Source organism: Pseudarthrobacter sp. NBSH8, assembly GCF_014217545.1.
Classification (GTDB): domain Bacteria; phylum Actinomycetota; class Actinomycetes; order Actinomycetales; family Micrococcaceae; genus Arthrobacter.
On the sequence record NZ_CP043178.1, the window covers coordinates 1,430,389 to 1,661,074 of the forward strand.

At 65.2% G+C, this 230,686-nt stretch carries 193 protein-coding genes, 1 tRNA gene, 3 rRNA genes and 1 pseudogene (2 of these 198 running past the window's edge); 139 read left to right on the forward strand and 59 right to left on the reverse strand.

Features of this window, described 5'->3' with window-relative positions; all coding sequences use genetic code 11:
• The 7 genes from FYJ92_RS06570 to FYJ92_RS06600 form a co-directional block, all read left to right on the forward strand.
• A protein-coding gene (locus FYJ92_RS06570; protein ID WP_185263125.1) for a carbon-nitrogen hydrolase family protein crosses the window boundary here: on the forward strand, positions 1-295 show its end. It extends 452 nt beyond the left edge of the window; only the last 295 of its 747 coding nucleotides appear in the window; the start codon falls outside the window, past its left edge; the stop codon is at positions 293-295.
• A 126-nt stretch (positions 296-421) separates the two neighbouring features.
• Positions 422-1,330 carry a 4-hydroxy-tetrahydrodipicolinate synthase gene (gene dapA, locus FYJ92_RS06575; RefSeq protein ID WP_185263126.1) on the forward strand — a complete coding sequence of 303 codons (909 nt, stop codon included), beginning with the start codon at positions 422-424 and terminating at the stop codon, positions 1,328-1,330.
• A 41-nt stretch (positions 1,331-1,371) separates the two neighbouring features.
• Positions 1,372-3,063, forward strand: coding sequence for a ribonuclease J (locus FYJ92_RS06580; RefSeq protein ID WP_185263127.1), 1,692 nt, complete (start codon positions 1,372-1,374; stop codon positions 3,061-3,063).
• A 130-nt stretch (positions 3,064-3,193) separates the two neighbouring features.
• Positions 3,194-6,115, forward strand: coding sequence for a DNA translocase FtsK (locus FYJ92_RS06585; protein ID WP_185263128.1), 2,922 nt, complete (start codon positions 3,194-3,196; stop codon positions 6,113-6,115).
• A gap of 9 nt (positions 6,116-6,124) precedes the next feature.
• The gene (gene pgsA, locus FYJ92_RS06590; RefSeq protein ID WP_185263129.1) at positions 6,125-6,760 is read left to right on the forward strand and encodes a CDP-diacylglycerol--glycerol-3-phosphate 3-phosphatidyltransferase; all 636 of its coding nucleotides are present in this window, start codon (positions 6,125-6,127) and stop codon (positions 6,758-6,760) included.
• A gap of 9 nt (positions 6,761-6,769) precedes the next feature.
• The gene (locus FYJ92_RS06595; RefSeq protein ID WP_185263130.1) at positions 6,770-7,249 is read left to right on the forward strand and encodes a CinA family protein; all 480 of its coding nucleotides are present in this window, start codon (positions 6,770-6,772) and stop codon (positions 7,247-7,249) included.
• Positions 7,250-7,401: 152 nt separating this feature from the next.
• Entirely contained in the window at positions 7,402-7,854 is a 453-nt protein-coding gene (locus FYJ92_RS06600) for a helix-turn-helix domain-containing protein (protein WP_056342905.1), read from the forward strand.
• Positions 7,855-7,927: 73 nt separating this feature from the next.
• On the opposite strand, the gene FYJ92_RS06605 is transcribed toward FYJ92_RS06600, so the two are convergent.
• Positions 7,928-8,500 carry a MarR family winged helix-turn-helix transcriptional regulator gene (locus tag FYJ92_RS06605; RefSeq protein WP_185263131.1) on the reverse strand — a complete coding sequence of 191 codons (573 nt, stop codon included), beginning with the start codon at positions 8,498-8,500 and terminating at the stop codon, positions 7,928-7,930.
• Positions 8,501-8,541: 41 nt separating this feature from the next.
• Between FYJ92_RS06605 and FYJ92_RS06610 the strand changes: the two genes are divergently transcribed.
• The 6 genes from FYJ92_RS06610 (at position 8,542) to dapF (ending at position 14,224) form a co-directional block, all read left to right on the forward strand.
• Entirely contained in the window at positions 8,542-8,766 is a 225-nt protein-coding gene (locus FYJ92_RS06610) for a DUF3046 domain-containing protein (RefSeq protein ID WP_185263132.1), read from the forward strand.
• Between the two features lie 233 nt (positions 8,767-8,999).
• Positions 9,000-10,058, forward strand: a complete 1,059-nt coding sequence (gene recA, locus FYJ92_RS06615) for a recombinase RecA (RefSeq protein WP_185263133.1) — start codon at positions 9,000-9,002, stop codon at positions 10,056-10,058.
• 184 nt (positions 10,059-10,242) lie between these two features.
• On the forward strand, positions 10,243-10,746 hold the full coding sequence (locus tag FYJ92_RS06620) for a regulatory protein RecX (RefSeq protein WP_255482387.1): 504 nt from the start codon (positions 10,243-10,245) through the stop codon (positions 10,744-10,746).
• A gap of 76 nt (positions 10,747-10,822) precedes the next feature.
• Positions 10,823-12,370, forward strand: a complete 1,548-nt coding sequence (gene miaB, locus FYJ92_RS06625) for a tRNA (N6-isopentenyl adenosine(37)-C2)-methylthiotransferase MiaB (protein ID WP_185263134.1) — start codon at positions 10,823-10,825, stop codon at positions 12,368-12,370.
• Positions 12,371-12,373: 3 nt separating this feature from the next.
• The gene (miaA, locus tag FYJ92_RS06630) at positions 12,374-13,270 is read left to right on the forward strand and encodes a tRNA (adenosine(37)-N6)-dimethylallyltransferase MiaA (protein ID WP_185263135.1); all 897 of its coding nucleotides are present in this window, start codon (positions 12,374-12,376) and stop codon (positions 13,268-13,270) included.
• 9 nt (positions 13,271-13,279) lie between these two features.
• Positions 13,280-14,224 (forward strand): diaminopimelate epimerase, encoded by a 945-nt coding sequence (gene dapF / locus FYJ92_RS06635; RefSeq protein WP_185263136.1) that lies wholly within the window; start codon positions 13,280-13,282, stop codon positions 14,222-14,224.
• Here the strand turns inward: dapF and FYJ92_RS06640 are convergent.
• Complete coding sequence (locus tag FYJ92_RS06640; protein ID WP_185263137.1) at positions 14,205-14,819, reverse strand: class I SAM-dependent methyltransferase; 615 nt, start codon at positions 14,817-14,819, stop codon at positions 14,205-14,207. The genes dapF and FYJ92_RS06640 overlap by 20 nt on opposite strands.
• A 442-nt stretch (positions 14,820-15,261) precedes the next feature.
• On the opposite strand from FYJ92_RS06640, the gene hflX reads away from it, so the two are divergent.
• Positions 15,262-16,827 carry a GTPase HflX gene (hflX, locus tag FYJ92_RS06645; protein ID WP_185263138.1) on the forward strand — a complete coding sequence of 522 codons (1,566 nt, stop codon included), beginning with the start codon at positions 15,262-15,264 and terminating at the stop codon, positions 16,825-16,827.
• Positions 16,820-18,877 (forward strand): ATP-dependent DNA helicase, encoded by a 2,058-nt coding sequence (locus tag FYJ92_RS06650; protein ID WP_185263139.1) that lies wholly within the window; start codon positions 16,820-16,822, stop codon positions 18,875-18,877. The genes hflX and FYJ92_RS06650 overlap by 8 nt, the downstream gene beginning before the upstream one ends.
• A 94-nt stretch (positions 18,878-18,971) precedes the next feature.
• On the opposite strand, the gene lexA is transcribed toward FYJ92_RS06650, so the two are convergent.
• Entirely contained in the window at positions 18,972-19,715 is a 744-nt protein-coding gene (gene lexA, locus FYJ92_RS06655; protein ID WP_185263140.1) for a transcriptional repressor LexA, read from the reverse strand.
• 349 nt (positions 19,716-20,064) lie between these two features.
• Between lexA and FYJ92_RS06660 the strand changes: the two genes are divergently transcribed.
• The 8 genes from FYJ92_RS06660 (at position 20,065) to FYJ92_RS06695 (ending at position 26,365) form a co-directional block, all read left to right on the forward strand.
• Positions 20,065-20,505 (forward strand): LysM peptidoglycan-binding domain-containing protein, encoded by a 441-nt coding sequence (locus FYJ92_RS06660; protein ID WP_185263141.1) that lies wholly within the window; start codon positions 20,065-20,067, stop codon positions 20,503-20,505.
• Positions 20,506-20,583: 78 nt separating this feature from the next.
• Positions 20,584-21,702: a histidinol-phosphate transaminase gene (locus FYJ92_RS06665; protein ID WP_185263142.1), complete on the forward strand. Its 1,119-nt coding sequence runs from the start codon at positions 20,584-20,586 to the stop codon at positions 21,700-21,702.
• Between the two features lie 79 nt (positions 21,703-21,781).
• Positions 21,782-22,408, forward strand: a complete 627-nt coding sequence (gene hisB / locus FYJ92_RS06670) for an imidazoleglycerol-phosphate dehydratase HisB (RefSeq protein WP_111906554.1) — start codon at positions 21,782-21,784, stop codon at positions 22,406-22,408.
• The gene (gene hisH, locus FYJ92_RS06675) at positions 22,405-23,136 is read left to right on the forward strand and encodes an imidazole glycerol phosphate synthase subunit HisH (RefSeq protein ID WP_185263143.1); all 732 of its coding nucleotides are present in this window, start codon (positions 22,405-22,407) and stop codon (positions 23,134-23,136) included. The genes hisB and hisH overlap by 4 nt, the downstream gene beginning before the upstream one ends.
• Positions 23,137-23,295 carry a hypothetical protein gene (locus FYJ92_RS06680; RefSeq protein ID WP_185263144.1) on the forward strand — a complete coding sequence of 53 codons (159 nt, stop codon included), beginning with the start codon at positions 23,137-23,139 and terminating at the stop codon, positions 23,293-23,295.
• 57 nt (positions 23,296-23,352) lie between these two features.
• On the forward strand, positions 23,353-24,099 hold the full coding sequence (priA, locus tag FYJ92_RS06685; RefSeq protein WP_185263145.1) for a bifunctional 1-(5-phosphoribosyl)-5-((5-phosphoribosylamino)methylideneamino)imidazole-4-carboxamide isomerase/phosphoribosylanthranilate isomerase PriA: 747 nt from the start codon (positions 23,353-23,355) through the stop codon (positions 24,097-24,099).
• Positions 24,100-24,108: 9 nt separating this feature from the next.
• Positions 24,109-25,005: an SseB family protein gene (locus tag FYJ92_RS06690; protein WP_185263146.1), complete on the forward strand. Its 897-nt coding sequence runs from the start codon at positions 24,109-24,111 to the stop codon at positions 25,003-25,005.
• A 55-nt stretch (positions 25,006-25,060) separates the two neighbouring features.
• Entirely contained in the window at positions 25,061-26,365 is a 1,305-nt protein-coding gene (locus FYJ92_RS06695) for an MFS transporter (RefSeq protein WP_185263147.1), read from the forward strand.
• 77 nt (positions 26,366-26,442) lie between these two features.
• Here the strand turns inward: FYJ92_RS06695 and FYJ92_RS06700 are convergent, their stop codons facing one another.
• Positions 26,443-26,829, reverse strand: a complete 387-nt coding sequence (locus tag FYJ92_RS06700; RefSeq protein ID WP_056342948.1) for a DUF1844 domain-containing protein — start codon at positions 26,827-26,829, stop codon at positions 26,443-26,445.
• A 387-nt stretch (positions 26,830-27,216) separates the two neighbouring features.
• Here FYJ92_RS06700 and infC point away from each other — a divergent pair, with 387 nt between their 5' ends.
• From infC to FYJ92_RS06720, 4 genes are all read left to right on the forward strand, one after another.
• Positions 27,217-28,254 (forward strand): translation initiation factor IF-3, encoded by a 1,038-nt coding sequence (gene infC, locus FYJ92_RS06705; RefSeq protein WP_255482336.1) that lies wholly within the window; start codon positions 27,217-27,219, stop codon positions 28,252-28,254.
• A gap of 116 nt (positions 28,255-28,370) precedes the next feature.
• Entirely contained in the window at positions 28,371-28,565 is a 195-nt protein-coding gene (rpmI, locus tag FYJ92_RS06710) for a 50S ribosomal protein L35 (RefSeq protein WP_009358635.1), read from the forward strand.
• Between the two features lie 119 nt (positions 28,566-28,684).
• Entirely contained in the window at positions 28,685-29,140 is a 456-nt protein-coding gene (gene rplT, locus FYJ92_RS06715) for a 50S ribosomal protein L20 (RefSeq protein WP_056342954.1), read from the forward strand.
• 49 nt (positions 29,141-29,189) lie between these two features.
• Positions 29,190-30,083, forward strand: coding sequence for an RNA methyltransferase (locus tag FYJ92_RS06720; protein WP_185263148.1), 894 nt, complete (start codon positions 29,190-29,192; stop codon positions 30,081-30,083).
• Between the two features lie 134 nt (positions 30,084-30,217).
• Here the strand turns inward: FYJ92_RS06720 and FYJ92_RS06725 are convergent, their stop codons facing one another.
• The gene (locus FYJ92_RS06725; protein ID WP_056342958.1) at positions 30,218-30,493 is read right to left on the reverse strand and encodes a GlsB/YeaQ/YmgE family stress response membrane protein; all 276 of its coding nucleotides are present in this window, start codon (positions 30,491-30,493) and stop codon (positions 30,218-30,220) included.
• A 202-nt stretch (positions 30,494-30,695) separates the two neighbouring features.
• Here FYJ92_RS06725 and FYJ92_RS06730 point away from each other — a divergent pair, with 202 nt between their 5' ends.
• Entirely contained in the window at positions 30,696-31,700 is a 1,005-nt protein-coding gene (locus tag FYJ92_RS06730) for a cation diffusion facilitator family transporter (protein WP_185263149.1), read from the forward strand.
• A gap of 60 nt (positions 31,701-31,760) precedes the next feature.
• Here FYJ92_RS06730 and FYJ92_RS06735 read toward each other — a convergent pair whose 3' ends face one another.
• Positions 31,761-32,969, reverse strand: coding sequence for an MFS transporter (locus tag FYJ92_RS06735; protein WP_185263150.1), 1,209 nt, complete (start codon positions 32,967-32,969; stop codon positions 31,761-31,763).
• 67 nt (positions 32,970-33,036) lie between these two features.
• Here FYJ92_RS06735 and FYJ92_RS06740 point away from each other — a divergent pair, with 67 nt between their 5' ends.
• On the forward strand, positions 33,037-33,489 hold the full coding sequence (locus FYJ92_RS06740; RefSeq protein WP_185263151.1) for a (deoxy)nucleoside triphosphate pyrophosphohydrolase: 453 nt from the start codon (positions 33,037-33,039) through the stop codon (positions 33,487-33,489).
• Between the two features lie 133 nt (positions 33,490-33,622).
• Here the strand turns inward: FYJ92_RS06740 and FYJ92_RS06745 are convergent, their stop codons facing one another.
• From FYJ92_RS06745 to FYJ92_RS06755, 3 genes are all read right to left on the reverse strand, one after another.
• Positions 33,623-34,750, reverse strand: coding sequence for an Rv2578c family radical SAM protein (locus tag FYJ92_RS06745; protein WP_185263152.1), 1,128 nt, complete (start codon positions 34,748-34,750; stop codon positions 33,623-33,625).
• A 103-nt stretch (positions 34,751-34,853) separates the two neighbouring features.
• Entirely contained in the window at positions 34,854-35,510 is a 657-nt protein-coding gene (locus FYJ92_RS06750; RefSeq protein ID WP_185263153.1) for an SIMPL domain-containing protein, read from the reverse strand.
• A gap of 2 nt (positions 35,511-35,512) precedes the next feature.
• Entirely contained in the window at positions 35,513-35,962 is a 450-nt protein-coding gene (locus FYJ92_RS06755; RefSeq protein WP_185263708.1) for a hypothetical protein, read from the reverse strand.
• 282 nt (positions 35,963-36,244) lie between these two features.
• On the opposite strand from FYJ92_RS06755, the gene pheS reads away from it, so the two are divergent.
• From pheS to FYJ92_RS06770, 3 genes are all read left to right on the forward strand, one after another.
• Positions 36,245-37,306, forward strand: a complete 1,062-nt coding sequence (pheS, locus tag FYJ92_RS06760) for a phenylalanine--tRNA ligase subunit alpha (RefSeq protein WP_185263154.1) — start codon at positions 36,245-36,247, stop codon at positions 37,304-37,306.
• Positions 37,307-37,308: 2 nt separating this feature from the next.
• A complete protein-coding gene (gene pheT, locus FYJ92_RS06765; RefSeq protein WP_185263155.1) occupies positions 37,309-39,852 on the forward strand; it encodes a phenylalanine--tRNA ligase subunit beta in 2,544 nt (847 codons plus the stop codon).
• A gap of 141 nt (positions 39,853-39,993) precedes the next feature.
• Complete coding sequence (locus FYJ92_RS06770; protein WP_255482337.1) at positions 39,994-40,587, forward strand: 4'-phosphopantetheinyl transferase superfamily protein; 594 nt, start codon at positions 39,994-39,996, stop codon at positions 40,585-40,587.
• A gap of 43 nt (positions 40,588-40,630) precedes the next feature.
• Here FYJ92_RS06770 and FYJ92_RS06775 read toward each other — a convergent pair whose 3' ends face one another.
• The 4 genes from FYJ92_RS06775 to FYJ92_RS06790 all read right to left on the reverse strand — a co-directional run bounded on the left by FYJ92_RS06775 (position 40,631) and on the right by FYJ92_RS06790 (position 48,358).
• Complete coding sequence (locus tag FYJ92_RS06775; RefSeq protein ID WP_185263157.1) at positions 40,631-42,013, reverse strand: M1 family metallopeptidase; 1,383 nt, start codon at positions 42,011-42,013, stop codon at positions 40,631-40,633.
• A gap of 50 nt (positions 42,014-42,063) precedes the next feature.
• Positions 42,064-45,954 (reverse strand): Pls/PosA family non-ribosomal peptide synthetase, encoded by a 3,891-nt coding sequence (locus FYJ92_RS06780; protein ID WP_185263709.1) that lies wholly within the window; start codon positions 45,952-45,954, stop codon positions 42,064-42,066.
• Positions 45,955-46,139: 185 nt separating this feature from the next.
• Positions 46,140-47,102, reverse strand: coding sequence for a quinone oxidoreductase (locus FYJ92_RS06785; RefSeq protein ID WP_185263158.1), 963 nt, complete (start codon positions 47,100-47,102; stop codon positions 46,140-46,142).
• Positions 47,103-47,266: 164 nt separating this feature from the next.
• Entirely contained in the window at positions 47,267-48,358 is a 1,092-nt protein-coding gene (locus tag FYJ92_RS06790) for an acyl-CoA desaturase (protein WP_185263159.1), read from the reverse strand.
• A 175-nt stretch (positions 48,359-48,533) separates the two neighbouring features.
• On the opposite strand from FYJ92_RS06790, the gene argC reads away from it, so the two are divergent.
• The 10 genes from argC to FYJ92_RS06840 all read left to right on the forward strand — a co-directional run bounded on the left by argC (position 48,534) and on the right by FYJ92_RS06840 (position 58,776).
• Complete coding sequence (argC, locus tag FYJ92_RS06795; protein WP_185263160.1) at positions 48,534-49,565, forward strand: N-acetyl-gamma-glutamyl-phosphate reductase; 1,032 nt, start codon at positions 48,534-48,536, stop codon at positions 49,563-49,565.
• Positions 49,562-50,728 (forward strand): bifunctional glutamate N-acetyltransferase/amino-acid acetyltransferase ArgJ, encoded by a 1,167-nt coding sequence (gene argJ, locus FYJ92_RS06800; protein ID WP_185263161.1) that lies wholly within the window; start codon positions 49,562-49,564, stop codon positions 50,726-50,728. Before argC ends, argJ begins: the two co-directional genes overlap by 4 nt.
• A gap of 44 nt (positions 50,729-50,772) precedes the next feature.
• Positions 50,773-51,750 carry an acetylglutamate kinase gene (gene argB / locus FYJ92_RS06805; RefSeq protein ID WP_185263162.1) on the forward strand — a complete coding sequence of 326 codons (978 nt, stop codon included), beginning with the start codon at positions 50,773-50,775 and terminating at the stop codon, positions 51,748-51,750.
• A complete protein-coding gene (locus FYJ92_RS06810) occupies positions 51,747-53,042 on the forward strand; it encodes an acetylornithine transaminase (protein ID WP_185263163.1) in 1,296 nt (431 codons plus the stop codon). The genes argB and FYJ92_RS06810 overlap by 4 nt, the downstream gene beginning before the upstream one ends.
• Complete coding sequence (gene argF, locus FYJ92_RS06815; protein WP_185263164.1) at positions 53,039-54,073, forward strand: ornithine carbamoyltransferase; 1,035 nt, start codon at positions 53,039-53,041, stop codon at positions 54,071-54,073. The genes FYJ92_RS06810 and argF overlap by 4 nt, the downstream gene beginning before the upstream one ends.
• Positions 54,073-54,609 (forward strand): arginine repressor, encoded by a 537-nt coding sequence (locus tag FYJ92_RS06820; protein WP_185263165.1) that lies wholly within the window; start codon positions 54,073-54,075, stop codon positions 54,607-54,609. Before argF ends, FYJ92_RS06820 begins: the two co-directional genes overlap by 1 nt.
• Positions 54,610-54,716: 107 nt before the next feature.
• A complete protein-coding gene (locus FYJ92_RS06825) occupies positions 54,717-55,922 on the forward strand; it encodes an argininosuccinate synthase (protein WP_185263166.1) in 1,206 nt (401 codons plus the stop codon).
• Between the two features lie 4 nt (positions 55,923-55,926).
• On the forward strand, positions 55,927-57,375 hold the full coding sequence (gene argH, locus FYJ92_RS06830) for an argininosuccinate lyase (RefSeq protein WP_185263167.1): 1,449 nt from the start codon (positions 55,927-55,929) through the stop codon (positions 57,373-57,375).
• 116 nt (positions 57,376-57,491) lie between these two features.
• Positions 57,492-58,028, forward strand: coding sequence for a pyridoxal 5'-phosphate synthase (locus FYJ92_RS06835; RefSeq protein WP_185263168.1), 537 nt, complete (start codon positions 57,492-57,494; stop codon positions 58,026-58,028).
• Positions 58,029-58,038: 10 nt separating this feature from the next.
• The gene (locus tag FYJ92_RS06840) at positions 58,039-58,776 is read left to right on the forward strand and encodes a maleylpyruvate isomerase family mycothiol-dependent enzyme (RefSeq protein ID WP_185263169.1); all 738 of its coding nucleotides are present in this window, start codon (positions 58,039-58,041) and stop codon (positions 58,774-58,776) included.
• Positions 58,777-58,780: 4 nt separating this feature from the next.
• Here the strand turns inward: FYJ92_RS06840 and FYJ92_RS06845 are convergent, their stop codons facing one another.
• Both FYJ92_RS06845 and FYJ92_RS06850 read right to left on the reverse strand, forming a co-directional pair.
• Positions 58,781-59,302 (reverse strand): methylated-DNA--[protein]-cysteine S-methyltransferase, encoded by a 522-nt coding sequence (locus FYJ92_RS06845; RefSeq protein ID WP_185263170.1) that lies wholly within the window; start codon positions 59,300-59,302, stop codon positions 58,781-58,783.
• Positions 59,299-60,825: a DNA-3-methyladenine glycosylase 2 family protein gene (locus tag FYJ92_RS06850; RefSeq protein ID WP_185263171.1), complete on the reverse strand. Its 1,527-nt coding sequence runs from the start codon at positions 60,823-60,825 to the stop codon at positions 59,299-59,301. The genes FYJ92_RS06845 and FYJ92_RS06850 overlap by 4 nt, the downstream gene beginning before the upstream one ends.
• Before the next feature lie 78 nt (positions 60,826-60,903).
• Between FYJ92_RS06850 and FYJ92_RS06855 the strand changes: the two genes are divergently transcribed.
• The 16 genes from FYJ92_RS06855 (at position 60,904) to FYJ92_RS06930 (ending at position 82,416) form a co-directional block, all read left to right on the forward strand.
• On the forward strand, positions 60,904-61,554 hold the full coding sequence (locus FYJ92_RS06855; RefSeq protein WP_185263172.1) for a DNA-3-methyladenine glycosylase: 651 nt from the start codon (positions 60,904-60,906) through the stop codon (positions 61,552-61,554).
• A gap of 132 nt (positions 61,555-61,686) precedes the next feature.
• Positions 61,687-63,915 carry an AAA family ATPase gene (locus FYJ92_RS06860; protein ID WP_185263173.1) on the forward strand — a complete coding sequence of 743 codons (2,229 nt, stop codon included), beginning with the start codon at positions 61,687-61,689 and terminating at the stop codon, positions 63,913-63,915.
• 79 nt (positions 63,916-63,994) lie between these two features.
• The gene (gene tyrS, locus FYJ92_RS06865; protein WP_185263174.1) at positions 63,995-65,308 is read left to right on the forward strand and encodes a tyrosine--tRNA ligase; all 1,314 of its coding nucleotides are present in this window, start codon (positions 63,995-63,997) and stop codon (positions 65,306-65,308) included.
• A gap of 500 nt (positions 65,309-65,808) precedes the next feature.
• Positions 65,809-67,332: ribosomal RNA gene (locus FYJ92_RS06870) — 16S ribosomal RNA — on the forward strand.
• 546 nt (positions 67,333-67,878) lie between these two features.
• Positions 67,879-71,027 (forward strand): 23S ribosomal RNA (locus FYJ92_RS06875).
• 212 nt (positions 71,028-71,239) lie between these two features.
• Positions 71,240-71,356 (forward strand): 5S ribosomal RNA (gene rrf, locus FYJ92_RS06880).
• Together the 16S, 23S and 5S rRNA genes form the textbook arrangement of a ribosomal RNA operon.
• 326 nt (positions 71,357-71,682) lie before the next feature.
• Entirely contained in the window at positions 71,683-73,563 is a 1,881-nt protein-coding gene (locus FYJ92_RS06885; RefSeq protein ID WP_255482338.1) for a hypothetical protein, read from the forward strand.
• 5 nt (positions 73,564-73,568) lie between these two features.
• Positions 73,569-74,558, forward strand: coding sequence for an HAD-IIA family hydrolase (locus tag FYJ92_RS06890; RefSeq protein ID WP_185263175.1), 990 nt, complete (start codon positions 73,569-73,571; stop codon positions 74,556-74,558).
• Positions 74,559-74,567: 9 nt separating this feature from the next.
• Positions 74,568-74,798: a hypothetical protein gene (locus FYJ92_RS06895; RefSeq protein WP_185263176.1), complete on the forward strand. Its 231-nt coding sequence runs from the start codon at positions 74,568-74,570 to the stop codon at positions 74,796-74,798.
• Between the two features lie 2 nt (positions 74,799-74,800).
• The gene (locus FYJ92_RS06900; RefSeq protein WP_185263177.1) at positions 74,801-75,613 is read left to right on the forward strand and encodes a TlyA family RNA methyltransferase; all 813 of its coding nucleotides are present in this window, start codon (positions 74,801-74,803) and stop codon (positions 75,611-75,613) included.
• Between the two features lie 13 nt (positions 75,614-75,626).
• Positions 75,627-76,652, forward strand: coding sequence for an NAD kinase (locus FYJ92_RS06905; protein WP_185263178.1), 1,026 nt, complete (start codon positions 75,627-75,629; stop codon positions 76,650-76,652).
• Between the two features lie 3 nt (positions 76,653-76,655).
• The gene (gene recN, locus FYJ92_RS06910; protein WP_185263179.1) at positions 76,656-78,395 is read left to right on the forward strand and encodes a DNA repair protein RecN; all 1,740 of its coding nucleotides are present in this window, start codon (positions 76,656-76,658) and stop codon (positions 78,393-78,395) included.
• 88 nt (positions 78,396-78,483) lie between these two features.
• Positions 78,484-80,229 carry a CTP synthase gene (locus FYJ92_RS06915; RefSeq protein ID WP_185263180.1) on the forward strand — a complete coding sequence of 582 codons (1,746 nt, stop codon included), beginning with the start codon at positions 78,484-78,486 and terminating at the stop codon, positions 80,227-80,229.
• A 25-nt stretch (positions 80,230-80,254) separates the two neighbouring features.
• Positions 80,255-80,917: an NUDIX hydrolase gene (locus FYJ92_RS06920; protein WP_185263181.1), complete on the forward strand. Its 663-nt coding sequence runs from the start codon at positions 80,255-80,257 to the stop codon at positions 80,915-80,917.
• On the forward strand, positions 80,917-81,900 hold the full coding sequence (gene xerD, locus FYJ92_RS06925; RefSeq protein ID WP_185263182.1) for a site-specific tyrosine recombinase XerD: 984 nt from the start codon (positions 80,917-80,919) through the stop codon (positions 81,898-81,900). The genes FYJ92_RS06920 and xerD overlap by 1 nt, the downstream gene beginning before the upstream one ends.
• Before the next feature lie 30 nt (positions 81,901-81,930).
• Positions 81,931-82,416, forward strand: a complete 486-nt coding sequence (locus FYJ92_RS06930; RefSeq protein WP_185263183.1) for an 8-oxo-dGTP diphosphatase — start codon at positions 81,931-81,933, stop codon at positions 82,414-82,416.
• A 198-nt stretch (positions 82,417-82,614) separates the two neighbouring features.
• Here the strand turns inward: FYJ92_RS06930 and FYJ92_RS06935 are convergent, their stop codons facing one another.
• The 4 genes from FYJ92_RS06935 to FYJ92_RS06950 all read right to left on the reverse strand — a co-directional run bounded on the left by FYJ92_RS06935 (position 82,615) and on the right by FYJ92_RS06950 (position 86,941).
• On the reverse strand, positions 82,615-83,754 hold the full coding sequence (locus FYJ92_RS06935; RefSeq protein ID WP_185263184.1) for a bifunctional 2-methylcitrate synthase/citrate synthase: 1,140 nt from the start codon (positions 83,752-83,754) through the stop codon (positions 82,615-82,617).
• 74 nt (positions 83,755-83,828) lie between these two features.
• A complete protein-coding gene (gene prpB, locus FYJ92_RS06940; protein ID WP_185263185.1) occupies positions 83,829-84,734 on the reverse strand; it encodes a methylisocitrate lyase in 906 nt (301 codons plus the stop codon).
• 33 nt (positions 84,735-84,767) lie between these two features.
• Complete coding sequence (locus FYJ92_RS06945; protein ID WP_185263186.1) at positions 84,768-86,288, reverse strand: MmgE/PrpD family protein; 1,521 nt, start codon at positions 86,286-86,288, stop codon at positions 84,768-84,770.
• Between the two features lie 11 nt (positions 86,289-86,299).
• Entirely contained in the window at positions 86,300-86,941 is a 642-nt protein-coding gene (locus FYJ92_RS06950) for a GntR family transcriptional regulator (RefSeq protein ID WP_185263710.1), read from the reverse strand.
• Between the two features lie 170 nt (positions 86,942-87,111).
• Between FYJ92_RS06950 and FYJ92_RS06955 the strand changes: the two genes are divergently transcribed.
• Positions 87,112-89,013: an AMP-binding protein gene (locus FYJ92_RS06955; RefSeq protein ID WP_185263187.1), complete on the forward strand. Its 1,902-nt coding sequence runs from the start codon at positions 87,112-87,114 to the stop codon at positions 89,011-89,013.
• 125 nt (positions 89,014-89,138) lie between these two features.
• Here the strand turns inward: FYJ92_RS06955 and FYJ92_RS06960 are convergent, their stop codons facing one another.
• Positions 89,139-89,852 (reverse strand): response regulator, encoded by a 714-nt coding sequence (locus tag FYJ92_RS06960; RefSeq protein WP_185263188.1) that lies wholly within the window; start codon positions 89,850-89,852, stop codon positions 89,139-89,141.
• Positions 89,849-91,490, reverse strand: a pseudogene (locus tag FYJ92_RS06965) (ATP-binding protein). Before FYJ92_RS06965 ends, FYJ92_RS06960 begins: the two are co-directional and overlap by 4 nt.
• A gap of 146 nt (positions 91,491-91,636) precedes the next feature.
• On the opposite strand from FYJ92_RS06965, the gene FYJ92_RS06970 reads away from it, so the two are divergent.
• The 10 genes from FYJ92_RS06970 to FYJ92_RS07015 all read left to right on the forward strand — a co-directional run bounded on the left by FYJ92_RS06970 (position 91,637) and on the right by FYJ92_RS07015 (position 101,261).
• Positions 91,637-92,980, forward strand: coding sequence for a cation:dicarboxylate symporter family transporter (locus tag FYJ92_RS06970; RefSeq protein WP_185263189.1), 1,344 nt, complete (start codon positions 91,637-91,639; stop codon positions 92,978-92,980).
• A 242-nt stretch (positions 92,981-93,222) separates the two neighbouring features.
• A complete protein-coding gene (locus tag FYJ92_RS06975; RefSeq protein ID WP_185263190.1) occupies positions 93,223-94,122 on the forward strand; it encodes a ParA family protein in 900 nt (299 codons plus the stop codon).
• 7 nt (positions 94,123-94,129) lie between these two features.
• The gene (locus tag FYJ92_RS06980; RefSeq protein ID WP_185263191.1) at positions 94,130-94,942 is read left to right on the forward strand and encodes a ScpA family protein; all 813 of its coding nucleotides are present in this window, start codon (positions 94,130-94,132) and stop codon (positions 94,940-94,942) included.
• Between the two features lie 77 nt (positions 94,943-95,019).
• Positions 95,020-95,589, forward strand: coding sequence for an SMC-Scp complex subunit ScpB (locus FYJ92_RS06985; RefSeq protein WP_255482388.1), 570 nt, complete (start codon positions 95,020-95,022; stop codon positions 95,587-95,589).
• 110 nt (positions 95,590-95,699) lie between these two features.
• Positions 95,700-96,938 carry a pseudouridine synthase gene (locus tag FYJ92_RS06990; RefSeq protein ID WP_185263193.1) on the forward strand — a complete coding sequence of 413 codons (1,239 nt, stop codon included), beginning with the start codon at positions 95,700-95,702 and terminating at the stop codon, positions 96,936-96,938.
• Positions 96,939-96,941: 3 nt separating this feature from the next.
• A complete protein-coding gene (locus FYJ92_RS06995) occupies positions 96,942-98,051 on the forward strand; it encodes a prephenate dehydrogenase (RefSeq protein WP_185263194.1) in 1,110 nt (369 codons plus the stop codon).
• Positions 98,051-98,764: a (d)CMP kinase gene (gene cmk, locus FYJ92_RS07000; protein WP_185263195.1), complete on the forward strand. Its 714-nt coding sequence runs from the start codon at positions 98,051-98,053 to the stop codon at positions 98,762-98,764. The genes FYJ92_RS06995 and cmk overlap by 1 nt, the downstream gene beginning before the upstream one ends.
• Before the next feature lie 31 nt (positions 98,765-98,795).
• The gene (locus tag FYJ92_RS07005; protein WP_185263711.1) at positions 98,796-99,476 is read left to right on the forward strand and encodes a 1-acyl-sn-glycerol-3-phosphate acyltransferase; all 681 of its coding nucleotides are present in this window, start codon (positions 98,796-98,798) and stop codon (positions 99,474-99,476) included.
• Between the two features lie 10 nt (positions 99,477-99,486).
• Positions 99,487-101,037: a ribosome biogenesis GTPase Der gene (gene der / locus FYJ92_RS07010; protein ID WP_185263196.1), complete on the forward strand. Its 1,551-nt coding sequence runs from the start codon at positions 99,487-99,489 to the stop codon at positions 101,035-101,037.
• A gap of 147 nt (positions 101,038-101,184) precedes the next feature.
• Positions 101,185-101,261, forward strand: a tRNA-Pro gene (locus FYJ92_RS07015).
• 78 nt (positions 101,262-101,339) lie between these two features.
• Here the strand turns inward: FYJ92_RS07015 and FYJ92_RS07020 are convergent.
• Both FYJ92_RS07020 and FYJ92_RS07025 read right to left on the reverse strand, forming a co-directional pair.
• Positions 101,340-102,209, reverse strand: coding sequence for an Fpg/Nei family DNA glycosylase (locus FYJ92_RS07020; protein ID WP_185263197.1), 870 nt, complete (start codon positions 102,207-102,209; stop codon positions 101,340-101,342).
• 4 nt (positions 102,210-102,213) lie between these two features.
• Entirely contained in the window at positions 102,214-102,831 is a 618-nt protein-coding gene (locus FYJ92_RS07025; protein WP_185263198.1) for a hypothetical protein, read from the reverse strand.
• Between the two features lie 118 nt (positions 102,832-102,949).
• Here FYJ92_RS07025 and gcvH point away from each other — a divergent pair, with 118 nt between their 5' ends.
• The 5 genes from gcvH to FYJ92_RS07050 all read left to right on the forward strand — a co-directional run bounded on the left by gcvH (position 102,950) and on the right by FYJ92_RS07050 (position 106,036).
• Positions 102,950-103,336 carry a glycine cleavage system protein GcvH gene (gene gcvH / locus FYJ92_RS07030; RefSeq protein ID WP_185263199.1) on the forward strand — a complete coding sequence of 129 codons (387 nt, stop codon included), beginning with the start codon at positions 102,950-102,952 and terminating at the stop codon, positions 103,334-103,336.
• A 145-nt stretch (positions 103,337-103,481) separates the two neighbouring features.
• Entirely contained in the window at positions 103,482-103,958 is a 477-nt protein-coding gene (locus FYJ92_RS07035; RefSeq protein WP_185263200.1) for an FHA domain-containing protein, read from the forward strand.
• Positions 103,959-103,981: 23 nt separating this feature from the next.
• Positions 103,982-104,698 carry a MerR family transcriptional regulator gene (locus FYJ92_RS07040; RefSeq protein WP_185263201.1) on the forward strand — a complete coding sequence of 239 codons (717 nt, stop codon included), beginning with the start codon at positions 103,982-103,984 and terminating at the stop codon, positions 104,696-104,698.
• Positions 104,698-105,201 carry a bifunctional nuclease family protein gene (locus tag FYJ92_RS07045; protein WP_185263202.1) on the forward strand — a complete coding sequence of 168 codons (504 nt, stop codon included), beginning with the start codon at positions 104,698-104,700 and terminating at the stop codon, positions 105,199-105,201. The genes FYJ92_RS07040 and FYJ92_RS07045 overlap by 1 nt, the downstream gene beginning before the upstream one ends.
• Before the next feature lie 238 nt (positions 105,202-105,439).
• Positions 105,440-106,036 (forward strand): MerR family transcriptional regulator, encoded by a 597-nt coding sequence (locus FYJ92_RS07050; RefSeq protein ID WP_185263203.1) that lies wholly within the window; start codon positions 105,440-105,442, stop codon positions 106,034-106,036.
• Between the two features lie 106 nt (positions 106,037-106,142).
• On the opposite strand, the gene FYJ92_RS07055 is transcribed toward FYJ92_RS07050, so the two are convergent.
• Entirely contained in the window at positions 106,143-106,964 is an 822-nt protein-coding gene (locus FYJ92_RS07055; RefSeq protein WP_185263204.1) for a ParA family protein, read from the reverse strand.
• A 301-nt stretch (positions 106,965-107,265) separates the two neighbouring features.
• Between FYJ92_RS07055 and FYJ92_RS07060 the strand changes: the two genes are divergently transcribed.
• Positions 107,266-110,667 carry a pyruvate carboxylase gene (locus FYJ92_RS07060; protein ID WP_185263205.1) on the forward strand — a complete coding sequence of 1,134 codons (3,402 nt, stop codon included), beginning with the start codon at positions 107,266-107,268 and terminating at the stop codon, positions 110,665-110,667.
• 81 nt (positions 110,668-110,748) lie between these two features.
• Here FYJ92_RS07060 and FYJ92_RS07065 read toward each other — a convergent pair whose 3' ends face one another.
• On the reverse strand, positions 110,749-112,557 hold the full coding sequence (locus tag FYJ92_RS07065) for a long-chain fatty acid--CoA ligase (RefSeq protein WP_185263206.1): 1,809 nt from the start codon (positions 112,555-112,557) through the stop codon (positions 110,749-110,751).
• 179 nt (positions 112,558-112,736) lie between these two features.
• On the opposite strand from FYJ92_RS07065, the gene FYJ92_RS07070 reads away from it, so the two are divergent.
• Complete coding sequence (locus FYJ92_RS07070; RefSeq protein ID WP_185263207.1) at positions 112,737-113,828, forward strand: ROK family glucokinase; 1,092 nt, start codon at positions 112,737-112,739, stop codon at positions 113,826-113,828.
• A gap of 10 nt (positions 113,829-113,838) precedes the next feature.
• On the opposite strand, the gene FYJ92_RS07075 is transcribed toward FYJ92_RS07070, so the two are convergent.
• Genes FYJ92_RS07075 through FYJ92_RS07085 form a run of 3 tightly spaced genes read right to left on the reverse strand, consistent with a single transcriptional unit; the run spans position 113,839 to position 116,082 of the window.
• Positions 113,839-114,477 (reverse strand): hypothetical protein, encoded by a 639-nt coding sequence (locus tag FYJ92_RS07075; protein WP_185263208.1) that lies wholly within the window; start codon positions 114,475-114,477, stop codon positions 113,839-113,841.
• Positions 114,470-115,264, reverse strand: a complete 795-nt coding sequence (locus tag FYJ92_RS07080; protein WP_185263209.1) for a carboxylesterase — start codon at positions 115,262-115,264, stop codon at positions 114,470-114,472. The genes FYJ92_RS07075 and FYJ92_RS07080 overlap by 8 nt, the downstream gene beginning before the upstream one ends.
• Positions 115,261-116,082 (reverse strand): carboxylesterase, encoded by an 822-nt coding sequence (locus FYJ92_RS07085; RefSeq protein WP_185263210.1) that lies wholly within the window; start codon positions 116,080-116,082, stop codon positions 115,261-115,263. Before FYJ92_RS07085 ends, FYJ92_RS07080 begins: the two co-directional genes overlap by 4 nt.
• A 112-nt stretch (positions 116,083-116,194) precedes the next feature.
• On the opposite strand from FYJ92_RS07085, the gene FYJ92_RS07090 reads away from it, so the two are divergent.
• Both FYJ92_RS07090 and FYJ92_RS07095 read left to right on the forward strand, forming a co-directional pair.
• Positions 116,195-116,974: a 1-acyl-sn-glycerol-3-phosphate acyltransferase gene (locus FYJ92_RS07090; RefSeq protein ID WP_255482339.1), complete on the forward strand. Its 780-nt coding sequence runs from the start codon at positions 116,195-116,197 to the stop codon at positions 116,972-116,974.
• Positions 116,975-117,045: 71 nt separating this feature from the next.
• On the forward strand, positions 117,046-118,437 hold the full coding sequence (locus tag FYJ92_RS07095) for a class II 3-deoxy-7-phosphoheptulonate synthase (protein WP_185263211.1): 1,392 nt from the start codon (positions 117,046-117,048) through the stop codon (positions 118,435-118,437).
• Positions 118,438-118,489: 52 nt separating this feature from the next.
• On the opposite strand, the gene pknB is transcribed toward FYJ92_RS07095, so the two are convergent.
• Together pknB and FYJ92_RS07105 are read right to left on the reverse strand one after the other, a co-directional pair.
• A complete protein-coding gene (gene pknB / locus FYJ92_RS07100; RefSeq protein WP_185263212.1) occupies positions 118,490-120,562 on the reverse strand; it encodes a Stk1 family PASTA domain-containing Ser/Thr kinase in 2,073 nt (690 codons plus the stop codon).
• Positions 120,563-120,676: 114 nt separating this feature from the next.
• Positions 120,677-122,056: a lytic transglycosylase domain-containing protein gene (locus tag FYJ92_RS07105; protein ID WP_185263213.1), complete on the reverse strand. Its 1,380-nt coding sequence runs from the start codon at positions 122,054-122,056 to the stop codon at positions 120,677-120,679.
• A 240-nt stretch (positions 122,057-122,296) separates the two neighbouring features.
• Between FYJ92_RS07105 and FYJ92_RS07110 the strand changes: the two genes are divergently transcribed.
• Positions 122,297-122,650 (forward strand): Rv2175c family DNA-binding protein, encoded by a 354-nt coding sequence (locus FYJ92_RS07110; protein ID WP_185263214.1) that lies wholly within the window; start codon positions 122,297-122,299, stop codon positions 122,648-122,650.
• A gap of 60 nt (positions 122,651-122,710) precedes the next feature.
• Here FYJ92_RS07110 and FYJ92_RS07115 read toward each other — a convergent pair whose 3' ends face one another.
• Entirely contained in the window at positions 122,711-123,805 is a 1,095-nt protein-coding gene (locus FYJ92_RS07115; protein WP_185263215.1) for a polyprenyl synthetase family protein, read from the reverse strand.
• Positions 123,802-124,329 (reverse strand): hypothetical protein, encoded by a 528-nt coding sequence (locus tag FYJ92_RS07120; RefSeq protein WP_185263216.1) that lies wholly within the window; start codon positions 124,327-124,329, stop codon positions 123,802-123,804. Before FYJ92_RS07120 ends, FYJ92_RS07115 begins: the two co-directional genes overlap by 4 nt.
• Before the next feature lie 140 nt (positions 124,330-124,469).
• Here FYJ92_RS07120 and dinB point away from each other — a divergent pair, with 140 nt between their 5' ends.
• The 23 genes from dinB to dnaE all read left to right on the forward strand — a co-directional run bounded on the left by dinB (position 124,470) and on the right by dnaE (position 151,468).
• Positions 124,470-125,627, forward strand: coding sequence for a DNA polymerase IV (dinB, locus tag FYJ92_RS07125; protein WP_185263712.1), 1,158 nt, complete (start codon positions 124,470-124,472; stop codon positions 125,625-125,627).
• 264 nt (positions 125,628-125,891) lie between these two features.
• Positions 125,892-126,266: a DUF3040 domain-containing protein gene (locus tag FYJ92_RS07130; protein WP_185263713.1), complete on the forward strand. Its 375-nt coding sequence runs from the start codon at positions 125,892-125,894 to the stop codon at positions 126,264-126,266.
• 465 nt (positions 126,267-126,731) lie between these two features.
• Positions 126,732-127,160: a division/cell wall cluster transcriptional repressor MraZ gene (gene mraZ / locus FYJ92_RS07135; RefSeq protein ID WP_058929387.1), complete on the forward strand. Its 429-nt coding sequence runs from the start codon at positions 126,732-126,734 to the stop codon at positions 127,158-127,160.
• A gap of 170 nt (positions 127,161-127,330) precedes the next feature.
• The gene (rsmH, locus tag FYJ92_RS07140) at positions 127,331-128,323 is read left to right on the forward strand and encodes a 16S rRNA (cytosine(1402)-N(4))-methyltransferase RsmH (RefSeq protein ID WP_185263217.1); all 993 of its coding nucleotides are present in this window, start codon (positions 127,331-127,333) and stop codon (positions 128,321-128,323) included.
• The gene (locus FYJ92_RS07145; RefSeq protein WP_185263218.1) at positions 128,320-128,973 is read left to right on the forward strand and encodes a hypothetical protein; all 654 of its coding nucleotides are present in this window, start codon (positions 128,320-128,322) and stop codon (positions 128,971-128,973) included. Before rsmH ends, FYJ92_RS07145 begins: the two co-directional genes overlap by 4 nt.
• 46 nt (positions 128,974-129,019) lie before the next feature.
• Complete coding sequence (locus tag FYJ92_RS07150) at positions 129,020-130,840, forward strand: peptidoglycan D,D-transpeptidase FtsI family protein (protein WP_370526195.1); 1,821 nt, start codon at positions 129,020-129,022, stop codon at positions 130,838-130,840.
• Between the two features lie 92 nt (positions 130,841-130,932).
• Positions 130,933-132,573 (forward strand): UDP-N-acetylmuramoyl-L-alanyl-D-glutamate--2,6-diaminopimelate ligase, encoded by a 1,641-nt coding sequence (locus FYJ92_RS07155; RefSeq protein ID WP_185263219.1) that lies wholly within the window; start codon positions 130,933-130,935, stop codon positions 132,571-132,573.
• 6 nt (positions 132,574-132,579) lie between these two features.
• Positions 132,580-134,046, forward strand: coding sequence for a UDP-N-acetylmuramoyl-tripeptide--D-alanyl-D-alanine ligase (gene murF, locus FYJ92_RS07160; RefSeq protein WP_185263220.1), 1,467 nt, complete (start codon positions 132,580-132,582; stop codon positions 134,044-134,046).
• Positions 134,043-135,152 carry a phospho-N-acetylmuramoyl-pentapeptide-transferase gene (gene mraY, locus FYJ92_RS07165; RefSeq protein ID WP_185263221.1) on the forward strand — a complete coding sequence of 370 codons (1,110 nt, stop codon included), beginning with the start codon at positions 134,043-134,045 and terminating at the stop codon, positions 135,150-135,152. The genes murF and mraY overlap by 4 nt, the downstream gene beginning before the upstream one ends.
• Entirely contained in the window at positions 135,134-136,711 is a 1,578-nt protein-coding gene (murD, locus tag FYJ92_RS07170; RefSeq protein WP_185263222.1) for a UDP-N-acetylmuramoyl-L-alanine--D-glutamate ligase, read from the forward strand. The genes mraY and murD overlap by 19 nt, the downstream gene beginning before the upstream one ends.
• A 2-nt stretch (positions 136,712-136,713) precedes the next feature.
• Positions 136,714-138,105, forward strand: a complete 1,392-nt coding sequence (gene ftsW / locus FYJ92_RS07175; RefSeq protein WP_185263223.1) for a putative lipid II flippase FtsW — start codon at positions 136,714-136,716, stop codon at positions 138,103-138,105.
• A 6-nt stretch (positions 138,106-138,111) separates the two neighbouring features.
• Positions 138,112-139,212, forward strand: a complete 1,101-nt coding sequence (gene murG / locus FYJ92_RS07180) for an undecaprenyldiphospho-muramoylpentapeptide beta-N-acetylglucosaminyltransferase (protein ID WP_185263224.1) — start codon at positions 138,112-138,114, stop codon at positions 139,210-139,212.
• Positions 139,209-140,585: a UDP-N-acetylmuramate--L-alanine ligase gene (gene murC, locus FYJ92_RS07185; RefSeq protein ID WP_185263225.1), complete on the forward strand. Its 1,377-nt coding sequence runs from the start codon at positions 139,209-139,211 to the stop codon at positions 140,583-140,585. Before murG ends, murC begins: the two co-directional genes overlap by 4 nt.
• Complete coding sequence (locus tag FYJ92_RS07190) at positions 140,578-141,507, forward strand: cell division protein FtsQ/DivIB (RefSeq protein ID WP_185263226.1); 930 nt, start codon at positions 140,578-140,580, stop codon at positions 141,505-141,507. The genes murC and FYJ92_RS07190 overlap by 8 nt, the downstream gene beginning before the upstream one ends.
• A gap of 186 nt (positions 141,508-141,693) precedes the next feature.
• Positions 141,694-142,926, forward strand: coding sequence for a cell division protein FtsZ (gene ftsZ / locus FYJ92_RS07195; protein WP_111906923.1), 1,233 nt, complete (start codon positions 141,694-141,696; stop codon positions 142,924-142,926).
• An 8-nt stretch (positions 142,927-142,934) separates the two neighbouring features.
• A complete protein-coding gene (locus FYJ92_RS07200; RefSeq protein ID WP_185263227.1) occupies positions 142,935-143,624 on the forward strand; it encodes a polyphenol oxidase family protein in 690 nt (229 codons plus the stop codon).
• Positions 143,617-144,357 carry a YggS family pyridoxal phosphate-dependent enzyme gene (locus tag FYJ92_RS07205; RefSeq protein ID WP_185263228.1) on the forward strand — a complete coding sequence of 247 codons (741 nt, stop codon included), beginning with the start codon at positions 143,617-143,619 and terminating at the stop codon, positions 144,355-144,357. Before FYJ92_RS07200 ends, FYJ92_RS07205 begins: the two co-directional genes overlap by 8 nt.
• An 88-nt stretch (positions 144,358-144,445) precedes the next feature.
• Positions 144,446-144,976 (forward strand): cell division protein SepF, encoded by a 531-nt coding sequence (locus FYJ92_RS07210; RefSeq protein ID WP_056342219.1) that lies wholly within the window; start codon positions 144,446-144,448, stop codon positions 144,974-144,976.
• A gap of 120 nt (positions 144,977-145,096) precedes the next feature.
• Positions 145,097-145,384, forward strand: a complete 288-nt coding sequence (locus FYJ92_RS07215) for a YggT family protein (RefSeq protein ID WP_185263229.1) — start codon at positions 145,097-145,099, stop codon at positions 145,382-145,384.
• Positions 145,385-145,561: 177 nt separating this feature from the next.
• On the forward strand, positions 145,562-146,257 hold the full coding sequence (locus FYJ92_RS07220) for a DivIVA domain-containing protein (protein ID WP_185263230.1): 696 nt from the start codon (positions 145,562-145,564) through the stop codon (positions 146,255-146,257).
• Between the two features lie 93 nt (positions 146,258-146,350).
• Positions 146,351-146,941, forward strand: coding sequence for a signal peptidase II (gene lspA / locus FYJ92_RS07225; protein ID WP_185263231.1), 591 nt, complete (start codon positions 146,351-146,353; stop codon positions 146,939-146,941).
• Positions 146,934-147,860, forward strand: coding sequence for an RluA family pseudouridine synthase (locus FYJ92_RS07230; protein ID WP_185263232.1), 927 nt, complete (start codon positions 146,934-146,936; stop codon positions 147,858-147,860). The genes lspA and FYJ92_RS07230 overlap by 8 nt, the downstream gene beginning before the upstream one ends.
• A 50-nt stretch (positions 147,861-147,910) precedes the next feature.
• Positions 147,911-151,468: a DNA polymerase III subunit alpha gene (dnaE, locus tag FYJ92_RS07235; RefSeq protein ID WP_185263233.1), complete on the forward strand. Its 3,558-nt coding sequence runs from the start codon at positions 147,911-147,913 to the stop codon at positions 151,466-151,468.
• A gap of 10 nt (positions 151,469-151,478) precedes the next feature.
• Here the strand turns inward: dnaE and FYJ92_RS07240 are convergent, their stop codons facing one another.
• On the reverse strand, positions 151,479-151,976 hold the full coding sequence (locus FYJ92_RS07240) for a flavin reductase family protein (protein ID WP_185263234.1): 498 nt from the start codon (positions 151,974-151,976) through the stop codon (positions 151,479-151,481).
• A 158-nt stretch (positions 151,977-152,134) separates the two neighbouring features.
• Here FYJ92_RS07240 and FYJ92_RS07245 point away from each other — a divergent pair, with 158 nt between their 5' ends.
• The 3 genes from FYJ92_RS07245 to nrdR all read left to right on the forward strand — a co-directional run bounded on the left by FYJ92_RS07245 (position 152,135) and on the right by nrdR (position 154,711).
• Entirely contained in the window at positions 152,135-152,641 is a 507-nt protein-coding gene (locus tag FYJ92_RS07245) for a hypothetical protein (RefSeq protein ID WP_185263235.1), read from the forward strand.
• A 35-nt stretch (positions 152,642-152,676) separates the two neighbouring features.
• A complete protein-coding gene (gene hisD / locus FYJ92_RS07250; RefSeq protein WP_185263236.1) occupies positions 152,677-154,053 on the forward strand; it encodes a histidinol dehydrogenase in 1,377 nt (458 codons plus the stop codon).
• 151 nt (positions 154,054-154,204) lie between these two features.
• Positions 154,205-154,711 (forward strand): transcriptional regulator NrdR, encoded by a 507-nt coding sequence (gene nrdR, locus FYJ92_RS07255; RefSeq protein ID WP_185263237.1) that lies wholly within the window; start codon positions 154,205-154,207, stop codon positions 154,709-154,711.
• A gap of 78 nt (positions 154,712-154,789) precedes the next feature.
• Here nrdR and ppgK read toward each other — a convergent pair whose 3' ends face one another.
• Together ppgK and map are read right to left on the reverse strand one after the other, a co-directional pair.
• A complete protein-coding gene (gene ppgK, locus FYJ92_RS07260; protein WP_185263238.1) occupies positions 154,790-155,593 on the reverse strand; it encodes a polyphosphate--glucose phosphotransferase in 804 nt (267 codons plus the stop codon).
• Positions 155,594-155,649: 56 nt separating this feature from the next.
• Positions 155,650-156,528: a type I methionyl aminopeptidase gene (map, locus tag FYJ92_RS07265; protein ID WP_185263239.1), complete on the reverse strand. Its 879-nt coding sequence runs from the start codon at positions 156,526-156,528 to the stop codon at positions 155,650-155,652.
• A gap of 120 nt (positions 156,529-156,648) precedes the next feature.
• On the opposite strand from map, the gene FYJ92_RS07270 reads away from it, so the two are divergent.
• Positions 156,649-156,813, forward strand: a complete 165-nt coding sequence (locus FYJ92_RS07270; RefSeq protein ID WP_185263240.1) for an SPOR domain-containing protein — start codon at positions 156,649-156,651, stop codon at positions 156,811-156,813.
• A 64-nt stretch (positions 156,814-156,877) separates the two neighbouring features.
• Here the strand turns inward: FYJ92_RS07270 and panB are convergent, their stop codons facing one another.
• On the reverse strand, positions 156,878-157,783 hold the full coding sequence (panB, locus tag FYJ92_RS07275) for a 3-methyl-2-oxobutanoate hydroxymethyltransferase (RefSeq protein ID WP_185263241.1): 906 nt from the start codon (positions 157,781-157,783) through the stop codon (positions 156,878-156,880).
• Between the two features lie 264 nt (positions 157,784-158,047).
• Here panB and glnA (FYJ92_RS07280) point away from each other — a divergent pair, with 264 nt between their 5' ends.
• From glnA (FYJ92_RS07280) to FYJ92_RS07295, 4 genes are all read left to right on the forward strand, one after another.
• The gene (gene glnA, locus FYJ92_RS07280; protein ID WP_185263242.1) at positions 158,048-159,388 is read left to right on the forward strand and encodes a type I glutamate--ammonia ligase; all 1,341 of its coding nucleotides are present in this window, start codon (positions 158,048-158,050) and stop codon (positions 159,386-159,388) included.
• A gap of 6 nt (positions 159,389-159,394) precedes the next feature.
• Positions 159,395-162,406, forward strand: coding sequence for a bifunctional [glutamine synthetase] adenylyltransferase/[glutamine synthetase]-adenylyl-L-tyrosine phosphorylase (locus FYJ92_RS07285; RefSeq protein ID WP_185263243.1), 3,012 nt, complete (start codon positions 159,395-159,397; stop codon positions 162,404-162,406).
• A 66-nt stretch (positions 162,407-162,472) separates the two neighbouring features.
• Positions 162,473-162,916 carry a VOC family protein gene (locus FYJ92_RS07290; RefSeq protein WP_185263244.1) on the forward strand — a complete coding sequence of 148 codons (444 nt, stop codon included), beginning with the start codon at positions 162,473-162,475 and terminating at the stop codon, positions 162,914-162,916.
• Entirely contained in the window at positions 162,847-163,443 is a 597-nt protein-coding gene (locus tag FYJ92_RS07295; protein ID WP_185263245.1) for a GNAT family N-acetyltransferase, read from the forward strand. Before FYJ92_RS07290 ends, FYJ92_RS07295 begins: the two co-directional genes overlap by 70 nt.
• 260 nt (positions 163,444-163,703) lie before the next feature.
• Here FYJ92_RS07295 and glnA (FYJ92_RS07300) read toward each other — a convergent pair whose 3' ends face one another.
• Positions 163,704-165,128, reverse strand: a complete 1,425-nt coding sequence (gene glnA / locus FYJ92_RS07300) for a type I glutamate--ammonia ligase (RefSeq protein WP_185263246.1) — start codon at positions 165,126-165,128, stop codon at positions 163,704-163,706.
• 284 nt (positions 165,129-165,412) lie between these two features.
• On the opposite strand from glnA (FYJ92_RS07300), the gene FYJ92_RS07305 reads away from it, so the two are divergent.
• Complete coding sequence (locus tag FYJ92_RS07305) at positions 165,413-165,850, forward strand: RDD family protein (protein ID WP_185263247.1); 438 nt, start codon at positions 165,413-165,415, stop codon at positions 165,848-165,850.
• Positions 165,851-165,920: 70 nt separating this feature from the next.
• Here the strand turns inward: FYJ92_RS07305 and FYJ92_RS07310 are convergent, their stop codons facing one another.
• From FYJ92_RS07310 to lipB, 4 genes are all read right to left on the reverse strand, one after another.
• Positions 165,921-166,277, reverse strand: a complete 357-nt coding sequence (locus tag FYJ92_RS07310; RefSeq protein ID WP_185263248.1) for a DUF3817 domain-containing protein — start codon at positions 166,275-166,277, stop codon at positions 165,921-165,923.
• Positions 166,278-166,378: 101 nt separating this feature from the next.
• Positions 166,379-167,131 (reverse strand): DUF4191 domain-containing protein, encoded by a 753-nt coding sequence (locus FYJ92_RS07315; RefSeq protein ID WP_185263249.1) that lies wholly within the window; start codon positions 167,129-167,131, stop codon positions 166,379-166,381.
• A gap of 86 nt (positions 167,132-167,217) precedes the next feature.
• Positions 167,218-168,225, reverse strand: a complete 1,008-nt coding sequence (gene lipA, locus FYJ92_RS07320; RefSeq protein ID WP_185263250.1) for a lipoyl synthase — start codon at positions 168,223-168,225, stop codon at positions 167,218-167,220.
• On the reverse strand, positions 168,222-168,890 hold the full coding sequence (gene lipB, locus FYJ92_RS07325) for a lipoyl(octanoyl) transferase LipB (protein WP_185263251.1): 669 nt from the start codon (positions 168,888-168,890) through the stop codon (positions 168,222-168,224). Before lipB ends, lipA begins: the two co-directional genes overlap by 4 nt.
• Before the next feature lie 137 nt (positions 168,891-169,027).
• On the opposite strand from lipB, the gene FYJ92_RS07330 reads away from it, so the two are divergent.
• A complete protein-coding gene (locus tag FYJ92_RS07330) occupies positions 169,028-170,908 on the forward strand; it encodes a protein kinase (RefSeq protein ID WP_185263252.1) in 1,881 nt (626 codons plus the stop codon).
• Between the two features lie 40 nt (positions 170,909-170,948).
• Here the strand turns inward: FYJ92_RS07330 and FYJ92_RS07335 are convergent, their stop codons facing one another.
• Positions 170,949-171,842 (reverse strand): TIGR01777 family oxidoreductase, encoded by an 894-nt coding sequence (locus tag FYJ92_RS07335; RefSeq protein WP_185263253.1) that lies wholly within the window; start codon positions 171,840-171,842, stop codon positions 170,949-170,951.
• A 74-nt stretch (positions 171,843-171,916) separates the two neighbouring features.
• Here FYJ92_RS07335 and FYJ92_RS07340 point away from each other — a divergent pair, with 74 nt between their 5' ends.
• Positions 171,917-175,426 carry a S41 family peptidase gene (locus FYJ92_RS07340; protein ID WP_185263254.1) on the forward strand — a complete coding sequence of 1,170 codons (3,510 nt, stop codon included), beginning with the start codon at positions 171,917-171,919 and terminating at the stop codon, positions 175,424-175,426.
• 122 nt (positions 175,427-175,548) lie between these two features.
• Here the strand turns inward: FYJ92_RS07340 and FYJ92_RS07345 are convergent, their stop codons facing one another.
• The 6 genes from FYJ92_RS07345 to FYJ92_RS07370 form a co-directional block, all read right to left on the reverse strand.
• A complete protein-coding gene (locus FYJ92_RS07345; protein ID WP_185263255.1) occupies positions 175,549-175,977 on the reverse strand; it encodes an OsmC family protein in 429 nt (142 codons plus the stop codon).
• Between the two features lie 233 nt (positions 175,978-176,210).
• Entirely contained in the window at positions 176,211-176,567 is a 357-nt protein-coding gene (locus FYJ92_RS07350) for a hypothetical protein (RefSeq protein ID WP_185263256.1), read from the reverse strand.
• 148 nt (positions 176,568-176,715) lie between these two features.
• A complete protein-coding gene (gene sucB, locus FYJ92_RS07355; RefSeq protein ID WP_185263257.1) occupies positions 176,716-178,452 on the reverse strand; it encodes a 2-oxoglutarate dehydrogenase, E2 component, dihydrolipoamide succinyltransferase in 1,737 nt (578 codons plus the stop codon).
• A gap of 126 nt (positions 178,453-178,578) precedes the next feature.
• On the reverse strand, positions 178,579-179,964 hold the full coding sequence (lpdA, locus tag FYJ92_RS07360; protein ID WP_185263258.1) for a dihydrolipoyl dehydrogenase: 1,386 nt from the start codon (positions 179,962-179,964) through the stop codon (positions 178,579-178,581).
• A gap of 249 nt (positions 179,965-180,213) precedes the next feature.
• Positions 180,214-181,740 carry a leucyl aminopeptidase gene (locus tag FYJ92_RS07365; RefSeq protein WP_185263259.1) on the reverse strand — a complete coding sequence of 509 codons (1,527 nt, stop codon included), beginning with the start codon at positions 181,738-181,740 and terminating at the stop codon, positions 180,214-180,216.
• A 48-nt stretch (positions 181,741-181,788) separates the two neighbouring features.
• On the reverse strand, positions 181,789-181,974 hold the full coding sequence (locus tag FYJ92_RS07370; RefSeq protein WP_185263260.1) for a hypothetical protein: 186 nt from the start codon (positions 181,972-181,974) through the stop codon (positions 181,789-181,791).
• 24 nt (positions 181,975-181,998) lie between these two features.
• Here FYJ92_RS07370 and FYJ92_RS07375 point away from each other — a divergent pair, with 24 nt between their 5' ends.
• The 4 genes from FYJ92_RS07375 to FYJ92_RS07390 all read left to right on the forward strand — a co-directional run bounded on the left by FYJ92_RS07375 (position 181,999) and on the right by FYJ92_RS07390 (position 187,248).
• Entirely contained in the window at positions 181,999-182,937 is a 939-nt protein-coding gene (locus FYJ92_RS07375; RefSeq protein WP_185263261.1) for a proteasome assembly chaperone family protein, read from the forward strand.
• A 69-nt stretch (positions 182,938-183,006) separates the two neighbouring features.
• The gene (locus FYJ92_RS07380; RefSeq protein WP_185263262.1) at positions 183,007-184,356 is read left to right on the forward strand and encodes a nitrate/nitrite transporter; all 1,350 of its coding nucleotides are present in this window, start codon (positions 183,007-183,009) and stop codon (positions 184,354-184,356) included.
• Between the two features lie 84 nt (positions 184,357-184,440).
• Entirely contained in the window at positions 184,441-185,676 is a 1,236-nt protein-coding gene (locus tag FYJ92_RS07385) for a DUF4192 domain-containing protein (protein WP_185263263.1), read from the forward strand.
• A 270-nt stretch (positions 185,677-185,946) separates the two neighbouring features.
• On the forward strand, positions 185,947-187,248 hold the full coding sequence (locus FYJ92_RS07390; RefSeq protein WP_185263264.1) for an RNA polymerase sigma factor: 1,302 nt from the start codon (positions 185,947-185,949) through the stop codon (positions 187,246-187,248).
• Positions 187,249-187,446: 198 nt separating this feature from the next.
• Here the strand turns inward: FYJ92_RS07390 and FYJ92_RS07395 are convergent, their stop codons facing one another.
• On the reverse strand, positions 187,447-187,668 hold the full coding sequence (locus FYJ92_RS07395) for a hypothetical protein (protein ID WP_185263265.1): 222 nt from the start codon (positions 187,666-187,668) through the stop codon (positions 187,447-187,449).
• A gap of 256 nt (positions 187,669-187,924) precedes the next feature.
• On the opposite strand from FYJ92_RS07395, the gene FYJ92_RS07400 reads away from it, so the two are divergent.
• Positions 187,925-190,033, forward strand: coding sequence for a type IIA DNA topoisomerase subunit B (locus tag FYJ92_RS07400; RefSeq protein ID WP_185263266.1), 2,109 nt, complete (start codon positions 187,925-187,927; stop codon positions 190,031-190,033).
• Between the two features lie 95 nt (positions 190,034-190,128).
• Here FYJ92_RS07400 and FYJ92_RS07405 read toward each other — a convergent pair whose 3' ends face one another.
• The gene (locus FYJ92_RS07405; RefSeq protein ID WP_185263267.1) at positions 190,129-191,142 is read right to left on the reverse strand and encodes a M56 family metallopeptidase; all 1,014 of its coding nucleotides are present in this window, start codon (positions 191,140-191,142) and stop codon (positions 190,129-190,131) included.
• Positions 191,143-191,148: 6 nt separating this feature from the next.
• Positions 191,149-191,535: a BlaI/MecI/CopY family transcriptional regulator gene (locus FYJ92_RS07410; protein WP_185263268.1), complete on the reverse strand. Its 387-nt coding sequence runs from the start codon at positions 191,533-191,535 to the stop codon at positions 191,149-191,151.
• Positions 191,536-191,798: 263 nt separating this feature from the next.
• Here FYJ92_RS07410 and FYJ92_RS07415 point away from each other — a divergent pair, with 263 nt between their 5' ends.
• Genes FYJ92_RS07415 through cydD form a run of 3 tightly spaced genes read left to right on the forward strand, consistent with a single transcriptional unit; the run spans position 191,799 to position 197,961 of the window.
• Positions 191,799-193,391: a cytochrome ubiquinol oxidase subunit I gene (locus tag FYJ92_RS07415; protein WP_185263269.1), complete on the forward strand. Its 1,593-nt coding sequence runs from the start codon at positions 191,799-191,801 to the stop codon at positions 193,389-193,391.
• A 22-nt stretch (positions 193,392-193,413) separates the two neighbouring features.
• Entirely contained in the window at positions 193,414-194,463 is a 1,050-nt protein-coding gene (gene cydB / locus FYJ92_RS07420) for a cytochrome d ubiquinol oxidase subunit II (protein WP_185263270.1), read from the forward strand.
• Between the two features lie 6 nt (positions 194,464-194,469).
• Positions 194,470-197,961, forward strand: a complete 3,492-nt coding sequence (cydD, locus tag FYJ92_RS07425) for a thiol reductant ABC exporter subunit CydD (protein ID WP_185263271.1) — start codon at positions 194,470-194,472, stop codon at positions 197,959-197,961.
• A 6-nt stretch (positions 197,962-197,967) separates the two neighbouring features.
• Here cydD and FYJ92_RS07430 read toward each other — a convergent pair whose 3' ends face one another.
• Positions 197,968-198,486, reverse strand: coding sequence for a DinB family protein (locus tag FYJ92_RS07430; protein WP_185263272.1), 519 nt, complete (start codon positions 198,484-198,486; stop codon positions 197,968-197,970).
• 9 nt (positions 198,487-198,495) lie between these two features.
• Positions 198,496-201,006, reverse strand: a complete 2,511-nt coding sequence (locus tag FYJ92_RS07435) for a DNA topoisomerase (ATP-hydrolyzing) subunit A (protein WP_185263715.1) — start codon at positions 201,004-201,006, stop codon at positions 198,496-198,498.
• A gap of 112 nt (positions 201,007-201,118) precedes the next feature.
• Here FYJ92_RS07435 and FYJ92_RS07440 point away from each other — a divergent pair, with 112 nt between their 5' ends.
• The 3 genes from FYJ92_RS07440 to FYJ92_RS07450 all read left to right on the forward strand — a co-directional run bounded on the left by FYJ92_RS07440 (position 201,119) and on the right by FYJ92_RS07450 (position 205,836).
• Positions 201,119-203,803, forward strand: a complete 2,685-nt coding sequence (locus FYJ92_RS07440; protein ID WP_185263273.1) for a bifunctional GNAT family N-acetyltransferase/acetate--CoA ligase family protein — start codon at positions 201,119-201,121, stop codon at positions 203,801-203,803.
• 42 nt (positions 203,804-203,845) lie between these two features.
• Positions 203,846-204,592, forward strand: a complete 747-nt coding sequence (locus tag FYJ92_RS07445) for a DUF5998 family protein (RefSeq protein ID WP_185263274.1) — start codon at positions 203,846-203,848, stop codon at positions 204,590-204,592.
• A 77-nt stretch (positions 204,593-204,669) separates the two neighbouring features.
• Positions 204,670-205,836 carry an alkaline phosphatase family protein gene (locus FYJ92_RS07450; protein WP_255482342.1) on the forward strand — a complete coding sequence of 389 codons (1,167 nt, stop codon included), beginning with the start codon at positions 204,670-204,672 and terminating at the stop codon, positions 205,834-205,836.
• Positions 205,837-205,840: 4 nt separating this feature from the next.
• Here the strand turns inward: FYJ92_RS07450 and sepH are convergent, their stop codons facing one another.
• The gene (gene sepH / locus FYJ92_RS07455) at positions 205,841-207,223 is read right to left on the reverse strand and encodes a septation protein SepH (RefSeq protein WP_185263276.1); all 1,383 of its coding nucleotides are present in this window, start codon (positions 207,221-207,223) and stop codon (positions 205,841-205,843) included.
• Between the two features lie 238 nt (positions 207,224-207,461).
• Complete coding sequence (locus tag FYJ92_RS07460) at positions 207,462-207,950, reverse strand: DUF3093 domain-containing protein (protein WP_185263277.1); 489 nt, start codon at positions 207,948-207,950, stop codon at positions 207,462-207,464.
• A gap of 113 nt (positions 207,951-208,063) precedes the next feature.
• Between FYJ92_RS07460 and dut the strand changes: the two genes are divergently transcribed.
• The 4 genes from dut (at position 208,064) to FYJ92_RS07480 (ending at position 210,553) form a co-directional block, all read left to right on the forward strand.
• Positions 208,064-208,606, forward strand: a complete 543-nt coding sequence (gene dut / locus FYJ92_RS07465; protein ID WP_185263278.1) for a dUTP diphosphatase — start codon at positions 208,064-208,066, stop codon at positions 208,604-208,606.
• A 105-nt stretch (positions 208,607-208,711) separates the two neighbouring features.
• Complete coding sequence (locus FYJ92_RS07470; RefSeq protein ID WP_185263279.1) at positions 208,712-209,449, forward strand: DUF3710 domain-containing protein; 738 nt, start codon at positions 208,712-208,714, stop codon at positions 209,447-209,449.
• Positions 209,450-209,489: 40 nt separating this feature from the next.
• A complete protein-coding gene (locus FYJ92_RS07475; protein ID WP_185263280.1) occupies positions 209,490-209,804 on the forward strand; it encodes an OB-fold nucleic acid binding domain-containing protein in 315 nt (104 codons plus the stop codon).
• Positions 209,801-210,553 carry a DUF3159 domain-containing protein gene (locus FYJ92_RS07480; RefSeq protein WP_185263281.1) on the forward strand — a complete coding sequence of 251 codons (753 nt, stop codon included), beginning with the start codon at positions 209,801-209,803 and terminating at the stop codon, positions 210,551-210,553. The genes FYJ92_RS07475 and FYJ92_RS07480 overlap by 4 nt, the downstream gene beginning before the upstream one ends.
• On the opposite strand, the gene FYJ92_RS07485 is transcribed toward FYJ92_RS07480, so the two are convergent.
• Together FYJ92_RS07485 and FYJ92_RS07490 are read right to left on the reverse strand one after the other, a co-directional pair.
• Positions 210,520-211,269 (reverse strand): TrkA family potassium uptake protein, encoded by a 750-nt coding sequence (locus FYJ92_RS07485; RefSeq protein ID WP_185263282.1) that lies wholly within the window; start codon positions 211,267-211,269, stop codon positions 210,520-210,522. The two genes, FYJ92_RS07480 and FYJ92_RS07485, sit on opposite strands and share 34 nt — an antisense overlap.
• Entirely contained in the window at positions 211,269-211,940 is a 672-nt protein-coding gene (locus FYJ92_RS07490; RefSeq protein ID WP_185263283.1) for a TrkA family potassium uptake protein, read from the reverse strand. Before FYJ92_RS07490 ends, FYJ92_RS07485 begins: the two co-directional genes overlap by 1 nt.
• A gap of 118 nt (positions 211,941-212,058) precedes the next feature.
• On the opposite strand from FYJ92_RS07490, the gene FYJ92_RS07495 reads away from it, so the two are divergent.
• The 8 genes from FYJ92_RS07495 (at position 212,059) to FYJ92_RS07530 (ending at position 223,710) form a co-directional block, all read left to right on the forward strand.
• Complete coding sequence (locus FYJ92_RS07495) at positions 212,059-214,035, forward strand: APC family permease (RefSeq protein WP_185263284.1); 1,977 nt, start codon at positions 212,059-212,061, stop codon at positions 214,033-214,035.
• Positions 214,032-215,447, forward strand: a complete 1,416-nt coding sequence (locus FYJ92_RS07500; RefSeq protein WP_185263285.1) for a class I SAM-dependent RNA methyltransferase — start codon at positions 214,032-214,034, stop codon at positions 215,445-215,447. The genes FYJ92_RS07495 and FYJ92_RS07500 overlap by 4 nt, the downstream gene beginning before the upstream one ends.
• A gap of 152 nt (positions 215,448-215,599) precedes the next feature.
• Complete coding sequence (gene acnA, locus FYJ92_RS07505; protein ID WP_185263286.1) at positions 215,600-218,410, forward strand: aconitate hydratase AcnA; 2,811 nt, start codon at positions 215,600-215,602, stop codon at positions 218,408-218,410.
• Between the two features lie 128 nt (positions 218,411-218,538).
• The gene (dxs, locus tag FYJ92_RS07510) at positions 218,539-220,512 is read left to right on the forward strand and encodes a 1-deoxy-D-xylulose-5-phosphate synthase (RefSeq protein ID WP_185263287.1); all 1,974 of its coding nucleotides are present in this window, start codon (positions 218,539-218,541) and stop codon (positions 220,510-220,512) included.
• Positions 220,509-221,126, forward strand: a complete 618-nt coding sequence (locus FYJ92_RS07515; protein WP_185263288.1) for a DUF402 domain-containing protein — start codon at positions 220,509-220,511, stop codon at positions 221,124-221,126. The genes dxs and FYJ92_RS07515 overlap by 4 nt, the downstream gene beginning before the upstream one ends.
• Positions 221,123-221,683, forward strand: coding sequence for a hypothetical protein (locus FYJ92_RS07520; RefSeq protein ID WP_185263289.1), 561 nt, complete (start codon positions 221,123-221,125; stop codon positions 221,681-221,683). The genes FYJ92_RS07515 and FYJ92_RS07520 overlap by 4 nt, the downstream gene beginning before the upstream one ends.
• Before the next feature lie 11 nt (positions 221,684-221,694).
• Positions 221,695-222,672: an aldo/keto reductase gene (locus tag FYJ92_RS07525; RefSeq protein ID WP_185263290.1), complete on the forward strand. Its 978-nt coding sequence runs from the start codon at positions 221,695-221,697 to the stop codon at positions 222,670-222,672.
• A 12-nt stretch (positions 222,673-222,684) separates the two neighbouring features.
• Positions 222,685-223,710: a nucleoside hydrolase gene (locus tag FYJ92_RS07530; RefSeq protein ID WP_185263291.1), complete on the forward strand. Its 1,026-nt coding sequence runs from the start codon at positions 222,685-222,687 to the stop codon at positions 223,708-223,710.
• Between the two features lie 9 nt (positions 223,711-223,719).
• Here FYJ92_RS07530 and FYJ92_RS07535 read toward each other — a convergent pair whose 3' ends face one another.
• Positions 223,720-225,144 (reverse strand): mycothione reductase, encoded by a 1,425-nt coding sequence (locus tag FYJ92_RS07535; protein ID WP_185263292.1) that lies wholly within the window; start codon positions 225,142-225,144, stop codon positions 223,720-223,722.
• A gap of 458 nt (positions 225,145-225,602) precedes the next feature.
• Between FYJ92_RS07535 and FYJ92_RS07540 the strand changes: the two genes are divergently transcribed.
• From FYJ92_RS07540 to FYJ92_RS07550, 3 genes are read left to right on the forward strand one after another with little or no spacing between them, the layout of a single operon-like run.
• Positions 225,603-226,451 (forward strand): ECF transporter S component, encoded by an 849-nt coding sequence (locus FYJ92_RS07540; RefSeq protein WP_185263293.1) that lies wholly within the window; start codon positions 225,603-225,605, stop codon positions 226,449-226,451.
• A gap of 10 nt (positions 226,452-226,461) precedes the next feature.
• Positions 226,462-227,205 (forward strand): energy-coupling factor transporter transmembrane component T, encoded by a 744-nt coding sequence (locus tag FYJ92_RS07545; protein WP_185263294.1) that lies wholly within the window; start codon positions 226,462-226,464, stop codon positions 227,203-227,205.
• Between the two features lie 2 nt (positions 227,206-227,207).
• Positions 227,208-228,734: an ABC transporter ATP-binding protein gene (locus FYJ92_RS07550; protein ID WP_185263295.1), complete on the forward strand. Its 1,527-nt coding sequence runs from the start codon at positions 227,208-227,210 to the stop codon at positions 228,732-228,734.
• 94 nt (positions 228,735-228,828) lie between these two features.
• Here the strand turns inward: FYJ92_RS07550 and FYJ92_RS07555 are convergent, their stop codons facing one another.
• Positions 228,829-230,686: the 3' portion of a 3-hydroxyacyl-CoA dehydrogenase NAD-binding domain-containing protein gene (locus tag FYJ92_RS07555; RefSeq protein ID WP_185263296.1), read on the reverse strand. The gene runs 320 nt beyond the window's last position; 1,858 of the gene's 2,178 nt are visible here — the last part of the coding sequence; the start codon falls outside the window, past its right edge; it ends in the stop codon at positions 228,829-228,831.

A 230,686-nucleotide genomic window follows, 5' to 3' on the forward strand; every position in this document is an offset into this window, starting at 1 on the left:
GGTTCCTGCCCACTCCACCGGGGCAGCCCAGGCCGGCGCGGATATCTATGCCGTATCGGCCCTGTACACGCTGGCCGAAGATCGACGGCTTGGCCTGCACCTGGGAGCCAGGGCCATGGACAACCGGATGTTCGCCATCCTGGCGAACCTTGGCGGATCCACTGCGTTGGGCCCTTCCTGCGGCCTCAGCGGGTTCTGGGGACCGGACGGCTTCGAACTAAAAAAGGCCGCCGGAACCGGCACGGAAGTGGTCACCACCGTCCTGCAACGGAGTGCCTTGCGGAAATTCCGCTGACGCTGCGGGTGTCGGACTTCCAGTGGGTGCGGACCTCAGTTCCAGGGGCATGGCAGCCCGCTATTTGACGTGTATCACGTCGCTCCCATTGTCCTAACCAGCTGCCGACAGGGTAACGTTTTTTCCATGCCTCACAAATCCGCCACCGCTCCTGCCCTTGGTACGCTCCTGACCGCCATGGTCACGCCATTCACCAAGGATGGCGCCGTGGACTACAAGCAGGCAGCCGAACTGGCCACCAAACTTGTGGACGATGGCTGCGACGGCCTGGTCGTCACCGGTACCACCGGCGAAACGTCCACCCTCTCGGATGAAGAAAACCTTGGCATGTTCCGCGCTGTCAAGGAGGCCGTGGGAGACCGCGCAGCCATCATCGCCGGCACCGGGACGAACGACACCGCACATTCGGTGCACCTCTCCCAGCAGGCGGCAGCGCTCGGCGTCGATGGCCTCCTGCTCGTCACGCCGTACTACAACAAGCCCAGCCAGGCCGGGGTCCGGGCACACTTCGAGGCTGTCGCCTCCGCAGCCGATGTGCCCGTCATGCTCTATGACATTCCGGGCCGTTCCTCCATCGCGATCGAGCCCGAAACCATGATCCGCCTGGCGCAGCACCCGAATATCGTCGCAGTCAAGGATGCCAAAGCCGATTTCGTTGCAGCCAGTCGCGTGATGGCAGAGACGGACCTGTACTTCTACTCGGGCGACGACGGACTGACCCTTCCGTGGATGTCCCTGGGCGCCGTCGGACTCGTGGGTGTTACAACCCACATCGCTACGCGCCGCTTCCGCGAACTGATCGACGCCATCAATGCGAACGACTTCGAAACCGCGCGTAAAATCAACTTCGAGCTGCTGCCCGTTGTAAGGGCAACGATGACCCGTATCCAGGGAGCCGTTGCAGCCAAACAAATTCTTAAATGGCAGGGAGTCCTGCCCAACTCGATTGTCCGTTTGCCCCTCGTGGAGCCGGACGAAGCCGAGATCGTATCCATCCGCGAGGATTTGGCGGAAGCGGGGCTGGTCTTTCCCTGAGGGCTAAGACCAGCACCCTTCCGCCTGGAAAGTAGTGCACTATGACCCAAACCGCCCTTACCGGCCTTGTCACGCCTCCACGTCTGCCGCAAGGCACCCTTCGGATCGTTCCGCTGGGCGGACTGGGGGAGATCGGCCGGAACATGGCCGTGTTCGAAATCGACGGCAAACTGCTCATCGTGGACTGTGGTGTCCTCTTCCCGGAGGAGACCCAGCCCGGCGTTGACCTGATCCTGCCCGATTTCTCCTACATCGAGAACCGTCTCGACGACATCGTGGCCGTTGTCCTGACCCACGGCCACGAGGACCACATCGGCGCTGTTCCGTACCTCCTGCGGCTGCGCGCTGACATCCCCCTGGTTGGCTCACAGCTGACGCTGGCCCTCATCGAGGCCAAGCTGCAGGAACACCGGATCCGTCCGTACACGATGACCGTTGAAGAGGGCCAGGTCGAAAAGTTTGGCCCCTTCGAGTGCGAGTTTGTCGCGGTCAACCACTCCATCCCCGACGCACTGGCCGTGTTCATCCGCACGGCCGCCGGCACTGTCCTGCACACGGGCGACTTCAAGATGGACCAACTGCCCCTGGACGGCAGGATCACCGACCTCCGGCACTTCGCCAAGCTCGGTGAAGAGGGCGTTGACCTCTTTATGTCAGACTCCACCAACGCCGACGTCCCGGGCTTCACCACCGCCGAAAAGGAAATCGGCCCCACGCTGGAACGGCTTTTCGGCCAGGCCACCAAGCGCATCATCGTGGCGTCCTTCTCCTCGCACGTCCACCGCGTCCAGCAGGTACTCGACGCCGCCGCCAAGCACAACCGCAAGGTGGCCTTCGTAGGCCGCTCCATGGTCCGCAACATGGCCATCGCCGCCAAGCTCGGCTACCTCGACGTTCCCGAGGGCCTCCTCGTGGACATCAAGAACATCGACAACCTGCCGGACAACCGCGTGGTCCTGATGTCCACGGGTTCCCAGGGCGAACCGATGGCCGCGCTTTCCCGCATGGCCAACGGCGACCACCGCGTAGTGGTGGGCGACGGCGACACCGTGATCCTGGCCTCCAGCCTCATCCCAGGCAACGAGAACGCCGTGTTCCGCATCATCAACGGCCTGCTCAAGCTCGGCGCGGACGTCATCCACAAGGGCAACGCCAAGGTGCACGTCTCCGGACACGCGGCCGCCGGCGAGCTGCTCTACTGCTACAACATCCTTGAGCCGCTCAACGCCATGCCCGTGCACGGCGAAACCCGCCACCTGATCGCCAACGGCAAGATCGCCATCGAGTCCGGCGTCCCCACCGCCAGCGTTATCCTTGCCGACAACGGCACCGTGATCGACCTCAAGGACCACCGCGCAGACGTAGTAGGCCAGGTTGAAGTGGGCTTTGTCTACGTGGACGGCTCCAGCGTCGGCGAAGTCACCGAAGCGGACCTCAAGGACCGCCAGACGCTCGGCGATGAAGGCTTCATCTCAATCATCACCGTCATCAACCGCACTACCGGCAAGGTGGTCTCCGGACCCGAGATCCATGCCCGCGGCGTGGCCGAGGACGATTCGGTCTTCGACGAGATTATCCCCAAGATCAACGCCGCCCTGGAAGAAGCCGTGCTCAACCGCACGGACCACACCACGCACCAGCTCCAGCAGGTTATCCGCCGCGTTGTCGGCACCTGGGTCAACCGCAAGCTGCGCCGCAAGCCCATGATCATCCCGGTGGTCCTCGAGGCGTAACAGCCCCGAAGGCAAGCGGAATGGCAAAGGCCCGGTTCTTATGGAACCGGGCCTTTCCCATCTGCAACATGAGGCCGGGAACAGCCGGAAATCCGCGGAAAACCACGCCAGTTCCGGTACCGTGGCACGTATGGCCACTCGTACTACTCCCGCGCCCCGAGGCACCGCTGGCGGCAAATCCAGCGCCAAATCCGGCAGCTCGGCGGGCCGCGGTGCAGGCGCCACAGGGTCCAGCCGCACCGGCGGCCGGGCCGGTTCATCGGCGGGCACCGCACGCACCCGCCAGCTTCCCGCCGTTGACCAGCGGCAGCCCTGGCTGCTGCGCATTGTGGCCGGCGCCTGGCTGGGCGTCGGCCATCTGGTTGGCGGCGGAGTCCGCAGGATCGGCTCCGATGTCAGCGACCTGCCGGCGGACGAACGCCGCGACGGCGCTGCCCTGTTCAACCTTGCCCTGGGCGTCTTCATCGCCACCTTCGCCTGGTGGGGAATGACCGGCTGGTTCCCGGACGCCGTCTACAGCGTGGTCAATGGCACTTTCGGCTGGATGTCGCTGCTTTTGCCGCTGATGCTTTTTGTGTGCGCCTTCCGGCTCTTCCGGCAGCCCGACGACGGCCGGGGAAACAACCGGGTGGGCATCGGTTTTCTCATCATGACCTTTGCGGGCTGCGGCCTTGCCCACGTCGTGGGTGGCCAGCCCACCGTAGCCGAAGGCTTCGACGGACTCCGCCAGGCAGGCGGCATGCTCGGCTTCCTGGCCGCCTCACCTCTCGCAGCCATCCATGCCGCGGTGCCCATTGCGGTCTACGGGCTGCTGGCCTTCGTCTCATTGCTCATCATTACCGCAACCCCCTTCAGCGCCATTCCACGCCGGCTCCGGGGGGCCTATGAGCACCTCATGGGCATCGACCTGCAGGAACCCGGCGACGACGGGGACAGCCACGACCGCAGCTACCTCGAGGAAACCCCGGCAACCCAGGCGCCACGGAAGAAGAAGCGACGCTTCTTCGGCAAGGACCACGAGTCCGACGCGGGGCTGGAAGGCTACGTGGGCGATGAAGCCTTCGAGCACGCCGTTATCGACGACGATGAGGCCGACGCGAAGCCAGACAGTGGATCGCGCCCCGCTCCCGGTGTGCGCCGCCCCACGAAGGCGGAGATCGCCGTCGAGAAAATCAAAGCCGCCCAGGGCATCGGCACCGCAGGGAGCGCCCCGGCAGAGGACAACGCCACCGAGGCCATCCCGCTGGTCACCCCCGGGATGGTCGCCGCCGGTTCACTCAATGCTGCAGCCGCCGCCGTCGCGCAGGTGCCGGCCAAGCCCGTCACACCCATGCCCCTGCCGGCTCCCATTCCGCAGCGGACCGAGCAGCTCTCACTGGCGGGCGACGTCACCTACACCCTGCCGCCGTCGGACGTTCTGACCCCGGGCTCCATCCCCAAGGAGCGCACCGAAGCCAACGACGCCATTGTGGCTTCGCTAACCGAGACCCTCAACCAGTTCAACGTGGAAGCGCAGGTCACCGGCTTCAGCCGCGGGCCCACCGTCACCCGGTATGAGATCGAGCTGTCCCCGGGCACCAAGGTGGAGCGGGTCACCGCCCTGTCCAAGAACATCTCCTACGCCGTGGCTTCCAGTGACGTCCGGATCCTCAGCCCCATCCCGGGCAAGTCCGCCATCGGTATCGAGATTCCCAACACGGACCGCGAGACCGTTTCCCTCGGTGACGTCCTCCGGAGCCAGAACGCGCGCCGGACCGACCACCCGATGGTGATGGGGGTCGGCAAGGACGTCGAAGGCGGTTATGTCGTGGCGAACCTCGCCAAGATGCCCCACCTGCTCGTCGCAGGTGCCACAGGCGCCGGTAAGTCCTCGTTCGTGAACTCCATGATCACCTCGATCCTTATGCGGGCAACCCCGGATGAGGTCCGCATGGTCATGGTGGACCCCAAGCGTGTGGAGCTGACCGCCTACGAAGGCGTCCCGCACCTGATCACTCCCATCATTACCAACCCGAAGAAGGCTGCCGAGGCCCTGCAGTGGGTAGTCCGCGAGATGGACGCCCGCTACGACGACCTCGCCAACTACGGGTTCAAGCACATCGATGACTTCAACAAGGCCGTCCGCGCCGGCAAGGTCCAGCCGCCCGTGGACTCCAAGCGCGTCATCCGGCCCTACCCGTACCTGCTGGTGATTGTTGACGAGCTCGCCGACCTGATGATGGTGGCCCCGCGCGACGTCGAAGACTCCATCGTCCGCATCACCCAGCTGGCCCGCGCCGCCGGCATCCACCTGGTCCTGGCCACCCAGCGGCCCTCCGTGGACGTCGTCACCGGCCTCATCAAGGCCAACGTGCCGTCCCGCATGGCCTTCGCCACGTCCTCCGTCACGGACTCCCGCGTGGTTCTGGACCAGCCCGGTGCCGAAAAACTCATCGGCCAGGGTGATGCTCTGTTCCTGCCGATGGGTGCCTCCAAAGCCATGCGTGTCCAGGGCGCCTGGGTCACGGAGTCTGAAATCCACAAGGTCGTGGAACACGTCAAGGGCCAGCTCAAAGTCGACTACCGCCACGATGTCGCCCCCGAGGCACCAAGGAAGCAGATCGACGACGACATCGGGGACGACCTCGAAGTGCTGCTGCAGGCCACCGAACTTGTGGTCACCACACAGTTCGGTTCGACGTCGATGCTCCAGCGCAAGCTCCGGGTGGGCTTCGCCAAGGCCGGACGGCTGATGGACCTCCTCGAGTCCAGGGGAGTGGTTGGCCCCTCCGAGGGGTCCAAGGCACGTGACGTCCTGGTCAAGCCGGACGACCTCGCGTCGGTGCTCGCAGCCATGAAGGGCCAGGACGCGCCCGCAGTTGCTGACTCGCAGACGGCGGCGCTCAGCGACAACGCCAACTCGAACATCGCCCAGGGCGGTTATGCGGAAGACCTCGTGCAGGCGGACCTGGACCAGCGCAGCCAGAAGATTGAGTACTTCGACGGCGCCGACAGCACCTCGGGCGACGACGAGGACGGTTCCGAAGACGCGTGGTCACTCACCGGACGGTAGCCTAGGAGTGTGACTAGCACAGAAGCAACTGCCGCCGGCTCCAGCAGCCCAGGAATCTGGAATCTTCCCAACATCCTGACCATGCTGCGCATCGCCCTGGTGCCGTTCTTCGTGTGGTTCCTCGTCGCCGATGCTCCCGGGCTGAACAGCGAGTCGGGGCCCTGGCGCTGGGCCGCGGTGGTGGTGTTCGCCGTCGCGATCTACACTGACAAGCTCGACGGCGACATCGCCAGGAGCCGCGGCCTCGTCACGAATTTCGGCAAAATTGCAGACCCCATCGCCGACAAGCTCCTCATCGGCTCAGCCTTGGTGATGCTTTCTGTCCTGAACGAACTGCCGTGGTGGGTCACCATCGTCATCCTCGTTCGAGAGTGGGGCATCACCGCCCTTCGCTTCTTTGTCATCCGGTACGGTGTCATCCCGGCCTCGCGCGGAGGCAAGCTCAAGACCGTCGTTCAGACGGCCGCGATCTTCCTGTACCTCCTGCCACTCGGCGCGCTGGCACCGTGGCTTGTATGGGTGGCTTTCGCCGTCATGATGGCGGCTGTCCTGATCACGGTCTGGACCGGCGTCGAGTACGTCATTGAAGCCCTGCGAATCCGGTCACAGGGCAAACGGGCCGGAACAACCACAGCTGGAAATTAGGGAGCCGACGTGACCAACCTTCACCACCTGGCGGAACAGGCAGTCAAAAAAGCCCTGGAAATGGGCCGCACCGTAGCGGCCGCGGAGTCGCTCACGGCTGGAATGGTCAGCGCCGTGCTCGCCGACACAGCCGGAGCTTCAGGCATGCTCCAGGGCGGCGTGGTGGCTTACCAGAACTCTGTCAAAGTGGACGTCCTCGGCGTTCCGGCAGAGCTTCTGGCCGCTGCCGGATCCGTTGACGGCGCCGTCGCAGCGGCCATGGCGGCCGGGGCAAGGACTGCACTGCGGGCTGACATCGGCATCGCCACCACGGGGGTAGCCGGCCCGGAGGAACATGACGGCAAAGCGGTGGGAACGGTGTATATCGGGATCGCCACAGCAGCCGGTGCCTCCTACCTCGAGTACGGCTTCACGGGTAACCGGGCCGAGATCCGCGGACAGGCTTGTGGTGCCGCGCTGGAAAGCCTGATAGCGGCCCTATCTTCCTGAAGCTACCGGGCGTAAAGTTGCCGGGAACAAATCCCGGTGTCCATTAGTTATTACATTGTGTCGCTTCCGGATAGCGGAGGCGCCTAGGATGAATAAACCACCACGGTTCGCTCCACGGCGGACCGCACTTATGAGGGAGCAAGGCGATACAGATGGTAAAGCAGCCCGTATCCATAAACGGCGTTGTCCGCTGGAAGGATGTGGGCCTCGCCGATCAGGCCAAGAGCGAACAGAAGGAGCGCAAGATGGTTGTACTTCGTCACGAAATCGGTGATGTCCTTCGCGATGTACGCCAGCGCCAGGGACGCACGCTCCGCGAAGTTTCGCACAGTGCCCGTGTTTCCTTGGGCTACCTCAGCGAAGTAGAACGCGGCCAGAAGGAAGCTTCATCAGAGCTCCTCTCGTCAATCTGCTCAGCCCTGGACGTGCCGCTGTCCAGCATGCTCAGGGAAGTCAGCGACCGTGTTGCCGTCGCCGAGGGCGTAGCCGTTCCGGACACCGTTCCCCAGGAATTCTCGCAGCGCTACGGCCGCGACCTTGATCGCGATCTCAACGCTGAACTCAACAACGAACTGTCCAAGGGCCTGCTTTCCGGCGCACGGTAAGCCGTCGCAGGAGCCAGACAGGAACTTCAACAAAGCCTCCGGCCACTGGCCCGGAGGCTTTGTTGTGTGCTGGCTATTTTGCCGTGTCGCCGGCGGACGGGTCCTTTGCGAAGCCGTCAATTTCAAACATGGAGTTAAGCTTTGCCATGTATTCGGCGAGGGTCTGCAGTTCCCCGACCGGCCACTCAGCCAGCCGTTCACGGAAGTCCTGGCGGCGCGCGTCCTGGACCTGGTGCATTTTTTCCTCGCCCTTTTCGGTCAGGCGGATCGACTGCGCCCTTCCGTCGAGGGGGTCAGCTTCCTTGAACACCAACCCGATGCTTTCCAGGAAGGCGATCTGGCGGCTGACGGAAGGCTTGCCCACGCCGATGTTCAGGGCCAGGTCTGTCAACCGGATGGGTCCCTCTCGCCGGATGACCGAAAGCAGACCGTAGGCCGCCGGTTCCATGTCCGGGTGCACCTGCCGCGAGAGCTGATGGGACACCGACCGGGCACGCCGCCAGAAGAGACTGATTTGGTGTTCCACGGTGTTCAGGGCTTCATCAACGGTGTCTTTGTCGGCGGCACCTGTCTCCGCAGGGGACGTCGCGGGAACGCCGGTCTCAGGAAGGCCTGTCGCAGGAGGGCCGTCGGCAGGGTTGCTCATGGCAACAATTCTAGGGTCCGGGACCGTGAGAGACTCTATTGGTGCGGATCAGTGACTATTGGCGGCTTATGGACGACGAATTCGGGGCCGGCTACTCCCGGGTCTTGAGCAGCACCCTGGTTCTGGCCGGCGCCGGCGGGCGCACAGCGGACCAGGCCCTCGCCGCCGGTGTGAGCCCCCGACAGGTGTGGTTGGCCGTCTGCGACGTCCAGGATGTACCGCCGGAGCGGCGTCTGGGACGCGACGTCAAACCACTGCGCGACTGACGCCGCCACCAGTGCGTCCGCGTTCCCACGCTGATGTGCGCTCCCTTCTGCGCTGACACGCCGCCCGATCTGTTCGAATATCTGTTCGGGTAAAGCTATGCTTTTCGTAGTGGGTTATCCACATAGGCGATGTCATCCGACCAGAATGTCAGTGGGTGCCATTAGCGTCAGAGATGACCAAGAAATGGCCGCTGAGGCCACTCCAAAGCGAGAAAGCATTAGAGGTGTGAACCATGGCGGCAGCCCCGGATCGGCAAAAGGCGCTCGACGCAGCGCTGGCACAGATCGACAAGCAGTTCGGCAAGGGCTCGGTTATGCGGCTGGGCGATGAAGTCCGCGCCCCCATCGAAGTCATTCCCACCGGATCCATCGCGCTGGACGTGGCTTTGGGAATTGGCGGCCTGCCCCGCGGCCGAGTAGTGGAGATCTACGGTCCGGAATCTTCGGGTAAGACCACCGTGGCCCTGCACGCCGTTGCCAACGCGCAGCGCCTGGGCGGCATTGCCGCCTTCATCGACGCCGAGCACGCCCTGGACCCCGAATACGCCGCCCGGCTGGGCGTGGATACGGACGCTCTCCTGGTCTCGCAGCCGGATACAGGCGAGCAGGCCTTGGAAATCATGGATATGCTGATCGGCTCCGGCTCGCTGGACGTCATCGTCATCGACTCCGTTGCTGCCCTGGTGCCGCGTGCGGAAATCGAGGGCGACATGGGCGACAGCCACGTGGGTCTGCAGGCCCGCCTCATGAGCCAGGCGCTGCGTAAGATTACCGGCCGCCTGAGCCAGACCAAAACCACCGCCATCTTCATCAACCAGCTCCGTGAAAAGATTGGCGTGTTCTTCGGCTCCCCGGAGACCACCACCGGCGGTAAGGCCCTGAAGTTCTACGCGTCCATTCGCATCGACGTCCGCCGGATCCAGACGCTCAAGGAAGGTGCCGACTCCGTCGGTAACCGCACCAAGGCCAAGATCGTCAAGAACAAGATGGCCCCGCCCTTCAAGATCGCCGAATTCGACATCATCTATGGCCAGGGCATCTCCCGCGAGGGCGGCATCATCGACATGGGCGTGGAGCACGGCATTATCAAGAAGTCGGGTTCGTGGTTCACGTACGACGGCGACCAGCTGGGCCAGGGCATGGAGAACTCCCGCAGGTTCCTGCGAGACAACCCGGAGCTGGCGACCGAACTGGAACGCTTGATCAAGGAGAAGCTTGGTGTCGGGGTAGTCAAGCCCGCCGAAGACGAAGCCAAAGACACACCGAAGCTGAAGGCTGTTGACGGCTTCTAGGAACGCCCCTGACCTGACGGCCGGTCAGAGCGCCGGATGGCGTGCGGCCGGGCAGGACGCCGGATCGGGGCGACGGCAGCGGAGACGGGGCGGCGAACGCCCCGGCTTCGGGCCGGATGGGCCAGTTCCGGATGCTGCCGTCGCAGCCGATGCAAACGCAGACGCCGAACCGGATCCCGCATCCGTGGCGCGGGCCATCGTGCTCCGGCAGCTGACCAGTTCGGCCAAGAGCCGGCTGCAGCTGGCGCGGAAACTGGCCGAGCGGAACATCCCGGAGGATGTGGCGGAAGCCGTGCTGGACCGCTTCCAGGAGGTCCGCCTCATTGACGACGCTGAGTTCGCCGACATGTGGGTGCGCAGCCGTTCGCAGTCCCGGAAGCTCGCCAAAGGGGCCCTCCGGCGCGAGCTGGCGGACAAGGGGATTGACGCGGATACCGCCGCCGTCGCGCTGGAACAGCTTTCCGACGCCGATGAGGAAGTGGCTGCCCGGCTCCTGGTGGAACGCAAGCTCCGGGCAGGCACGGATTTGTCGGACCGCGCCGAGCGGGACAAGATCACCCGGCGGTTGGCGTCCATGCTGGGCCGCAAGGGCTATCAGCGGTCGCAGGCGTTCCGGATCGTCGGAGAAGTGCTCGACGCACAGGCGGAGACCCAAACGGGCGCACCGGACGGCCCGCTGGACTCATAGGCCGCCGAAGCGGTTCCTCAGCCGATCCGGCAGCCAGGGCGATCCAGCAACCTGAGCGACCCGCTACCCTTAACAGGTGAGTTTGACCATTCCTTCCCCCGCATCCGGTACCGCCCCGTCAGCCGACCCTGCCCTTCAGCAGCCCCGTACCTATCAGGTACGAACCTTCGGCTGCCAGATGAATGTGCACGATTCGGAGCGGATGGCAGGCATGCTCGAGGCCGCGGGCTACGTGCCGGCCAGTGGCGAGCAAGCCGACGTCGTGGTGTTCAACACCTGCGCGGTACGGGAAAACGCGGACAACAAGCTCTACGGCAACCTGGGCATGCTGGCGCCCGTCAAGGCCGCCAACCCGGGGATGCAGATCGCCGTCGGCGGCTGCCTGGCGCAGAAGGACCGGGAGACCATCCTCAAGAAGGCTCCCTGGGTGGACGCTGTCTTCGGCACTCACAACGTCGGGGCGCTCCCGGTACTGTTGGACCGGGCCCGGCACAATAACGAAGCCCAGCTGGAGATCCTCGAATCCCTGGATGTTTTCCCCTCCACCCTGCCCACCAAGCGTGATTCGGTCTATTCCGGCTGGGTGTCCATCTCGGTCGGCTGCAACAACACCTGCACGTTCTGCATCGTCCCGGCCCTGCGCGGGAAGGAAAAGGACCGCCGCCCGGGGGACATCCTTGCGGAAATCCAGGCCCTGGTAGATGACGGCGCCATCGAAGTCACCCTGCTGGGCCAAAACGTGAACTCCTACGGCGTGGAGTTCGGTGACCGGCAGGCGTTCTCCAAACTCCTGCGCGCGTGCGGGGAAATTGAAGGCCTGGAACGGGTCCGCTTCACAAGTCCCCACCCAGCAGCCTTCACCGAGGACGTCATTGACGCCATGGCCGAAACCCCCAATGTCATGCCGCAGCTGCACATGCCGCTGCAGTCCGGATCCGACAAAGTCCTGAAGGACATGAAACGGTCCTACCGGTCCACCAAATTCCTCGGCATCCTGGACAAAGTCCGCGAGAAGATCCCGCACGCCGCCATCTCTACTGACATCATTGTCGGCTTCCCCGGCGAAACCGAGGAAGACTTCCAGGCCACCCTCGACGTTGTGGAGCAGTCGCGCTTCGCCACCGCTTTCACGTTCCAGTACTCGAAGCGTCCGGGTACCCCGGCCGCGGACCTGCCGGACCAGCTTCCCAAGGCCGTGGTCCAGGAGCGATTTGAACGCCTGACCGCACTGCAGGACAGGATTGCCGCCGAAGAGAACGCCACGCAGCTTGGCCGCCGGGTAGAGGTGATGGTCACTGCCCATTCAGGGCGCAAGTCCGAGGAAACCCACAGGCTGTCCGGCCGGTCCCAGGACCAGCGGCTGGTGCACTTCTCCGTTCCCGAGGGGGCAGAGACGCCGCGTCCCGGGGACCTGGTCACCGTGACCATCACCGAAGCTGCAGCCTTCCACCTCGTGGCCGACCCCTCTGTGCAGGACTACAGCCTGCGGCGCTCCCGCGCGGGGGACGCCTGGGACAGGTCCCAGGCCGACTCGTGCGGGGCTCCCGCGCCGGCTGCCGCAGGCGGCGCCGGCCGGAGCGGGGTCTCGCTGGGTATGCCCACGCTGCCGGTCCGGAGCCGCTGACCGGTGGCCCAGCCTCCGGTCATTGCCGTTGTTGGTCCCACGGGGTCAGGAAAGTCCGATCTATCCGTGAACCTTGCCCTGGAACTGGATGGCGAGGTCATCAACGCAGATGCCATGCAGTTCTATCGCGGGATGGACATAGGCACCGCCAAGATCACGCCGGCAGAACGCAAGGGCGTTCCCCATCACCTTCTGGACATCCTGGACGTCACGGAGGAGGCCAGCGTTTCAGTCTTCCAGCAGCAGGCCCGGAGCATCGTCAGCGGTATCCACGCACGCGGCAAGCGCGCCATTCTGGCGGGCGGTTCGGGTCTCTACGTTCGGGCTGCCCTCGACATCCTCGAATTCCCCGGCACAGATCCTGTCCTCCGGGGGCAGCTTGAGGCTGAGCTCGAGGAAGTCGGCCGGGATGTCCTCCTGGCGCGGCTCGGGGACGTGGACCCGGTGTCAGCGGCCCGTGTCTCCGATTCGCGCCGGATAATCAGGGCGCTCGAAGTCCACGAGCTCACCGGCCGGCCGTTCAGCTCCTTTATGCCCCAGCGGGAGTATTTCCAGCCTGCTGTCCAGATCGGGCTGGCGGTGGACCGAGACGTCCTCCGTGAACGGCTGGCCCAGCGCGTCCACACCATGGTGGACCAGGGGCTGCTGGCGGAAGTGCGCCGCCTGGATGCGGCCGGTCTGCGCGGCGGCAAGACTGCGCCGCGGGCCCTGGGCTATGCCCAGTTCCTGAAAGTGCTCGACGGCGGCTCAACAGTTGCCGAGGCAGCCGAGGACACCATCGTGGCCACCCGGCAGTTCGCCAGGCGTCAGCTCACGTGGTTCCGTGCCGATCCCCGCATCGGCTGGCTGGACTGGCGGGCGCCGGACCTTGCGGCCCAGGCCGTGGCTCTCAGCCGGTAATCTAGGACCATGGACGCAACCCCCGAAGAGACCACAGAGCCCGCCTTCCGCCCCCTGGGCGGACTCCGCTTCTCCAAGGGACACGGAACAGGCAACGACTTTGTGCTGATCGCTGACCCCGACGGCGTTCATACCATCGACGCGGGCCAGGTGGCGGCCCTCTGCGACCGTCACCGCGGAATCGGCGGCGACGGCCTGATCCGGGCCGTCCCGTCCCGGTACCTCTCCGAAGGCCGCGAACTCCTGCTCAGCAGCCCCGAGGCGGAGTGGTTCATGGACTACCGCAACGGCGACGGGTCCCTGTCGGAAATGTGCGGCAACGGGGTCCGTGTTTTTGTACACTTTCTGCGTGCCGAGGGACTGGTAGACCTGCCCGACGGCGGCGTACTCACCATCGGGACACGCGGCGGCGTCAAGACCGTGGTCCGGACAGGCGACAGCTATGCGGTGGACATGGGGCCGTGGGAATTCATTTTCCCCGGCGACGCGACCGCCAAAGCCATGGATTCGCTGGTCACCGCGGACGGCCTGGAAGTGCCCCGCCCGGCCCTGTCCGTCAGCATGGGCAACCCGCATACCGTGGTGGCGCTTGCTGAACTGTCCGAACTGGAATCCACCAGGCTTTACACGGCTCCGCAGGTCGATCCGGTGCCCGCCAATGGAACCAACGTCGAATTCGTCGTGCCTGCTGAACCCCTGGTCCACAACGGGACCGGCACGGTCACCATGCGCGTCCATGAGCGGGGCGTTGGAGAAACCCAGTCCTGCGGCACAGGTGCGTGCGCGGCCGCAGTGGCCATCCGGCACTGGGCAGGGGCGGAAGCACCGGACTCCTGGCAGGTCAACGTGCCGGGCGGCGTCGTGGGAGTCAAATTCTTCGCCGGGGCCGGCGGGCGCGAGCACGTCGAGCTCAGCGGGCCCGCCGTCATTGTGGCTACTGGAACGCTTTCCTGACCCGAAGGATCCGGAAGGACTTGGACGTGGACTCCCGGCTGACGGTGAACGATGAATCCAGTTCCGTCGAGAGCCAGCGCTGAAGCGAATCCGAGCCCAGGTTCTTTTGGACCACCAGCCACGCGGAGCCGCCCGGCGCCAGCCGGGGCAGCCACATCTTCAGGAGGCTGTGGAGTTCATCCTTGCCGATCCGGATGGGTGGGTTGGACCAGATCGTGTCGAAGCGCAGCTCCGGGTCCACGGCGTCAGGAGTGCTGGCCAGCACGTTGCCCAGGCTCAGCAGGGCCGCATTCTCGGTGGTCAGCGTGATGCAGCGTTCATTGACATCCACCGCGTACACCTTGGCATGCGGCGCGCGCAATGCGAGCGTCAGGGCAATGGGCCCCCAGCCGCAGCCGATGTCAAGGAGGTTGCCTGTGGGGTCCGGGGCCGGGACCTCGGCCAGGAGCACCGCCGTCCCCTTGTCAATACCGTCGGGACTGAAGATGCCGCCGGACGTCTGCAATGTGCGCGTCTCGCCGGCCAGTTCCACTGTGAGCGGTTTGCGGGCGAACGGCCCGGCGGGCGATGCGCTGAAATAGTGTGCGGACTCCATAACTGGCCAGATTAGTTGGCCGGGGTGGACAATGCGAAACCGCGGCCACCTCTTCTGCTAATCTTGAACCCATGTTCTTGATCTTCGAGTAGCCGGCACGGCCGGTGTCCCTCCCGGACGCCGCCTGTCCCGAAGCCGTGCCCCGCAGCGATGCAGGTATTAACCTTCCGCAAGTGCGCCACATGACAGGCCTTCGTAGCTGTTATGCCGCCGGGCAATACTCGAGTGATCTGCCGCTGCCGGTCCCTTGCAGTTTGCCCGCGCTTTCCACCACTCCCCGCATCTCCCGGATGCGCAGACTCCCTGCACGCCACGGTCCGGACCGGCGCGCGCAGCAGACCAGGAGGCCCGCATGACTGCAAGCCGTCAGCCCAGCGCGAATACTTCCCCACAGACCAACGATCCGCACTATTCTGAAAATGCCGAATCTTCAAAGGAGACCATGACCAGCCAGCCCAACACCGGTTCCGATCCAGCAGCCCAGGACATGAGTCCCGAGGAGATCCAAGCTGTCATCGACCGGATTCTCGCCAAGGACGTACCGGCCAGGAACCTCACCGCCGCAGACGGTGACAAAGCCGTGTTCGGCAGGGCTCAGGCGATTTCCCGCTTGGACGACGAACACACCAGCTACGACGGCGACCAGCAGGACCGGGAAGAACGCCGGGCACTACGGCGCGTGGCCGGTCTGTCCACCGAACTCGAAGATGTCACCGAAGTCGAATACCGGCAGCTGCGGCTCGAACGTGTGGTCCTGGCCGGGCTATGGTCCGAAGGCACCTTGGCGGACGCGGAAAATTCCCTGCGTGAACTTGCCGCCCTTGCTGAAACAGCAGGCTCGGAAGTCCTGGACGGTATGGTGCAGCGCCGTGCCAAACCGGACCCGGGCACGTTCCTCGGTTCCGGAAAGGCCCTTGAGCTCAAGGAAATCGTGATGGCCACCGGGGCTGACACGGTTGTGGTGGATGCCGAGTTGGCACCGTCCCAGCGCCGAAGCCTGGAGGACATCGTTAAGGTCAAGGTCATTGACCGCACGGCCCTGATCCTTGACATCTTCGCCCAGCACGCGAAGAGCCGTGAAGGCAAGGCCCAGGTGGAGTTGGCGCAGCTCGAATACCTCCTGCCACGCCTGCGCGGCTGGGGTGAGTCGATGTCCCGCCAGGCCGGTGGCCAGGTGGGCGGCGCCGGCGCCGGCATGGGTTCGCGCGGACCCGGTGAGACGAAAATCGAACTGGACCGTCGCCGGATCCGGACGCGCATGGCGAAACTGCGGCGCGAGATTGCGGCGATGAAGCCGGCACGGGAAACCAAGCGGGCCAACCGCCGTCGTAATTCAGTGCCTTCCGTTGCGATTGCCGGATACACGAACGCCGGGAAGTCATCGCTGCTGAACAGGCTGACCGACGCCGGTGTGCTGGTGGAGAACGCACTGTTCGCCACCCTGGATCCCACCGTGCGAAAGGCCGAAACCTCCGATGGCCTCGGCTACACCCTGGCGGACACCGTGGGTTTTGTGCGTTTACTGCCCACACAGTTGGTGGAGGCCTTCCGCTCCACGTTGGAGGAAGTGGCTGACGCGGATCTGATCCTGCACGTGGTGGACGTGTCCCATCCGGACCCGGAGGGCCAGATTGCCGCAGTCCGCAAGGTCTTCAGCGAAGTGGATGCCCGCAAGGTGCCGGAGATCATAGTCCTGAACAAGGCCGACGCCGCTGATCCGTTTGTAGTGGAGCGCCTTAAGCAGCGCGAGCCGCGCCACGTGGTGGTCTCGGCCCGCACCGGCCAGGGGATCGCCGAATTGCTGCAGGCCATCAGTGACGGGATTCCCCGGCCCGGCGTGAAGCTGGAACTCCTTATTCCCTACGACCGCGGTGACCTGATCAGCAAACTGCACGAGACCGACGCCGAGATCCTGAGCCTGGATCACGGCGAGCACGGTACCCGCGCTTTGGTGATGGTGCGTGAAGGCCTTGCGGCTGAACTGGAATCCTTCATCAACCATGACTGAGGTTGTGGCAGGGGAAGTCAAAGGTACGGCCGGCGAGCAGTTCGTGATCGAACTGCTCGACCGCGCCGTAACCGGCATGGGCGGTCAAAGCCGCAGCGGCCAGCACGAGATGGCAAGGCAGGTGGCCAGAGCCATCGAAAGCGGCGACCACCTCCTGGTGCAGGCCGGAACGGGGACCGGAAAGTCACTGGCCTACCTGATTCCGCTCATTGCTCACTCGCTCGTGAGCAACAAGCCCACGCTCGTGTCCACAGCCACACTTGCGCTGCAGACCCAGATTGTGGGGCGCGACCTTCCCCGGCTGCTGAAGACCATCACACCCGCCCTCGATCGCCCCGTCAAGGTGGCCCTTGTCAAGGGCCGCTCCAACTATGTGTGCCAGCATAAGCTCGTAGGCGGGTTCCCTTCTGAGGAACCCGCCGAGGGCCAGCTGTTCTCCCTCGGCGAGGACACCAGCGTCCCGCATTTCGCCGCCGCCTTGGGCGGGCCGTCGTCCCAGCTGGGGAAGGAAGTGGTGCGCCTGCGGGAGTGGGCGGAAAAGACCACCACGGGCGACCGTGATGAGCTGCTTCCCGGGGTAACGGACCGGGCCTGGCGGCAGGTGTCTGTGACGTCCATGGAATGCCTGGGCGCCCAAAAATGCCCCATGGCGGCCGAATGCTTCAGTGAACTGGCACGCCACGACGCCGCCGAGGCTGACGTGGTGGTCACCAACCATGCCATGCTCGCGGTCAGCGCCTTTGAAGGCCTCGCAGTGCTCCCCGAGTACGACGTTGTGGTGGTGGACGAGGCCCACGAATTGCAGGACCGTGTCACCGGTGCCGTGTCGGGGCAACTCTCCGTGGCAATGGTCCACGCTGCCGCGTCGGGCGCGCGCAAACACACGGCCATCACGGTGGATGCCCTCAACGCAGCTGCCGCCAACCTGGAACTCGCCCTGGCCGGGGTGCCCAACGGGCTGCTGCCCAACGGCCTCAACGACGAACAGCTGGACTGCGTGGACCAGTTGCGTGAGGCGTGCCGGGCTGCACTCTCTGATTCCAAGGGTGACGGCAGCCAAACGGCCGACGGCGGGCGGCAGCTCGCGCGCTCACGCCTGATGCTGATCCTCGAACTGTGTGAACGGCTCATTGTGGCCCGTGAGAACCGTGAAGTGGTGTGGTTTTCCCGCGCAAGTTCCTTCGACCCGCAACAGGGCTATGCCCAGCCCGACGAGTCTGCGCCAGCCCTGGTCAACATCGCGCCGCTCAGCGTTGCCGGAAAGCTCCGCGAAGGGCTGTTCGCCGGCCACACCGTGGTGCTGACCTCGGCCACGCTTGCCATCGGCTCAGCCTTTGAACCGGCCGCCGGCGGCCTGGGGCTGGTGGGGGAGGGCGCGCCGAGCTGGACCGGGATCGACGTCGGATCGCCGTTTGATTATCCCAAGCAGGGGATCCTCTACGTCGCAGGGCACCTGCCCAAGCCGGGCCGCGGGGCGTCGCCGGAGGCACTCGATGAACTTGAAGCGCTGATCCGGGCGTCCGGCGGCGGAGCCCTGTGTCTCTTTTCATCGCGCCGGGCCGCCGAGGAGGCCGCGGAGGCGATGCGTCCCAGGCTCGGCCTCAGCATTCTCTGCCAGGGCGACTCCACCATGACTGCCCTCGTGAAGCAGTTCGCGGACGAGCCCGATACCTGTCTCTTCGGAACCATGTCCCTCTGGCAGGGTGTGGATGTTCCGGGCGGATCATGCCGGCTCGTGGTGATCGACCGCATTCCGTTCCCGCGGCCGGACGATCCGCTGATGACAGCACGGTCCCGCGCCGTTGCGCAGGCCGGCGGAAACGGCTTTATGGCGGTATCGGCGACCCACGCGGCCATCCGCCTGGCCCAGGGCGCGGGCCGCCTGATCCGTTCCACCGGAGACAAAGGCGTGGTGGCCGTGCTTGATTCCCGGCTTGCCACCGAGCGCTACGCCGGATTCCTCCGCGCCGCGCTGCCGCCGTTCTGGCCCACCACGGACCGCAAGATAGCGTTTGCTGCCTTGGAAAGGCTGGCCGGGAAGGGCGCCTGACTGAACGTGGACACTGTGTGGTCCTGCAAAGGCAGGCCCCGCCCCTTGCTTGCCCTCGTCCTGGCCGAGGGGGCGTGGAGGCCCGCTGCGGGACCTAGAGCGAGCGCAGGACCGAGACGACCTTGCCCATGATTGTGGCGTGATCGCCCAGGATGGGTTCGTATTGCGTGTTCTGCGGCAACAGCCACGTGTGTCCATCGCGTTGGCGGAACGTCTTCACGGTGGCTTCATCGTCCAGCAGGGCCGCGACGATATCGCCGTTGGCGGCGTCGGCCTGGCGGCGGACCACTACCCAGTCGCCGTCGCAGATGGCAGCGTCCACCATGGAGTCGCCGGCCACGCGCAGCATAAAAAGTTCACCCTGGCCCACGAGCTGCCGCGGCAGGGGCATCACGTCTTCCACCACCTGGTCGGCAAGGATGGGCCCGCCCGCCGCGATCCGGCCCACCAGCGGCACCATGGCGGTGTCCATGGCGGAGGGAAGTTCGGTGACCGTTCCGCCGAGGCCGTGCAGGACTGAGGGCTTGGTAGTCCCCTTGGACTTAGTGGACCCGCCATCCAGCGTCAACGGCATGAGGACCTCCATGGCACGCGGACGTTTGGGGTCCCGGCGCAGGTATCCCAGCTTTTCCAGCTGCGACAGCTGGTGGGTCACGCTGGACAAACTCGCCAGGCCCACGGTGTCGCCGATTTCACGCATCGACGGCGGATAGCCGTTGTCATTCACCGAGCGCTGGATGGTCTCAAGGATCTTCTTCTGGCGGGCGGTGAGCCCCTTGGGGGTCCGTTGGGGCTGGCGGCGCGGTGTCGCCTTGCCCCCGGCGGCTGGTGCTGCCATGTTCGCCAATGCCTTTCGGTTGCCCGGATCCGCTCCGGCCGCTGGTGCCTGGAACGCCCCGGGGCTGGTGTCGGAGTTGATTGTCAGACCCTGCTGATCAACTACAGAGGTGGTTGTTCTTTGATCCAAACGTAGGCCAGCCACAGGGCTTTTTCAAACATTTGTTCTAGCGAGTCTCGACAATATTCGTTGATAAGTGCTAAAAATGAAGAAGCAAAGTTCGAACATGTGTTCTACTCGTTGCTTGCGGATTCGAATACTCGAATTTATGGACGGCCCAGGCCGGCACCGGCAAGTGGACGCGGAGGACGCGCCGGGCAGCACAGTATGGTCCAGGAGGGCTCATTTCATGTCAGCTATATCTGCTTCGCAGGACTCGCGTCCGCAGCTCGTTTCCGTGCAGGACCTCACCGCGCGGCAGTGGTCCGGGCCCCTGCCGGCTTCGGGTGCGGCGCCCAGGCAGCGCAGGGAATCTTTGCCGCCGCTGCGCCTGACCCGCAGGGGACGGATTGTCCTCATTGGCATCCCGCTGGTGATCCTGGCCGCAATCCTGCTTTCGCTGGCAGGTTTCCTCAACGCACCGGCGAAGGCTGCCGACTCTGCCGCCGACCTGTCCTTGACGCCAACTGTGTCGGTTACGGTCCAGGCCGGGCAGTCCCTCTGGGCCATCGCCAGTACCGTTGCGCCCGAGCGTGATCCCCGTGATGTCATCGCGGATATTGCTCAATTGAACAATCTTTCCGCCGGCGGCGTTGTCCCCGGACAGCAGCTCTTCGTCCCCACGAAGTAGGGAGGTTCCAGGCTCTGGAACGTGCCGCCGCAGGCCGTCACATTTTCCGGCCGTCTGCTTCGGACCTAAACTGTTCAGGTGAATGACCAGCTAGAGCGTCTGAACAGACTTCCCCTCCGGACCAACCTCCGCGGGCTAACCCCGTATGGTGCCCCGCAGTTGGATGTACCTATCCTGCTGAACGTCAACGAAAACACCCATGGGGTCCCGGCGGACGTCCGGGCCGCGATCAGTGTGGCCGTGACGGAGGCCGCGGCAGGACTCAACCGCTACCCGGACCGTGAGTTCACCGAACTCCGGGAAGCGCTGGCCGAATACCTCGGCCACGGTCTTGATGCCACCAATATTTGGGCAGCCAACGGATCCAATGAGGTCCTCCAGCAGATTCTCCAGGCGTTCGGCGGACCCGGGCGCACGGCCCTGGGATTCCCGCCCACGTATTCCATGTACCCGCTCCTGGCCAGCGGCACCGACACCGGGTACATTATTGGGCAGCGCGCCGATGACTACGGGCTCAGTGCAGAATCGGCTGCCTTGCAGGTCAAGGAGCTTCAGCCCAACATAGTTTTCCTGTGCTCACCGAACAACCCAACCGGCACCGGCCTGGGCCTGGATGTTGTGGAGGCCGTGTACGCGGCCGGCGAGGCCAGCCAGACCATTGTGATCGTTGACGAGGCCTACCACGAGTTCGCCCACGACGGAACGTACAGCGCCCTGACCCTGCTGCCCGGCAGGGAACGCCTCATTGTGTCCCGCACCATGAGCAAGGCGTTCGCCCTCGCGGGTGCACGCCTGGGCTACATGGCCGCCGCCCCCGAGGTCACGGACGCACTCCGCCTGGTTCGGCTGCCGTACCACCTCTCGGCCATCACCCAGGCAACAGCCCTTGCCGCCCTCCAGCACCGCACTGCCCTGATGGCCGATGTCGAGGACATCAAGGAACAGCGCGACCGCATCGTTTCGGAGCTGACCCGCATGGGCCTCAAACCTGCCGCCTCGGATTCGAACTATGTGTTCTTCGGCGGCCTCGACAACCCGCGTGATGTCTGGCAGCAGTTGCTGGACGACGGCGTGCTGATACGCGACGTCGGCATCCCCGGCCACCTGCGTGTCACGGCAGGCACTGAGACCGAGACCACATCGTTCCTGACGTCGCTGGAACGCATCCTGGCCAGCCAGGCCACGCTGCCAGCCTAAACTTGAAGTACCGCCGCCCCCGCGCGCCGGCACATTTCCTTCGCTACGCATTTCTGACTTCGCTTAAGGACATATGACCATGAGTTCCACCGGATCGAACGCTGCCGAGCCCCGGACCGCCCGCATGGAGCGTGCCACCAGTGAATCGTCAGTGCTCGTGGAGATCAACCTGGACGGCACAGGCGTATCGGACATCGATACGACTGTCCCGTTCTACGACCACATGCTGACGGCGCTGTGCAAGCACTCGCTCATTGACATGACGGTCAAGGCCACCGGTGACACCCACATCGATGTCCACCACACAGTGGAGGACGTTGCCATCACGTTCGGCGAAGTCCTGCGCACCGCCTTGGGCAACAAGGCCGGGATCCGCAGGTTCGGTGAGGCCACCGTGCCCCTTGACGAAGCACTGGCGCAAGCTGTGGTTGACGTCTCCGGCCGGCCCTACCTGGTGCACGGCGGCGAGCCTGCCGGGCAGGAATACCACCTGATTGGCGGCCACTTCACGGGATCACTGACCCGCCACGTTTTTGAGGCCATCACCCTTCATGCCGGCATCTGCCTCCACATGAACGTCATCGCGGGCCGCGATCCGCACCACATCGTGGAAGCGCAATTCAAGGCCTTCGCCCGCGCCCTGCGTGCTGCGGTCGAACCCGACCCCCGCGTTGAGGGGATTCCGTCCACAAAGGGTGCCTTGTGAGCGGCCAAATACTCCGGGATGGCGCCGTCATCGATCCGGCCGCCGGCCTGAAGCCCGTATCGCCCGAAGGCAAGCCCTCGGTCACCGTCCTGGACTATGGTTCCGGAAACGTCCGCTCCGCCGTGCGCGCCCTGGAGCGGGCCGGGGCCGAGGTTATCCTCAGCTCCAAGCCCGAGGACGTGCTTAATGCCGACGGCCTGGTAGTACCCGGGGTCGGTGCGTTTGAGACTGTTATGCGTGAGCTCCAGGTCGTGGACGGCATCCGCCTGATCGGCAGGCGCGTGGCCGGGGGCAGGCCGGTCCTGGCAATCTGCGTGGGCCTGCAGGTCCTATTCGAGGCCGGGGTAGAGCACGGGACAGAAGCCGAAGGCATGGGGGAGTGGCCCGGCAAGGTGGAGTTGCTTCCCGCAGAGGTGGTGCCACACATGGGCTGGAACACAGTGGACGTTCCGGAGGGATCCAAACTCTTCGCCGGCGTCGCGGACCAGCGCTTCTACTTCGTTCACTCCTATGGTGTCCAGGAGTGGAACTTCGACGTGATCCAGCCTCGGATGACCGCACCTCTGGTGACCTGGTCAGAGCACGGCGCGCGCTTTATCGCCGCTGTGGAAAACGGACCGCTCTGCGCTACCCAGTTCCACCCCGAAAAATCCGGCGACGCCGGTGCTCGGCTGCTACGCAACTGGGTGGACGGCCTTCGCAAGCCAGCTGCCACGGACGCCGCCTAGATGTGGTCGATTGTCCTGATGGGACTGGCCGGCGTCCTGGTGGGCGGCGCCCTGTCCTTCAGGCAGCAGCACAAACCAATGTGGACCCAGGTGGGCTTCTACGTCCTGGCCGGCATGGCGCTGCTGGCTGCCTACCTGCTGACGCTTCCTGGAACCTAGCCCCACACATGACCAGTTCCGTTTCCATGAGCAACCCATCACCCAAGAGGATTTGAGATGACAACCGCAACCGATCTGCCGGTTCTTGAACTGCTGCCCGCCGTCGACGTCGTAAACGGACAGGCCGTGCGGCTGGTCCAGGGAGAGGCGGGCAGCGAGACGAGCTACGGCACGCCGCTGGAGGCAGCCCTCAACTGGCAAGACCAGGGCGCCGAATGGGTGCACCTGGTGGACCTCGACGCCGCGTTCGGACGTGGCTCGAACGCCGGGCTGCTCCGTGAAGTGGTGGGCCGGCTGGACATCAAGGTGGAGCTCTCCGGCGGACTCCGGGACGACGAATCCCTCGAGGCGGCGCTTGCACTCGGTGTGGCCCGCGTCAACCTCGGCACGGCTGCGCTGGAAAACCCCGAGTGGACCCGCAGCGCCATCGACCGCTTCGGCGACAGGATCGCCGTCGGCCTCGACGTCCGCGGGACCACGCTGGCCGGCCGCGGCTGGACGAAGGAAGGCGGCGATCTCTGGGAGGTCCTGGGCCGGCTCGAAGAAGCCGGGTGCTCCCGGTATGTTGTCACTGACGTCACAAAAGACGGCACGCTGCAGGGTCCCAACGTTGAACTCCTGCGCCTGATGGTGGAGAAGACCGGCAAGCCGGTCGTCGCGTCCGGCGGCATCTCCAGCCTGGACGATCTGAAGGTGCTGCGCTCCCTGGTGCCGCTGGGCGTCGAAGGCGCGATCGTGGGCAAGGCGTTGTACGCCGGCGCCTTCACGCTCCCCGAAGCCCTCGACGTCGCCGGACGCCGCTAAGCAGTTTCCGTGGACAGCACGCACAACGCCGATCCGGCTGCGGAATCCCCGGCGCCGCGCCATCTGCCCGGACACATTGCCGCGGCGCTGGCGGGCGCGGGTGGCCGTACTGACTCGGCAGGCCAGCCGTGGGAAGGGCGGAGCCTCGCCGGCGATGACGGCCGGATCCACAACTTCGAGGACGACGACGGCACGGCCGACGCGGGCTACCTCGCCGCCGTCGAAGCCATGGTTGAAGGCGCCGGCGACGAAGCGGCCGTGGTGGCTTCGCTGGCCACCGCCCGCGTGTTTATCCCGATCATCGCGCAGCTTGGCGAAGAAGCGGAAGGCGTCGATGGCCTGACCGCGGACAAGCAGGCGGACATGGCCCTGGTCACCCTCAAGGCCGCGGACGGCCGGACGGCCATGCCGGCCTTCACCTCGGCGGCCGCCTTGGCCGCCTGGCACCCCGAAGCCCGGCCGGTGGCAGTATACGCCGCCCGGGCTGCCCTCTCGGCCGTGGCCGAGGGAGCGGAGCTGCTGGTGCTCGATCCGGGCTCGGAGGTCACATTTGTGGTCCGGCGGCCCGCCGTCTGGGCTCTGGCCCAGCAACAGGACTGGATCCCTTCCTACACTGATACAGCGCTGGAAGCCGAGATGGCTGAGGCAGCGGCCGCATTCCCGGCAGTGCGCCGGCTTGCCCTCCTCCCGGGTTCCGGTGTCACCGCCCGCACCGGCACGGGTGCCACACTTCCGGGGGGCGGTGCCGGACCGGAACTACAGGTACTGCTCCACCTTGAGGATGGCCTGGACGCCGCGGCGGTTCAGGACCTGGTGTCCGGCCTGCAACAGGCATGGTCCCGGAATGTATTGTTTGGAGAGCGCGTTGACTCGATCGAAATAAAGTTGCGGCGCGCGGCACATTAGCTGACGGTTGGCGCGGAGATCCCGGGCTGCCGTGGGCAGATCCAAAGGATTTTCCGTGAACTTCGCTCTATACCGGGAGCTGCTGGCCGTCCGGCCCATCCGGCGGCTGTTGCTTGTCGGCATGATCGCCCGCATTCCCCATTCGGCGGCAGGCATGCTGCTGACCCTGCACATCGTCCTCACCCTGGACCAGGGCTATGCAGCTGCCGGTGCCGCGGCGGCTGTCATGACCATCGGCATCGCAGTTGGCGCACCATGGCGCGGCCGGCGCGTGGACACTGTTGGCCTCCGCCGGGCTTTGATTCCGTCGGTGGTGTCCGAGGCGGTCATCTGGTCCGTGGTGCCGCACGTGTCCTACCAGTGGCTGCTTCCGCTGGTGTTCGTCGGTGGGCTGCTGACGTTGCCAATCTTCAGTGTTGTGCGCCAGTCCCTGGGCGTCCTCGCGGACGGGTACCAGCGGCGGACCGCTTATGCGCTGGACTCGATTGCCACGGAGGTGGTGTTCATGATCGGGCCGGCCGCCGGAGCCGTGGTGGCGACCAGCGGCTTCACTGTTCTGGGACTCACGGTGGTGGGTGTTTCCACGTCACTGGCCGGCTTGTTCCTCGTCTGGTTCAACCCGCCCACGCGAAGTGCCACGCAAACTCTGGAAAGCGAAGCGGACCAGCGCCATGCCGCGGAAGTGGCTGTGCTTTCCGCCGCACCGGCCCACCTCCAGGAAGCGGCGGCGGACCTCGTCCCGGCCGGGGCAGAACGCCTCGGAAGTGGGCCGGCGGGGCTGCGCGGTAAGGTGGCCCACAACTTCGCCTGGCTCACGGCCACTGTCGCGGCCGTCTTCGCCGTTGCTGCTGGAACCGGCATGGTGCTCAGCGGCACCGACGTTGGAATTGTTGCTGCCTTGGAAACCGGCGGCCACCAAGCCGAAATCGGCATTGTATTCCTCTTTTGGTGCGCCGCCTCTGTGGTCGGCGGGCTGGTGTATGGGGCCATGCACCGTCGCGTTTCGCCGATCCTCCTGCTGCTTGGCATGGCGGCCCTGACCATCCCGATGGGCTTCGCCCAAGACACCTGGACGCTGGCTTTCATCGCGATCCTTCCGGGCCTATTGTGCGCCCCCGTCCTGGCGGCCGCCTCCGAACAGGTGGCAGATCTGGTGGCGGAGAACCGCCGCGGCGAGGCAATGGGCTGGTACGGCTCTGCGCTGACTGCCGGCGTTGCGCTCGGGGCACCACTTGCCGGGATTTTCATAGACGGGATGGGGCCGTCCGGCGGGTTTGTCTCCGTAGGAGTGGCCGGCGTCCTGCTCTGCTTTGTGGGCCTGCTGCTCAAGGCAGTGCGGCGGCGCCGGGTGGCTGCCTGAACGATGACGGCGGCGGAGATCCGTGTGGACCGTCCGCCGCCGTCGTCGTTGTACTTTTTGAAGTTTGCTGTTTGGGTCTAGTTGACGGCGCCGGTGTACTTCTCGCCCGGGCCCTTGCCCGGGGCGTCGGGGATGATGGACTCCTCGCGGAACGCGAGCTGCAGGGACCGCAGGCCATCGCGCAACGGGCCGGCGTGCTGGGATCCGATTTCGGGGGCTGCTGAGGTCACCAGCCCGGCAAGGGCGGTGATGAGCTTGCGGGCCTCGTCCAGATCCTTGAGTTCCTCCGCATTGTCCTCCGCGGCGAGGCCCAGCTTGACGGCGGCTGCGCTCATCAAGTGCACTGCGGCGGTGGTGATGACCTCGATGGCCGGCACCTCCGAGATATCGCGGATTTGCTGGGTTACGTCAGCCTTGGCGGCGGGGGCCTCGAAAACGTGTGAATTGCTGTCTGGGGTGCTCATACTGGTAAGCTTGTCACAGACCGACTGGATGCCGTTATTTCGCTGTGGAAAGTCCCACCAACGCTTAGCTGCGTTTGGCGGGATTTGTTCTGTAGAATGACATGCAGTTTGCAAGCGGAGTTCTCTCCCACCCGCGTCAGCCGTTTTCCGGCCGGAAGTAATTCCTGAGGAAGCAAGGTTGCCGGGTACCGGTCGGACAGTTCTTTCAGGTGCCAAGCCTGGGGAAGTGCGCACTGCCTCTACTGAGGACCGTGCATCCGACCATCGAGGCCTTCGATTGCTCCGGCAATTGGGGGCCTTCTCTATTTGCCGGTGGAATACCACATCAATCACAGGAGCTTTAACATTAGCGAGCCAAGAATCAATGAGCGTATCCGCGTCCCCGAGGTGCGGTTGGTCGGTCCTGCAGGTGAACAGGTAGGAATCGTCCGTATTGACGATGCCCTGCGTTTGGCTGCCGAATCCGATCTTGATCTCGTTGAAGTTGCACCGCAGGCCAAGCCTCCGGTGTGCAAGCTGATGGACTTCGGCAAGTACAAGTACGAGGCCGCCGTCAAGGCACGTGAAGCACGGAAGAACCAGACCAACACTGTTCTGAAGGAAATCCGCTTCCGCCTCAAGATTGACACCCACGACTACGAGACCAAGCGCGGCCATGCACTGCGCTTCCTCGGTGCCGGTGACAAAGTCAAGGCCATGATCCAGTTCCGCGGCCGTGAGCAGCAGCGTCCGGAAATGGGCATCCGCCTGCTCCAGCGCTTCGCTGACGACGTCGCTGAAGTGGGCGTTGTTGAGTCCAGCCCCCGTATCGATGGCCGCAACATGGTCATGGTTGTGGGCCCGCTGAAGAACAAGGCCGAAGCCAAGGCTGAGGCACGTCGCGCATCGCAGCGTGCAGAGGCCAAGGCGCAGAACGAAGCGAAGGCTACGGGCGGTGGCCGCGTCGACGTCTCCGGCGACGACCAGGCACCGCTGACACAGTCGCTGGCTGACCTTCTTCCGGAAGGTTTCGCCATCACCACGGTGCCGGAACCTGAAGCCCCGGCCGAAGCTGAAACGCCTGTTGCGCCTGTTGAAGCAGCTCCGGAATCAGAAGCCCCGGTTAAGGAAGCTCCGGCAGAGGAAGTTCCCGTGAAGGAAGCTGCCCCGAAGGCAGCGCCCGTCAAGGAAGCAGCCGTCCAGGAGGCGCCCAAGCAGGCAGCCCCGAAGGCTGCTGCTCCCAAGCGTGAAGCTCCCAAGGCAGCTCCGGCTCCGGTCAAGGCTCCTGCCGCCGTCAAGCCCGCCGAAGCAGCTGCTCCGGCTCCGGCAGCTCCGAGGCCACCGGTGCCGATGCCTAAGCCGATCGCACGGCCGGCAGCGCCGAAGCCTGCTGCAAGGCCTGCCCCCAAGGCAGCTCCGAAGCCGGCTGCCAAGAAGACTACCTAGTTCACAGCTGCGGGAGGTTATCCTCCCGCAGTACGCAACCAGCATGCCGCCTGCAGGGGTGGCTGCTCGAAAGAACTGCAGACAATGTCTGTGGACACGTAAGGAGATCGGTTCCCATGCCGAAGATGAAGACCCACAGTGGTGCTAAGAAGCGCTTCAAGCTGACCGGCAGCGGCAAGCTGCGCCGCCAGCAGGCCAACCGCCGCCACTACCTTGAGCACAAGTCCTCCAGGCTGACTCGTCGCCTCGCCGGCGACAAGATTGTCTTCAAGGGTGACGCAAAGGTCATCCGGAAGATGCTCGGCATCTAAGTTCCAAGTTCTCTGACTGATGCCACCTGGCAGCAGTCAACTACCAATAAGGCTTCTCAGGCCAGCCGGTTGTTCCGGCAGTAGATGCTTGGGATCAGAATTTTCGAAGGAGTACGCACGTGGCACGTGTGAAGAGGGCGGTCAACGCCCACAAGAAGCGCCGGGTTATCCTTGAACGCGCGAAGGGCTACCGTGGACAGCGTTCACGCCTGTACCGCAAGGCCAAAGAGCAGCTGCTGCACTCGTTTGTGTACAGCTATGGCGACCGCAAAAAGAAGAAGGGCGACTTCCGCCGCCTGTGGATCCAGCGCATCAATGCTGCATCCCGCGCCAACGGCCTGACTTACAACCGTCTGATCCAGGGCCTGAAGGCCGCTGAGGTCGAGGTTGACCGCCGCATGCTTGCCGAGCTGGCCGTTTCGGATGCTAACGCATTCGCCGCGCTGGTGAAGATCGCCAAGGATTCCCTGCCTGCCGACACGTCCGCTCCGGCCGTCGAAGCCGCAGCCCCTAAGGCTGCCAAGGCACCGAAGGCCAAGGCTGCAAAGCCGGCCGCTGACGTGGCTGCCAAGTAGCACCCACGCCAGTTCGAGGACTGGTGGCTGAAGCCACTAAGGTTCTTACATGAACGAAACCGGGCGCCCGCAAGACTTTCCACTCTCCAATCCCCGAGCTGATCGGGTGAGGAAGGTGGCACAACTTGCCGGGCGCCCGGCGCGTTTAAAGCGCAGCGAGTTCCTGGCGGAGGGTCCGCAGGCTGTCCGCGAGGCCCTGACGCTGCACCAGAAACGAGTTGCCGCGGGGGAGCCCGGCGTCGTCTATGAGGTCTACGCGAGCGAGGCATGCCTTGACCGGCACCCGGACCTGGAGACACTAGCGGAGGGCATCGACGCATATCTCACTACGGATGAAGTCCTGGCCGCAATGGCGGACACCGTTACCCCGCAGGGCATTCTCGCAGTTTGTAGATTCCTGGACGTGAGCCTTGAGCAGGTCCTGGACGCCGGACCGCGGCTGCTTGCAGTGCTGTGTCAGGTCCGGGACCCTGGCAACGCGGGCACCGTTCTCCGGGCAGCTGACGCGGCCGGGGCGGACGCCGTCATCCTGACCGCCTCCAGCGTTGACATCTACAACCCCAAGGCGGTCCGTTCCACCGCCGGTTCCCTGTTCCACCTTCCCGTGGTCCTGGGCGCCGATATTGCGGAAGTGGCAGCAGCCTGCCGGGCTCGGGGGATCGGCATACTGGCTGCCGACGGCAACGGTGACGTCAACCTGGATACGCTCCAGGACGAAAACGCCGCCCGCCGGATCGCAGGCCCCGGCGTCGAATCGCTGTTCGCCCTGGAGAATCCCACAGCGTGGCTGTTCGGAAACGAGGCTCAGGGGCTCGCCGAGGATGAACTGGCGCTGGCCGATCACCGCGTGGCCGTGCCCGTTTACGGCGGAGCGGAAAGCCTGAACCTTGGCACGGCGGCAACGGTGTGCCTCTATGCGAGTGCCAGGTCCCAGAAGGCATGACCCACGTTCGGGCGTGGCTCAGGGAAAGCCAGGCTCGCCGGGACATATGAGCTAACTGGACACATGACTTAACAAGGCAGGGCCCCGGAAGTTCTCCGGGGCCCTTGCTGTATGAATCAGATGGGGTAGGGGTATCAGGGCGCCCGTGTGCTCTTGCTGCGTCCTGTGATGGCGCCGTAGACACCGGCGACTACCAGGCCGCCTACGATAGCCAGGATCCAAGTACCCAGATCAAAGAAGGCAAGGTCACCCTTGCCGAACAGGAGGCTGCCAATCCAGCCGCCTACAATCGCGCCGACCACGCCGAGCACGAGGCTCGTTACCCAGCCGCCGCCAACTTTGCCCGGCATAACGGCCTTGACGATGGCCCCTACGATGAGGCCGAGAATAATCCAAGCAAGAAAACCCATGTCTCCTCCTTCATATTCGTCGGGATTAAACGTCCCGATTAGTGTTCAAGCTAACATACGGCTCGTCTAATGTCAGCAGGCTTAGTGCATGTCAGAGGTGCGTCTTCTGGACCCGAAAAGGTACGGTGTTCGGGGGCGGAGCCGACTACGGCGCTGCGAAAATCCCTGTTTGGTTCTGAACCTGTGAAGAGGAGAAGCCTCTGTGGCTGCAAACGGCGGTACCAAGGCGATCGTCGCGGCCCTTGCCGCAAACCTGACCATCGCCGTCCTGAAATTCGTAGCCTTTTTCCTGACGGCATCCTCGTCGATGCTCGCCGAAGCGATCCACTCCATGGCCGACTCCGGCAACCAACTATTGCTGCTGATCGGCGGCAAACGCGCCAGAAAGGCAGCCAGCCCGGAGCATCCGTTCGGGTACGGCCGTGAACGCTACATTTACGCCTTCATCGTCTCGATCGTACTCTTCAGCGTGGGCGGGCTCTTTGCACTTTTCGAGGCGTGGGAGAAGCTGCAGCACCCAAACGCCATCGAGGGGGACTTCTGGTGGGTTCCGTTGGCGGTGCTGATCGGCGCCATCGTTGCCGAAGCGTTCTCGTTCCGGACGGCCATCATCGAGTCCAACCACATCCGCGGCAAGCAGGGCTGGGTGAGTTTTGTGCGCACAGCCAAGCAGCCGGAACTACCGGTCATCCTGCTGGAAGACCTCGGGGCGCTTCTGGGCTTGTTGTTCGCGCTCGTCGGTGTGAGCATGACAATCGTCACCGGCAACGGGATCTGGGATGCCGCGGGCACCGGCATCATCGGCCTGCTGCTCGTGGCCATCGCGGTTGTCCTGGCTATCGAAACCAAGTCCTTGCTGCTGGGCGAGTCTGCCACCCGGGATGATGTGGCCCGCATCAGCGAGGCCATCGAGGCAGGGGGACACAACCGCATCATCCACCTCAAGACCCTTCACCTCGGACCGGAGGAGTTGCTGGTGGCCGCCAAGATCTCCGTAGGTGCCGCGGAAACCGGCCGGGACATCGCCGCTGCGATTGATGGTGCCGAGTCCCGAATCCGCACGGCCGTTCCGATTGCCCGGGTGATCTACCTCGAACCGGATCTGCACCGCGAAGCCGGCCGCACGGACGAGATCTCCGGTGCAGGGCACGTTTCAGGCGCGGGCCACGTTTCAGCCGAAGCTGGGGCTCAGGACCCGCCGGCCTGACGTTACTGCTCCAGCGCACAGCATGTTGCGGTGAAGCCGCTGCCCGCCCGTTCCCCCAGATCAGGCGGCCAGCGGCTTCTTGCGTTCCAGGAGCCCGCTGGCCACAGCGATGCCAAAGCCAAGGACGGCCAACACGGCCCCCACGAGCGCGGGCGCCACGAAGCCCCAGCCCCAGGCGATCACTACGCCGCCCAGGAAAGCGCCCAAGGCATTGGCAACGTTGAGCGCTGCGTGGTTGAGCGAGGAAGCGAGGGAAGGGGCGTCCGGCGAGGCATCCAACAAGCGGGTCTGCAGGGCAGGGATCAGCATGGAGCCGGACGCCCCCACCACAAAGACCATCACAAGGGCTGACCAGGGCCAGTGCACAGCGACTGCGTAAACCACCAGGGCGACGGCGATGCCGGGCAGGACCCAGTACAGCGTGCCCATCACCGACTTGTCGGCAAGCCTGCCGCCGACGACAGTTCCCGCCACCATGCCCAGTCCGTACAGTGCGACCACAATGGGCAGCAGCGACGCCGGAATCCCGGCCACCAGGGTCATGGTGTGGGCAATGTAGGTGTAGGTCGCGAAGAAGCCGCCAAATCCCACGATGCCGATCAGGATGGCCAGCCACACCTGAAGCCGTTTGAGCGCACCCAGTTCGCGGCGGATGCTCGCGTCAGGATGGGGTGCCTGGTACGGAACATAGCGCCACAGCAGTACCAGCGTCAGCAAGCCAATTCCTCCTACCAGGAGGAACAGCAACCGCCAGCCGAAGGTCTGGCCCACCCAGGTGGCCGCCGGTACGCCGATAACGTTTGAAACGGACAAGCCTGCCATCACCATGGAGATGGCCCAACCGCGGCGGGTGGGCGAAACCAGGGAGGCGGCGATCACGGCGGCGACACCGAAGAATGCGCCGTGCGGCAGTCCGGCCGCAAACCGGGACACCAACATGCTGCCGTAATCGGGAGCAAGATAGGACGTCAGGTTGGCGAGGGTGAAGAACAGCATAAGGCCGAGCGCGAGGTGTTTGCGCGGCAGTTTGGCTCCGACTGCGGCCAGCAGGGGCGCGCCTACCACCACTCCGAGGGCATAAGCGGAGATGAGGTGCCCCGCCTCCGGGGTGCTGATACTGAGTCCTTGTTCCACTTCTTTGAGCAGGCCCATCATGGTGAATTCCGTGACGCCTATCCCGACGCCTCCCATGGCCAGCGCAAAGATCGCTGCGCCGACGTGCGGAGTCTTCGCCTTGGACGCGGTGGAGGTTCGGACGACGCTGCTCATGTGCCTGCTTTTCAAAGGGGATGTTGGGGGAAGGCCCGTAAACCATTCTCCCTCATAGACTGGGGCGGTGAGTGGACTGATACAGGTAGTTGGTGGAGCAATAGTGGACTCGTTGATGGAGCCCACGCGCATGCTGGTGGCCAGACGGACTGCTCCCGAGCAGCTCGCCGGGTTCTGGGAGTTCCCCGGCGGCAAGGTCGACGCCGGTGAGGAATGCGAGGCCGCGTTGCACCGGGAACTCAGGGAGGAGCTGGGCGTAGAGGTCCGCTTGGGGCCGGAACTCCCCGCCGGGACAGCGGCTGGCTGGCGGCTGAATGAGCGGGCCAGCATGCGGGTGTGGTTGGCGGAGATTACCAACGGTGATCCCCAGCCGCTCGAAGACCACGACCAGCTGAAATGGATCAGCACCACGAAGCGTGATGAAGCTCTCAGTCTTCCGTGGATCCCGGCCGATTTCCCGATTATCCGGGCACTTCTTGAGTCTTTGGGCACACCAGTGGGTTCAACCGCTACGCGCTGAAGTTTAGGACGTCCAGACGCCCCAAATTGAGCACCCAGGGTCCAGAAGCACTACAAAATCCTGACCACCCAGGACATGAAGGACTTCCTGCAGGAGAAGTACAAGGGCATTCCGGCCGGCTAGGAAGCTGCCCCTAGAACAGGGTGGGCTGCTGACGCGGCCCGGCGGCGGCCGGCTGGGATTCCCCAGCCGGCCGTTCCTGTGTGTCGACGGGGATGGACGGGATACTCCCGGCTGGATACTGGGCTTCCTCGCCGCGGGGATCGTCGTCGAGGTCACGGTGGCTGAAACCGTGGCCGCTGGTGAATCCGTGCCGCTGCTTGAAGTAGCGGACTTTCGCGGCCAGCCACGTGCGGTATTCCTTGGAGGCATAGGAGCCTGTGCCGTAGAGCCTCCGGTAGCGGCCTGCCAGTTCCGGGTGGTTCCCGGCAATCCACTGCATAAACCATTCCCGGGTACCCGGCTTCAGGTAAAGGGCGCCGGCGGTGACGCCCGTCGCCCCTGCGGCGGCCAGGGAACCGAACAGGGCATCAAGCGCTTCGTCACTGTCTGAGAGCCACGGCAGGATGGGCATCGCCATAACACCGCAGGGGAGCCCGGCATCGCGCAAGCGGGAGACCAGCTTCAGCCGCGCCCGCGGCCCTGGCGTGCCTGGTTCCACGGCTTCGGAGAGTGCCTCATCCGTCATGGCCAGGGAAATGCCCACACCTACCGGCACCTGGGCGGCAGCCCGCTTCAGCAGCGGAATGTCCCGGGCCAGCAACGTCCCCTTCGTGAGGATGGACAACGGCGTGCCTGAGTCAGCCAGCGCCGTGATGATTCCCGGCATCAGCTGGTAGCGGCCCTCGGCCCGCTGGTAGGGATCCGTGTTGGTGCCAAGGGCCACCTGATGGTGGCCCCAGGACGGTTTGGCCAGCTCCTTCCGGAGGACCTCGGCGGCATTTACCTTCACCACCACCTGGCTGTCAAAATCCAGCCCGGCGTCAAAGTCCAGGTACGTGTGGCTCTTGCGAGCAAAACAATAAACACAGGCATGGCTGCAGCCGCGGTACGGGTTGACGGTCCACTCAAACGGCATCCGCGACCCGGCCACCACCTTGTTGAGCACCGATTTGGCGGTGATCTCATGAAAGGTGATGCCGGCGAACTCGGGGGTGGTGACCGAACGGACCAACCCGGCAAGGGGGAGCAGGGCAGGTGACGGGCCGCTTCCGAGGACATCGGCGGGCCGGGGCATCAGTGCTTGCGCATCCCATCTCATGCCCTCTATTCGAAGATATGTTCGAAGTTAAGTCAAGGACCGGACGCTTGGGAAGTCCGCGCGCCGGGCTCGGCGCCGAGCCCGGCACCGGCCGTGGGAGGCGTCAGGCCTGCAGTTCCCACACCACGGTGACGCTGGCGCTAATGCTCGCGCGGCCCGCTTCCACGCTGATGGCTTCGCTGGCGGCGGCGCGTTGGATCCGGGCCACCGGAACCGGTCCGGGTGCATCGGGGTGCTCGGCAATTGAGGTCACCGCGCCAAGCCGCGCGGACGCCAGGGATGCAAACTGTTCGGCTCTGGCAGCGGCATCCTGCCAGGCAGCTTCCCGGGCAAGGGAGGCGACGGCCGACTCATCCGCGAAGCCCAGCCCCAGTCCGTTCAGGCGCACGTCATCGCCGCCGGCATCCACGACGGCGGCAATAACGCCGGACGCCGCAGTCACTTGGCGCAGGCGTACGGTAAGCCCGCTGGAGGCCACATAGCCGGTCACCTGCTGTCCGCCGCCGTCGCGCCAGACGAACTCCGGCCGGACGTTCAGCCCGGACGTCCGGATGTCCGCATCACCCACGCCGTGCCGGCGGAGCGCACCGGATACAGCCGCGGATACTGTTCCCGCGTCCGCATATGCGGTGCCCACGCTGTCCCGCCGGCATTCGACGCCCACGGAAATTGTCAGCAGGTCAGGTCGCGCCTCGGCCGTCCCCGTTCCGGTCACGGTGATGGTCCCGGAATTGGCCCTCGTGTTGGGTTCAACCGTCATTGTCAGACCTCGATTCCGCCGGCCCCAAGGGGCGCCGGCCTTGTTGTTGTCCTGCTGTCAACGTAGCCGCCGGCCGCCAGGCCGGCCTGCCGTTCGAAGAAATTCTCCGACGCCGGATCGCCCGTCCGAAGCACCGACCAGCCTGCAGCCAGGAAATACAGCGGAAGGAAGGGCAGTCCCAGGCAGCAGGCGTACTGGCTGCAGTGCACTTCCTCATGCCCCAGGAGTGCCGGATTGGAAGTCAGGTCTTCAGCGCGGATCCTGCAGATAACCACGTTGCCAAGGGTGAAGGCCCCCGCATACGGAATGCGCCACCGGTAACCGGACGCGATGAGCAGCCCTCTTGGGCCTTGGCTGACGGCGGTTCCCGCCGCTGCGGCAACGGCCAGGCCCAGCAGGGTGGTGCCGTTGGCCATGTTGGCAAGCTGCCGTACCCGCTGCCCTGCCGTCACCTGCCCTGCCGCGAGGGGCGCAGCCCTCGACTGCCCTGCCGTCACCAGATGCGCGGCTGCGCGGCCCTGCCCTTGTGTCATGAGGCCATGGTAGCCGGAGCCTTCACTTAGACTGGAGGATAGTGGCCGCCGGTTTTGACCGGTGTGCCCTGACCTGGTCATCGAGTGCATTCATCAAGCATGGATTCACGGAATGACCTGCCAGTGACGGATGCGCCGCCGGGAAACCGCGTGCGGCTGCACCCCTAACCGGCAGCCCCTACTCGTAGCTAAGAACAGTAGATGACTGAAACTTTGCCGGGCGCCGCCATCCCGAACCCTACGGATGAAGCCGCCATTACTGCCGCTGTAGACCAGGCCATCGCCGCCATTGCCGGCGCTGGCTCCCTTGACGAACTTAAGGCGGTGAGGCTGGCGCACACCGGCGAGAAATCGCCGCTCAGCCTGGCCAACCGGGAGATCGGCGGACTGCCGAAGGACCAGAAGGCCGTAGCCGGCAAGCTCATGGGTTCCTCCCGGGGCCGGGTCAATAAGGCGCTCGCGGACCGCACCGCCGAGCTGGAAGCACAAAACGATGCCCGGATCCTGCTGGAAGAGACAGTGGACGTCACTGCCGCGCCCCGGCGTCGTCGGGCAGGAGCCCGGCACCCGCTCTCCACGCTTCAGGACCGCGTGGCGGATATCTTCGTTGGCATGGGCTGGGAAATCGCCGAAGGCCCCGAAGTGGAATCCGAGTGGTTCAACTTCGATGCCCTGAACTTCAAGCCGGACCACCCGGCCCGCGAAATGCAGGACACCTTCTTCGTGGAGCCGCCCGAGGCCCACCTGGTGATGCGTACGCACACCTCCCCGGTGCAGGTCCGTTCCATGCTGGAACGCGAAGTGCCGATCTACGTGCTGTGCCCCGGCAAGGTGTTCCGAACCGATGAGCTGGACGCCACCCACACTCCGGTGTTCCATCAGTTCGAGGGCCTGGCCATCGACAAGAACCTGAGCATGGCCGACCTCCTGGGCACGCTGGAGCACTTCACCCGGCAGATGTTCGGTGACGAGGCCTCCGTCCGGCTGCGCCCGAATTACTTCCCCTTCACGGAGCCCTCCGCGGAACTGGACATCTGGCACCCGGGCGCCAAGGGCGGCCCCCGCTGGATCGAATGGGGCGGCTGCGGCATGGTCAACCCCAATGTCCTCCGGGCCGCGGGCATCGACCCGGACATATACTCCGGTTTCGCATTTGGCATGGGCATCGAGCGCGCGCTCATGTTCCGCAATGAAGTCGGCGACATGCGCGACATGATCGAAGGCGACGTACGTTTCAGCGAGCACTTCGGGATGGAGATCTAACAGTGCGTATCCCACTTTCCTGGCTGCGTGAATTCGCAGCAGTACCGGCCGGAGCAACGGCCGAAGACGTGATGGCCGAACTGGTCAAGGTCGGCTTTGAAGAAGAGGCCGTCCACCGCCCCACGGACACCCTGCAGGGTCCGGTTGTGGTGGGCCAGGTCCTGAGCATCGTCAAGGAACCCCAGACCAACGGCAAAACCATCAACTGGTGCCAGGTCCGGGTTGTCCCCGAAGGCCAGGAACAGACCCTCACCGGCGACGGAATCGACCAGTCCGGCGTGCAGGGGATCATCTGCGGCGCCCACAACTTCGTTGAGGGCGACAAAGTAGTGGTCACCCTGCCCGGAGCGGTCCTGCCCGGCGACTTCCACATTTCCGCCCGGAAGACGTACGGCCACCTCTCCGCAGGCATGATCGCCTCCGTTCGTGAGCTCGGCATCGGCGAAGACCACGACGGCATCCTGGTGCTGTCCCGCATCGGGCTTGATCCCGAAATCGGTACCGACGCCATGGAACTGCTGGGCCTCTATGACCAGGCAGCCGAGATCAACGTGACCCCGGACCGAGGCTACGCGTTCTCCATCCGTGGTGTGGCCCGCGAGTACGCCCACGCCACCGGAACCTCCTTCACGGACCCTGCGTCAGAGGTCCTGGCCCCGGCGGAGCTTTCCGGCGGCTACGGCGTCAAGCTCAACGACGACGCGCCCATCTACGGCAAGCCCGGCTGCGACCGTTTTGTGGCCCGCACCGTCCGCGGCGTCGACGCCACCAGGCCGACGCCCGCGTGGATGACCTCGCGGCTGCGGCTCGCCGGGATCCGCTCCATCTCCCTGCCGGTGGACATCTCCAACTACGTGATGCTCGAACTTGGCCAGCCCACGCACTGCTATGACCTGGACAAACTGTCCGGCGACATTGTGGTCCGGCGCGCCGTTGCAGGGGAGAAAATCACCACCCTGGACGCCAAGGAGCGCGCGCTCGACGTCGAAGACCTCCTCATCACCGACGGTTCCGGCGCGATCGGCATTGCCGGCGTGATGGGCGGTGCAGCCACGGAGGTGAGCGATGCGACGTCGAACGTCCTGGTGGAGGCGGCCCACTTCGACGAGGTGTCCATTGGCCGATCCCGCCGCCGGCACAAGCTGCCGTCCGAGGCGTCCAAGCGCTTCGAGCGCGGCGTCGACTGGCACGTGGCGGACATCGCTGCCCAGCGTGTTGTTGACCTCCTGGTGGAACTCGCCGATGGGATTGCCGACCAGGCGGGGACCGACGTCGGGACCGCGCCGGACGCCCTAACCATCGCGCTGCCGGCAGCCTTCGCCGCCCAACGGATCGGCATCGATTTCACCGAGGAACAGATCACCACCGCTCTGGTGGACCTCGGTGCCGTGGTGGAAAAATCCGACGGCGGCTGGACCGTGACCGCCCCGAGCTGGCGCAGCGACCTGGAAACCAAGGAAGACCTCTCCGAGGAAATCGCGCGGCTGGTGGGCTACGAGAACATCCCCGCCACCCTTCCCGTGGCCCCTCCGGGACGTGGCCTGACCCGCGTGCAGCAGCAGCGCCGTCGGCTCATCCAAGCACTGGCTGACGCCGGGCTGACCGAAGTTCTGGCCTACCCGTTCGTCTCCAAGGCCGCCAACGACACGTTCGGCGTCGCCGAGCACGGTGCTGCCCGGAGCGCGGTCAAGCTGGCGAATCCCATCAGCGAGGAACACGGCTTCCTGCGTACATCCATCCTCCCCGGGCTCATCGAGGTGGCCAAGCGGAACCACTCCCGCGGCTTCCGCGACCTGGCGATCTTCGAGTCCGGCCTGGTGTTCCTGCCGAGCGGGACTATAGGTACACCGTCCATCCCGCCGCTGGGCGTCAAGCCGTCCGACGAGGTGCTGGATGCACTGTACGACGGCGTTCCGGGCCAGCCGCTGCACGTCGCCGCTGTCCTCACTGGCCACGATTCACCCGCTGCGGCGAGCCACACACCGCGCTTGTGGGACTGGTCCGACGCGCTGGATATTGCCCGGTTTGCCGGGGACGTCCTGGGCGTGGAGATCGTGGTCAGCCAGGGCGCGCACCAGGCGTTCCACCCGGGCCGGGCCGCGCAGCTCTCACTGCGGACCGGTGAGATGGTGGGTTACGCAGGCGAGCTCCACCCGAAGCTCCTGGCCGCGCACGACATGCCCGCCCGTTCGGTGGCGCTGGAATTCAACGCGGATGCGTTGTTCGAGGCAGCCGCGGATGTGATTGTGGCCCGCCACATCTCAACGTTCCCGGTAGCCACCCAGGACGTTGCGCTCGTTGTGCCGCAGGATATTCCGGCGGACCAGGTCCTCGAGGCGCTTCGCGAAGGCGCCGGCGAACTGCTGGAGGACGTGGCGCTGTTCGATGTCTACGCCGGCAAGGGCATTGAAGAAGGCAAGAAATCGCTCGCCTTCGGCCTGCGTTTCCGGGCAACGGACCGGACACTGACGGCCGATGAAGCCTCGGCTGCGCGCGAAAGCGCTGTGGCCCTGGCTGCAGAGCGCTTCGGCGCCGCCCAGCGCTAAGCGCGGATCCGGATGGCGGGGCCGGTGAGGGCGGGGCCGGCCCAAGAGATGGCGGAGCCCGGCTCTATAGTGCCGGTCCTGCGTTCCTGCCCTCCCGGATTACCGGGAGGGCGGCCCCCGACTGCGGGAGGCCAGCCGGCAGTGCTGGGGCCTGCCGAGCTGGCCCGCGCCGCCGCCCTGGCGCCCGGCCCACGGGCCGTTTTTGTGGCGGGCCGGCGTTGCCTGCGAACGTTCGCGGCAGAACTGTTGGACGTCCCGGCGTCGGACCTCACCACGCACTTCAGCTGCCCCCGGTGCGGCGCCGGCCCCGGGCTGTCGCACGGCAGGCCCGGGTATTCACTCAAGGGCGAGCCGGTGCCCCTGGCGCTGAGCCTGTCCCGGAGTTCCGGCTGGATCCTGTTGGGCGCCGTGATGGATCCGGCGGTCGGAGTCACCATGGGCGTGGATCTGGAGGACCCGTCCGGCATGGCCTTTGACGGGTTCGACGGCGTGGCCCTCACCGCCGCTGAGCGCGCGGCCCTCGCCGGGCTGGCCCGGCCTCAGCTGCTGCAGGAGCGGGCACGGCTCTGGGCGCGCAAGGAAGCCTGGCTCAAGATGACGGGAGACGGACTCGTTACCGCCCCGGACACCCTTGATGTTTTGTCCCGCCCGGAAATCAGGGACCTGGCCGCCGGAGAAGCGGGCCTCCCGCTCAACTTCCGCGCCGCCGTCGCGGTTTCGCGAACCGGCGGGTAGGGCGCCGGCCGGTAGGAGAGCTGCTGCCTGTCAGCGCACCGGACTATAAGCGCACAGGCAGGGGCGGAAGGGCTGTCTCGAGCAGCCACGGGTGCAGGAGAGCCTCAGTGTCCAGGCCGGTGGCACGGTCCGCGGCGAGGATAAAGGCCGCCGTGGACACTGAACCGTGACGGTGGGTATCCGTCCAGTCATGCAAGAGGGCAAAAAATGCCAGGTCGCCGCACCGGATCCGCAGGGCATGCAGGGCAAGGGCTCCGCGCTTGTAAACGCGGTCATCAAACATCAGCTCCGGCCCGGGGTCGCCCACGATGATGTCCTGGCTGCCAGCGGCCAGCTTCCGCCAGGCTGCGGCGGCCCGGTCCGCAATGGGCAGGACGCCCGCTTCCTCGGACCAGATCCACTCCGCGTAGCAGGCGAAGCCCTCGTGGAGCCAAATGTCCGCCCAGGATGAGGCAGTGAGAGAGTTCCCGAACCACTGGTGCGCGAGCTCGTGGGCGATGAGCCGCTGGGACTCCCACTCCTGCGTCAGGTGGTTCCGGCCCAGGATGGACAGCGTCTGCGCCTCAAGCGGTATTTCCAGCTCGTCTTCGGTCACCACCACGGAATATTCCGGAAACGGGTAGGGCCCGAAGCAGTTGGCAAAGGTGCGCATCATTTCCGGCTGCCTCGCCAGGCCGTCGCGGGCCGCGTCGACCAACAGCGCCGGGACGGCTGCGAACTGAGGAACCTGGCCATCCACGGGGAAGGGAGTCAGCGTGAGGAACTCATACCGGCCGATCTGGACCGTGGCAAGGTAGGTGGCCATGGGCTCCGCCTGCTCGTAGACCCAGGTCTCGCGGCTGGCCCTGCTGGTATGGGAAATCAGCGTCCCGTTGCACACAGCCCGGTAGTTGGCGTCGGTGGTCACGCTGATTTTGTAGCTGGCCTTGTCGCCGGGGTGATCGTTGCAGGGGAACCAGGAGGCGGCGCCGTTCGGCTGGCCAGCCACCAGAACGCCGTCGGTGAGTTCCTCCCAGCCCACCTCGCCCCAGAACCCGCGCCGGGGGGCAGGGTTGCCTTCATAGCGGATGTCCAGGGTAAATTCCTCGCCCGCCGGCAGTGCGGCTTCGGGCACAATGACCAACTGTCCCGCGCGCTGGCTGAACTTCTTAACCCGCCGCCCGCTGAGCTGGATCTTCGTGGCCCGGAGCCCGGTCAGGTCCAGCACCACGGCCGCCGTTGCATACCGGGTGACGGCGTTGAGGACAGCGCGCCCGCTCAGGCGGTTGCTGCTGAGCTTGTAGTCAAGGTCAAGTTCGTAGCGGCTGACTTTGTACGCGTTCGTGCCATGGCCCGGCATGTAGGGATCAGGTGCTGAAGCATCCTGCTCCGACGTGCGGGCGGGGCCGGTACTCGCGGCCGTCGGGCTCGGTACGGGGGAACTCATAAGACGGTCTTTCCGATCAGCGTAGGCGGCGGGACAGCTGGTACTGCGGGCTACCGTGGTTTGGGAGCGGACCCTGCGGGACCCCTCCAGGGGCTCACCGGGTTACCCATCCAATAGGTCGCGGCTGGAACCGATTCGCCCCGCATCACCAGTGACGCCGGTCCAACGGTTCCGCCGGCTCCGATGCTGGCCTGCGGCAGGATGACACCATGCGGCCCCATGGTTGCACCGTCTTCGAGGGTAACAGTGTCCAGGCTCATGACGCGGTCGTGGAACAGGTGCGTCTGGACCACGCAGCCCCGGTTGACGGTGGAGTTCCGCCCAAGGGATACGAGGTCAGCTTCAGGGAGCCAGTAGCTTTCGCACCACGTGCCGCGGCCGATCCGTGCGCCAAGCGCCCGGAGCCACCAGACCAGGGCCGGCGTCCCGGTGGCTGCACGCGCGAACCAGGGGGCGCTGACCATTTCGATAAACGTGTCCACCACCTCGTTGCGCCAGATGAAGGAGCTCCAGAGCGGGTGCTCGCCGGCACGGATCCGTCCCACGAGGACCCATTTGGCGACGACGGCGCTGCCCGCGGCCATCGCGCCCGCCAGCAGCATCACGATCCCGCCGAAGGCTGCGGCAATCCCGTAGTTGTATGCGGCGGCCAGCCAGTCAAAGGCCAGCATCACGCCTGCGGCGATCGCCACAGTGGCCACCACGGGAATGAAACGGCCCAGTTCCCAGAGGCAGCGGGCAAACCTGAGCCGCAGCGGCGGCTGGAAGGTACGTGTGTCATCAGAGGCGATGGCGGTACGCCGGAGCCGCACGGGTGGGCTGCCCAGCCATGACGTCCCTGCTTTGGCCTTGGCCGGGGTGGCCGACAGGACGGCCACGAGTGAGTTCTTGGGGACGTTCCGGCCGGCAGCGGTCATGCCGGAGTTGCCCAGGAAGGAGCGCTTGCCGATCTTCGCGGGCGCGATCCGCAGCCACCCGCCGTCGAGCTCGTAGGACGCCACCATGGTGTCGTCGGCCAGGAAGGCGCCCTCGCCCACGGTGGTCATTTTGGGGATTAGCAGGACGGTGGAGGCTTCGACGTTCTTGCCGATCTTGGCACCGAGGAGGCGCAGCCAGACCGGAGTGAAGAGACTGGCATAGATGGGGAATAACAGGTCACGGGCCAGATCCAGTACGCGTTCCGTGGCCCAGACCTGCCAGCCGATCCGGCTGCGGACGCGATAGTATCCCTCGGCCAGGCCGATGCCGAGCAGCCGGGTGGTGACCAAAATGAGCAGCAGGTTGACGACGAACCACACAAGGGCCGCGGGTGCGAGGGCGAGCAGGATCTGCGGCATGGCGGCGGAGAGCGAAGCGCTGCCCCGGATGAAGCCAAAGACCACCAGCGCTGCGGCGGCGGCGGAGACGTAGGGGATCAGGGCCAGCACGGCCGAAGCCGCGGCGAATCCGGCGAACCAGAGCCGGCCAATCAGCCGATGTTCTGCGGGAGTGTCCGGCAGCGAGTGCTTGGCCTTGCCCCGGCGTTCGGCCGGGGACCCGGCAACGTGGTGGCCGGCCGTGACCTTGCCGAGGACCGCCGAGCCTGGTTCCACCTGGGCTCCGGCGCCGATGGAAGCGCCGGGCATCAGCGTGCTGCGCGCCCCTACGCTGGCTCCTGCCCCGATGTGGACGGCTCCGATGTGGACGATGTCCCCGTCGATCCACCAACCGGAAAGGTCCACTTCAGGCTCAATGTTGGAGCCACTGCCGAGGGAAAGCAGTCCTGTAACCGGGGGAAGCGAGTGCAGCTGGACGTTGCTGCCGATCCTGGCGCCCAGCGCCCGGGCGTAGTAGGGCACCCATGGTGCGCTGGCGAGGCTGATAGCACCGGCGAGGTCCTGGATTTGTTCTGCCAGCCACAGGCGCAGGTGCACGCGCCCTGAGCGCGGGTACGCTCCCGGCTCCACTTTCCGGAGCAGGATCCGGGCCGCGGTCACGGAAATCAGCATCCGGCCGGCCGGAGAGACGAAGACCAGCCAGGACGCGGCCACCCACCACCAGGAAACTGTGGGTGCGGCGCTGAACCCTGCCAAGAAGGCCAGTACGTTGTTGGCCGCCATGACGTAGGTCAGCCAGCGCATCCCCACCAGGATGTGCAAGGGAATGCCCATCAGCGTCTGGAAGACCTGGGACTTGAACGCGGTGGGGCGCACAGTCCTGGACGGCGCCGGCCCGGCGGTCACGCCGTCGGGAAGCGTCTGGCGGGCCGCATCAATCAGGGCCCCGATCCTGGGTGTGGCATAGATGTCGGCGACCGTGATTGTCGGGTACCGGCCCCTGAGGGCGGAGACCAGCTGGGCAGCGGACAGGGAGCCGCCGCCGTAGGCGAAGAAGTCGGCGTCGAGGCTTGATACGGGGCTGCCAAGGACGGCCGTCCACTGTTCGGCGATCCAGGCGGCATCTTCCGGCAGGTTCAACGGGGCCGCGTCAGCCTCCGCCGCGCCGCTCCCGGTCAACGGCCAGGGCAGGGCATGACGGTCCACTTTGCCGCTGGTTTTCGTCGGCATGGACTCGACGACGGTCAGCAGCGGAATGAGGGGGGCGGGGAGGCTCGCCGCCAGGAGTTCACGGGCTGCCACCAGATCCAGGTCCGCATCAGCGGCGGCCAGGTATCCCACCAGGATCTGGTTGCCGGCCGCGGTTGTCTGGACGGCTGCCGCCGCTCCGGCGACGTGGGGGAGGGCCTGCAGGGCGGCGTCAATTTCGCCCAGTTCGATCCGTCGTCCACCGAGCTTGACCTGTTCGTCCGCACGGCCCATAAAGATCAGGCCGGCGGCTTCGTAGCGGACCAGATCGCCGGAACGGTAAGCGCGGTCCCAGCCGAAGGACGGCATGGGTGCGTACTTCTCCCGGTCCTTGTCCGGGTCAAGGTAACGGGCAAGCCCGACGCCGCCGATGATCAGCTCGCCGATGTCCCCTTCGCTGACGGGCAGTCCGTCGGCGTCCACCACGGCCAGGTCCCAGCCGTCCAGCGGCAGCCCGATCCGGACCGGGCCGGGACCACCTAGGGGAGCAGCGCAGGCCACGACCGTGGTCTCCGTGGGGCCGTAGGTATTCCATACCTCCCGGCCCGGGATGGCAAGCCGTTCGACGAGCTCGGGCGGGCAGGCTTCGCCGCCAAAAATCAGGAGCCGGACACTCTCCAGGGACTCGGCGGGCCAGAGTGCCGCAAGGGTAGGAACAGTGGATACTGCGGTGATGCCGTGGCTGATGAGCCAGGGGCCAAGGTCCGTTCCCGTCCTGACCAGGGCTCGCGGCGCGGGCACCAGGCAGGCGCCATGACGCCAGGCAAGCCACATTTCCTCGCACGAGGCATCAAAGGCGACGGAGAGCCCTGCCAACACCCGGTCCTGCGGTCCCAGTGGTTCCTCTTGCAGGAAGATCCGGGCTTCGGCGTCAATAAAGGCGGCGGCGGAGCGGTGCCGGACGGCGACGCCCTTGGGCGTGCCGGTGGACCCGGAGGTAAAGATCACCCAGGCGTCATCGCCGGGCTCGGCAGCACGGCTTTCGGCTTCACGGCGCTCGGCAGAAGGGTGCTCAGCGCCACGGCCGTCTTCGTTTGGCCGGGAGGCCAGGACAATGACCGCGGCCCCACCGGTGAGGACTGTGGCCACGCGTGCCTCGCCGAAGACGAGCCGTGCACGTTCCTCGGGGTCGTCGGCGTCCACGGGCACGTAGGCGGCGCCGATGTGCAGGATCGCGAGAATTGAGATGTAGAGCTCATTGGTCCCAGACGGAATCCGCACGCCGATCCTGTCGCCGGCGCCCAGTCCGGCGGCCCGGAGCTCCCGCCCTTTGGCCCGGACCGCGGCCATCAGGTCGGCGTAGCTCAGGGACCGCCGGCCGTCGTCGAGCGCCGATGCCTCCGGGAAGCGGGTGGCCGATTCCGCCAGGATGGCCATGAGCGTCCGCTCGGGCGGGGCCAGGGGCAAACCGGCCAGCTGGGGGCGGTAGAGATCTTCCGGCCGGGATGCCACGACGTTTGACTGATGCTCACTCACGGACGGATTCTGCCTGAGGAAAGTGAACGGAAGGTGTCCTTGATTGGTTGAAGGTTCATATTCCGTTCATCCGTAGGCGGGCGCCATCAGGGAACCAAGAGGACCTTGCCCGTGGTGCGCCGGCCCTCGAGATCCTCGTGGGCACGTCGCGCCTCGGCCAGGGGGTACGTGGCACCGATCCGGACCTTCAGGCTTCCGTCGGCTACCGCCCCAAAGACCTCGCTGGAACGCCACCGCCGTTCCTGCGGGTTGGCCAGGAAATGCGCCAGTGTCGGCCGCGTGAGGGAAAGCGAGCCGCCCGCGTTGAGCCGCTGCGGATCCACCGGCGGCACAGCGCCGGAGGCGGCCCCGAACAGGACGAGGAAGCCGCGGGTGCACAGACTGGCAAGCGAGCCGTCGAACGTGTCTTTCCCGACGCCGTCGTACACCACCTGGACGCCGGCGCCGTCGGTGAGATCGCGGACAGCTTCAGGGAATCCGTCATAGCGGAGCACAACGTCCGCGCCGGCTCCCTTGGCCAGCGCTTCCTTCTCGTCGGTGGACACTGTGGTGATAACCCGGGCTCCGCGTGCCTTCAGGAGCTGGGTAATCAGCAGGCCCACACCGCCGGCACCGGCGTGGACCAGGACCGTTTGGCCAGGTTCCACCTTGAAGGATGAGTTGATCAGGTAATGGGCGGTCATGCCCTGAAGGGGTAACGCCGCCGCCGTCAAGAGGTCCACGCCATCCGGTACCGGGAGGGCTTTCGCGGCGTCCAGCACGGTGTAGCCTGCGTAGCATTGCTGGCCCTCGGCCGTTGCAACCCGGCTCCCCACGGTGAAGCCCTCAACGCCCTCGCCGATTGCCTCCACGACGCCCGCTGCTTCGGCGCCCGGTATGAATGGATGGGCAACCTTGTACATGCCGCCGCGCTGGTACGTCTCAATGAAATTGACGCCCGTGGCCGCGACTTTGATGAGCAACTGGCCGGGGCCCGGCGTCGGACGGTCCACCTCAGCGAGCTCGAGGACTTCCGGGCCTCCGGGCTGGCGGACAACGATGGCATGCATAAAGGGTCTCCTCTCCGGGCAGGGATTTCCCGCAGCCGGTGTCTCTGACCATCCTAGGGATACCGCTACCGACGACGAAGCGACGGCCGGTAGCCGGCCGTCGCTTCGGGTCATAAGGGGGGGAAGAGCCAAGCGGGGGAGCAGCGTGACTCGGGGTGTGCATGCTAGAACCGCCGGGTCACCGTTGCCATGGGGCACTCGAAGTGGCGTCCTGCGGCAAGGCCCACGTCGTTGAGGTAACGGACGATGATGCCGTAGGACTGCAGCAGCGTGGTCTCCGTGTAGGGCACCTGGTGCTTCTTGCAGTACTCGCGGACGATCTTGGCAGCCTTGTCCAGCTGGGGGCGCGCCATGTCCGGGAAGAGGTGGTGCTCAGCCTGGCGGTTCAGGCCGCCGAGCAGGATGTCCATAAACCGGCCGCCGGAGATATTCCGTGAGGTCAGGACCTGGCGGCTGAAGAAGTCCACGCGGCTGTCCGCGGGCAGGACCGGCATGCCCTTGTGGTTCGGTGCGAAGGAAGCACCCATGTAGAAACCGAAGACGGCAAGCTGCACGCCGATGAAGGCGAACGCCATTCCCAGCGGAAGGAATGTAAAGGCGAGCGCGGGGAGGAGACTGAGCCGGACCAGCAAAATGGGAAGCTCTACCCAGCGGTGCGTCACCTTGGCCCGGCGGAAGACGAACTTCACGGAATCGATCTGCAGGCCCAGGCCAACAAGGAACAACAACGGGAAGAAGAACCAACCCTGCTTGCGGGTCAGGAAGGAAAACCGGCCCTGCCGCGTGGCGGCACCTTCGGTGTGGAAGGCGATGGCCCCGGTGGCAATGTCCGGATCCTTGGAAATGACGTTGGGGTGGTTGTGGTGGGCGCCGTGCTTCTGCTCCCACCAGGAGTAGCTCATGCCTGCCACCGAGGTGGCCAGGATCCGGGCGGTCCAGTCGTTGGCCCGGCGCGACGCGAAGATCTGGCGGTGCCCGGCCTCGTGGGCCAGGAAACTCAGCTGAGTGCATAGAACTCCGACAGCCGCGGCAATGAGGAGCTGGAACCAGCTGGCGCCGATCAGGGCGAAGCCGAACCAAGTGGCGGCCATCAGGAGCACCAAGCTGGCGAAGAGCGTGATGTAGAAACCGACGCGACGTTCCAGCAGGCCTTCAGCCTTGACGCTCTTCAACAGTTCCGAATAGCTCAGGACAACGGCGTTGGGCTGCCGGACACGCGATTTGGGGCGCTCTGACGTGGGGAAGGTGGTGGTCATGGAGCGGGGCCTCGTAACTGTTTCGGGCAACGCTGCAGCCGACATTCGGACTGCACGGTCAGGATCACCCTCATCCCAGCTTACGCCTGCCTGTCCAGCGGTACTTGGAATCGGGGGGATCATCGAATGCATAAATATCGGGCACACTGAATACTTTTGCTGTAAGATTCAGGGCATGACTATTTCTGTTGCCGTCTCCGGAGCCAGCGGGTACGCCGGGGGAGAAGTCCTGCGCCTCCTGGCGGGGCATCCGGACGTGACCATCGGTGCCATCACCGCGCACAGCAATGCAGGCTCCCGCCTCGGCGAACTTCAACCGCATCTGCATGGACTGGCCAGCCGCATCCTGGAAGACACCACGGTGGAGAATCTTTCCGGGCACGATGTGGTGTTCCTGGCGCTCCCGCATGGCGCTTCCGCCGAGATCGCGGCACAGCTTCCGGAGGGCACCGTAGTGATCGACGCCGGCGCAGACCACCGCCTCGAAGATCCGGCCGCGTGGGAAAAGTTCTACGGCTCGGCCCACGCCGGGACGTGGCCCTACGGCCTGCCGGAGCTCCCTGGCCAGCGCGAAGCCCTCAAGGGCGCCACCCGGATCGCCGTCCCGGGCTGCTACCCGACCTCGGCCCTCCTGGCCCTGACGCCCGGGTTCGCCGCCAAGCTGCTCCAGCCCGACGACGTCGTGATCGTTTCCGCCTCCGGCACCTCGGGTGCGGGCAAGGCCGCGAAGGTGAACCTTATCGGCTCTGAGGTGATGGGCTCCATGAGCCCCTACGGAGTGGGCGGCGGCCATCGCCACACCCCCGAGATTGAGCAGGGGCTCTCTAACGCTGCCGGTGAGAGTGTCACGGTGTCCTTCACTCCGACGCTCGCGCCGATGAGCCGCGGCATCCTCACCACCGCCACGGCGAAGGTCAAGCCCGGCACCACCGCGGCGGACCTCCGGCAGACGTGGGCGGATGCCTACGACGACGAACCGTTTGTCCACCTCCTGCCTGAAGGGCAATGGCCCGCCACCAAATCGGTCCAGGGCTCCAACCACGCCGCCATGCAGCTGGCATTGGACGAACACACCGGCCGCGTGATTGTGACGTGCGTCATTGATAACCTCACCAAGGGGACTGCCGGCGGCGCCGTGCAGTCCATGAATATTGCGCTTGGCCTGGCGGAAACCGCCGGCCTCAACCTGCAGGGAGTTGCACCGTGACCGTTACCGCCCCCCTGGGATTCCGCGCCGCTGGCGTCACCGCCGGCCTGAAGACCTCCGGCAAGCCGGACTTCGCCCTGGTCGTCAACGATGGCCCGTCCAAGACGGCCGCCGCCGTTTTTACCAGCAACCGTGTGGCCGCGGCTCCCGTCCATTGGTCCCGCCAGGTGGTCTCGGACGGCCGTGTGGACGCAGTGGTCCTCAACTCCGGCGGTGCCAACGCCTGTACCGGTCCCCAGGGGTTCCAGAACACCCACAGCACGGCCGAAAAAGTGGCCGCTGTCCTGGGCATCTCGGCAACGGACGTTTTTGTCTGTTCCACCGGCCTGATCGGCGAACAGCTGCCCATGGACAAGATCCTCCCGGGCGTCGAAGCTGCCTCGGCCGCGCTGAGCACGGACGGCGGGCCGGCTGCGGCTACCGCCATCATGACCACGGACTCGGTGCCCAAGTCCGCGCTGTTCATCGGCACGGACGCCGACGGCCAGGAGTTCACCATCGGCGGCATCGCCAAGGGCGCCGGCATGCTGGCACCAGGCCTGGCCACCATGCTGGTGGTCCTCACCACTGACGCCGACGTCGAAGCGGAAATGCTCGACGTCGTCCTCCGCGATGCCACGCGCGTCACCTTCGACCGGGCTGATTCGGACGGCTGCATGTCCACCAACGACACCGTGGTACTGCTGTCTTCCGGCGCGTCCGGCGCCGTCCCGTCCGCCGAAGCCTTTGGTGCCGGGCTGACCCAGGTGTGCGCCGAACTGGCTCGCAAGCTGATCGGGGACGCCGAAGGCGCCAGCCATGACATCGCCATCCGCACGTTCAACGCGGCCAGCGAGCGGGACGCCGAAACCGTCAGCCGCTCCGTGGCCCGGTCCAACCTGTTCAAAGCAGCCATCTTTGGCAAGGACCCAAACTGGGGCCGCGTGCTGTCCGCCGTGGGCACCACGGATGCCGTGTTCGAACCGGATCAGCTCAATGTCGCCATCAACGGCATCCAGATCTGCCGCAACGGAAGCATCGGCGACGACCGCAACCTGGTGGACCTGGAACCCCGCGAAGTTCTGGTGGAAATTGACCTGCAGTCCGGTGACGCCGAAGCTACCATCTGGACTAACGACCTCACCCACGACTACGTCCACGAGAACAGCGCCTACTCCAGCTGATCCTCACGCCTGATCCGACCAGCAACCCTGGAGATACTGCACGCATGAACACCCAGACCCGTGAAACGACGTCCATGAGTGATGCCCAGAGCAAGGCCGGCACGCTGATCGAGGCGCTGCCCTGGATCCAGCGGTTCGCCGGCTCCACCATGGTGATCAAATACGGCGGCAACGCCATGGTTAATGACGAACTGCGCCGTGCTTTCGCCGAAGACGTGGTGTTCCTGCACCATGTGGGCATCCACCCCGTCGTGGTCCACGGAGGCGGTCCGCAGATCAATTCCATGCTGGCGCGGCTGGGTATCGAGTCCGAGTTCAAAGGCGGCCTCCGTGTCACCACCCCCGAAGCCATGGACGTGGTCCGGATGGTCCTCACCGGCCAGGTAGGCCGCGAACTGGTGGGCCTGATCAACTCCCACGGCCCCTACGCCGTGGGAATGTCCGGCGAAGACGGTGGCCTGCTCCGCGCCGTCCGGACCGGCACTGTCATTGACGGGGAGGAAGTTGACCTGGGCCTGGTAGGCGAAGTCGTCGGCGTCAACCCGGAGGGCATCCTGGACATCCTGGCCGCCGGCCGCATCCCGGTCATCTCCACGGTGGCGCCGGAAATCGAGTCCGACGGCGTCGAGACGGCAGCCGGAGAGGTCCAGACCACAGGCCAGGTCCTGAACGTCAACGCCGACACCGCCGCGGCGGCCCTGGCCGAAGCGTTGGGGGCCTCCAAACTGGTGATCCTCACCGACATCGAAGGACTGTACGCCAACTGGCCGGACCGGTCCTCCCTCATCTCCTCCCTCACGGCCTCGGAGCTGCGCCAGCTCCTGCCGTCACTTGAATCAGGCATGATCCCGAAGATGGAGGCATGCCTCAAGGCGATTGACGGCGGAGTGGAACGCGCGCACATCGTGGACGGCCGCCTGCCGCACTCGATGCTCCTGGAAACATTCACGACGGCGGGCATCGGCACGCAGGTTGTGCCCGACGAAGACGCAGACAGCGAAGAACAGGGAGCCACCCCATGAACGCGGTAAAAACAGGAAGCCACGCGGCCAGCACACTCGAGAAGACTCCGGTAGGAGACCTGGTTGAAGGCCAAGGCCACAGCAGCGGGGCTGAGTGGCTCACGCGCTACTCCGCGTCCCTGATGGGCGTTTTTGGTACCCCGCAGCGGGTCCTGGTCCGCGGTGCCGGCTGCCTGGTCTGGGACGCCGACGGCAAGGAATACCTGGACCTGCTCGGCGGTATTGCCGTTAATGCCCTGGGCCACGCCCACCCGTTTGTGACGTCCGTGATTTCGAGCCAGCTGGCCACCCTTGGCCATGTCTCCAACTTCTTCACCAGCCCTACGCAGATCGCACTGGCCGAAAAGCTGCTGGCACTGACGCACGCCCCTGCGGGCTCCAAGGTGTTCTTTACAAACTCCGGCACCGAAGCCAACGAAGCCGCCTTTAAGCTGGCACGGCGCAACGGAGCCAGCCCGGACGGCACCACGGGCAAGCGGACCAAGATCATCGCCCTGGAAGGAGCCTTCCACGGGCGCACCATGGGTGCCCTGGCCCTGACCGCCAAGGAAGCCTACCGCGCACCGTTCGAGCCGTTGCCCGGCGGTGTGGTCCACCTCCCGTTCGGCGACGTCGCAGCCCTGGAAGCAGCCATCGACGAGACCGTGGCCGCGGTCTTCCTGGAGCCCATCCAGGGCGAAGCCGGAGTGCGGCCACTGCCTCCTGGGTTCCTGTTGGCAGCCCGCGAAGCGACCACAAAGGCCGGCGCCCTGCTGATCCTGGACGAGGTCCAGACCGGAATCGGCCGGACCGGCAAATGGCTCGCGACGGAGGACGCCGGGATCGTTCCGGACGCCATCACCCTGGCAAAGGGCCTCGGCGGCGGTTTCCCCATCGGCGCGCTCCTGACGTTCGGTGAGCAGACGTCGTCGCTGCTGACTGCTGGCCAGCACGGCACCACGTTCGGCGGCAACCCGGTGGCCACGGCGGCCGCGCTGGCCACGCTGCACGCGATCGAAAGCCAGCGGGTCCTGGAAAATGTTGCTGCCGTGGGGGACTACCTCCGCGCCGGAATTGCCGCCGTCGACGGCGTCACCGAAGTCCGCGGCGAAGGCCTGCTCATCGGCTTCGACCTGGACGCCGACATGGCCCCCGCTGTGGTCACCGCGGGCCTCGACGCCGGCTTCATCATCAACAGCCCCGGCCCGCACACCATCCGGCTTGCCCCGCCCCTGGTCCTCACCAGGGACCAGGCCGGCACCTTCCTCGCCGCCCTCCCGGCAATCCTCCAGACAGCTAAGGACGCGCAGTGACCCCCGTAGTTTCTTCCGCCGGCACAGCCAGCACCACCCGCCACTTCCTGAAGGACACGGACCTCAGCCCCGCCGAGCAGGCGGAGGTGCTGGACCTGGCCGTCCGGATGAAGGCCGCGCCGTACAGCGTGCAGCCCTTCGCCGCGGAGGGCAACGGCCGCAAAACCGTGGCCGTCATCTTCGACAAGACCTCAACCCGTACCAGGGTTTCCTTTGCCACGGGCATCGCTGACATGGGCGGCAACGCCCTGATCATCAACCCGGGCGAGGCCCAGATCGGCCATAAAGAGTCGGTCGAGGACACCGCCAAGGTCCTGGAGCGAATGGTCTCCACCATTGTGTGGCGCACCGGCGCGCACTCGGGCCTGGTGGCCATGGCGGAGAACTCCAAGGTGCCCGTCATTAACGCCTTGTGCGACGACTACCACCCGTGCCAGCTCCTCGCGGACCTGCTCGCGGTCAAGGAACACAAGGGCGAACTGGCGGGCCTCACCATGAGCTACCTTGGCGACGCCGCCAACAACATGGCCAACTCCTACCTGCTGGCCGGAGTCACCGCCGGGATGCACGTCCGCATCGCCGGGCCGGAAGGCTACCTCCCGGCAGCCGAGATCGTTGCCGCGGCCGAGGAGCGCGCCGCCCAGACCGGTGGTTCTGTCCTGATCACCACCGACGCGGCCGTGGCACTCAAGGGCGCTGACGTTGTGGCCACGGATACCTGGGTCTCCATGGGCCAGGAAACCGAGAAGGAAGCCCGGATGCAGCTGTTCCGGGAGTACTCCGTCGATGAGGCGGCCATGGAACATGCGGCGGACGACGCCGTCGTGCTTCACTGCCTGCCCGCCTACCGCGGCTATGAGATTTCTGCCGGCGTCATCGACGGCCCGCAATCCATTGTGTGGGACGAAGCCGAGAACCGGCTGCACGCACAGAAGGCCCTGATGGCCTGGCTGATGCACCGCTCGGGCCTGGCAGTGGTTGAAGGACTGCCGCCCTTAGAGGTCGGGCTGGCGCCGGAGGTTGGCAACTAGTGTCCGTCCCGCCGGCAGCGCCGGGCTCCAGCCCTGCCACCAAAACGGCCCGCCAGGCGCGCATCACCTCGATCCTGACGGGTGAATCGGTGCGCTCCCAGGCGGAGCTGGCCGCTTTGCTGGCGGACGACGGCGTCCAGGTCACCCAGGCCACGCTGTCCCGGGACCTCGTGGAACTCGGCGCGGTCCGGGTCCGCGGTAAGGAAGGCGTGCTGGTCTACGCCGTCCCCGGCGAGGGCGGCGAACGTACGGCCAAAACCGGCGTCAGCCAGGAGATCCTGGATGCCCGGCTTGCCCGGCTGTGCAGCGAGCTCCTGGTCACGGCGGAAGCCTCGGCCAACATCGCCGTGCTCCGGACCCCGCCCGGTGCGGCCAACTTCCTGGCACTGGCCATCGACCACTCGGTGATGCCCTCCATTTTGGGGACCATTGCCGGTGACGACACCGTGCTGCTGGTTTCCCGGGATCCGCAGGGCGGGCAGGACCTCGCGGTCCGGTTTCTGCAGCTCGCCGAGGAAGCCGGCGGCAGCCAGTAATCCCACGCCGCCCGAACGCCTTCCCGGTGTGACAGGCTTTCCCCAGAACGTTTTTCCCTGAAGAATTTCCCCCGACAATATCTACAACCCCAATTAGGAGCATTCTCGTGACTGAGCGCATTGTTCTGGCCTACTCCGGTGGCCTCGATACTTCCGTAGCCATCGGCTGGATCGGTGAAGCCACCGGTGCCGAGGTCATCGCCGTGGCGGTCGACGTCGGACAGGGCGGCGAGTCGCTGGAGACCATCCGCCAGCGTGCACTGGGCTGCGGCGCCGTCGAGGCTTACGTGGCCGACGCGTCCGACGAGTTCGCCAACGAATACTGCATGCCCACCCTGAAGGCCAACGCCCTCTACCAGGGCCACTACCCGCTGGTTTCGGCCATCTCCCGGCCGGTCATCGTCAAGCACCTGGTCAAGGCCGCCCGCGAATTCGGCGCCACCACGGTGGCCCATGGCTGCACCGGCAAGGGCAACGACCAGGTCCGCTTCGAGGTGGGCATCCAGACGCTCGGCCCGGACCTGAAGTGCATCGCCCCTGTCCGCGACCTCGCCCTGACCCGCGACAAGGCCATCGCCTTCGCCGAGGAAAAGGGACTGCCGATCGAGACCACCAAGAAGAACCCGTACTCGATCGACCAGAACGTCTGGGGTCGCGCCGTCGAAACCGGCTACCTCGAGGACATCTGGAACGCGCCCACCAAGGACATCTACGACTACACCGCCACGCCTGAGTTCCCGCCGGCCCCGGATGAGGTCACCATTTCCTTCGAAGGCGGCGTGCCGGTAGCGATCGACGGCGTCCGGGTCACCCCGCTGCAGGCCATCAAGGAACTGAACCGCCGTGCCGGAGCGCAGGGTGTGGGCCGGATCGACGTCGTCGAGGACCGCCTCGTGGGCATCAAGTCCCGCGAAATCTACGAAGCCCCGGGTGCGATGGCGCTGATCACCGCGCACAAGCACCTCGAGGACATCACCGTCGAGCGCGAGCAGGCCCGCTTCAAGGCCACTGTTGGCCAGCGCTGGGCCGAACTGGTCTATGACGGCCAGTGGTTCTCGCCGCTCAAGCGCTCCCTGGACGCTTTCATCGAAGACACCCAGCAGTACGTCACCGGTGACATCCGCATGGTGCTGCACGGCGGACAGGCGATCGTCAACGGCCGCCGTTCCGGGACCTCGCTCTACGACTTCGACCTCGCCACCTACGACACCGGCGACACGTTCGACCAGTCCATGGCACGCGGCTTCATCGAGCTGTGGGGCATGTCCGCCAAGGTTGCCTCCGGCCGCGATATCCGCGTCGCAGGAAAGTAAGCCGTTGGCTGAGCAGACCCCGGTTTCGACAGGCTCAACCACCGGCTCCACGAACACCGGCGCCTTGTGGGGCGGCCGGTTCGCTGGCGGCCCCGCGGATGCCCTCGCGGCGCTGAGCAAGTCCACGCACTTTGACTGGCGCCTGGCCCGCTACGACATCGCCGGTTCGAAGGCGCACGCCCGCGTGCTGCACAAGGCCGGGCTGCTGGACGGCGCCGAGCTCGAAGGCATGCTGGACGCCCTGAGCCGGCTGGATGACGATGTCGCCTCGGGTGCGTATCTGCCGGCGGAATCCGATGAGGACGTGCACGGGTCACTGGAACGCGGCCTGATCGAGCGCGCCGGCACGCAACTGGGCGGCAAGCTCCGCGCCGGCCGGTCCCGCAACGACCAGGTGGCCACGCTGGGCCGCATGTTCCTGCGTGACCACGCCCGGATCATCGCGCGCGGCGTGCTGGCAACCATCGAGGCGCTGGTGGGGCAGGCGAAGGCGCACCAGGGTGTGGCCATGCCAGGCCGCACCCACCTGCAGCATGCCCAGCCCATCCTGCTCAGCCACCACCTGCTTGCCCATGCCTGGGCGCTGCTGCGCGATGTGCAGCGGCTCCAGGACTGGGACAAGCGCGCGGGGGTTTCGCCTTACGGCTCCGGTGCCCTCGCAGGCTCGTCGCTGGGCCTCGACCCGGAGGCCGTCGCGGCGGACCTGGGCTTCTTCTCCGCCACCCACAACTCGATTGACGGCACCGCCTCCCGCGATGTCTTCGCCGAGTTCGCGTGGGTGACGGCCATGATCGGCGTGGACCTGTCCCGCGTCTCGGAGGAAGTCATCCTGTGGGCCACTAAGGAGTTCTCCTTTGTGACCCTGCACGATTCCTACTCCACCGGTTCCTCGATCATGCCGCAGAAGAAAAACCCGGACGTCGCTGAGTTGGCCCGCGGCAAGGCAGGACGCCTGATCGGCAACTTGACCGGGCTGCTGGCCACGCTCAAAGGCCTGCCGCTCGCGTACAACCGCGACCTGCAGGAGGACAAGGAACCGGTCTTCGACGCCGCCGATACCCTGGAGCTGCTGCTCCCGGCTGTCTCGGGCATGATCGCGACGCTGAAGTTCAACACGGAACGGATGGAGTCGCTGGCACCGCAGGGCTTCGCTTTGGCCACGGACATTGCTGAGTGGCTGGTCCGCCAGGGCGTTCCGTTCCGCGAGGCACACGAGCTCTCCGGGGCGGCCGTGAGGCAGGCCGAAAGCCGCGACGTGGAGCTGTGGGACCTGACGGATGAGGAGTACCTTGCCATCTCGGGGCACCTGACTCCGGAGGTCCGCACGGTCCTGTCCACCGAGGGGTCGCTCAAGAGCCGCAACTCCCAGGGCGGTACCGCACCGGCCGCCGTCGAACGCCAGCTGCTTGCCCTCGAAGGCGAGCTTGCCGGCGTCCGCGGGTACGCGGGGTAGCCACAAAACGCTCTATCACTTGTTGCAGCTTTTGGTCCGATGCTCTCTCACTTTCCTCAAGAAAGTGAGAGAGCGTTGTGCGTTGCCCGCCGAGGACTCACCGCTACCATTGCGCCATGAGTGAATCCTTCCGCCAATTGCTGCGTGCCCTGCCGGACTTCCCCGAAAACCTGCCGGACTTCGACCCCGCCAAAGCCCCCACGGATCCGGTGGCGCTGTTCAAGCTGTGGCTGGATGAGGCCCTCGTTGCCGGCGTGCTGCAGCCGCATGCCTGCAGCCTGGCCACGGCGGACGGAAACGGCCGGCCCTCTGCGAGGATGCTGATCCTGAAGAACCTCGACGACGACGGCTGGCACTTCGCCACGTCCCGCACGTCCCGGAAGGGCAGGGAGCTGTCCGCCAACCCGAGCGCGGCGCTGAACTTCTACTGGCCGCAGCTGGGCCGGCAGGTCCGGGTCGCCGGCCCGGTGGTTGAGCTGTCAGCCGAAGCATCGGCGGACGACTGGCGTGCGCGCCCGGCAGCCGATGGCAGCGACAATCCGGACTGGCAGCTCTACGCGGTCAGGCCGACGGAACTGGAGTTCTGGCAGGCCCGCCACGACCGCCGGCACATTCGGCACCGCTGCGGACCGGACGGTACCCCGCTCAGCTAGGATGGGCGCCATGACAGCTCCCGCACCTGCTGACCTGCTCGCCGAACTGCACAAGGCCGCCGACGCCATGGCCTCCACCGCTGCGAAGTTCACCGATGAAGACGTCAAGGCACCATCAGGACTGCCCGGCTGGACCCGCGGGCACGTCCTGGCGCATCTCGCGGGAATCTCCAACGCCATGGCACGGCAGCTGGAACATGCTGCCCGCGGTGCCACTGTTGAGCTGTACGACGGAGGTCAGGACGGACGCACCAAGGCCATCGAGATGGCGGCAGGCCACCCCGCAGATGCGCACCGGGCGGACCTGCAGGCCGCTCTGGACCGGGCACTGGAGGCCTTTGACTCGCTGGAATCCGACTCCGGCTGGCAGGCACCCATTACCTACCGTGGCGGAGTGGTCTTCGACGGCGGCCTCGCGCTCTGGCGGGAACTGGTGATCCACACGGCCGATCTGGATGCTGGGCTTGGCCCCGAGACGTGGAGCCGGAAATTCTGTGAGCACCTCTTCGACTTCCTGGCTGCCCGCGTGCCGGCAGGGGAGAAACTGGTGCTGCAGCCACTAGGGCTGCCTCCCGTGACCCTGGGCGGCGGCCGGTCCACCGTCATCAGCGGCATGATCACGGACATTGCCGCCTGGCTGGCCGGACGCGAACCATCGCTCGGCAGCCTGCGCGCCTCAGCCGCCGCGGACGGTGTGGATCTCCCGGAACTGCTGCCGTGGCCAGCCGGGACACCCACAGTGCGGTAGCCCCCTAACCGGCCTCCCGGGCCAGCAGGCTTTCCGTGGCCTCGCGGGCGAGCAGGCTCTCTTTGATGGCCAGGCCCCAGCGGAAACCGCCCAGGGAACCGTCGGTGCGGATGACCCGGTGGCACGGCACAAACAAGGCCGCTGCGTTGAAGGCACAGGCGCTGGCCGCGGCCCGGACCGCTTTCGGATTTCCGGAAAGTTCGGCGTACTCGGTGTACGTCACCGGCGACCCGGGGCGGACGGTCCTCAGCACATCCCAGGCGTGGGACCGGAACGGACCCGACTTCTGCCGGACCGGAACGGCCATGGCCGGTGCGGGGTCGCCGGCATAGAACGCTTCCACGGCCCCGGAGATGCTGCCCAGATCCGTCACCGCCTCAACGTCGCCCGGACGCAGCTCGGGGTGGATCTGGCCCGTCAGCTCGCCCGGCCCGGCGGTCCAGCCCGACGCGAGGACCACGCCGTCCTGGGCCAGGATGGTGAACGGACCGTCCGGCGTGGACATCACTAACAGCTGGGCTTTCATAGCATCGCTTTCTCTGGAACGGCTTGGGTTCGTCTGGGGGATTTGGGCGCCGCGGCGGCACGCCACAGGTGCATGGTGGCATAGGACCGCCACGGGCTGACCTCGCGGAAGTCCGGGCCGGGCGCAAGGCCGGGCGAGTCAGTACCGCGGACGTCGTGGCGGTTGTGTGCTGGGGCGAGCGCCTTGATGCCATTTCGGACGGCGGCGTCGTTGGCGAGGAACACGTCCGGCGCGCCGAGTACCCGCATTGCCACATAGCCGACGGTCCACGGCCCCACCCCGGGAAGGGGAAGCAGCTTGGCGCCGAGTCCGGGCAGATCGTCCCCGTAGCCAAAATACAGGTCGCCGCCAGCGAGGGCCGAAGCGGCTGAACGGATGGCGTCAATCCGGCGTTGCGGCCCGCGCAGCAGCGAGTAGCCGGCCTCGGCTATTTCGGCCGAGGTGGGAAACAGCCGTTCGAGTCCCTCGCCGGGAACCAGGCTGGGACTGCCTGCGGCGGCCAGCTGGGTCAGTGCGGTCCGGGCCGCGGCCACCGTGATTTGCTGCCCGATCATCGCCCGGATGAGCAGCTCCTGTGGATCCACAGCTCCGGGCATCCTGATGCCCGGAGCGCCGGCTACAGATGCGGCCAGGCGCGGCTCCTGCGACAGGGCACTGTCGATGGCTACCGGGTCGGCGTCAAGATCGAAGAGCCGGCGTACCCTGCTCAGCAGGACGGGCAGGTCCCGGAGGTCCACCGCGCCGATGGTGAGGGTCAGCGGCCGCCCGGGCGCGCCGCCGTCGTACGTCACGCTGAAACGGGCACCACCATGCGGAAGCTGCAAAGTACGGGCGTACGACGTCGGCGTCCCCGCCTCGATCCCGGGGATCGCCCGGACAGCCAGGAAGGAAAAGATACCGGGATCGAACGGTTCTCGGTACGGCAGGCTCAACGTCAGGGACGTCGCGGCGGCGGCGGAGTGGCGGTGCCTGGCGGTCGCGCGAAGGGCAGTGGGAGTCATGGCGAAGACCTCCACCATGGTGTCGTTGAACTGGCGGACGCTGCTGAAGCCGGACGCGAACGCGATGTCCGCCAGCTTCATCGCCGTGGACACCAGCAGGGTGCGGGCGGTCTGGGCACGGCTGGCCCGGGCCAGGGAGAGCGGGCCGGCGCCGAGCTCGTGGCTGAGGATACGGTTCAACTGCCGGGAGGAATATCCCAGCCGGGCGGCGAGGCCCTCCACCCCGTCCCGGTTGATCACGCCGTCGTTGATCAGGCGCATCGCGCGGCCCGCCAGGTCCTGCCGGGTGTTCCACGCAGGAGTGCCGGGCACCGCCTCGGGGAGGCAGCGCTTGCACGCCCGGTAGCCAGCGTCGTGCGCTGCGGCAGATGTTTCGTAGAAGGTGACGTTGACAGATTTCGGGGTCCGGGCGGGGCAGGACGGACGGCAGTAGATGCCGGTGGTCCGGACAGCGGTGTAGAACTGCCCGTCGAACCGGGTGTCCCGCGCGTCAATTGCGCGGTAGCGCTGCCAGAAGTCCATGACCTCCATCCTGCCAGCCGGCGACGGGGACTGCTAGCGGAAATCGGACACGGCCGTGACGTTCGGTAGAGTCGGACCATGACCGTCAGCAGCAGCCCCGTGGCTCCGGAGCAGCTCCGTGAACTGCTGTCGGGCGATGCCCGGAGGATCGCTCCGCTTCTGCTGGGATCCGTACTGACACACCACAGCCGCGAGGGAACCGTGGCCGTGCGGATCACCGAGGTGGAGGCGTACATGGGTCCCGGCGACTCGTCGCACCCTGATCCGGGCTCCCACACATTCCGCGGCCCCACGGCTCGCAACGCGCCCATGTTCGGCCCGGTCGGCCACCTCTACGTCTATTTCACGTATGGCATGCACTACTGCGCCAACATCGTCTGCGGTCCGGCGGGAGCCGCATCAGCGGTCCTGCTGCGGGCGGGCGAGGTGGTGGAGGGGCAACACCTCGCACTTGTGCGGCGTCCGACGTCGAAATCGGCCCTTGACCTGGCGAGCGGCCCGGCCCGGCTGGCCACCACGCTGGCCCTGACCACGGCCGATAGCGGCCGGGATGCCCTTGCCGAACCCTTCGAGCTGCGGCTGCCCTCGGCGCCGGCTACGGTGTTCAGTTCCGGGCCGAGGGTGGGCGTCTCCGGCGACGGCGGCTCCGAAGAGTATCCGTGGCGCTTCTGGCTGCCAGGCGATCCCACCGTGTCCCGTTACAAGGCGGCGAAGGTGCGCCGGGCATAATCCGTCCCGCATGTTTTGGTCGTCCGCCGGAAAATGAACATCGGAGGACTTCCGGGGCAGGGGAGCGGCGGGCGCGTTAACCGAAATGGTTGTAGAATGGACGGTCTGTCTTTTGCGATAGGGGAACGTTTAATGCTCGACGCCGATTTGGCCCACGAACGGAACTATGTTGCCGGCCTGTACGCGCGGCTGGAAGAGCTCCGCGCGGAAAAGCGACTGCAGTTGGCACAGGTCCGCCGGGCCGGTGCCGTGGGCACCATGCAGAATGTCTCCGAACGCGACGCCTTCGCCGCGCTCTATGAGGACCGCCTCGCCCAGCTCGACGCCGTCGATGACCGCTTGGTCTTTGGCCGCCTTGACCTGGATTCCGGTGAGGCCCAGTACATTGGGCGCATCGGACTGACCACCGATGACCTCCAGCGGCTCATGGTGGACTGGCGCGCGCCCGAGGCCGGCCACTTTTATCAGGCAACGGCGTTCGACCGGCAGGGCGTCCGCCGCCGGCGGCACCTGATTCTGCAAGGCCGGGAAGTCAAGGCCATCGAGGATGACGTCCTTGATGCGGACTTGCTCGCGGACGACGCATCGCTGCAGGGTGAAGGCGCATTGCTGGCGGCTCTGGATTCCAAGCGCACCGGCCGGATGTCCGACATCGTTGGCACCATCCAGTCGGAGCAGGACCGCATTATCCGGTCCTCCATGTCCGGCGCCCTCGTGGTGCAGGGTGGTCCCGGTACCGGCAAGACAGCTGTGGCGCTGCACCGGGCCGCGTACCTGCTCTACACGCACCGGGAACGGCTGAAGACTGCCGGTGTGCTCCTGGTGGGCCCGTCGTCGTCGTTTATGAAGTACATCGAGCGTGTTCTGCCCTCACTCGGTGAGACCGGCGTGGTCATGGCCAGCGTGGGCCGCCTGATGCCGGGAATCAAGGCGGTTGCTGAACCCGAGGCCGAGGTCGCGGCCATCAAGGGGCGGCTGGACATGGTGAAGGTTGTGGCCAATGCGGTGGCGAACCGGCAGCGGATCCCTGCCGAAGACCGCGTCCTGGACGTCGACGGCCGCAAGCTGGTGCTGACGCGGCGGCAGGTAAGCCGTGCGCGCGAACGTGCCCGGTCCACCGGCAAACCGCACAACGAGGCACGCCTGACGTTCATCAAGATTCTGCTCCGCGAACTGACCGAGCAAATGACCGATCTCGTGGAAGCCGGGAGCATCGGCAACAACGCCGACCGCTCGTATCTGGCCGAAGATGTCCGCACGGCCCGCGACGTCCGGATCGTCCTGAACCTCTGCTGGATGCCGCTGACTCCGGAGAAGCTGATCACCGAGCTTCTGAGCAGGCCAGCAGTACTGGCGGCCTGCACACCGCACCTGTCCTTTAAGGAGCAGTCACTGCTGCTGCGCCCCGCGGATGCTCCCTGGACCGAGGCTGATGTCCCGCTGCTGGATGAAGCGGCCGAGCTCCTTGGCGACCTGGACCCGGCAGCCGGCCGTGGACTTGCACAGCAGGAGCACGACCGGGCCCGTGACCTTGCCAACGCCAAGCAGACGCTGGTGAACATGGGGGACATGGGTGTGGACGTCCTCATCACCGCCGAGGAACTCGCCGACCAGAACCAGGAGCGCGAGAACCGCCAAACTGCCGCCGAGCGTGCCACCAGCGACCGCACGTGGGCCTTCGGCCACATCGTGGTGGATGAGGCGCAGGAGCTTTCCCCGATGCAATGGCGCCTGCTGGTCCGGCGCTGCCCGCTGAAGTCCTTCACCATCGTGGGCGATATTGCGCAGACCAGTTCTGTTGCCGGTGCCAACTCGTGGCAGGGGGCCCTGGCACCGATGTTCGGTGACCGCTGGCAGCTGGAGGAGCTGACGGTCAACTACCGGACGCCGTCCCAGATCGCCGAGGCGGCCGCCCGTATGGCCAACGCTGCCGGACTGGTGGTTTCCGCGCCGAAGGCCGTCCGCGAGGGGCGGTGGGCCCCGGTCATCGACAAGGTTGACCACGGACAGGTGGTGAGCCGTTTGGTGGAGGTGCTCCCCGAGGAACTGACAGCGCTCGACGGCGGACTCCTGGCCGTGATTGCCGACGGCGACCATCTGCCCGCAGCAACGTCAGCCCTTCGCGCCGTGTATGGCCGGCGGATCGGCAACGGGGCAGGCAGCTACGAGCAGGACATCGTGGTCATCAGCCCGCGCGAGGCCAAGGGCCTGGAGTTCGACGGCGTTGTGGTCCTCGAGCCCTCCGTCATGCTCAACCACGAGCACGGCCGCGTGGGCGATCTGTATGTCGCTATGACCCGGCCCACGCAGCGGCTCCGGCTGATCGCCGCGGAAGGTATTCCGGCCGGCATAGAAGGCTGAGCCGGTGCGCTATGCCCCTTGACGCCCGGCGCCGTTCATTTCGGCGCCGGGCTTCGTCGATCCTGCTAACTTAGAAGTCGTGTCAGAACTCAACGATTTCGAATCCCAGCAGAACGACCCCACCTTCGCCAATGTCTGGCAGGAGCTGAAGTGGCGCGGCCTGGTCCACGTCTCCACCGATGAAGAGGAACTGGAGAAGCTCCTCGCCGGTGATCCGATCACCTATTACTGCGGATTCGACCCCACTGCGCCGAGCCTGCACCTGGGCAACCTGGTCCAGCTCCTCGTGATGCGCCGGCTGCAGCTTGCCGGGCACAAGCCGCTGGGCCTGGTGGGCGGATCCACGGGACTGATCGGCGATCCGCGGCCCACGGCCGAGCGAACGCTGAACACCAAGGACACGGTCAATGAATGGGTGGGCTATCTCCAGGCCCAGGTCCGCCGCTTCCTCAGCTTCGATGGCCCCAGTGCGGCGCGCATGGTCAACAACCTTGACTGGACAGCGCCGTTGAGCGCCATCGACTTCCTGCGCGAGATCGGCAAGCACTACCGGGTCGGCACCATGCTGCGCAAGGATGCTGTCGCGTCCCGCCTCAGCTCGGACGAGGGCATTAGCTACACGGAATTCAGCTACCAGATCCTGCAGGGCATGGACTACCTCCAGCTGTTCCGCGACTACAGCTGCATGCTGCAGACCGGCGGCTCGGACCAGTGGGGCAACCTCACCAGCGGCACTGAACTCATCCGCAAGGTTGAGGGTAAGAGTGTGCACGCCCTGGGCACGCCGCTGATCACCAACTCGGACGGCACGAAGTTCGGCAAGAGCGAAGGCAACGCCATCTGGCTCGACGCCGGCATGTGCAGCCCGTACGCCTTCTACCAGTTCTGGCTGAACACCGCCGACTCTGACGTGGTGGACCGGCTCAAGGTCTTCACCTTCCTGAGCCGCGCAGAGATCGAAACGTTGGCAGCGGCCGTGGCAGAACGTCCCTTTGCACGGGAAGGCCAGCGGAAGCTGGCGTTCGAAGTAACCTCCCTGGTCCATAGTGTGGAGGCAACGGAGAAAGTCATCGCGGCGTCCGCTGCCCTCTTTGGCAACGGTGACCTTGCCGCCCTGGATCGGCCAACGCTGGAAGCAGCCACATCGGAGCTTCCGTCCGCACGCATCCAGGTGGATGGCCTCGGGATCATTGACCTGCTGGTGGCATCTGGCCTGTCGGAGAGCAAATCCGCGGCCCGGCGGACTGTCGGTGAAGGCGGCGCTTACGTAAACAACGAGAAGGTGTCCGACCCGGAAGCTGTCATCTCCGAGTCGGAGCTGCTGCATGGCCAGTACTTGCTCCTGCGCCGCGGCAAGAAGAATCTCGCGACTGTCGAAGTCCTGGTTCCTTAGCCTTCCAAAACCCTAATTCGCGCTTCTCCGCAGCCGATTTGCAAGGCGGCGGGGGAGCGTGTATTGTTTTCTGAGTCGCCGCCGCTGAGTGGCGATAAACCCCCTTCACAAAAGAAGCGATTCATCGTGTGCAAAGCACGATAATGATGAAAAGCTTCAATTTTTGATGGGCGGATTCGTTCCACAGAGTGAATATCGGGAAAATAACCTGGATTTGCAAAGTGAATAAGAGTGAAATAAGCTATAAACATCGCAGCGAAGAAAGCGAAACAAAAGAATTCATTGAATATGAATTGTTTCGAGAATTATTCGAATGTGTCTGTTGTTTGAGAACTCAATAGTGTGCCAAGTTTGTTGATACCAATTTATTGTATTGAATTGGTTGAATTGACTGGATTATGCCACCCCGTGGTGTGGTCTGGTTTTTACAGCTGGTTTCAAATTTTGTGCAACCATTTTATCCTGTTATTTCCGGGGTTGGTGGTTGTGTCTGTTTTACTTCAACGGAGAGTTTGATCCTGGCTCAGGATGAACGCTGGCGGCGTGCTTAACACATGCAAGTCGAACGATGAACCTCACTTGTGGGGGGATTAGTGGCGAACGGGTGAGTAACACGTGAGTAACCTGCCCTTAACTCTGGGATAAGCCTGGGAAACTGGGTCTAATACCGGATATGACTCCTCATCGCATGGTGGGGGGTGGAAAGCTTTATTGTGGTTTTGGATGGACTCGCGGCCTATCAGCTTGTTGGTGAGGTAATGGCTCACCAAGGCGACGACGGGTAGCCGGCCTGAGAGGGTGACCGGCCACACTGGGACTGAGACACGGCCCAGACTCCTACGGGAGGCAGCAGTGGGGAATATTGCACAATGGGCGAAAGCCTGATGCAGCGACGCCGCGTGAGGGATGACGGCCTTCGGGTTGTAAACCTCTTTCAGTAGGGAAGAAGCGAAAGTGACGGTACCTGCAGAAGAAGCGCCGGCTAACTACGTGCCAGCAGCCGCGGTAATACGTAGGGCGCAAGCGTTATCCGGAATTATTGGGCGTAAAGAGCTCGTAGGCGGTTTGTCGCGTCTGCCGTGAAAGTCCGGGGCTCAACTCCGGATCTGCGGTGGGTACGGGCAGACTAGAGTGATGTAGGGGAGACTGGAATTCCTGGTGTAGCGGTGAAATGCGCAGATATCAGGAGGAACACCGATGGCGAAGGCAGGTCTCTGGGCATTAACTGACGCTGAGGAGCGAAAGCATGGGGAGCGAACAGGATTAGATACCCTGGTAGTCCATGCCGTAAACGTTGGGCACTAGGTGTGGGGGACATTCCACGTTTTCCGCGCCGTAGCTAACGCATTAAGTGCCCCGCCTGGGGAGTACGGCCGCAAGGCTAAAACTCAAAGGAATTGACGGGGGCCCGCACAAGCGGCGGAGCATGCGGATTAATTCGATGCAACGCGAAGAACCTTACCAAGGCTTGACATGAACCGGTAATACCTGGAAACAGGTGCCCCGCTTGCGGTCGGTTTACAGGTGGTGCATGGTTGTCGTCAGCTCGTGTCGTGAGATGTTGGGTTAAGTCCCGCAACGAGCGCAACCCTCGTTCTATGTTGCCAGCGCGTTATGGCGGGGACTCATAGGAGACTGCCGGGGTCAACTCGGAGGAAGGTGGGGACGACGTCAAATCATCATGCCCCTTATGTCTTGGGCTTCACGCATGCTACAATGGCCGGTACAAAGGGTTGCGATACTGTGAGGTGGAGCTAATCCCAAAAAGCCGGTCTCAGTTCGGATTGGGGTCTGCAACTCGACCCCATGAAGTCGGAGTCGCTAGTAATCGCAGATCAGCAACGCTGCGGTGAATACGTTCCCGGGCCTTGTACACACCGCCCGTCAAGTCACGAAAGTTGGTAACACCCGAAGCCGGTGGCCTAACCCCTTGTGGGAGGGAGCTGTCGAAGGTGGGACTGGCGATTGGGACTAAGTCGTAACAAGGTAGCCGTACCGGAAGGTGCGGCTGGATCACCTCCTTTCTAAGGAGCACCTACAGTCACCTTGCCCCGTGTATGCGGGTGTGGAGGGGTTGTCAGGAGTATATGCCCGTTGCGCAGACGCTAGTTCTGCGGCGGGTGCTCAAGGGTGGAATATCAATGAATAGCGGCCGCTTGTTTTGTGCCTCGTCTAGTACGGTGGTGGGTTGTCCTTCGGGATTCTCTTCTGCTTGGAACGGTGTGGGTGTGGATGTGGGTGGTTTAGTGTTTGGCACACTGTTGGGTCCTGAGGCAACAGGGCCGGTGGGATGTGCTGCGGCTTACGGGTTGTGGTGTGTTTTGTCGGGTTTGTTTGTTTCTGGTTTCCTGGCTGCATCGATCACGTACTTTTTGTGTGTGGGGTGTGTGGTTTGGGGTTGTTGTTTGAGAACTACATAGTGGACGCGAGCATCTTTTATAAGAAGCAATTTCCAAGAATATATGAACCTGGATCTGTCCGGGCGTTCGTTGCTGTGGCCTTTGGGTTGTGGTGGTGGTGTCCGGGTGGTTTTCGTGGTTCTCTCGAAAATTAGCGTTTTGATCTTTTGTGGTCAAGTTTTTAAGAGCACACGGTGGATGCCTTGGCATTAGGAGCCGAAGAAGGACGTAGGAATCTGCGATAAGCCTGGGGGAGTCGATAACCGGACTTTGATCCCAGGGTCTCCGAATGGGGAAACCCCGCCAGGGGCGCGAGCCACCTGGTGACCCGCATCTGAACACATAGGGTGTGTGGAGGGAACGCGGGGAAGTGAAACATCTCAGTACCCGCAGGAAGAGAAAACAATAGTGATTCCGTTAGTAGTGGCGAGCGAACGCGGATCAGGCTAAACCGTTCCATGTGTGATAGCCGGCGGGCGTTGCATGGGCGGGGTTGTGGGACTTTCCGTATCAGTTCTGCCGGACTGGTGAGGTGTGATGTGCAGGCATAGGTGAACGGTCTTGAAAGGCCGGCCAGAGAGGGTGTGAGCCCCGTAACCGAAATGTTTTGTGCCGCCTGGAGAGTATCCCAAGTAGCACGGGGCCCGAGAAATCCCGTGTGAATCTGTCAGGACCACCTGATAAGCCTAAATACTCCCTAATGACCGATAGCGGACCAGTACCGTGAGGGAAAGGTGAAAAGTACCCCGGGAGGGGAGTGAAACAGTACCTGAAACCGTGTGCTTACAATCCGTCGGAGCATCTGCAGCTTGTCTGTATGGGTGTGACGGCGTGCCTTTTGAAGAATGAGCCTGCGAGTTAGTGTTACGTCGCGAGGTTAACCCGTGTGGGGAAGCCGTAGCGAAAGCGAGTCTGAATAGGGCGTTGCAGTGGCGTGATCTAGACCCGAAGCGAAGTGATCTACCCATGGCCAGGTTGAAGCGACGGTAAGACGTCGTGGAGGACCGAACCCACTTCAGTTGAAAATGGAGGGGATGAGCTGTGGGTAGGGGTGAAAGGCCAATCAAACTTCGTGATAGCTGGTTCTCCCCGAAATGCATTTAGGTGCAGCGTTGCGTGTTTCTTGCTGGAGGTAGAGCTACTGGATGGCTAATGGGCCCTACAAGGTTACTGACGTCAGCCAAACTCCGAATGCCGGTAAGTGAGAGCGCAGCAGTGAGACTGTGGGGGATAAGCTTCATAGTCGAGAGGGAAACAGCCCAGACCACCAACTAAGGCCCCTAAGCGTGTGCTAAGTGGGAAAGGATGTGGAGTTGCGAAGACAACCAGGAGGTTGGCTTAGAAGCAGCCATCCTTAAAAGAGTGCGTAATAGCTCACTGGTCAAGTGATTCCGCGCCGACAATGTAGCGGGGCTCAAGTACACCGCCGAAGTTGTGGATTTCAGATATTAGCTAAGCCGCCCCTTTGCGGGGTTGGTTCAGGCGTCTGGAGTGGTAGGGGAGCGTCGTGTGGGCAGTGAAGTCGCGGTGTAAACCAGCGGTGGAGCCTACACGAGTGAGAATGCAGGCATGAGTAGCGAAAGACGGGTGAGAAACCCGTCCGCCGAATGATCAAGGGTTCCAGGGTCAAGCTAATCTGCCCTGGGTAAGTCGGGACCTAAGGCGAGGCCGACAGGCGTAGTCGATGGACAACGGGTTGATATTCCCGTACCGGCGAAAAACCGTCCATGTTGAACAGGGGATACTAACCGCCCGATACCTGCCCGCCCACCCTTCGGGGTGATGTGGGTTTTGGTGGAGCGCGGGACCTGATCCTGGGAGGCAAGCGTATTAACAGGTGTGACGCAGGAAGGTAGCCAAGCCGGGCGATGGTTGTCCCGGTCTAAGGATGTAGGGCGAACGGTAGGCAAATCCGCCGTTCATGATGCCTGAGATCTGATGGGACCCCCTCACGGGGGGATTTGGTGATCCTATGCTGCCGAGAAAAGCATCGACGCGAGGTTTTAGCCGCCCGTACCCCAAACCGACACAGGTGATCAGGTAGAGAATACTAAGGCGATCGAGAGAATTATGGTTAAGGAACTCGGCAAAATGCCCCCGTAACTTCGGGAGAAGGGGGGCCCCAACCTTGAACACCACTTGCTGGTGGGAGGGGATCGGGGCCGCAGAGACCAGGGGGAAGCGACTGTTTACTAAAAACACAGGTCCGTGCGAAGTCGCAAGACGATGTATACGGACTGACTCCTGCCCGGTGCTGGAAGGTTAAGAGGACCGGTTAGCCTTACGGCGAAGCTGAGAATTCAAGCCCCAGTAAACGGCGGTGGTAACTATAACCATCCTAAGGTAGCGAAATTCCTTGTCGGGTAAGTTCCGACCTGCACGAATGGAGTAACGACTTCCCCGCTGTCTCAACCATAAACTCGGCGAAATTGCAGTACGAGTAAAGATGCTCGTTACGCGCAGCAGGACGGAAAGACCCCGAGACCTTTACTATAGTTTGGTATTGGTGTTCGGAGTGGCTTGTGTAGGATAGGTGGGAGACGTTGAAGCCCGGACGCCAGTTCGGGTGGAGTCATCGTTGAAATACCACTCTGGTCACTTTGGACATCTAACTTCGGCCCGTAATCCGGGTCAGGGACAGTGCCTGATGGGTAGTTTAACTGGGGCGGTTGCCTCCTAAAAAGTAACGGAGGCGCCCAAAGGTTCCCTCAGCCTGGTTGGCAATCAGGTGTCGAGTGTAAGTGCACAAGGGAGCTTGACTGTGAGAGAGACATCTCGAGCAGGGACGAAAGTCGGGACTAGTGATCCGGCGGTACATTGTGGAATGGCCGTCGCTCAACGGATAAAAGGTACCTCGGGGATAACAGGCTGATCTTGCCCAAGAGTCCATATCGACGGCATGGTTTGGCACCTCGATGTCGGCTCGTCGCATCCTGGGGCTGGAGTAGGTCCCAAGGGTTGGGCTGTTCGCCCATTAAAGCGGTACGCGAGCTGGGTTTAGAACGTCGTGAGACAGTTCGGTCCCTATCCGCTGCGCGCGCAGGAAATTTGAGAAGGGCTGTCCTTAGTACGAGAGGACCGGGACGGACGAACCTCTGGTGTGTCAGTTGTACTGCCAAGTGCACCGCTGATTAGCTACGTTCGGATGGGATAACCGCTGAAAGCATCTAAGCGGGAAGCTCGCTTCGAGATGAGATTTCCATACACCTTGTGTGTGAGAGGCCCCCAGCCAGACCACTGGGTTGATAGGCCGGATGTGGAAGCGAGGACTAACGACTCGTGAAGCTGACCGGTACTAATAGGCCGATAACTTACACCACACACCACCCCTGCAAACGGTTCAAAAGCGTTTGCAACCCGGGGTGGTAAAAAGATAACAAGACTGCTTGCGTCCACTATGTGGTTCCCAAACAACAAACCCGTCACACGGGCCGTTGCACAGGAACACAACACAACAACATAACAACACCACAATGTTGTAACCAGATTTCCCACCCGTACAGGCACGCCTGAACGGGCCGGGTAGAAGGGTTACGGCGGTCATAGCGTGGGGGAAACGCCCGGTCCCATTCCGAACCCGGAAGCTAAGACCCACAGCGCCGATGGTACTGCACCCGGGAGGGTGTGGGAGAGTAGGTCACCGCCGGAACATCATTACAGGTCGAGAGCCCCCCAACCACCAGGTTGGGGGGCTCTCCCACGTTAACCACCCAACCCACAAAACACACCCAACCAGAACCACAAACCCGTCCCGGGAACCCCGCAGAAACTGTGCGGGCGGCCGCTGGGAGTGTGAACATTCCCACGACGGTGGCCTGTAGACGGATCCATGTCATCTGTCGGTGGGCTCTCGCCTAGAATTGACTGAGATGTACGGACTTCGAAGCGCTTGATTTCGGGTTGCGTAGGATAACGAAACACGGAACGAGCGGCTGCGATTGCGCCAGTGGTCGGCTCATAACAGGAGGAATCCCCATGGCTGAGCACAACGGCGGCAACCGCGGCGGTAACGACCGCGGTCCTTTCCGCGGCAACAACAATTCCGGCGGCGATCCGCGTGGATTCCGTTCCCGGGAAGACCGTAACTCCGAGGCTCCGAAGCGTGCGCCTGGTTCCGGTGAGCGTAAGCCCTTTAGTGGTGGCGGGGAGCGTAAGCCGTACGGCGACCGCGACAACAAGTCCTTTGGCGATCGTCCCCGTCGTGAGGGTGACGGTGAGCGTCGTACCTTCGGCGGTGGTGAGCGTAAGCCGTTCAGTGGTGGCGGGGAGCGTAAGCCGTACGGCGACCGCGACAACAAGTCCTTTGGCGATCGTCCCCGTCGTGAGGGTGACGGTGAGCGTCGTACCTTCGGCGGTGGTGAGCGTAAGCCGTTCAGTGGTGGCGGGGAGCGTAAGCCGTACGGCGACCGCGACAACAAGTCCTTCGGTGATCGTCCCCGTCGTGAGGGTGACGGTGAGCGTCGTACCTTCGGTGGCGGGGAGCGTAAGCCGTACGGCGACCGCGACAACAAGTCCTTCGGTGATCGTCCCCGTCGTGAGGGTGACGGTGAGCGTCGTACCTTCGGCGGTGGTGAGCGTAAGCCGTTCAGTGGTGGCGGGGACCGTAAGCCGTACGGCGACCGCGACAACAAGTCCTTCGGTGATCGTCCCCGTCGTGAGGGTGACGGTGAGCGTCGTACCTTCGGTGGCGGGGAGCGTAAGCCGTACGGCGACCGTCAGGACCGTGCCCCACGCAGCTTCGACCGTGGAGACTCCGGCCCCCGCCAGTTTGGCGGGGAACGTGCCGACGACCGCCCGGTCCGTGTACCCAACGCGCGTGATCTTCGCAGCGCCAACCGCCCGGACCGCGAGCGTTCGCCGGAAATCGATGAGGATGTCACGGGCAAGGAGCTCGACCGCGCTACGCAGCACCAGATCAAGACCCTTGAGGACAAGAGCGCCGAGTGGGTGGCCCGCCACCTGGTAATGGCCGGACGCCTGATCGACGAAGAGCCCGAGCTGGCCTTCCAGCACGCCCTCGCCGCGAGCCGGCGTGGTGGCCGCCTGGCTGCCGTCCGTGAAGCCGTCGGACTTACCGCTTACGCGGCAGGACACTACGGCGAAGCACTGCGCGAGTTCCGGACCTACCGCCGCATCAGCGGTTCGAACGTCCACCTGCCCGTGATGGCAGACTGCGAACGCGGACTGGGCCGGCCTGACCGCGCCCTCGACGTGGTGCGGTCCGAGGAAGCCAACGATCTGGACGCGCCCGGCAAAGTCGAGCTGGCCATCGTTGCGGCCGGGGCACGGTCTGACCTCGTCCAGTTGGACGCTGCCGTGGCGGAACTTGAAATTGCCCAGTTGGACATAAACCGTGCGTTCTCCTACAGCCCAAGGCTCTTCCGGGCCTACGCAAACGCCCTGGCCGCCGTCGGCCGCGAAGATGAGGCGGCAAAATGGCAGAGGCAGGCCGTCGTGGCTGAAAATGCCTTGGGTATTGGTGCCGATGAGGAACCGGACATCGTGGACCTGGGCTGGGACGAGGAAGAGGAAGCCCGCGAGGAAGCTCAGCGCCGGCACCTGCTGGAGCGCGCTGCCGCAGGTCCCGAGGCCAGTGACTCCACGCTTGCTGCCCGTTCCGAGGTAGCCGCGGACAAGACTGTCGTTGAGACCGCCGGCGTGGATGAAGCCATCGACGACGTGGAATCGGATTTTTTCGAGTCCGATGACGCCGAGTCTGACGAGGATTCCGTCGAAGCAGACGAGCTGGAAGCCGGTGACGCCGAGCAGGATGAAGAAGAGCGCGACGCCGAGCCCACCGACATAGACAACAGCACCAACGGCAGCGATGCCCACTCTGAAGGACGGGATAACTAGCCGCTATGACTGAAGTTCCACTGATTTCCCTGTTCGACGCCCTTTTGGCGGACCTGGACGGCGTGGTCTACGCCGGACAGCACGCCATCCCCGGCGCCGTGGACTCGCTACGGCAACTGGAGGGTTTGGGCATTGGCCTCGGCTATGTCACCAACAATGCTTCCCGCACTCCGGCGCAGGTAGCGGCGCATCTTCGTGAACTGGGTGCGCCGGCCGACGACGAACAGGTGGTCAGTTCCTCGCAAGCCGCGGCAGAGCTCCTGGCATCGCTCGTCGCCCCCGGCGCGCGGGTGCTGATCACCGGCAGCCCCGCTCTGGCACAGGAAATCGAGCTCGTGGGACTGACTCCTGTCTACAGCCAGGATGAGAATCCGGTCGCCGTGGTCCAGGGATTCAATCCCGGGATCGGCTGGAAGGATCTGGCCGAGGCATCGTTCGTCGTGTCGGCCGGAGCCCTGTGGATCGCTACCAACACCGATATGTCCATCCCGCAGGCTCGCGGCATGGCCCCGGGAAACGGCACGCTGGTGGCAGCAGTAGCCGCCGCTACCGGACAGACTCCGAGGGTTGCCGGCAAGCCGGAGGCTCCGCTGTTCCACGCCGCCGCCAAACGGCTCGCGGCTGACCGCCCCCTGGTGGTGGGCGACCGCCTGGACACGGACATCCTCGGCGGCAACAACGCCGGGTTTGCCACGGTGGCGGTGCTGACCGGCGTCGACACCACGGCCAGCATCCTGGCCGCACGTACGGCCGAGCGTCCGGACTACATCATCAATTCCCTTAGCGACCTTCACCGTCCCTACCCGGCCGTGGACCACACTGACGGCACACACCGCTGCGGGGCGTCCGCCGCGCGGGTCAGCGGTGACACCATCCAGATCAGCGGCAGCGAGGGTGACCTGGATTCGTGGCGGGCTGCCTGCGCCGCGTGGTGGACTGCGGTCCCTGACGCGGCCCGGGCCACCGAGCCCAAACTCGAGTGGCGCAATCATTAGACTGGTCCGATGACTGAGCTGAACGAAGTGCACCATCCGGAAGCAGCCCAGCCAACCCCGGAATGGCCGGACACGGCTGCGCCGGCAACCACCGATCCGTCCATTGCGGCCCTTGTGGCCGCGCTGGACGGCGTCCAGGTGCTGCCTGTATCCGAGCACGAAGCCGTTTACAGCGACCTCCACGATGCCCTGCTGCATGCGTTGAACGAAGAGGCCCCAAACGGCGAAGGAGAAGCTTGAGCATGGCACGACTTGACCAGGCGCTAGTCGCCCGCGGCCTGGCCAGGTCCCGGACCCACGCAGCATCGTTGATTGCCGAGCGCAAGGTGAGCTCGGCCGGCCAGATCCTCTCCAAGGCATCCCTGCAGGTCGACGACGGCAAGGACCTTTCGGTCGAGCACACGGAAGCGGACAGCTACGTCAGCCGGGCCGGGCACAAGCTGGCAGGCGCTTTGGACGTATTCCCGGAGGTCACCGTTGCGGGCAAACGGTGCCTCGACGCCGGGGCCTCCACCGGCGGTTTCACCGAGGTGCTCCTGCGGCGCGGCGCGGCACACGTGGTGGCGGTCGACGTCGGCCATGACCAGCTGGTCCCCCAGCTCCGCGCCGATGACCGGGTAGCCGTGCACGAGGGCCTCAACGTGCGGTACATGGCGCCTGCGGACATCGGCGGACAAGCCGAACTCACGGTGGCCGACCTCTCTTTCATCTCCCTGACCCTGGTGGTCCTGCCTCTGGCGCTGTGCACGCAGCCGGGCGGTGACCTGGTGCTGATGGTGAAGCCCCAGTTCGAGATCGGCAAGGACCGGCTGGGCCGCACCGGCGTGGTCACCTCCGAGCGCGAACGCCGGATGGCGGTGGAAAAAGTTGCCAATGCAGCGCTCGACGCCGGACTGGACTTATGCGGCTTAGCGGCCAGTCCGCTGCCGGGCCAGGACGGAAACGTCGAATACTTCCTGTGGATAAAGCGCAGGATGACCCAAGAACTGCCTAAGATCGAAGAGCGCCTCGCAGCCATTGACGGATTGCTTGGCGGAATCTGGCCGAACCACTAGAAAGCGGAACCCGATGAGCAGGCGAGTACTTGTCCTTGCCCACACTGGCCGCGAGGAATCACTGAAGGCCGCCTGGGAAGCCTGCGCCCAACTGCATGACTCCGGCATTGTTCCCGTCATGCAGGAGTCTGAGCTGCGTGACATGGAAAGATTCTTCGGGCAGCTCACCCAGCCGGTGGAGATCCTGCACGACCGCGTACAGTTGCCGGACGTTGAGCTTGTCATGGTCCTGGGCGGTGACGGCACCATCCTGCGCGCCGCAGAGCTGGTGCGCGAGGTGGACGTTCCCTTGCTGGGCGTCAACCTTGGCCACGTCGGCTTCCTGGCCGAGAGCGAGCGGGCGGACCTGGCCCAAACGGTGGAATGGATTGCCCGCCGCGACTACACGGTGGAAGAACGCATGACCATCGACGTCCAGGTCTGGATCCGCGGCCAGAAAATCTGGCACACCTGGGCCCTGAATGAGGCCGCGATTGAAAAAGGCAACCGCGAACGCATGATCGAAGTGGTGACCGAAGTGGACGAGCGTCCGCTGACTTCCTTCGGCTGCGACGGTGTGGTGGTGGCCACCCCCACAGGATCCACCGCGTACGCGTTCTCTGCTGGCGGGCCCGTCGTCTGGCCGGAGGTGGAGGCCCTGGTGATTGTTCCCATCAGCGCCCACGCGCTCTTCGCCAAACCGCTGGTGGTATCGCCTCGGTCCCGCCTGGCCGTGGAAGTCCTCACCCGCACCGGTGCCCAGGGCGTGCTCTGGTGTGATGGCCGGCGTTCCGTGGATTTGCCGCCCGGCGCCCGCATTGAAGTGACCAAGTCCGCCACGCCGGTGCGGCTGGCCAGGACGCACCAGACGCCCTTTTCAGCGCGGCTGGTCCGCAAATTTGAACTTCCCATCCATGGCTGGCGCGGGCCCGTGCCGCAGTCGGAGACCATCCACACCGGACCCATCCCGATCGTCCGGACGCCGCGGCCCAGGCCGCCGCTCCAGCTTGCCTCCGGCGGCCAGCCGGAGGACGAAACCGATCCCGCGACCGCAAAGTGAACCATGCTTGAAGAACTGAGAATCCGCGATCTGGGCGTCATCACCGACGCCACGCTGCCGCTGGGCCCCGGGCTGAGCGTCGTTACCGGCGAAACCGGTGCCGGCAAAACGATGGTGGTCACCGCCGTCGGCCTCCTGCTCGGGGCGAGATCCGATGCCGGGGCGGTCCGGAGCGGCGCGAAGAGCGCCACTGCGGAGGCTGTCCTCAAGCTCGACGCCGGGCATCCGGCGATTGCCCGGGCCGTGGAAGCGGGTGCCGACGTGGAGGAGTTCGACGGCGGCGCCGAGCTCATCCTTGCGCGTCGCCTCGGTGCCGACGGGCGCAGCCGGGCCTTCCTGGGCGGGCGGGCAGCCCCTGTGGGCGTCCTCGCAGAGATCGGAGAAACCCTCGTGGTGGTCCACGGCCAGTCGGACCAGATCAGGCTGAAAGGCGCGGCGGCCCAGCGCGGCGCGCTGGACAAATTTGCCGGCGATGCGCTGGCGGGCCCACTGACCTCCTACCAGTCGCTGTACAGCCATTGGAAGGCCAGCCAGGCGGAGCTGGAAACCCTGCGCAGCGCCGCCCGCGACAGGCTCCGCGAAGCCGAATCGCTGGAAGTGGCCCTAGCCGAAATCAGCACCGTGGATCCGCAGCCGGGGGAGGACGAGTCACTCAAAGCTGAGGCCGTGAAACTGGCCAACGTCGAAGAGCTCAGGATTGCCGCGAACACGGCTCACCAGGCGCTCATCGCGGAGGACTACGGTGACTCAGGTGATGCCACCACCCTCGTGGACGTGGCGAAAAGAACCCTGGAGCACGTGGCCGAGCACGACGCCGAGCTGGGGTCCGCCGCAACGCGGTTGGCCGAAGTGGGCTTTCTCCTCAACGACATCGCTACGGAGCTGGCCAGCTACCAGGCCGGCCTGGACTCGGAGGGCCCCGAACGCCTGGCCGAGATCGAGGACCGGCGGTCCGTACTGGCCACTTTGGTCCGCAAGTATGCCCCCAGCATCGACGAAGTCCTGGTGTGGGCGGAAAATGCCCGGGTCCGTTTCGACGAGCTGCAGGACGACTCCACCAGGATTGAAGCCCTGGATGCCGACGTGGTCCGGACCGAAGCGGAACTGCAGAAGCAGGCAGCCGCCGTCAGCAAAATCCGGGCCAATGCCGCCAAGGACCTGTCCGGCAGGGTCAGCGCGGAGCTGAAGGCACTCGCCATGGCCGACGCCACGCTGGTCATCACCCGTGAGGCGGCCGCTCAGTTGACACCGCATGGAGCGGATGAGATTACGTTCCTGCTCCAGCCGCACGCCGGAGCCCCGGCCCGTCCGCTGGGCAAGGGCGCCTCCGGCGGCGAACTGTCCCGCGTGATGCTGGCCATCGAAGTGGTGCTGGCCGCAGTGGATCCGGTGCCCACATTTGTGTTCGATGAGGTGGACGCCGGCGTCGGCGGGCGCGCCGCCGTCGAAATTGGACGCCGGCTGGCCATGCTGGCACAGCACGTACAGGTCCTGGTGGTCACGCACCTGCCGCAGGTGGCAGCCTTTGCGGACCAGCACATCACCGTCACCAAGACATCCGTCAGAGGGTCCGACGGCGGCACCGCCACCGGGTTCACGTCCAGTGATGTTCGCCTCCTTGACGGCCCGGAGCGGGTGCGGGAGCTCGCCCGGATGCTGGCTGGCCAGGAGGATTCAGAATCGGCCCAGGCCCACGCCCAGGAGCTGCTGGACGACGCAAAACTGCTGCCGCAGCGGGCCTGACGGCGGATGCCCCTTGCTCGGAGGGCGCCTCGCCCTGCACACTGGATCATTTGGGGAGACAGTTCCTGATCGGGGAAAGGCTCAATTGATGATAGGCTCGAATTCCGTGGTGCAGCGATCAAATTCCCGTGTAAATTCCCGGTTCCCGGGCTCGTCCAAGACGACCAAACACATCTTCGTAACCGGTGGTGTGGCGTCCTCGCTCGGTAAGGGACTGACGGCTTCGAGCCTCGGTCACCTCCTGCGGGCACGCGGCCTGTCTGTAACTATGCAGAAGCTTGATCCCTATCTGAACGTGGATCCTGGCACGATGAACCCCTTTCAGCACGGCGAGGTCTTCGTCACTGACGATGGCGCCGAAACGGACCTGGACATCGGGCACTACGAGCGGTTCCTCGACGAAAACCTCGAGGGCTCAGCCAACGTGACCACCGGCCAGGTCTACTCCACGGTGATCGCCAAGGAACGCCGCGGCGAATACCTCGGCGATACCGTCCAGGTCATCCCGCACATTACCGATGAGATCAAGCGGCGGATGCGGCTTCCGTCCGAAGGCAAAAACGCGCCGGATGTCATCATCACCGAAATCGGCGGCACCGTGGGCGACATCGAGTCGCAGCCCTTCCTCGAGTCGGCCCGCCAGGTCCGCCAGGACATCGGCCGCGGCAACGTCTTCTTCGTCCACGTCTCCCTGGTGCCCTACATCGGACCCTCACAGGAACTGAAGACCAAACCGACGCAGCACTCCGTGGCGGCCCTGCGCTCCATCGGCATCCAGCCCGAGGCAATCGTGATCCGCTCGGACCGCGAAGTCCCCGAACCCATGCGCGCCAAGATCGGCCGCATGTGCGACGTCGATATCGAGGCCGTCATCGGATGCCCGGATGCCCCCAGCATCTACGACATCCCCAAGACCCTGCACACGCAGGGACTTGACTCTTACATCGTCCGTGCCCTGGACCTGCCGTTCAAGGACGTTGACTGGACCAGCTGGGACAGGCTGCTCGAAGCAGTCCACAACCCCAAGCACCACGTCGAAATCGCGCTGGTGGGCAAGTACATCGACCTGCCGGACGCCTACCTGTCCGTGACCGAGGCCCTGCGTGCCGGCGGCTTCGCCAACGACACCAAGGTCAAGATCCGCTGGGTACCGTCGGATGAGTGCGAAACCCATGAAGGCGCCGTGGCGTCCCTGGACGGCGTGGACGCCATCTGCGTTCCCGGTGGCTTCGGCATCCGCGGCCTCGAAGGCAAGCTGGGCGCCCTGAAGTACGCCCGCGAAACCAAGCTGCCGGTCCTGGGCCTGTGCCTGGGCCTGCAGTGCATGGTGATCGAATACGCACGCAACGTGGTGGGCCTGGAAGGCGCTTCCTCGAGCGAGTTCGAACCGGATTCTAAATACCCAGTGATTGCCACCATGGAAGAGCAGTTGGACATCGTGGACGGCAAGGGCGATCTTGGCGGTACCATGCGCCTGGGTCTGTACGAAGCCAAGCTCGACGACGGCTCGGTCATCGCAGAGACCTACGGCAAGACCACGGTCAGCGAACGGCACCGGCACCGCTACGAGGTCAACAACAAGTACCGCGACCAGATCGCCGCCGAGGGCTTGGTGTTCTCCGGAACGTCGCCGGACGGCAAGCTCGTGGAATTCGTTGAGCTGCCCCGCGAGGTCCACCCGTTCTACGTGGCAACACAGGCGCACCCCGAACTGAGCTCACGGCCCACGCGGCCGCACCCGCTCTTCGCCGGGCTCGTCAAGGCCGCCCTGGACCACCAGAACGCACAGGACGCGCCGGCAGCCAAGCCGTTGCGTACGGTTGCCGCGAAATAGAACCTAATAAGTAGAGGACGGCGCGATGCCCGGCACACCTGAAACCCCCCAAGCTGCACGGCAGGTTTCGGATGCACCGAGCCCGCGCCGTCTTTTGTCTACGGAGAAGGTCTATAAAGGCCGGATCTGGGATGTGGTCAGCGACAGCTTCCAGCTGAGCGAGACGGGGGAGTCCCTGACCCGCGACTACATCGACCATCCTGGCGCCGTGGCCGTCCTGCCCATGAACGACGCCGGTGAGGTTCTGCTGATCAGGCAGTACCGGCACCCCGTGGGCATGGACCTTTGGGAAATTCCTGCCGGCCTTCTGGACGTGGAAGGCGAGGATTTTGTGGCGGGGGCTGCCCGCGAACTCGCCGAGGAGGCGGACCTCGCGGCCGGCGAATGGAATGTCCTGGTGGACTTCTTCAATTCGCCAGGCTCCTCCAGCGAGGCCATCCGCATCTATCTCGCCCGCGGCCTCACCGAGGTGCCTCACCACGAACGCCATGAGCGGACCGATGAGGAAGCCGAGATTGAGTTCCACTGGATCGCTTTGGACGACGCCGTGGCCTCGGTGCTGGAAGGCAGGCTGCACAACCCGTCCGCCGTCGTCGGAATCCTGGCAGTCGCCGCGGCGAAGGCTGACGGCTTTGGCGGGCTGCGTCCCGCGGATGCACCCTGGCCTGCGCACCCCAGCCAGCGTTGATGACGGCGACTACTGAGGCAGAAGCCCCGACCCCGCCGTTCCGGCCACAGACTGCCATCGACCTCGCCATCACCGAGTATCTTCAACATATAGGCGTGGAACGCGGCCTGGCCGCCAACACGCTCTCCGCCTACCGCCGTGACCTGGCGCGGTACTCCCGCTACGTGACCTCGGAGGGTTGCCACAGCCCCGGCCAGATCACCCGCCACCACGTGACGGGGTTCGTTATGGCACTCAACGACGGATCCGACGGCGGCACAGCCCTGGGCGTTAGGTCTGCCGCCAGAACCGTGGTCGCGGTCCGGGGGCTCCACAAGTTCTGGGCCCTGGAGGGGATCACCACGACGGACCCCGCCAGCGATGTCCACCCGCCGATGCCGGGCAAGCGGCTGCCCAAGGCCATCAGCGTGGACGAAGTCACGCGGATCCTTGAAGCCGTAGGAGAGGACACCGCGACAGGGCTCAGGGACCGCGCCCTGCTCGAATTTCTCTATTCCACGGGGGCGCGGATCAGCGAGGCCGTGGGCCTGGACGTAGATGATATTGCCGTGCAGGACGCCGAAGCCGGTCCCGCCGTAGTCCGCCTGTTCGGCAAGGGATCCAAGGAACGGCTGGTGCCGCTGGGATCCTATGGGGCGCGGGCTGTGGACGCCTACCTGGTCCGCGGACGTCCGCTGCTTGCGGCGAAGGGCAAGGGGACTCCCGCCCTGTTCCTGAACGCCCGCGGCGGAAGGATCAGCCGGCAAAGCGCTTGGACCATCCTGAAGGCGGCCGCGGATAAAGCCAACATCACGAAGGATGTTTCCCCGCACACACTGCGGCACTCCTTCGCGACGCACCTGCTCGAAGGCGGAGCGGATGTCCGCGTTGTGCAGGAGCTGCTGGGGCACGCCTCGGTCACCACAACGCAGGTCTACACCCTGGTCACCGCTGAGACGCTCAGGGAAATTTACGCAGCAGCCCACCCCCGGGCGCTGGGCTGACGCCTGGGGCCAGGCTATAAGGTTGGGGGCATGACGTTTACCCCTGTCACGCTGTGCTTCCTCACCCGTGATTCCGCCGGTGTGCCACAGGTTCTGCTTGGCCTGAAGAAGACCGGCTTCGGCCGCGGCAAGGTGGTTGGGCTCGGCGGGCATGTTGAGCCGGGGGAGACGGATGAAGAGGCTGCCTGCCGCGAAGTCCATGAGGAAGCCGGCATTGCAGTCCGGCAGGAGGATCTGCGCGACGCCGGTGTGGTGGCCTTCGATTTCCCGTCCCGCCCGGAATGGAACATGAGCACCCGGCTTTTTGTCGCCGCGCGTTGGACCGGGCAGCCGGCCGAAAGTGCCGAGATACGGCCGGAATGGTTCGACGTCGGCGCCTTGCCGGTTGACAGGATGTGGCAGGACGCAGCGCACTGGCTGCCGCTGGTCCTTGGCGGCTCCAGGCTGCGCCTCACCATAGTCCTGAACCCGGACAACGAAACCGTCCGCGAAGTGCTGGACTACTCGAGCCGCTGAGTTTTTGTCCACTTATCGCCGGTCTAAGGGCTGACTGGATGGATTATCTGGACAAAAACTCCGAGAACGGCCGACGGCGGGCCGGTCACTTTCAAAGGTGACCCGGCCCGCCGTCGTGCGTCCGTTGGGAGCCGGTTGGGCCCACGCCGGCGAGGGACCCGAGCCGAGCTTGCGAGGTTTGGGAGCCGGTGGGGAGGATTAGGGTACGTGCCGTTCTTCCGGTCCGTTGTATTCGCTGAGCGGGCGGATCAGGGAGTTGCTGGCCGCCTGTTCCATGATGTGGGCGGTCCAGCCGGTGATGCGGCTGGCCACGAACAGGGGTGTGAACGTGGGGGTGTCGAAACCCATGAGGTGGTAGGTGGGGCCGGCCGGGTAGTCGAGGTTCGGTTTGATGGCCTTGGCCTCGTCCATGGCCTGCTCGAGGCCGTTGTAGAGTCCCAGCAGTTCGGGGCGGCCGTAGTGCGCGATCATCTTGTCCAGCGCGGCCTTCATCGTGGGGACGCGGGAGTCACCGTGCTTGTAGACGCGGTGGCCGAAGCCCATGACTTTTTTCTTCTGGGCCAGGGCGTCCTCCATCCAGGCCTTGGCCCGGGTGGCGGCTTCGTCCAGTGATTCCTCGGGCCGGATGCCGATCTCGTCGAAGGTGTGCATCACGGCTTCGTTGGCGCCGCCATGCAGCGGGCCCTTGAGGGCGCCGATCGCACCGGTCACTGCCGAGTGCAGGTCGGACAGGCTGGAGGTGATGACCCGGGCGGTGAAGGTGGAGGCGTTGAAGGAGTGCTCGGCGTACAGGATCATCGAGACGTTGAAGGCGTCCACAACTTCCGGAACCTGGTCTTCGCCGAAAGCCATCCACAGGAAGTTTTCCGAGTAGCCCAGGTCATCGCGGGGCTCCACGACTTCCTGGCCGCGCCGGCGTCGCTGGTCGTAGGCAACAACGGCGGGCATGGCGGCGAAGAGATCCACGGCCTTGGCCATGTTGGCCTCGGGTGAGGAGTCTTCGGCCAGAGGGTGCCGGGCGCCCATGACCGAGGCCGCGGTCCGGCAGACATCCATCGGGTGGGCGCTGGTGGGAATTGTGTCGACGATCTGCTTTACCACGGGATCAAGGGCACGGCCGGCGCGCTCGCGGGCAGAGAACGCGGAGAGCTCATCGGGGGTGGGCAGTTCGCCGTTCCACAAAAGGAATGCCACTTCCTCGAAGCTGCATTTGGCGGCGAGCTCCTGGACGGGATAGCCGCGGTACAGCAGCGAATTGGTGTCCGGGTTGACCTTCGAAACCGCGGTGTAGTCCACCACGACGCCGGCCAGGCCCTTCTTGATATCAACAGCTTCCATGCTGTCCTCCTTCGTTCATTGGGCAAGCCCGGGTGTGCCGGAATGCTTGCAGTCTCCTTGGTGGCTCCCGGGTCCTAGCGGACGCCGGGAACGTGGAAGTTGAAAACGCCGGTATCGAAGTGGTTGTAGGCCTCGTAGTCCACAAGGTCATATAGCCGCGCACGGGTGAGCATGTTCTCCACCTGGGCTTCCTGCGACCCTGTTGCCTTGATCGATTCCAGAGTACGCTCTGCTGCGCCCATGGCAATGCGTAGCAGCGTGACAGGGTAAATGACCATGTTGACGCCGACTCCCTGCAGCTCGTCCACGGTGAACAGGTCGCTCTTGCCGAACTCGGTCATGTTGGCCAGGATGGGCACGTCCACGGCGTCGCGGATGGCCTGGAACTCGGACAGGTCCTTCATCGCTTCCGGGAAGATGGCGTCCGCTCCGGCATCAACCAGGGCCCGTGCCCTGTCCGTGGCGGCTTCGATCCCCTCCACGGCCCGGATGTCGGTCCGGGCCATGATGAGGAAGTTCGGATCCCGGCGGGCATCAGCGGCGGCGCGGATGCGCTTGGTTGCCGTTTCCAGGTCCACCACGTTTTTGCCGTCCAGGTGCCCGCAGCGTTTGGGGTTGAACTGGTCTTCGATGTGGCAGCCGGCCAGGCCGGCGTTCTCCAGTTCCTGGATGCTGCGGGCTATGTTCATGGGCTCGCCGAAGCCGGTGTCCGCGTCCACCAGCGTGGGTAGGTCGGTCATGCGGGCGATCTGCCCGGCACGGGTGGCCACCTCGGTGAGGGTGGTCAGTCCGATGTCCGGCAGGCCAAGGTCATTGGCCAGGACCGCGCCGGAGACGTAGACACCGGCAAAGCCCTTTTCCTCGATCAGCCGGGCCGAGAGGGGGTTGAACGCGCCCGGGAACTGCTGGATGGTGCCGGACGCGAGCATGTCGCGCAGCGCGATCCTCTTCTGTTCCGGGGTTGTCTTGGAATACAGCATCTGGTTCTCCTGTGCGGGGTGGGTAGGCAGAGCTTAGAAGAGGCCGGCGGGTGAGTTGCTGAGGTCGATGACGCCCGGAGCGGCCGTGATGTTCAGCTGGTCCAGTTCGCCCGGGCCCAGGTCCGGGAGGCTTTCGGCGGCGGCGAGGAAACGCTCGATTTCCTCTTCGGTAACCAGGCCGGCCGCCAGGGTGCGGAACTTGTTGATGTACTGCTGGCGGGCGAACGGGCGGGCGCCGAGCGGGTGGGCGTCGGCTACGGCGATCTCATCGGTGATGACCGTGCCATCGTTCAGGGTGATCTCCACGGATCCGCCGAAGGCCTTCTCGGCGATGTCCAGGGAGTGGTAGCGGCGGGTCCATTCAGGGTCTTCCACGGTACTGACCTTGTTCCACAGCTCCACGGTGTCGGCGCGGCCGGCACGCTCGGAGCTGTAGGAGTCCGCATGGTGCCAGGAGCCGTCCTGAAGTGCCACGGTGAAGATGTACGGGATGGAGTGGTCAAGGGTTTCGCGGCTTGCCGTGGGGCTGTACTTCTGGGGATCGTTGGCACCGGAACCGATCACGTAGTGCGTGTGGTGGCTGGTCTTGATCAGGACTGAGGCCACGTTGGCCGGGTCGGTGGCCTCCGGGTGCTCGGTGTGCAGCTTGCGGGCCAGGTCGATCCAGGCCTGGGCCTGGTATTCCGCGGAGTGTTCTTTGGTATACGTGTCCATGATGGCGCGCTTGGCTTCGCCGGCCTCGGGCAGCGGGACCTCGTAGGAGGCGTCCGGGCCATCCAGCATCCAGGCGATCACGCCGTCCTCGCCTTCGTAGATCGGCACGGGGGAAGTCTGGCCACGCATGGAGCGGTCCACCGCTTCGACGGCCATCTTGCCTGCAAACGCCGGGGCGTGGGCCTTCCAAGTGGAGATTTCGCCCTTGCGGGACTGGCGGGTGGCAGTGGTGGTGTGCAGGGCCTGGCCCACCGACTGGAAGATCGTCTCGACGTCCAGGCCCAGGAGGGTGCCGATACCGGCCGCGGCAGACGGGCCGAGGTGCGCAACGTGATCGATCTTGTGCTTGTGCAGGCAGATCGCCTTCACGAGGTTGACCTGGATTTCATAGCCTGTGGCGATGCCCCGGATCAGGTCCTTGCCACCTGCGCCGACGTGCTGCGCAACGGCGAGAATGGGAGGGATGTTGTCGCCCGGGTGGGAATATTCCGCGGCCAGGAAGGTGTCGTGGTAGTCCAGCTCGCGGACGGCCACGCCGTTCGCCCAGGCTGCCCACTCGGGGGAGACCCTGTCCGTGATGCCGAAAACGCCGGAGCCCTTGCCGTTGGTGGTCGGTGCGTGGGTCAGTGCCTGGGCCCGGGCAGCGACAATCGGTGCTCGGTTCAGTGAAGCGATGGCCACGGAAGCATTGTCGATGATACGGTTGATGACCATCTCGGTGACCTCGGGCGTGACCTCGACGGCGTCGGCGGCGACGACCGCGATCTTGTGTGCCAGCTGGTCTTCACGGGCGAGGTTTTCTTCGCTCTTGTAGACGCGGACGTGGTTAAGCTTAACCATGGGGCTCCTTCTTAGTGCTGTGGGTGGGTAGCTTTGACGTGGGAAAGGCTGCGGTGCAGGTGCAGGGTGGTGGCTGCTTCGGCGAGCCTGGCGTTGCCTGCGGCGATGGCCTCGGCAATGGCCGCGTGCTCGACGGCGGCCGCGTACAGTCGCGGTGCGTCATCGGCAGCGAGGCGGCGGACCCGGACCAGATGGACCCGCAGGCTGCGCATCGCCTGTGCGAGGTAGGAGTTTGAGATGGCAGCGTCGATCGCCTCATCCAGCCGGCCCACCAGTGCGTAGTACTCATGGCGGGCAGGATCGGTGTCGCTGATCAGCTCCTGCGCCCGCAGGAGATCGGTGTGGAGATTCGCAAAGACAGCGCGCTCGCCGCGTTCGGCAGCGAGGGCAGCAGCCTTGCCCTCCAGGGTTTCGCGGAGCTCGAACATCTCATCGATGTCCTCCAGCGAGATATCGGTGACGACGACGCCGCGGCCGCCTGCCGCCGTCGTCAGCCCTTCTGCGCTGAGCCGGCTCAGCGCCTCCCGGACCGGAGTGCGTGAGACGCCCAGGCGCTCCGACTGCTCCACTTCGGCGAGGACCGTTCCGGGCGTCAGGCGCCATTCGATAATGTCTTCGCGAAGTGTTGCATAGGCTTTGTCGCTGGCCCGCAGGGTGCCTCCCGTCAATCTGCTCATGGGCCCTAGTGTATACACGAATTGCCGAATAGCCCAGCAAAAGCCGGTTCAGCAGCGGCATGGCCGCATGTATGTATACATGGGTCTTGTCTGGGGCGGGCTGCCCGCATAGCATGGTGGCAACACAGCGACGTGAACGGGAGCCCATGACGGTCAGCGGAAATTACCGGGAAGCATATTCGCGCAGCATCGAACACAAGGAAGCCTTCTGGCTCGAGGCAGCAGGCGGCGTGACCTGGACCAGGACTCCGGAAGCCGCGCTTGATGGATCGGCCGCCCCGCTGTTCCGCTGGTTTCCCGATGGCATCCTCAACACGAGCTACAACGCCCTGGACCGCCACGTTGAGGCCGGCCGCGGGGACCAGGCTGCCCTCATCTACGACTCCGCGATGCTGGGGATCAAGCGCACGTACAGTTACGCCGAACTGACGGACCTAGTGGCGCGGTTCGCGGGTGTGCTGCGCTCGCAGGGAGTCCTCAAGGGGGACAGGGTGGTCATCTACATGCCCATGATTCCCGAGGCCGCCATTGCAATGCTGGCGACGGCGCGGCTCGGGGCCGTGCATTCGGTGGTCTTCGGCGGGTTCGCGCCCAAGGAACTCGCCGCCCGCATCAAGGACGCCGGTCCGGCCGCGATTGTGACGGCATCGGGAGGAATTGAGCCTTCGCGCAGGGTGGAGTATCTTCCGGCGGTCGCCGAAGCGCTCGAACTCGCCGGTGCCGGGCAGACGCCCGTCATCGTCAAGGACCGGGAAGGCTTTGTGCACCCGGCCTCCGGGTATCCGGACTGGTTGGACTGGGAGGTGTGCATGGCGGATGCCGCCCCGGCGGCAGCAGTGGACGTCGCAGCAGCCGATCCCCTCTACATCCTCTACACCTCGGGCACCACCGGCACACCGAAGGGCGTCGTGCGCGACAACGGTGGTCATGCTGTCGCGCTCAGCTGGACCATGGCAAACATCTACGACGTCGGTCCGGGTGACGTGATGTGGACCGCCTCCGACGTCGGCTGGGTGGTGGGGCATTCCTACATTGTTTATGGCCCGCTTCTGGCCGGTGCCACCACGGTCCTCTACGAGGGCAAGCCCGTGGGGACCCCTGATGCGGGAGCGTTCTGGCGCGTCGTGCAGGACCACAAGGTCAACGTCCTCTTTACCGCGCCCACCGCCCTGCGCGCGATCCGCAAAGCCGACCCCCAGGCGGCAGAGCTGGGCCGGTACGACATCTCCACCCTGCGCACACTGTTTGCCGCCGGCGAGCGGCTGGACACGGACACCTACCGCTGGGCAGGTGAGGTCCTGGGCGTTCCTGTGGTGGACCACTGGTGGCAGACCGAAACCGGCTGGGCCATCTGCGCCAACCCGCGCGGGCTGGAGGACCTTCCCTTCAAGCCCGGGTCACCGACGGTGCCCATGCCCGGCTTCGAGCTGAAGATTGTGGACGGCTCCGGGGCTGCCGTGCAGCCGGGGGAGGAAGGCAACATTGTCCTGCAGCTTCCCTTGCCTCCCGGTACCCTGACCACCCTCTGGCAGAACGACGACCGTTATGTGTCCTCGTACCTTGCGGCCTTTGAAGGCAGCTACGCCACAGGCGACAGCGGCTACCGGGACGCCGACGGCTACGTCTTTGTGATGGGCCGGACCGACGACATCATCAACGTGGCCGGACACCGGCTGTCCACGGGTGCGATTGAGCAGGTCATCGCCAGCCACCCCGCCGTCGCCGAATGTGCCGTGATCGGTGTGGCGGATCCCCTCAAGGGTCAGCGCCCCAGCGGCTTCGTGGTACTCAAGGCAGGTGTGACCGCCAACGCGACCGAGGTGGTCCGCGAGCTGATCGCCCTTGTCAGGAAGGACATCGGGCCGGTGGCTGACTTCAAGCACGCCACGGTGGTCGAAGCACTCCCCAAGACCAGGTCAGGGAAGATCCTGCGCAAGACCATGCGCCAGATCGCCGACGGCGACGAGTACATTGTGCCCTCAACGATTGAGGATCCCGAGGTGATCGGGCAGTTGCTGGGCGTGCTCCGGCCGGACGGCGCCGTCTAGTACCCGCGGTAATAACTGATGGGTCCCAACGCAAACGCCGCGTCAGTGGCCCTGGTGCTGGGGGCTCAGAAGGAAGCCATCTCCTCTGCTTAGCCTCGGGCTCCACGGAAAACACGCCTGTAGTATCAGGGCCGCTTCCAGGCGTACTCGTTTTCCGGCCGGCCGGGCGTTCCGTAGCGGGGCGCCCGGGAGGCGATGCCGGCGTCGGCGAGGTATTCGAGGTAACGGCGGGCCGTCACGCGGGACATTCCAAGCGCCGCCATGACCTCTGTGGCCGAAACGGATCCCGCATGGTGTTTCAGGTAGTCCCGGACTGTGCCCAACGTGGAGACGGAAAGGCCCTTCGGGAGGGGCATTTCCGACGGCGCCCGGAGGCTTGCGAAGGCCTGGTCAACCTCGCTCTGGGATGCGCCGGTCCTCCCGGCTCCGGACCCAGGGGTTGCCAGCTGCTGCCGGAACAACCGGTAGCTCGAGAGTTTGTCTTCGAACGTGGCAAAGGTGAAGGGCTTTATCAGGTACTGCACCACACCGATGGCCACCGCGCTCCGGACAATCGCCACTTCCCGGACCGCGGTGATGGCAATAATGTCCGCCAGGATTCCTGCAGCACGCATCCGCCGGGCGATGTCCAGGCCGTGCAGGTCCGGCAGGTTCATGTCGAGCAGGACCAGTTCCACCGGCTCGCCGGCAGCGGCGAGCTCGCCCAGCAGCCTGAGCGCGGACTGGCCGTCCGGGGCCGTTCCGGCCAGCATAAATCCTGTCATCCTGCCCACGTAGGCTGCGTGCGCGGCCGACGCCACCGGCTCGTCTTCCACCACGAGGACGCGGATATCGGTCACTGGAACTGCTCCTCTTTGTCGGTTCCGGCGGCCATGGCCGGCAGGAAGACCTGGAAGCGCGCGCCGTCCGTGCCTGTGATGCTCATGGTACCGTCCAGGCGCTGCACGGCCTGGCGGACGAGGGCCAGGCCAATGCCGCGTCCGAAGGGGCCGGATGCCTTGGTGCTGAAGCCGTGCCGGAAAATATCCTCCACGGCTGCGGGGTCCACGCCCGATCCGGAATCCTCCACGGTGATGTCCAGCCCCTCGGCGTCGGACTCCACAGTCAGTTCCACAGTTCTGGGGGCCGCGCCGTCCGCGGCGGCGTCGATCGCGTTGTCCAGGAGGTTTCCCAGGATGGTGACGAGGTCCTGGACGGCCAGGCCCGCGACGGACGCGGACCCCTCGGTGGAGAGCGTCAGCTTCACCCCGCGCTCATTCGCTTCCGCAGCTTTGCCCATGATCAGGGCGCTCAGGACGGGCTCGTCCACGGAGCTCACCATCTCGTCAGTCAGCTGCTGGCTCAGTTCGAGATCCTTGGTGGCGAATTCCAGGGCCTCCCGGGTCCGCCCCAGCTCCAGCAGGGAAACCATGGTGTGCAGCCGGTTGGCGTGCTCGTGGGTCTGGGCGCGGAGGGCGTCGGACAGCGTCCGCATCGTTTCCAGCTCGCTGCCCAGTGATTCGATCTCTGTCCGGTCGCGAATGGTGGCCACGGTGCCGAACACCGGCGGCCGGCGGAGGCCGGGGGAGTCGGGCCCGACGGCCGGGCCCTGGTTCACCACCACAATCCGCGGGCCTGTCAGGTGAATTTCATCGTGGGCTGCGCGGCCGGATTCAAACAGTTCTTTCAGGCTGGGGGCCAGCGGAAGGTTCGTCAGGAAGGGCGGCCGCGACGGGTCGTCTGCCGAATCGCGGGGCTGCAGTCCCAGCAGCTCGGCTGCCTGGTCGTTGTACATCACCACCCGGCCTTTGGTGTCGATCAGGATCAGTCCCTCACGCACGGAATGCAGGACCGATTCGTAGTAGGCGAACAGCTGCGCCAGCTGCTCCGGACCCCACCCCCTGGTCACCCGGCTCAGGTAGCGGCCCAGCAGCCAGGAAGCCAGGGATCCGCCCACCAGCAGGGCCAGGCCGGGGGCCAGCAGGGCGGGCAGTCGGCCGGAGAGCGCCACGTCCACGGTCCGGACCGTAACGCCGGCAGCGACCAGTGCCTTGACGTTGCCCGCCGCATCCTTATACCGGAACAACCGTGCGTACCGACGGGCCAAGCGTTCCTGCTGTGACCTCGGTGAACACCTCCCCGCGCAGGGAAGCCTCAATCGAGCCGATGTACGGCCTGCCCAGCTCCTCGTTCCGGGGATGCGTCCAGCGCGTCCTGTCCGGCGCCATGATGGTGAGGAAGTCCACCCCTGACCCGGCCATAACGTCCAGGGCGTAGGGCTGGAGCAACGCTGACGGATCCGTCTGGTCCGAGGCCTGGAGGACCAGCGGATTAGCGGCGACGGCGGCAGCAACACCCGTCATCCGCCGACCTGCTTCCTCATAGCTCCGGTCCCTGGCGTCGACGAATGCAACGGTGCCCGCAATCGCAATGAAGGCCAGCACAATGAGCAGATTCGCCACAAACAGCCGGCGGGCGATACTCCAGCGGTGGATCATCAAGCACCTCCCATGACCAATATGAACGCAACCGTGAGCTAAGTCACGGTATGGCCAATGATGGATATCACACCGGACCGACGCGAAGAGCCCAGAGAATGCGCCGCAGCGTCTACCAGATTATCCATATATCAAGGAGACACATCATGGCTTCTCAACGAGGAGAGTCGCTCGGCACCGTGAAAACGCGGCGCAAGGGCCTGGACAAATCCCATTACCTATACATTGCCGTTATTGCCGCCGTTATCCTGGGCGCCGTCGTCGGCCTGCTGTTCCCCGAGGTTGGCAAATCACTGAAGCCGCTCGGCGACGGCTTTATCAAGCTCATCAAGATGATGATTGCACCGATCATCTTCTGCACCATCGTCCTGGGTATCGGCTCCATCGCCAAAGCCGCGACGGTCGGCAAGGTGGGCGGCCTGGCGCTTGGCTATTTCTTGCTGATGTCCACGTTCGCGCTCGGCATCGGCCTGGTAGTGGGCAACCTGATCCACCCGGGTGAGGGTTTGAAGCTGGCGGCGTACGACCCCAACAAGAAGGCGGAAGTCGACAGCACCGTTGCCTTCCTCCTGGGCATCATTCCGGGCGACATTCCGGTTCTGCCCACGCTCTTCGCCGCCATCCTCGTAGGCTTCGCCCTCCAAAAGATGGGCCCGCAGGGCGCTCCTATCCTCAAGGCCATCGGCCACGGCCAAGTGCTGGTATTCCGCATCCTCATCATGATCATGTGGCTCGCCCCCGTGGGTGCCTTCGGCGCCATCGCCGCCGTGGTCGGTGCGACTGGCTTCCAGGCGATCGTCAGCATGTTCACCCTGATGATGGCCTTCTACATCACCTGCGCCCTGTTCATTGTCGTCATCCTCGGCGGACTCCTGCGGCTGGTTGCCGGTGTCAACATCTTCAAGCTCATGAAGTACCTGGCCCGCGAGTATCTCCTGATCTTCTCGACTTCCTCTTCGGAAGCAGCTCTGCCGCGCCTGATCGCCAAGATGGAACACCTGGGCGTCTCCAAGCCCGTTGTAGGCGTCACCGTCCCCACCGGCTACTCGTTCAACCTGGACGGCACGGCCATCTACCTGACCATGGCCGCCCTGTTCGTAGCCAACGCGATGGGTACCCCACTGGATCTGGGCGCCCAGATTTCCCTGCTGGTCTTTATGATCATCGCCTCCAAGGGCGCCGCCGGCGTCACCGGTGCCGGCCTGGCCACCCTTGCTGCAGGCCTCCAAGCGCACGCGCCGCAGCTGCTGGGCGGCGTCGGCATGATCGTGGGCATCGACAGGTTCATGTCCGAGGCACGTGCGTTGACCAACTTCACCGGCAACGCCGTCGCCACCGTACTGATCGGCACCTGGGTCAAGGAAATCGACAACCAGCAGGTCGGCAAAGTCCTCTCGGGCCAGGCCCCCTTCGACGAGCAGACCATGATCGCAGGACACGGCGAGCCGTTCTCCGATTCCGCCAAGGCGCCGGCGCTGGCCAACGCGTAAGCAGCCATCGGCACCGAATCATGAACACGCAGGAATGCCCGCACAGCCCTGGCTTGCGCGGGCATTTCCTGCGTCCGGAAGCCTAACCTTCGACTTCTAGTAGAAGGTAAAGGCTCAGATTCCCGCTAAAGTCAAGTTCCCTCGAATACCGTGTCGAGGCCTGTAGCCTAGGTTGAAAGCAGGATCAGCGCTGGAGCTCCAGCGGCAGGAAAATCACCGTCATCGAAAGTGTGGATAGATACGTGAGCAGCGAACAGGGTTCGGCAACTCTGGAAGGCACGGAACTCGATCTGGAAGACGCCGTGATGGGCCCCACCGGGCGCCCCCACCGCGAATTTCCGGAACCCGCTCCGCTGTCGTCCCACGGTCCCGCGCGCGTGATCGCAATGGTCAACCAAAAGGGCGGCGTTGGCAAGACCACGTCCACCATCAACCTGGCAGCGGCCCTTGCCGAATACGGCCGCAAGGTACTGCTGGTTGACTTCGATCCGCAGGGTGCGCTTTCCGCGGGCCTCGGCATCAACCCGCACGAACTGGACCTGACGGTGTACAACGTCCTCATGGACCGCAAGGTGGACATCCGCGACGCCATCCACCGGACCGGCGTCGAAAACGTGGACCTGCTGCCGGCCAACATCGACCTCTCCGCCGCAGAAGTGCAGCTGGTCAACGAAGTAGCCCGTGAGCAGGTCCTGGACAGGGCGCTGAAAAAAGTCGAAGACGATTACGACGTTGTTCTGATTGACTGCCAGCCCTCCCTCGGCCTGCTGACGGTCAACGCCCTGACCGCCGCCCACGGCGTGATCATTCCGCTGATCTGCGAGTTTTTCGCCCTCCGGGCAGTAGCCCTGCTGGTAGAAACCATCGACAAGGTCCAGGACCGGCTGAACCCTGGCCTGCAGGTTGATGGTGTCCTTGCCACGATGTATGACGCCCGTACGCTCCACAGTCGCGAAGTCATCACCCGTCTGGTGGAAGCCTTCGGTGACAAAGTCTTCGAGACCGTCATCAAACGCTCCATCAAGTTCGCGGACGCCACCGTCGCGGCCGAGCCGATCACCAGTTACGCCGGCAGCCACATCGGTGCCGATGCCTACCGCCGCCTGGCCAAAGAGCTGATTTCGCGCGGCGGAGCGCCCTAGCCAGGCCGTGGCCGAGTCCAAACCCGGCTTTGAGGTGCGGCTGGCCAACTTCACCGGCCCGTTCGACCTCTTGCTGGGCCTGATCGCCAAGCACCAGCTGGATATCACCGAGGTGGCCATTGGCACCGTCACTGATGAGTTCATCAAGTACATCAGGAAGCTCCAGAAGCTCGGCGAGGAATGGGCACTGGACGAAGCCAGTGAATTCCTGGTCATCGCCGCCACCCTCCTGGACCTCAAGGCGGCGCGGCTCCTGCCCGCCGGCGAAGTGGAGGACGATGAAGACATCGCCCTGCTGGAAGCACGGGACCTCCTTTTTGCGAGGCTTCTCCAATACAAGGCATTCAAACAGGTGGCGGCTCTGATGGCTGGAACCCTTGAACAGGAAGCCGGCCGGTTTCCGCGTCAGGTGGCCTTGGAGGAGCACTTTGCCGCCATGCTCCCGGAACTGGTGTGGAAGCACTCGCCGGAACAGTTCGCCCGCCTGGCCGAGTCCGCTCTGAAGCCCAAGGCGCCGCGGCCCACCGAGGTGGGCGTTGCCCACCTGCATGGGAGTGCCGTCAGCGTGAAGGAACAGGCCGAGATCCTGGGGCTCCGGCTCCAGCTGGGGAAGCCCCTGTCTTTCCGCGCGCTGATCGCCGACGCCGATTCCACATTGGTAGTGGTGGCCAGGTTCCTGGCCCTGCTGGAGATGTTCCGGGACAGGGCAGTGTCCTTTGACCAGGTGACGCCGCTTGGTGATCTCACCGTGCACTGGACAGTGGATGGCCGGGAATGGTCAACAGAAAACCTAAGCGAAGAATACGAGGAACTGCCGTGAGCCGAGAACTTCCGGAGCCGGGCGTCGACGTCCGGGATCTTCCCGGCGGCGCAAAGGCTGCACTCGAGGCGGTCCTGATGGTCCTGGACCAGCCGGCCACCGCCATCGAACTGGCCGCCGGCCTTAACCTGACCGTCGCTGTCGTCGATGAGTTACTGGCGGAACTGCAGCAGGAGTATAGCGGCTATACTGTTAAAGCCCCGGACATGGACGATGCCAGCGATTTTGGTTTCAGTGCCAGCCCCCGGGGTTTCGAATTGCGGAACATCGCCGGTGGCTGGCGGATCTACTCCCGCGCAGACTTCGCCGAGATCGTCGGACGGTTTGTGCTTGAGGGTCAGACGGCCAGGCTCACACAGGCGGCACTGGAAACACTGGCTGTCATCGCGTACCGCCAGCCTGTCTCCAGGGCCAGGGTGTCTGCAATTCGAGGAGTCAATGTCGATTCTGTCGTACGGACATTGACCCAGCGCGGGCTGATCGAAGATTCGGGACATGATCCTGAGTCGGGCGCCATCCTCTACCGGACCACGTCGTATTTCCTGGAACGGATGGGAATCGGCTCCGCAGCGGAACTGCCTCAGCTTTCACCCCATCTTCCGGGGCTTGAGGGCATCTCGGAGTTCTACGACGCCGACAGAATGTAGGCGGGAAATCCCGCGTACGCACACGAATATTCATAAGGGCAGATAATTTCTGCATGGCTGGCTAGGGTTGTTCTTGGACAACCAGCCGGCCAAATAACGAAGGACGGGTCATGACACAGGCGGGACGCCAGGGTTCACCACGTAACAGTTCGGGACGCAACAGTTCAGAACGCAATGCCGGACAGGGCGGCGCCAGCCGTAACCCTGCACAGGGCGGCAGCGGCCGCCCCAGCGCGGCAGGCGGCGGTTTCCGCGGCGGCGCTGGCAAGCGTAACGCCGGATTCGGCGGCGGCGACCGGCCGTTCAAGGCCCCGAGGCCGCGCGAGGAGCCTTTTGTGGATCCCGGCGATGCCCCGGCGTCGCCGCCGGCCAGCCGCGGTGCCTCCGACTGGAAGCCCGCCGCCTCGGCGCGCAAGCCTGCCGCCCGCAAGCCGGGCGCCAACAAAGCTCCCGGCACTCCGGGCGCACTCAAGCCCAAGCCACGCACCGGCCGGCCCGGAGCCGCGGCCTCTCGCGCCTTTGGCAGCGAACGTTTCGGCCAGAACCTTGGCCCCGTGCGCAAGCCTGCCCGCCAGCGCGGACCCCGCGGTTCTGTTCCGCAGTCTGAAATGCACGACGCCGATGGCACCCGCCTCCAGAAGGTCATGGCACAGGCGGGCGTGGCTTCGCGCCGCGTCTGCGAAGAGATGATCTCCGAAGGCCGGGTGGAAGTCGACGGCCAGGTGGTCACTGAGCTTGGTGTCCGTGTGGACCCCAAGACTGCGGTCATCCACGTTGATGGCCTGCGCATCCAGCTGGATGAAAACCTCGTGTACATGGTCTTCAACAAGCCCAAGGGTGTGGTGTCCACCATGGAGGACCCCGATGGCCGCCCCTGCATCAGCGATTTTGTGCGGAAGACCCACCAGGGCGAACGCCTGTTCCATGTGGGCCGGCTGGACGTCGCCACCGAGGGCCTGCTGCTGCTGACGAACGACGGCGAACTGGCCAACCGGCTGACCCACCCGTCCTATGAGGTCCCCAAGACCTACCTGGTCCAGGTCCGCGGCCCGTTCCCGCAGGGAGTCGGCGCCCAGCTCAGGGAAGGTGTGGAGCTTGAGGATGGCTTTGCCTCCGTTGATTCCTTCAAGCTGGTGGACTCCACCCCGGGCCACGTGCTGATCGAAGTAATCCTGCACTCGGGCAAGAACCGGATTGTCCGGCGTTTGTTCGACGCCGTCGGGTTCCCGGTCCTGCGCCTCGTGCGCGTCAAGGTGGGTCCCATCGGTCTGGGCGACCAGCGCCAGGGCAGCATCCGCAACCTTGGCAAGCAGGAAGTCGGCCACCTGCTGGCATCCGTAGGACTCTGACGCATGTCCGCATTTCGCTCCCACGGGCGGGGACACCTCAACGGACCGGTCGTGGTGATTGGCACCGGCCTGCTCGGTGCCAGCATCGGGCTGGGCCTGCGTGGCCGCGGCGTGCCCGTATTCCTGTCTGACCCGTCGCCTACCAACCAGGCGGTTGCCGTGGACATCGGTGCCGGCCAGCCCCTGGACCAGCTCCGGGACGGGACGCCGGAGCTTGTGGTGGTGGCAGCACCGCCGGACGTGACCGCCGACGTCGTGGCCCGTGCGCTTGCCGACTACCCGGACTCCGTGGTGGTTGACATCGCCAGCGTCAAGGCTGCCATCCTGGCGGAGTTGCGCGGCCGCGGCGCGGACCTCACCCGCTATGTGGGCACCCATCCGATGGCCGGGCGTGAAAAGTCCGGGCCCGTAGCGGCCCGCGGTGAGCTCTTCACGTCCATGCCGTGGGTGGTTTGTCCGGGCCCGGAATCATCCGCGGCGGCCGTGCAGACCGCGCGCTCCCTGGCGACCGACCTGGGAGCTGTGGTTTCCCAATTCACTGCCGACGAACACGACGAAGCCGTTGCCCTGGTGTCGCACCTGCCCCAGATCATGTCCTCCCTGCTGGCCAGCAGGCTGCAGGGGACGCCGCTTAACGCGCTGTCCCTCGCCGGCAACGGGCTGCGGGACGTCACGAGGATTGCCGCCAGCGATCCCACGCTGTGGGTCCAGATCCTGGGCGGCAACGCGGCGAAGGTTGTAGAGATCCTTTACGGCGTCCGCGAGGACCTGAACCGGCTCATCGGCACGCTGGAGGAACCGTTGGCGCCAGGTGCCAGGCTTGACCTTGCCCAGCTCATCAGCGAAGGCAACGCCGGGCAGGCCCGTATTCCGGGCAAGCACGGTGGCCCGCCGCAGGCCTACTCATGGCTGACGGTCCTCGTGGATGACCGGCCGGGACAGATCGCGCTGCTGCTCACCGAAATCGGTGAGATCGGCGTCAACGTGGAGGACCTTCGGCTGGACCATTCTTCGGGTCAGAACGTGGGCATGGTGGAACTGTCCGTGCTGCCGAACAAGCATGACCATCTGATCGAAGCACTCAACGACCGCGGATGGCGGGTATTGCAGTAATGACACAAGAACTTCTTGACACCTTTCCGGCCTTACGCGTCGGCAGGCCCCTGGTGGTTGCCATCGACGGACCATCAGGCTCCGGCAAGTCCAGTGTGAGCAAGGAAGTGGCCCGACGGCTGCATCTTGCCTACCTGGACACCGGCGCCATGTACCGGGCCCTGACCTGGTTCTGCGTCACCACCGGAATCGACCTCAGCGATGCCGCCGCCGTGGAGCAGGCTTCCCGGGACCTGGTCCTGGAACTGAGCACCACGCCGCGGGAGGACTACGTGCGCGTGGACGGGACCTACGTCACGGACGCCATCCGCGAACCGGCAATTTCTTCAGCGGTCAGTACGGTGGCCACCACCCTTGGTGCCCGGACCGAACTGATCCGCCGGCAGCGTGAGCTAATTGAAAAGCACCACCGCCGCATCGTGGTGGAGGGCCGGGACATCACCACGGTCGTCGCGCCGGGCGCTGAAGTCCGCATGCTGCTGACGGCCAGTGAGGAAGCCCGGCTTCGCCGCCGCGGCATCCAGCTGGGCGGCACGCAGAATGCGGAGCAGCTCGCCGCCCAGGTCACCCAGCGCGACGCCAAGGATTCCACGGTGGTGAACTTCACCCAGGCTGCGGACGGTGTTGTCACCCTGGATTCGTCCGATCTGGACTTCGCCGAGACCGTGGATGCGGCACTCGTGATCGTCACGAAGGTGCTTAACCGTGACTGACGGCGGCGTGCGCCTTCCCTTGGGTTTGACCATGACCTGGAGCCGGCCCGTCGGCTGGCTCCTTGACCATGTGGTGTACCGGACGTCCGTCACTGGCCGGGACAACGTGCCTACAGGCGGGCCGGTGATTTTTGCCGGCAACCACATCAGTTTCCTGGACGGGCCGGTGATGTTCGGTGCGTCGCCGCGTGCCATGCACATTCTGGTTAAGAAGGAGATGTTCAAGGGAGTGCTGGGACGGGTCCTTCGGGCCTCAGGCCAGCTGCCGGTGGACCGCTCCGGGGACCGGGCAGCGCTGCTGCTGAGCAAAAACATGCTCGACGCCGGCCGTTGCATCGGGATTCTTCCGGAAGGTACTCGGGGGAGCGGCCAGGCAACGGACATCAACAACGGGGTGGCCTGGCTGGCGCTGAACTCCGGCGCCCCAGTGGTTCCCGTGGCGATCCTCGGCACCCGGACCGGCAACGAACACCTCGACACAGTACCCAGGCCGGGGCGGCGGTTCCACGTCAGCTTCGGCGACGCGCTGACCCTCAGCCGAAACCCCGGCGAAACGGGCCGTGCTTCAATGGACAGGGCGGGAATGGAAATCCGCGCTGCGCTTTCGGGGCACGTCCAGGAGACCATCCAACACAGTGGGCAGCCTTTGCCCCACGCGGATTTCCGCACGAACTTCACAGCAGTAGCCGGGACGCCGGCAGATGACCACTAAGGAAAGTGCAATGAGCGATACGACTCAAACCTCCGGCCACTCCGGCGCCGGCGAAGACGAATACACGCCCACCGGCACGGACCAGGTGGCCGAGCGGCTGGCCGCCATGGACGACGACGAAGCGGAGCTGCGTGCCGCGTCGCTCCGCGCCGGCCTGGCCGACTACGAACTCGACGACGAAGACGCCGCCCTTCTGAGCGGGGAATTCGACGACGAGGACTTTGACGGACCGGTCAAGCTCGATCCCGTGCTGGCCATCATCGGCCGTCCCAACGTGGGCAAATCCACTCTCGTGAACCGTATCCTGGGCCGCCGCGAAGCCGTGGTCGAGGATACTCCCGGCGTGACGCGGGACCGGGTGATGTACTCGGCACACTGGAACGGGCGCAACTTCACGGTCGTGGACACCGGCGGCTGGGAGCACGATGCCCGCGGCATCCACGCCCGGGTGGCCGAACAGGCGGAAATGGCCGTGGAACTGGCCGACGCCGTGCTCTTCGTCGTCGACTCCGCGGTGGGCGCCACCGCAACGGACGAGGGCGTTATGAAAATGCTCCGCCGCAGCAAGAAGCCGGTCATCATGGTGGCCAACAAGGTGGACGACTTCGCCCAGGAAGCGGACTCCGCCACCCTGTGGGGCCTCGGCTTCGGCGAGCCTTACCCCGTTTCCGCCCTGCACGGGCGCGGCGTCGCCGACCTTCTGGACCACGTGATGGACACCCTGCCGGAGTTCTCCACGATTGAGGGCCTGGAACGCTCGGGCGGCCCGCGCCGCATCGCACTGATCGGCCGCCCGAACGTGGGCAAGTCATCGCTGCTGAACAAGCTGGCAGGGTCCGAGCGTGTAGTAGTGGACAACACCGCCGGTACCACCCGTGATCCGGTGGATGAGTTCATTGAACTCGGCGACCGCACCTGGCGCTTTGTGGACACGGCGGGCATCCGGCGCCGCCAGCACATGGCGCAGGGCGCCGACTACTACGCCTCCCTCCGGACGCAGGCCGCGCTCGAGAAGGCGGAGGTCGCCGTCGTTCTTCTCGCTGTTGACGAGGTGCTCAGCGAGCAGGACGTCCGCATCCTGCAGCTGGCCATCGAGTCGGGCCGTGCCCTGGTGCTGGCCTTCAACAAGTGGGACCTGCTCGACGACGAACGCCGCACCTATCTGGAGCGTGAAATCGAGCAGGACCTGGCCCACGTGGCCTGGGCGCCGCGGGTCAATATATCCGCGCTGACCGGCTGGCACAAGGACCGCCTGGTTCCCGCCCTTGACCTGGCGCTGGAGAACTGGGACCGGCGCATCCCCACCGGCAAGCTCAATGCCTTCCTCGGCGAGCTTGTGGCAGCGCACCCGCACCCGGTCCGCGGCGGAAAGCAGCCGCGCATCCTGTACGGCACGCAGGCGTCCAGCCGGCCGCCGAAGTTTGTGCTGTTCACCACCGGGTTCCTGGACCCGGGCTACCGCCGTTTCATCACCCGCAGGCTCCGCGAAACGTTCGGTTTCGAGGGCACGCCCATCGAGGTCAACATGCGCGTCCGCGAAAAGCGTGGCAAGAAGCGTTAATTAGGTCACGCCGGGGGCGTGCAGGCGGCAAAGTGTCACTTGCACCCTCCGGAATCGTGTAAGCTTTTCAAGGTGGTTCGGCCGGACTGCTGAGTTGAAATCCTGGCTAACATCAGGAGTAAACGCAGCGGAGAACGGCGGAACTAACGGGCTGTAGCGCAGCTTGGTAGCGCACTTGACTGGGGGTCAAGGGGTCGCAGGTTCAAATCCTGTCAGCCCGACCAAAACAGAAGCGTCCCGGAGAATTTTCTCCGGGACGCTTCTGTTTTGTGCCGTCCTTTTTGCATGTTTCGTCACCCGGCCTATTTCAGGAACTTCGATGTCCTGCGGTCCGCCAGGATCTTTCCCTTGGTCTGGCACGTGGGACAGTACTGCAGGGACGTATCGGCGAAAGACACCTCCCGGACGGTGTCACCGCACACCGGGCAAGCCTCGCCGGTCCGGGCATGGACCCGCATGTGGCCGCGTTTGACGTCCTTGAGCTCGCTGGGTGGTTTCCCCTCGGCTTCAGCCAGGGCGGTTCCGAGCACGCTGTGGATGGCGTTGTACAGCGACTGCACTGTGTCGCGGTCCAAGGACTTGGCGGTAGCAAAAGGGGAGATTCTTGCAGCATGCAGGATCTCGTCGCTGTAGGCGTTTCCGATCCCCGCGATCACGCTCTGGCTCCGCAGGACGCCCTTGATCTGCTGGGACGTGGAGCCAAGAATTTCCACCAGCATGTCGGCGTCGAACGCTGCGCTGAACGGGTCCGGCCCAAGGGCCGCGATGCCCTGCACATCCTGGGGATCGCTCACCACGTACACGGCCAGGCTCTTTTTGGTCCCCGCCTCGGTGAGATCCATGCCATGGTCACCGTCCGGCCCGCTGAACGCCAGCCGGGCAGCGATGTAGCCCTTTCCCATCCGGAGCTGGGTGCCGGTGGGGGAGTCCGTGAAACGTACCCATCCTGCCCGGGCGAGGTGGAAGACAAACGAAGGTCCGTCGGTGTCAAGGCTGACAAACTTTCCGAACCGGCGGACGCCGCTGATGGTGCACTCCTCCAACGCGGTGAAGGGCGGATCCGCTGTCTTCAGCACCGCAAAGGAAACGATCTGGATCTTCCGCACCACCGCTCCGCGCAAGTGCTCGTCCAGGAAACCGGCCAGGCCTGCAACCTCGGGTAGCTCCGGCACGGCTTTACCTGCGGTCAGCCTGGCTGTCGGTGGCGGCAGGTGCCTCAGGAACAGGTGAGCTGGCCGCGGTGTCATTGGCCGCCTTCGCCGCCATGATGCGCTCGGCATCTGCCTTCCTGCGCGCCCTCATCTTCTTGCCGCGCTGCCGCCAGACCCTCCACAGGACCAGGCCAACAACAAAGCTGACAGCGGCGGCGATGGCCGAGATTTGCGTCCACATAGGGAACCAGGTGGCCTCGGTGCCAAGGATCCGCTGTCCGTTGTGGGCGGCCTGCGAGCTGCCGAACATGATTCCGGCGGTCAGCAAATTAGGGGACGCGAGGGCCACGGCGGCGGCGAGGATGGCCAGCTTCCAGGGCCAGTTCAAGGATTTGCGCGTTGCCTGCCAGGCCACCAGGAGGGGGACGAACGTGAAAACGAACCCGTAGAACATCCCCACCAGGATGCCTGCCCCGAGGTTGCCCTGGACCTGGTTGCGGATGACATTCGCCCACCAGACCGGGAGGATCGCCGCAAAGGCAAAGTAGGCGGCAGTGAGGACCACCAGCGCCACCACAACGAGGATGATCCGCGCAGCCCAGTTCGCCTGTTTCGCGGGCGATTCCTGTGAGTGTGTTCTCATGCGTCTCATCATGTCAGAATCCTCCTCGAACGCCCGTGGAGTTGTGCCTATACTTTCAGCGGCGGCTTGTTTTCCAGGCCCCGTTGACATTGGTGATTGACCCGATGAAAGGCCCCTGATGAGCAACATTCCCGAAGACCTGTCCTACACTGCCGAGCACGAGTGGGTATCCGCACCGAGCGCCGACGGCGTGGTCCGGGTGGGCATCACCGACTTCGCGCAGGACGCACTCGGAGATGTTGTCTACGCCCAGCTGCCGGAAGCGGGTACTAAAGTCACCGCTAACGAAGTCGTTGGCGAAGTCGAATCCACCAAGAGCGTCAGCGATATCTATGCTCCGGTGAGCGGCGAAGTGGTCGCACGCAACGAATCCCTCGATACCGATTCGGCCTTGATCAACTCCGATCCGTACGGCGACGGCTGGCTGATCGAGATCCGGCTTGCCGAAGCAGACGCTGTGGAATCCTTGCTCAGTGCATCCGAGTACGAACAGCAGGTAGGCTGAAGCTACCGGGTTCATCCGGTCCGGCCAGCGGGCGTCTTCGCACGTCAGCGGCCGGATCGGTGCCCGGCAACGGATCCGCGAGGCGGGTCCGTCAGGGCAAATGTTGATTGCAGGCCTGAGAGCTGCAGCGAAAGAGGAGGAATCCATGGTTGGCCACGAACAGGTCCCTGCCGAAGGCGAGCACGGCACAGGTGCAGCCAGGGCTTCGGAGACCACCTCGATCCATCTCACCCCCGTCACGGACGAGCCCACGATCGCCCCCAAGCTGTCCATGGACGAGCGTTCATCCGTGGAGGCACTGCCGGCCGGTTCCGCGCTCCTGGTTGCCCACAGCGGCCCGAACGCGGGTGCCCGCTTCCTGCTTGACACGGACACCACCACGGCCGGCCGTCATCCCGACGCGGACATCTTCCTGGATGACGTCACCGTATCGCGGCGCCACGTCGAGTTCCGCCGCACAGCGCGGAGCTTTGAAGTGGTGGATACCGGCAGCCTCAACGGCACGTACGTTAACCACGACCGCGTGGACAGTGTTGAGCTGAAGTCCGGAAACGAAGTCCAGATCGGCAAGTTCCGTCTTACCTTCTACCTGAGCCCTGCCCGCGCAGCAGGCCGCGCCTGATCCCGGGACACTTGCCTGTGGCAATGGCACAACCGGAACGCCGGGGGCCCCAAGTTCTGAACATCGGGGAAGTCCTCGCGCAGCTCAGCGGCGACTTTCCGGGTATGACCGCGTCGAAAATCAGATTCCTGGAGGAAAAAGGCCTGATTAATCCGCGCCGCACTCCGGCCGGATACCGGCAGTACTCGGACGGTGACGTCGAGCGTCTCCGTTTTGTGTTGGCGCTGCAGCGGGACCAGTACCTGCCACTGAAAGTCATCAAGGACTACCTTGATGCGATTGACAGGGGAGAACGGCCGGAGAACCTGCCGCCCGGCGTCGTGGTTTCCCCTCGGATCGTTTCGGATGAACTGGCCGTGGAGCTTCAGAACCGCGGCCGGAAATTCAGCGAGGAACAGCTGCGGACTGAATCCGGTGCCAGCATTCCGTTGCTTCAATCCCTGCTGAGCTTCGGACTGGTCAGCCACAGCAACGGCAAGTTCGACGAGCACGCCCTCCAGGTTGCCCGTGCCTGCGTGCAACTGGAGAGCCACGGCCTTGAACCGCGCCACCTGCGTCCGTTCCAGGCCGCTGCTGAACGTGAATTCGGGCTCGTGGAGCGGGCAGTTGCGCCGCTCGCGTCCCGGCGCGATTCCGCGTCACAGGCGCGGGCTGCGGAAGCCGCCCGCGAAATCAGCGACCTCTGCCTGGTCCTGCACCGGGCTCTGGTCCAGGACCGCATCTCACGTATGGACATCTGATGATCGAAGTGGAGATCGTCGGCGTTCGCATCGAACTGCCGTCCAACCAGCCGCTCGTCCTGCTGCGCGAGATCCACGGCGAACGCCACGTGCCCATCTGGATCGGGACTCCTGAGGCAAGTGCCATCGCCCTGGCCCAGCAAGGGGTAGTGCCTCCGCGCCCGATGACCCACGACCTCCTGGTGGACGTGGTGGAATCCCTGGGCCACTCGGTTGTCAGCGTCAACATTGTGGCCGTTGAGGACAACATTTTTTATGGCCAGCTCCAGTTCGACAACGGCACCACCGTGAGCTCACGCGCATCGGACGCCCTCGCGGTCGCGTTGCGGGCCAAGTGCCGGATCTGGTGTGCCGACTCCGTGATGGATGAAGCCGGCGTCCGCATCACCGAGCATGACGAGGGTGAAGACACTGACCCGGGCCCCACTGTGGACGAGGAGCGCGAACTGCGGCGGTTCCGTGAGTTCCTGGACGATGTTGAGCCGGAAGACTTCGACGGCTGAGGTCACGTTAAGGTTAAAGTTGAGCCTGAAAGTTCCGACACGCCTGCACCAAGAGACCTACATCTTTGACCTAGGGGCGCGGCGGGCCTAACGTCGAAGGTATCAAGCTCCCATTGCTAACAGCAGCCGCGCAAGTCACACTGTAAAAGTAGGACCCCCGCGAAATTACATGCATGGACTTCATGCGTGCACCGGCTGATGCAGTGGTCCCCCGGGAGCTTATCGAAGGAGGATCCAGGTGAGTCCCAAAGGCGAAGCAGGCGGGCTGAAACAGCCCACAACGGCTGGTGTGGCTGTGCCCGCGAGCGGTGCCCAGGGCCTCCTGTTTACCGAAGACCTTCCCGTCCTTGATGAGGACGCCGGATACCGCGGCCCCACCGCCTGCAAGGCGGCCGGGATAACGTACCGCCAGCTGGACTACTGGGCACGGACCGGGCTCGTTGAGCCCGCAGTCCGCGGCGCCGCCGGCTCGGGCTCACAGCGGCTCTACGGTTTCCGGGACATTCTCGTCCTCAAGGTAGTCAAACGGCTCCTGGACACTGGCGTGTCCCTTCAGCAGATCCGCACCGCGGTGGAACACCTGCGCGAACGCGGAGTGGAGGACCTGGCGCAGATCACCCTTATGAGCGATGGTGCGAGCGTCTACGAATGCACGTCCGCTGACGAGGTCATCGATCTTGTCCAGGGCGGCCAAGGTGTTTTCGGCATCGCCGTAGGCAGGGTCTGGCGCGAAGTCGAAGGCAGCCTGGCTTCCCTGCCGAGCGAACACGCCATCGAACAGTCCTTTCCCGACGACGAACTGAGCAAGCGGCGCGCCGCCCGCACGATCGGCTGACACCACAGCCTGACACATAGCAACGAGAAGAGGCCGCCCCGACGGGTGGCCTCTTCTCGTTGTCCGCGGAACCTGTGGCTGCAGCGGGACGCTGCAGCCGGGGGAGTTACCGCTGGGTTCGGTTCCGCAGGCCGCTTCCAGTCGCCAAGAGGTTGGCAAGGAGTGCGTCGAACAGTGCAGCGGACGACTTCGCCGATTCGCCGGGCCAGTGGTGCACCGGGTGGGCCGCGCCCTGGATCTGCTGCCAGTTCGCCTGTTCGGGGATGCGCGGGCTCAACAGGAGGTCACCGAACATCGATTCCATTTCCGCGAGCCGGTAGGTGTGTTCGGAGGAGCCCGTGCGCACGCGGTTGGCCACGATGCCGGCGGGGGACAGGTTCGGCGCAAATTCCTGCTTGAACAGCTGGATGGCGCGCATGGTCCGCTCCGTTCCCGCCACCGAGAAAAGTCCGGGCTCGGCCACCAAGGCCACCTTGTCACTCGCGGACCAGGCCATCCGGGTCAGCCCGTTCAGCGACGGCGGGCAGTCTATGAGGACCAGATCGTAGCGGTCGGCGCCGGCCAGGACTGTGGAAAGCCTGCGGAGGTCGCGGCGGCCAAGGTCGGGACGGTCGTAGATGCCGGTGTAGGCCGAACCCACAGCGACGTCCAGTACGGCCGGTCCGGACCCGTTGGTGTGCGCCCGTGCAGTCCAGGAGCTGCCTGCGACATTGTCCGCCAGTTTGGCGCGGCGGGGGCTCTTGAGCATCCTGCCGATGTCCAGCTGATCGCCGGCCAGGACGCCCAGGGCCGTGGTCGCGTCCGCATGCGGATCGAGGTCCACCACCAGGGTGGGGATTCCTGCGGCAAGCGCCGCAGACGCCAATCCTGTGGTGACGGAAGTCTTGCCGACTCCGCCCTTGAGGCTGCTGATGCTGACTACTTGCACTTGTGAGACCAAAACCTAACGCCGGCTGCCGTGTTGGGGGTAATGTTTGCTCCGGCACTGCCGAAGCCGGCGGCTCGAGCCGCCTTACTCATCATATGTGGCTGCGCCTGTGAATCCCGCCTTATGGGGACGCGGCATGGCACGGGGATGGTATGGGTGGCAGGTTCTGCCAGCCTCCGTTGATGCACGCGGGACATGACGGAGGTTTCTGTGACTGTGGCCACAGTGATTTGTGTTTCTAAGCGCGGGTCTTAGACACTGTGACCACTTACCGATACACCCGCAAAGATGCAGGAGAATTATGTTTTCCAAGATTCTGGTGGCCAACCGCGGCGAAATCGCGATCCGGGCCTTCCGTGCCAGCTACGAGCTCGGCGCCAAGACCGTTGCTGTCTTCCCCAATGAGGACCGAAATTCGATCCACCGCCAGAAGGCCGATGAGGCATATCTGATCGGCGAAGTGGGGCATCCCGTCCGGGCCTACCTCGATGTTGCCGAAGTGGTACGCGTTGCCAAGGAGTCCGGCGCCGACGCGATCTACCCCGGCTACGGCTTCCTGTCGGAAAACCCGGACCTCGCCCGCGCGGCAGAGGAAGCGGGCATCACCTTTGTTGGCCCGCCGGCTGAAGTGCTTGAGCTGGCCGGCAACAAGGTGGCAGCACTGAAGGCTGCCCGTGAGGCCGGTGTGCCGGTCCTGAAATCGAGTGAACCCTCGAAGGACATGGATGAGCTGATCGCCGCGGCCGACGAGATCGGGTTCCCCATCTTCGCGAAGGCCGTCGCCGGTGGCGGCGGACGTGGCATGCGCCGTGTTGATACCCGGGAAGGCCTTCCTGAGGCCCTGCAGGCCGCCATGCGTGAAGCCGATGCCGCCTTCGGTGACCCCACCATGTTCCTCGAGCAGGCAGTGCTACGCCCGCGCCACATCGAGGTCCAGATCCTGGCCGACGCCGAGGGCAACGTCATCCACCTCTTCGAACGGGACTGCTCCATCCAGCGCCGGCACCAGAAGGTCATCGAGATTGCCCCGGCACCCAACCTGGACGAAGGCATCCGCCAGGCGCTTTACCGCGACGCGGTGAAGTTCGCAAAGGCCCTGAACTACGTCAACGCCGGAACTGTGGAGTTCCTTGTGGACACCGTCGGCGAACGCGCAGGCCAGCACGTCTTCATCGAAATGAATCCCCGTATCCAGGTGGAGCACACAGTTACTGAGGAAGTGACGGACGTTGACCTGGTGCAGGCACAGCTTCGGATCGCCTCCGGCGAGACCCTCCCGGACCTTGGCCTTTCCCAGGAGACGGTCCAGCTCAAGGGTGCAGCGCTGCAGTGCCGCATCACCACCGAGGACCCGGCCAACGGGTTCCGGCCCGACGTCGGGAAGATCACCGGCTACCGCTCCGCCGGCGGTGCGGGTGTAAGGCTCGACGGCGGCACCGTCTACTCGGGTGCCGAGATCAGTCCCCACTTTGACTCAATGCTCGTGAAGCTGAGCTGCCGCGGCCGTGACTACCCTGCCGCCGTGGCCCGCGCCCGCCGGGCCCTCGCGGAGTTCCGCATCCGAGGTGTGTCGACCAACATTTCCTTCCTCCAGGCCGTCCTCGATGATGCCGACTTCATTGCCGGCAACGTTGCCACGAACTTCATCGACGAGCGACCCCAGCTGTTGAAGGCCCGGGTCTCCGCCGACCGCGGCACCAAGCTCCTGACCTGGCTGGCCGAAGTCACCGTCAACAAGCCCAACGGCGAGCTGAAGGTGCACTCGGATCCGGCTGCCAAACTCCCCGCCGTTGGCGATCGGCAGGCCGTGCCCGGATCACGCCAGCGCCTGCTGGAGCTTGGCCCTGAAGGATTCGCCAAGGCCCTGCGTGAGCAGACCGCCGTGGCCGTCACCGACACCACCTTCCGCGACGCCCACCAGTCCCTGCTGGCCACCCGCGTGCGTACCCGGGACCTCGTGGCCGCCGGACCCGCGGTCACGGCCCTCCTTCCGGAACTCCTTTCCGTTGAGGCCTGGGGCGGCGCAACCTATGACGTTGCGCTGCGCTTCCTCGGCGAGGACCCCTGGGACCGCCTGGCCGCCCTGCGGAAGGCGCTGCCCAACGTCTGCCTGCAGATGCTGCTGCGCGGCCGGAACACGGTGGGCTACACGCCGTACCCGGAGGAGGTGACGGTGGCTTTCGTCAACGAGGCCGCCGCCACCGGTATCGATATTTTCCGCATCTTCGATGCCCTGAACGACGTGAACCAGATGGCCCCCGCCATCCGCGCTGTCCGGGCCACCGGCACAGCTGTAGCCGAAGTGGCCCTGTGCTACACGGGCGACATGCTGAACCCGGACGAGAAGCTGTACACGCTGGACTACTACCTGGAACTGGCCCAGCGGATTGTGGATGCCGGCGCGCACATCCTTGCCATTAAGGACATGGCCGGGCTGCTCCGCCCGGCAGCGGCCGCCAAACTGGTCGCCGCACTGCGCGAACGCTTCGACCTCCCGGTCCACCTCCACACCCATGACACGGCCGGCGGTCAGCTGGCCACCCTGCTGGCGGCCGTCGACGCCGGCGTGGATGCTGTTGACGTTGCCTCCGCCTCGCTGGCCGGGACCACCAGCCAGCCGTCCGCCTCCGCCCTTGTGGCGGCGCTGGCGCACACCCCGCGGGACACCGGCTTGAGCCTTGACGCCGTCAGCTCCCTTGAGCCGTACTGGGAAGCCGTGCGCCGCGTCTACGCGCCGTTCGAGTCAGGCCTTCCGGGCCCCACCGGCCGTGTCTACCAGCACGAAATCCCGGGCGGCCAGCTCTCCAACCTGCGCCAGCAGGCCATGGCTCTGGGGCTGGGGGAGCGCTTCGAAGCGATCGAGGACATGTACACCGCGGCGGACCGGATCCTGGGCCGCCTGGTGAAGGTCACGCCGTCGTCCAAGGTGGTGGGAGACCTCGCCCTGCACCTCGTGGGCCTCAACGCAGATCCGGCGGACTTCAACGAAAACCCGCAGAACTACGACATCCCCGACTCCGTCATCGGCTTCCTGTCCGGCGAACTTGGGGACCCGCCCGGAGGATGGCCGGAGCCCTTCCGCACGAAGGCGCTCAAGGGCCGCAGCATCAAGGTCCGCGATGCTGACCTCAGCCCCGAGGACAGCGCCGCGCTCCAGGGTGATTCCAAGACCCGCCAGAACACGCTGAACCGCCTGCTCTTCGAGGGCCCCACCAAGGATTACCTCAAGAGCGTGGAGACTTACGGCAACATTTCCGTCCTCGACACCCGCGATTACCTTTACGGCCTTCAGCGCGGCGCCGAGCACGAGATCCAGTTGGAGAAGGGTGTCCGGCTGATCGCCTCGCTGGAAGCCGTTTCCGAGCCCGACGAGAAGGGCATGCGCACGGTGATGTGCACGCTCAACGGCCAGTCCCGCCCTGTTGTGGTCCGTGACCGCTCCGTGGTGAGCAACGTCAAAGCCGCCGAGAAGGCAGACCCGGCCCAGCCCGGCCACGTTGCCGCGCCGTTCGCCGGCGCCGTCACCGTGACCGTGAAGGCCGGCGACACGGTCAATGCCGGCGACACGGTGGCCACCATCGAAGCGATGAAGATGGAAGCCTCCATTACGACGCCGGTGGCGGGCAAAGTCTCGCGGCTCGCCATCTCCGCCGTGGAGCAGGTCCAGGGCGGGGACCTCCTCCTGGTCGTAGAGCAGGGCTAAGGAATCCAGGCTTAAAGGGAGGGGCCCTCCCGGCGGAAGTTTCCACTTCCGCCGGGAGGGCCCCTCATTTTGCAGTGCCGCTTAGACGCGCGGCGCGCCGTACATTTCCTCGATGACCGTCTCGAAGTCCTTCATCACCTGCGCCCGCTTCACCTTCATGGACGGCGTCAGATGGCCGGACGCTTCCGTGAAGTCCGAAGCGACGATCCGGAATGACTTGATGGCCTCCGCCTGCGACACCGAGGCGTTGGCCTGCGTGATGAGGTCCTGCACGGCGGCCTTGACCACAGGGCTCTCGACCGCCTCGTCAAGCGTGGTGGTGGCGGGCAGCCCGTGCCGCTGGAGCCAGCCCGGCAGGGCTTCCTGGTCCAGGGTCACCAGGGCGCCGATGAACGGCCGGTTGTCGCCCACCACCAGGACCTGGGAGACCAGTGCATCCGCCCGGATCTGGTCCTCCAGCAGGGCCGGAACCACGTTCTTGCCGCCCGCCGTGACAATGATTTCCTTCTTGCGGCCGGTGATCCACAGGAAGCCGTTCTCGTCGAGCCTTCCGATGTCGCCGGTGCGGAACCAGTCATCGGCAAACGTATCGGCCATCAGGTCTTCGCGTTGGTAGTAGCCGCGCATCACGCAGACACCCTTGGCCAGGATCTCGCCGTCTTCGGCGATCTTGACGGAGTTGCCCGGCAGCGGCTTGCCGACGGAGCCGATCTTGATCAGGGCGGGGGTGTTGACCGAAATGGGGGCGGTGGTCTCGGTAAGGCCATACCCTTCAAGGATCTGCAGGCCGATGCCCTGGAAGAAGTGCCCCAGCCGTTCCCCAAGCGGGCCGCCGCCGGACACGGCATGGGCCACGTTGCCGCCCATGGCCGCGCGCAGCTTGCCGTAGACGAGTTTGTCGAACACCGTGTGCTTGAGTTTCAGCCCCAGGCCAACGTGCCCGGCCTGGCGGGCTTTGGAGAACGCGATGGCGGTCTCCGTGGCCTTGTGGAAGATGGCACCCTTGCCGCCGTCCTCTGCCTTTGTCAGGGCCGAGTTGTAGACCTTTTCGAAGACGCGCGGCACGGCCAGGATGAACGTGGGCTGATAGCTCTGCAGATCGGCCAGCAGGTTCTTGATGTCCGGGGTGTGCGCCACCGTGGCGCCGGCGGCCACTGCCAGCACCGAAATGAACCGTGCAAAGACGTGGGCCAACGGCAGGAACATGATGGTTTTGGCCTGCTCGTTGACCACGTCGCCAAGCAGCGCCAGGGCGTTGTCGGACAGTTCAACGAAGTTGCCGTGGGTCAGCTCGCAGCCCTTCGGCCGGCCGGTGGTGCCCGAAGTGTAGATGAGGGTGGCCACGTCGCTGAGCTGTGCCGTTGAGCGGCGGGCCTCCAGGTCGGCGTCGCTGACGTCCCGGCCCGCCTCACGGACGGCGTCCAGTCCGCTGCCTTCGAGTTGCCAGACGTGCTGGAGGGCGGTGAGGCCTTCGGACGTGGCAGCCTGCCGGATGATGTCCTCATGGTGGGCGGCCTCGCCGAATGCGGCAACCGCCCCGGAGTCACCGAGGTTCCAGGCAACCTGCGACGGCGATGAGGTCTCGTAGATGGGCACCGAGACGGCGCCGGCGAACCAGATGGCAAAGTCGATGAGCGCCCACTCGTAGCGTGTGCGGGACATGATGCCCACCCGGTCGCCGGCTCCCACGCCACTGGCCATCAGGCCCTTGGCAAGGGCTTGGACATCCGCCAGGAAATCCGTGGCCGAGACGTCCCGCCACGCGCCTGCGGAGTCCAGCCGCGAGAAGAGTGCCGGGTTGCTGGGCTTGGCTGCCTGCCGAAGCACAAGATCGGTGATGTTGGTTTCCGGTGGGACAACAACCAGAGGCGGAACACTGAATTCGCGCACTATAGCTCCTTTGATATCCATAGACCCGCACAGGGTATGCCTAAAGACTAATACGCCCTGTAGCTTGGCCGTGCAGAAACAAACCTACTGGCCAGTAACATAGGAGTCAAAGAGGAGTGCGAAGGCCATGGGCCCGGCCTCCGGTGCTGCCTGCCCCGGGCGCCCTAGAATGAAGCACTATGTATGCAACGCCCCCCGGCGAGCCCGCCGATCCGCTCCGACGTCCAGCCCCTTGGCGGCGGCGGCCGCCGCTGGGATTGAGGGCCCGGCCCAGGCAGGTGGAAACGTTCCGGGAGCACCTGCGGCTCGGGCGCAAGGGGCTGGCGATCGGCATCGATATCGGCGGCACCAAGGTCGCCGCCGGCGTGGTAGACGCCGACGGTAGGATTCTGAGCGAGGCCCGGCGGTCGACCCCAGGCAGCGACCCGCGCGCTGTGGAGCAGGTCATCGTCGAGCTCGTGGACGAATTGGGAGCCGGCCACAGGGTCTGGTCGGTGGGCATCGGTGCGGCCGGTTGGATGGATCTGGATGGCGGAACAGTGCTTTTCAGTCCGCACCTCGCCTGGCGCAACGAGCCGTTGCGGGCAAACCTTGAGCGCCTCCTGCGACGCCCTGTGCTACTGACGAACGACGCCGACGCCGCGGCCTGGGCGGAATGGCGCTTTGGTGCGGGGCAGGGGGAGGACCGGCTGGTGTGCATCACCCTCGGCACCGGTATCGGCGGCGCCATGGTGATGGACGGGCGGGTGGAGCGCGGCCGGTTTGGTGTAGCCGGCGAATTCGGCCACCAGATCATCATGCCCGGCGGGCAGCGTTGCGAGTGCGGGAACCGGGGCTGCTGGGAGCAGTACGCTTCGGGTAACGCCTTGGGCCGGGAAGCGAGGATCCTGGCGCGTGCCAATTCGCCGGTTGCCCAGGAACTGCTGGCCACCGTCGGCGGCGACGCAGAGCAGATCACCGGGACGATTGTCACCGAACTGGCACTCGCCGGTGACGCGGCCTGCCGCGAACTCCTTGATGAAGTGGGCGAATGGCTGGGCCTGGGACTGGCGAACCTGGCAGCATCGTTGGATCCCGGACTGTTTGTGATCGGCGGGGGACTCTGCTCGGCAGGTGACCTGCTGGTGGAGCCCGCCCGTAAAGCCTTCGCCCGGAATCTTACCGGCCGGGGCTTCCGTCCGGCGGCCGGAATCGAGCTGGCAGCGCTCGGGCCAAACGCGGGGCTCATCGGAGCGGCCGATCTGTCCCGGGTCAGCAGCCGCATGCGGTGACGGACGCTTCTTAGACGCGGGCGCCGTCGTCGTTCTCGTCTTTTTCCTGGGGCAGCTTCATGATCAGGTAAACAACGGCGAGGATGAACGCTGCCACCATGCCCACAATCGCAAGCAGTGGCGCGGACCGCCAGAACATAGCGGCCAGGAGCAAGGCAAGGGGCGCACCGATGGCACCGAGCCAGGCCAGCATGGTCAGGGGATCCGTCCCGGCAAGGCTTGGCGGTTCTTCCGGCACGAAGTCCCCGGCGTCGTCCTCCACGGCATAGTCACGCGGGCCGAAGGCCTCGTTGCCACCCTCGCCGTAACCAGCGGTACCTTCGCCGGCCTGCGCACCGTCACCGGCGCCGGACGTTGCCGCCTGCCGTTCGGCTGCGGTCAGTTCGGTAGGGGCTGTGCCCGCCAGGCCCAGCGGATCAAAGTCGCGGAACGTCGCGGACCTGCCAGCCCCGGCCGCGGCGTCCGGGCCTGGTAAATCAGGAGTTTTCGCGTCAGGGTCCGGGGCATTCGGGCCGGGGGAGCTGGCACCCGCCGGGACTGTGCCGGTAGGTGCTCCGGGCTTTTCTTCGAGCCGGGCCACCAGGTCCAGCCACACTGCATCGTCCTGGTTTGCGCTTTGGTCCTGTGAACCGGAGTCGGGCCTATTCATGGGCGGTACCCTCCTGGACCCGGGCTGCTGCCGTGCCGGCAACCACTGCCCGGATGAAGTCGGCAGATCCTCGGAAAATCTCCTCAGCGTCGTTATCAAGCGTTGCCACGTGGTAGCTGTTCTCCAGCGTGGTCAGTGTCAGCGGTGCGTTTGTCAGGCCGCGGCGCAGCGCTGCCACACTGGTGTCCGATACGACGTGGTCCACGGTGGAGCGGAAGACCCGTACGGGCGCGGTGACGCGGGGGAGCAACCGGATGGTGTCCTTGAACATCTTGTTCAGCTCATGGGCCGCAGCCACGGGCGTACGGGGGTAGGCGCCCTCGTCCATCCCGGGTTTGAGGATGTCGTTGGCGATGGCCGGAGTACTCTTCAGGACCAGTTTCAGGATGCCGGCCAAGGGCGCTCGGGGATCATCGATAACGAGGCCGGGGTTCACCACGATCACCCCGGCCACGGGCCGGCTGGCCGCAATTCTCAGGGCCAGCGCGCCGCCCATGCTCAGCCCGGCGACGAAGACGTGGTCGCAGTGGGAGTCAAGCTCCAGGTAGGCGTCGTCCAGTGCGCCGTGCCACTGCGGCCAGCGCGTGCGCGCCAGGTCCTGCCAGCTGGTGCCGTGCCCGGGCAGCAGCGGCATGCGTACGGCGAACCCGGCGTCGGCGAACGACTGCGCCCACGCGCGCAGGCCGTGCGGACTGCCCGTAAATCCGTGGGAGAGGGCCACCCCGATCCGGGCTCCGGCGCCGTTGAAGGTGCTGCTGAAAGGGCTGTGGTCCGGTACGCCGGTCATGAAGTCTCCGAGGTGGTGTGAGGTGTGGCCGCGGTTCGGGCTGACGGGGCAGCGGCGGGTGTATGGGCAAGGAAGAAGGCGCTGGAACGGGCAAATATCTCTGGCGCATCAACATCGAGCGTGGCCACATGTCCGCTGTTGTGCAGGTCCACTACTTCCACCAAGTGTGGGCCCAAACGCTGCCGCAGCGTCAGGAGCGAGGTGGCCGGCACCACGACGTCCGACTGGGACTTGAAGACCTGCACCGGGGTGCTGACCTGGTGCAGCCCCCGCGTGGCTGTGCCGAAAAGCTTCTTGAGCTCATGTACGGCTGCCAAAGGCGTCCGCGAATAGTCGCCGTCATTGGTGACGCCCGCCGTCGGCTGTTCCTCCTGGATGGGCAAGGTAGTGCGCTGGAAATACTTGAGCACTCCGATGACATGCACGCGGCGGTCATAGAAGCTAAGGCCGGGATTCACCAGAGAGACGCCAGCTGCGGGATGCCTGGCGGCCGTCAGCAACGCAATGGCGCCGCCCATCGAGAGGCCGGCCACAAAACACTGCTCCGTCCGGGCGCTCAGCTCCAGGTACGCCGATTCGAAAGTCCCGTACCAGTCGCGCCAATTTGAGCGCGCGAGCTGACGCCAATCTGTCCCGTGGCCGGGAAGAAGCGGTACCGACACCGCGAATCCCTGGGCGGCGAGGTGCTCTGCCCAGGGCAAGACGCTCAGGGGGCTGCCGGTGAAGCCGTGGCAGATGGCAATCCCGGTGGTGGCATTGGGTCCGTGGCCGGGGTAGCTGAAAGCGGCAGGCCGGGGCGCGATGCTGCTTTCTGTCATGGCACCATCGTGTCATTGTTCGGGACAAATCTCACTAGAGTAGGGTTGCATTGAAGTGCCCGCCCGGCCCGACGAAGGAGCTGGCCGGCCGGCTTCCGGAGAGGTTCATCACGTGTTCTATTGGGTCATTAAGCGGATCTTCCTGGGGCCGGTGCTACGGCTTCTTTTCCGCCCCTGGGTCAAAGGCCTGGACAATGTTCCGGCGCAGGGGGCGGCCATTATCGCCTCGAACCATCTGTCTTTCTCCGACTCCATCTTCATGCCGCTGATGGTTCGAAGGCCGGTGGTTTTCCTGGCCAAGTCCGAGTACTTCACCGGCACGGGCCTCAAGGGCAGGCTGACGGCCCTCTTCTTCAGGCTCACCAACCAGTTGCCCATGGACAGGTCCGGCGGCGCGGCATCGGCCGTATCGCTCAATGCCGGCATGGATGTCCTGACCGGCGGTGGACTGCTGGGCATCTACCCTGAAGGCACCCGCAGCCCCGACGCACGCCTGTACCGGGGAAAGGTGGGAGTCGCCAGGCTCGCCCTGGAGGCTGGAGTGCCCGTGATTCCCGTGGCAATGATCGGCACGGACAAGGTTCAGCCCATCGGCAAACGGATGCCGAATATCCGGCGGATCGGCATGATTTTCGGTGCTCCGCTGGATTTCAGCCAATTCTCCGACCAGGCGGAGGACCGGCTGGTCCAGCGCAAGGTCACCGACGAGATCATGTTCGAGCTGATGCGCCTCTCCGGCCAGGAGTACGTGGACGAGTACGCCGCCGTGGTTAAGCTCCGCCTTGCGGGAGCAGCGGCGACCGGGGCTGGCGGTGCCTCCGCGAAACGGGCTGAATCTGACGGCGGTGCCGAGGGCACTGAGACCGAGGGTAAGGACCCGGCAGCCGGCTGACTGTGACGCCGCTCTCGGGACGCGTGACGGTCAGGTGTCCTGAAGCCAGCCGCGCACATTAGTCTTAGATAGTGACTGAGCTATCTGCAAAACCTGCCTTTTCGCTGTCCAGCACCGCCCAGAGCGGAGCAGCCAATTATCCTGGCCTGGATGTTTGGCGTGACCTTCCCGTTTCCCAGCAGCCCAGCTGGCAGGACAAGGACGTTTTCGACGCATCTGTCGGGGAACTTTCCGTGCTGCCGCCGCTGGTTTTCGCCGGCGAAGTGGACGTTCTCCGTGAACGGCTGGCAGCTGCCGCGGAGGGCAAAGCCTTCCTGCTGCAAGGTGGCGACTGTGCTGAGACCTTTGAAGCGGCAACGGCGGACAAGATCAGCGCCCGGGTCAAGACCATCCTGCAGATGGCAGTGGTGCTCACTTACGGCGCGGCGATGCCGGTCATCAAGATGGGCCGGATGGCCGGCCAGTTCGCCAAGCCCCGCTCGTCCAACGACGAGACCCGCGACGGCGTGACCCTGCCGGCGTACCGAGGCGACATCGTCAACGGCTACGAGTTCACTCCCGAGTCCCGTGGCCATGACGCCGCCCGGATGCTCAAGGCCTACCACACGTCCGCCTCCACGCTGAACCTCATCAGGGCCTTCACGCAGGGCGGCTTCGCGGACCTGCGCTCCGTGCACCAGTGGAACAAGGGTTTCACCGAAAACCCGGCGCACGCCCGTTACGAATCCCTCGCCCGAGACATCGACCGTGCCATCAAGTTCATGGCCTCCTGCGGCGCTGATTTCGAAGCACTCAAGCGGGTGGAATTCTTCGCCAGCCACGAGGCCCTGCTGCTGGACTACGAGCGTGCACTGACCCGCATCGATTCGCGTACCGGTTTCCCGTATGACACCTCGGCGCATTTCCTGTGGATCGGGGAGCGTACGCGCGAACTTGACCACGCGCACGTTGACTTCCTCTCACGCGTCCGGAATCCCATTGGCGTGAAGCTGGGCCCGTCGACAACCGGCGACGACGCCCTCCGCCTCATCGACAAGCTGGACCCCGAGCGGGAGCCGGGCAGGCTGACGTTCATCACGCGCATGGGAGCGGGCAATATCCGCGAGAAGCTTCCTGCCATTGTGGAGAAGGTCACGGCCTCCGGCGCTAAGGTTCTCTGGGTCACCGATCCGATGCACGGCAACACGGTTACGTCGCCGAACGGCTACAAGACCCGCAACTTCGACGACGTCATTGATGAAGTACGCGGTTTCTTCGAAGTGCACCAGGCCCTGGGCACGGTTCCCGGTGGCCTCCATGTGGAGATGACCGGTGACGACGTCGCGGAATGCCTGGGCGGTGCCGATCCGGTGGACCAGGAATCGTTCCTCGACAAGTACGAGTCGGTCTGCGATCCGCGACTGAACCACATGCAGTCCCTCGAAATGGCGTTCCTCGTGGCCGGAGCACTGGCCAAGCACTGACCGCCCGATGCGGAGTCAGGCTTCCACGGTGGTGTGGCCGGCAGACCGCCGGCTACACCACGGTGAGGGTAACAACGGAGCCTTCAGGCACCTTCTTCTTCACCGGGTCCTGATCACGAACCGTGCCGAAGAAGCCGCCGAGGATATTGTTTACCCGTACCTCGAAGCCCAGCGCACGCAGCGCTGCTTCGGCTTCTTTGGCTTGTTTGCCGATGAAGCTGGGGACTTCAACGAGTTTGGGTCCGTCGGAAATGGTCAGCGTCACTGCGCCGCCCTTGGTCAGGGTGCCGGTCGCGGGCGACTGTGCGGCAACTGAGCCCTTGGGCACCTTGGGATCGTTGACTTCGTCCTTCGCGACATCGGCCTTGAGGCCGGCAGCTTCGATGGCGTCGACGGCGGCGTTCTTCGCCAGTCCCACCACTGACGGGACCGGGATCGGCTGCGGCCCCTTGGAGACCAGAAGATTGACCGGGGTGCCGTGGCGCGCGGGGGCCGCGGCAGCCGGTTCCTGGGAGAGCACGACGCCGGCGGCAACGGCGCCGTCAAATTGTTCAGTGACGGTGCCGAGCGCCATTTCAGCCTGGTTCAGTGCATTTTTCGCGTCGTCAAGCGTTCCGCCGGTCAGTTTCGGGAGTTCATAGAGTTGCGGGCCCTGGGAAACAAACAAGGACACCGGCTGATACTTCCGAGTCTCCGTTCCGGCAGTCGGGTCGGAGCCCACCACGAGGCCGGAGGGAACGTCGTCGTCAAAGACATCGTTGGTCCGTGACTGGAACCCCGCCTCGCTCAGCAGTTGCTGCGCCTGGGCCACCGACTTGTTGGCGACCACCGGAATGGTGCCCGGGGACCCGGGACCCATGCCGAAGAACCAGCCGGCTCCTGTGGCAAGCAATGCGATGATGACCAGGACCACCACCCAGAGGACGCCGCGGCGCCGCGGGTTGCCCTCCCGCAGGCTCCGGACCGGGGTGGCCGCAGCCCGCGCCCTTGCCTTCTCGTCCTCCCTGTCGAGCCTGCGCCGGGCGCGTTTGCTGATGGGAATCGCTGCCGGGACGGCGTCTTGAGCTTCAAGCCTGTAATGCGCTTCCGGCCGGTACTGTTCGCCTGGCCGGAAGTTGGCGTCGGCCGGATACAGGGCTTGCGGACCCTGCGGTGAGTGCTGTGGCTGGGGCCGGGAGAAGGACGACATTACGGCTGTGGGATTGTTGGTGCGGGCGATGACCTCGGTGTGGTTCTGCTGTCCTGCGGGGGCTGCTGCCGGTGGCATGAGGTCCAGTTCGGCGTCCGTGAGATTGGTCCTGATGTGGCGCAGTTCCTGCAGCAGGGCGTTGCCGTCGACGGGGCGGTTCTCGGGATCGTTTGCGGTGCACCACTGGACGAGTTCATCCACTTCGGCGGCGAGGCCGGGCACCAAGGCCGAGGGCGGACTGACTGTTTCATTCACGTGCTTGTACGCAACCTGGATGGGGACCTCGCCGTCGTACGGCTGCTGGCCGGTCAACATCTCAAAGAGCATGATGCCCACGGAGTAGATATCGCTCCGGGTATCAGCCTGTTTTCCGAGCACAAGCTCGGGCGAGAGGTAACCCACGGTACCGATGAGTGTCCCGGTGCTCGTGGACGTCGTCACCGCACGGGCCAGCCCGAAGTCGCCGATCTTGATCCGGCCGTCGTCCGCGATCAGGACGTTCTCCGGTTTCACATCCCGGTGGATCAGCCCCGCAGCGTGGGCCGCGCCGAGGCCTTGCACTACCGGATCAATCAGGGCGAGGGCCAGCCGGGGAGGCAGTGCACCTCTGGATCTGATGACGTCCCGGAGGGTGTGGCCCTTGATGTGTTCCATTACCAGATAGGCCGTCTGGCCGTCGTTGCCCTGGTCCAGGACTCCCACAACGTGGGCGTGGGACAGCTTCGCGGCGGCCTTCGCCTCGCGGCCCAGCCGGTCCAGGAACGTCTCGTCGGTGGCGAGGTGGGGATGGAGGACCTTCAGGGCAACATCGCGTTCCAGCCGGAGGTCCGTTGCCAGATATACCGTCGACATGCCGCCGCGCGCAAGTTTAGAGCGGACGGCGTAGCGGTTGTCCACCAGCGTTCCAACGAGAAGGTCTGACACTTGTTCCTGCACCCTACGATACTAATCCCGCATGGAAAAGGGTCCGAACCGACGTGCGGTCCGGACCCTTATCGTTATCCCCGGGCTGGCTTCAGCAAGCCCGCGGGGGAGCTGTTATGCGGTGGTTTAGCCGAAGTTCTTTTGGTGCGCCTTGATCGCAGCTACGTAGGCCTTGGTGTCGTCGTACATACCGTATTTGCTGACCGAGTACTGGCCCTGGTAGTACCCCGCTATGGCTGTGTCCTCGTCCTTGCTGGTGGCGATGAGGCGCTTGATGATCGCCACGCCGGCCGTTGCGTTGTCGTAGGGGTCCAGCAGGTTGAGCTTCCGCCCTACGAGGTCTGACGCCCACTGCCCGGAGGAGGGGATGACCTGCATGGTGCCGATCGCGTTGGCCGGTGACACCGCTCGCTGGTCAAAGCCGGACTCCTGTTGCGCGAAGGCCAGAGCCAGGGTGGGGTCTACCCCCAACTGGCGGGCCGTGTCGGCCACAATTGCGCGCATCTCAGCCCGGGACGGTACGGGAGAGGCGTTCAGCAAGGCCTTGTTTTCGTTGGCGGAGCTCACAACGGCCGCGGGGTAGGTGAAGCCCAGGAAGGAGCTCGCTACCAGTGGAGCGGCGGGGGCCGCGGGGGCAGCCGGGGTGGAGGAAGCGGGCTGGATGGAGGCGCCCGGAATGACCAGCTTGTTGCCGGGGTAGATGACAGTACTCATGCTCAGCTGGTTGGCCGCCAGGATGTCCGAGAGCTTGACGCCGTGCCGGGAGGCGATCGCTGACAGGGTGTCCCCGGCCTTGATCGTGTATGAACCGCCGGGAGCTGGTGCGGGAGCTGGTGCGACGGGAGCGGAAGTAGGCTGGACTGCTGCAGCCGGTGCTGCAGCAGCACCCGCGCCCACGTTGATCTTCTGGCCCGGGTAGATGATGGAGCGCATGTTCAGGCCGTTCCAGCTGAAAACATCGGACAAGCTGACGTTGTGCCGGGCCGCGATGGCGCCGAGTGTATCGCCGGCTTTTACCGTGTAGCTGCCTCCGGCATTGGCCGGAGCGGCCGCGGTGGGGGCCGCCGGGGCCGGAGCAGGCGCAGCGGGGGAACCCGAGCCGGACAGCTTGATCTTCTGGCCGGGGTAAATAATGGTGTTCGTCTGGAGGTTGTTGAGCTTGAGGACTTCGTACGTGTCCAGCCCGAACTTGCCGGCAATTCCGCTGATGGTGTCGCCGCGGGCGATGGTGTATTCCGCGGGCGCCGCCGGCTGCATGGGCTGGAAGGCAGCCGGAATAGTAGTGGAGACGGAAGCCGCCGGGATCAGGCCAACTTTCGTTTCGGCCGCTTGGGCTTTCATCGCGGCGGCAAGGGTTGCCGGGATTGCGCGTGCAGGTGCCTCTGCCGCAGCAGGCTGGGCGAGGGCCAACGACGACAAGACAACCGCAGGGAGGGCCGCCGTGGTGACAGCAATCATGGGCAGGCTCTGCCTCGGGGGCTGTTTTGGCGAGCGGGACGTCGTCATGGAAAGATTCCTCTTCTTCAACTGCCGTGGGCGGGAGATGCTATGTGACTATTGATACTAATGTTACTCAAGTTATTAGTGTTACAAATGTGATCTATGTGAATCTCTCATGAAATGTCCCTTAGCACAAGAATTCCGACGCAACTGGGATAAAGAGTTTTGTGGAGTGTTGCATAATTCGCGGCAATGGCAGCCAAGGCCGACTAGGCGGCAGGGGTCCGGCCGTGGCAACCTTGATCCGTGAGTAACGTAGAAAGCCTTGTGGGCGAGTGGCTGCCCCTGCCGGATGTCGCGCAGATGTTGGACGTTTCTATTACGAGAGTCCATGGCCTTATTGATGAACGCGCCTTGGCGGCCCTGCGGGTCGGGGAACGGCGAATACGGTCAGTTCCAGCCGCGTTTATCCTGGACGGCCAGGTTGTTGACAGCCTCAAGGGGACCATTGTGGTCCTGGCGGACGCCGGCTATTCCGACGAGGACCTGATCGTCTGGCTGTTCACCCCCGACGAGTCGCTCCGGGGACGGCCAATTGATGCCTTGCGGGAAGGCCGCAAGACGGAAATCAGGCGCCGGGCTCAGACTCTGGCCTGGTAAACAACACAACGGGCCCGGTCGACGCCGGGCCCGCAGCTGCTGCAAAGACCAGGACCGATGTCAGGACGCGCGGCTGACCGTGGCTTCCGCCAGCTTCCGCAGTGCGGTCTTGGGCAGTTCGTCCAGCGGCAGCTGTTCCAGCGCGTTATACGCCGCGGCGCCGAATTCGTTGATCAGCACTTCCGTCGCCTGAAGCGCCCCCGACTCTTCGATGATCCGCCGGATCTCTGACACGTCAGCGTCGCCGAGGTCAGGGCTGCCCAGCTTCGCGTCGATAAATTCCGATTCTGACGTTGATGCCTGGCCCAGCGCGAGGGCAATGAGCACTGTCCGCTTACCTTCGCGGAGATCGTCGCCTGCCGGCTTGCCCGTAGTGACAGGGTCCCCGAAGACCCCCAGGACGTCGTCGCGCAGTTGGAACGCTTCGCCCAGCGGCAGCGCGAAGGCCGAGTAGCCCCGGAGCAAGTCGTCCGGAGCGCCCGCCAAGGCGCCGCCAAGCGCCAGCGGGTGCTCCGTGGAGTATTTGGCGGACTTGAACCTGATGATGGACCGTGCCCTCGTCACCGCTCCGGCCCGGTCCCGGACAGGACCTGCCACTTCCTCCAGGATGTCAAGATACTGACCCGCCATAACCTCGGCACGCATGAGGTTGAAGATCAGACGCGCCCTGCTGCCTGCAGCCGCCTGTTCGCCGATGTCCGTGAAGGCCTCCTCGCTGAAGGAGAGGCATAGATCCCCGGTGAGGATCGCGGCTGCCTGCCCAAACCGCTCGCTGTCCAGGGCCCAGCCTTGCGCGTGGTGCAGCTGGCTGAAGCGGCGATGCACGCTGGGCCCGCCACGCCGCGTGTCCGAGCGGTCAATGATGTCGTCATGGATCAGGGCAGCTGCCTGGAAAAGTTCCAGGGCCGATCCCGCCGTCACGATTTCCTCGGCCGCCGGATCGCCGCCCGCGCCGCGCCACCCCCAGTAACACATCAGGGCGCGGAGCCTCTTGCCGCCCGTCACCAGGTTGGAAATGGAACCCATGATGGGATCGATATCGGGTGAAATGGCAGTCATGAGCGTTTGCCGGGTGGTGAGGAAGTCTGTCAGCTCACCGGCAACGGCGGCGACGAATGCAGTCTGCTCAATCCTTAACTGCTCCGAAACACTCACTTGGCAAACTCAGCAGCCACGTTTGCGCCGATGGTGAAAGTAGAAAGGCCGGCCGCTTCGACGGCGGCGATGTTGACCGTCTCGGAGTCGTTCCGGACGAAGTCTTTGGAAGCGACAGCGCCCACAGCGTCGCCGGGGACGGCTTTGAATCCCTGCGCTTCCAGGTGCTTTGTGTAGAAATCCACGACGGTGGCGGTCGGGGCGTTGATGCTGGCCACGAGGGCCGCCGTGGCGGGCGTTGATGTCTTATCAAAGCTGCTCGAAATCACCGTGGCCCCGGGCATCAGTGGGAGCAGGGTTTCCGGGAATCCCGCGACAATTGTCCCTACAGTGGCGGACGTTCCCGGCGACGCCGTCGGGCTCGCGGACGCGGTTATGCTGGCGCTGCCAGATGCTGGTGAGGATGTAACTGAGGAGGATGATGCCGCTCCGGGCTCTGCGGGGCTGCAGGCAGCGAGAGCCAGAATGGCGCCCGCGGCCAGTGCCGCTAATCCTGTTGGCTTAAGACTTTTCATGACGGTCACGGGGACTGTCCTCCTGGTGTTGATGCCGGATTCAGCCTCCAGTTTAGTCAGTACCAGCCGATACAATTGCCGGTGTGGGACCTGAGCGGAACAACCAGTACACCGAAGCGGGTCTTCGTGAGCTCCGGCGTAACTGCATCATGCACGTGGACATGGACGCATTCTTCGTCGCAGTGGAGCTTCGCACCCGGCCAGAACTCCGCGGCAAACCGGTGATCGTCGGGTTCCCTGCGGACCGCTCGGTAGTACTCTCGGCGTCGTATGAAGCCCGGGCCTTCGGAGTGAAGTCCGCCATGCCCATGGTGGTCGCAGCCAGGATGTGCCCCAAGGCCGTCATCATTGAACCGCGCCACAAGCTGTACCACGACGTTTCCGCCCGGCTGATGGAAATCTTCGCGTCCATCACCGATCTGGTGGAGCCGCTGAGCGTCGACGAAGCTTTTCTGGACGTCGGTGGCGCCATCCGGCGGTTGGGGCCCCCGCGCGAAATAGGTGAACTGATCCGGCGCCGGGTGGCTGCCGAATTGGGCATTACAGCCTCCGTGGGCATAGCAGCCAGTAAGTTCGTAGCCAAGATTGCTTCCACGCGTTGCAAACCTGACGGGCTGTTGCAGATCGGACCCGACGAGACAGTGCCCTACCTCCACAGCCTGCCCGTCGGGGCGTTGTGGGGCATCGGCGCCAAGACCGCGGACGTCCTTGCCCGGATGGGCATCAGGACGGTGGCGGACGTGGCTGCCACTCCGGTGTCCTCCCTGAAGAAAATGCTCGGTGCCACCGGTGAACACGTCTACCGCCTGTCGTGGGGGATCGATCCGCGGCCCGTAACCCCCGTGAGGCCTGAGAAGAGCATCGGCGCTGAAGAGACCTTCGCCGTGGATACCGGCGACAACGCCCTGATCGCACGGGAGCTGCTGCGGCTTTCCCACAGGACGGCAGGACGGCTGCGGAGTTCGGGGATGGTGGCACGGACGGTGGCGTTGAAACTCCGGTATGCCGATTTTTCCACCATCACCAGGAGCCGCACTGTCCACGCACCTGTAGACAGTGCCCAACTGATTTATGCCGTGGCCATCCAACTCCTGGAATCGTTGGGGAGCCGGCCCATGACCGTGCGGCTTGTTGGCATCCGGGCCGAGCAGCTGGAAGACGCTGCTCACACGTCCCTTCAGCTGAGCTTTGACCGCCGGGATGACAACTGGCGGGCAGCAGAACAGGCACTGGACGAGGTCAGCCGGAAGTTCGGAAACAAATCGATTCTCCCCGCCAGCCTGCTGGATTCCGGAAACGGGTCTTAGCCGGACGCCGCCACGTTGCGTGTTTGGTTCCGGGAGGTGATGGCCGTCTTTCAGAACGGCCCCCGACAAACTATCCTTATATGTACATAGTTCTCAGTTATTGCCGGACTTCTTGGACATGCTGCAGTTCCGAAGCCCCGCATGCCGGTGTTCGCTTTCCGCCATCGTCGGCGGGGCGGGAACCTCCCGGCCATGCCGGTCGTTATCGAAGCAGTAGTACGGGATGGGACCAGCCCGGACGTTGGCCTACTTAAGGAGGTCGTGATGCCGCTTTCGGAGCACGAACAGAAGCTGCTGGAGCAGCTGGAGAAGCAGCTGCACGAAGACGATCCGAAATTCGCCAATTCCATGGGCTCGGATCCCGGCCGAACGTGGTCCACCCGTCACATCGTGATTGGTGTGCTCTGCACCCTTGCGGGCATCGCCCTGCTCCTGGTCGGGGTCACAGTCCAGAACATCTTTGTCGGTGTCCTGGGCTTCGTAGTTATGGGTGGCGGTGTGTACTTCGCCACAATGCGCAACGCTGCCGGCGGCAAGCAGCGCTCCGCACCTGGTGCAGGTAAGTCCGGAAAGCCCAGGAGTTCATTTATGTCCAGCCTGGAAGAGCGCTGGGACGAGCGCCGCCGCGACGAATCCTAAGGCAGCGCCTGTAAGTCCGGTGCCATGGCCTTAGGTTCAGGCCTGCCCTCCATTTCGCTCCCCACGGTCAGGATGACCGCAGCAGAAGACCCGCCACGGCGGGTCTTCTGCGTTTAACCGCAGCAAGTAGCAGCCGGTGCCCTTTTGCGCGCTCAAAACGACCCCTGCTGCGGCCTGGATGGGCGGCCGGACGCCCGCGGATGCGCCGGCTGGGCCCGTTTTGAGCCTGGCGGCGGCAGGGCACCGCCGTCGGGCACTTATGGTTCCAGCCGATACGGCCACGGACCCTCCACTTCCATCCACCTCCAGCTCGCACGCCATTTGGGGGACAGTGGCCTGAAAGGGGGGAATATTGGCCTGATTCGCGTTGACTGTGGTGGAAAGTGGAGTAATGTGGAGGACATAAGAGGGTAGTTGCAACACAGGGGATATTGCAGTTCCTGACGGCAGACGGGCGGTGGGCCAGTGTTTCTGGGCACACACTCGCCACGTCTGGACGAAAAGGGCCGAATTATCCTCCCCGCGAAGTTCCGTGAGGAGCTTGCCAGCGGACTTGTTCTCACCAGGGGACAGGAACGTTGCATTTACGTCTTCAGTGAGCAGGAATTTGCACGTGTCCACGAGCAAATGCGGGAGGCGCCCATTTCCTCCAAGCAGGCCCGGGACTACATCCGCGTCTTTCTCTCTGGAGCCTCTGACGAGGTACCTGACAAGCAGGGGCGCATAACCATTCCGGCCGCGCTCCGGGAGTACGCAGGCCTCGGCCGGGAACTGGCCGTCATCGGTGCAGGAACCCGGGCCGAGATCTGGGATGCCCAGGCCTGGAACGAGTACCTCGCGGAGAAGGAAACCGCCTTCTCCGAAACCGACGACGCCATTCCGGGAATCCTGTGATCCCCTGAACGGCCCGGCGGAATCGCTTCTTGAACGAGATCTCCAGCCGCCCATCAGACAGTCAACCTGGCCTCACTTCCCCGGAGCCAGGCCGGCAGGATGATAGGCGCGGATGGGGATCTGGCTCAAGAAGCTGCACACCAACACTCACGGCAAGAAAGGACGAAGGCATGAACGATGACCCGAAGCCAACGTCCGAACGCCATGTGCCGGTCCTCAAGGACCGGTGCATTAATTTGTTGGCCCCCGGCTTCGAAGCTGCCCGCCGCCGAGGTGAAACCCCCATCGCCATTGATGCGACCCTCGGCATGGGCGGCCACTCCGAAGCCATGCTGGAGCGTTTCCCTGATCTGCACCTGATCGGCATCGACCGTGACGAGGAAGCCCTGGCGCTGGCAGGGGAGCGGCTGGGGCGCTTTGCTTCCCGGACGGATCTGGTCCACGCCGTCTACGACGAAATCGACGACGTCCTCGAAGACCTGGGTGTCGCGCAGGTCCACGGCATCCTCATGGACCTGGGCGTGTCGTCGCTGCAGCTGGACGAGCGCGAGCGTGGCTTCGCCTACTCCTTCGACGCTCCGCTGGACATGCGGATGGACACCAGCCGCGGGCAGACCGCAGCGGATGTGGTCAACAACTACAGCGAAGAGGATCTCGTCAGGATCATCCGGAAGTGGGGCGAGGAGAAGTTCGCTGGCCGGATCGCCAACAGGATTGTCGCGGCAAGGACTGCCAAGCCTTTCGCCACCACGGGGGAACTGGTGGAACAGATCCGCTCCGTGGTTCCGGCCGCAGCCGCCAAATCGGGCGGCCACCCCGCCAAACGGACATTCCAGGCACTGCGCATCGAAGTCAATGAGGAGCTGGACGTGCTGGAGCGCGCCGTTCCGGCAGCCGTGGCAGCAACGGCCCTGGGCGGACGCATCGTGGTCATGTCCTACCACTCCCTCGAAGACAAGATCGTCAAGTCATTTTTCCAGGCCGGCTCCAAGTCCTCCGCGCCGCTCGGATTTCCGGTGGAACTTGAGGAACACAAGGCCTTCCTCAAAACCCTGACCAAGGGCACCGAGGTACCCACCGCCGTCGAGATTGCAGAAAATCCACGCGCGGCCTCCGCCAGGTTGCGGGCCGTGGAACGTATCAGAGCCAGGAGAGAAGCATGAGCACTGCCGCCGTCAAGAACTTTCCGGTCGTCTCCGGCAGCAGCGCCCCGGCGATCAGGTCGCTTCCGTCTGGCGCTGGCCGCAGGGAACGCACACCTCTGTCTGTGGTCCGTTCCGCCCCCAAGAAGCGCCGGGCGCCGTTTGTCGTCATGTGTTTTGCCCTGCTCGCTGTTGCGCTCGTCACCGTGCTGGTCCTGAACATCTCCGTCTCCACCTCCCAGTACCAGCTGGTGGAACTGAGGGGTAAGCAGAGCACGCTGACCAAGCAGAACCAGGACCTGACACAGCAGGTCCAAAACTTCGAGGCTCCCCAGAACCTGGCAGCTAAAGCCTCAGACCTGGGAATGGTCGCTTCGACGGTCAAAGGCCAGATCGATCTCTCCACCCTTGCCGTTACGGGCAAGGCAACTCCGGCTGTGAAGGGTGGCGCGGCTGGAGCTGTCATCCCTGCCCCGGCCGTCGAGGGAATGCTCATTGTGGTTCCCCCGGCAACGTCTGGGGAGCCGCTGGCGAACCGTAAACCGGCTACCGAGGAACCGGCACCTGCCGCGGCGGCCCCGCCGGTTGAAGCACCCGCTCCGCCGGCACCTGCCGTGGAGCTCCACGGCGGTTCGGTGCCGGCACCCGAACAGAAGGTGCCCGGGCTCTAACCGGTAGCCGCTGAAAGACAGCCAGTCGGGCACTAAACAGGCAACAATGGCGAGCAGCAAGGGAATCACGGTGGCGCAGAGGACCGGCAAGGCAAATAGCGGTAAGGCCCCTAACGCCACAAAACGGCTGCGCCTCGGCCTGGGCATTATGCTGACGCTGCTGTTAGTGGTGGGCGGCAAGCTCTTCTTCGTCCAAGGGCTCGACGTCGGCGGGATGGCCGCCGCTGCGCTCGATTACCGGATGCGCGCGACTTCGCTCCCCGCCGAACGCGGCAGCATCCTGGACGCCGCCGGGACAGTCCTGGCGAACAGCGTGATCCGCTACAACATTGTGGTGGACCAGACCACCAACACAAAGACCGATAAGTTCTGGCGCCTGGAGGAAGGCGCCGACAAGCTGGTTGAAGTCAGCCGGGAGCAGGGCATCAGCGAACTCGCGGCTGTCCTGGGCATGGACACTGAAGACCTCAGGAACGCCGTTACGGGCGAATCGAAGTACCACATCGTCGCTAAGGACCTGAAACCAGACGTTGAGCTCAGGGTCTCGGATCTTAGTATTCCCGGCATCGTCACCGAGGGCGTCAGTAAACGCGTGTACCCCAACGGTTCCGTGGCCGGGGGCATTATCGGCTTCCTCCAGGACGGAAGTACCGGCCAGGCGGGGATCGAACAGACCCAGGATGGGCTGCTGCGGGGCAAGGACGGCAAGCGGCTTTTCGAGATCGGCGCGGACGGTCTTCGGATTCCCGTCGGCGTGGATGAGCTGACACCCCCGGAGGACGGCAAGGACGTGAAGCTCACCCTCAATTCCGATCTCCAGTATTTCGCCCAGCAAGCCATCCAGAGCCAGTCGGATAAGCTCGGCGCCGAGTGGGGTGTCATCATCGTGATGGACGCCAAGACCGGCAACCTGATCGCGATGGCCGACACCAACGCGCCGGACCCGAACGATCCCGGCCGGGTGGCCGCCAAGGACCGCGGCGTGCGCTCCGTGACTGCTGCGTACGAGCCCGGATCGGTACAGAAGATGATCACCGCGGCCGCCCTGATTGAGGAAGGAAAATCCAGCCCGCTGGACACCTTCACGCTCGGCCCGTCGTACACGGTGGACGGCCAGACGTTCACGGACTCCTTTACCCATGGCACAGAAGAGCGCACGCTCGCCGGCATCCTGGGTTGGTCCATGAACACCGGCACCGTGGCGGCCGGCTCCCGGCTCACCAAGGACCAAAGGCACGACTGGCTGAAGAAATTCGGCATCGGCGAAGCGCCGGACATCGGGCTGCCTGCCACCGCGTCCGGCATTCTTACCCCGGCAGACCAATGGGACGGACGCCAGGAGTACACAGTGCTTTTCGGCCAGGGCGTGGCGCAGTCGACGCTGCAGACGGTCCGCGCTTTCCAGACGATCGCCAACAATGGTGTGATGCTCCAGCCGCGCCTGATTGATGCGTACGTTTCACCGGACGGAACAGAAGAGGCGGTTGCCCCGCAGCCTTCCCGCCAGGTGGTGTCTGACGGGACGGCGCAACAGGTCCAGGACATCCTGGAAAGCGCGGTGACCGAAGGCCAGATCAAGGACGCCGCGATCGACGGGTACCGGGTGGGGGCAAAGACCGGAACGTCTGAATCTCCATGCGACGACGGGAAGTCAGGGTTCTGCGGCTACACCGCTTCCATCGTGGGGATGGCACCGATGGACGACCCGCGGTTTATTGTTGAGGTGGTACTGCAACGTCCGAAGGGCAGCATCTACGGCATCACGCAGGGGCCGGTGTTCCGTTCGGTCATGAGCCAGACCCTGCGCACCTACAACGTCCAGCCGTCCACGGGTGAACCGGCCAGGTTGCCGCAGTACGCCAAGTAGCATCAAGCCAGGCAGCAGTTCCCCCCCCGACGCCCGCAGCGGAAGCAGTATCCCGCGGGCATGATCCACTAGCACCACCATCGGAGATTCCCTTGTCAGACCAGAACGCATCAGCCAGCAACGCGGGGCCGGCAGGGGAACCAGCCCCCGCGCGGTTCAGGCCTACGGCCGTTGCTGCGGTCCGCCTGGACGCGATCGGAGACGCGATCGGTGTGCAGGTCCCGGGTGCCTCCGCTGCCGTCAGTGTCATGGGAATTTCACTGAACTCGCGAACCGTGGAACCGGGAGACCTCTACGTGGCGCTGCCCGGCGCCTCCCGCCATGGCGCTGACTTCGTTTCGCAGGCGGTCGGCAGGGGAGCGGCGGCGGTCCTGACAGACGACGCCGGCGCCCGCCTTCTCGCGCTGTCAGAGGACACTGCCGTTCCCGTCCTCGTGGTGGACGGACCGCGCAACGTGGTGGGGCCGCTGTCCGCCATGATCTACCAGAGCCAACCAACAGCCGGGCGGACGCCGCGCTTGTACGGTGTGACGGGAACCAACGGCAAGACCACCACCACGTACTTCATTAACGCCCTGCTCCGTGCGCTCGGGCAGCAGACCGGCCTGATCGGAACCATCGAAATCCTGGCCGGCGGAGAGCCGGTTCCCAGCCTCCTGACCACACCCGAGTCACCGGATCTCCACGGCTTGCTCGCCCTCATGCGGGAACGGGGGCTGGACGCCGCGTCCATGGAAGTCTCCTCCCACGCCGTATCCTTCCAGCGGGTGGACGGCGTCCTCTTCGACGTTGCCGGTTTCACGAACCTGACGCAGGACCATCTGGACCTGCACGGCACCATGGAGGACTACTTCGCCACCAAGGCGGAACTGTTCACACCGGGCCGTGCCCGCCGGGCTGTGGTGACGGTCGACGACGAATGGGGCCGCAGGCTTGCCGCCACGGCACCGATCCCGGTCACCACACTCTCGATGGCACCCGGCGCAGCTCCCACCGACTGGACGGTCACCGCCACGGCCGCGCGGGGGCTGGGTACCGACTTCAGCCTCGAGGGACCCGACGGCGTCACCCTGAACGTACACACCGGCCTGCCTGGCGCTTTCAACGTCGCCAACGCCGCGCTGGCCACGGTAATGGTCATCGCCAGCGGAATGGACGCCGCTACCGTGCAGGCCGGCCTGGACCACCACGACCCCTTCACCGTGGCCGTTCCGGGACGCATGCAGCTCGTCTCCGAGGAACCGGCGGCTGTGGTGGATTTCGCCCACAACACGGATGCCCTGGCACGCGCACTGGAAGCAGTCAGGTCACCGCTTCCGGGCTCCCGGGTGATCGTGGTTTTCGGAGCCACAGGACAGCGCGACCAGGGCAAGCGACCCGCCATGGGGGCCGTCGCCGCGAAGATGGCCGATATCGTCATCGTCACGGATGACGACCCCCACGACGAGGACCCTGCGGCCATCAGGGCAGATGTGCTGGCGGGCGCACGGTCAGCCCGCGAACAGGAATCACCAGAGTGTGTCATCGAAGAGGTTTATCCCCGCGCCGCCGCCATCCGACGGGCCGTTGAACTGGCAGGTCCGAGCGACACCATCCTGGTGGCAGGCCGGGGGCATGAGGTCTGGCAGGAAGTCAAGGGCGTCAACCTGGCGCTCGACGACCGGGTGGAACTGCGGAACGCCTTGACAGCCAGGGGATTCACCGTTCTTCGAGACGACCGGATAGAGTCCTAGACCGAGATGATTGCACTTACTGCGGCGGAAATCGCCGATATCACACACGGCCGCCTGGACGCCGATCCGGGGATTGCACCCCTGTCAGTGGTCACTGATTCGCGGGAGGCTGCCCCCGGGTCCTTGTACGTGGCGAAACCCGGCGAGCACGCCGACGGCCACGACTTCGTTGCCGCGGCCGTCAGCCGCGGCGCGGTGCTGGTTCTGGCTGAGCGCCCCGTGACGGGGCCGGATGGCGTTAACTATCCGGCTGTCCTGGTCGATGATGTCGTGCTGGCCATGGGCGCACTGGCATCCGAAGCGGTACGTCGGATCCGGCTGGCCCGGTCTGCTGCAGGTGAGGCCCTGACCGTCATCGGGATCACCGGTTCCGCCGGGAAAACCACTACTAAGGACCTCCTCGCCGGCATCCTCACCGAGCAGGGCGCCACCGTTGCCCCGCAAGGGTCCTACAACGGCGAGGTGGGCGTGCCCCTGACGGTCTTCCGGGCCGACACCCAAACGCGGTATCTGGTGATCGAGATGGGCGCCACGGGCATCGGGCACATCCGCTACCTGGCCAACATGGTGAAGCCTGACATCGGCGTCGTCCTGGGCGTCGGCACTGCCCACGCCGGAGAGTTCGGCGGCGTGGACAACATTGCCCGGGCCAAGGGCGAGCTGGTGGAGGCCCTCACGGCCGGCGGCACTGCCGTCATCAACCTCGACGACGACCGCGTCGCCGCCATGCGCAGCCGCACCGGCGCCAGCGTGCTGGGCTTCTCGGCCGAAGGGCGCCCTGACGCGACCGTTCGGGCCCTGAATCCGGACACTAACGCCCAGGGCAACCCGGAATTCGAGCTCGTCCTGCCCGGCGGTGAAACAGGCGTGCACGTCAGCAGCCGCCTCATCGGCGCCCACCACACAGGCAACCTCCTCGCCGCAGCAGCTGCCGCGCACGCGGCCGGAGTTTCCGGCAAGGACATCGCCGCATCGCTGAGCACACAGTCAGCAGCAAGCCGTTGGCGGATGGAACGCACGGAACGTGCTGACGGAGTGACCGTCATCAACGACGCCTACAATGCGAACCCGGAGTCCATGCGGGCGGCCCTGCGCACCCTGGCCGACCTGGGCCGCGGGCGCCGCACCTGGGCGGTCCTGGGCGCCATGCTGGAACTGGGACCTGATTCAATCCGTGAACACACTGTTGTGGGCACCCAGGTGGTCCGCCTGAACATTTCCCGGCTGGTCGTCGTCGGCCGCGAAGCCCGCGCACTTTACGTTTCCGCCGTCCAGGAGGGTTCCTGGGGCGACGAATGTGTATTTGCCGAAACCGCCGAGGACGCATACGCGCTTCTGAACGCCGAGCTTCAACCCGGTGACCTGGTGCTTTTCAAGTCGTCCAACAGCGTTGGACTGCGGCACCTGGGCGATCGGATAGCATTACCCCCACAATCCACCGAACCCACCGATGAAGGGAGCGAACTGCTGTGATTGCACTCTTGATCGGCGCAGGACTTGCCCTGCTGTTTGCCTTGGTGGGAACGCCGCTGTTTATCCGCTTGCTTGTCCGCAAGAGCTACGGCCAATTCATTCGTGATGACGGACCCACCTCCCACCACACTAAACGCGGTACTCCCACCATGGGCGGCACCGTGGTGGTGGGCGCGGTCCTGCTCAGCTATGGCCTGACCCACCTGATTATGTGGATGATGAACCCGGATTCGGCAGGCCCCTCCGCCTCGGCCCTGATCCTGTTGTTCCTGATGGTCGGCATGGGGCTGGTGGGCTTCCTGGACGATTTCATCAAGATCTCGCGGCAGCGGAGCCTTGGCCTCGATGCGAAGGCCAAGCTCATCCTCCAGGCTGCCGTGGGAATAGTCTTCGCTATCCTGGCGCTGAACTTTCCCGATGCGGACGGCCTGACGCCGGCCTCGACCAAAATTTCCCTGGTCCGTGACATTCCCTGGCTGGATCTGGCTTTCGCCGGCACGGTGGTCGGCGCGATCCTCTTTGTGTTGTGGTCCAACCTGATCGTCACCGCCGCGACCAACGGCGTGAACCTCACTGACGGACTGGACGGGCTAGCGGCCGGTGCGTCGGTCATGGTGTTCGGTGCCTACACGCTGATGGGCATCTGGCAGAACAACCAGGGCTGCGGGTCACCGCGCGAGACCGGCAGCGGCTGCTACTCCGTCCGGGACCCCCTGGACCTGGCGCTCCTGGCCGCTATCCTGAGCGCAGCCTTGGTGGGGTTCCTCTGGTGGAACACGTCCCCGGCGAAGATCTTTATGGGCGACACCGGGTCATTGGCCATCGGCGGCGCGATCGCAGGCTTTGCCATCCTCTCGCGCACGGAACTGTTGCTGGGAATCATCGGCGGCCTGTTCGTCCTGATCACGCTGTCCGTGATCATCCAGGTGGGCTACTTCAAAGCCACCGGCGGGAAACGCGTCTTCAAGATGGCGCCGCTGCAGCACCACTTCGAGCTCAAGGGCTGGGCAGAAGTCACGGTGGTGGTCCGGTTCTGGATCCTGGGCGGGCTCTTCGTGGCCGTGGGCCTGGGTGTCTTCTACGCTGAATGGGTTGTGCTCCTGTGACTGTTTCTCCCCGCCTGCAAAACCTGGTCAGTTGGGATTCGGATTGGGCAGGGCTGCGCGTTGCAGTGACCGGCATCGGAGTGTCCGGGTTCGCCGCTGCAGATACCCTCATCGAACTCGGGGCCCGGGTGGTGGTGGTTGATGCCGCCACCAGCGATACAGCCAAGGCACAGGCCGACACCCTGAAGATCGTCGGTGCCGTGGACGTGCTCCTGGGCGAGGAGGCTGTAAACCGGATCCCTAAAATCGATGGCGGCTTCCCCGAACTCATCGTGACCTCCCCGGGCTGGCGTCCCGACCAGGCGCTCCTGGCAGCCGCTGCACGTGCGCACATTCCGGTCTGGGGCGACGTCGAGCTTGCCTGGCGCCTGCGCGTCCGGGCCGGGCACAAAACCGCTGATTGGCTGGCCATCACCGGCACCAACGGCAAAACCACCACGGTGGGCCTGACCGCGTCGATGCTGCAGGCTGCCGGACTTAAAGCCATCGCGGTGGGCAACGTGGGCACCCCCATCCTGGACGCCCTCCGCGACCCCGTGGAGTACGACGCCTTCGCCGTTGAACTTTCCAGTTTCCAGCTGCACTGGGCTGAATCGCTGTCGCCGGTGGCCAGCGTCTGCCTGAATGTTGCCGAGGACCACGTTGACTGGCATGGATCCTACAGTTCCTACCTCGCGGACAAAGCAAAGGTCTACGCGCGGACCCAGAAGGCGTGCATCTTCAACGCGGAGCAGATCGAGACCGAACGGATGGTTGAAGACGCCGACGTCGTCGACGGCTGCCGTGCCGTCGGGGTCACCACGCTCACCCCGGCCATCAGCATGCTCGGCGTGGTGGAGGGCCTGCTGGTGGACCGTGCGTTTATCGAGGAACGCAAGGACAGCGCAGCCGAGCTGGCCTCGATGAGCGACCTGGGCCAGTTTGCGCCCCGGCACATGGTGGCCAACGCTCTTGCGGCGGCTGCCCTGGTCCGGGCCTACGGTGTGGATGCGAAGGCAGTGCGCCAGGGAATCCAGGACTATGTGCCCGGCAACCATCGCATCCAGCCGGTCGCCAAGCAGGACGGCGTGCTCTGGGTCAACGATTCCAAGGCCACCAACCCACACGCAGCAGCAGCTTCACTGGCCACCTTTGAGAACGTCATCTGGATCGCGGGCGGCCTGTCCAAGGGCGTCAGCTACGACCACCTGGTCCGGGACCACGCGGCCCGGCTCAAGGCCGTGGTGCTCATCGGCACGGATACCGCCGCGCTGGCGGACGCCTTGCAGCGACACGCGCCGGATGTCCAAGTGATTACGACGCCGGCGGGCGACACTGAAAATATGCAGACTGCCGCAACGGGCGGGGCCACCACGGGCAGCTCGCCGGATTCCGGTGCGGCCGTGATGTCCCGGGCCGTTGCGTCAGCGGCGCAGCTGGCTGCATCAGGCGACACCGTGCTGATGGCCCCGGCAGCTGCTTCCATGGATCAGTTCTCTTCCTATGCTCACCGCGGCGACGCCTTTATTGAAGCTGTCCGCGAGCTGGTGGAAGGGCAGGCCCAGACCGGCGAGGAGTAACAATGGTCAGCACGCCCACCCGGTCGCCGGACTCACGGCCGCACTCCGGGAAAACCGCTTCGCCCTTAAAGTCCACCATCACCCTGCCGGACCGGATCCGGGGCATGTACCGGGCCTTCTGGTCGATGCTGGAAGGAACCGGTACTTCCAAGAACGGCTCAACGTATTACCTGATCCTTGGTTCCACGCTGGCCCTGACCGCAATCGGCATCATGATGGTGCTGTCGGCCTCAAGCGTCGAATCCATCGCTGCCGGAAAATCGCCGTACGGCGACGCCCTCAAGCAGGGTATGTTCGCGGCCATCGGCATTTTCACCATGTTTGTCCTCTCGCGGATCAACGTGGCCTGGCTGAAGCGCCTGGCCTGGCCCGGCCTGGGCGTGGCCCTTCTCCTCCTGGTCCTGGTGCAGCTGATCGGTGACGAAGTCAACGGAAACAAGAACTGGATCGACCTCGGCGGCGTCACCTTCCAGCCGTCCGAGGCGTCCAAGCTGACACTGGCGCTGTGGATGGCCACAGTCCTGGCCAGGAAAGGGAAGCTGCTGCGGCGCTGGCTCCACGTGCTGATCCCGGCCGTGCCGCTCGCGGGTGCGGTGATCGGCCTGGTCCTGCTGGGCAATGACCTGGGGACAGCCATGATCATCATGATGATCACCGCCGCCGCCCTCTTCTTCGCCGGAGTACCGCTGTACCTGTTCGGGTTCGCCGCCCTGGCAGCCGCAGCCGGCACAGCTGTCATGGCCATCACCAGCTCAAACCGCATGTGCCGCATCACCTCGTGGTGGACCGGCCAGTCCTGTGCCGACGGCATTGACGCCAACTACCAGGCCACCAACGGGCTCTACGGGCTCGCCTCCGGAGGCTGGTTCGGCGTCGGCCTCGGCCAAAGCCGGCAGAAGTACAGCTGGATCCCGGAAGCCCACAACGACTTCATTTTCGCCATTATCGGCGAGGAACTCGGCCTCGTGGGCACCGTCGTCGTGCTTGTCCTCTTTGCCATCCTCGGGGCCGCCATCTACCGCGTAGTGGTGGCTCAGGCAGACATGTTCCACCGGGTCCTGGCGGGCACCATCATGGTGTGGCTGCTGGGGCAGGCGACGGTCAACATGGCCGTGGTGACAGGGCTGATGCCTGTGATCGGCGTGCCGCTGCCGTTCATTTCCTACGGCGGTTCGGCACTTCTGATGTCGCTCTGCGCCGTGGGGGTGGTGCTGTCGCTCGCCCGCGATCAGATGGCGCCGGCCCTCCGGCCGAAGAAACTGCTCAATTTCGGCGCCCGGAAGGCCGGGGGAGTCCCTGGCCGAACAGTTCCCGGCCGCAAAACAACAGGCACCAACACCGCCGGCCGCAAAAAAACCGCCGGCCCCAAAACAACCGCAAGAAAGCGTACGTAGCTCCAGATGACTTCCCAGAACCTGTCCATTGTCCTGGCGGGCGGCGGAACCGCCGGCCACATCAGCCCCCTGCTGGCCATCGCGGCCGCCCTGCGTGCGGCTGCGCCCGGTGCCAGGCTGCTCGCCGTGGGCACACCTGCCGGCATGGAAACCCGGCTGGTGCCCGCCGCCGGCCTGGAACTGGCCACCATCGACCGCGTGCCGTTTCCGCGGAAACCTTCCGTTGACCTGCTCAGGCTGCCTGCACGGCTGGCCGGGGCGGTCAGGCAGTCGGGACGCATCCTCGATGAAGCCTCGGCCGACGTCCTGGTGGGTGTCGGCGGCTACGTCTGCACACCGCTGTACCTCGCCGCCCGGCGCCGGGGCATCCCCATCGTGATCCACGAAGCCAACACCAGGCCAGGACTGGCCAACCGGGTGGGATCGTTCCTGACACGCCACGTGGCCACCGCGTTCGACACCACGCGCCTGCGCCACGCCCGCCATGTGGGCATGCCCATGCGGACCGAAATCTCCAGCCTGGACCGGGGCGCTGCCCGGGCCGCCGCCCGCGAAGCCCTGGGCCTGGATCCCACCTCGCCCACCCTGATTGTGACCGGCGGTTCCTCCGGGGCCCAAAGCATCAACCGTGGGGTGGCCGCCGCCGTCCAGGACCTTGGCGCGGCAGGAATCCAGACCTTCCACATCACCGGCCGCGGCAAGACGGTTTTGGGTCCCGACGGCGGCCCCCTCGCGGTACCGGGCTATCGGCAGGTGGAATACGTGGACGGCATGGAGCAGGTGTACGCCGCCGCGGATGTGCTGCTTGCGCGGTCCGGCGCAGCCACCGTCTGCGAAGTGGCCGCCGTCGGAGTGCCTGCGGTGTTTGTCCCGCTGCCAATCGGCAACGGGGAACAGGCGCTCAACGCGGCGGGGCTCGTGAACGCCGGCGGCGCACTTCTGGTCCCGGATAAGGACTTCACCGCGAAGTGGGTGGCGAGCCAGCTGATTCCCCTGGTCACCGACCCCGGTCGCCTTGCCACCATGGCCGCCAGCTCGCGCCGCCTTGGCATCAGAAACGCCGATCAGCGCATGGCTGATCTTGTCCTGGAAGCGGTATCCGCATGATCCCCGCAAGCATCCGCAGCCAGGAGTCCCTGGGCCGCGTCCATTTCATCGGCATCGGCGGGGTGGGAATGTCCGCCGTGGCCCGCATTATGGTCGCCCGCGGGGTCGCCGTCAGTGGATCGGACGCGAAGGACCTTCCGGTCATGGCGGAGCTGGCAGCCGCCGGCGCGAGGATCGCCGTGGGATACGCCACAGCCAACCTGGGCGATGCCCAGACCGTGGTGGCCGGCTCGGCGATCCGTGCGGACAACCCCGAACTCGTGGCCGCGCGTGCGGCCGGCCTGCCGGTGCTGCACCGCTCGGAGGCGCTGGCGGCCACCATGGGGGACGACCTCGTGGTGACTGTGGCAGGTACCCACGGAAAGTCCACCACCACCTCCATGATCACCGTCCTGCTCCAGGGTGCCGGGGTGGATCCGTCGTTTGCCATTGGCGCCAACGTGCCTGCGCTCGGCGTCAATGCCGCCCACGGCACCTCACCGGTCTTTGTGGCCGAAGCGGACGAATCCGACGGGTCCTTCCTGAACTACAGGCCCAGGATTGCCGTGGTTACCAATGTCGAGCCCGACCATCTGGACCACTATGGCACCGCCGAGGCCGTCTACGAGTCCTTCGACCGCTTTACGGCGCTGCTCCCGGCCGACGGGGTCCTGATTGCCTGCGCCGATGACGCGGGTGCCGCGGCCCTCGCAGAGCGCACGCTCGCGCGCGGCAATACCCGGGTGGTGTTGTACGGCACCTCGGGCGGGTCGGACCTGGTACTGCACGACGCCGGCCCGGGGGACGTTGCGGTCTCCTCACCCGCCGGACGGTTCGCCCTGGACCTGCAGGTCCCGGGCCGACACAACGCGCTGAACGCCGCCGCCGCCGTAGCCGTCGCGCTGGAGCTGGGGGTCGACGCCGAAGCTGCCGCAGGTGCCCTGGCGCATTTCTCGGGCGCTTCCCGGCGCTTTGAACTGAAAGGGGAGGTGCGCGGCGTGCGCGTCTATGACGACTATGCCCACCATCCCACCGAGGTCCGGGCCGCCCTGACGGCTGCCCGGTCCGTGGCCGGCGGGCACCGCGTCCATGTCCTGTTCCAGCCGCACCTGTTCTCCCGCACCAGGGAGTTTGCCAAGGAGTTCGCGGCAGCGCTGAACCTTGCCGACACCGCCCTGGTCCTGGACATCTACCCCGCGCGCGAAGATCCCATCCCAGGCGTCACCAGCCAGCTCATCGCCGAACATCTGGCCGCCGGCGGACGGCTGGTGGAGTCGGGCAGAGCGGTCGCTGCCCTTACGGACGTGGCCGGTCCCGGCGACATCATCCTGACCGTCGGGGCAGGGGACGTGACGGCCTACGGGCCGCAGATAGTGCAGGCCCTCGGTGGGTAGTCCGCGCCGGCCTACCTACGCTTCACCGGGCAGGCGGCAGCCACCCGCGCCAGCGGAACCGGAGGTCATCTCGGCGTCCAAAAACGCCCCGGAAGCGGATACGCCCTGTTTGCCTGGCCGCAAGAAAGTGAAGGACGCCGGCCGCAAGCGGTCAGCGGACGAGGCGCCAGCGGGCCCTGACAAGGCACCGGCAGGCACTGACAATGTGCTGGTATTCCCGGAGCCGCCCGGAAAGCGCCGCAAACGGAACATCCTGGTGACGCTGGGCATTGTCTTGGCGCTGGTCTGCGCGCTGCTGGCCGCCGCAATCTTCTCGCCGGTCCTTGCCGTAGGCACTGTATCGGTGTCCGGGACGCGGCTCGTCACGACGGAGCAGGTCCAGGCCGCGCTGGAACCGCTGAAGGGCAAGCCCCTGCCCCAGATCAGCGATGAGGAGGTCAGCCGCCTCCTGGCGCCCCTCGTTCAGATTAAATCCGTCTCAACCCAGGCGCGGCCGCCGTCAGGATTGGTGGTCCAGGTGCTGGAGCGGATTCCGGTGGCACTGGTCAAGCAGGGGGAGCAGTACCAGTTGGTGGATGTGGACGGCGTGGTGCTGGCCAGCCCCGCGGACCCGGCCGGGGTTGCCCTGCCCGTGATCGACGGCGGCGCCGGAGCCATCGGCAAGGACCTTTTCCAGGCCACTGCAACGGTCCTCGGTGCACTCCCGCTGGACGTGCTGTCGAGGCTGTCCAACGCATCCGCGCAGTCCGTGGATGCCGTGGAGCTCAAATTGGTGGACGGCCAGACCATCATTTGGGGGAATGCGGGGGAGAAGGAGCTCAAGGCCAAGGTGCTTGAAGCCTTGCTCAAGGTTCCCGCAGACCCGAAGAACCCCGTCCGTGTGTACGATGTGAGCGCGCCACGGCATCCGGTGACGCGGTGAACGCTTTATTTACCCGGTATTCCCGCGACACGCGGCTCCGGTTATTGAATGTCCGAACCATAGGAAATAGCGTTCCAACATGAGTTACTTGACATAACTATAACCTTCAACTCGAAGGTTAAGGTTCGAAGCTTCAAGCCCGACTCCACAGTTTTCGCAATAGGACACGAACAAGGGACACGTAACGTGGCAGCTCCGCAGAATTACTTGGCCGTCATCAAGGTCGTCGGCATCGGCGGCGGTGGCGTGAACGCAGTCAACCGCATGATCGAGGTCGGTCTTCGCGGCGTCGAATTCATTGCTGTCAACACCGATGCGCAGGCATTGTTGATGAGCGATGCAGACGTCAAGCTCGACATCGGGCGTGAGCTGACGCGCGGCCTGGGAGCCGGTGCGAACCCGGAGGTCGGCAAGCAGGCTGCCGAGGACCACGCCGAGGAAATCGAAGAGGTCATCCGCGGCGCGGACATGGTCTTCGTCACCGCCGGCGAAGGCGGCGGCACCGGCACCGGCGGCGCGCCCGTCGTCGCCCGCATCGCCCGCTCGCTTGGCGCGCTGACCATCGGCGTTGTCACCCGCCCGTTCACGTTTGAGGGCCGCCGTCGTGCGGGTTCTGCAGAGGCGGGCATCGACGCCCTCCGCGACGAAGTGGACACCCTGATCGTTATCCCGAACGACAGGCTTCTGTCCATCAGCGACCGCAACGTCTCCGTCCTGGACGCTTTCCGTTCCGCTGACCAGGTCCTGCTGTCCGGTGTCCAGGGCATCACGGACCTCATCACCACCCCCGGCCTGATCAACCTCGACTTCGCGGACGTCAAGTCCGTGATGCAGGGCGCGGGCTCCGCGCTGATGGGCATCGGCTCCGCCCGCGGTGAAGACCGTGCGGTGAAGGCTGCTGAGCTCGCCATTGCGTCGCCGTTGCTGGAAGCCTCCATCGACGGCGCCCATGGTGTCCTGCTCTCCATCCAGGGTGGTTCAGATCTTGGCCTGTTCGAAATCAATGAAGCTGCCCGCCTGGTCCAGGAAGTGGCCCACCCCGAAGCCAACATCATCTTCGGTGCCGTGATCGACGACGCACTCGGCGACGAGGCCCGTGTCACGGTCATCGCAGCCGGTTTCGACGACGTCAAGGCCACCTCTCCCTCCATGGACCAGTCGCAGCCGCAGGTTGCACCGCAGCGGCCTGCCGCGGCGCCCGCGCCGGCTCAGGCGCCCACCTCGGGCGGTAGCCACCAGCACAACGTCCAGCCGGTCCACGCCGGAGTCGGCGCGTCAGGCCTGAGCAACTGGGGCCAGCAGCGCCCGTCGGCGGTCCCCGCCGATTCAGGTTTCGACGTCGATCTGCCCTCCGTAGTGGAGCCGGACCTCTCGGGGAACCGCGCCGATGACCTGGATGTCCCCGACTTCCTGAAGTAGGCCCCGGGTTGTTCTATTGGCGGGCCGAAGTCTCTGCTGGCGTGAGTGTGGCGTTTACAGACACCCAGGCCGGCAATCTCGCCCTGCACGTCGGGGACGACGCCGCTGGCGTTCTCCAGCGCCGCGAGGCGTTGGAGAGCGCGGCCGGCATAACCCGTGGTTCCCTCCGGTTCATGGAACAGATCCACGGCACAGCCGTCGAAATGATGGAGCCGGCCACGCCGGCGCCAACCGCCGACGCCATGGTGTCGCGGGGACTGCCGCTGGCGGTCATGGTGGCCGACTGCATCCCCGCGGTGCTGGTGGGTCAGGGGCCGGGCGGTCCGGTCCTCGCCGCCGTGCACGCAGGCCGGCCGGGGATAGAAAACGGAATTCTCCCGGCGGCAGCGGAGCGGATGCGCTCAGCCGGGGCCACCGGCATCCGCGCCTGGCTGGGCCCGTCAATCTGCGGACGCTGCTATGAAGTGCCCGCGGACCTGCGCGGCCACGTGGCAGCGAAGGTGCCTGCAACGTGGGCCGCCACATCCTGGGGCACACCGGCACTTGATCTCCCGGCGGGGGCGAAAAGCCAGCTTGAAGCAGCCGGGGTTGTCATTGAATATGCGGGCCCGTGCACGCTCGAGTCCGACGATCTTTTCTCCTACCGCAGGTCCCACACCACCGGGCGCTTTGCCGGACTGGTGTGGTCGCATGAATGAGGATGTAGTGGAGGACAACCCGGCGCGGATGGCTGATCTGGCGGAACGCCTCGCCGCCGTGCAGCGTCGCATTGAAGCCGCCGTCCAGGATTCAGGCCGGGCGGGGGAACGGCCCACGCTGATTGTGGTCACCAAGTTCCACCCGGCCGCGGACATCAGGCGCCTCGCCGCGCTGGGCGTCCGCGACGTCGGCGAGAACCGGGATCAGGAAGCCTCTTCGAAGGCGGCCGAACTGGCAGGCCTCGGCCTCAACTGGCACTTCGTCGGGCAGTTGCAGAGCAAAAAAGCGAAATCCGTGGCCAAATATGCCCACGCGCTCCATTCGGTGGATCGGCTGGCCCTGGTGGATGGCCTGGAGCGCGCCATGGCGGTGGAACAGGAGCGGACGGGCCGGGGAGCCCTGGAATGCTTCATCCAAGTCAGCCTCGACGACGACGCCGGCGCCCACCGCGGCGGCGCGGCTGCGGCGGAGGTGCCGCTCCTGGCCGAGCGGTTGGCGGCTGCGGCAGGACTGGAACTGGCGGGTGTTATGGCCGTCGCCCCGTTGGGCACCGGCCCGGCTGCAGCCTTCGAAAAGCTGGCAGCCATCTCGACGCGCTTGGTGGCCGAGCATCCCGGCGCAACGGCCATCTCGGCCGGCATGAGCCAGGACCTGGAAGCGGCCATCCGTTTCGGTGCGACACACCTGCGGATCGGTTCCGATATTCTCGGATCGCGTCCTGACGTGGGGTAGCGTCGAACCCATAGGAAGTGAGTGGCGGGGGATTCAAGGCTGTCAAGTCATTGGGCGGCCCGCCTACGGACACGATTAGGAGTCGACCATGGCCGGCGCTCTGCGCAAGACAATGATCTATCTTGGGCTCGCCGATGGCGATGAACACTACGAGTCCGAGCACACCACAACACGTAAGGACGAGGACGATTCGATGGAAGTTGACCGCGAGGAACGCCGTGCACCGGCACCCGTCCGCGATGTCAGCCGCGAGTCATCTCACGCCCCCGAAGAGGAATACCGCGCACCAGTGACCCCCATCAAGCGTGCGGCCTCGAGCCGCGAAGAACCGTCCGGGCTTCGGCAGATCACCACGATCCACCCGCGGTCCTACAATGACGCCAAGCTCATCGGTGAGAGTTTCCGGGACGGCATCCCCGTCATCATGAACGTGACCGACATGGGCGAAGCGGACGCCAAGCGTCTCGTCGATTTCTCGGCCGGTCTGGTTTTCGGACTCCGGGGCAGCATCGAACGCGTCACCAACAAGGTTTTCCTGCTGTCGCCGTCGTACATTGAAGTCATTGGCGATGACAAAAAGGTCAGCGAGACCCAGGCCAGCTTCTTCAATCAAAGTTAGCCCTGAGCATATTCCAGATGCCAGACAGGTACACCTGTCTGGCATCTGTGCTGAAATAGACAAGAAACATCGGCAAGGCACCGCGGTATCGGGAATGGACATGGAGATATGAGTTAAGTCATGGGAATTATTTTCGGACTTGTCTATATCGCCCTTTTGCTGTTCTTCGTGGCGTTGATCATCCGGCTGGTTTTTGACTGGGTCCAGATGTTTGCCAAGGGATGGCGTCCGCGTGGTATCGCCCTTGTGGTGGCCCACACTGTGTATTCGATCACCGATCCGCCGCTGAAGGGGCTCCGTAGGCTGATCCCGCCGTTGAGGCTCGGAGGGGTGACCTTGGACCTCGGGTTCCTGGTCCTGTTCATCGGCGTCAGCATCGCGATGGCGGTCACCAGGGGTTTCGCGTAATCTTCGACAAGACCTAGCAGAGCGGGCGGAGTTCCTGGAATTGGAACTCCCTCTGAGCCGCGAAGAAATCTCCGGTTTGACACTCAGTGTTGAATTAGAGGAACCAGACAATATTTAGGTACCGTAGTTTTGACGGCCGGAAGGCCTACTGACTAACTAGACCAATGAGGTGACCAGATGGCTTTGACGCCAGAAGACGTTGTCAACAAGCGCTTTCAGCCGACCAAGTTCCGCGAAGGCTACGACCAGGATGAAGTTGACGACTTCCTGGACGAGATCGTTGTGGAACTCAGGCGCCTGAACCAGGAGAACGACGAGCTCCGCAAGAAGCTTGCAGAATCAGGTTCCGGCGTGCCGGCCAGCTCCGCTGCGTCCGCCCCCGTGGTCGAGAAGGTTCCCGCCCCCGTCAAGGCTGACAAAGTTGAGTCCCCGGCGAAGGCTGAAGTCGAGACTAAAACTCCCGACGCTGCCAAGAAGAAGGAAGCCGAGCCGGCCGCACCTGTTGCCGCCGTTCCGGCTGCTGCGCCCGCCGCAGCCGCTGGGAGCACGGTTTCGGCCGAGTCCGCTGCAGGATTGCTCGCCATGGCGCAGCAGATGCACGACCGTCACGTCGCCGACGGTCAGTCTCAGAAGGACAAGATCATCGCCGAGGCCCAGATCGAGGCCAGCAGCCTGGTCAACGATGCCCAGGAGAAGTCCCGGAAGATCCTCGGTGCCCTCGAGCAGCAGCGCTCCGTCCTGGAACGCAAGGTAGAGCAGCTCCGCGGCTTCGAACGCGACTACCGCTCACGCCTGAAGGCCTACATTGAAGGCCAGCTTCGCGACCTTGACGCCCGCGGTTCCGTAGCGGCCCCTGAGGTTGAAGCGAACTAGTCCGCCAAGCACGTATTCTGAGAACCGGTGGCTGAGGATTCCTCGGCTGCCGGTTTTTGGGATTTAACATCGGTTTCACAAAATGAAAGCACCATGACTGACCACCTCGCCGCTGACGCCGCAAACCCTTCTCCCTCATCGGCCCGCCCCCGGCAGGCACTCCTGCTCTCGCTCTTCGCCGGCTTCGCCGTCTTTGCGTACGTCCTGGACCAGCTGACAAAACTGTGGGTGACGTCCTCGATGGTGGAGGGTGAACGTATCCCGGTGTTGCCGCCGCTCCTGCACTGGTACTTCATCCGAAATTCCGGAGCCGCATTTTCGATCGGTGAAAATGTCACATGGTTGTTCTCCATCATCATGGCCGGCGTCGCCATCGCCATCCTGTTCCAGGTGCGCAAGCTGGGTTCGGCTTGGTGGTCGCTGGCACTGGGACTTCTCCTGGGCGGAGCCCTGGGCAACCTGACGGACAGGCTCTTCCGGGAGCCCTCGTTCGGCATGGGGCATGTGGTGGACTTCATCCAACTGCCGAATTTTGCGATCTTCAACATCGCCGATTCCGCCGTGGTTTCAGCAGTAGTCATCATCTGCATCCTGACGTTGCGGGGGACCGCCCTTGATGGCTCACGGCACGTCACGGCGCCACGGAAAGAGGCGGCCCAGCCGAAGGACACGGACGGTGTCTGAGCGTGTGGTGGTCGCCGACGAAGTCGGCGGAACACGGGCGGACGCCGGGCTGGCCAAGCTGATGGGGATTTCCCGGTCGATGGCCGCGACCCTCATCGCCGAGGGCAACGTGGTGAGCCGCGGCAAGAAGCTCGGCAAGTCCGCGCGGTTGGTTACCGGCGATGTCCTGGAAGTGACGGTGCCTGAACGACGGGACCCGCTCGAAGTGGTGGAGGAAGTTGTGGAAGGCCTGAAAATCCTGCTGGACGACGACGAATTTGTTGTTGTGGACAAGCCAGTGGGCGTTGCCGCGCATCCTTCCCCCGGCTGGGTAGGCCCCACCGTGGTTGGCGGTCTCGCCGGAGCCGGCTTCCGGATCTCGACGTCGGGTTCCCCCGAGCGGGTGGGGATCGTGCACCGGCTCGACGTCGGCACGTCCGGGGTAATGGTGGTGGCCAAAACGGAGCGCGCCTATACGGCCCTGAAGCGGGCCTTCAAGGAGCGCACCGTGGACAAGGTCTACCACGCGGTGGTCCAGGGGCTACCGGACCCGCTGGAGGGCACCATCGACGCGCCAATCGGGCGCCACCCCGGACACGACTGGCGCTTTGCCGTGATCGAAGACGGCAGGCCGTCGATCACGCACTATGAGGTGTTGGAGGCGTTTGGCAAGGCCACCCTGGTGGAGGTGCACCTTGAGACCGGGCGCACACACCAGATCCGTGTCCACTTTTCGGCGTTGCGGCACCCATGCGCCGGAGATCTTACCTACGGGGCGGATCCTCGGCTCGCCGCCACCCTGGGCCTGACCCGGCAATGGCTCCATGCCCGGCAGCTCGGCTTCGACCACCCGGCCACGGGGGAACGCGTCACCGTGACCAGCGAATACCCGCAGGATCTGGCCTTTGCCCTCGCAGTCCTGGAGTCGGGGGAAGCCTAGCGGCGGGGTCGCTGGGCCTTGGGCGGCCGGCCAGCGCTTAGAATGGTGCGGTGACTTCCAGCAATGCCTCGTTCGTCCACCTCCATAACCACACCGAATACTCCATGTTGGACGGCGCAGCCCGCCTGGGTGAGCTCTTCAACGAGACTGAACGCCTCGGGATGCCGGCACTGGCCACCACCGACCACGGATACCTGTTCGGGGCTTTCGATTTCTGGAAGCGCGCCACGGACCAGGGGATCAAGCCGATTATCGGTGTGGAAGCCTACGTAACCCCCGGTACTGCGCGCACGGACAAAAGCCGTGTCCGCTGGGGCGAGGAACACCAGCGCAAGGACGACATCTCCGGCGGTGGTTCCTACACGCACATGACGCTGTTGAGCTATAACAACGTCGGCATGCGCAACCTCTTCCGGGCTTCGTCCATCGGCTCGCTGGACGCAGTTTTCGGCAAATGGCCGCGTTTGGACCGTGAGCTCCTCAACACATACTCCGAGGGCCTGATCGCCACCACGGGCTGCCCTTCGGGGGAGGTCCAGACCCGGCTGCGGCTGGGCCAGTACCGCGAGGCCTTGGAAGCCGCCTCGGAATTCCGTGATATTTTCGGTGCGGAGAACTATTTCTGCGAACTGATGGACCACGGCCTGGACATCGAACGACGGGTCACGGGAGACCTGCTGCGGCTGGCCAAGGACCTGAACCTGCCGCTGGTGGCCACCAACGACCTTCACTACACGCACGAACATGACGCCAAGGCACACGAGGCCCTGCTTGCCATCCAGTCAGGTTCCACGCTGCTGGAGCCGTCCTATGACAACGGCGGCTCTCGCTTCGCTTTCTCGGGCAGCGGCTACTACCTCAAATCCCCGCAGGAGATGCGGGAGCTGTTCAGGGACCACCCGGACGCTTGCGACAACACCCTGCTGATCGCCGAGCGCTGCGATGTCTCATTCAACACCGGCGCAAACTACATGCCGAGGTTTCCGTGCCCGCCGGGCGAGGACGAAACATCCTGGCTGGTCAAGGAAGTTGCCACGGGACTGGAATACCGGTACCCGGGCGGTGTCCCGGACAAAGTCCGCACCCAGGCCGACTACGAGCTCGAAGTCATCACCTCCATGGGGTTCCCGGGATACTTCCTGGTGGTGGCCGACTTCATCAACTGGGCGAAGAAGAACGGTATCCGCGTCGGTCCCGGCCGTGGCTCCGGCGCCGGCTCCATGGTGGCGTACGCCATGCGAATCACGGACCTTGATCCGCTCCTTCACGGCCTGATCTTCGAGCGGTTCCTCAACCCTGACCGGGTGTCCATGCCTGACTTCGACGTTGACTTCGATGACCGGCGCCGGTCCGAAGTCATTGACTATGTGACCCGGAAATACGGCGACGAGCGCGTGGCAATGATTGTCACGTACGGCACCATCAAAACCAAGCAGGCGCTGAAGGACTCCTCCCGTGTGCTGGGCTACCCGTTCAGCATGGGGGAGCAGCTGACCAAGGCGCTCCCGCCGGCAGTGATGGCCAAGGACATCCCGCTCGCCGACATCCAGAACAAGGACTCAAAGCGCTACAGCGAGGCGGGTGACTTCCGCCAGCTGATCGCTTCCGATCCAGAGGCCGCGAAGGTCTTCGAGACTGCCCTCGGCATTGAGGGGCTGAAGCGCCAGTGGGGCGTGCACGCCGCTGGCGTCATTATGTCCTCGGATCCCATCATCGACGTCATCCCGGTCATGCGCCGTATCCAGGACGGCCAGGTGATCACGCAGTTCGACTACCCCACGTGTGAGGGCCTGGGGCTGATCAAGATGGACTTCCTCGGCCTGCGGAACCTGACGATCATTTCCGACGCCCTGGAGAACATCAAGTTCAACCGCGGCATGGACCTGGACCTGGACAGCCTGGCCCTGGATGACGTGGCCTCGTATGAACTGCTGGCCCGGGGCGACACCCTGGGTGTGTTCCAGCTTGATGGCGGTCCCATGCGGTCCCTGCTGAAGCTGATGAAGCCTGACAACTTCGAGGACATCTCCGCCGTGCTGGCTCTTTATCGGCCCGGTCCGATGGGCGCGAACGCGCACACCGACTACGCGCTGCGCAAGAACGGGATCCAAGAAGTCATCCCTATCCACCCCGAGCTCAAGGAACCGCTTGCTGAAATCCTTGGCGGGACCTACGGCCTGATCGTATATCAGGAGCAGGTGATGGCCGTAGCCCAGAAACTCGCCGGCTATTCGCTCGGGCAGGCAGACATCCTGCGGCGCGCCATGGGCAAAAAGAAGAAATCCGAGCTGGACAAGCAGTTCGCCGGATTCTCCCAGGGCATGCAGGACAACGGCTACTCCATGGCCGCAGTGAAGACCCTGTGGGACATCCTGCTGCCGTTCTCCGACTACGCCTTCAACAAGGCCCACTCGGCCGCGTATGGCGTGATCTCCTACTGGACCGCGTACCTGAAGGCGCACTTTGCGCCGGAGTACATGGCTGCCCTGCTGACGTCGGTCGGTGACGACAAGGACAAATCGGCAATCTACCTCAACGAATGCCGGCGCATGGGAATCACCGTGCTGCCGCCGGACGTGAACGAATCCGCGCTGAACTTCACTCCGGTAGGCACCGACATCCGATTCGGCATGGGTGCCATCCGCAACGTGGGCGTCAATGCCGTCGAAGCGATGGTGGCCGCGCGCGAGAAGGAAGGTGCCTACACGTCCTTCAAGGACTACCTCATGAAGGTCCCCGCGGTGGTCTGCAACAAGCGGACCATTGAATCCCTGATCAAGGCCGGAGCCTTCGATTCCCTCAACCACCACCGGCGTGCCCTGGCGATGATCCATGAAGAGGCCATCGACTCCGTGATCACCCTCAAGCGAAACGAAGCAATCGGCCAGTTCGATCTCTTCGCCGGTTTCGAGGAGGTCGAATCCGAAGCGTCGCTGAGCATCGAGATCCCCGACCTGCCGGAATGGGAGAAGAAGGACAAGCTCTCCTTTGAGCGCGACATGCTTGGCCTGTATGTGTCAGACCACCCGCTGCAAGGCCTGGAAGGACTCCTCAGCCAGCACGCGGACCAGTCCATCACCTCGATCATCGGCGAAGACGGGCCGCACGACGGCGCCATCATCACCATCTCCGGCATGATCACCTCGCTCAGCCGCAGGATCGCCAAGGCGAGTGGCAACGCCTATGCCCGGGCCGAAATCGAAGACCTCGGCGGTTCGATGGAGGTGATGTTCTTCGGCCAGGTCTACGGCCCCATCGCGTCGGTCCTTGCCGAGGACCTGATCGTCGTGGTCAAGGGCCGCCTGCAGCGGCGGGACGACGGTGCCGTGGCGCTGAACTGCATGGAACTGTCCGTTCCGGACCTCAGTGAAGGAACCAACGGCCCCGTGCTCATTTCGATGCCCACCCACAAGGCAACCCAGGCTGTTGTCACCGAACTGGGCGATGTCCTTCGGAACCATCGGGGGAACTCGGAAGTCAGGCTCCACCTGCAGGGTGACACCCGGACGGAAGTCATGGGGCTGCCCGTCCATCTCAGGGTCAACCCCAGCCCGTCACTGTTCGGTGACCTGAAGGTGCTCCTGGGCCCAACCTGCCTGGATAACTAGGTTCCGGTAGTCAGATCTGGTAGTCCAGGGGGACCGGCTGGCCATAGCCGCCGGCGTGGTACAGGAGCGGCGAGCCGTCGTCGCCCAATTCGCCGTCCACAACCTCGACAACCACCACGGCATTGTTCTCGAAGGAGAGCCGCATCTGGATCTTACCGATCAGCCAGCCGGCGACGTCTTTGAGGATCGGGACCTCGTGCGGGCCAAGTTTCCAGTGGTCCCCGCCGAACCTGTCCTTGGTGCGCGCGAAACGGTCTGCAAGCGCCTGGTTTTCCAGGCCCAGCATGTGGACACCGAGGTGGGTGGCGTTGGCCACGGCCGGCCAGGAACTTGAACTGCGGGCCATATTGAACGTGAACCGCGGCGGCTGTGCGGAAAGTGACGCCACGGACGTGGCGGTGAAGCCGTAGGGCTCGCCCTGGTAGTTCACGGTGATGATGGCGACCCCCGCCGCATGCCGCCGGAACATTTCCTTGAAAGTGCCCTCGAACGGCGTTTTGTCTGTCATCGTAAAATTTGCTCCCTGGAAAGCAGGCTGAAATGGACTCTTCCTTAAGGGTATTAGTCCCCGCCGGACAGGGAGCAATCCCTGGGCCCGGCACGTCATCTGTCAAGACTGCCCACGTCATCTGACCGGACACGCCGAGATTTGTTAAGGTTTGTTTCATGAGAGAACACATCAGCCGCCGGTCCTCCCGGCTGCCGTGGAAATGCTTTGCCGCTGCTGCTGCCGGTGGTGTTCCTGTCGGCCTGTTGTGGTGGCTGCTTGCCCCAGGTGGCTTGAACCTGATCACGCGCGACCCCGCCCTGGCAGCCGGGACCAATCCGGACGTATGGCTGCCCAGGGACCTCACCCTTGCTGGACTTTGTGTGTTCGCAGGGTGCCTGGTTGCCGTGTTCCTGGCCGATAAGGGCGGCCGCGATGCGCAGGCGGCCTTTCTCCTGGGCCTGGCCGGCGGACTGGGCGGGGCCCTGATCGCGTGGCTGACCGGCGTCCTTGCGGGCCAGCTATGGGGCGGACCCGCAGACACGTCGGTCAATGCCAGCGTCGCGTTCTCGCTCCGGTCTCTGCCCGTGCTTATTTTGTGGCCGGCCGCGACCGCCGCGTCCGTGTTTGTCCTAAGCCTGGTGAACCTGCTCAAGAGCGGGCCCGGGATCGCGGCACGCCGGTAGCCGAAGGCAGTGCGCCCGGCGCGTAAAATGGACCGGTGACCATTTCTCCTGAATTTCCAGCCACACCCGCTGCCGCCGCTGTCAGCTTCCGGACAGTCGACCTTCGCGGCAGGGGTCTGACCCTCGCCGGTTTGCGCGCCGCCGTTCCCCGGGCGCGGCAGCACACCGTGGCGGATGCGGAACAAAAGGTACTGGACATCATCAAGGCCGTCCGGACGGACGGCTTCACCGCCCTCAGCGACCTGGCACTCCGTTTCGACGGAGTCCAGCAGATCCACCCGCGGGTCCCGTCAGCATCCCTGGCCCGGGCGCTCGCGGAGCTGGATCCGGCGGTCCGCGGCGCGCTGGAAGAATCGATCAGCCGCGCCCGGCGCTTCGCGGACGGGCAGCGGCCGCGTGATCTCGACGTTGAACTCGGCGACGGCGCGCTGGTGAGCCAGAATTGGGTTCCGGTTTCTCGGGTGGGTTTATACGTGCCTGGTGGCCTCGCCGTCTATCCGTCGTCGGTCATCATGAATGTTGTTCCGGCCCTGGCTGCGGGAGTGCAGTCCATCGCTCTGGCATCGCCGCCGCAGAAAGATTTCGGCGGCCTCCCGCACCCCACCATCCTCGCGGCAGCGGCCCTGCTCGGCATCGACGAGGTCTACGCGATCGGCGGTGCACAGGCAATCGCTGCCTTCGCCTACGGCGTGGAGGCAAATGACGCCGGGCCCGCTTTGGAACCCGTTGATGTAGTTACGGGTCCGGGAAACATTTTTGTGGCGACGGCGAAGCGTCTGGTCAAGGGTGTGGTGGGGATCGATTCCGAGGCGGGAACCACCGAAATCGCCATCCTGGCTGATTCAACGGCGCAACCTGACCTTGTGGCAGCAGACCTGATCAGCCAGGCGGAGCATGACCCCCAGGCGGCTTCCGTGCTCATCACGGACTCGGAGGACCTTGCCGCGGCAGTCCGCATCGAACTGGACCGGCAGGCGGCCGGCACCAAGCACTCCGCGCGCGTATGTGAGGCGCTGTCCGGCCCGCAGTCGGGAGTGGTCCTGGTGGAGGACCTGGAACAAGGCATCGCCGCATGCGACGCCTACGCTGCTGAACACCTTGAAATCATGACCGCGGATGCGCCGGCGGTAGCTGCCCGGATCCGGAACGCCGGGGCGATCTTTGTGGGGGACTACAGTCCTGTCAGCCTGGGCGACTACTGCGCCGGCTCCAACCACGTCCTGCCCACCAGCGGGACGGCGGCATTTTCCTCCGGTCTGAACGTGACCACCTTCCTGCGCGCCATCCAGGTCATCAACTACAGCCGCGCCGCGCTGCAGGAAGTCAGCGGCCACATTGTGAGCCTGTCCGGCGCCGAAGACCTGCCGGCGCACGGTGAAGCTGTCACGGCACGCTTCCGTCATGCCCGCTGATACAGACGGTCTGCGGCGCAGGCTGCAGGCACCACTACATGTGGTAATTACAGGATTGTTATTCCGCAACATGTAGTCGTAAACTGAGAGACGGAGAGGTCTGCCGGGGCCGGAAACATCGGCGCCGGAAGACATCGAGGGAGGGGACACCATGTATTGTCCATTTTGCCGTAATCCGGACTCCCGCGTCGTGGACAGCCGCATGGCCGATGACGGCTCGGCCATCCGCCGCCGCCGGCAGTGCCCGGAATGCGGTCGCAGGTTTACCACCGTGGAAACCACCAGCCTTTCGGTGATCAAGCGCTCCGGAGTGGGTGAACCCTTCAGCCGCAGCAAGGTTATCAACGGCGTGCGTAAGGCATGCCAGGGCAGGCCGGTCAGCGAAGATGACCTGGCGCTCCTGGCCCAGGAGGTGGAGGAGCAGATCCGTGCTTCTGGCGCGGCCGAGATCGACGCCCATGAAGTTGGCCTGATCATCCTTGGTCCGCTGCAGAAGCTTGACCAGGTGGCCTACCTTCGCTTTGCGAGCGTGTACCAGGCGTTCGAATCCCTGGAGGATTTCGAGACCGCCATTGCACTGCTCCGCCATGAATCAGTGGAAGAAGGCACGCAACGCACGGCGGCGGCCGCCAAGAGCTCCGAAAAGAGCCCCCTGTAAACTCCGGTGGTGGCCGCGGAGGGGAAGCCGCCGCCACCACCGGCACCGGCTGCCCCTCGGGCGCCGGTCAGCCACCGGTTATTTTGTGAGCTTGTGCTTCACGGCAATTTCGACGGCCGCGCCGACGATCCCGGCCTCATTCTTGAGTTCGGCCGGCACAATCGGGGTCCGCAGTTTCATGTGCGGCAGGTATTCGTCGGCGCGCTTGGAGATGCCGCCGCCCACGATGAACAGTTCAGGTGAGAAGAGGAATTCCACGTGGGAGAAGTAGCGCTGCAGCAGCACGCTGTATTCCTCCCAGGTCAGTCCGTCCCGTTCACGGGCCACCGCTGAGGCCTTGCTTTCGGCGTCAAAGCCGTCGATCTCCAGGTGCCCCAGTTCCGCGTTGGGGACGAGCCGTCCGTCGAAGATGAAGGCCGAGCCGATTCCGGTGCCCAGGGTGATGACCAGGACGGTTCCGTCCACACCCTTGCCCGCGCCATAACGGGCTTCCGCCAGCCCGGCGGCGTCGGCGTCGTTGATGACCTCCACCGGGCGGCCAAGCCGTGCGGTGAGCAACGCGTCAATGTCGGTGTTGAGCCAGCTCTTGTCAACGTTAGCCGCCGAATGGACCACGCCATGCTGGATGATGCCGGGGAAGGTGACCCCCACGGGCGAGTCGGCGGCCGGAGCCTCCGGGCGGCTTGAAAGCTCGGCAACCACCTGCGCCACAACGTCCGCTACGGCGTCAGGGGTGGCGGGCTGGGGCGTAGGCACGCGGAACCGCTCACCCAGGAGCTTGCCTTTTTTCAGGTCGACGATGCCGCCCTTGATTCCCGTGCCGCCGATGTCAATGCCGATCAGCGGGGCGTTCTTGTGCGACTTCTCGTCCTTCTTGGCCAATGTTGTTCCGTTCGTGGCTGGGCGGGCTGGTCGGCCGGACGGCTGACCGGGAAATTTCAGGGGAGCGTGAGGATTTCGGCGCCGGACTCTGTTACCAGCAGGGTGTGCTCAAACTGGGCGGTCCGCTTGTGGTCCCGGGTGACAACTGTCCAGTCGTCTTCCCACATGTCCCATTCGATGGTGCCGAGTGTCAGCATGGGTTCGATGGTGAACACCATGCCGGTCTCGATCACGGTGTTGTAGGCCGGCGCCGCATCATAGTGCGGGATGATCAGGCCCGTATGGAACGCTTCGCCGACGCCATGGCCGGTGAAGTCCCGCACCACGCCGTAGCCGAACCGCTTGGCGTAGGACTGGATGGCGCGGCCGATCACGTTGATCTCCCGGCCGGGGGCCACTGCTTTGACGGCGCGGTTGAGGGATTCCCGGGTGCGCTCCACCAGCAGGCGCGATTCGTCGTCCACGGCGCCCACCAGGAAGGTGTGGTTCGTGTCGCCGTGTACTCCGTTAATAAATGCCGTGATGTCGATATTAAGGATGTCGCCGTCCTGGACCACGGTGCTGTCCGGGATGCCGTGGCAGATCACTTCATTCAGCGACGAGCACAGGGATTTCGGGAACCCGCGGTAGCCCAGTGTGGACGGGTAGGCCTTGTGGTCCAGCAGGAATTCGTGACCCACCTTGTCCAGCTGGTCGGTGGTTACACCGGGCCTGATGTGGTTGCCCACCTCAACAATGGCCTGTGCGGCGATCCGGCTGGCGATCCGGATTTTCTCTACGGTCTCGGCGGACTTGATTTCGGAGCCGGTGAACTTGGCCGGGCCGGGCTTGCCCACGTATTCCGGGCGCGTGATGGACGCTGGAACGGGGAGCTGCGGGCTTACGGTTCCCCGGGTAAGGGTGCCGGTGGGTGCAGTCGAGGCTAGGGAAGGCATAGATTGATCATATAAGGCACCGCATTAGGCCAAGTAACTGGAAGCCCCAAGCTGTCCGCATCGACGTTTAAGTTACGTGGATCACGGCCGGGCCTCCGCCAGCCGGAACGAGGAGCACCGATGACTGAGTACTGGTACAACGTGAACACCCACGAGGTGGAAGAAGACGCACTCTCGGACTGGAGCCAGCTGATCGGCCCCTACAAAACGCGGGAAGAGGCCGAACACGCCCTCGAAAAGGTCCGGGCCCGGAATGAGTCGTGGGAAAAGGGCGATGACGACTGAACCGCACTCATCTGCCGGCCCGTGACGTGCCAGCGCCCAGAACGGCCCCGCGTCCCGCCGAGGCCTAGAAAGAGTGTTCCGGGCCGGGGAACGCACCTGTTCGGACCTCGTCGCCGTACGCCTTCGCCGCGTCACTGAGCGCCGTGCGCAGGTCGGCGTACTGTTTGACGAACTTCGCCATCCTGCCGCCGCGGAACCCGGCCATGTCCTGCCACACCAGCACCTGCCCGGTGGTGGCATTGCCGGCGCCGATCCCGACCGTCGGCACGCTGACCGCCGCGTCAACGGCGGCTGCCGTGTCCGCCGGAACCATTTCCATCAGGACGGCGAACGCCCCCGCCTCAACCAGCGCCACCGCGTCGTCAATCAGGCGCTGCGCATCCTCCCCGCGGCCCTGGACCCGGTAACCGCCCAGCGCGTGTTCACTCTGGGGGGTGAAGCCGATATGGGCCATGACCGGGACGCCGGCCTGGACCATAGCGTGGACGGTTTCCGCGTAGTATTTTCCGCCCTCGATCTTGACGGCGTGGGCCAGCCCTTCCTTGAGGAACCGGACGCCTGTTTCGACACCCTGCTGCGCCGAAACTTCGTAACTGCCGAACGGCAGGTCTGCCACCACCAGGGCGCGCTTAGCGGACCGCGCCACGGCGCGGCAGAGAGGGAGGAGTTCATCCACCGTGACGGGCAGGCTGGTCTCGTTGCCGAAAACGTTGTTGGATGCCGAATCGCCCACCAGGAGGACCTCGATGCCGGCCTGGTCGAAGATCTCCGCGCTGTACTGCTCATAGGCGGTCAGCATGGCGAAGCGCTTACCGTCCCGCTTGGCCTGCTGCAGGTGGTGAATGCGCACCCTGGGCGCGGGCTTCGCGTTAATTTCCGACGACGGTGCCTGCACCGGTGCAGGTCCGGTTCCGTAGGGTGCGTGTACTTCAGCGGACGCGCTTGACTCAGAGCTATTGGTGGAGTCCATGGCAAGAGCGTAATGCGGCACGGGCAGTCCTAGCCACCGCAGACGGGCCAACGGACCGTGATCCGTGTCATATTCAAGTGCCCGTCGAGGGCATATTTGCCACCGGCGGGCTCGGCCGGCCATGGTTGCCGTGTTAACGCTGTGTTACGCGCGGTGCGGTCGCCCGCATTGGAGCCGATTGCTTAGTAAAGTAATGGTGAACTGCTGCCGGTCGCCGCTTCCGCGGGCCCGGGGCATGAACGATTGACCGGAGAAGAGGCCATCATGGACCGCCAGCAAGAGTTTGTCCTGCGCACAATCGAGGAGCGCGACGTACGGTTCGTACGTTTGTGGTTCACCGACGTCGTGGGTTCACTCAAATCGGTGGCACTTGCCCCGGCCGAGGTTGAAGGGGCCTTTGAGGAGGGACTCGGTTTCGACGGTTCAGCCATCGAAGGACTGGCGCGCGTGTTCGAATCGGACATGCTGGCGCAACCGGATCCGTCCACATTCCAGATCCTGCCGTGGCGTGGCGAGACGGAACAGACGTCGAGGATGTTCTGCGACATCCTGACTCCGGACGGCGAACCGTCGGCCGCGGATCCCCGCAATGTCCTCAAGCGCACGCTGGCCAAGGCCGCGGACATGGGGTTTACGTGCTACACCCACCCGGAGATCGAGTTCTACCTCCTCAAATCCCAGCAGCCCGGGCCCGACGGCGCGCCCATACCCGTTGACGAGGGCGGCTACTTCGACCACGTTCCCGGCGGCGTGGCGCAGGACTTCCGCCGCACGGCCGTGACCATGCTGGAATCCGTGGGTATTTCGGTGGAGTTCAGCCACCATGAAGCCGGTCCCGGCCAGAACGAGATCGACCTGCGCTACGCGGACGCCCTGCAGACCGCGGACAACATCATGACGTTCCGCACGGTGATCAAGGAAGTGGCCCTCCAGCAGGGCACCTACGCCACGTTTATGCCCAAGCCCTTCACCGACCACCCCGGCTCCGGGATGCACACGCACTTCTCGCTGTTCGAGGGCGACACTAACGCTTTTTATGAGGCGGGCGCCGAATTCCAGCTCTCCAAAACCGCCCGCCAATTCATCGCAGGCATCCTGAAGCACGCCCCCGAGTTCACCGCTGTGACCAACCAGTTCGTGAACTCCTACAAGCGGCTCTGGGGTGGCGGCGAAGCACCGAGCTACCTCAGCTGGGGGCACAACAACCGTTCTGCCCTGGTCCGGGTCCCGCTGTACAAGCCCGGCAAGGGCCAGTCGGCCCGGATCGAATACCGCGGCATTGATTCAGCGGCGAACCCCTACCTTGCCTATGCCGTCCTGCTGGGGGCCGGACTGAAGGGGATCGAAGAAGGCTACGAGCTGCCCGCCGCAGCAGAGGACGACGTCTGGTCACTCAGCTCCGCCGAGCGTCGTGCCATGGGCCACGATCCCCTGCCCGCCAGCCTTCACGATGCCATCAGGTCCATGGAGGATTCCGAGCTGATGCCGCAGATCCTTGGTGAGCAGGTCTTCGAGCACTTCCTGCGCAACAAGCGTGCCGAATGGCAGGACTACCGGCTCCAGGTGACGCCCTACGAACTGCAGCGCAACCTCGGCATTCTTTAGGCGGCGGTGAGCCTCGCACGCCGCCTCATCTCAGCCGGCTTCAGTGACCTGGAGAAGGGTGAGCGCTTCCTTGCTGCCCCGGAGCTGGTTGGCCTGGACCCGGACAGGATTTTCGCCGGCCTGCAGCTGGCCGCCAACCCCGACACCGCCCTGCAGTCACTGGTGCGGCTGATTGAAAAGCACCCGGGTCTCCGGGAGCTGGCGGCGGCCGATCCGGAGATCAGCGAGCCGCTCTACAGGGTGCTCGGGGCCTCCGAAGCGCTGGGGGAATTCCTTATCCGGCACCCGGAACACCTCGATGCCTTCGAAGTCACCACCAGTCCCGAGCCACTGCAGGCAGATCCGGAGCAGCTCCGCTCTGTCCTCCTGAAATCTGTCCGCGCGGAACCCGCTTCAGCCCGGCCCGTGGCAGGAATGACCGGAACCGAGGCTTATGCGGCGCTGCGGTCGGCGTACCGCCGCGGGGTGGTGGACCTGGCGGTCAAGGACATGTGCGCCGCTGACCCGCTGGACTTTATGCCCGCCGTCGGGGCTGAGCTCGCTGATCTGGCGGGGGCCGCGATCGAAGCTGCGCTGGCAGTTTCCCGTGCCGAGGCTGCTGAGCAGTTCAGCGCCAGGGAAGTGGCCGCCGTCGGCTTGGCTGTCATCGGGATGGGCAAATGCGGAGCGCGGGAACTGAACTATATTTCCGACGTCGACGTCATTTACGTGATCGACGCCGGCGACCTCGACGACGCCCGTGCCAACACCATCGGCACAGCCTTGGCCGCCGGCATTTCCCGGGCCATCTCGTCGGTGGCACGTGAGCCCGGCCTCTGGGAAGTGGACGCCAACCTGCGGCCGGAGGGCAAGTCCGGCCCCCTGGTCCGAACCCTCGCGTCGCACGAAAGCTACTACGCGCGCTGGGCGGAAAGCTGGGAATTCCAGGCACTCCTGAAGGCCCGGACCATCGCCGGCGACAGGGACCTGGGGGAGCGCTACGAAAAGGCCGTAGCCCCACTGATCTGGAGCTCCGCGGGCCGTGAAGGGTTCGTGGAGTCTGTGCAGGCGATGCGCCGCAGGGTCACCGAACATATCCCGGCGGCGGAGGAACAGCGGCAGATCAAGCTTGGCCGGGGCGGCCTCCGGGACGTCGAGTTCACCGTGCAGCTGCTTCAGCTGGTGCACGGAAAATCCGACGAAACCCTCCGCCGCAGGGATACCACCGCAGCCATTGCGGCCCTGTCCGCCGGGGGCTACATCGGCAGGACCGACGCCGCCGCTTTCGACCACGCCTACCGATACCTGCGGCTCCTGGAGCACCGCATCCAGCTGTTCCAGCTCCGGCGGACGCACCTGATGCCCGTCAGTGAGGCGGCACAGCGAGCCCTTGCAAAGGCAGTCCTTAGCCCTTTCTCCAATGACAGGCCACCACCGGCTTCGCTGCTGGCCACCTGGCAGAAGACCAAACGCTCTGTCCGTGAACTGCACGAGCGTATTTTCTACCGGCCGCTGCTTAACACGGCAGCCAAACTCAGCACCGAAGACGCCAGGCTGACGCCGGAGGCCGCCCAGGGCCGCCTTGCCGCACTGGGCTATCGCGATCCGAGGGGAGCGATGCGGCACATTGAGGCGTTGACCGCCGGTGTCAGCCGGCGCGCGGCATTGCAACGCCAGCTGCTGCCCATCCTGCTGGACTGGCTCGCCGAAGGCGTTGATCCCGACGCCGGGCTGCTCGCGTTCCGGCGCGTCAGTGAGGCCCTTGGCACCACCCACTGGTACCTGGGCATGCTCCGCGATTCCACCGCCGCGGCCGAACGGTTATGCAATGTGCTCTCCAACTCACGGCTGATCGCTGACCTGTTGGAAGTGTCGCCGGAATCGGTGGCATGGCTGGGCACCAACAAGGACCTTGTGCCATTGAACTTCGAAGCCCAATGGCAGGAAATCACGGCCAAAATGTCGCGGCACGCGGACCCGGAAAACGCCATGAGGCTGATCCGGCTGATCAGGCGCCGGGAGATCCTCCGGATCGCGATCGCCGATTCTGCCGGGCTGCTCAAGCAGGACCAGGTGGGCGCGGCGCTGGCGGACACCGACCGGGCAGCGGTGCTGGGCGCCCTGCGTGTGGCCGAAGGAATCGTCACCGCTGAGGGACCGCTGAAGACCGCGATGCTGGTGGTGGCCATGGGCCGGCAGGGCGGCCGCGAGATCGGCTACGGCTCCGATGCCGACGTAATGTACGTGCACCGCGCGCTGCCGGGCTATACCGACGAGGAGGCGCAGGATCAGGCGGCCCGGATTGTGGCCAAGGTCTCCAGCCTGCTCACGCAGCCACTCAAACCGGCCATTATGGCCGAGCGTGTGCTGCAGATGGACGCCGATCTTCGGCCCGAAGGCAAGAACGGCGCCATGGTCCGCTCCCTCGATTCGTTTGCCGAATATTACCGCCGCTGGTCGTTGATCTGGGAAGCGCAGGCGCTGCTGCGGGCCCGGCCCATGGCGGGCGACGACGCCCTGGCCGAAGACTTTCTTTCACTCATCGACCCGATCAGGTACCCGGCATCGATTTCGGAGCAGGATGTCCGGGAGGTGCGCAGGGTCAAGGCGCGGGTGGAATCGGAGCGATTGCCGCGCGGCGCGGACCCCGCACGCCACCTGAAGCTTGGCCGCGGGGGACTGAGCGACGTCGAGTGGCTGGTACAGCTGCTCCAGCTCCAGCACGCTGCCAAGCATCCGGAACTGCGGACAACGTCCACGGTGGAGGCCCTTGACGCCGCGGCTTCGCTGAACCTGCTCACGGCTGCCGACGCGAAGCTGCTGGCCGAGGCGTGGCGGCTCGCCAGCAGGATCCGGTCCGCCAACGTCATTTGGAGCGGCAGGGCTTCGGACCTGCTGCCATCTGCGCGGGGGGACCTGGAGGCGGTGGCCCGCTGGTGTGGCTACGAACCAGGCCACGCGGCCGCCTTGGAAGAGGACTACCTCCGGCTGAGCCGGCGTGCGCGGGGCGTGTTCGAGAAAGCCTTCTACGGACATTAGCGGCTGTTTGGGTCCTCCCCGGAGGGCTGCAGACAGCCGCAGAGGCGCGGTGCTAGGTTGGGGGCCATGGCAACGCAACTTTACGTGAACCTGCCCGTTAAGGACCTGAAGCGGTCCGTCGATTTCTTCACCGCCCTGGGCTTCTCGTTCAACCCGGACTACACCGACGAAAACGCGACCTGCATGATCATCAACGACAACGCCTTTGTCATGCTCCTGGTAGAGGGATTCTTCAAGACCTTCACCTCCAGGGACGTGGCCGACGCCACCAGTCCCACCGAAGCCATCATGGCCTTTTCGGTGGACACTAAGGAAGACGTCGACGCAACCGTACGCAAGGCGTTGGCCGCTGGCGGCGCCCGGTCGCAGGAGGTCCAGGACTACGGCTTTATGTACAACCACAGTTTCCAGGACCTGGACGGGCACCTGTGGGAGGTCCTATGGATGGACGCTGCCGGTCCACCGGCCGACGACGGGGCTCCCGCCGGATCAGACGGACAGCCGACCTGAAAACCCGGGTCGATTCTGTCTGGCTGATCGCCCTGGATGACCTCGACGGTGACGCCCTTGCCATCCAGCTGGGTGAGGTAGCCAACCTTGAACTGGGCCCTGGACAAAGCAGCTTCGTTGGTGACCCGCTCCGCATGGTCCTGGCCGGACTGGAGGAGGATTCGCGGTTCCCTTATGTCGTGGAGGCTGCGGGCTACGCCGTCGGCGTGCTGACCCTCCAGGCCGGTGCCGCGCGCCTGGCCGGCTGGCCGGACGAGGATTCCGCGTGGCTGCTACGCGGTTTACTGATCGACAGGCGCCACCAGGGGCAAGGCCTCGGACCGCTGGCGGCCACGTCCGCAGTGGACGCCGCCGCGAAACTGACCGCCAGATGCGGAACCCACGAGGCCGGCGTCGTGCTTTCCGTCAACGAAACCAACCCGGCCGGGCTGGCCGCATACCGGACCGCCGGCTTTGTGGACCAGGGGCAGTACCTGGGCGGCAGTTCCGGACCGCAACGGACCATGTACCGGAGCTTCACAAAGTAATGTTCGGCGGTTTGCATTGCCTCCGGTTCAACATTGACCGATCATGTGGATTGGCGGTGTTCTTCAAACCTTGTTGGGGGGAAGGCTTGAAAAGTCTTCGTCTCGGGGAGCACATGTCAGGGGGCTGGCTCCTGGTCTCAGCACGTCTGGAGGCAGCCCCCACCTTAAGGGACAAAAAAGTCCGCCCGGGCTGCAGCACTTTTGCTGGCAGCCCGGGCGGACTTTTTGGCGGACTGAACCGGGTTCAGCCGCGAATCTTGCTAGACGCCGTAGTAGAGCTCGAACTCGTACGGGTTCGGGCGCAGGGACAGCGGGCGGATCTCGTACTCGTACTTGTACTCGATCCAGGTGTCGATCAGGTCCTGGGTGAACACGCCACCGGCCTGCAAGAACTCGTTGTCCTCGCGCAGGGCCTCCAGCGCCTCTTCCAGCGAACCCGGAGCCTTCGGGATGTCCTTGGCTTCCTCGGCAGGCAGCTCGTAGAGGTCCTTGTCGATCGGAGCCGGCGGTTCGATGCGGTTCCGGATGCCGTCAATGCCGGCCATCAGCTGGGCAGCGAAGGCCAGGTACGGGTTGGACGAGGGGTCCGGAGCGCGGAACTCGATGCGCTTGGCCTTGGGGTTGGAGCCCGTGATGGGGATACGGATTCCGGCGGAGCGGTTGCCCTGCGAGTAGACCATGTTGACCGGAGCTTCGAAGCCCTTGACCAGGCGGCGGTAGGAGTTCACCGTCGGGTTGGTGAAGGCGAGGACGGCCGAGGAGTGCTTCAGCAGGCCGCCAATGTACCAGCGGGCCATGTCGGACAGGCCGGCGTAGCCCTTTTCGTCGTAAAACAGCGGCTCGCCGTTGGTCCACAGCGACTGGTGGCAGTGCATGCCCGAACCGTTGTCGCCAAAGACCGGCTTCGGCATGAAGGTCACGGACTTGCCCCAGGAATCGGCCGTGTTCTTGATGACGTACTTGAACTTCTGCAGGTCGTCTGCGGCGTGGGTCAGGGTGGTGAACTTGTAGTTGATTTCAGCCTGGCCGGCGGAGCCTACCTCATGGTGGCTGCGCTCGACCTCGAGGCCTGCCTCATCCAGGGCGATGCACATGGCGTCGCGGAGGTCGGCCTGCTTGTCGGTGGGGGAAACGGGGAAGTAGCCGCCCTTGATGGGGGTCTTGTAGCCGAGGTTTCCCCCTTCTTCTTCGCGGCCGGTGTTCCAGTGTGCTTCTTCGGAGTCGATCTTGTAGAAGCTGCCCTCGGGGGAGGACTGGTACTGGACGTTGTCGAAGACGAAGAATTCGGCTTCCGGAGCAAAGAACGCGGTGTCGGCGATGCCTGTGGAGGCGAGGTAGGCCTCAGCCTTCTCGGCCACGCCGCGGGGGTCGCGGTGGTACGGGTCTCCGGTGCGGGGGTTCACGATGGAGAAGTTCAGCGCAAGGGTCTTCTCCATGCGGAAGGTGTCCAGGAATGCGGTGGTAACGTCCGGGATCAGCTGCATGTCGGATTCGGCGATACCCTGGAACCCGCGGATGGAGGAACCGTCGAAGAGCTGGCCGTTGATGAAGAAGTCCGCGTCGACGCTCTTTGCCGGCACGTTGAAGTGCTGCTGCACACCCGGGAGGTCGGTGAAGCGGATATCGACGAATTTAATATCTTCGTCCTTGATGAACTTGAGGACTTCGTCCGCAGTCTTGAACATCTATGCTCCTTACGCATATGTAATATCTGGCTGGCAAGCCAACTGATCCAGCGCAATCCGAAGGGCAGGGAAACCTTGTTTCCCTGCTTGGGAGGTATTGCTTGAAACTGCTATCAGCCTATGGACACGTCATTTCCCGTCAGTGTCCACATTGTTTCGGGCAGGTTACAGAATGCCCTGATCAGGTTACAGAATTGTCCTGAACAGCTAACGCTATCCGGTGTCCACAGTGTGGTCCAACGGTTTCCACTCTGTGGTCGGCGGTGAGTCGGTAAGCTTGGATGGTGGTAGATCGCAATGACATTGGTTCCTGGCTCAGCGGACCGGACACGTCCGGCATCTCAAGGTACCCGGGGGAGCGCTTGGGAATGCCTGAATCCGGTTCCGGCTCCATGGCCAGGGCAGGCAGGCGAATCCTCGCTATCGTCCTTGACTGGGGGATTGCCCTGCTGATCAGCAATTTTGCCTTTGGCGGTGACTCCTGGGCCACGTTGGCGGTATTTGCCGCGGAACAGATGCTGCTCGTGGGCACCCTTGGTTACAGCATCGGCCACCGCGTGGCCGGGATCCATGTGCTGCGCCTGGGCGGCGGACCCGCTGGTCCGATGGCCGCCGTGGTGAGGTCAGTGTTGCTGTGCCTGGTGATTCCTGCCGTAATTTTCGATCCGGACCAGCGGGGACTGCACGACAAGGCGATGAATACGGTCCTCGTCAGACGCTAGCAGGGTCCATGCACCTGGCGAAGGCGGTATGCCGGCACCTCGCGGCGCGCCAATACAGTGCCGTGCCGGGTCAGACCCCCGCCGTTTCCTTCGTCCCGGCAGGAACGCCCGTGCGTGGCGTCAGGTAGCCGCGCTTTCCGGCCCAGCGTTCGAACGCGACCGTGGCGAACGGGAACACCGCCGACAGGCCCGCGAACAGGGCCACCACGAAGGGCCACCGCTGGAGCCGCCACAAGGCGAGGGCAGCGATGCCGTAGCCCACAAACAGCGCACCATGGATAGGGCCGGCGATCTCCACGCCCAGTTCGGTGGTCTTGGCGATCCACTTGAAGTACATGCCCGCCAGGAGTGCAGCCCAGCTGACGCCTTCGGCAACCGCCAGGACGCGGAAGGTCCGGACAACGAGGGTTCTTGCGGGGATCGCCATGTAGCTGCTTCCAATCAATGTACCGGCCTGGGTGGCCGGCGTCGGTCAGACAAAAACTGCCCTGGTTCCGGCGTGGCCGGAACCAGGGCAGTTCAAGTGTCTTAGCGTCCGCGGTTGGGACGAGCTTTGTAAGGGTCGATTCCCTTGGGAATCGGGAGTCGGTTGCCCAGCGAGGAAATGCGTTTGGATACCGCATTCACCTCAAGCTTGGTCAGCTCGTTCTTGAGCTTGCCCATCTTCTTGGCTACCTGGCTGATAGGGACCTGGCCCTCGTCGCGGCCGCTTTCGATCATGTGGACCGTGACGTTTGGGAGGATGCGCGCGAGGCGCTTACGCTCGGCGTCGAGCATCGGCTTGACGCGGATGGTGGGGCCTTCGCTGACGAGGACGACGCCGGGACGGCCGACGGCGCGGAACACGGCGTCCTGCGTGCGTGGGTTTACGGCGACCGGCTGGTCCTCGGTGATCCAGCCGCGCTTCAGCGTGCCCAGTGCAGCGCCCGAAGCTCCCGGCTGGTTCTCGATCTGGGCGAAGGCGGCGCGTTCGGCACGACGCGAGAGGATCAGGGTGGCGCCGAGGAGGCCCAGCGGAATGCCGATGAGAAGGCCAGTGATCCAGTTTTCCAGCCAATAACCCACCAGGAAGCTGACAGCCACAACACCCAGGAACACCAGCAGCATCAGCCACGGGACCATGGGATCATGGCGGCGGGTCATGTTAAAGACTTCGCCGATCTGCTTGAGCCGGCTGGGCTTCTTGACCTTTGCTTCTTTTGGCTTGCGCGAGAAGAGGCCACGTTTCGGGGCGCCAGAGGCCGCCGGAGTGCTGTTACTGGAATCAGGGGTGTTCGCCATAGTTCTTCAATTCTACGTGATTTATGCCTGAGGACCGGACACCGGAGAATGTCCGGTGCCGGCCCCCAGGGATACCAAACTACGCCTTAGGAACGGGCTGCCAGCAGTGAGCTGGCTTCCTGGCGGGTGCTGCCGGAGGACTCGATGTGGGCGAGCTGGGCGGGGATTTCCCAGCCCTTCTTGCGCATCGCGGTGGCCCAGAGCCGGCCGGCCCGGTAGGAGGAACGGACCAGGGGTCCGGACATGACGCCGAGGAAGCCGATCTCCTTGGCCTCGTCCTGGAGGTCCACGAACTCCTGCGGCTTGACCCAGCGGTCCACCGGCAGGTGCCGCTCGGATGGGCGAAGGTACTGGGTGATGGTGATCAGGTCACAGCCGGCCTCGTGCAGGTCCCGCAGCGCCTCGGAGATCTCCTCGCGGGTCTCACCCATGCCCAGGATCAGGTTGGACTTGGTCACCATGCCCAGGTTCCGGCCCTGGGTGATGACATCCAGGGACCGGTCATACCGGAACGCGGGCCGGATCCGCTTGAAGATCCGGGGCACGGTTTCGACGTTGTGCGCGAAGACCTCCGGCTTCGAAGCGCAGATCGCCTCGATGTGCTCGGGCTTGCCGGAAAAGTCAGGGATCAACAGTTCGACGCCGGTGCCCGGGTTCAGCTCGTGGATCTTCCTCACCGTCTCGGCATAGAGCCACACACCCTCATCGGCCAGGTCATCCCGGGCCACCCCGGTGACGGTGGCGTAGCGCAGCTGCATGGCCAGAACCGAGCGGGCCACCTTCGTGGGCTCAAACACGTCAACCGGGGACGGCTTACCCGTATCGATCTGGCAGAAATCACAGCGCCGGGTGCATTCGGAGCCACCGATCAGGAACGTCGCTTCCTTGTCTTCCCAGCACTCAAAAATGTTCGGGCAGCCAGCCTCCTCACACACCGTGTGCAGGCCTTCCTTCTTAACCAGGTTCTTGAGCTGGACATACTCCGGACCCATCTGGACCTTCGCCTTGATCCACTCCGGCTTCCGCTCCACAGGTACTGCAGAGTTACGCTGCTCAACGCGCAGCAGCTTCCGGCCTTCTGGTGCCAGTGTCACAGGTGTGCTCCCTCAGGGATTGAAACGAGTGCTTCTTCGTGCTTGCGAAATTCTTCCACGAACCGGTCCGCGATATCGCCGGGGGCGATGTTCCTGCCGGTTTCGATGGACATTGTGGTGACGCTGGCGTCGGTGATGCCACAGGCGATGATCTGGGCATAAGGCGCCAGATCATTGTTGCAGTTAATGGCAACGCCGTGCATTGTGACCCCGTCCAGGACGCGGATGCCGATCGCTGCAATCTTCCGGTCCGGGCCTTTGCTGTCAGCGGTGATCCACACGCCGGCCCGTCCCTTGATGCGCTCAGCGTGGATGCCATAGTCGGCCATAACGGCGATCATGACCGCTTCAAGCCGCTCAACATAGTCTCGGATGCCTGACCGGTTCTTCAGCCTGAGAATCGGATACACGATCAGCTGGCCGGGGCCGTGCCAGGTCAGCTTGCCGCCGCGGTCCACCGCCACAACAGGCGTACCGTCCAACGGACGCTCGTGCTCTTCTGTGAGCTTCCCGGCCGTATAGACGGCGGCATGTTCAAGGATCAGGACAGTGCTGGGCGCCTCGGCTGCTACGACCTTGCCGTGGATCACGCGCTGAAGATCCCAGCCGCGTGTGTAGTCAACGAAATCCGGGGCGAGACCCACCTGTGAAAACTCAAGAGTCATGCCGTCCAGCTTAGACCCCGATCCGCGAGCAATCCGGCTATAGTGTCGGACCTCTCATGCCACCGGCGGATCCAGTGCAGGCCCGTCGGCTGTGGATAACTTCTGCAGGCATTCCGGGATTCCGCTAGACATGAGTCATGGATGATTTCACTGCCCCGGTGGTTCCAGGTTTCCTTGTGGGCCGCATGTTGGGCCGCGGCGGTAGTTCAACAGTATGGCTGGTAACCGAAGAAAGGTCCGGCCGCGAGTTCGCCCTGAAATGCCTTGGTGAAGGGCACCCCGAGGTGGCTGGTCCCTGCGAAGGCACGGAGCGCGGGGGCGAGGCCGATGCGGCCATCCGCCGTGAAATCCGTATTCTTTCTGTCCTCGACCACCAGCACCTCATCAAGGCACACGACGCCCTCCGTCTTCACTGTCCGGCGGGTTCAGCAGTGACGGGAGGAGGGACCATAGGGCTGCTGCTGGATTACGCGCCCGGCGGTTCCCTCGGAGACCTGGTCGGCAGCAGGGCCAAGCTCACCATCGGAGAGACGGTCACCGTGCTCACCCCGATTGCCCAGGCACTTGGCTACCTGCACGGCCAGGGGTTCACCCACGGTGACGTATCGGCCGGGAACGTGCTGTTTACAGGGCACGGCAAGCCAATGCTCGCCGACGTCGGAATTGCACGGATGGTTGGTGATGTTTCAGCGGTGCCTGATCACGGAACCGCTGGGTTTATGGATCCGGCACCCGTGGACGCCGTAAGGGTCGGGCTGCAGCCGGAACGTGACGTCTACTCGGTGGCGGCACTGGGGTGGTACTGCCTCACGGGCCAGCCGCCACGCCGGACTGCCGATCGCCCGCCCCTCTCGCTCCTGCTCCCTGACGTTCCAGCCGAGCTGGCCGCTGCCCTGGAGGCGGGACTCAATGAGGACAGGCGGCTGCGACCCACAGCTGTTGAGCTGGCGACGGCGGTCTACCGCAGCGCCCCGCCGCTGCCGGTGGACCTCGCGTCCTCGGTCCACGCCACGGTCATTCCGCAACTGCTGACACGGCGCCGCGTCCCGGAACGTCCCGGCGGCGCGCTCCGTCGTAGTCTCCAGGCCTGGCGGCGCCGGATCTCGACGTCGCGCTGGTCCGGGCTGGTGGGGGCGCGGCAGATCCTCCCGTTCCCGGCCGCGGACGAAAGGGAGATGCCAGCGGTTCCCGGGCCAAGGCTCCGCGAACCGGAGGCCAGAGCACCGCTCCAACCGGTAAACAGTGAAAAGCCGGCTCCGCGTGGCAGGCATGCCGTGGAAGCCGGGCCCAGGGATCACGAAACAATCCTCGGGGCGAAACGTCGGACTGTGGTGTCCCGGAAGCCGGTGGACCCCGGCCCGAACCGGCGCGCCGGGCGTGCAGGGACGGCCGGCCGCAACCGGGGCACCGTGTTGCTGGCGTCGGGAGCCTGTGCCACGCTGGCAGGCGCGATCTGGGCCGCTGGCGCCTTTGGGCCGGGCGGACCGTGGGCTGTACCCGTTGCACCAGGGGCGGTGGCTGCCGCTGACAGGACCCGTGGACAGGCGGAGGCGGAAAATGCGGATCCCGGCGAGGCGGACACCCTGATCGCCGAGCCAGGAGTCCCGGCCGCCGCCGCGGCGCAGCTGGACTCGGCGGATCCGCTCGACGCAGTCCAGGGACTGGCTGCCGTCAGGTCCCTGGCCTTCAGTTCCGGGCGGCTGGAGCTGCTGGATCTGGTTAATGCCCCGGGATCGGCTGCCTCTGCCGCGGATGCTGGCCTCAAGGCTGAGCTCCTGGAGTCCGGCCACGTCCTGGCAGGATTCACCAATTCCGTATCGAACCTGCAGGTCGAGCCCGGCAGCACATCCGGCAGGGTTGTTGTTGGCGTCATTTCAGCTACGGCGCCCTATGAGGAAAGGGACGCGTCCGGAACAGCCGTGGCAACTGGTGCGCCGGTCGCGGCACGGAACCTCCGGCTGGTGCTGATCTCCGTTAACGGCCGCTGGCGGATTACGGACGTCCTGCCGGGTTCCTGACTGGTTGCCTCAGCACGTTGGATCCGGCCATTGACTAGGCTCAGTGCTTGCCGGCCACCCAGGCTGCGGCCTCGGCCAGCGACGGGTGCTGCCACTGGAAGCCGGCGGCTTCAAGTACCGCCGGTTCCATGCGCTGGCTGGCCAGGATGAGTTCGTCGGCCAACTTCCACATGACCAGGCGCAGGGCCGGCGAAGGTACCCGGAAAAATGCCGGCCGGTGGAGCGCGGATGCCAACGCGCCGATCAAGGCGTTCACGTCCGCGCTTTCCGGGGCGCACACATTGACCGGTCCGTGCAACCCGGCGCCAGCGAGGAACATGAATGCTGCGGCGACGTCCGGAAGGGTGATCCACGGCCAGTACTGCCTGCCGTGTCCCAGTGGACCGCCCAGTCCGAGGCGAAGCAACGGCATCATCGGACCCAGAGCGCCACCTGCGGGGCTGAGGACGACTCCGGTGCGTGGGGTGACCACGCGGACACCGGCCGGCGCCTGATGCGCGGCGGCCTCCCACTCGACGCACAGGCGGGCCAGAATACCCGAGCCCGGCGACGCGCTCTCCCGCAGCGAGGCGGAACCCGAGTCGCCATAGTAGTTGGATCCCGACTGGCTGATAAGCGTCCGCGGAGGGTCGTCGAGTTTGCCCATGGCGGCGGTCAGGGTTCTGGTGGCAGCCAACCGCGACGTCAACAGCTCGTCGATTCGGCGCCTGGTCCAGGGTCTGTCCCCGATCCCGGCACCCGAGAGGTTGATCACGGCGTCCGCGCCCGCCAAGGCCTGGGGGTCCAGCCGTTGCGCCTCCGGGTCCCAGCTGATTTCGGCCGCGGACGCAGGCTCGCGTCGGACGAGCGTGGTCACATCGTGGCCGGCCTCTCGCAGCGTGGCGGACAAGTGGGTCCCGATCAGCCCTGAGGCCCCGGCGATGACTATGCGCATGATCCATCACACCACGGTCCGCTCGCTCCCGGTACCTCCCCCGGACGGTTCCGGGAGTTGACTATGATCGAACGATGACTTCTTCGAGCTACTTCCGGTTTCCGCATGTCCACGGCGAGCTGGTCACGTTTGTGGCAGAGGACGACGTGTGGATCGCACCGCTCAGCGGCGGCCGTGCATGGCGGGTGTCGTCGCTGCAGCTGCCTGCCCGCAATCCGCGGTTTACGCCTGACGGCAAGCGCCTGGTCTGGACTGTTATCCAGGGAACCGCCCCGGAAGTGGTTTCGGCAGAGGTGGACGGCGGGGGCTACCGGCAGCTGACGTATTTCGGCCACGCCACAACCAGGGTCAAAGGCTTCACCGCAGCTGGCGACGTAGTGGTGACCAGCGCGTTCCGCCAGGCTGAAAGCCGGCATACCTATGCTTACAGCGTCCCGGTCGACGGCGGGTCGGCTGAGGAACTCCCCTTCGGGCCGGTCGAATCCGTGGCCTTCGGCCCGGAAGTGGGGGACGAGCGGCCGGTTGTCCTGGCCAGCGTGCTCTCCCGTGAACCGGCCTGGTGGAAGCGGTACCGCGGCGGCACCGCGGGCAAGCTCTGGATTGACACCGACGGAAACGGGGAGTTCGAGCGCCTGGTTCCCGGCCTCGACGGAAACCTCGCGGATCCGCTGTGGGTGGACGGGCGCATTGCGTTCCTGTCGGACCATGAGGGTTACGGAAACCTGTACTCGGTGCTGCCCGGCGGCGGCGATCTGCGACGCCACACCGACCACGAGGACTTCTACGTCCGGCACGCGTCCACTGACGGTGAGCGGGTCATCTTCGAATCTGCCGGTGAGCTCTGGATCCTGCACGATCTGTCCTCTGCCGCGGTACGGCTCGACATCTCGCTGGGCTCCGCGTCGCAATCGCGCCGCCCGGGTCTGCTGAAAACCTCCAAACACCTAGGCACGGTGGTGCCGGATGACAGCGGCTCCGCCAGCGTGGTGGAGGCGCATGGCACCCTTCACTGGCTCCGCCACAAGGACGGCCCGTCCCGGATCGTCGAGGCCACCCCGGGTGTCCGGGCACGGCTCCCGAGACCGCTCGACGGCGGCCGCCTCGCTTACGTCGCAGATCACGACGGCGTGGAAGCGATCTACATCAGGGAGATTGCCGCGCCGGTCCCCGACACTGAGGTTCCTGCCGTCACGGCAACCCCGGTCGCCGTGACTCCCGCCGCCGATCGGAACCAACAGGAAGCGCCACTGCCCCGGCCGGTTCCGGCGGCGGCATCATCCGCAGCGGTGGCTGCCGACGTCGTGGTCCCTGTGCCGGATGACTCCCCGGCCGACGAATCCCCGGCCGGGGAATCCCGGGCCGATGCGGCCCACAGCCCGGCGGAATCCGACGTCAACGCCGGACCGTCCGGCCTCCCGGCCCGCATTGCCTTCCCCAAGCCGTCACGCGCCAGCGCCCTGGAAGCGAGCCCCGATGGCCGGTGGATTGCCGTGGGAACCTCTTTCGGCGACATTTATGTGGCGGACACAGCCACCGGGGCCCTGTCCCTGGTCACCAGCATCGGCGAGGGGACCATCGCGGAACTCGCGTGGTCGCCAGACTCGCAGTGGCTGACCTGGTCTGAACCCGTCACCTCGTTCGGCTCCCGGAGCCGGCTCCGGCTGGCCAACGCCACGGACCTGGCGGGCGGCATCGTCGAGGTCACGGACGGCCGTTTCTGCGACATGTCCCCAAGTTTCACGCCGGACGGAAAGTTCCTGGCCTTCCTGTCCAACCGGAGCTTTGATCCGGTCTACGACGGGCACTCGTTCGACCTGTCCTTCCCGAGCCCCATCAAGCCGTACCTGGTGGCGCTGGCGGCCACGACGCCGTCGCCGTTTGGCCCTGCTGTTGACCTGGCCCCTGCCGCAAGCGCGGACAGCTCGGACGGCCCGGATGCAGACGCCGCGGCAGGTCCGGCGGTCCGTGTGGATCCGGCCGGGTTGGCGCACCGTGTCATCGGCGTTCCCGTTCCCCAGGGCAACTACACGGCACTGACGTCAACGGAGGGCGCACTGCTGTGGCTGGACTGGGCCCTGGCCGGGGTCACCGGCGACGGCAAAGCCAGCCAGGACGACAAGGATGCCCGCCCCAGCCTGGTCCGGTTCGACCTGGCCCGCCGGAAGTCCGCCACGCTGGTGGAAGCCCTGGACAGCTACCGGCTCTCCGGCGACGGCAAAAAGGTGGTGCTCGTCAACGACAAACAGGTCAGCGTGGTTCCCTCTGCCGCCAAGGCCGATGAGGAATCCGGCCAGCTGGTCAAGGTGGATCTGGGCCGTATCCGCGTGATGATGGATCCCCTCAGCGTCTGGGGCCAGGCGTTCGACGAAGCCTGGCGCCTGCAGCGCGACTTCTTCTGGGCCGAAGACATGGCAGGACAGGATTGGGAATCCATCCACAAACGGTACCGTCCGATCGTTGACCGGCTGGGGTCCCACGACGACCTGGTGGACCTGCTCTGGGAGCTGCACGGGGAACTGGGCACCTCGCACGCCTACGTCCGGCCCGCAGCAGTCACGGAAAACGGCAGCAGTAGCCAGGGACGGCTCGGCGCAGACTTTGCCTTGACAGCGGCCGGCTGGGAGATCACCCGGATTCTTGCCGGGGAGTCCTCGGACCCGCTGGCCACCTCGCCGCTGACCCGGCCCGGTGCTGCCGCGATGGCCGGGGACGCCATCCTGGCCATCGACGGTGTGCCGCTGTCCGCCACTGTGAGCCCCGCGATGCAGCTGGTGGGCGCTGCCGGACGGGCGGTGGAGCTGACACTGCGCAACGGAACGGGGCATGGCGCCGAGGCAGGGGAGCAGCGGCGGATCGCCGTGATCCCGGTCAAGGACGAGGAACGGCTGCGCTATCAGGAGTGGGTGGCCGCCAACCGCGGGATCGTCCGGGAGGCCTCCGGCGGCCGCTACGGGTACCTGCACATCCCGGACATGATGGCCAACGGCTGGGCGCAGCTGCACCGCGACCTCGACACCGAGACTGCCCTGGACGGACTCATCGTGGATGTCCGCCGGAACCGTGGCGGCCACACGTCCCAGCTGGTGGCGGAGCTGATTGGCCGGAAGGTCACCGGCTGGAGCATGCCCCGCGGCGAACGTCCGCGGACCTACCCGCACCACGCGCCGCGTGGTCCGGTGATCATCCTCGCCGATGAATTTGCCGGCTCCGACGGCGACATCATCACCCAGGTCTCCAAGCTGCGGGGGATCGGCCCGGTGATCGGCACGCGCACGTGGGGCGGTGTGGTGGGGATCGACAACAGGTTTTCCCTGGCCGACGGCACCGGCGTGACCCAGCCGCGGTACGCCACCTGGTTCGGTGGCGGTGTGGGCTGGTCCGTGGAAAACTACGGCGTGGACCCCGACATCGAAGTGCTCTACCCGCCGCACGCTTATGCCGCCGGCAGGGACCCCCAGCTGGAATACGGGATCGGTGCGCTTAAGGAAATGATTCAGGAGCTGCCCACGGACAAGCCCCCGGTCCGCGAAGGTTACCGCCGACTGAAGCCTGAGCCGCTTCCTGCCCGCCGGCATGGCGGCTAACACCGTACGGCGACAATAGACTAAAGAAGCCCTGCCCCTCCCGGTAGTCCGGGCGGGGCAGGGCCTTCTCCGTTTCAGGAGCAGCCAGCGTCACTAGCGACCGCGGCTGCCGCGAGGGTGGATCAGGACTGCAGGGTAGCGTCCAAGGTGATCTCGATGCTCGCCAGCGCGCCGGATACCGGGCAGCCGGTCTTGGCCTCGCCGGCGATCCGCTGGAACTCCTCTTCGGAGATGCCGGGGATCTTGGCGGACACCGTCAGGTGGCTCCCCGTGATGCCGGTGCCGGGAACGAACGTCACGTCGGCTTTGGTGTTGACTTCTTCCGGAGCATGTCCGGCCTGGGCGAGCATGTTGCTGAATGCCATCGAGAAGCAGCTCGCGTGCGCTGCGGCGATGAGTTCTTCCGGGCTGGTCTTGCCCCCGGCCGCTTCGGTGCGTGCCTTCCAGGTAACCTCAAATGTGCCCAGGCCGGAGCTGTCCAGCGTGGTCTGACCCGACCCTGTCATCAGGTCGCCGTTCCATACTGTGTGCGCGGTGCGTATTGCTGCCATGTCCACTCCTCAAAGTCGGTTCGAACCGGGACCGGCCGTTGCCCGGCCCCGCCGGTTCCAATCCTAGGGATTGAGCGGCGGCCGTGCACAGGGTGTCCGCTCTCAGTGGATTGTGACTGTGCGCCCGGCCGCCTGGCGACTGACGCAGGGCGGTCACCGCTTGGCCGTTAAACAGCGACGGCGCCGCTCCCGGATGAGGGGAGCGGCGCGGTCGTGCGTGGTTCAGTTCGCGATCAGTTCCAGAGTGTGGCGATGGCCACGTTGAGCAGCGCAAGTCCGCCGACTCCGTGGGACACGCCAGTGGAAACCGGTTCACCCTTCTTGACCTTACGGGAGCCGATCACGGCCAGCACGGCAACAGCGACACCGATTGCGAACTTGATGCCAAGCTTGAAATAGTTGGCATGCATGTTCAGTTCCGGAATCGTTATCATGCCCATCATGGCGACGCCGGTCAGCAGTTGCAGGAAGGCGCCGTCACGCTGGCGTGGGTGGACGGTCGGCTCTTTGATCGTGGCGATCCAGTAGCCCACGATCATTGCTGCGCCGACGATATGCAAGAACACCAGGATGCTGAACACGATAGTCATGGCACCAGCTTAGCCAGTAGATTCTACGTCGCGTAGCAAAGCCACGCGGGGCCCGAATGCACCGCGCCTTAAACCACGACGGCGGTGCTCGCGTTCCAGTGGTTTCCCACCGGTGCGTGCACCGCCGTCGTTTGGTTCTGCTGGGGGATTAGAGTCCCAGGTCGGCCTCGAAGGCGCCTTCTTCAAGGCGGGCCTTCAGGGTCTGGAGGAAGCGTCCTGCGTCCGCGCCGTCCACCAGACGGTGGTCGTATGTGAGTGACAGGTACATCATGGAGCGGATGGCGATCGAGTCGTCACCGTTCTCATCGGCCACCACCACGGGGCGCTTGACGATCGCGCCGGTGCCCAGGATGCCAACCTGCGGCTGGTTGATGATCGGGGTGTCGAACAGGGCGCCGACCGAACCGATGTTGGTGATGCTGAACGTTCCGCCGGACAGTTCGTCCGGGCCGATCTTGCCGTCGCGGGTGCGGCCGGCAACGTCGGCGATCTTGGCGGCCAGCCCGGCCAGGTTCAGGTTGCCGGCATCGGAGACGACCGGAACCAGCAGGCCCTTGTCCGTGTCCACTGCGATCGCCAGGTGCTCGGCGTTGTGGTAGGTGATCTCCTGCTTGTCCTCGTCGTACGCAGCGTTGAGCTTGGGGTGCTGCTTGAGGGCCTCGGCCACGGCCTTGGCGATGAACGGCAGGAAGGTGAGCTTGACGCCGTTCTGGGCCAGGAACGAGTTCTTGGCCTTCAGGCGGAGCTTGGCCACCTTGGTCATGTCCACTTCATGCACCTGCGTGAGCTGCGTGGAGATTTCGAGGGATTCGCGCATGCGGCGGGCGATGACCTGGCGGATGCGTGGTGCCTTCTGCGTGGTGCCGCGCAGGGAGGAGGCTGCCGGGCCGGCCGGAGCGGCGGACGGCTTGGCCGGTGCAGCGGCGGGGGGAGCAGCCTTGGCTTCTGCCGCAGCGAGGACGTCCTGCTTGCGGATGCGTCCACCAACGCCGGTGCCGGACAGTGATGCGACGTCCACGCCGTGCTGGTTGGCCAGCTTCCGGACCAGGGGCGTCACGTAGCCGGATTCGCCGCCGGCAGCAGGCTCGGCTGCGGGTGCCGGGGCCGAAACGGGAGCAGGTGCTGCTGCCGCGGCCGGTGCCGCCGGAGCGGCCTCTGCCTTGGGTGCAACGGGAGCAGGTGCCGCGGCGGGCGCTGGTGCAGCAGGCTCGGCGGCGGGTGCCGGAGCTGCTGCCGGAGCGGAGGCTCCGGGGTCAGCCGCGCCGGAGCCGATGACGGCGAGGACTGCGCCAACTTCGGCGGTTTCGTCTTCGTTGACCCGGATTTCCTGCAGTGTTCCCGCGACGGGGGACGGGATTTCGGTGTCAACCTTGTCCGTGGAAACCTCGAGCAGCGGCTCATCCACTGCAACGGTGTCGCCCACGGCCTTCAGCCAGCGGGTGACGGTTCCTTCAGTGACGCTTTCGCCCAGTGCCGGGAGGGTGACGTCGTGGGTTTCGCCGTCCGATGCGGCGGGTGCTGCCGCTGCGGGAGCTTCTTCAGCGGGTGCTTCGGCGGCCGGAGCCTCTTCGGCGGGGGCTTCTGCAGCCTCTTCGGCGGGTGCTTCTTCGGCCGGCGCTGCTGCTTCGGGGGCTGCGCCGCCGCCGGAGCCGTCGCCGATGCGGACCAAGGGAGCGCCTACTTCGGCGGTCTCGTCTTCGGCAACGAGGATTTCCTCGATGATGCCGGCAATCGGAGAGGGGATTTCGGTGTCTACTTTGTCGGTGGAAACCTCGAGCAGCGGTTCGTCCACCTCTACCCGGTCACCTACCTGCTTGAGCCAGCGGGTGACGGTTCCTTCGGTGACGCTCTCACCGAGGGCGGGCAAGTTAACGGATTCAGACATGTCGTCCCCGTTCTCCTTATTGATCTTTTGTGCGGATGATGGCTGGCTTGTTCGAGCTTAGTGCACCCGGCGGATCACGCCGGGTGCACTAAGCCCTGTTGTCTTGCGGTGGTGCGGGCGAAACTGCTAGCCGTGCAGAGGCTTGCCGGCCAGGGCCAGGTGGGCCTCGCCCAGGGACTCGTTCTGGGTCGGGTGTGCGTGGACCAGCTGGGCCACGTCCTCCGGGTAGGCTTCCCAGTTCACGATCAGCTGGGCCTCGCCGATCTGCTCGCCCATGCGGGCGCCGATCATGTGGACGCCGACCACGGGGCCGTCTTTCTGGCGGACCAGCTTGACAAGGCCGCCGGTGCCCAGGATGGAGCTTTTGCCGTTGCCGGCGAGGTTGTATTCCTGGATCTGGATCTGGTCGTCACCGAACTTGGCCTTGGCGGCCTTTTCCGTGTAGCCCACCGTGGCGATTTCGGGCTCGGAGTAGGTGACCTTGGGGATGTTGACGTCTTCGACGACGACGGGCTTCAGGCCGGCGATTTCCTCGGCGACGAAAATGCCCTGCTGGTAGCCGCGGTGTGCCAACTGGACGCCGGGGACGATGTCGCCAACGGCATAGACGTTGCCGACACCGGTGTGCAGACGCTCGTTGGTGATGACGAAGCCGCGGTCGATGGTCAGACCGGCCTCTTCGTAGCCGAGGTTGGCCGTGACCGGGCCGCGGCCGACGGCCACAAGCATCAGGTCTGCTTCGAAGGTCTTGCCGTCCACGAGGGTGACCTTCACGCCGTCGGCGTTCTGCTCAACGCCTTGGAAGAAGGTGCCGGTGGAGAACTTGATGCCGCGCTTCTTGAAGGCGCGCTCGAAGGCCTTGACGATTGTCGCGTCCTCGTTCGGGACCAGCGAAGGCAGGCCCTCGATGATGGTGACGTCGACGCCGAAGGACTTCCAAACCGAAGCGAACTCGACGCCGATCACGCCGCCGCCCAGGATGATCGCGCTCTTGGGGATGAAATCCATGGTGAGGGCTTCGTCGGAGGTGATGACCTTGCCGCCGATTTCCAGGCCCGGCAGCGACCGGGAGTAGGAGCCGGTCGCGAGGACAATGTTCTTGCCCTTGTACGCGGTGCCGTTCACGACTACGGTGTCGGTGCCCTGGAGCTTGCCTTCGCCTTCGATGACGGTGATGCCTTTTTTGCCCTTGATGAGACCCTGCAGGCCTTTGAACTTGCCGGCGATGATCCCGTCTTTGTAGGCGTTGACAGCCGTGATGTCAATGCTGTCAAGGGTGACGTTGACGCCGTACTTTGCCGAGTCGCGGGCGTGGTCGGCCAGTTCAGCGGAGTGCAGCAAGGCCTTGGTGGGGATACAGCCGTTGTGCAGGCAGGTGCCGCCTAGCTTGCCCTTTTCGATCAGGCCAACGGTGAGGCCAAGCTGAACGGCACGCAGGGCAGTTGCGTAGCCGCCGCTGCCGCCGCCGAGTACCAGGATGTCGAATTCTTGCGCAGTTGCCTGATCGGCCACTAAAACGCTCCCTCGCGTGAACGATGACACGAGAGTACGCATCATCTGGTCTTGGAACTTCCCTGCCGTGATTATGCCAGCAGAACAGTTCCCTTTCATTTGTGACTACCGGAGTTCACCTTAGCGAACCACTAATACATGCTCCACCTTGCCGTGGCGTTTGTGGGGCGCTTGTGGTGAGTGTCACGCGGCTTTGTGTCCAAGGATTCACGGTGGTGTCACAAAGCCGCGTGACAGTTCAAAAGCTGGTCAGGCGGCAGCGGCCAGGATGTCCTCGACGTAAGCCACCAGTGTGCGGACGGTGCAGCCTGTGCCCTGCTTGTGCGTGTAGCCGTAAGGGCTTCCGTTGTTGAAGGACGGGCCGGCGATGTCGATGTGCGCCCAGGGGATCTGCTCCCCGTCCTTGCCCTTGCCCACAAACTCGCGCAGGAAAACAGCTGCGGTCATCATGCCGCCGTGGCGTTCGCCGATGTTGGCGAGGTCGGCCACCTGGGAGTCGATGCTCGGGCGCAGTTCCTCCGGCAGCGGCATGGGCCACACCAGTTCGCCCGCACGATCTGCGGCGGCCTTGATCGGTCCGGTGACGCTGTCAGAGCCCATGACGCCCGCAGTCCTGTTGCCGAGGGCGATGAGTTGCGCGCCCGTGAGGGTGGCGACGTCGATGATGGCGTCAGGGTATTCACGGCTCGCCGCGACGATGCCGTCTGCCATCACCAAGCGGCCCTCGGCGTCGGTGTTCAGCACTTCCACGGTCTTGCCGCCGAACATGGTGAGCACATCAGCAGGCCGTGAAGCTGCACCGGAGGGCATGTTTTCAGCGATGCAGAGCCAGGCGGTCGCCTTCACCGGCAGACCCAGTCCTGCGATCGCCAGCACGGTGTTAAGGACGACGGCGGCGCCTGCCATGTCGCTCTTCATGTCACCCATGCCAAGGGCCGGCTTAATGGAAATGCCGCCGGTGTCGAACGTGATGCCCTTGCCGACGAGGGCGATTTTTGCGGTGGCCTTTGCGGGCGCGTATTCGACCTTCACCAGGCGGGGCTGGCGGGTGGAGCCCTTGCCCACGCCCATGATGCCGCCGAAGCCTTCCCTTTCGAGGCGCTTTTCGTCCCAGACCGTCACCTTGACCGGCAGGCCCTTGGCCAGTTCCCTGGCGGCCTCGGCGAAGGATTCGGGGTACAGGTGGCTGGGCGGCTGGTTGACCAGGGAGCGCGTGGCGTTGACGGCTTTACCGATCAGGCCAGCACGCGTCAGCGCGGCGCGAAGCGCATCGTTGGGGGCAAGGTCCGTGTAGATCAACGCGTTGCGGACCGGTTCCTTCAGCCCGTCGTTGGACGACCGGTACTCGGTGAAGGAATAGGCGCCCAGGGCCGCACCCTCGGCGACCGCCGCGACGTCGGCGACGCCCGCCGTCGGGAGCGCGAGGACAACAGTGGGCAGACCGCCGAGCTGGCGGACGGCGGAACCCGCGGCACGCCGCAGGGCCTCTTCGGTGAGGGGACGGCCAGCGGCCACCTTGCCGACACCGGCGAGAACCAGAACACCGGCACCCGTTTCCGGGAGGCCGGGCAGCCGGACGACCTGGTCAGCGGCGCCGGTGACACCCAGAACCTTGAGGGAATCGGTCAGCGCTTCCGCCGATTTTGCGGTCAGCGGATTCGCCAGCAGGATAGGGCCGTCCGATCCCTGTCCCACGCCGATGACGACGGCGTCACTGGGGGTCCTGTTCAGGTCCTTGGCGAGGGTACTAAGGTTGATTTCAGTATTCTTGACCACGGGGTAAGTCCTCAATTCTCGAAAAGGCTGTTCGCGCTGGTATGGATGTCAGGCGCGGCCATGGAAATCCGGGGGCCGTCCGATCGGGACGACGCCGGGGTGCCGGTAGTCCCGTCCGGCGGGCCATTCACGATCGTAGCCGCTGCGGGCCGCGGCAGCGGAATCCCCTGAGACCTGCGCCACACCGGCTGGCGGAATTCCCGGGTGCCTGGCCGCGTTGTACAAGATATTCACCCGACTCCTTGAAAGGACGACGCCGTGCTTGAACGGATTTCCGGTTCCCTGCTGGACCCCGATGCGCTCTATGCGAGCAACATCGAGCTGTTCCACAGCCCGGCGCTCAGCGGGCTGAACCTGGTGATGGGCTTCACCGGCTTTGCCGATGCCGGCCACGTGGTGAGGCAGATCAATGCGGAGCTCCTGGACACCCTCGACGCCGAGCCGGTGGCAGTGTTCGACGCTGACCAGCTCATCGACTACCGTTCGCGGCGGCCCCACATCTCCTTCGTGGAGGATCATCTGCAGGACTATCAGCAGCCGAAGCTGGCGCTGTACAAGCTGACGGACGGGCTCGGCAGCCCCTTCCTGCTTCTGGCCGGTTTTGAACCCGACCTTCAATGGGAGCGGTTCGCGCGCGCCGTCGTTGGCATTGTGGAAAAGCTCGACGTGAACCTGGTGACCTGGATTCACTCCATTCCCATGCCTGTGCCGCACACGCGCCCTGTGGGCGTGACCGTCCACGGCAACCGTCCGGAACTGATCGAGGGCATTTCCGTCTGGAAGCCCACCGTTGACGTTCCGGCTGCCGTAGGGCACATTCTGGAGCTGCGACTCATGGAGGCTGAGCGCAATGTTGCCGGCTACGTGATCCACGTTCCGCACTACCTTGCCGACGCGGAATACCCGCCGGCCGCAGTAGCCGGACTTGAATTCCTCGGTGCCGCGACGTCCCTGATGTTGCCGGCGGACCGGCTGCGCGAGGCGGGCCGGGAAGTGGGCCGCCAGATCGCTGAACAGGTCGCAGCCTCGGAAGATGTGCAGCAGGTTGTCTCCCGGCTGGAAGAGCGGTACGACGAGAAGGCTGAGGGTACCGTCCGGCGCTCGCTCCTGGCCGATGAAAATGACGAACTTCCGAACGGTGACGAGCTGGGCGCGGCAGTGGAGGCCTACCTGGCCCGCGAGAACCCGCACCCGTAGCCGGCCCCACGGCGTCCGCCTGGCAGACGCCTGCCCGGGGCGGGGCAGCAGCCCGGGCATAATGAGGGGGTGACTGCACCCCGAGCCTGGCTGATCTGGACCATCGGCATCTTCGCCTACCTTGTGGCCGTCTCCCAGCGCACCTCATTCGGTGTGGTGGGGCTGGAAGCCACCGAGCGGTTCCATGCCGGCGCGTCCGCCATCTCCTTCTTCACGGTGCTGCAGCTGCTGGTCTACGCAGGACTGCAGATCCCCGTCGGCCTCCTGGTGGACAGGTTCGGCTCGCGCATCATGATCGCCGGTGGAGCCGTCCTCATGGGACTTGGGCAGCTCCAGCTGGCCTTCGCCGACACCATCCCCGGCGGTGTGGCGGGGCGGGTTCTTGTGGGCGCCGGCGACGCCATGACCTTTATTTCCGTGATCCGGCTCATTCCCCTGTGGTTCGCGCCTGCCCGGGTTCCCCTGGTCACGCAGCTGACGGGCATGTCGGGCCAGTTGGGGCAGCTGTTCAGTGTGCTGCCGTTCGCCTTTGTCCTGCATTCCTTTGGCTGGACCCCCGGCTTCCTGATGCTCGCCGGCATGGCGGGCCTGGCGGTGGTGCTGGTGCTGGTCCTGTTGAAGGACCACCCGCCCGGTGTGCCCGCCCCCCAAGCGCAGCAAGGGTTGAAGGCCACGGGCGCCTCGCTCGCGCGGGCCTGGCGACAGCCGGGTACCCGGCTGGGGATGTGGAGCCACTTCACCATCCAGTTCAGCGGCACGGTGTTCGCCATGACCTGGGGATATCCGTTCCTGATCTCGGGACAGGGCCTGGATGCCGCAACCGTGGCCGGCCTGATGACCCTGTACGTTGCGGCGGCGATGGCCGTGGGCCCTTTCATCGGGCAGTTCGTTTCCCGCCACCCACTTCGCCGATCAACCATGGTGCTGCTCATCGCCGGGGCCACGGCCGTTGCCTGGGCCGCGGTGCTGGTGACGCCTGGCCGCTCCCCGCTGTGGTTGCTGGCGTGCCTGGTGGTGGTCCTGGCCATCGGGGGGCCAGGATCGATGATCGGGTTTGATTTCGCGCGGACGTTCAATCCGGCGCACAGGATCGGAACCGCAACGGGCATCGTGAATGTGGGCGGTTTCATCGCGGCCCTCGTGGCGATCTTCCTGGTCGGCCTCGTGCTGGACGTCCTGCTGGCCAGCGGCTATTCCGACGGCGTCCTGTACGGGCTCGAGCCGTTCCGGATCGCACTTAGCGTTCAGTTCCTTTTGCTGGGCTTCGGCGCCGCCATGACGCTCGTCTGCCGGCGCAAAGTACGGCGACAGATGGCCGCGCAGGGTGTTGTGGTGCCGCCGCTCCTCCGGGCCATGGCGCAGCAGCGGCGGGCGAACCTGGCCCGGCGGCGCCAGCCGTCCGAGTCCAAGGACCGCTGAGACTCTTCCTCCACACCTGGTCGCTTGTCCACATGGCCCAGGTTTTTTCGGGCGCGCGCCACCGGCTGAGCCAAGACTTGAACTATGAAACCTTCAGAACACCTGACCGTCCGAGGCCCTGAAGACATCCTCGGCTTCATCCCGCATTCCCTGGGCTACTGGCCGGCAGGCAGCCTGGTTGCGATGACCCTGCACGGTAACCGGCTGGGAGCAACCCTGAGGCTGGATCTTCCAGGGCCGGAAACCCTCTCGGACCCGAGAGACTACGCCGACTCGGTGCTCGGCTATCTCCAGGCTGACGGGGATGCCGACGGTGCCCTGCTGGCCTGCTTCACCAACGACGGCTGGATGGAACCTCCGGGAACCTACCGCGGGCTACTGGACGCACTGCAGTCGGTCTTAGGGGCCGCGGGGATGCCGGTACGGGACGCCTGGTATGTCGGTGACGCCTTCTGGCGTGATGCCTATTGCACCGAGCCGTCCTGCTGCCCCTCGCCGGGCCGGTCCGTCCAAGCGATCCGGGACAGCATGCTGAACGCCGAGATGGTTTTCCGCGGCAGCAGCGTCGGGCCCGCACCGGAGGACGGTGCCCATCCTCCGCCCACGCTTTCCGGCGAGGACCGGACAGCCATCCTTGCCTACGAGGAAACGTGGGCGGAGCAACTGGACCGGCGCCGGGGGAGCAGGGACCAGTTTGGCCAGCTGATGGTCCAGTGGGAGGCACTGCTGGCCAACGTGCCTGGTCAGGTGCTGCCGGTCAACGAGGTTGCCTACCTTCGCGCGTCGCTCCGTGTCCCGGCCTGGCGTGACGCCGTCCTGGTGATGGCCGCGGCCGGTCAGGCGGCTGCCCTGGCGGGTGCCGCGAAATTCGGTATCTTCGACGCCGGCTGCATCCTGGCTCCGGTGGGGCCTGCGCTCCTGGGCTTCGCCCCTTCCGGACCAGCGTCCGGAGCCGGAGGGGCAGGATGGGAGCCAGCCGGACCAGGTATCCCAGGCATTCCGGGGTATGGCGAAGTCCTGTTGGGGCTGGAGCCTGTGGTTCCTGCCTGGCACACCCTTAACAGCCTTGACGCAGTGCTGGAACAGCTGACGGCGTGCGGCGGTCAGGCCGGTGCGGCCGCGCTGACCGGACGAGGGTGGATCGCATGGTGCAGGGGACGGGGGTCGTACGCTGCCGCGTACCTCGGCCGTGCCCTTGAGGAGGAACCAGGCTACCGGCTCGCTGAACTCATGCTTGAGCTGGTGCGGCGCGGCAACCTCTGCGGCTGGGCTGCACGGAAGGAAGCCGCCTGGCGGAAATTCGAACCGGATGCAGCCTGAGCCGTTGTAGCCTCACCAGTGGGACCTGGATGCGCCAGCCTTGAGGTCGGGTTTGGGAAAACCATGAGACAATGGTTGCCGAGACCCGGTTGGGTCCGTGAATCAAGTGCATGTGATGAAGCCCAGCAGGGAACATTATGGCCGCCCCGGCAGTTCTACTTGTAGACTCTGCCGGCCGTGGTTGCACCTGATATTCATCACGGACTTGACAGGGTCATAGTGGTGTTGCCCGTATGGTGATTCCACAGACCGCCGCTAGAAAGGTTTTCTGTGACCCCGTCTTCCGCGAAGAAGGAACCCGCCGCCCAGGACGATTTGTCCCCTGAGGCGAAGCAGGCTGCAACGAACGCCAAGCGAGCAGCGACGCGGGCAGCCAACAAAGCCATCAAGGATGCCTCCGGTGACACCGGTTTGGACGGCAAGCCTGAGCCCAAGAAGCGCGGGCCCAAGCCCGGCGCCAAAGCCGCTGCCGAAGCAGCCGGAAAATCCGCGCGCGGCGACGATGATGAGGACGTTGAGGAGGACCTCGACGACATCAACATCGCCGATGACAGCGAGATCAACGCAGCCAAGGCCGCCTCAGCAGCAACGGGCAAGGGCTTTGTCTACTCGGATGCCGATGACGACGATGCCCCTGTCCAGCAGGTGATGTCGGCCGGTGCCACGGCTGACCCCGTCAAGGATTACCTCAAGCAGATCGGTAAGGTTGCGCTGCTCAACGCCGAGCAGGAAGTCGACCTCGCGCTCCGGATCGAAGCCGGACTCTTCGCCGAAGAGAAGATCAACGCAGACGACGGCTCGATGGAACCCAAGTTCAAGCGTGAACTTGAATTCGTCATCCACGACGGCAAGCGCGCCAAGAACCACCTGCTCGAAGCCAACCTCCGCCTGGTGGTTTCACTGGCTAAGCGCTACACCGGCCGAGGCATGCTGTTTCTGGACCTCATCCAGGAAGGCAACCTGGGTCTGATCCGCGCTGTCGAGAAGTTCGACTACACGAAGGGCTTCAAGTTCTCCACGTACGCCACGTGGTGGATCCGCCAGGCCATCACCCGCGCTATGGCAGACCAGGCCCGCACCATCCGCATCCCGGTGCACATGGTCGAAGTCATCAACAAACTGGCCCGCGTGCAGCGCCAGATGCTCCAGGACCTGGGCCGCGAACCCACGCCCGAAGAACTGGCCCTCGAACTGGACATGACTCCTGAAAAGGTCGTCGAGGTCCAGAAGTACGGCCGCGAACCGATCTCCCTGCACACCCCGCTGGGTGAAGACGGTGACTCCGAGTTCGGCGACCTCATCGAGGACTCCGAGGCCGTGGTTCCCGCTGATGCCGTGAGCTTTACGCTCTTGCAGGAACAGCTGCATTCCGTTCTGGACACCCTGTCCGAGCGCGAAGCCGGCGTGGTGGCTATGCGTTTCGGCCTGACGGACGGCCAGCCGAAGACTTTAGACGAAATCGGCAAGGTCTACGGCGTTACGCGTGAGCGTATCCGCCAGATCGAATCCAAGACCATGTCCAAGCTCCGCCACCCGTCACGGTCGCAGGTGCTGCGGGACTACCTGGACTAGATCGGGACTCAGGCAGCGCGGGTCACCTTCCGCCCATCATCTTCGGATTGAGGGGTGAGAAGGGGACCCGCGTTTTCCTCTCTGGGATTCAACGCGTGGTCTCCACAACAAAGAATGCGTGGTCTCCATAACAAAGAAGAGGACCCCTCCGGCTGGAGGAGTCCTCTTCTTTGGTGTGTCAGGTTGGGGTGCGTCCGGTCAGTCGATGGCTACGGGAGCCTTCTCGTGAAGCCTGCCCGTCTCGTCGTGCCAGTCGGAGCTCAGCGGCCTCAGCGTAGCCTCGATTGCACGGGCATGGTGGCCGCAGAACAGCAGCTCACCGCCGGAGGACTCGAGTACAACGCGGACATATGCCTGAGCTCCGCAGCGATCGCACCGGTCCAGTGCGTTGAGTGTGCGGTCTGCCACTGCTGTTGTCATGTCGGCCTCCTTAGTAGATCTGTATGTCTATATAACCAGTATTCGTACCAATCCCATCGCAAGGACGGGTCAAGTTCGCTGTCCGCGTAGCCACAAGAATTGATCAAGGCGCAGGATTCCGTCACGGAAGGATAACGAGTGGCCCGGCCCACAGCCTTGGCCACGTGTGGCAGCCACCCGTCTGCTGCCGCGCCGACTAGGCTCGATGGAGCGCCCGCAGCGCCAGCTGTTCCGTCACTGAAGGAGTTCACAACCCGTGGCACCAAGTTCCGATTACACCGCCCGGCACCTTTCTGTCCTGGAGGGCCTCGAAGCCGTCCGCAAGCGCCCCGGCATGTATATCGGTTCCACCGATTCGCGTGGGCTGATGCACTGCCTGTGGGAGATCATCGACAACTCGGTGGACGAAGCGCTTGCCGGTTTTGGCCACGACATCAAGATCATCCTGCACGCGGACAACTCGGTGGAAATTCACGACGACGGCCGTGGCATCCCCGTGGACGTGGAACCGAAGACGGGACTCACCGGCGTCGAGGTGGTCTTCACCAAACTCCATGCGGGCGGCAAGTTCGGCGGCGGGTCCTATACGGCCTCCGGCGGCCTGCACGGCGTGGGCGCCTCCGTGGTGAACGCCCTGTCTGCCCGCCTGGACGTTGAAGTAGACCGCGGCAGCAAAACCTACAAAATGTCGTTCCGGCGCGGCGAGCCGGGGCGCTTCAAGGACCAGGGATCCAGGCTGGACCCGTCGGCAGTGTTCGCCCCGTTTGTGGACGGCTCCGTGCTGGACGTGGTGGGCAAGGCGAAGCGTGGTGTGACCGGGACCCGGATCCGCTACTGGGCAGACCGCCAGATTTTCACGCCGGACGCCAAGTTCTCCTATGACGAACTGGCCGCGCGGGCCCGGCAGACCTCCTTCCTGGTGCCGGGGCTCAAGCTCACCGTCCGCGATGAGCGGAGGCTGGCAGGGACCCCCGGTGAAGCGGCGGGCCACGAAGAGGTGTTCCACCACGACGGCGGCCTGTCCGAGTTCGTCGAGTTCCTCGCCGCCGATCCCGCCGTCACCGACGTCTGGCGGCTGCACGGTTCGGGTAAGTTCAAGGAAACCGTCCCGGTACTTGACGAGCGCGGGCACAGCCAGCTTGCCGAGGTTGAACGTGACTGTGAAGTGGACGTGGCGCTCCGCTGGGGCATCGGCTATGACAGCACCGTCCGCAGCTTCGTCAACATCATCGCGACGCCCAAGGGCGGAACCCACCAGTCAGGTTTCGAGCAGGCGCTGGTCAAGACGTTCCGGAAAGCAGTGGAGGCCAACGCCCGCAAGCTGAAGGCAGGAAACGACAAAATTGAGAAGGACGACATCTTCGCCGGGCTGACGGCTGTGCTGACGGTCCGGTTGGCCGAGCCGCAGTTTGAGGGCCAGACCAAAGAGATCCTGGGCACCTCCGCGGTCCGCGCCATCGTCGCGAAGGTGGTGGAGCAGGAGATCACCGCGAAGCTGAACTCAGCCAACCGGAACGACAAGGCCCACTCAGCGCTGCTCCTGGAAAAAATCGTCAGCGAGATGAAGTCCCGGATTTCCGCGCGGGTGCACAAGGAGACCCAGCGGCGCAAGAACGCCCTGGAAACCTCGTCCATGCCCACCAAGCTCGCCGACTGCCGGACGGACGACGTCGACCGTTCCGAACTGTTCATCGTGGAAGGCGACTCGGCGCTGGGAACTGCCAAGCTGGCGCGGTCCTCTGACTTTCAGGCGCTGCTGCCCATCCGCGGCAAGATCCTGAACGTGCAGAAGGCGTCCGTGGGAGACATGCTGTCCAACGCGGAATGCGCTGCGCTGATCCAGGTGGTGGGCGCCGGTTCGGGCCGCAGCTTCGACATCAACGCGGCCCGGTACGGCAAGGTCATCCTGATGACCGACGCCGACGTGGACGGCGCCCACATCCGGACGCTGCTGTTGACGCTCTTCTTCCGGTACATGCGCCCCATGATCGACGCCGGACGGGTCTATGCTGCCGTGCCGCCGCTGCACCGGGTGGAGGTCATCAACGCCGGGCAGAAGGCCAACGACATGATCTACACCTACTCGGAGACGGAACTGCACGTGCTCCTGGCCCGGCTGGCCGAGGAAGGCAAACGCTACAAGGAGCCGATCCAGCGGTACAAGGGCCTGGGCGAGATGGACGCCGGGCAGCTGGCCGAAACCACCATGGATCCGCGGCACCGGACACTGCGCAAAGTGGGCATCGAGAATGCCAAGCACGCGGAGGACACGTTCGACCTGCTGATGGGATCCGATGTCGCCCCCCGTAAAGACTTCATCATCGCCGGCGCCTCCAGCCTGGACCGGGAGCGGATCGATGCTTGACAACCGGTGACGGCCCGGCCCAGGACGGCACAGCCCACAGCGGCAATTCAGTCCGTGACGGGATTCAGCCGATGCGGGGCTTCCGTCGCCGCGCTTCAACCGAGCAGGCCAGGCACGATCAGCAGGGCGGTGGGCAGGGCCAGGAGCAGGGCGCAGCCGGCAAGCACTAGCCCGCGGGCGGCGGCAGGCAGTTGCGGCTGAGGGGATAGCAGCCGGCTGACCCGGGACATCGTGGTCCGCGCAGAACCTGAGACGGCGCCGGCGGGTGCCTCAAGCCCATCCAGGGCAAGGCCGGGGTGCGCGGACGGCACGGCGGCGGACGCCATGCCCGTTGCCATACCAGCGGCCATACCTCCGGTGGGGCCGCTGGCCACTATGGCGATCGCCTTGATGAGCGTGGCGTTGCTTTCTGTCTTGAGCGCTACGTCGTCAGCCAGCATTTCGATCAGCGAGTTCACCGCCTCCTGCGCGAGGCGGGTGGTGGGCAGCCATGGGAGCGCTTGGCGCCATGCGGCAAACGCCCAGAGCAGGAGATGGTGGCGCTGGTTGAGGTGGGCATTCTCGTGGCTCAGGACCGCCCTTAATTCAGCCGGCTCCAGGGCCGCCATCAGGCCATCCGAGAGCACCGTGACGGAGCGGGCCCCGCCCGGCAGGCAATAGGCAACAGGTGAATCGTGGCTGATGACCACTGTTCGGTCTGCGTCGACGGACGGGGCGGCCAACAAGGCCAGGAGCTCCCGGTGCCGACGCCGCTGCCGTTCAATCCTGTAGTACGTCAGCAAGAGGGTGAAGACCAGGTGGGCGGTGAGCAGCGCCGCGGCGGACAGGGCGAAGAGATGCCAGAAGCCCAGTGCCGTGGTGGGCGCGTTGAAGAGGACCATGGCCGCCAGCCCGCGCAGCCCGGAAATGAGGCTGTCTCCGATCGGTTCGAGCCCATAGACCAGCATGGCGCCGATCATGGACAGTCCACCCGCGAGTGCTATTGCCTGCCACAGCAGCATGGCCGTGAACGGTGACCGTGCAGGCCACGAGGCACGGGAAAGCAGGATAGGCACTGGCCACGCCAGGACTATCGCGAGGACCGCCAGCAGGTACGAGGTCCAGAACATGGTCCCCTAGATGTTGCCAAGCAGTTTGCGCAGGGTTTCCGCTTCACTGTCCGTCACGGAGCCGATGAAACGTGCCAGCACGGCTTCGCGGTCGGGCGCTGAGCCCAGGACTTCATGCATCAGTTCCGCCGTGTGGTCTTCCCTGCTCGAAACGGCCTGGTAGCGGTGCGGCCGCGTACCGCGTTCCCGCTCCACCAGGCCCTTCTTTTCGAGCCGCGAGAGGACGGTCAGGACTGTTGTGACGGCAAGCTCCTTGCCCTCATGCCCTGCGGCATCCCCGTTTGCTTCAGTGGTTGTTGCCAGTCTGTCGCGCAGGGTATTCGCGGTGGCTGCTTCGTGGCCCGCCCAGAGCAGATCCATCACTGCCCGTTCCAGTTCGCCAAGACTTGCCATTGCCATACATCCTTCGATTTTCCCCGCACCGGGCCGTTGGCGGCCGCGGTGACTGCACCAGCGCTACATATACAAGAACAAATTTACCTGTTTTTCGGCTGAGTTTCTACGTACGGTAGAACAGTCGGCGCGCCGCGGCCTTGTGGGCGCCACTTCCGCATGGAACTGTTGGTTTACAGTGCTCGCCGCATTGTTCTACACTCTGTAGAAGTCAAAGTTCTACGAACCGTAGAAAAGTCGCACCGCCAACCCGAGGGACTGCTGTGGAAGCTCTGGAAATCGCCCGCTGGCAATTCGGCATCACCACCGTGTACCACTTCATGATGGTGCCCCTCACCATCGGACTCGGCCTGGTGGTCGCCGTGATGCAGACGCTCTGGCACCGCACCGGCAAGGAGGAATACCTCCGGATGACCAAATTCTGGGGCAAGCTCTTCCTGATCAACTTCATCATGGGCGTGGCCACCGGCATTGTGCAGGAGTTCCAGTTCGGCATGGCCTGGAGCGAGTACAGCCGCTTCGTTGGAGACGTCTTCGGGGCGCCGCTGGCGCTGGAGTCGCTGCTGGCCTTCTTCGTTGAGTCCACGTTCCTGGGCCTGTGGATCTTCGGCTGGAAGCAGCTGAAGCCGGCAATCCACCTGGCCTGCCTCTGGGTGGCCGTGGTGGGATCGGTGTTCTCCGCGTACTTCATCATCGTAGCCAACAGCTGGATGCAGCATCCCGTGGGCGCGAAGATTATCGACGGCCGGCCGGTCATGACGGACGCCTGGGCAGTCTTCACCAACAACACCGCACTCGTGGCCTTCCCGCACACCCTGATGGGCGCACTGGCCGTTGCTGGCGGCTTCCTCCTCGGCATTGCCTGGTACCACCTCTGGCGCAGGCGCACCGACGGCATCGACACCGTCGGCGCCGACGGGAAGGTGATTCCCGGCGAAGCAGCCATCCCCGGCCGTGACCGGACCGATTACAAAGTCTGGATCCGCTCCCTGCGGATCGGCGCCGTCGTCGCCATGATCTCGTTCGCGGGCACCGCACTGACCGGAGACCTCCAGGGAAAGCTGATGTTTGAGCAGCAACCCATGAAGATGGCCGCGGCCGAGGCCGCCTGCCACGACGGTACGGGCTTCTCCGTGCTGAGCATCGGGAACCTGGGCTCCATGAACTGCGATGACATCAAGGCCGTGATCGAAGTACCCGGCATACTGTCCTTCCTCGCCAAGGGCGACTTCACCACCGAGGTCAAGGGTGTCAACAGCCTCTTGGACCAGTACAAGGCCGACTACGGAACCCACCTGCCCAACAACCCGATCTACGGCGAGAGGGCAGGCCAGGAGATCCAGTACGTCCCGGTCATGGAAGTCACGTACTGGGGCTTCCGGATGATGATCGGCTTCGGCGGTATAGCGGCGCTTGCCGCGCTCCTGGCGCTCTGGGTGACAAGAACGGGCACGGTCCCGGCATCGCGCTGGCTGATGCGCCTCGCGGTGTTCGGCATCCTGGCCCCGTTCGGCGCCAACGCGGCCGGGTGGATCTTCACCGAGATGGGCCGGCAGCCGTTTGTGGTGGCCCCCAACCCGGACCTGAACGGCATCGACCAGGTGTTTATGTTCACCGCGGCGGCCGTCTCGCCTGGAGTGTCGGCCGGTGAACTGCTGACGTCACTGATCGTTCTGACCGCGGTCTATGCGGCGCTGCTTGTGGTTGAGGTCAAACTCCTGGTCAAGTTCATCCGGGGCGGTGTGGTGTCCGCGATGCCGGAACTGGCCCATACCCCGGCCGACGAAAACGGGGACGCCAACAAGGGCCCTGGCACCGGCAAACCCGCCGGCGACGTCCTGGCATTCGCCTACTAAGAAGAGCAGAGGATACTCGAGCATGGAACTGCTGCCCACCATCTGGTTCATCGTCATCGCGGTGCTTTGGACCGGCTACCTCTTCCTTGAAGGATTTGACCTCGGCGTGGGAATGCTGATGAAGCTGTTCGCGCGGAACAACACCGAGCGTCGCGTACTGCTGAACACCGTCGGCCCGGTCTGGGACGGCAACGAGGTCTGGCTCATCACGGCCGGGGCCGCAACGTTTGCGGCGTTCCCGCTGTGGTACGCCTCGCTGTTTTCCGCCCTCTACCTCCCCCTCCTGGTAGTGCTGGTAGCCCTCATCTTCCGTGCCGTGGCGTTCGAATACCGTGGCAAGGGTGACACCGACACGTGGCGGGCGCGCTGGGACTGGGCCATTGCCCTGGGCTCCTTCTTTGCCGCGTTCGGTGTCGGCGCCGCCCTGGCACTGACCACCACCGGCCTGCCGCTGAACGCGAACGGCGACCGCGAAGGCGGTGCGTTCGCCTGGTTCAGCGGTTACGCCGTGCTGGGCGGGCTGGCCGTGGTCGGGTTCTCCCTGCTCCACGCGCTGGCGTTCCTTGCATTGAAGACCGACGGCGACATCCGCCACCGTGCGCGCCGCTGGTTCGTCCGGCTGCTTCCGGTCCTGCTGCTGCCCCTGGCCGGCTGGGCACTCGTCCTCCAGTTCCTGGAGGGCAAGCCATGGACCTGGGCAGCGGTGATCGTGGCCGTGATGGCCGCAGCAGCCGCATGGTTCCTGGCCCGGCGCGGATCCGAAGGCAAGGCATTTATGGCGATGGGGGCCTTCCTCCTCCTCGGCAGCGCGTCCATTTTCGGCGCCGTTTTCCCCGTGGTGCTGCCCTCCACCCTGGACCCTGCGTTTGATCTCACCGTTGCCAACGCGTCGTCGTCCGATTACACGCTTGGGCTCATGAGCGTGGTGGCAGCCGTTGGCCTGCCCCTGGTGATCACCTACCAGGCGTGGACCTACTGGGTGTTCCGGCGCCGAGTCAGCGCGTCCCAGATCCCCGCGGCCCACAGCTTCCTGCCGGCCATTGCCGTCAGGGCGTTCACCACGAAGGGCTGACCGGCCGTGCGCCCGGATGTTCCGGCCGGACCGGCTACCCGTTCCGCAATTTACTGGCTTGGCCTGCTGGCAGCGCTGAAGGCGCTGTCGCTGGTTCTGATGGGGCAGGCCGTGGCTGCCATGCTGGCCGGCCTGGCCACCGGGAACGGGACCTGGCCCGAGCAGTTGCCCTGGGGCCTGGCGGGCGTTGTCCTGAGGTCCGCCACCGTGTGGGCCCAGGGCATGGCTGCGCGCCGCGCCGCGCTGGGCATCAAGGAGGAGCTCCGCGCCGAACTGCTGGCCCGGGCCCTGCGGAACGGTGCACGCAGCACCGGCCCGGCCGACGGCGGGCTGGCCGTGCTGGCCACGCGCGGACTGGATGCGCTGGACAGCTACTACACGCAGTTCCTGCCCGCCCTCGTGAACTGCGCCGCGATCCCGCTGCTGCTCGGGGCGCGCATCCTGTTCGCCGATTGGGTCAGCGCGGTGGTGATTGTCCTGACAGTTCCGCTCGTCCCGCTGTTTATGGTGCTGATTGGCCGGTACACCGAGGACCATGTCCGTGCGGCCCAGGAAAGCCTGACCCGGCTGTCCGGCCACATGCTTGAGCTCGCCAAGGGCCTGCCGGTCCTGGTGGGACTGGGCCGTGCCGCCGCCCAGCGCAGAGCCCTTGAGGAGATCTCGGAGGAATACCGCGCCAGGACCATGGGGACACTGCGCACCGCGTTCCTGTCCGCACTGGCGCTCGAACTCATCGCCACGATTTCCGTCGCAGTGGTCGCCGTGTTCATCGGCGTCCGCCTGGTGCACGGCGAGATGCCGCTCGAAGCCGGCCTGCTGGCATTGATCCTCGCCCCGGACTGCTACCTGCCGCTCCGGGAGCTGGGCACGGCCCACCACGCCAGCGATGACGGCCGGGCCGCCCTGGCCGAGACCAGGAAGGTCACTGAAGCACCCGAGCCGCGCCCGCTGCCCGCGCCGGGACACGAAGCTGCCGCGTCCGACGGCGGCTGCCGGGGTTCCGTGCCCGGGTCCGGGGGAGTGAGAGTCACCGGCCTCACCGTCACCTACTCCGGACGCTCCGCTCCCGCCGTCGGGCCCTTAACCTTCACCGCCCCGCACGGGCGCATCACCGCCCTGGACGGCCCCAGCGGCGCCGGCAAAAGCACTGTCCTTGGCGTGCTGGCCGGGACCGTCGGGGACGGCGGCGGAACCACAGTGTCCGGCCGCCTCGCCGGCCTGCAGCGCGACGCCGTCGCCTGGGTTCCGCAGCATCCGGTGATGGTGTCTGACTCCGTGCTCGGGGAGGTCATGCTGTATCTCGGTGGCGGAATGGGACCCGATACTCCGGCGGCAGCCGAGGCGGCAAGGGATTGCCTGGTGGCGGCGGCGGCCGGGCACCTCGCCGGCCACCATCCGGCCGAACTGAGCCCGGGCGAGCTGCGGCGCGTTGCGTTGGCTCGTGGCCTGGCCCGCATCAGGTCCGGTGCCACCGTTCTGCTGCTCGACGAGCCCACTGCACACCTTGACGGGGTGTCGGCGGCGCTGGTGCAGGACTCGATCCGTGCGCTCCGGGGCCAGGTCACCGTCATTCTGGTGGCCCACGACCAACAGACCCGCGAGCTGGCTGACCATCTGGTGCCTGTATCGGCCCACGGCATCACCGTTCCCTCCGGCGGAGCCGTGGTGTTGGCCGGGACCCGGCCCACCGGGACAACCGCGGCGCAGGAGCATGTCCTGGAAACTGTCGGGCGTCACCTGGCGGGGACACAGAACCCTGCCGCCGGGGATCCCCGGCCCGGCGGGACTCCCCGCCTTCTGTCCGGCCTGCTGTCCCCGGTGTCCGGCCGGTTCGCCGGTGCCGCCGTGGTGGGCACCTTTGCCGCCATTTTCGCCGTGGCCCTGTCCGGCCTGTCCGGCTGGCTCATCATCAGGGCGAGCGAACAGCCACCCATCCTGTACCTGCTCACCGCCATCGTCGGCGTGCGGTTCTTCGGTATCGGACGCGCAGTCCTCCGCTACTGGGAACGGCTCCTGCTCCACGACGCCGTCTTCGGCGCCCTCACCCGGCTGCGCGGCAGGCTCTGGGAATCACTGAGCCGCAGGGCACTCTCGCTTCGGCGGCTCCTGCAGGGCGGCAACGTCCTGGGCACGGTGATTGACGACGTCGACACCGTCCGGGACCTGCTGCCGCGGGTTGTCCTGCCGCCCGTCACGGCGCTTGCCGTCGCCGGTTCAGCGCTGGTGGCAACCGTCCTGGTGGCGCCTGCCGCGCTGCTGGCCGTTGCCTTGGCAGCAGCTGTCAGCCTGTTCGTGGCGCCGGCCGCCGCCCTGTGGGGAGGCCGCCGCTCGGCCACAGCGGAACAAAGCCTGCGGGCAGGCGTCCTGCGGCGCACGTCTGCTGCGCTGGATGCCCGGGCGGAGCTGCACGCGAACGGCATTGCTGCAACCGTCCTGGACGCGCTGCGCTCCGAGGACCGATTGGCCACCCGGGCATCGCAGCGTTCCGCCTGGGCCGAAGGCCTCGGCCAAGCCATTACGGTCGCCGCCTGCGGAAGTGCCGCTTTGGCTGCTGCCGTGCTGGCTGCACCCCAGGTGCTGGCCGGCACCATGGAGCCCGCCACTGCCGCGGTTGTGGTTCTGCTGCAGCTGGCGTTGGTGGAACCGTACGCGGCGATGACGACGGCGGTGCGCCAGTACCCGGCGCTTCGCAGCGTTATGCGCCGGGTCGGTGAGTCCGGCGTGCTGGATGGCGGCGCCACCGAAACCGGGGACGGCGACGGCCTGCACGTTGTCCCCGCCCGTTCCGGCGCAGCCGCGGGGGTTGAACTGGAAAACGTCGGGGCGGCGTGGCCCTGCGGGGAACCTGTGTTCTCCGGGATCTCAGCAACTGCCGGACCCGGCACCTGGCTGGCGGTCACCGGACCGTCCGGCGCGGGGAAATCCACGTTGCTCGCTGTCCTGCTGGGATTCCTGCCGGCCGCTACCGGCCGCGCAGCGGTGACCGGGACGGCGGCCTGGTGCCCGCAGGAGGCGCATCTGTTCGATTCGACGCTGCGGGGCAACCTCATGCTGGGCGTCCCAGCCGCGGACGCGGTGACGGGCGCTTCCGCTGCTCACGGCCATGGTACGCCTGCCGACGGTACGCCTGCGGCCGGTGACGCCGAGCTGGAAGCGGCACTGACCGCCGTCGGCCTCAGCGCCATGCTCTCGCGGCTGCCGGCCGGGCTTGACACCCGGATCGGGCCGGGCGGTTCCTTCCTCAGCGGCGGAGAGCGGCAACGCCTGGCTGTGGCGCGGACCCTGCTGACGGGGGCAGAGGTCATCCTGCTCGACGAGCCCACGGCTCATCTGGACGCGCAGGCGGGACGGGAAATGCTGGCAGATCTCCGCGCTGGCCTGAAGGACCGCACGGTGGTCATGGTCACCCACAATCCGGCCGACATCCAGTTGGCTGACGCCCGGCTGGAGCTCCCGGCAGCGTCCCGGGCGGGCATGGCTGCTTCGCTGGTGGGTTGAGTCCCCTCAGCCGTCCACATCGTGGAGGTGATGGACGACGTCGTGCAGGAAATACTGGGCCAGCGTCAGGACGGTAAATTCGGAACCGTTGCTGCGCAGGCCGCGCCGCCCCCACTCCGCCTCCCGGACGCCGGCGAAGGACTCCGCGATCTGTTCACCCTCCGCCGTCAGTTCTGCACTGACCACGGCGGGATCGGCGTTGGCGTAGTCCGCTTCGACGGCAGTGAGGTCCTGGTCCCAGTTCTCAAATTGGGCGCCGTCGGCGTCAAGCATGAGGTTCAGCCGCTGGTCAAACAGCGTAAAGACGTCACGGACGTGGCAGGCGTATTCGAGGGCCGACCACGTCCTGTCATCCGGGCGTTCGGCCACCTCAGGCCTGCGGAGGACAGCCCGCCAGCGTGGCAGCATGTTTTCCACGCTGCCCGGCACCGTGGCCGGCGTGACGGTGGAAGCGTCGAAGGAGCACTCGGGGCATGGCCGGGACAGGACCCAGGTCCAGTCCTTTTCATCAGGAATGATAGGCATGGCAGCAGTCTAGGACGGATCGCTCCACGCCATGGCCGGACCCACTGCGTCCACTGCCTGGGACAGCGGAATCCCGGAACCGTCACGCCGGCCGTGCTCCTGCGGCAGCGACCTGGCTATGCCGGCCAGCGATGAGGCCTTCGCAGGTCCGTGCCCGGCCCACGCCAGCAGCAGCGTGTCTTCGCCTTTGAGGAATCTGTGCGCGCGGACGCCTGCTGTGGCACGGCCCTTGGCAGGGTATTCGGCGAAGGACGTGACCTTCGCCGCCCCCGGCGCGGTGCCCGGCAGGGCGCCGTTGGTGCCGGCAATGGTGACCACCACGGCGGCGTCGTCGGCGGCGGTGACAGCCCCGAAGAACAGCACCTGGTCCCCGGCGGCCAGCTTGATGCCCACCATGCCGCCGGCCGTCCTGCCCTGGGCCCGGACGTTGGCGGCGCTGAAACGGAGCAATTGCGCCTCACGGGTCAGGAACACCAGATCGGTCTCCTCAGACCCGGCCGGCGCCACACCCACCACTTCATCCTTGTCCTTGAGCGCAATGACTTCCCAGTCCTCGCGGTTCAGGGGGTAATCGGGCTGGACCCGCTTGACCACGCCCTGGGCGGTGCCGATGGCCAGCACTTCATCCAGCGGGGCGAACGCCACCAGCGTTTCACCCTTCAGCAGTGTGATGAAGTCCTTGGCCGGGACACCGCCGGCGAGGTTGGGCAGCCCGGACATGGGTGGCAGTACCGGCATGTCCATGACCTGAAGCCGAAGCATCCTGCCTTGTGAGGTGACCGCGGCTATTTCCCCACGGGCCGAGGTCTTGACCACGGAACGGAAAACGTCGTGCTTGGCACGCGGCCCGGACTCGGCGAGGGGCTCCTGGTTGGACGTCCGCGCGATCTGTCCCGACGCCGTCAGGATGGCCCAGCAGGGATCGTCCGAGATTTCCAGGGCCAGCGGCGCGGCCTTGCCCTTGGCGTTGGGGGTGGCCGCCAGGGCTGCGGCCACGGTGGGGGAGACGGCCTCGGATTCGAGCAGGACGGTGCGCCGCGGCGTACCGTATTTTTCGGCGATTTCGCCGAGCTCGGAGGACACAAGTCCGCGCAACCGCTCCTCGGAGCCGAGGATGGCTTCGAGCTCCGCGATCTCGCGGCGCAGCTCCTCCTGTTCCTTTTCAAGCTCGATCCGGGAGTACTTGGTCAGCTGCCGCAGCCGCAGTTCCAGGATGTAGTTGGCCTGGATTTCGGAAAGATCGTAGATGGACATCAGGCGGACCCTGGCGGCCGCCACCTCATCCGAAGAACGGATGATCTGGATGACCTCATCGATGTCCACGATGGCGATCAGCAGGCCCTCCACCAGGTGGAGGCGGTCCTTCTTCTTGCCCAGCCGGAAGGCCGTCCGCCGGCGCACCACATCGATCCGGTGCTCCACGTAGACGGAGAGCAGCTTCACCAGGCCGAGGGTCTGCGGCTGGCCATCCACCAGGGTCACGTTGTTGATGCCGAAGGAATCCTCCATCGGCGAGTAGCGGTAGAGCTGTTGGAGGACGGCGTTCGGGTTGAACCCGTTCTTCAGCTCGATGACCAGGCGCAGGCCATGCTGGCGGTCCGTCAGGTCGACGATGTCACTTATCCCGGTCAGCTTTTTGCTGTTGACCGCGTCCTTGATCTTCTCGATCACCTTTTCGGGGCCTACCATGTACGGCAGCTCGGTGACCACCAGGCCGGTGCGCCGGGCCGAGAGCTGCTCGATCTCCACCTTTGCCCGGGTCTTGAAGGAACCGCGTCCGGTGGCGTAGGCGTCCCGGATTCCGTCCAGGCCCACGATCCGGCCGCCCGTTGGCAGGTCCGGTCCGGGCACAAAGCGCATCAGGTCATCGAGGGTCGCGTCCGGGTGGGCGATCAGGTGCCGCGCCGCGGAGATGACCTCAACGAGGTTGTGTGGGGCCATGTTGGTGGCCATCCCGACCGCGATGCCCGTGGCGCCGTTGACCAGCAGGTTGGGGAACGCGGCCGGCAGGACGTCCGGCTGGGTCAGCTGGTTGTCGTAGTTGGGGACAAAGTCCACTACGTCTTCGTCGAGGTGGTCGGTGAGCGTCAGGGCCGCCGCCGCGAGCCTGGCCTCCGTGTACCGGGGTGCCGCGGGACCGTCGTCGAGGGAGCCGAAGTTTCCGTGGCCGTCAATCAGCGGCAGGCGCAGCGAGAAGTCCTGGGCCATCCGGACCATGGCGTCATAGATGGCGGTATCGCCGTGGGGGTGGAGCTTGCCCATGACCTCGCCCACCACGCGCGCGCTCTTGACGTGGCCGCGGTCCGGACGCAGGCCCATCTCGCTCATCATGTACAGGATCCGGCGCTGGACCGGCTTGAGCCCGTCCCGGGCATCAGGCAGGGCCCTGGAGTAGATCACCGAATACGCGTACTCCAGGAAGGAGCCTTCCATCTCGGACGTTACATCAATGTCCACGATGTTCTCGACGAAATCCTGGGGAGCGTCCCCGGCAGGGGCTGGGCTTTGGCGGCGGGCCATGGGGCTGGTGGATCCTTCTGCGTGACTGGTCATGCTGTGGTCTGGGTGCAGGTGTGGAGGATGATCTCCGGGCACACGGCCTGCGCCGTCAGTTTGTGGTTAGGCTAAGCCTATGGTGGATCAGCCCGGGGACGGCGAATATCCGGAACATTGGGAAGCTGATGTCGTACTCCGTGACGGTGGCACCGCCCATCTGAGGCCCATCCACCCCAGCGATGCGGACGCAGTCCAGGCTTTCCATACCGGGCAGTCGCAGAACTCAATCTACATGCGCTTTTTCGCGTTCAAGGCCCGGCTGTCCGGCAAGGAGCTCAAGCGCTTCACCGAAGTGGACTACAAGGATCGGGTTGCGCTGGTGATTACGTTCGGCGGCGAAATCCTGGGAATCGGCCGCTACGACAGGCTGAATGACCCCCTCGAAGCCGAAGTCGCGTTCAACATCGCCGACGCCCACCAGGGCCGGGGTATCGGCTCAATCCTGCTCGAACACCTTGCCACGGCGGCCCACGAAAACGGGATCCGTCGCTTCAGCGCCGAGGTGCTGCCGGAAAACCGCAAAATGCTGATGGTGTTCGCCGATGCCGGCTACGACGTCAAACGCCATTTCGACGACGGCGTGGTCAGCCTGGAGTTCAACATCGACCCCACCGAAAAGTCCCGTGCAGTGATGGAATCACGCGAGCACCGCGCCGAGGCGAGAAGCGTCCGGGACCTGCTGGCGCCGTCGTCCATTGCCGTCATCGGGGCGAGCCGCAAATGGGGGACCGTGGGGTACCAGCTGCTGGAACACATCATCGAAGGCGGCTACTTCGGGCAGGTCTACGCCATCAACCCGGAGGCGCTGGAGCTCGCCGGAATGTTGTCCTTCGGCAGGATTTCCGAGGTTCCGGAGCCGGTGGGGCTCGCAGTGATCGCCGTTCCGTATGAGGAAGTGGCCACGGTCGTCGATCAGTGCGCCGCGGCGGGGGTCAAGGGTCTGGTGATCGCCTCAGCGGGCTTCGAGGACGACGGCGAACGCGGCCTCGCCAGCCAGCGAAACCTCGTGCGCAAGGCCAGGGCCAACGGCATGCGGGTGATCGGGCCCGCATCCCTGGGGATCGTTAACACCCATCCCGACGTGAGGCTGAACGCCTCCATGGCGCCCTCACTGCCGAGCCGCGGTGGCCTGGGCCTGTTCAGCCAGTCAGCGGCGATCGGTGTTTCGCTCTACGCGGCGTCACGCCGCCGCCGGCTGGGCGTTTCCACGGTCCTGTCGGCCGGCAACCGCGCGGACGTCTCAGGTAACGACATGATGCAGTTCTGGGAGGACGACGCCGACACCACCGCGGTGGGCCTCTACCTGGAGTCGATCGGGAACCCCCGCAAATTCTCCCGGATCGCCCGGCGGCTTGCCCGCAGCAAGCCCGTGGTGGTGGCCAAGTCGGAAACCATGGGCCTGCGGCTGCCGCCTGGCCACGCCGTCCGTACCACCCAGGCGCCCGCCGGTGCACTGGACGCCATGATGCGCCAGGCCGGCGTCATCCGGGTAGAGACCATCGAACAGCTGATGGACATCACCCAGATAGTGTCCGGGCAGCCGCTCCCGGCGGGGCCCGGACTGGCCATCTTCAGCAATTCCCTGGCGCTGGGCAAAGTGGTGGCGGACAGCGCCGAAGCGCACGGCCTGACCGTGAATGGCATCGTCACCGACGTGGATCTCGACGCCGGCATGTCCCTGGCACTGCCGGCCCTCCGCCGCAGCCTCCAGGACACCCTCGCGTCCGACGCCGTCCATGCCGTGGTGGCCGCGCTGTTGCCGGTGCGCGGCCTGACGGTGGACCACATCGCCGAGGTCCTGGCCGAATGCTCGGCCGCCGCCGGGAAACCGGTCGTCGCTGCCTTCACCGGTATCCTTGACCCCTCCATCTATGTGGAGGGCATGGTGGGGGCCGAACAGCAGACAGTGCCGTGCTTCTCGAACGCCGGTGCGGCTGTGGCTGCGCTCGCGGCCGTGGTGCGCTACGCGGAATGGGTGGCACGGGACCCTGGTCACTTTGTTCAGCCCGAAGGCTGCGATCCGGAAGGCGCACGGATCCTGCTGGATCAGCTTCTGCACGATGTCCATGAGGAGCAACTCAAGACCCTGGAACCGGCGTCAGCGGCAGAGCTGCTGGCGCACTACGGCATTGCGGTGCTGCCATCCGCCGGGTTCGACTCAGAAGATGAGGCCATAGCTGCCGCCGGAAGGCTGGGCTGGCCGGTCGCGCTGAAAACCACGGACCCGGCACTTCGCCACCGCCTCGACCTGGGGGGAGTCCGCCTCGATATCGAGGATCCGGATTCCCTGCGCCGCAACATCGTGCAGATGCGGCGCTCGCTGGCACCTTACGGTTCCCGGGCACTGGAGGTGCAGTCCATGGCTCCCGTGGGGCAGGCGTGCACGTTCCGGGCCATTGAGGATCCACTGTTGGGGCCGGTGGTCTCCTTCGGGCTGGCCGGGGACGCCGTCAATCTGCTGGATGACTGGGCGCACCGCGTGCCTCCGCTGTCCGCCGGGGACGTGAAGGACTTCATCCGCGGACCCCGGGCCGCCCGCAAACTCTTCGGCTACCAGGGTCTTCCCGCCGTGGATATTGCCGCTTTGGAGGAGGTCGCCGGGCGGCTGGCCTGGATGAAGGACAACCATCCGGAGATCGCGCTGGTGGAATTCAACCCGGTTCTCTGCGGGACTCAGGGCGTGTCCATCCTGGCCGCAGATATCCGGATCGGCAACGCGGCCCAGCGCACTGACAGTGCCCGCCGGGCCATGCTTGGCTGACCGCGGTTAGCATGTCCCCGGCCGATCTGTGAAAATGGGGGAATGAGCTCACAGCCTTCCCCGTCGACGCCTTCCACCTCCGGCAGTGACAACCAGGCAACCCGCCCGCACAGCTCACACAGCCATACGCCCCAGGGACAGAGCCTGGACGGTGCGCTCCAGAAGGCCGGTTTCTACCCCCGACTGGTGTCCGACGTCGTTGACGACGCCCTGGACGGCCGCGAATGCGTGGCCCACCTGGTCCACCTGGAAACCCACTTTGACCGGGCCGAGGTCCGCCGCCACATCACGGTGCTGGTCCTGACCGCAGACATGCTGGTGATCACCCACGTGGACGACCAGCAGCTCGACGACGCCGGCGAACAGATCGTGGCCCAGATTTCCACCGAATCCGTGCCCGTCGCGCAGATCCGTTCCGTGGTCCTGAGCTACATGTACTCCCAGCCGCAGGACTACAAGCCCTCGGATCCGGTCCGGGAAGTCACCCTCGCCATCGCCTGGTCCGGCGGGCAGCGGCTGGACATGGGGCCCGCGAGCTGCGGAGACCCGCAATGCGAGGCAGACCACGGTTACAGCGGCACCATTGCCCAGGAGGACATCGTCCTGCGGATCAGCGCTGAAGCCGACGGTGCACAAGCCGTCCAGGACGCCAAACTCTTCGCCCGCGCCCTGCGGGCCGTGAACACCGGCTCCACCGCTCCGGTGGCGCTCGCCGGCCAGACGCTCCAGCCCCGGCCCCGGACCGGTGTGTTCGGAAACAGGCTCAGCCGCGGGCATCAGCAGCGCTGATGCCGGACCAAGGGAAAGCAACGGTCTCCTCAGCCACTTCCGCAGCGGTTTCCCAAGGGGCTTCCGCGCAACTGAGCATGCCGCCCGCGCCCGCCTTTGGCCAGCGGTCCATCGCGGACGTCCTCACCAGTGCAGCCGCAAGCCTCGGAGTGGAAGGTTTCACTAACACCCTGGGCCTTCCGCCGGCGTCTCGCGTCTGCGTGGTCCTGGCCGACGGCCTGGGCCGGAACCTGCTGAAACAGAAGTCCGCCCACACACCGTTCCTGCGCTCCGTTATGCAGTCCGGTCAGGGGGAAGTTCCGGTATGGCTGGACTCCACGTTCCCATCTACCACGGCCGCTGCCCTGGCCAGCTTCGGCACAGGTCTCCCGCCCGGCCAGCACGGAATGGTGGGCTACGACGTCCTGGACCCGGGCCAGGACAAGGTGGTCAACATGCTCGGCAACTGGGATGCCAAGGTGGACCCCGCCGAGTGGCAGCCGTTCCCTACCGTCCTCGAACGGGCCGCCGAATCAGTTAATGTGACCACCGTCAGCCTGCCGCAGTTCGGCGACTCGCCCATGACCCAGGCGGCCCTCCGCGGCGGGAATTTCGTCCCAGGAGTGACTGCCCACGCCCGCACGGCTGCCGCCGCTGAAGCCATGGACACCGCCGGAAAGTCCCTGATGTACTTCTACGTCAACGAACTGGATAAGGCAGGCCACCGGCACGGCTGCCAGTCTGAACAGTGGGAACACCAGCTCGAAGAACTCGACGCAACCGTCAAACGGCTGCACGCCTCGCTTCCGGCCGGGACCACAGTACTGCTCACGGCGGACCATGGGATGCTCGACGTCCCGGAACAACAGCGGATCGACTTCTCCGCGGACGCGTCGCTTGTTGATGGCGTGCGGCATACAGCGGGGGAGCCGCGGATGGTCCACCTGTACCTTGAGGATCCGGCGGATGCCGCAGGCCGGGAGCGCTTGTTGCGTGCGTGGCGTGCCCGTTTCGGCGATAGGATCTGGGCTTTTACCCGGGAGGATGCCGTCGCCGCCGGACTGTTCGGGACGCTGCGCCCCGCCGTCGGGCCCCGGATTGGCGACATCATGATTGCCGCGCGTGACGCCCTGGCGCTCTACGACACTCGCCGCGGGCGTCCCGCCGCCATGGAAGTGGTGGGCCAGCACGGCTCGCTGACCAAAGCGGAACGCGAAGTACCTTTGCTGTGCTTTGCGGCCGAAGGCAGGCCACGGCGACGCTGAGGCCTTAGTCCCGTTTGGTCCCGAAGACGATCTCGTCCCAGCTGGGAACCGTGGAGCGCTTCGGTTTCGCGGGCTGCCGTTCAGGCTGGTCCGCGTCATGCTCGTGGTACGGGCCGGATCCTGCGTCATCGGGGCCGGCCGTGTAGGCTGCCCGGCGTGGGCTTCCGCCGCCCAGCAGTTCGTCAAGGCCCACGTTCGGCGCAGGACGCCCCGACCCTGGTTCTGAGGGGGCCCCGTGTCCTGCGGCACGGGGCGGGGACGCCACGATGGTGATTTCCCTCGTATCGGTGCTGACGCCGTCGTGCAGTTTCAGGACGTCATCATCGTCAGAGTCCCGGTGCGGCGGGATGAGGCTGAGCCTGGACAGCATTGATGGCCGGGCGTCCCGCTTGCGGGTGAGAGGATCTGCTGCGGCAGCGGGCCCGGCTTCGTCTGGCACGCCGGACTCGGTGGGAGCCGCCTCCCGTGTTTGCGGCTCGCGGTATTTCTGGTCCCGGGATTCCGGTTCCGGGACCACCTCCGAAGGGCGCGGATGGGCGGCCGGCACACCGTGGGTCAGGAGCAGGGCCAGGGCGTCGTCGGCGTCTTCGTCGACTCCGAGGCGCTGGCCGCGGCGTGAACGGAGCATATCGAGGAGACCGTCGGATTCCCTGGCCGGCGTGACGGCTTGCGGACCGGTCGAATTGCGGGCGGCCGCAGCTGCAGCATCGGTTTCGAAGTCAAACGGCCGGTCCGAGACCGCAGTGAGGCGGCGGGCCGGGACGGGACCGTCCAGCGGCTCCAGCTCACTGAGTTGCTGAGCCCAACGGTTGGCGTTCTGCAGCGACTTGCGCACCGGACTGAACGTCCATTGCGCAGGCGGCTCCTCGCCGATGCCGGAGGTGCCGTCCGTTTTGGTTTCAAAACGGGCCACCACGGTCCAGTTGCCGTCCTGGCGACGCCAGGAATCCCATTCCACGGTGGAAGGCTCAACCCCGTGGGCTGAAAGCCGGTGGTTGACCATGTCCTGGAGGGACGCCGGGTTGTCGCCAAAAACGGAGCGGTAGGTATCGTGGCCGGGGGAGGGCGAGGCGACTTCCACCTTCCGCGCCTGCTGCGCTACATACTCCCGCTCGGCAAGGACAGGGCCCTCATACCGCTCGACTTTTGCGAGGGGCAGCCCGGAAAGCTCAGCTACGTCCGCAGCGGTGGCGCCGCTGCGGATCCGTGACTGGATGTCCCGAGGGGACATGGCAATGGGCGCGGTTGCGGAAGCGGTCTTCGCCGAAGACCGGCTGGCCGCCCGCAGTGCTTCATCGATCGGCAGCTGGAACATCTCGCCGCCGGCACCGCTCAACAGGAGATGCTCCCCGTCGTCGTGTACGCCTACAAGCCGTAGATCCTGCATACAAATCCTCCACCCTGGCATTACTATCAATCGAAACTCTGCCACTCACCGGCACCTATTTGGGTTAGGAGCGAGGGCGCGCCGCGATATTCCGGCACTTTCGGACACCCTCGCGGCCAGCGGCACGCGTTTCAGGGGTACTGGCCGTCCGGACCCGCGCAGAAGTCCGGATATTGGAACCCGCCCGGCGAAAGTTGTGCCCGCGCCGGGCACCTGGGCGCCACTATCCTCCGGGCTGCTATTTCCGCGAAAGCGCGGCTGTGAGTTCCTCGGGCCGCTTGGACGACGTCAGCCAATAGGGGGTCCGGTCTGACGGGTCAGTAATTTCGATCCGAACCACCGGGTCGATCCAGCCACGGATGCACAGGTAGGCGAGGCCATTGAGCCGGGTCCCCCGCTGGGCCGTGGCGTCCTTGCCGCGAAACGCAGCCACTTCGCCAACATAGCGGCGCTCGATCGTGGCACGACCTACCGTCAACCCGTCACTGGTGACAACGATGGCTGGGGTGGACAGCACCAGCAGGACAGCCATGATCGTGAACAGGACGCCGGCGGCCGTGTAGCCCGCAGCCATGCTGATCGGGGCGAAAACGAGGATCCCGGCGCCGGAGATTCCCGCCGCGATAACCCAGATCCAGACGTTCGGCCACAGCCTCTCCCGGAAAACAGCCGGGGTGCCGGCAGTGGGGGCGTCAGGGACGGGCGCGGTGGAGCTGGATTCGGGCATGCCACCAGCTTTCCACCTTTGGCTGGCTATTTCATCTTGGCCTCACCCTGCCTGGGCCTAGCGTCCCATCGAATCTAGGACGGAACTGCGGCTGGGCGTTAGAGTGAGTGACTGTGACTGACGAATTTGCCACTGTTGAAACCGTTCCTGACAATGAGCTGTCCGGCTCTGCGCCGGATACGGCCGCAGCCTACGGGGCCCCGACGCTGCAGGTGCAGCTGAAAATGCTCGACGTCGGGCTGGAGGCACCGTCGTATGCCCACCCGGGCGATGCGGGGGCGGACCTGCGGGCCCGCGAAGATCTGGTCCTGGCGCCCGGAGAGCGGAAGCTGGTGGCTACCGGTGTTTCCATCGCGTTGCCGGACGGCTTCGTTGCCCTGATCCACCCGCGCTCCGGGCTGGCCACGAAGCACGGGCTGACCATCGTTAACGCGCCGGGCACCGTGGATGCCGGTTATCGCGGGGAGATTTCGGTGACTCTCCTCAACACCGATTCCAGGAACGCCATCGAGCTCCGGCGCGGCGATAGAATTGCACAGATGGTGATCCAGCGGGTGGAATATGCCCAGTTTGTCCCCGTCAACGAATTGAGTGAATCGGTGCGGGGAGCCGGCGGATTCGGATCCACCGGCGGCTTCACCCCGCCAAACGCCTGACACCCGCCGACGGCGGCAACCAGCGGTGGTTGCCCGCGGCAGCTAAGACTTCCGACGGGACCTCCGGGCCGGCGAGTCACTTTCACAACTAAGGAGACAAACCCCATGGTTTTTGGGCTCGGCAGGAAATCCAAGAAGGACCAATCGGCCGACCCGGCTGAATCCCGGGCCTCAGGGGAATCGACGGATTCCGCTGACGTGGCTTCGGCGGTCGCCGGGCGTCGGGACGAAGGCCCCTTTGATGTTTCCGAGGTCTCCAGCCGTGACGGCTACGTTGATCTTGGTGCACTGCTGATCGCCCCGAGCGAGGGGCTCCAGCTCCGGCTCGAAGTTGAAGAAGCCACCCAGCGCGTGGTCGCGGTGACCATGGACCTGAACGGCTCCAGCCTTCAGCTGCAGGCGTTCGCTGCACCCAAGACCGAGGGACTGTGGGACGAAATCCGCGAACAGATCGGTCAGTCCGTGGGAAGCCAGGGTGGTCAGGTTGAAGAAGTCGAGGGTGGCTTCGGAACTGAACTGATCGCCAAACTGCCCGCCGGTACGCCGGACGGCAGCCAAGGCTACCGGGTGGCGCGTTTCATCGGCATCGACGGTCCTCGGTGGTTCCTGCGTGGCGTCCTGGGCGGCCCGGCAGCGATGGAGCGCGAGGCTGCGGCACCGCTTGAGTCACTGTTCCGCCAGATTGTGGTTATCCGGGGCGACAGCCCCATGCCGCCCCGGGACCTGCTGCAGCTGCGCCTGCCCAAGGACGCCAGCGCCACCCCGGCGCCTGGTGCCCCGGAATTCAATGCCCCCGAGTTCAAAGGCCCCGAACGTGGTCCGGAAACCACACAGATTGGCTGATTCCCGCCAAGACCGCCTGGAATCATCCCCGGACGCTGGAATGCCGGTCAGCCGACTGCCCGAACGGGGGAGGGTGGTGTGCCAGGGGCACATCGAATCGGTCACCTACATGCCCGCAGACCAGAACGCGGCCTTCACTGCCATCGTCTCGGACCCCGACATTCGCGAGACCGGTGCCAAGCGGGCCCAGGGAAAGGGCGGCCGCCTTCGCGTGGTCTGGCTGGGGCGGCGCAGAGTGCCGGGCATCGCCGCCGGAACGGAAGTACGCCTCGAGGGCATGCTGTCCCAAAGCCACGGCCTGCCCACCATGTTCAATCCACGCTATGAAATACTTTCCCGCCAGGAGAACGAATGACCTCGCCCCAGCAGCCCGAGCCGTCCGAACAGCCCGAGCCGTCCGCAGTGCAGGGTTTTGCGGAGGGCTATGCAGCCAAGGCCGGCCTGCACCGCACGCATGACGGCCGGATCGATGTCCTGAAGAGCGCCGGCGGAATCCAGGGCATCGCCGAGAGCATTGTGCCAGGCATGGTCTTCCTGATCGCCTTTACTATCAGCCGGGACCTGACGCCGTCGCTGGTGGCGGCGCTGGCCTCCGCCGCGGTCTTTACGGTGGTCCGCCTCGTCCAGCGGCGTCCGCTGACCCAGGCCCTCGCCGGCGTGGTGGGGGTGGGCATCTCGGCCTGGCTCGCCAACACCACGGGCAAGGCCGAGGATTTCTACCTCCCGGGCTTCTTCACCAACACCGCTTACATCCTCGCCATGGTGATTTCCATCGCGATCAAGTGGCCGGTGGCCGGCCTGCTGTTCGGGATCATCCGCACCGAAGGCCTGGACTGGCGCAAAGACCCCGCGCGGCTCAAGGCGTACCGCCTGGGCACGTGGATCATCGTGGCGGTCCTGGTACTTCGGCTGGTGGTCCAGGTTCCCCTGTACCTGATGGGCGCGGACGGACTGGCCGCCTTGGCCACGACCCGCCTGATCATGGGTGCGCCGCTCTATATCCTGGGCGTCTGGATCGCATGGCTGGTCACCCGGCCGGTACCGGCCGCCGCCGATGCGCGGACGTCGGATCAGCCGTCGAAGCCGTCGTCCTCCGACGCCTGAGTTCCGGCAGGCTGCACGCCTTCGGGCTCATGGGAGGCCGCCGCCGGCTCGTCTGCTGATTCGGTCGACAGCAGCGCACGCAAGTGGTCCTCTGCCGCGATGGTGGTGACAAAAAACAGTTCGTCCCCGCCATCAATGACGTCGTCACGGCTGGGAGTGATGGGCGCGTGGTCCCGGAGGATTGCCACCAGTGTGGCGTCCTCGGGCCACTGGATGTCGCCTACCGTCAAGCCAATGACGTGGGAATCGTGCGGGACCGTGAACTCCACCAGTGAAGCGACGCCGGTCTGCAGCGTCAGGAGCCGGACCAGGTCGCCGATCTCCACCGCTTCCTCCACAAGGGCCGTCATCAGCTGGGGGGTGTTGACGGCGACGTCGACGCCCCACGAGTCGTTGAACATCCAGTCGTTCTTGGGGTTGTTGACCCGGCCCACTGTGCGGCCCACCCCGAATTCGGTCTTGGCCAGGAGCGAGACCACAAGGTTCACCTTGTCATCGCCAGTGGCTGAAACAACGACGTCGGCATCCTCCACTTTCGCTCCCTGCAGGGTGCTGAGCTCGCAGGCGTCGCCCACCAGCCAGTGCGCGCCGCGCAGCCCGCTGCGCCCGATGACCTCAGGTTTGAGGTCGATCAGCAGGATTTCGTGCTTGTGGGCCAGCAGTTCCCGGGCGATCGAAGACCCGACGCTGCCGGCACCGACGATAACTACTTTCACTACAACTCCTTGGCAGGTGCTTTGGCCAGGATCTGGGCGACCTGGGAACTGCGGTCCACCGGCAGCATGGCATGGACGGTGTCGCCGTCCTGGTAGGAAGTCCCGGTTTCGGGAAGCATGCCCTCGCCGAACCTGGTGAGGTACGCCACCCGGATTTCGGCAGCCCTTTCGACCTCGCTGATCCGGTGGCCGATCCAGCCGGCGTCCAAGTCCACTTCGGCGAGGACCAGCCGGCCGGAAGGTTCGCGGAAATCGCCGGCGAGGTGCTGCTCGGGCAGGATGCGGCGCAATACCTGGTCTGCGCTCCAGCGGACGGCTGCAACGGTGGGGATGCCGAGCCGCTGGTAGATTTCGGCGCGGCCGGGGTCGTAGATCCTGGCCACAACGTGGGGGACATGGAACGTTTCGCGCGCCACGCGGGTGGCCAGGATATTGGAGTTATCGCCGCTGGAAACGGCGGCGAAGGCGTAAGCCTCGGCCACTCCGGCCTGCTGGAGCGTGTCCCGGTCGAAGCCCACCCCAGTGACTTTCCGGCCTGTAAAGCCCTGCCGAAGCCGGCGGAACGCGCGGTCGTCCTGGTCGATGATGGCGACGGAATGACCGGCGTCCTCCAGCGTATGCGCCAGAGTGGCCCCTACCCGGCCACATCCCATGATCACGAAATGCGCCACCGTATCTCCTCAACTTCCGTAGCCTGTTCCTGCTGCTAGAACTCTACCGGCACGGCGCTGGCTCCAGCCGCCCGGACGCCGTCATGACATGGGCGGGGAATCAGACTAGCTTTGTGGAGTGCTGACAATATTGAATGCCGTGAAACGGGTGCTGGTGGGCAGGCCCTTCAGGAATGACAGGCTCGCCCATACGCTGCTCCCCAAACGGATAGCACTCCCGGTCTTCGCCTCGGACGCGCTGTCGTCCGTGGCCTACGCGCCCGATGAAATCCTGCTCACCCTGGCCCTTGCCGGCGTCAGTGCAGTGGCCTTTTCGCCGTGGGTGGGCCTGGCCGTCATGGTTGTCCTCCTCACGGTGGTGGCGTCGTACCGGCAGAACGTCCACGCCTACCCTTCAGGCGGCGGAGACTACGAGATCGCCAACGAGAACCTGGGCAAGTTTTCCGGGCTGACTGTGGCCTCGGCGCTCCTGGTGGACTACGTCCTGACGGTGGCCGTCTCAATGTCCTCGGCGGCCACCTACCTCACCACGGCAGTGCCGTCCCTTCACGGGCAACAAGCCCTGTTCGCCACCATCGGCGTCGTGATCCTTGCCCTGGTCAACCTCCGCGGTATCAAGGAGGCCGGCAGTGTTTTTGCCGTCCCCACCTACATTTTTATGGCGACGATCCTCGGGATGACGGCGGTGGGCGTCTTCCAGGCCGCCACCGGCCAGCTGGGCGAAGCCCCGTCAGCGGCCTTCGAGATTGTGCCGGCCCCCGGATTCGACGAAGGGCTGGTGGGCCTGGCCGGAGCCTTCCTGCTGCTGCGGGCGTTCTCCTCCGGCGCTGCCGCCCTGACGGGGGTCGAGGCCATCAGCAACGGTGTACCCAACTTCAAGGCGCCCAAGAGTAAAAACGCGGCCACCACCTTGCTGCTGCTCGGCTCCATCGGCGCCGCGATGCTGGCGGGCATCATGTACCTCGCCAACGCCACCAAGGTCCACATTGTGCTGGACCCGGCCACGGAGTTCCTCCTGGACGGCCTGCCGCTGCCCGAAGGTTACATCCAGAGCCCGGCCATCAGCCAGATCGCGCAGACGGTCTTCGGGCCTGGCTCCATCCCCTTTTTCATTGTGGTGGCCGCCACAGGCGTGATCCTGGTGTTTGCCTCGAACACCGCCTTCAACGGGTTCCCGGTACTGGGCTCCATCCTTGCCCAGGACGGTTACCTGCCGCGCCAGCTGCGGACCAGAGGGGACCGCCTGGCGTTCAGCAACGGTGTCCTTGCCCTGGCCGCCGGAGCGCTGGTGCTGATCCTCGCGTTCAACGCCGACGTCACCAAACTGATCCAGCTCTACATCGTGGGCGTCTTTATCTCCTTCACCCTCAGCCAGCTGGGCATGATCCGGCACTGGGGGAGGCACCTTAAGCTCGCCAAGGACAAAACCGCCCGACGCCGAATGGTTAAGTCCCGCACCATCAACACCATTGGGTTCGGCATGACGGCCCTCGTGCTGGTGATCGTCCTGATCACCAAGTTCCAGCAAGGGGCGTGGATTGCGCTGCTGGCCATGCTGGTGCTGTTCCTCATCATGTGGAGCATCCGGGCGCACTATGACAACGTCGCCAAGGAGCTGGCCGTGGATGAGGACTCCTCGCCGCGGGCCCTGCCAACTAGGGTGCACGCTGTACTGTTGGTGTCCCATGTGCGCAAGCCTGTGCTGCGCGCCCTGGCTTACGCACGGGCCTCGCGGCCATCGCGCCTGGACGCCATCACGGTGGACATCAACGCTGAGGAGACCGCGCACACGGTTGCCGACTGGGAAAAGCTGGAGATCCCCGTGCCGCTGACCGTGCTTGCCAGCCCCTACCGCGAAACCATTACACCCATCATGGAATACGTAAAGAACATGCGCCGTGATTCCCCCCGCGACCTGATTGTGGTCTACATCCCCGAATACGTTGTCGGAAAATGGTGGGAACAGCTGGTTCACAACCAGACAGCATTGCGCATCAAAACCCGGCTGCACTTCGAACCTGGCGTGATGGTGGCCAGCGTTCCGTGGCAGCTCAAATCGTCCGAAGAAGCCAAAAACATGCAGGATATCCGATGAACCCCCAGACCCAGACCCCCTCCGCAGCTGCCACGGCAGCCCCCACCGAGCTGGTGCTCGACGTCGGTCCGGTGGCCCACGGCGGCCATTGCGTGGCCCGCCACGAGGGCAGGGTGATCTTTGTCCGGCACGGCATCCCCGGCGAAAAAGTACGCGCCCGCCTCACAGACGCGGGGGAGTCGGCCAAGTTCTGGCGCGCCGACGTTGTTGAGGTGCTGGAGGCCTCCCCGGACCGGGTGGAGCACTTCTGGCGACCGGCGGACTCCCTCCGCGCCTGGGCCCACGGGCATCCGCCGGTGGGCGGCGCCGAATTCGGCCACGTCTCACTGACCCGCCAGCGTGCGCTCAAGTCGGCGGTACTGGCCGAACAGCTTCAGCGGCTCGCCGCCGTCGAACGCCTGCCCGACGGGCTGGACCTCGGAAACGTAGTTGAAGCCGTGAACGCGGGCGGGGCCGATTCCAGCCAGGAGACGGCGCCAACGTCCGACGCCGGCATTGGCCTGGGGTGGCGGACGCGCGCCAGCTTCTCGGTGACCCCGGGCGGCAAACTTGGCATGCACGCGCACCGGTCCGACCACATCATTGCTGTCCGGGAGATGCCGCTCGCATCGGAGGGCATCAACCGGCTGCGCTTATGGGACCTCGACCTGACAGGCATCGAACGCGTGGAGGTGGCGGCACCGTCGAACGGTTCACGCCCCTTGGTGCTGCTGGCTCCTGCTCCCGGCACCAAGCCCAAACGGCTCAGCGCCATCGCGGCCCAGCTTCCGGATGACGTTTCGGTGGCCACTTTCGACCCCCTGACCGGGGAAGTTGCGCAGCTTCGGGGCCGGACCTGGGTCCAGGAGACCGCAGCCGGCCACGACTACCGGGTCACCGGCGCAGGTTTCTGGCAGATCCACCGCGACGCGCCCGGGACGCTTGTGGGGGCCGTCACAGAATTCCTCCATACCGGTGGATTCCTGGAACCGGGTTCCGTAGTGGCTGACCTCTACGCCGGCGCCGGGCTGTTCACGGCCCCGCTGGCTGACGCGGTGGGGGAGACCGGCTCCGTTCTCTCGGTCGAAGGTGCACCGGGAACCAGCCGGGACGCCCGGAAGAACCTTCACGGTGCGCCGCAGGTGGAGATCGAACACGGACGCGTGGAACGTGTCCTCCGCCAAAAGCCGCGGAATTTCGACGCTATCTTGCTGGATCCTCCCCGGGCCGGCGCCGGGAAGCCCGTGGTCAGCCAACTGGTCGCTGCCGGCCCCCGCGCTATCGCCTACGTATCCTGTGATCCGGCATCGTTTGCCCGGGACGTGGGGTACTTCCAGCAGGCAGGGTGGTCCCTGGCCGGCTTGCGGGCCTTCGATCTCTATCCGCACACCCACCACGTGGAGACGGTGGCGTTACTGACGCCGGGTCCGTGATGCTACTAGGATGGCGGTAGTAATCCCACGTCGCGCCCCGTATTCACGGCTGACCTCCTGCAGTTTTTGTGGCCAGCACTAATTAGGCCTGCCTAACTAGAAAGCGGTCTACCGCGCGACAAAGATGAAACTGTTGCGAGAGGAGTCCTGCGATGAGCACTGTGGACAGCTTCGGTTCAAAAGGCAAACTTAATGTAGCCGGAACCGAATACGAAATTTTCCGGTTGAACTCCGTTGAAGGTGCAGAAAACCTTCCGTTCAGCCTCAAGGTATTGCTTGAAAACCTGTTGAGGACCGAGGACGGCGCGAACATCACGGCCGATCACGTGCGAGCCTTGGCTGGCTGGGATCCTAATGCCCAGCCCGATACAGAAATCCAGTTCACGCCTGCCCGCGTGATCATGCAGGACTTCACCGGCGTCCCCTGCGTGGTGGACCTGGCGACAATGCGTGAAGCGGTCAAGGAACTCGGCGGCGACCCCAAGCGGGTCAACCCCCTCGCTCCGGCGGAAATGGTCATTGACCACTCCGTGCAGATCGACGTCTTCGGTAACTCCGGCGCGCTGGAGCGCAACATGGAGATCGAATACCAGCGCAACGGCGAGCGTTACCAGTTCCTGCGTTGGGGCCAGACCGCATTCGATGACTTCAAGGTTGTTCCCCCGGGAACCGGCATTGTGCACCAGGTCAACATCGAGTACCTGGCGCGCACCGTCATGACCCGCGAAATCGACGGCGTTCTCCGGGCGTACCCGGACACCTGCGTCGGCACCGACTCGCACACCACCATGGTCAACGGACTGGGTGTCCTGGGCTGGGGCGTTGGCGGCATCGAAGCCGAAGCGGCCATGCTGGGACAGCCTGTCTCGATGCTCATCCCGCGTGTTGTGGGCTTCAAGCTGACCGGGTCCATTCCGGCTGGCGCCACCGCCACGGACGTGGTGCTGACCATCACCGAGCAGCTGCGCAAGCACGGTGTTGTGGGCAAGTTCGTCGAATTCTACGGCGAAGGTGTCGCGGCCGTGCCGCTGGCCAACCGCGCCACCATCGGCAACATGAGCCCGGAATTCGGCTCCACCGCCGCAATGTTCCCCATCGATGACGTCACATTGGACTACCTGCGCCTCACCGGCCGCTCGGACGAAAATGTGGCGCTCGTGGAGTCCTACGCCAAGGAGCAGGGCCTCTGGCACGATGCTTCCCGCGAGATCAAGTTCTCCGAGTACCTCGAGCTGGACCTGTCCACGGTTGTTCCCTCCATCTCCGGCCCCAAGCGTCCCCAGGACCGCATTGAGCTGGCGGATGCCAAGGAACAGTTCCGCAAGGACATCCACAACTACGTCGCCATCGAAGACGGCAGCGTGGACGAGTCCCTGGACGAGTCCTTCCCCGCATCGGATGCCCCGTCGTTCACGCACCCCGACTCGCACACCACCGAGACCAGCCGTGTTGTGTCCGCAGCGAACGGCGCCCACGGGCGTCCGTCCAACCCGGTGCACATCAAGACTGAAGACGGCCGCGAGTTCGAGCTGGACCACGGAGCGGTATCCATCGCCTCGATCACGTCCTGCACCAACACGTCCAACCCTTCGGTGATGCTGGCCGCAGCCCTGCTGGCCCGCAACGCCGTCGACAAGGGCCTTACCTCGAAGCCGTGGGTCAAGACCTCCGTGGCCCCCGGGTCCAAGGTTGTCACCGACTACTACAACAAGTCTGGCCTGACCCCGTACCTTGAGAAGCTTGGCTTCTACATCGTGGGTTACGGCTGCGCCACCTGCATCGGTAACTCCGGACCGCTGGACGCCGAAATCTCCGAGGCCATCCAGGCCAACGACCTTTCCGTCACCGCGGTGCTTTCCGGTAACCGCAACTTCGAAGGCCGGATCAACCCGGACGTGAAGATGAACTACCTGGCGTCCCCGCCGCTGGTCATCGCGTACGCCCTGGCCGGTTCCATGGACTTCGACTTCGACACCGATTCCCTGGGCAAGGATGAAGCAGGCAACGACGTCTTCCTGAAGGACATCTGGCCCAACCCGGTTGAGGTCCAGCAGGTCATCGATTCCTCGATCGACAAGGACATGTTCGCCCGCGGCTATGAAGGCGTCTTTGACGGCGACGAGCGCTGGAAGGCGCTCGACACCCCGGCCGGCGATACCTTCGCCTGGGATCCGAACTCCACCTACGTCCGGAAGCCCCCGTACTTCGATGGCATCAAGGCGCAGCCGGAACCCGTCCAGGACATCTCCGGCGCACGCGTGCTGCTGAAGCTGGGCGATTCGGTCACCACCGACCACATCTCCCCGGCCGGTTCCTTCAAGTCGGACACGCCCGCCGGCCAGTACCTGCTGGCCAACGGCGTGGAGCGCAAGGACTTCAACTCCTATGGCTCACGCCGTGGCAACCACGAAGTCATGATCCGCGGCACCTTCGCGAACATCCGCATCAAGAACCAGATCCTGGACGGCGTCGAAGGTGGCTTCACCCGCGACTTCACCCAGGCTGACGGCCCGCAGGCATATGTCTACGACGCCGCGCAGAACTACCAGGCAGCCGGCACCCCGCTGGTGGTCCTGGCGGGCAAGGAATACGGTTCCGGATCCTCGCGTGACTGGGCAGCGAAGGGCACCGCTCTGCTGGGCGTCAAGGCCGTCGTCGCCGAGAGCTACGAGCGTATCCACCGCTCCAACCTGATCGGCATGGGCGTCCTTCCCCTGCAGTTCCCGGCTGGAGAATCCGCAGCCACCCTGGGCCTGACCGGCACGGAAACCTTCGCGGTTGAGGGCGTCATTGCCCTGAACGAAGGCACCACGCCTAAGACGCTCAAGGTCACCGCCACAGCAGAAGACGGCTCCGCAAAGTCCTTCGATGCAGTGCTCCGCATCGATACCCCGGGCGAAGCCGACTACTACCGCAACGGCGGCATCCTGCAGTACGTCCTGCGCCAGATCTCCGCCAACTAGCCGGAATCTGAACCCACGCAGCACTCCTTCGAAGCCCCGGCCGGTCACCGACCAGCCGGGGCTTCGGCTTTGCATTTCCGCGAGGCGCTAGAGTTAACAGGCACGTCTACCACCCGAAGGAGGGGTCATTGGGAATCTTGGACACCATCCGGAATCCGCAGGACCTGAACCAGCTGTCTCACGGGCAGCTCGAAGAGTTGGCCGCTGAGGTCAGGAGTTTCCTGATCACCAACGTCTCCCAGACAGGTGGGCACCTCGGGCCCAACCTCGGCGTTGTGGAACTGACCCTTGCAGTGCACCGCATCTTCGATTCGCCCCGGGACAGCATCGTGTTCGACACGGGCCACCAGTCCTACGTGCACAAGCTCCTCACCGGCCGCCAGGACTTCAGTACCCTGCGCCAGCAGGGCGGCATGTCCGGCTACCCGTCCCGCGCCGAGTCCGAGCATGACATTGTGGAAAGCTCCCACGCGTCCTCCTCCCTCTCCTGGGCGGACGGCATCTCCCGGGCACGGCAGCTAACCGGGGAGGGCGACCGCTACACCGTCGCGGTTGTGGGCGACGGCGCCCTGACCGGCGGCATGGCCTGGGAAGCCATCAACAACATTGCGGCAGACAAGCGCCGCCGCGTGGTGATCGTCGTCAACGACAACGGCCGCTCCTATGCCCCCACGGTGGGCGGCTTCGCGGACTACCTCGCCTCGTTGCGTCCCACGATCGACTCGTTCCGCGCAGCCCCTGCCTATGAGGGCACGCTGGACTGGTGGAAGAAGAAGCTCCAGAACGGCGGCCCCGTAGGCCAGTTCACTTACAAGAGCCTGCACGCCATGAAAAAGGGCATCAAGGACTGGTGGGCGCCGCAGGGCATGTTCGAAGACCTCGGCATGAAGTACATCGGCCCGGTTGACGGCCACAACCTGCAGGCCATGGAGCACGCTCTATCCACGGCCAGGAACTACGCCGGCCCGGTGATTGTCCACGCCATGACCGAAAAAGGGCATGGCTACGCCCCGGCCCGGGCCCATGAAGCGGACCAGTTCCACGCCGTCGGTATTATCGATCCGGAAACTGGCGAACCGACGGGAGTTTCCGGGGCACAGTCCTGGACGTCTGTTTTTGCCGACGAGATCGCGAAGATCGCAGACGAACGCCCCGACATTGTGGGCATCACCGGCGCCATGCTTATTCCCGTGGGCCTGCACAAGTTTGCGGCCAAGCACCCGAACCGGGTGATCGACGTCGGCATCGCCGAGCAGCATGCGCTGACGTCCGCCGCCGGCATGGCTTTCGGCGGGCTCCACCCCGTGGTGGCCGTGTATGCAACCTTCCTGAACCGCGCCTTTGACCAGCTCCTGATGGACGTGGCACTGCATAAAGCCGGTGTCACCATCGTCCTGGACCGTGCCGGTGTCACCGGCCCGGACGGGGCCAGCCATCATGGTATGTGGGACATGGCAATGGTTCAGATCGTGCCCGGACTTCACCTCGCCGCGCCCCGTGACGCCTCCAGGCTGCGGGAAGGGCTGCGCGAGGCCGTGGCCATCAACGACGCCCCCACCGTGGTTCGTTTCTCCAAGGGAACCGTGGGGGCCGAAGTGGAGGCCATCGAACGGCTGGGCGACGGTGTTGACGTGCTGGCGCGCCGGCCGGCCGGGTCCACCGAAAACGATGTCCTCATCGTCAGCGTCGGAGCCATGTCCGAACTGGCGCTCGACGTCTCCAACCGCCTGGGCGCCCAAGGCATCAGCACCACCGTGGTGGACCCGCGCTGGGTGCTGCCCGTACGGCGTTCCATAATTGCGCTGGCCTCCCACCACCGGCTGGTCATCTGCATCGAGGACGGTGTCAGGGCAGGCGGCGTCGGATCGCGCATCCGCCAGGAAATGCGGGCAGCCGGCGTTGACACCGCGCTGAACGAGGTTGGGCTCCCTGCGGAGTTCCTGGACCACGGCACGCGGAGCCAGGTGCTGGAGCGCGTCGGGCTGACGGCCCAGCAGATCACGCACGACGTCGTCGCCCAGGTTTTGGGCACAAAGGTCCCCTTCGCGCGCCCGCTGCCGGGCCAGGAGCACCCCACCACCGGCAGCCTGCCCATCCTGTGAGGGAAGAAGACGCACTGAAGTATCCGGCCGCCGTCGGGGATTCACACCCGGCGAGGCACACCAGCACCACCCGCGTCCCCGCGGGACTGCAGCCGGGCCAGCTGGTGGTGGCCCGGAACCGGAAATGGAACGGAAAAGCCCACTGGGTGGTCCCGGGGCGGTACCTTGGCGAAGACCGGCACGGCTGGTGGATCTTCCAGGGAACCAACGAATTCTGTTCGCGCCCGGGTGCTGCCTTCTACACAGCGTCCGACGCCGTGCTCCTGGTACCGCGGTCCGGAGACTGGGTTGCCACATTCTATGACGACGCCCATCCCAGCGGGGTCAGGGTCTACGTTGACCTCGCCGTCGCCCACGAGTGGACGGACATCCGGCCCGCGGTCACCGAGTTCCACGTGATCGACATGGACTTGGACGTGATCCGCATGGCCGGCCGGGGCGTCTTTATCGATGACCAGGACGAGTTCGCCGAGCACCGCATCGCCATGAATTACCCGGACCGGCTGGTGGATGACATCCAGGCCGCCGCGGATGAGCTATATCAGGCCGTCAAGGCACAGCACGCACCATTCGACGGAACAGACGTTGAATGGTTCACGAAGGGACGGTCATGAGCGGAATCATCAGGGTCTACAAACGGGACGACGAAGGAACACTGCACTTCCGTGAAGGCTGGTTCGACGAGGACTACAGCCAGTTTGTGATGAACTACGGCGTGGTTGGGCACCAGAGCAAAACCGAAGAGACCGATGTGGCTGATGCCGCGGCGGTGGAGGGCCTCATGGATGCCTTTGCCGTGCAGTGTGCGGAGGACGGCTTCGCCGAAATCCCCGACGAGGACCAGTTCTGGGTGGTGGCTCAGTTCGCCCTGAAAACCAAGGAGGGTACCGACCGTGACCGCTACCTTGAGGAAAAGGCGAAAGACGCCCTCATCAGCCACCTGGCCTGGCGCGGCCTGGGAACCGTGGAACGCTCAGAGTTCAGCGATTACAAGCTGAACATCTTCTGCCTCTGCCCCGATGTTAACAAGGCCGTCAGCGCCATCAAGGTCTGCAGCCGCGGCGAAGACCTCGACTTTACCAAGCTGAGCATCGGGGCAGCCTCGTATGGCGAACCGGACAACTTCAAACTCAAGCACTCCGCGAAGCCTGCCAACACCTTTAGCCTCTAGAGGGGGAAAACATGCCTGACTACCGACGCCTGGGAAACTCCGGGCTGACCGTCTCCGTGGTGGGACTCGGTTGCAACAACCTGGGCCGCGCCAATACGGTGACCGAATCGCAGGCGGGGACTGACGCCGTCGTCCATGCCGCGCTTGACGCCGGCGTGACGCTTTTCGACGTCGCCGACAACTACGGGCGCGAGCCCGGACTCAGCGAGACGATGCTGGGCAAGGCACTGGCAGGCAAGCGGGATGATGTTCTGGTGGCCACCAAGTTCGGCATGGACGTCCGGGGTGCCAACGGGAACGACTTTGGGGCCCGGGGGTCCCGGCGCTACATCGTCCGGGCGGTGGAGGCCTCGCTGCGGCGGCTGGGCACGGACTGGATCGACCTTTACCAGTTCCACACCCCCGACCCACTGACTCCCATCGAGGAGACGCTGAGCGCCCTGGATGCCCTGGTCACCGGCGGCAAGGTCCGCTACATCGGCCACTCCAACCGCGCCGGCTGGCAGATTGCCGAGGCCGAATTTGTGGCCAGGGCCGCCGGCGGCACGCGGTTCATCTCCACCCAGAACCACTACAACCTCCTGGACCGTCGAGCCGAGCAGGAGGTCACGCCCGCGGCAGAAGCGTACGGCCTGGGTGTCCTGCCGTACTTCCCGCTGGCCAACGGCCTGCTGACGGGCAAATATTCGCCGGGCTCGGCTCCGGCTGGCTCGAGGTTGAGCCATACACGCACCAACATGGTGCACGACGCCGACTGGGACCAGCTCCAGCGTTTCAGTTCCTTCGCTGCAGTTCGCGACCTGACCGAGGTCCAGGTGGCCTTCTCCTGGCTCGCGGCCCAGCCTGCCGTCAGCAGCGTGATCGCCGGAGCCACCAGGCCGGAGCAGATTCGCGAAAATGCGGCCGCTGTCGCCTGGGTGCCGTCACCGGCGGAGCTCGCGGAACTGGATGCGATCTTCCCGAAGGTCCCCCAGGTCGCTCTCTTCTAGGAAACCCCGCCGATGACCAGGCTGCTGCTGGACGTGGATACCGGGATCGACGACGCCCTGGCGCTGGCCTATCTGGCGTCCTTGCCGGACGTGGAGTTCGTGGCCGTGACGGCGTCCCCGGGAAACGTGGATGCCCACCAGGTGGCGAGAAACACCATCGCGCTGCTGGAGCTGTGCGACAGGCCCAACGTGGAGGTCGCCGTCGGCGCCCTGAACCCACTGGGTATCCCGCTGGTGACAACGCCGGAAACCCACGGCCCGCAGGGGCTGGGACACGCAGTCCTGCCCCCGCCGGCGGGCACGGTGTCTCCACGGCACGCCGCCGACGTCTGGGTAGAGGCCGCCCGCGCCCATCCGGGAGAGCTGACAGCCCTGATCACCGCGCCGCTGACCAATTTCGCCCTCGCCATCCGGCGCGAACCCCGGCTGCCCGAACTGCTGGGACGTGTGGTGATCATGGGAGGAAGCTTCTACCACCAGGGAAACACCACACCCACGGCAGAGTGGAACACGCACGTTGATCCGCATGCGGCCAAGGAAGTCTATGCCGCCTACCGGGGCCTGCCGGCAGACCGGCTGCCCATCGTCTGCTCCCTGGACACCACGGAGCGGATGGAGATGCGCCCGGAGCATGTACGGCGGCTGGCCGCGGCGGCAGGCTGCGCCGTGGAGGAACTTGTGCTGCCGGAACAGGCCGAAGGGCTCAGGAGTACGTCCGAGAACACCCTGGTGCGGCACCTGTCCGATGCGCTGCGCTTCTACTTCGAATTCCACCGGAACTATGACCAAGGCTACCTGGCGCACGTCCACGACTATTTCGCCGCCGGCGTGGCAGCCGGCACCTTGGAATACAGCACCCGGCCTGCCACGGTGGACGTGGAGGTTGAGTCGGCCATGCTGATGGGGACCACCGTGGCGGACTACCGGAACCTGTGGAACCGGCCGCACAATGCCCGGATCGTCTCCGACAACAACCCCGCGCAGGCTTTCGACGAACTGGTGGGTTCCCTCGGGCGCCTTGCCCGCAGGGTCGGCTGAAGACCAGCCCTACAATGGCGCGTCTTCGGGCACCTCAACGTCCAAGGCAAGCAGGGCGTTCTCCACCACTTCCGTCAGGGCCGGGTGGATCCAGTACGGGCCACGTGCGAGCTGGTGGACAGATACGTCAGTGGCCATCGCCTGGACCAGCGGCTGGATCAGGAGCGAGGCCTCGTGGCCCATGATGTGCGCGCCGAGCAGCCGGCCGGTGGAACGTTCCGCCACCAGCTTGACCACACCTTCTTCGTCCTCCATGGCCCAGCCGTACGCGGTGGAGCCGTAATCCTGGACTGCGGTGACAATGTCCGACCCTGCTGCGGCCTGCTCCCGGGCATCATCCTCAGTCAGGCCCACGGAGGCCACCTGCGGATTGCTGAACACGGCAAACGGCACCGCGGTGTAGTCGATGGTCCGGAGCTGGTCCGGGTGTTCCAGGTTGTGCGCCACTACCCGGGCCTCCCGGTTGGCGACATGCTTGAGCTGGTAGCTGTTGGCGATGTCGCCCAAAGCATAAACACCGTCAACGGGTGTGCCGCCGGCGAGGACCCTAAGGCTCGCGTCCACGGACAGTGTATGGTCCTCGTCCACGTCAAAGCCGGCGGCGTCCACACCCAGCCGGTCCGTATTCGGCACCCGCCCGGTGGCCATCAGGACGATGTCCGCTGCGACCCGCAGCCATTTGCCGTCGTTGTCCGCAAAAAATGCGGTGACGCTGCCGTCGCCGTTGTCCTCCACCGCCTGGAGCGAGTAGCCAAGCTTGAGCTTCCAGCGGCCGGCCGCGGCCGCGGCGAAGCGTTCGGCGATCTCGGCGTCGTTCCCGCGCAGCAGCCGCTGCGAACGGTTCACCTGGGTCACCTCGGCCCCGAAACCGTGGAATACGGCAGCGAACTCGGCGGCGATGTACCCGCCGCCAACCACCACCACCCGTTCGGGCGGACCATCGATGCGCATCACGGTGTCCGAGGTGTGCACTTGTGGAAGGCCAATGCCGGGCACATCGGGGAGCACAGCCCGGGAGCCCGCGGCCACCACTACCCGGTCCGCGGTGAGCTCCACGCCGGAATCAGTGCTGAGCGTCCGGGGACCGGTGAACCGGATGTGCTCCTGGTACAGGTCCACATGGGCGAGTTCATCGGCCCGGTACCGCCGGCCGGACTCGGAAATCGCGTCGATCCGGCCAAAGATCCTGTCCTGCAGTTCATTCCAGTGGACCTTGTCCAGGCTCAGGTCCACACCCAGACGGGCGGCTTCCCTGGGCGCGGCGGCCAGGGAGGCCGGGTAGACAAACATCTTCGTGGGGATGCAGCCGACGTTCAGGCAGGTCCCGCCGAACACGCCGCCGTCGATCATGGCCACCTTCCTGTCGTCCCAGAACGGGGTGATCAGCGAATTGCCGGATCCGGATCCGATGATGGCCAGGTCGTAGTGGGGCATTTGTGCCTTTCGGAAGGTCAGCAGGGCGGGCAGCGGCTTGCGCGCCCACTCCACATCGTACGGCCGGGTTACGGCGCGGTGGCTCCTTGCAGTTGGTCTTCCCCATAGTCCAATCCGGTGGGACGATGCCCTATGTGCGACAAACACGAAGAAGACCTGCGGGACGGGAGGCCGCATCAGCGCGCGCATGCAGCAGCGCCAACCACCCAGCTGATGCGAACTGTCGAGCTGCGGCGGCGGGCAGCGGAGGAATAGCAGGAACACCACCTCTAGGAAGCACGCCACAAAGGTGACCACGACACCACCCGCCGGGAAGAGGCGACGGGAGACGGACGGTAGACTGATGCCGGACCCGGGCCGGCGCAGACGCCCCCGGCTGCCGCCGAGGTGACATAGGCGGCGTTCCGCACCGCCCGGGCCATCCGGGCGCCACAGCCCGCATCCCCAGAAGGAACGCCATGTCATCGCTCACGCTGCCGCCGCAAACGCCGGCCACCGCCCGCAACCGCCGACTGCTGGAAATCCTCGGAGCGGTGGCCATAGCCGGCACGTACATCTACCTGGTCCTGAACCAGCCCGCGGACATCACCGGTGGCCCGGGCAGCGCCTCGGCTCTGATCGCCCTGTCCGGCTTCCTCGTGGGCGCCGTGCTGCTGATCATCGGCGTCCTGCCCACGCTGCCCGTCTCCACGCTGGTGCTGATCCCGGTGGCCCTGGTGTTGAACATTGTCCTGGGACAGTTCGTAGGCAGCACGTTGGTGCCGTTCTACCTCGACGCCATCGGCACCGTCCTGATCGCCGTTCTCGCCGGTCCCGCCGCCGGGGCCGCCACCGGTGCCCTCAGCAGCATTATCTGGTCCTTTTTCAACCCGACCGTCCTGCCCTTCGCCGCCGGTGCGGCCCTGATCGGCTGCCTGGCCGGCCTCGCCGCACGCTATGGCCTGTTCCGGCGCTTCTATTTGGCCCCGGTGGCGGGATTCCTGACCGGTATCGTCGGCGGTGTGGTCTCCGCTCCCGTTGCCGCTTTCGTCTTCGGCGGCACCTCCGGCCTCGCCACCGGCGCCATTGTCAGCGCCTTCCGCTCCATGGGGGACAGCCTGCTCGCCGCCATCACCAAGCAGGCCCTGATCTCGGACCCCATGGACAAGGCCATCGTCTTTACCCTCGTCGCCGTCCTGGTCTACGCCCTCCCTCGCCGCACGCGCCTGCAATTCCCTTTTGTCCGGCAGTACCGCGTGCTGGCCGGCACAGACTCCAACCACCCCGGCAACCAGCCCACCGGCCACTCAACCGGCCAGGACGACTGACGCACCCCTGATGCGCCTTCACCCCCTGACGTCGCTGGCGGCTGCCGGCAGCACGGCAGTGATAACGACGGCGGCTGCCAGCTGGCCGATGTCCCTCACCGTGATCGCAGCGGCCGTGGGCCTGTCGGTCGCCGGGGGAGCGGCGCGCCGGATGCTGCCGGCCGCGGCGGTCATTCTGGTTCCGTTGGTACTGTCGCTGTTGGCCCTGCACGGACTGTTCTTTCCTGAGGGCACCACCGTGCTGGCGCAGTGGGGACCGGCGCGTGTCACAGCACAAGGCCTCCAGTTTGCGCTCGAGCGGGCGGCGCAGCTTTCCGCGGCCGTGCTTGTGCTGCTGCTGTGTTCCTTCACCGTCAGCGTTCCGGACCTGGTGGCCGCCCTGTCCACCCGCGGTGTCAACGCGCGGTTCGCGTTTGTGCTTGCCTCCACGTTGACGCTGCTGCCGGCCATCAGTTCACGGCTGGGGCGGATCAGGCAGGCCCAGGAAGCGCGTGGCCTGGTGATCAGGCCTGGAATTCCCGGGCGGGCTGCCGCGTTCCGGTGGCAGGCGGTTCCCCTGCTGCTGTCCCTCGTGGAGGAAGCAGGCACCCGCGCTGCGGCCCTGCAGGCCCGCGGTTTCGGTAGTGCCGGTCCAATCACCAGTTACCGTCAGGTGCTGGATTCTCCGGTCCAGCGGTGGGCGCGCGTGGTTCTGCTGCTCGCGGCGCTGGCGGCCGTCGCCGCCCGCCTCTGGCAGCCGACGGCGGGTGCTTAGCAATGGTGCAGACCCCACCGCCGGCCTTGGCTGCCGGCATCGAAAAATTCGTCTTCCCCGGCGAAACGGAACCCGTCCTGGCGGGCATAAGCCTGACCTTGGCCCCAGGATCGCTGACAGCGGTCCTGGGCGGTTCCGGCAGCGGCAAATCAACATTGGGACGCGTCCTCGCCGGCTGGTTGCTGCCCGGCGACTGCGGGACACTCACGGGTTTTTTTGAGCTCGCCGGCACGTCCGTCACGTTCACCGGAACAGCTGCCGATCCGCAGATCGATCCCGGCCGCTGGGGCCGCCAGGTGGGCCTTGTGCCGCAGGATCCGGCCGGCGCTTTGTCCACGGTCCGGGTCACGGTGGCCGAGGAGCTGGCCTTCGGCCTGGAAAACGCGGGGGTTGACCGTGCGAGTATGGCCGGCGCCGTCCGGGACACAGCAGCCCTGACCGGCCTGGCCCATCTGCTGGACCGGGATCCCGCCACGCTTTCCGGCGGTCAGCTCCGCCGCCTGGCCATCGGCTGCGCGGTTATTCAGCGCCCCGCAGTTCTCGTGATGGACGAACCCTTCGCCTCCCTCGACACGGACGGAGCCGAAGTCCTCGCTGCCCTGGTGCGGAACCTGGTACGAGACGGCACCGCCGTCGTGATCATGAGCCAGCGTGCCGAGGCCTTCCTGCACAACGCCGATACGTGGCTGGTCCTCGCCGGAGGTACCGTAGCTGCGACTGGCACGCCGGCAGAACTTGTGGCTGCCGGGGCTCTGGAAATGGCTGGCGTGGTCCGGCCCCGCCCGATTACAGCTCCCCGGCCGCTGAAAGGATCCGAGTATCAATCCGCTGTCGACAGTCCGCCGGCCCTGGAACTGCGTGACGTCTCGTTCACGTACCGGCGGACTCGGCGCCGAGGCTGGTTCAAGACACAGCCGGGCCCGCCGGTTGACCCTGTCCTGCACGGACTCAGCCTGACCCTCAACGCGGGCGAGATCCTGGCCGTGGCGGGTCCCAACGGCTCCGGAAAGTCCACGCTGCTGAGGCACCTCAATGGCTTGCTCCAACCAACCGCGGGCAGCGTGCTGGTCCATGGGCGGAACATCGGCGGGCACCCGGCGGGACAGGTGGCCCGCGACGTTGGGCTCCTCTTCCAGCAGCCCCGGGACCAGCTGTTTGAGCGGACCGTGGATCGGGAAGTACGCTTCGGACTCGAACGCGACGGGCTCGCGGCGGACCAGGCGGTGCAGCGCGCCCTTGCCGCCGTTGGCCTGGATCACCTTGCCGGGCGGCACCCGGCGGAACTGCCGGCGTCCCAGCAGCGCCTGCTGGCCCTGGCGACGGTACTGGCCCGGGGTCCCTCAGTGCTTGCACTGGACGAGCCAACCGTTTCCCTGGATGGCCCCGGGCTGGACCGGCTGGACCGGGTGGTGCGCAGCACGACGGCGGATGGCACCGCCGTCGTGCTGGTCACCCACGACCTGGACTACGCCCGGTCCATCGCGCACCGGCTGGTGTGCCTCGAGGCCGGCCGCCTGCGGAGTCTTTGAGGGCCAGTGCCAAACGTTGGAGTTTTTGGTCAGATAATGCGGCTTTCAGGGCCCTCAGGCGGCGTTATCTGACCAAAAACTCTTCAGGCGCGGGTCAGGCTGGTTTCGGGGACACCGACGCGGCGGACGCGACTCCGGGAGCCAGGAACCGCTTGCCGTTGACCCGCTCTGAGGCGCCCACCCGGTCCAGGTACGGCGTGATGCCGCCCAGGAACATCGGCCAGCCCGCGCCGAGGATCATGCAGAGGTCGATGTCTTCAGGACCGGCCACCACACCGTCGTCCAGCATCAGCCCGATCTCCTCTGCCAGGGCATCCTGGACACGGCGCAGGACGTCGTCCCCGCTGGACGGCGACGTGCCGAAGGACATCAGCGACAGCGTGGACTCCGGGATCTCCTGGGAGCCGTCGGCCGCCGGGGCCCAGAGCGATTTCACGCCGTTCTCGATCAGTTTCTGCAGGTTCGTGGACACGGCGAAGCGGTCTCCGAAGGCGGCGTGCAGGGACTCCTGGACATGCTGCGCCACTGGCAGGCCCACCATGGCACCCAGCGTGAACGGGGTCATCGGCAGGCCCATGGGCCGCAGCGACGTGTCGGCAACGTCGGCAGGGGTTCCTTCGTCGAAGGCAGCCGTCACTTCGCCCATCAGCCGCAGCAGGATCCGGTTGACCACAAAGGCCGGCGCATCCTTGACCAGGACCGCGCTCTTCTTCAGGCCCTTGGCGAGCTCAAAAGCGGTGGCCAGCACGGCGTCGTCGGTCTTGGGCGCGCGCACGATTTCGAGCAGAGGCATCACGGCCACCGGGTTGAAGAAGTGGAAGCCCACCAGCCGTTCCGGGTGCGCGAGGTCTTCGGCCATGGCCGTGACGGACAGCGAGGACGTGTTGGTGGCGAGGATGCACTCTGGGGAGACGATCGCTTCCACCTCGGCGAAGACCTGCTTCTTGACGTTCAGCTCTTCGAAAACAGCCTCGATGACAAAGTCGGCGTCCGCGAAGGCCTCCTTGGAGACCGATCCCGTGACCAGCGCCTTGGTGCGGTTGGCTGCGTCCTGGCTGATCCGTTTTTTGCCGAGGAGCTTGTCCACCTCGGCGTGGACGTAGCCCACGCCCTTGTCCACGCGGGCCTGGTCGATGTCCGTCATCACCACGGGGACCTTGAGCTGGCGGGCGAACAACAGGGCCAGCTGGCTGGCCATAAGGCCCGCCCCCACAACGCCGACCTTGGTGACCGGACGGGCGAGCTTCCGGTCCGGGGCGCCGGCAGGGCGCTTGGAACGCTTCTGGACCAGGTCCAGGAAGGCGTAGACGGTGGCGCGGAACTCGTCTGTCTGCATCAGACCGGCGAGGGTTTTGCACTCGAGGGCGGCGGATTCTGCCTGCGACATGGTCCGGTTGGCTTCGAGGATGTCCAGGACCTTGGCCGGGGCAGGGGAGGCGTTGGAGGTCTTGGCCTCCACGAATGTCCGGCCGGCGGCGACGGCTGCGGACCAGCGCCCGGCAACAGCGGAATCAGCAGGGTCCACGGCGTTGGCCCGCTCCGGGACCGTCTCGCCGGTGATGACCGTGGCCGCCCAGGCGAGCGACTGTTCCAGGAAGTCTGCCGGTTCGAACAGGGCGTCGGCGATGCCCAGCTGGAAGGCCTGTGGCCCGTTAAGCGTCCGATTGTTGCTGAGCGGGTTCTCGATCATCACCCTGACCGCGTTCTCCGGCCCGATCAGGCGCGGCAGGATGTAGACGCCGCCCCAGCCGGGGACCAGGCCGATGAAGGCCTCCGGAAGCGCCAGCGCACCGGCGCCGGTGGATACCGTTCTGTACGTGGACTGCAGGGCGATCTCCAGGCCGCCGCCCAGGGCAACGCCGTTGATGAACGCGAAGCTGGGGACGCCGAGGTTGGCCAGAGTGGCATAAACGTGATGCCCGAGCTGCGCCATCCACAGTCCATGATCGCGG

Excerpts from the sequence above, each read along its gene's own strand:
- FYJ92_RS06970 (WP_185263189.1), top strand. The coding sequence starts at position 91,637 with ATGGCTTCTCAACGAGGAGAGTCGCTCGGCACCGTGAAAACGCGGCGC.
- sucB (WP_185263257.1), bottom strand. The coding sequence starts at position 178,452 with ATGTCTGAATCCGTTAACTTGCCCGCCCTCGGTGAGAGCGTCACCGAA.
- FYJ92_RS07440 (WP_185263273.1), top strand. The coding sequence starts at position 201,119 with ATGGTGGATCAGCCCGGGGACGGCGAATATCCGGAACATTGGGAAGCT.
- FYJ92_RS07475 (WP_185263280.1), top strand. The coding sequence starts at position 209,490 with ATGCCGGTCAGCCGACTGCCCGAACGGGGGAGGGTGGTGTGCCAGGGG.
- FYJ92_RS07385 (WP_185263263.1), top strand. The coding sequence starts at position 184,441 with ATGAAACCTTCAGAACACCTGACCGTCCGAGGCCCTGAAGACATCCTC.
- FYJ92_RS06780 (WP_185263709.1), bottom strand. The coding sequence starts at position 45,954 with ATGGCCATCCTGGCGGAATCGGCCACCCGCTTCCCGGAGGCATCGGCG.
- lspA (WP_185263231.1), top strand. The coding sequence starts at position 146,351 with ATGACTGACCACCTCGCCGCTGACGCCGCAAACCCTTCTCCCTCATCG.
- FYJ92_RS06990 (WP_185263193.1), top strand. The coding sequence starts at position 95,700 with ATGACACAGGCGGGACGCCAGGGTTCACCACGTAACAGTTCGGGACGC.
- FYJ92_RS06725 (WP_056342958.1), bottom strand. The coding sequence starts at position 30,493 with ATGGGTTTTCTTGCTTGGATTATTCTCGGCCTCATCGTAGGGGCCATC.
- FYJ92_RS07215 (WP_185263229.1), top strand. The coding sequence starts at position 145,097 with ATGGGAATTATTTTCGGACTTGTCTATATCGCCCTTTTGCTGTTCTTC.
- FYJ92_RS06775 (WP_185263157.1), bottom strand. The coding sequence starts at position 42,013 with ATGAGTTCCCCCGTACCGAGCCCGACGGCCGCGAGTACCGGCCCCGCC.
- FYJ92_RS06930 (WP_185263183.1), top strand. The coding sequence starts at position 81,931 with ATGACGTTTACCCCTGTCACGCTGTGCTTCCTCACCCGTGATTCCGCC.
- FYJ92_RS07480 (WP_185263281.1), top strand. The coding sequence starts at position 209,801 with ATGACCTCGCCCCAGCAGCCCGAGCCGTCCGAACAGCCCGAGCCGTCC.
- murG (WP_185263224.1), top strand. The coding sequence starts at position 138,112 with ATGACTTCCCAGAACCTGTCCATTGTCCTGGCGGGCGGCGGAACCGCC.
- FYJ92_RS06995 (WP_185263194.1), top strand. The coding sequence starts at position 96,942 with ATGTCCGCATTTCGCTCCCACGGGCGGGGACACCTCAACGGACCGGTC.
- FYJ92_RS06745 (WP_185263152.1), bottom strand. The coding sequence starts at position 34,750 with ATGAGATGGGATGCGCAAGCACTGATGCCCCGGCCCGCCGATGTCCTC.
- FYJ92_RS06660 (WP_185263141.1), top strand. The coding sequence starts at position 20,065 with ATGTCAGCTATATCTGCTTCGCAGGACTCGCGTCCGCAGCTCGTTTCC.
- FYJ92_RS07450 (WP_255482342.1), top strand. The coding sequence starts at position 204,670 with ATGCCGCCCGCGCCCGCCTTTGGCCAGCGGTCCATCGCGGACGTCCTC.
- FYJ92_RS07145 (WP_185263218.1), top strand. The coding sequence starts at position 128,320 with ATGAGCACTGCCGCCGTCAAGAACTTTCCGGTCGTCTCCGGCAGCAGC.
- FYJ92_RS07345 (WP_185263255.1), bottom strand. The coding sequence starts at position 175,977 with ATGGCAGCAATACGCACCGCGCACACAGTATGGAACGGCGACCTGATG.
- FYJ92_RS06650 (WP_185263139.1), top strand. The coding sequence starts at position 16,820 with ATGACTGAGGTTGTGGCAGGGGAAGTCAAAGGTACGGCCGGCGAGCAG.
- FYJ92_RS07290 (WP_185263244.1), top strand. The coding sequence starts at position 162,473 with ATGGCAACGCAACTTTACGTGAACCTGCCCGTTAAGGACCTGAAGCGG.
- glnA (WP_185263246.1), bottom strand. The coding sequence starts at position 165,128 with ATGTTCAAGACTGCGGACGAAGTCCTCAAGTTCATCAAGGACGAAGAT.
- FYJ92_RS06700 (WP_056342948.1), bottom strand. The coding sequence starts at position 26,829 with ATGAGCACCCCAGACAGCAATTCACACGTTTTCGAGGCCCCCGCCGCC.
- FYJ92_RS06915 (WP_185263180.1), top strand. The coding sequence starts at position 78,484 with ATGATAGGCTCGAATTCCGTGGTGCAGCGATCAAATTCCCGTGTAAAT.
- FYJ92_RS07445 (WP_185263274.1), top strand. The coding sequence starts at position 203,846 with ATGAGCTCACAGCCTTCCCCGTCGACGCCTTCCACCTCCGGCAGTGAC.
- FYJ92_RS07405 (WP_185263267.1), bottom strand. The coding sequence starts at position 191,142 with ATGTTCTGGACCTCGTACCTGCTGGCGGTCCTCGCGATAGTCCTGGCG.
- argB (WP_185263162.1), top strand. The coding sequence starts at position 50,773 with ATGAACACCCAGACCCGTGAAACGACGTCCATGAGTGATGCCCAGAGC.
- acnA (WP_185263286.1), top strand. The coding sequence starts at position 215,600 with ATGAGCACTGTGGACAGCTTCGGTTCAAAAGGCAAACTTAATGTAGCC.
- cydB (WP_185263270.1), top strand. The coding sequence starts at position 193,414 with ATGGAACTGCTGCCCACCATCTGGTTCATCGTCATCGCGGTGCTTTGG.
- glnA (WP_185263242.1), top strand. The coding sequence starts at position 158,048 with ATGGACCGCCAGCAAGAGTTTGTCCTGCGCACAATCGAGGAGCGCGAC.
- FYJ92_RS06605 (WP_185263131.1), bottom strand. The coding sequence starts at position 8,500 with ATGAGCAACCCTGCCGACGGCCCTCCTGCGACAGGCCTTCCTGAGACC.
- FYJ92_RS07105 (WP_185263213.1), bottom strand. The coding sequence starts at position 122,056 with ATGACGACGTCCCGCTCGCCAAAACAGCCCCCGAGGCAGAGCCTGCCC.
- FYJ92_RS06680 (WP_185263144.1), top strand. The coding sequence starts at position 23,137 with ATGTGGTCGATTGTCCTGATGGGACTGGCCGGCGTCCTGGTGGGCGGC.
- cmk (WP_185263195.1), top strand. The coding sequence starts at position 98,051 with ATGACACAAGAACTTCTTGACACCTTTCCGGCCTTACGCGTCGGCAGG.
- FYJ92_RS07070 (WP_185263207.1), top strand. The coding sequence starts at position 112,737 with ATGTATGCAACGCCCCCCGGCGAGCCCGCCGATCCGCTCCGACGTCCA.
- FYJ92_RS07130 (WP_185263713.1), top strand. The coding sequence starts at position 125,892 with ATGCCGCTTTCGGAGCACGAACAGAAGCTGCTGGAGCAGCTGGAGAAG.
- dinB (WP_185263712.1), top strand. The coding sequence starts at position 124,470 with ATGCACGTGGACATGGACGCATTCTTCGTCGCAGTGGAGCTTCGCACC.
- FYJ92_RS07545 (WP_185263294.1), top strand. The coding sequence starts at position 226,462 with ATGCGCCTTCACCCCCTGACGTCGCTGGCGGCTGCCGGCAGCACGGCA.
- FYJ92_RS06895 (WP_185263176.1), top strand. The coding sequence starts at position 74,568 with ATGACTGAGCTGAACGAAGTGCACCATCCGGAAGCAGCCCAGCCAACC.
- FYJ92_RS07430 (WP_185263272.1), bottom strand. The coding sequence starts at position 198,486 with ATGCCTATCATTCCTGATGAAAAGGACTGGACCTGGGTCCTGTCCCGG.
- FYJ92_RS07270 (WP_185263240.1), top strand. The coding sequence starts at position 156,649 with ATGACTGAGTACTGGTACAACGTGAACACCCACGAGGTGGAAGAAGAC.
- FYJ92_RS06860 (WP_185263173.1), top strand. The coding sequence starts at position 61,687 with ATGCTCGACGCCGATTTGGCCCACGAACGGAACTATGTTGCCGGCCTG.
- FYJ92_RS06790 (WP_185263159.1), bottom strand. The coding sequence starts at position 48,358 with ATGACCACCACCTTCCCCACGTCAGAGCGCCCCAAATCGCGTGTCCGG.
- murC (WP_185263225.1), top strand. The coding sequence starts at position 139,209 with ATGATCCCCGCAAGCATCCGCAGCCAGGAGTCCCTGGGCCGCGTCCAT.
- FYJ92_RS06905 (WP_185263178.1), top strand. The coding sequence starts at position 75,627 with ATGAGCAGGCGAGTACTTGTCCTTGCCCACACTGGCCGCGAGGAATCA.
- FYJ92_RS06845 (WP_185263170.1), bottom strand. The coding sequence starts at position 59,302 with ATGAAAGCCCAGCTGTTAGTGATGTCCACGCCGGACGGTCCGTTCACC.
- hisB (WP_111906554.1), top strand. The coding sequence starts at position 21,782 with ATGAGTTCCACCGGATCGAACGCTGCCGAGCCCCGGACCGCCCGCATG.
- FYJ92_RS06720 (WP_185263148.1), top strand. The coding sequence starts at position 29,190 with ATGAACGAAACCGGGCGCCCGCAAGACTTTCCACTCTCCAATCCCCGA.
- FYJ92_RS07085 (WP_185263210.1), bottom strand. The coding sequence starts at position 116,082 with ATGACAGAAAGCAGCATCGCGCCCCGGCCTGCCGCTTTCAGCTACCCC.
- FYJ92_RS06885 (WP_255482338.1), top strand. The coding sequence starts at position 71,683 with ATGGCTGAGCACAACGGCGGCAACCGCGGCGGTAACGACCGCGGTCCT.
- rsmH (WP_185263217.1), top strand. The coding sequence starts at position 127,331 with ATGAACGATGACCCGAAGCCAACGTCCGAACGCCATGTGCCGGTCCTC.
- FYJ92_RS07410 (WP_185263268.1), bottom strand. The coding sequence starts at position 191,535 with ATGGCAAGTCTTGGCGAACTGGAACGGGCAGTGATGGATCTGCTCTGG.
- FYJ92_RS06945 (WP_185263186.1), bottom strand. The coding sequence starts at position 86,288 with ATGGTTAAGCTTAACCACGTCCGCGTCTACAAGAGCGAAGAAAACCTC.
- FYJ92_RS07500 (WP_185263285.1), top strand. The coding sequence starts at position 214,032 with ATGAACCCCCAGACCCAGACCCCCTCCGCAGCTGCCACGGCAGCCCCC.
- pheS (WP_185263154.1), top strand. The coding sequence starts at position 36,245 with ATGACTGAAACTTTGCCGGGCGCCGCCATCCCGAACCCTACGGATGAA.
- rpmI (WP_009358635.1), top strand. The coding sequence starts at position 28,371 with ATGCCGAAGATGAAGACCCACAGTGGTGCTAAGAAGCGCTTCAAGCTG.
- FYJ92_RS07035 (WP_185263200.1), top strand. The coding sequence starts at position 103,482 with ATGGTTGGCCACGAACAGGTCCCTGCCGAAGGCGAGCACGGCACAGGT.
- map (WP_185263239.1), bottom strand. The coding sequence starts at position 156,528 with ATGCCTTCCCTAGCCTCGACTGCACCCACCGGCACCCTTACCCGGGGA.
- FYJ92_RS06600 (WP_056342905.1), top strand. The coding sequence starts at position 7,402 with ATGGTAAAGCAGCCCGTATCCATAAACGGCGTTGTCCGCTGGAAGGAT.
- FYJ92_RS06785 (WP_185263158.1), bottom strand. The coding sequence starts at position 47,102 with ATGCATGCCATCGTTGTCCGCCAGCCCGGAGGCCCGGAAGTCCTCGAG.
- FYJ92_RS07335 (WP_185263253.1), bottom strand. The coding sequence starts at position 171,842 with ATGCGCATAGTCATCGCCGGGGCCTCAGGGCTGATCGGGACCCACTTG.
- FYJ92_RS07395 (WP_185263265.1), bottom strand. The coding sequence starts at position 187,668 with ATGACAACAGCAGTGGCAGACCGCACACTCAACGCACTGGACCGGTGC.
- FYJ92_RS07550 (WP_185263295.1), top strand. The coding sequence starts at position 227,208 with ATGGTGCAGACCCCACCGCCGGCCTTGGCTGCCGGCATCGAAAAATTC.
- murD (WP_185263222.1), top strand. The coding sequence starts at position 135,134 with ATGGGTTGTGCTCCTGTGACTGTTTCTCCCCGCCTGCAAAACCTGGTC.
- FYJ92_RS07330 (WP_185263252.1), top strand. The coding sequence starts at position 169,028 with ATGGATGATTTCACTGCCCCGGTGGTTCCAGGTTTCCTTGTGGGCCGC.
- FYJ92_RS07295 (WP_185263245.1), top strand. The coding sequence starts at position 162,847 with ATGGATGGACGCTGCCGGTCCACCGGCCGACGACGGGGCTCCCGCCGG.
- FYJ92_RS07350 (WP_185263256.1), bottom strand. The coding sequence starts at position 176,567 with ATGACTATCGTGTTCAGCATCCTGGTGTTCTTGCATATCGTCGGCGCA.
- FYJ92_RS06935 (WP_185263184.1), bottom strand. The coding sequence starts at position 83,754 with ATGGAAGCTGTTGATATCAAGAAGGGCCTGGCCGGCGTCGTGGTGGAC.
- FYJ92_RS07060 (WP_185263205.1), top strand. The coding sequence starts at position 107,266 with ATGTTTTCCAAGATTCTGGTGGCCAACCGCGGCGAAATCGCGATCCGG.
- FYJ92_RS07025 (WP_185263198.1), bottom strand. The coding sequence starts at position 102,831 with ATGAGAACACACTCACAGGAATCGCCCGCGAAACAGGCGAACTGGGCT.
- FYJ92_RS06955 (WP_185263187.1), top strand. The coding sequence starts at position 87,112 with ATGACGGTCAGCGGAAATTACCGGGAAGCATATTCGCGCAGCATCGAA.
- FYJ92_RS06900 (WP_185263177.1), top strand. The coding sequence starts at position 74,801 with ATGGCACGACTTGACCAGGCGCTAGTCGCCCGCGGCCTGGCCAGGTCC.
- FYJ92_RS06835 (WP_185263168.1), top strand. The coding sequence starts at position 57,492 with ATGAGTGAATCCTTCCGCCAATTGCTGCGTGCCCTGCCGGACTTCCCC.
- FYJ92_RS07080 (WP_185263209.1), bottom strand. The coding sequence starts at position 115,264 with ATGACCGGCGTACCGGACCACAGCCCTTTCAGCAGCACCTTCAACGGC.
- FYJ92_RS06585 (WP_185263128.1), top strand. The coding sequence starts at position 3,194 with ATGGCCACTCGTACTACTCCCGCGCCCCGAGGCACCGCTGGCGGCAAA.
- FYJ92_RS07525 (WP_185263290.1), top strand. The coding sequence starts at position 221,695 with ATGCCTGACTACCGACGCCTGGGAAACTCCGGGCTGACCGTCTCCGTG.
- FYJ92_RS07240 (WP_185263234.1), bottom strand. The coding sequence starts at position 151,976 with ATGACAGACAAAACGCCGTTCGAGGGCACTTTCAAGGAAATGTTCCGG.
- nrdR (WP_185263237.1), top strand. The coding sequence starts at position 154,205 with ATGTATTGTCCATTTTGCCGTAATCCGGACTCCCGCGTCGTGGACAGC.
- FYJ92_RS07470 (WP_185263279.1), top strand. The coding sequence starts at position 208,712 with ATGGTTTTTGGGCTCGGCAGGAAATCCAAGAAGGACCAATCGGCCGAC.
- FYJ92_RS06580 (WP_185263127.1), top strand. The coding sequence starts at position 1,372 with ATGACCCAAACCGCCCTTACCGGCCTTGTCACGCCTCCACGTCTGCCG.
- FYJ92_RS06855 (WP_185263172.1), top strand. The coding sequence starts at position 60,904 with ATGACCGTCAGCAGCAGCCCCGTGGCTCCGGAGCAGCTCCGTGAACTG.
- FYJ92_RS06840 (WP_185263169.1), top strand. The coding sequence starts at position 58,039 with ATGACAGCTCCCGCACCTGCTGACCTGCTCGCCGAACTGCACAAGGCC.
- gcvH (WP_185263199.1), top strand. The coding sequence starts at position 102,950 with ATGAGCAACATTCCCGAAGACCTGTCCTACACTGCCGAGCACGAGTGG.
- FYJ92_RS06810 (WP_185263163.1), top strand. The coding sequence starts at position 51,747 with ATGAACGCGGTAAAAACAGGAAGCCACGCGGCCAGCACACTCGAGAAG.
- FYJ92_RS06850 (WP_185263171.1), bottom strand. The coding sequence starts at position 60,825 with ATGGACTTCTGGCAGCGCTACCGCGCAATTGACGCGCGGGACACCCGG.
- FYJ92_RS07005 (WP_185263711.1), top strand. The coding sequence starts at position 98,796 with ATGACCTGGAGCCGGCCCGTCGGCTGGCTCCTTGACCATGTGGTGTAC.
- sepH (WP_185263276.1), bottom strand. The coding sequence starts at position 207,223 with ATGCAGGATCTACGGCTTGTAGGCGTACACGACGACGGGGAGCATCTC.
- dapF (WP_185263136.1), top strand. The coding sequence starts at position 13,280 with ATGGACGCAACCCCCGAAGAGACCACAGAGCCCGCCTTCCGCCCCCTG.
- panB (WP_185263241.1), bottom strand. The coding sequence starts at position 157,783 with ATGGACTCCACCAATAGCTCTGAGTCAAGCGCGTCCGCTGAAGTACAC.
- FYJ92_RS07045 (WP_185263202.1), top strand. The coding sequence starts at position 104,698 with ATGATCGAAGTGGAGATCGTCGGCGTTCGCATCGAACTGCCGTCCAAC.
- lexA (WP_185263140.1), bottom strand. The coding sequence starts at position 19,715 with ATGGCAGCACCAGCCGCCGGGGGCAAGGCGACACCGCGCCGCCAGCCC.
- FYJ92_RS07220 (WP_185263230.1), top strand. The coding sequence starts at position 145,562 with ATGGCTTTGACGCCAGAAGACGTTGTCAACAAGCGCTTTCAGCCGACC.
- lipB (WP_185263251.1), bottom strand. The coding sequence starts at position 168,890 with ATGACTCTTGAGTTTTCACAGGTGGGTCTCGCCCCGGATTTCGTTGAC.
- ftsW (WP_185263223.1), top strand. The coding sequence starts at position 136,714 with ATGGTCAGCACGCCCACCCGGTCGCCGGACTCACGGCCGCACTCCGGG.
- FYJ92_RS07075 (WP_185263208.1), bottom strand. The coding sequence starts at position 114,477 with ATGAATAGGCCCGACTCCGGTTCACAGGACCAAAGCGCAAACCAGGAC.
- FYJ92_RS06640 (WP_185263137.1), bottom strand. The coding sequence starts at position 14,819 with ATGGAGTCCGCACACTATTTCAGCGCATCGCCCGCCGGGCCGTTCGCC.
- FYJ92_RS07315 (WP_185263249.1), bottom strand. The coding sequence starts at position 167,131 with ATGGCGAACACCCCTGATTCCAGTAACAGCACTCCGGCGGCCTCTGGC.
- FYJ92_RS07540 (WP_185263293.1), top strand. The coding sequence starts at position 225,603 with ATGTCATCGCTCACGCTGCCGCCGCAAACGCCGGCCACCGCCCGCAAC.
- xerD (WP_185263182.1), top strand. The coding sequence starts at position 80,917 with ATGACGGCGACTACTGAGGCAGAAGCCCCGACCCCGCCGTTCCGGCCA.
- FYJ92_RS06735 (WP_185263150.1), bottom strand. The coding sequence starts at position 32,969 with ATGAGCAGCGTCGTCCGAACCTCCACCGCGTCCAAGGCGAAGACTCCG.
- FYJ92_RS07245 (WP_185263235.1), top strand. The coding sequence starts at position 152,135 with ATGAGAGAACACATCAGCCGCCGGTCCTCCCGGCTGCCGTGGAAATGC.
- FYJ92_RS07435 (WP_185263715.1), bottom strand. The coding sequence starts at position 201,006 with ATGGCCCGCCGCCAAAGCCCAGCCCCTGCCGGGGACGCTCCCCAGGAT.
- hflX (WP_185263138.1), top strand. The coding sequence starts at position 15,262 with ATGACCAGCCAGCCCAACACCGGTTCCGATCCAGCAGCCCAGGACATG.
- FYJ92_RS06750 (WP_185263153.1), bottom strand. The coding sequence starts at position 35,510 with ATGACGGTTGAACCCAACACGAGGGCCAATTCCGGGACCATCACCGTG.
- FYJ92_RS07460 (WP_185263277.1), bottom strand. The coding sequence starts at position 207,950 with ATGCCCGAATCCAGCTCCACCGCGCCCGTCCCTGACGCCCCCACTGCC.
- FYJ92_RS06985 (WP_255482388.1), top strand. The coding sequence starts at position 95,020 with ATGGTCCTGGACCAGCCGGCCACCGCCATCGAACTGGCCGCCGGCCTT.
- FYJ92_RS07310 (WP_185263248.1), bottom strand. The coding sequence starts at position 166,277 with ATGGCGATCCCCGCAAGAACCCTCGTTGTCCGGACCTTCCGCGTCCTG.
- FYJ92_RS07210 (WP_056342219.1), top strand. The coding sequence starts at position 144,446 with ATGGCCGGCGCTCTGCGCAAGACAATGATCTATCTTGGGCTCGCCGAT.
- argC (WP_185263160.1), top strand. The coding sequence starts at position 48,534 with ATGACTATTTCTGTTGCCGTCTCCGGAGCCAGCGGGTACGCCGGGGGA.
- FYJ92_RS07340 (WP_185263254.1), top strand. The coding sequence starts at position 171,917 with ATGACTTCTTCGAGCTACTTCCGGTTTCCGCATGTCCACGGCGAGCTG.
- FYJ92_RS07520 (WP_185263289.1), top strand. The coding sequence starts at position 221,123 with ATGAGCGGAATCATCAGGGTCTACAAACGGGACGACGAAGGAACACTG.
- recA (WP_185263133.1), top strand. The coding sequence starts at position 9,000 with ATGGCGGCAGCCCCGGATCGGCAAAAGGCGCTCGACGCAGCGCTGGCA.
- recN (WP_185263179.1), top strand. The coding sequence starts at position 76,656 with ATGCTTGAAGAACTGAGAATCCGCGATCTGGGCGTCATCACCGACGCC.
- FYJ92_RS06920 (WP_185263181.1), top strand. The coding sequence starts at position 80,255 with ATGCCCGGCACACCTGAAACCCCCCAAGCTGCACGGCAGGTTTCGGAT.
- der (WP_185263196.1), top strand. The coding sequence starts at position 99,487 with ATGAGCGATACGACTCAAACCTCCGGCCACTCCGGCGCCGGCGAAGAC.
- FYJ92_RS07535 (WP_185263292.1), bottom strand. The coding sequence starts at position 225,144 with ATGCCCCACTACGACCTGGCCATCATCGGATCCGGATCCGGCAATTCG.
- prpB (WP_185263185.1), bottom strand. The coding sequence starts at position 84,734 with ATGCTGTATTCCAAGACAACCCCGGAACAGAAGAGGATCGCGCTGCGC.
- FYJ92_RS06890 (WP_185263175.1), top strand. The coding sequence starts at position 73,569 with ATGACTGAAGTTCCACTGATTTCCCTGTTCGACGCCCTTTTGGCGGAC.
- FYJ92_RS07530 (WP_185263291.1), top strand. The coding sequence starts at position 222,685 with ATGACCAGGCTGCTGCTGGACGTGGATACCGGGATCGACGACGCCCTG.
- FYJ92_RS07150 (WP_370526195.1), top strand. The coding sequence starts at position 129,020 with ATGGCGAGCAGCAAGGGAATCACGGTGGCGCAGAGGACCGGCAAGGCA.
- priA (WP_185263145.1), top strand. The coding sequence starts at position 23,353 with ATGACAACCGCAACCGATCTGCCGGTTCTTGAACTGCTGCCCGCCGTC.
- dapA (WP_185263126.1), top strand. The coding sequence starts at position 422 with ATGCCTCACAAATCCGCCACCGCTCCTGCCCTTGGTACGCTCCTGACC.
- FYJ92_RS07205 (WP_185263228.1), top strand. The coding sequence starts at position 143,617 with ATGAATGAGGATGTAGTGGAGGACAACCCGGCGCGGATGGCTGATCTG.
- FYJ92_RS07040 (WP_185263201.1), top strand. The coding sequence starts at position 103,982 with ATGGCACAACCGGAACGCCGGGGGCCCCAAGTTCTGAACATCGGGGAA.
- murF (WP_185263220.1), top strand. The coding sequence starts at position 132,580 with ATGATTGCACTTACTGCGGCGGAAATCGCCGATATCACACACGGCCGC.